The 225,132-nt window shown below is 64.0% G+C and carries 207 protein-coding genes, 2 tRNA genes, 2 pseudogenes and 1 riboswitch (2 of these 212 cut by a window edge); of the genes and pseudogenes, 100 read left to right on the top strand and 111 right to left on the bottom strand.

Going from position 1 to position 225,132, the window contains the following annotated elements; translation table 11 throughout:
• Together ACMGG8_RS01085 and ACMGG8_RS01080 are read left to right on the top strand one after the other, a co-directional pair.
• Nucleotides 1–399: the end of a glycosyltransferase gene (locus ACMGG8_RS01085; protein WP_060842301.1), read on the top strand. It extends 558 nt beyond the left edge of the window; 399 of the gene's 957 nt are visible here — the last part of the coding sequence; the start codon falls outside the window, past its left edge; its stop codon occupies nt 397–399.
• Nucleotides 400–536: 137 nt separating this feature from the next.
• Nucleotides 537–1,631 carry a glycosyltransferase gene (locus ACMGG8_RS01080; protein WP_414159031.1) on the top strand — a complete coding sequence of 365 codons (1,095 nt, stop codon included), beginning with the start codon at nt 537–539 and terminating at the stop codon, nt 1,629–1,631.
• Here the strand turns inward: ACMGG8_RS01080 and ACMGG8_RS01075 are convergent.
• Nucleotides 1,620–2,186, bottom strand: coding sequence for a lipopolysaccharide kinase InaA family protein (locus tag ACMGG8_RS01075; protein ID WP_173664399.1), 567 nt, complete (start codon nt 2,184–2,186; stop codon nt 1,620–1,622). The two genes, ACMGG8_RS01080 and ACMGG8_RS01075, sit on opposite strands and share 12 nt — an antisense overlap.
• A gap of 146 nt (nt 2,187–2,332) precedes the next feature.
• Between ACMGG8_RS01075 and ACMGG8_RS01070 the strand changes: the two genes are divergently transcribed.
• From ACMGG8_RS01070 to hldE, 5 genes are all read left to right on the top strand, one after another.
• Nucleotides 2,333–3,505: an O-antigen ligase family protein gene (locus tag ACMGG8_RS01070; protein WP_108546014.1), complete on the top strand. Its 1,173-nt coding sequence runs from the start codon at nt 2,333–2,335 to the stop codon at nt 3,503–3,505.
• 15 nt (nt 3,506–3,520) lie between these two features.
• Nucleotides 3,521–5,329 (top strand): lipid A export permease/ATP-binding protein MsbA, encoded by a 1,809-nt coding sequence (gene msbA, locus ACMGG8_RS01065; RefSeq protein ID WP_414159030.1) that lies wholly within the window; start codon nt 3,521–3,523, stop codon nt 5,327–5,329.
• 152 nt (nt 5,330–5,481) lie between these two features.
• Nucleotides 5,482–6,186 carry a sulfotransferase family 2 domain-containing protein gene (locus tag ACMGG8_RS01060; RefSeq protein WP_060842305.1) on the top strand — a complete coding sequence of 235 codons (705 nt, stop codon included), beginning with the start codon at nt 5,482–5,484 and terminating at the stop codon, nt 6,184–6,186.
• Nucleotides 6,179–6,799, top strand: a complete 621-nt coding sequence (cysC, locus tag ACMGG8_RS01055; protein ID WP_108545939.1) for an adenylyl-sulfate kinase — start codon at nt 6,179–6,181, stop codon at nt 6,797–6,799. Before ACMGG8_RS01060 ends, cysC begins: the two co-directional genes overlap by 8 nt.
• Before the next feature lie 103 nt (nt 6,800–6,902).
• Nucleotides 6,903–8,336 (top strand): bifunctional D-glycero-beta-D-manno-heptose-7-phosphate kinase/D-glycero-beta-D-manno-heptose 1-phosphate adenylyltransferase HldE, encoded by a 1,434-nt coding sequence (gene hldE, locus ACMGG8_RS01050; protein ID WP_016968290.1) that lies wholly within the window; start codon nt 6,903–6,905, stop codon nt 8,334–8,336.
• Nucleotides 8,337–8,384: 48 nt separating this feature from the next.
• On the opposite strand, the gene ACMGG8_RS01045 is transcribed toward hldE, so the two are convergent.
• The 4 genes from ACMGG8_RS01045 to ACMGG8_RS01030 all read right to left on the bottom strand — a co-directional run bounded on the left by ACMGG8_RS01045 (nt 8,385) and on the right by ACMGG8_RS01030 (nt 11,855).
• On the bottom strand, nt 8,385–9,356 hold the full coding sequence (locus ACMGG8_RS01045) for a metal ABC transporter ATPase (protein ID WP_414159029.1): 972 nt from the start codon (nt 9,354–9,356) through the stop codon (nt 8,385–8,387).
• Nucleotides 9,357–9,418: 62 nt separating this feature from the next.
• Nucleotides 9,419–10,240 (bottom strand): aldo/keto reductase, encoded by an 822-nt coding sequence (locus ACMGG8_RS01040; protein WP_108545941.1) that lies wholly within the window; start codon nt 10,238–10,240, stop codon nt 9,419–9,421.
• A complete protein-coding gene (locus ACMGG8_RS01035; RefSeq protein WP_414159028.1) occupies nt 10,237–11,412 on the bottom strand; it encodes an NAD(P)/FAD-dependent oxidoreductase in 1,176 nt (391 codons plus the stop codon). The genes ACMGG8_RS01040 and ACMGG8_RS01035 overlap by 4 nt, the downstream gene beginning before the upstream one ends.
• 110 nt (nt 11,413–11,522) lie before the next feature.
• Complete coding sequence (locus ACMGG8_RS01030) at nt 11,523–11,855, bottom strand: DMT family transporter (protein ID WP_011058907.1); 333 nt, start codon at nt 11,853–11,855, stop codon at nt 11,523–11,525.
• A 110-nt stretch (nt 11,856–11,965) separates the two neighbouring features.
• Between ACMGG8_RS01030 and ACMGG8_RS01025 the strand changes: the two genes are divergently transcribed.
• Both ACMGG8_RS01025 and waaA read left to right on the top strand, forming a co-directional pair.
• Nucleotides 11,966–12,850: a LysR family transcriptional regulator gene (locus ACMGG8_RS01025; protein ID WP_162492853.1), complete on the top strand. Its 885-nt coding sequence runs from the start codon at nt 11,966–11,968 to the stop codon at nt 12,848–12,850.
• A 22-nt stretch (nt 12,851–12,872) separates the two neighbouring features.
• Nucleotides 12,873–14,153 (top strand): lipid IV(A) 3-deoxy-D-manno-octulosonic acid transferase, encoded by a 1,281-nt coding sequence (waaA, locus tag ACMGG8_RS01020; RefSeq protein ID WP_414159027.1) that lies wholly within the window; start codon nt 12,873–12,875, stop codon nt 14,151–14,153.
• A 98-nt stretch (nt 14,154–14,251) separates the two neighbouring features.
• Here waaA and ACMGG8_RS01015 read toward each other — a convergent pair whose 3' ends face one another.
• Nucleotides 14,252–15,682 carry a TolC family outer membrane protein gene (locus ACMGG8_RS01015; RefSeq protein ID WP_060837240.1) on the bottom strand — a complete coding sequence of 477 codons (1,431 nt, stop codon included), beginning with the start codon at nt 15,680–15,682 and terminating at the stop codon, nt 14,252–14,254.
• Nucleotides 15,683–15,878: 196 nt separating this feature from the next.
• Nucleotides 15,879–15,983: riboswitch (TPP riboswitch) on the top strand.
• Nucleotides 15,984–16,146: 163 nt separating this feature from the next.
• Between ACMGG8_RS01015 and thiC the strand changes: the two genes are divergently transcribed.
• Together thiC and cytX are read left to right on the top strand one after the other, a co-directional pair.
• Entirely contained in the window at nt 16,147–18,036 is a 1,890-nt protein-coding gene (gene thiC, locus ACMGG8_RS01010) for a phosphomethylpyrimidine synthase ThiC (protein WP_414159026.1), read from the top strand.
• A 100-nt stretch (nt 18,037–18,136) separates the two neighbouring features.
• On the top strand, nt 18,137–19,423 hold the full coding sequence (cytX, locus tag ACMGG8_RS01005; protein WP_414159025.1) for a putative hydroxymethylpyrimidine transporter CytX: 1,287 nt from the start codon (nt 18,137–18,139) through the stop codon (nt 19,421–19,423).
• On the opposite strand, the gene ACMGG8_RS01000 is transcribed toward cytX, so the two are convergent.
• Nucleotides 19,395–20,138, bottom strand: a complete 744-nt coding sequence (locus ACMGG8_RS01000) for an RsiV family protein (protein WP_060837243.1) — start codon at nt 20,136–20,138, stop codon at nt 19,395–19,397. The two genes, cytX and ACMGG8_RS01000, sit on opposite strands and share 29 nt — an antisense overlap.
• Nucleotides 20,139–20,362: 224 nt before the next feature.
• On the opposite strand from ACMGG8_RS01000, the gene ACMGG8_RS00995 reads away from it, so the two are divergent.
• The 9 genes from ACMGG8_RS00995 (at nt 20,363) to ACMGG8_RS00955 (ending at nt 29,617) form a co-directional block, all read left to right on the top strand.
• Entirely contained in the window at nt 20,363–20,980 is a 618-nt protein-coding gene (locus tag ACMGG8_RS00995) for an NUDIX domain-containing protein (protein WP_108545947.1), read from the top strand.
• The gene (locus ACMGG8_RS00990; RefSeq protein ID WP_060837245.1) at nt 20,971–21,423 is read left to right on the top strand and encodes a DUF1249 domain-containing protein; all 453 of its coding nucleotides are present in this window, start codon (nt 20,971–20,973) and stop codon (nt 21,421–21,423) included. The genes ACMGG8_RS00995 and ACMGG8_RS00990 overlap by 10 nt, the downstream gene beginning before the upstream one ends.
• 99 nt (nt 21,424–21,522) lie before the next feature.
• Complete coding sequence (gene cpdA, locus ACMGG8_RS00985) at nt 21,523–22,338, top strand: 3',5'-cyclic-AMP phosphodiesterase (RefSeq protein ID WP_414159024.1); 816 nt, start codon at nt 21,523–21,525, stop codon at nt 22,336–22,338.
• Between the two features lie 67 nt (nt 22,339–22,405).
• Nucleotides 22,406–23,014: a YqiA/YcfP family alpha/beta fold hydrolase gene (locus tag ACMGG8_RS00980; RefSeq protein ID WP_060842316.1), complete on the top strand. Its 609-nt coding sequence runs from the start codon at nt 22,406–22,408 to the stop codon at nt 23,012–23,014.
• Nucleotides 23,015–23,056: 42 nt separating this feature from the next.
• On the top strand, nt 23,057–24,961 hold the full coding sequence (gene parE, locus ACMGG8_RS00975; RefSeq protein WP_060837248.1) for a DNA topoisomerase IV subunit B: 1,905 nt from the start codon (nt 23,057–23,059) through the stop codon (nt 24,959–24,961).
• Nucleotides 24,961–25,944, top strand: coding sequence for an esterase-like activity of phytase family protein (locus tag ACMGG8_RS00970; RefSeq protein WP_414159023.1), 984 nt, complete (start codon nt 24,961–24,963; stop codon nt 25,942–25,944). Before parE ends, ACMGG8_RS00970 begins: the two co-directional genes overlap by 1 nt.
• A complete protein-coding gene (locus ACMGG8_RS00965; protein WP_060842319.1) occupies nt 25,941–26,462 on the top strand; it encodes a TIGR02281 family clan AA aspartic protease in 522 nt (173 codons plus the stop codon). Before ACMGG8_RS00970 ends, ACMGG8_RS00965 begins: the two co-directional genes overlap by 4 nt.
• A 7-nt stretch (nt 26,463–26,469) precedes the next feature.
• Complete coding sequence (gene parC, locus ACMGG8_RS00960) at nt 26,470–28,728, top strand: DNA topoisomerase IV subunit A (RefSeq protein ID WP_414159022.1); 2,259 nt, start codon at nt 26,470–26,472, stop codon at nt 28,726–28,728.
• 178 nt (nt 28,729–28,906) lie between these two features.
• The gene (locus ACMGG8_RS00955; protein WP_060837252.1) at nt 28,907–29,617 is read left to right on the top strand and encodes a membrane integrity-associated transporter subunit PqiC; all 711 of its coding nucleotides are present in this window, start codon (nt 28,907–28,909) and stop codon (nt 29,615–29,617) included.
• A gap of 221 nt (nt 29,618–29,838) precedes the next feature.
• Here the strand turns inward: ACMGG8_RS00955 and ACMGG8_RS00950 are convergent, their stop codons facing one another.
• Nucleotides 29,839–31,365, bottom strand: a complete 1,527-nt coding sequence (locus ACMGG8_RS00950) for an AhpA/YtjB family protein (protein ID WP_060837253.1) — start codon at nt 31,363–31,365, stop codon at nt 29,839–29,841.
• Nucleotides 31,366–31,498: 133 nt separating this feature from the next.
• Here ACMGG8_RS00950 and serB point away from each other — a divergent pair, with 133 nt between their 5' ends.
• On the top strand, nt 31,499–32,713 hold the full coding sequence (serB, locus tag ACMGG8_RS00945; RefSeq protein WP_414159021.1) for a phosphoserine phosphatase SerB: 1,215 nt from the start codon (nt 31,499–31,501) through the stop codon (nt 32,711–32,713).
• A gap of 72 nt (nt 32,714–32,785) precedes the next feature.
• Here the strand turns inward: serB and asd are convergent, their stop codons facing one another.
• Genes asd through ACMGG8_RS00930 form a run of 3 tightly spaced genes read right to left on the bottom strand, consistent with a single transcriptional unit; the run spans nt 32,786 to nt 36,062 of the window.
• Entirely contained in the window at nt 32,786–33,646 is an 861-nt protein-coding gene (asd, locus tag ACMGG8_RS00940; RefSeq protein ID WP_060837254.1) for an archaetidylserine decarboxylase, read from the bottom strand.
• A gap of 18 nt (nt 33,647–33,664) precedes the next feature.
• Complete coding sequence (gene rhdA, locus ACMGG8_RS00935) at nt 33,665–34,480, bottom strand: thiosulfate sulfurtransferase (protein ID WP_060842322.1); 816 nt, start codon at nt 34,478–34,480, stop codon at nt 33,665–33,667.
• A 43-nt stretch (nt 34,481–34,523) separates the two neighbouring features.
• Nucleotides 34,524–36,062 (bottom strand): HDOD domain-containing protein, encoded by a 1,539-nt coding sequence (locus ACMGG8_RS00930; protein WP_060837256.1) that lies wholly within the window; start codon nt 36,060–36,062, stop codon nt 34,524–34,526.
• 166 nt (nt 36,063–36,228) lie between these two features.
• On the opposite strand from ACMGG8_RS00930, the gene motA reads away from it, so the two are divergent.
• Together motA and motB are read left to right on the top strand one after the other, a co-directional pair.
• Nucleotides 36,229–37,080, top strand: coding sequence for a flagellar motor stator protein MotA (gene motA / locus ACMGG8_RS00925; protein ID WP_060837257.1), 852 nt, complete (start codon nt 36,229–36,231; stop codon nt 37,078–37,080).
• A gap of 3 nt (nt 37,081–37,083) precedes the next feature.
• Nucleotides 37,084–38,181, top strand: coding sequence for a flagellar motor protein MotB (gene motB / locus ACMGG8_RS00920; protein ID WP_414159020.1), 1,098 nt, complete (start codon nt 37,084–37,086; stop codon nt 38,179–38,181).
• 52 nt (nt 38,182–38,233) lie between these two features.
• Here the strand turns inward: motB and rsgA are convergent, their stop codons facing one another.
• Nucleotides 38,234–39,265: a small ribosomal subunit biogenesis GTPase RsgA gene (rsgA, locus tag ACMGG8_RS00915; RefSeq protein WP_016965247.1), complete on the bottom strand. Its 1,032-nt coding sequence runs from the start codon at nt 39,263–39,265 to the stop codon at nt 38,234–38,236.
• 108 nt (nt 39,266–39,373) lie between these two features.
• Between rsgA and orn the strand changes: the two genes are divergently transcribed.
• Together orn and ACMGG8_RS00905 are read left to right on the top strand one after the other, a co-directional pair.
• Entirely contained in the window at nt 39,374–39,916 is a 543-nt protein-coding gene (orn, locus tag ACMGG8_RS00910) for an oligoribonuclease (RefSeq protein ID WP_007921399.1), read from the top strand.
• Between the two features lie 117 nt (nt 39,917–40,033).
• Nucleotides 40,034–40,648, top strand: coding sequence for a trimeric intracellular cation channel family protein (locus tag ACMGG8_RS00905; RefSeq protein ID WP_173655924.1), 615 nt, complete (start codon nt 40,034–40,036; stop codon nt 40,646–40,648).
• On the opposite strand, the gene queG is transcribed toward ACMGG8_RS00905, so the two are convergent.
• Complete coding sequence (queG, locus tag ACMGG8_RS00900) at nt 40,630–41,709, bottom strand: tRNA epoxyqueuosine(34) reductase QueG (protein WP_060837259.1); 1,080 nt, start codon at nt 41,707–41,709, stop codon at nt 40,630–40,632. The two genes, ACMGG8_RS00905 and queG, sit on opposite strands and share 19 nt — an antisense overlap.
• 63 nt (nt 41,710–41,772) lie before the next feature.
• On the opposite strand from queG, the gene ACMGG8_RS00895 reads away from it, so the two are divergent.
• The 12 genes from ACMGG8_RS00895 (at nt 41,773) to ACMGG8_RS00840 (ending at nt 56,112) form a co-directional block, all read left to right on the top strand.
• Nucleotides 41,773–42,633, top strand: coding sequence for an NAD(P)H-hydrate dehydratase (locus tag ACMGG8_RS00895; protein WP_414159019.1), 861 nt, complete (start codon nt 41,773–41,775; stop codon nt 42,631–42,633).
• Nucleotides 42,621–43,091, top strand: a complete 471-nt coding sequence (gene tsaE, locus ACMGG8_RS00890) for a tRNA (adenosine(37)-N6)-threonylcarbamoyltransferase complex ATPase subunit type 1 TsaE (protein WP_060837261.1) — start codon at nt 42,621–42,623, stop codon at nt 43,089–43,091. The genes ACMGG8_RS00895 and tsaE overlap by 13 nt, the downstream gene beginning before the upstream one ends.
• A 3-nt stretch (nt 43,092–43,094) precedes the next feature.
• The gene (locus ACMGG8_RS00885; protein WP_197662855.1) at nt 43,095–44,522 is read left to right on the top strand and encodes an N-acetylmuramoyl-L-alanine amidase; all 1,428 of its coding nucleotides are present in this window, start codon (nt 43,095–43,097) and stop codon (nt 44,520–44,522) included.
• Nucleotides 44,519–46,429, top strand: coding sequence for a DNA mismatch repair endonuclease MutL (mutL, locus tag ACMGG8_RS00880; protein ID WP_060837262.1), 1,911 nt, complete (start codon nt 44,519–44,521; stop codon nt 46,427–46,429). The genes ACMGG8_RS00885 and mutL overlap by 4 nt, the downstream gene beginning before the upstream one ends.
• Nucleotides 46,429–47,400, top strand: a complete 972-nt coding sequence (miaA, locus tag ACMGG8_RS00875; RefSeq protein WP_060842326.1) for a tRNA (adenosine(37)-N6)-dimethylallyltransferase MiaA — start codon at nt 46,429–46,431, stop codon at nt 47,398–47,400. Before mutL ends, miaA begins: the two co-directional genes overlap by 1 nt.
• A gap of 92 nt (nt 47,401–47,492) precedes the next feature.
• The gene (gene hfq, locus ACMGG8_RS00870; RefSeq protein ID WP_007921378.1) at nt 47,493–47,753 is read left to right on the top strand and encodes an RNA chaperone Hfq; all 261 of its coding nucleotides are present in this window, start codon (nt 47,493–47,495) and stop codon (nt 47,751–47,753) included.
• 12 nt (nt 47,754–47,765) lie between these two features.
• Entirely contained in the window at nt 47,766–49,067 is a 1,302-nt protein-coding gene (gene hflX / locus ACMGG8_RS00865) for a ribosome rescue GTPase HflX (RefSeq protein ID WP_060842327.1), read from the top strand.
• A gap of 96 nt (nt 49,068–49,163) precedes the next feature.
• The gene (gene hflK, locus ACMGG8_RS00860) at nt 49,164–50,342 is read left to right on the top strand and encodes an FtsH protease activity modulator HflK (RefSeq protein WP_047283685.1); all 1,179 of its coding nucleotides are present in this window, start codon (nt 49,164–49,166) and stop codon (nt 50,340–50,342) included.
• Nucleotides 50,342–51,211, top strand: a complete 870-nt coding sequence (gene hflC, locus ACMGG8_RS00855; protein ID WP_016965257.1) for a protease modulator HflC — start codon at nt 50,342–50,344, stop codon at nt 51,209–51,211. The genes hflK and hflC overlap by 1 nt, the downstream gene beginning before the upstream one ends.
• A gap of 292 nt (nt 51,212–51,503) precedes the next feature.
• Complete coding sequence (locus ACMGG8_RS00850; RefSeq protein WP_016965258.1) at nt 51,504–52,691, top strand: ATP phosphoribosyltransferase regulatory subunit; 1,188 nt, start codon at nt 51,504–51,506, stop codon at nt 52,689–52,691.
• A 54-nt stretch (nt 52,692–52,745) separates the two neighbouring features.
• The gene (locus tag ACMGG8_RS00845) at nt 52,746–54,038 is read left to right on the top strand and encodes an adenylosuccinate synthase (RefSeq protein ID WP_414159018.1); all 1,293 of its coding nucleotides are present in this window, start codon (nt 52,746–52,748) and stop codon (nt 54,036–54,038) included.
• A 139-nt stretch (nt 54,039–54,177) separates the two neighbouring features.
• Nucleotides 54,178–56,112 (top strand): methyl-accepting chemotaxis protein, encoded by a 1,935-nt coding sequence (locus ACMGG8_RS00840; protein ID WP_060837265.1) that lies wholly within the window; start codon nt 54,178–54,180, stop codon nt 56,110–56,112.
• 64 nt (nt 56,113–56,176) lie between these two features.
• On the opposite strand, the gene ACMGG8_RS00835 is transcribed toward ACMGG8_RS00840, so the two are convergent.
• The 4 genes from ACMGG8_RS00835 to ACMGG8_RS00820 form a co-directional block, all read right to left on the bottom strand.
• A complete protein-coding gene (locus ACMGG8_RS00835) occupies nt 56,177–57,742 on the bottom strand; it encodes an ABC transporter permease (protein ID WP_414159017.1) in 1,566 nt (521 codons plus the stop codon).
• On the bottom strand, nt 57,742–58,767 hold the full coding sequence (locus ACMGG8_RS00830; RefSeq protein WP_060837267.1) for an extracellular solute-binding protein: 1,026 nt from the start codon (nt 58,765–58,767) through the stop codon (nt 57,742–57,744). Before ACMGG8_RS00830 ends, ACMGG8_RS00835 begins: the two co-directional genes overlap by 1 nt.
• Before the next feature lie 184 nt (nt 58,768–58,951).
• A tRNA-Leu gene (locus ACMGG8_RS00825) sits at nt 58,952–59,038 on the bottom strand.
• A gap of 165 nt (nt 59,039–59,203) precedes the next feature.
• Nucleotides 59,204–59,290 (bottom strand) — tRNA-Leu (locus tag ACMGG8_RS00820).
• A gap of 226 nt (nt 59,291–59,516) precedes the next feature.
• Between ACMGG8_RS00820 and rnr the strand changes: the two genes are divergently transcribed.
• The 13 genes from rnr to ACMGG8_RS00755 all read left to right on the top strand — a co-directional run bounded on the left by rnr (nt 59,517) and on the right by ACMGG8_RS00755 (nt 77,815).
• Complete coding sequence (rnr, locus tag ACMGG8_RS00815) at nt 59,517–62,144, top strand: ribonuclease R (protein ID WP_414159016.1); 2,628 nt, start codon at nt 59,517–59,519, stop codon at nt 62,142–62,144.
• A complete protein-coding gene (gene rlmB, locus ACMGG8_RS00810; RefSeq protein ID WP_060842330.1) occupies nt 62,141–62,902 on the top strand; it encodes a 23S rRNA (guanosine(2251)-2'-O)-methyltransferase RlmB in 762 nt (253 codons plus the stop codon). Before rnr ends, rlmB begins: the two co-directional genes overlap by 4 nt.
• A gap of 247 nt (nt 62,903–63,149) precedes the next feature.
• A complete protein-coding gene (gene rpsF / locus ACMGG8_RS00805) occupies nt 63,150–63,575 on the top strand; it encodes a 30S ribosomal protein S6 (protein WP_011058949.1) in 426 nt (141 codons plus the stop codon).
• Between the two features lie 28 nt (nt 63,576–63,603).
• Complete coding sequence (gene rpsR, locus ACMGG8_RS00800; protein ID WP_002551829.1) at nt 63,604–63,834, top strand: 30S ribosomal protein S18; 231 nt, start codon at nt 63,604–63,606, stop codon at nt 63,832–63,834.
• A 36-nt stretch (nt 63,835–63,870) separates the two neighbouring features.
• Nucleotides 63,871–64,770 carry a hypothetical protein gene (locus ACMGG8_RS00795; protein WP_060837270.1) on the top strand — a complete coding sequence of 300 codons (900 nt, stop codon included), beginning with the start codon at nt 63,871–63,873 and terminating at the stop codon, nt 64,768–64,770.
• 21 nt (nt 64,771–64,791) lie between these two features.
• The gene (gene rplI / locus ACMGG8_RS00790) at nt 64,792–65,238 is read left to right on the top strand and encodes a 50S ribosomal protein L9 (protein WP_007921484.1); all 447 of its coding nucleotides are present in this window, start codon (nt 64,792–64,794) and stop codon (nt 65,236–65,238) included.
• Between the two features lie 123 nt (nt 65,239–65,361).
• Nucleotides 65,362–66,759 (top strand): replicative DNA helicase, encoded by a 1,398-nt coding sequence (gene dnaB, locus ACMGG8_RS00785; RefSeq protein WP_007921486.1) that lies wholly within the window; start codon nt 65,362–65,364, stop codon nt 66,757–66,759.
• 277 nt (nt 66,760–67,036) lie between these two features.
• Nucleotides 67,037–69,334, top strand: a complete 2,298-nt coding sequence (locus tag ACMGG8_RS00780) for a YgiQ family radical SAM protein (protein ID WP_060837271.1) — start codon at nt 67,037–67,039, stop codon at nt 69,332–69,334.
• 206 nt (nt 69,335–69,540) lie between these two features.
• Nucleotides 69,541–70,446, top strand: a complete 906-nt coding sequence (locus ACMGG8_RS00775) for an NAD synthetase (RefSeq protein ID WP_414159912.1) — start codon at nt 69,541–69,543, stop codon at nt 70,444–70,446.
• On the top strand, nt 70,443–70,904 hold the full coding sequence (locus ACMGG8_RS00770; protein ID WP_414159015.1) for a hypothetical protein: 462 nt from the start codon (nt 70,443–70,445) through the stop codon (nt 70,902–70,904). The genes ACMGG8_RS00775 and ACMGG8_RS00770 overlap by 4 nt, the downstream gene beginning before the upstream one ends.
• 171 nt (nt 70,905–71,075) lie before the next feature.
• The gene (locus ACMGG8_RS00765) at nt 71,076–74,351 is read left to right on the top strand and encodes a DUF2126 domain-containing protein (protein ID WP_414159014.1); all 3,276 of its coding nucleotides are present in this window, start codon (nt 71,076–71,078) and stop codon (nt 74,349–74,351) included.
• Between the two features lie 87 nt (nt 74,352–74,438).
• Nucleotides 74,439–76,925: a circularly permuted type 2 ATP-grasp protein gene (locus ACMGG8_RS00760; RefSeq protein ID WP_414159013.1), complete on the top strand. Its 2,487-nt coding sequence runs from the start codon at nt 74,439–74,441 to the stop codon at nt 76,923–76,925.
• On the top strand, nt 76,925–77,815 hold the full coding sequence (locus ACMGG8_RS00755) for a transglutaminase family protein (protein WP_060837276.1): 891 nt from the start codon (nt 76,925–76,927) through the stop codon (nt 77,813–77,815). Before ACMGG8_RS00760 ends, ACMGG8_RS00755 begins: the two co-directional genes overlap by 1 nt.
• 109 nt (nt 77,816–77,924) lie before the next feature.
• Here ACMGG8_RS00755 and ACMGG8_RS00750 read toward each other — a convergent pair whose 3' ends face one another.
• Entirely contained in the window at nt 77,925–78,095 is a 171-nt protein-coding gene (locus ACMGG8_RS00750) for a hypothetical protein (RefSeq protein ID WP_164990740.1), read from the bottom strand.
• Nucleotides 78,096–78,163: 68 nt separating this feature from the next.
• On the bottom strand, nt 78,164–78,751 hold the full coding sequence (locus tag ACMGG8_RS00745) for a TIGR00730 family Rossman fold protein (RefSeq protein WP_060837277.1): 588 nt from the start codon (nt 78,749–78,751) through the stop codon (nt 78,164–78,166).
• A gap of 351 nt (nt 78,752–79,102) precedes the next feature.
• Here ACMGG8_RS00745 and azu point away from each other — a divergent pair, with 351 nt between their 5' ends.
• On the top strand, nt 79,103–79,549 hold the full coding sequence (azu, locus tag ACMGG8_RS00740; RefSeq protein WP_047301366.1) for an azurin: 447 nt from the start codon (nt 79,103–79,105) through the stop codon (nt 79,547–79,549).
• A gap of 156 nt (nt 79,550–79,705) precedes the next feature.
• Here azu and nadE read toward each other — a convergent pair whose 3' ends face one another.
• The 3 genes from nadE to ACMGG8_RS00725 all read right to left on the bottom strand — a co-directional run bounded on the left by nadE (nt 79,706) and on the right by ACMGG8_RS00725 (nt 82,855).
• Nucleotides 79,706–80,533, bottom strand: a complete 828-nt coding sequence (nadE, locus tag ACMGG8_RS00735) for an ammonia-dependent NAD(+) synthetase (protein ID WP_060837278.1) — start codon at nt 80,531–80,533, stop codon at nt 79,706–79,708.
• Between the two features lie 3 nt (nt 80,534–80,536).
• The gene (gene pncB, locus ACMGG8_RS00730; protein WP_060837279.1) at nt 80,537–81,751 is read right to left on the bottom strand and encodes a nicotinate phosphoribosyltransferase; all 1,215 of its coding nucleotides are present in this window, start codon (nt 81,749–81,751) and stop codon (nt 80,537–80,539) included.
• Nucleotides 81,752–81,952: 201 nt separating this feature from the next.
• Complete coding sequence (locus ACMGG8_RS00725) at nt 81,953–82,855, bottom strand: LysR family transcriptional regulator (RefSeq protein WP_060842336.1); 903 nt, start codon at nt 82,853–82,855, stop codon at nt 81,953–81,955.
• Between the two features lie 171 nt (nt 82,856–83,026).
• On the opposite strand from ACMGG8_RS00725, the gene ACMGG8_RS00720 reads away from it, so the two are divergent.
• The 9 genes from ACMGG8_RS00720 (at nt 83,027) to ACMGG8_RS00680 (ending at nt 94,157) form a co-directional block, all read left to right on the top strand.
• The gene (locus tag ACMGG8_RS00720; protein ID WP_060837281.1) at nt 83,027–84,517 is read left to right on the top strand and encodes an aldehyde dehydrogenase family protein; all 1,491 of its coding nucleotides are present in this window, start codon (nt 83,027–83,029) and stop codon (nt 84,515–84,517) included.
• Between the two features lie 113 nt (nt 84,518–84,630).
• Entirely contained in the window at nt 84,631–85,914 is a 1,284-nt protein-coding gene (locus tag ACMGG8_RS00715; RefSeq protein WP_060842337.1) for an NAD(P)/FAD-dependent oxidoreductase, read from the top strand.
• A gap of 364 nt (nt 85,915–86,278) precedes the next feature.
• The gene (locus ACMGG8_RS00710; protein ID WP_016967874.1) at nt 86,279–87,415 is read left to right on the top strand and encodes a branched-chain amino acid ABC transporter substrate-binding protein; all 1,137 of its coding nucleotides are present in this window, start codon (nt 86,279–86,281) and stop codon (nt 87,413–87,415) included.
• 161 nt (nt 87,416–87,576) lie between these two features.
• Nucleotides 87,577–88,491 (top strand): ABC transporter permease subunit, encoded by a 915-nt coding sequence (locus tag ACMGG8_RS00705; protein ID WP_011058967.1) that lies wholly within the window; start codon nt 87,577–87,579, stop codon nt 88,489–88,491.
• A gap of 2 nt (nt 88,492–88,493) precedes the next feature.
• Nucleotides 88,494–89,789: a high-affinity branched-chain amino acid ABC transporter permease LivM gene (gene livM, locus ACMGG8_RS00700; protein WP_060837283.1), complete on the top strand. Its 1,296-nt coding sequence runs from the start codon at nt 88,494–88,496 to the stop codon at nt 89,787–89,789.
• Nucleotides 89,786–90,658 carry an ATP-binding cassette domain-containing protein gene (locus ACMGG8_RS00695; RefSeq protein WP_060837284.1) on the top strand — a complete coding sequence of 291 codons (873 nt, stop codon included), beginning with the start codon at nt 89,786–89,788 and terminating at the stop codon, nt 90,656–90,658. The genes livM and ACMGG8_RS00695 overlap by 4 nt, the downstream gene beginning before the upstream one ends.
• A complete protein-coding gene (locus ACMGG8_RS00690; RefSeq protein ID WP_016967871.1) occupies nt 90,655–91,371 on the top strand; it encodes an ABC transporter ATP-binding protein in 717 nt (238 codons plus the stop codon). The genes ACMGG8_RS00695 and ACMGG8_RS00690 overlap by 4 nt, the downstream gene beginning before the upstream one ends.
• A gap of 896 nt (nt 91,372–92,267) precedes the next feature.
• Nucleotides 92,268–93,029, top strand: a complete 762-nt coding sequence (locus ACMGG8_RS00685) for an SDR family oxidoreductase (RefSeq protein ID WP_060837285.1) — start codon at nt 92,268–92,270, stop codon at nt 93,027–93,029.
• A gap of 222 nt (nt 93,030–93,251) precedes the next feature.
• Nucleotides 93,252–94,157: a cation diffusion facilitator family transporter gene (locus tag ACMGG8_RS00680; RefSeq protein ID WP_060842338.1), complete on the top strand. Its 906-nt coding sequence runs from the start codon at nt 93,252–93,254 to the stop codon at nt 94,155–94,157.
• Nucleotides 94,158–94,230: 73 nt separating this feature from the next.
• On the opposite strand, the gene ACMGG8_RS00675 is transcribed toward ACMGG8_RS00680, so the two are convergent.
• The 7 genes from ACMGG8_RS00675 to ACMGG8_RS00645 form a co-directional block, all read right to left on the bottom strand.
• Nucleotides 94,231–95,370 carry an AGE family epimerase/isomerase gene (locus ACMGG8_RS00675; protein WP_060837287.1) on the bottom strand — a complete coding sequence of 380 codons (1,140 nt, stop codon included), beginning with the start codon at nt 95,368–95,370 and terminating at the stop codon, nt 94,231–94,233.
• 218 nt (nt 95,371–95,588) lie between these two features.
• Entirely contained in the window at nt 95,589–96,161 is a 573-nt protein-coding gene (locus tag ACMGG8_RS00670; RefSeq protein WP_060837288.1) for a HupE/UreJ family protein, read from the bottom strand.
• A 36-nt stretch (nt 96,162–96,197) separates the two neighbouring features.
• Complete coding sequence (ureG, locus tag ACMGG8_RS00665; protein WP_060837289.1) at nt 96,198–96,812, bottom strand: urease accessory protein UreG; 615 nt, start codon at nt 96,810–96,812, stop codon at nt 96,198–96,200.
• 9 nt (nt 96,813–96,821) lie between these two features.
• Nucleotides 96,822–97,496, bottom strand: coding sequence for an urease accessory protein UreF (locus ACMGG8_RS00660; protein WP_060837290.1), 675 nt, complete (start codon nt 97,494–97,496; stop codon nt 96,822–96,824).
• On the bottom strand, nt 97,493–97,993 hold the full coding sequence (ureE, locus tag ACMGG8_RS00655) for an urease accessory protein UreE (protein WP_060842341.1): 501 nt from the start codon (nt 97,991–97,993) through the stop codon (nt 97,493–97,495). The genes ACMGG8_RS00660 and ureE overlap by 4 nt, the downstream gene beginning before the upstream one ends.
• A 279-nt stretch (nt 97,994–98,272) precedes the next feature.
• Nucleotides 98,273–98,905 (bottom strand): TetR family transcriptional regulator, encoded by a 633-nt coding sequence (locus tag ACMGG8_RS00650; RefSeq protein ID WP_016967858.1) that lies wholly within the window; start codon nt 98,903–98,905, stop codon nt 98,273–98,275.
• A 169-nt stretch (nt 98,906–99,074) separates the two neighbouring features.
• Entirely contained in the window at nt 99,075–99,542 is a 468-nt protein-coding gene (locus tag ACMGG8_RS00645) for a hypothetical protein (RefSeq protein WP_060837292.1), read from the bottom strand.
• A 385-nt stretch (nt 99,543–99,927) separates the two neighbouring features.
• On the opposite strand from ACMGG8_RS00645, the gene ACMGG8_RS00640 reads away from it, so the two are divergent.
• Nucleotides 99,928–102,003 (top strand): AsmA family protein, encoded by a 2,076-nt coding sequence (locus tag ACMGG8_RS00640; protein WP_414159012.1) that lies wholly within the window; start codon nt 99,928–99,930, stop codon nt 102,001–102,003.
• Nucleotides 102,004–102,063: 60 nt separating this feature from the next.
• Here the strand turns inward: ACMGG8_RS00640 and ACMGG8_RS00635 are convergent, their stop codons facing one another.
• Together ACMGG8_RS00635 and ACMGG8_RS00630 are read right to left on the bottom strand one after the other, a co-directional pair.
• A complete protein-coding gene (locus ACMGG8_RS00635; RefSeq protein ID WP_060842343.1) occupies nt 102,064–102,594 on the bottom strand; it encodes a ferritin-like domain-containing protein in 531 nt (176 codons plus the stop codon).
• A gap of 111 nt (nt 102,595–102,705) precedes the next feature.
• Complete coding sequence (locus ACMGG8_RS00630; protein ID WP_164990741.1) at nt 102,706–103,659, bottom strand: LysR substrate-binding domain-containing protein; 954 nt, start codon at nt 103,657–103,659, stop codon at nt 102,706–102,708.
• A 125-nt stretch (nt 103,660–103,784) separates the two neighbouring features.
• Here ACMGG8_RS00630 and ACMGG8_RS00625 point away from each other — a divergent pair, with 125 nt between their 5' ends.
• The 3 genes from ACMGG8_RS00625 to ACMGG8_RS00615 all read left to right on the top strand — a co-directional run bounded on the left by ACMGG8_RS00625 (nt 103,785) and on the right by ACMGG8_RS00615 (nt 105,739).
• On the top strand, nt 103,785–104,423 hold the full coding sequence (locus tag ACMGG8_RS00625; protein WP_060837296.1) for an FMN-dependent NADH-azoreductase: 639 nt from the start codon (nt 103,785–103,787) through the stop codon (nt 104,421–104,423).
• A 9-nt stretch (nt 104,424–104,432) separates the two neighbouring features.
• The gene (locus ACMGG8_RS00620) at nt 104,433–104,738 is read left to right on the top strand and encodes a DMT family transporter (RefSeq protein ID WP_414159011.1); all 306 of its coding nucleotides are present in this window, start codon (nt 104,433–104,435) and stop codon (nt 104,736–104,738) included.
• Between the two features lie 110 nt (nt 104,739–104,848).
• The gene (locus tag ACMGG8_RS00615) at nt 104,849–105,739 is read left to right on the top strand and encodes an alpha/beta fold hydrolase (protein WP_414159010.1); all 891 of its coding nucleotides are present in this window, start codon (nt 104,849–104,851) and stop codon (nt 105,737–105,739) included.
• A gap of 3 nt (nt 105,740–105,742) precedes the next feature.
• Here ACMGG8_RS00615 and ACMGG8_RS00610 read toward each other — a convergent pair whose 3' ends face one another.
• Nucleotides 105,743–106,648 carry a DMT family transporter gene (locus ACMGG8_RS00610; protein ID WP_414159009.1) on the bottom strand — a complete coding sequence of 302 codons (906 nt, stop codon included), beginning with the start codon at nt 106,646–106,648 and terminating at the stop codon, nt 105,743–105,745.
• 96 nt (nt 106,649–106,744) lie between these two features.
• Between ACMGG8_RS00610 and ACMGG8_RS00605 the strand changes: the two genes are divergently transcribed.
• The 5 genes from ACMGG8_RS00605 (at nt 106,745) to ACMGG8_RS00585 (ending at nt 110,602) form a co-directional block, all read left to right on the top strand.
• Nucleotides 106,745–107,533: an AraC family transcriptional regulator gene (locus tag ACMGG8_RS00605; protein ID WP_060837300.1), complete on the top strand. Its 789-nt coding sequence runs from the start codon at nt 106,745–106,747 to the stop codon at nt 107,531–107,533.
• A gap of 71 nt (nt 107,534–107,604) precedes the next feature.
• Nucleotides 107,605–107,904 carry a PsiF family protein gene (locus ACMGG8_RS00600; RefSeq protein WP_047301399.1) on the top strand — a complete coding sequence of 100 codons (300 nt, stop codon included), beginning with the start codon at nt 107,605–107,607 and terminating at the stop codon, nt 107,902–107,904.
• Between the two features lie 214 nt (nt 107,905–108,118).
• Nucleotides 108,119–108,583 (top strand): hypothetical protein, encoded by a 465-nt coding sequence (locus ACMGG8_RS00595; RefSeq protein ID WP_414159008.1) that lies wholly within the window; start codon nt 108,119–108,121, stop codon nt 108,581–108,583.
• Between the two features lie 164 nt (nt 108,584–108,747).
• The gene (locus ACMGG8_RS00590) at nt 108,748–109,467 is read left to right on the top strand and encodes a hypothetical protein (RefSeq protein ID WP_232513194.1); all 720 of its coding nucleotides are present in this window, start codon (nt 108,748–108,750) and stop codon (nt 109,465–109,467) included.
• Nucleotides 109,468–109,591: 124 nt separating this feature from the next.
• Entirely contained in the window at nt 109,592–110,602 is a 1,011-nt protein-coding gene (locus tag ACMGG8_RS00585; protein ID WP_060837303.1) for an AI-2E family transporter, read from the top strand.
• Between the two features lie 81 nt (nt 110,603–110,683).
• Here ACMGG8_RS00585 and ACMGG8_RS00580 read toward each other — a convergent pair whose 3' ends face one another.
• Nucleotides 110,684–111,949: an Hsp70 family protein gene (locus ACMGG8_RS00580; protein ID WP_060837304.1), complete on the bottom strand. Its 1,266-nt coding sequence runs from the start codon at nt 111,947–111,949 to the stop codon at nt 110,684–110,686.
• A gap of 298 nt (nt 111,950–112,247) precedes the next feature.
• On the opposite strand from ACMGG8_RS00580, the gene ACMGG8_RS00575 reads away from it, so the two are divergent.
• Both ACMGG8_RS00575 and ACMGG8_RS00570 read left to right on the top strand, forming a co-directional pair.
• Nucleotides 112,248–113,186, top strand: a complete 939-nt coding sequence (locus tag ACMGG8_RS00575; RefSeq protein ID WP_060841868.1) for a DnaJ C-terminal domain-containing protein — start codon at nt 112,248–112,250, stop codon at nt 113,184–113,186.
• 20 nt (nt 113,187–113,206) lie between these two features.
• Nucleotides 113,207–113,512, top strand: coding sequence for a chaperone modulator CbpM (locus tag ACMGG8_RS00570; RefSeq protein ID WP_173655925.1), 306 nt, complete (start codon nt 113,207–113,209; stop codon nt 113,510–113,512).
• A gap of 174 nt (nt 113,513–113,686) precedes the next feature.
• Here the strand turns inward: ACMGG8_RS00570 and ACMGG8_RS00565 are convergent, their stop codons facing one another.
• The 27 genes from ACMGG8_RS00565 to cbiE all read right to left on the bottom strand — a co-directional run bounded on the left by ACMGG8_RS00565 (nt 113,687) and on the right by cbiE (nt 139,922).
• Nucleotides 113,687–114,814, bottom strand: coding sequence for a sensor histidine kinase (locus tag ACMGG8_RS00565; RefSeq protein ID WP_414159007.1), 1,128 nt, complete (start codon nt 114,812–114,814; stop codon nt 113,687–113,689).
• Nucleotides 114,815–114,912: 98 nt separating this feature from the next.
• Nucleotides 114,913–116,613 (bottom strand): urease subunit alpha, encoded by a 1,701-nt coding sequence (gene ureC, locus ACMGG8_RS00560; RefSeq protein ID WP_060837307.1) that lies wholly within the window; start codon nt 116,611–116,613, stop codon nt 114,913–114,915.
• Nucleotides 116,614–116,736: 123 nt separating this feature from the next.
• Nucleotides 116,737–117,042, bottom strand: coding sequence for an urease subunit beta (locus ACMGG8_RS00555; RefSeq protein WP_060837308.1), 306 nt, complete (start codon nt 117,040–117,042; stop codon nt 116,737–116,739).
• Nucleotides 117,039–117,572, bottom strand: a complete 534-nt coding sequence (locus ACMGG8_RS00550; RefSeq protein WP_060842352.1) for a GNAT family N-acetyltransferase — start codon at nt 117,570–117,572, stop codon at nt 117,039–117,041. Before ACMGG8_RS00550 ends, ACMGG8_RS00555 begins: the two co-directional genes overlap by 4 nt.
• Before the next feature lie 7 nt (nt 117,573–117,579).
• Entirely contained in the window at nt 117,580–118,113 is a 534-nt protein-coding gene (locus ACMGG8_RS00545; protein WP_060837310.1) for a GNAT family N-acetyltransferase, read from the bottom strand.
• A gap of 9 nt (nt 118,114–118,122) precedes the next feature.
• Nucleotides 118,123–118,425, bottom strand: a complete 303-nt coding sequence (locus tag ACMGG8_RS00540) for an urease subunit gamma (RefSeq protein ID WP_060837311.1) — start codon at nt 118,423–118,425, stop codon at nt 118,123–118,125.
• Nucleotides 118,426–118,468: 43 nt separating this feature from the next.
• The gene (locus ACMGG8_RS00535) at nt 118,469–119,308 is read right to left on the bottom strand and encodes an urease accessory protein UreD (protein WP_060837312.1); all 840 of its coding nucleotides are present in this window, start codon (nt 119,306–119,308) and stop codon (nt 118,469–118,471) included.
• A gap of 30 nt (nt 119,309–119,338) precedes the next feature.
• Nucleotides 119,339–120,037, bottom strand: a complete 699-nt coding sequence (gene urtE, locus ACMGG8_RS00530; RefSeq protein ID WP_060837313.1) for an urea ABC transporter ATP-binding subunit UrtE — start codon at nt 120,035–120,037, stop codon at nt 119,339–119,341.
• Nucleotides 120,038–120,153: 116 nt separating this feature from the next.
• A complete protein-coding gene (gene urtD, locus ACMGG8_RS00525; protein ID WP_060837314.1) occupies nt 120,154–121,014 on the bottom strand; it encodes an urea ABC transporter ATP-binding protein UrtD in 861 nt (286 codons plus the stop codon).
• Entirely contained in the window at nt 121,011–122,090 is a 1,080-nt protein-coding gene (urtC, locus tag ACMGG8_RS00520) for an urea ABC transporter permease subunit UrtC (protein ID WP_060842354.1), read from the bottom strand. The genes urtD and urtC overlap by 4 nt, the downstream gene beginning before the upstream one ends.
• Nucleotides 122,090–123,592 (bottom strand): urea ABC transporter permease subunit UrtB, encoded by a 1,503-nt coding sequence (gene urtB / locus ACMGG8_RS00515; protein WP_108545977.1) that lies wholly within the window; start codon nt 123,590–123,592, stop codon nt 122,090–122,092. Before urtB ends, urtC begins: the two co-directional genes overlap by 1 nt.
• A gap of 153 nt (nt 123,593–123,745) precedes the next feature.
• Nucleotides 123,746–125,011 carry an urea ABC transporter substrate-binding protein gene (gene urtA / locus ACMGG8_RS00510; protein ID WP_414159006.1) on the bottom strand — a complete coding sequence of 422 codons (1,266 nt, stop codon included), beginning with the start codon at nt 125,009–125,011 and terminating at the stop codon, nt 123,746–123,748.
• Between the two features lie 278 nt (nt 125,012–125,289).
• A complete protein-coding gene (locus ACMGG8_RS00505; RefSeq protein ID WP_060837317.1) occupies nt 125,290–125,589 on the bottom strand; it encodes a hypothetical protein in 300 nt (99 codons plus the stop codon).
• Nucleotides 125,590–125,737: 148 nt separating this feature from the next.
• The gene (locus tag ACMGG8_RS00500) at nt 125,738–126,748 is read right to left on the bottom strand and encodes a FecCD family ABC transporter permease (protein WP_414159005.1); all 1,011 of its coding nucleotides are present in this window, start codon (nt 126,746–126,748) and stop codon (nt 125,738–125,740) included.
• Nucleotides 126,745–127,704, bottom strand: coding sequence for an ABC transporter substrate-binding protein (locus tag ACMGG8_RS00495; protein WP_414159004.1), 960 nt, complete (start codon nt 127,702–127,704; stop codon nt 126,745–126,747). Before ACMGG8_RS00495 ends, ACMGG8_RS00500 begins: the two co-directional genes overlap by 4 nt.
• Nucleotides 127,701–128,489 carry an ABC transporter ATP-binding protein gene (locus ACMGG8_RS00490; protein WP_060837320.1) on the bottom strand — a complete coding sequence of 263 codons (789 nt, stop codon included), beginning with the start codon at nt 128,487–128,489 and terminating at the stop codon, nt 127,701–127,703. The genes ACMGG8_RS00495 and ACMGG8_RS00490 overlap by 4 nt, the downstream gene beginning before the upstream one ends.
• A gap of 29 nt (nt 128,490–128,518) precedes the next feature.
• Nucleotides 128,519–130,654 carry a TonB-dependent receptor gene (locus tag ACMGG8_RS00485; RefSeq protein WP_414159003.1) on the bottom strand — a complete coding sequence of 712 codons (2,136 nt, stop codon included), beginning with the start codon at nt 130,652–130,654 and terminating at the stop codon, nt 128,519–128,521.
• Nucleotides 130,655–130,808: 154 nt separating this feature from the next.
• Nucleotides 130,809–132,191 carry a PepSY-associated TM helix domain-containing protein gene (locus ACMGG8_RS00480; protein ID WP_414159002.1) on the bottom strand — a complete coding sequence of 461 codons (1,383 nt, stop codon included), beginning with the start codon at nt 132,189–132,191 and terminating at the stop codon, nt 130,809–130,811.
• A gap of 99 nt (nt 132,192–132,290) precedes the next feature.
• On the bottom strand, nt 132,291–134,423 hold the full coding sequence (locus tag ACMGG8_RS00475) for a TonB-dependent copper receptor (protein ID WP_060837323.1): 2,133 nt from the start codon (nt 134,421–134,423) through the stop codon (nt 132,291–132,293).
• A gap of 88 nt (nt 134,424–134,511) precedes the next feature.
• Nucleotides 134,512–134,922 carry a DUF2946 domain-containing protein gene (locus ACMGG8_RS00470; protein ID WP_108545981.1) on the bottom strand — a complete coding sequence of 137 codons (411 nt, stop codon included), beginning with the start codon at nt 134,920–134,922 and terminating at the stop codon, nt 134,512–134,514.
• A gap of 57 nt (nt 134,923–134,979) precedes the next feature.
• The gene (locus tag ACMGG8_RS00465; RefSeq protein WP_016968237.1) at nt 134,980–135,474 is read right to left on the bottom strand and encodes a copper chaperone PCu(A)C; all 495 of its coding nucleotides are present in this window, start codon (nt 135,472–135,474) and stop codon (nt 134,980–134,982) included.
• 49 nt (nt 135,475–135,523) lie between these two features.
• Entirely contained in the window at nt 135,524–135,922 is a 399-nt protein-coding gene (locus ACMGG8_RS00460) for a DUF2946 domain-containing protein (RefSeq protein WP_060837325.1), read from the bottom strand.
• Between the two features lie 99 nt (nt 135,923–136,021).
• On the bottom strand, nt 136,022–136,312 hold the full coding sequence (locus tag ACMGG8_RS00455; protein WP_060842360.1) for an addiction module antidote protein: 291 nt from the start codon (nt 136,310–136,312) through the stop codon (nt 136,022–136,024).
• Between the two features lie 3 nt (nt 136,313–136,315).
• Nucleotides 136,316–136,618 (bottom strand): type II toxin-antitoxin system RelE/ParE family toxin, encoded by a 303-nt coding sequence (locus ACMGG8_RS00450; protein ID WP_060837327.1) that lies wholly within the window; start codon nt 136,616–136,618, stop codon nt 136,316–136,318.
• Nucleotides 136,619–136,791: 173 nt separating this feature from the next.
• Entirely contained in the window at nt 136,792–137,520 is a 729-nt protein-coding gene (locus tag ACMGG8_RS00445; protein ID WP_414159001.1) for a cobalt-precorrin-6A reductase, read from the bottom strand.
• On the bottom strand, nt 137,517–138,614 hold the full coding sequence (locus ACMGG8_RS00440) for a cobalt-precorrin-5B (C(1))-methyltransferase (RefSeq protein WP_060837329.1): 1,098 nt from the start codon (nt 138,612–138,614) through the stop codon (nt 137,517–137,519). The genes ACMGG8_RS00445 and ACMGG8_RS00440 overlap by 4 nt, the downstream gene beginning before the upstream one ends.
• A 93-nt stretch (nt 138,615–138,707) precedes the next feature.
• Nucleotides 138,708–139,922, bottom strand: coding sequence for a precorrin-6y C5,15-methyltransferase (decarboxylating) subunit CbiE (cbiE, locus tag ACMGG8_RS00435; RefSeq protein WP_414159000.1), 1,215 nt, complete (start codon nt 139,920–139,922; stop codon nt 138,708–138,710).
• A 131-nt stretch (nt 139,923–140,053) separates the two neighbouring features.
• Between cbiE and cobG the strand changes: the two genes are divergently transcribed.
• From cobG to cobJ, 4 genes are read left to right on the top strand one after another with little or no spacing between them, the layout of a single operon-like run.
• Nucleotides 140,054–141,367, top strand: a complete 1,314-nt coding sequence (gene cobG / locus ACMGG8_RS00430) for a precorrin-3B synthase (protein WP_108545983.1) — start codon at nt 140,054–140,056, stop codon at nt 141,365–141,367.
• Complete coding sequence (locus ACMGG8_RS00425) at nt 141,360–141,986, top strand: precorrin-8X methylmutase (protein ID WP_108545984.1); 627 nt, start codon at nt 141,360–141,362, stop codon at nt 141,984–141,986. Before cobG ends, ACMGG8_RS00425 begins: the two co-directional genes overlap by 8 nt.
• Nucleotides 141,986–142,717: a precorrin-2 C(20)-methyltransferase gene (locus tag ACMGG8_RS00420; RefSeq protein ID WP_060837333.1), complete on the top strand. Its 732-nt coding sequence runs from the start codon at nt 141,986–141,988 to the stop codon at nt 142,715–142,717. The genes ACMGG8_RS00425 and ACMGG8_RS00420 overlap by 1 nt, the downstream gene beginning before the upstream one ends.
• Nucleotides 142,717–144,423 carry a precorrin-3B C(17)-methyltransferase gene (gene cobJ, locus ACMGG8_RS00415; protein ID WP_414158999.1) on the top strand — a complete coding sequence of 569 codons (1,707 nt, stop codon included), beginning with the start codon at nt 142,717–142,719 and terminating at the stop codon, nt 144,421–144,423. Before ACMGG8_RS00420 ends, cobJ begins: the two co-directional genes overlap by 1 nt.
• A gap of 67 nt (nt 144,424–144,490) precedes the next feature.
• On the opposite strand, the gene ACMGG8_RS00410 is transcribed toward cobJ, so the two are convergent.
• The 16 genes from ACMGG8_RS00410 to gcbA form a co-directional block, all read right to left on the bottom strand.
• Nucleotides 144,491–144,943, bottom strand: a complete 453-nt coding sequence (locus ACMGG8_RS00410) for an SMI1/KNR4 family protein (protein ID WP_414158998.1) — start codon at nt 144,941–144,943, stop codon at nt 144,491–144,493.
• Nucleotides 144,940–145,512, bottom strand: coding sequence for a CPCC family cysteine-rich protein (locus ACMGG8_RS00405; protein WP_414158997.1), 573 nt, complete (start codon nt 145,510–145,512; stop codon nt 144,940–144,942). The genes ACMGG8_RS00410 and ACMGG8_RS00405 overlap by 4 nt, the downstream gene beginning before the upstream one ends.
• Nucleotides 145,509–145,961, bottom strand: a complete 453-nt coding sequence (locus tag ACMGG8_RS00400) for a hypothetical protein (protein WP_414158996.1) — start codon at nt 145,959–145,961, stop codon at nt 145,509–145,511. Before ACMGG8_RS00400 ends, ACMGG8_RS00405 begins: the two co-directional genes overlap by 4 nt.
• A gap of 33 nt (nt 145,962–145,994) precedes the next feature.
• The gene (locus tag ACMGG8_RS00395; RefSeq protein ID WP_060837337.1) at nt 145,995–146,591 is read right to left on the bottom strand and encodes a MarC family protein; all 597 of its coding nucleotides are present in this window, start codon (nt 146,589–146,591) and stop codon (nt 145,995–145,997) included.
• Between the two features lie 63 nt (nt 146,592–146,654).
• Entirely contained in the window at nt 146,655–149,441 is a 2,787-nt protein-coding gene (locus ACMGG8_RS00390; RefSeq protein WP_060837338.1) for a hybrid sensor histidine kinase/response regulator, read from the bottom strand.
• A gap of 99 nt (nt 149,442–149,540) precedes the next feature.
• Nucleotides 149,541–150,830 carry a phosphoribosylamine--glycine ligase gene (gene purD / locus ACMGG8_RS00385; protein WP_060837339.1) on the bottom strand — a complete coding sequence of 430 codons (1,290 nt, stop codon included), beginning with the start codon at nt 150,828–150,830 and terminating at the stop codon, nt 149,541–149,543.
• 170 nt (nt 150,831–151,000) lie between these two features.
• Nucleotides 151,001–152,608 carry a bifunctional phosphoribosylaminoimidazolecarboxamide formyltransferase/IMP cyclohydrolase gene (purH, locus tag ACMGG8_RS00380; protein WP_060837340.1) on the bottom strand — a complete coding sequence of 536 codons (1,608 nt, stop codon included), beginning with the start codon at nt 152,606–152,608 and terminating at the stop codon, nt 151,001–151,003.
• 82 nt (nt 152,609–152,690) lie between these two features.
• Nucleotides 152,691–153,011 (bottom strand): DNA-binding transcriptional regulator Fis, encoded by a 321-nt coding sequence (gene fis, locus ACMGG8_RS00375; protein ID WP_003186237.1) that lies wholly within the window; start codon nt 153,009–153,011, stop codon nt 152,691–152,693.
• On the bottom strand, nt 153,008–154,021 hold the full coding sequence (gene dusB / locus ACMGG8_RS00370) for a tRNA dihydrouridine synthase DusB (protein WP_016968220.1): 1,014 nt from the start codon (nt 154,019–154,021) through the stop codon (nt 153,008–153,010). Before dusB ends, fis begins: the two co-directional genes overlap by 4 nt.
• A 196-nt stretch (nt 154,022–154,217) precedes the next feature.
• Nucleotides 154,218–155,528 (bottom strand): DUF3426 domain-containing protein, encoded by a 1,311-nt coding sequence (locus tag ACMGG8_RS00365; protein ID WP_414158995.1) that lies wholly within the window; start codon nt 155,526–155,528, stop codon nt 154,218–154,220.
• Between the two features lie 30 nt (nt 155,529–155,558).
• Nucleotides 155,559–156,437 carry a 50S ribosomal protein L11 methyltransferase gene (prmA, locus tag ACMGG8_RS00360; RefSeq protein ID WP_060837342.1) on the bottom strand — a complete coding sequence of 293 codons (879 nt, stop codon included), beginning with the start codon at nt 156,435–156,437 and terminating at the stop codon, nt 155,559–155,561.
• 232 nt (nt 156,438–156,669) lie between these two features.
• A complete protein-coding gene (gene accC, locus ACMGG8_RS00355; protein ID WP_060837343.1) occupies nt 156,670–158,031 on the bottom strand; it encodes an acetyl-CoA carboxylase biotin carboxylase subunit in 1,362 nt (453 codons plus the stop codon).
• A 17-nt stretch (nt 158,032–158,048) separates the two neighbouring features.
• Nucleotides 158,049–158,510 carry an acetyl-CoA carboxylase biotin carboxyl carrier protein gene (gene accB / locus ACMGG8_RS00350; protein ID WP_060837344.1) on the bottom strand — a complete coding sequence of 154 codons (462 nt, stop codon included), beginning with the start codon at nt 158,508–158,510 and terminating at the stop codon, nt 158,049–158,051.
• A gap of 48 nt (nt 158,511–158,558) precedes the next feature.
• Nucleotides 158,559–159,011 (bottom strand): type II 3-dehydroquinate dehydratase, encoded by a 453-nt coding sequence (aroQ, locus tag ACMGG8_RS00345; protein ID WP_060842372.1) that lies wholly within the window; start codon nt 159,009–159,011, stop codon nt 158,559–158,561.
• A 312-nt stretch (nt 159,012–159,323) separates the two neighbouring features.
• Nucleotides 159,324–160,367, bottom strand: coding sequence for a methyl-accepting chemotaxis protein (locus tag ACMGG8_RS00340; RefSeq protein ID WP_414159911.1), 1,044 nt, complete (start codon nt 160,365–160,367; stop codon nt 159,324–159,326).
• Between the two features lie 971 nt (nt 160,368–161,338).
• Nucleotides 161,339–163,009, bottom strand: a complete 1,671-nt coding sequence (gene gcbA, locus ACMGG8_RS00335; RefSeq protein WP_060837347.1) for a diguanylate cyclase GcbA — start codon at nt 163,007–163,009, stop codon at nt 161,339–161,341.
• Nucleotides 163,010–163,297: 288 nt separating this feature from the next.
• On the opposite strand from gcbA, the gene ACMGG8_RS00330 reads away from it, so the two are divergent.
• From ACMGG8_RS00330 to ACMGG8_RS00310, 5 genes are all read left to right on the top strand, one after another.
• On the top strand, nt 163,298–164,365 hold the full coding sequence (locus ACMGG8_RS00330; protein ID WP_060842374.1) for a DUF2333 family protein: 1,068 nt from the start codon (nt 163,298–163,300) through the stop codon (nt 164,363–164,365).
• A gap of 3 nt (nt 164,366–164,368) precedes the next feature.
• Nucleotides 164,369–164,905, top strand: coding sequence for an NUDIX hydrolase (locus ACMGG8_RS00325; RefSeq protein WP_414158994.1), 537 nt, complete (start codon nt 164,369–164,371; stop codon nt 164,903–164,905).
• A 198-nt stretch (nt 164,906–165,103) separates the two neighbouring features.
• On the top strand, nt 165,104–165,475 hold the full coding sequence (locus tag ACMGG8_RS00320; RefSeq protein ID WP_015634001.1) for a translation initiation factor Sui1: 372 nt from the start codon (nt 165,104–165,106) through the stop codon (nt 165,473–165,475).
• A gap of 223 nt (nt 165,476–165,698) precedes the next feature.
• Nucleotides 165,699–167,612 (top strand): arginine decarboxylase, encoded by a 1,914-nt coding sequence (speA, locus tag ACMGG8_RS00315; RefSeq protein ID WP_060837350.1) that lies wholly within the window; start codon nt 165,699–165,701, stop codon nt 167,610–167,612.
• A gap of 115 nt (nt 167,613–167,727) precedes the next feature.
• Nucleotides 167,728–168,603, top strand: a complete 876-nt coding sequence (locus tag ACMGG8_RS00310; RefSeq protein ID WP_414158993.1) for an alpha/beta hydrolase — start codon at nt 167,728–167,730, stop codon at nt 168,601–168,603.
• Here ACMGG8_RS00310 and ACMGG8_RS00305 read toward each other — a convergent pair.
• Both ACMGG8_RS00305 and ACMGG8_RS00300 read right to left on the bottom strand, forming a co-directional pair.
• Nucleotides 168,597–169,943, bottom strand: coding sequence for an MATE family efflux transporter (locus ACMGG8_RS00305; RefSeq protein WP_060837352.1), 1,347 nt, complete (start codon nt 169,941–169,943; stop codon nt 168,597–168,599). The two genes, ACMGG8_RS00310 and ACMGG8_RS00305, sit on opposite strands and share 7 nt — an antisense overlap.
• Nucleotides 169,944–170,010: 67 nt before the next feature.
• Nucleotides 170,011–170,304, bottom strand: a complete 294-nt coding sequence (locus ACMGG8_RS00300) for a hypothetical protein (RefSeq protein WP_060837353.1) — start codon at nt 170,302–170,304, stop codon at nt 170,011–170,013.
• Nucleotides 170,305–170,491: 187 nt separating this feature from the next.
• Between ACMGG8_RS00300 and ACMGG8_RS00295 the strand changes: the two genes are divergently transcribed.
• From ACMGG8_RS00295 to ACMGG8_RS00275, 5 genes are all read left to right on the top strand, one after another.
• Entirely contained in the window at nt 170,492–170,797 is a 306-nt protein-coding gene (locus tag ACMGG8_RS00295) for a MazG-like family protein (protein WP_016967051.1), read from the top strand.
• Nucleotides 170,794–171,543: a methyltransferase gene (locus ACMGG8_RS00290; RefSeq protein ID WP_414158992.1), complete on the top strand. Its 750-nt coding sequence runs from the start codon at nt 170,794–170,796 to the stop codon at nt 171,541–171,543. The genes ACMGG8_RS00295 and ACMGG8_RS00290 overlap by 4 nt, the downstream gene beginning before the upstream one ends.
• 11 nt (nt 171,544–171,554) lie before the next feature.
• Nucleotides 171,555–172,154, top strand: coding sequence for a DUF4136 domain-containing protein (locus ACMGG8_RS00285; RefSeq protein WP_414158991.1), 600 nt, complete (start codon nt 171,555–171,557; stop codon nt 172,152–172,154).
• A gap of 36 nt (nt 172,155–172,190) precedes the next feature.
• On the top strand, nt 172,191–172,748 hold the full coding sequence (locus ACMGG8_RS00280; RefSeq protein ID WP_060842377.1) for a DUF4136 domain-containing protein: 558 nt from the start codon (nt 172,191–172,193) through the stop codon (nt 172,746–172,748).
• A 167-nt stretch (nt 172,749–172,915) separates the two neighbouring features.
• A complete protein-coding gene (locus ACMGG8_RS00275; protein WP_414158990.1) occupies nt 172,916–174,934 on the top strand; it encodes a pilus assembly protein TadG-related protein in 2,019 nt (672 codons plus the stop codon).
• On the opposite strand, the gene ACMGG8_RS00270 is transcribed toward ACMGG8_RS00275, so the two are convergent.
• Entirely contained in the window at nt 174,919–177,684 is a 2,766-nt protein-coding gene (locus ACMGG8_RS00270) for an ATP-binding protein (RefSeq protein WP_414158989.1), read from the bottom strand. The genes ACMGG8_RS00275 and ACMGG8_RS00270 overlap by 16 nt on opposite strands.
• On the bottom strand, nt 177,681–178,118 hold the full coding sequence (locus ACMGG8_RS00265; RefSeq protein WP_060837359.1) for a TadE/TadG family type IV pilus assembly protein: 438 nt from the start codon (nt 178,116–178,118) through the stop codon (nt 177,681–177,683). Before ACMGG8_RS00265 ends, ACMGG8_RS00270 begins: the two co-directional genes overlap by 4 nt.
• Nucleotides 178,119–178,191: 73 nt before the next feature.
• On the opposite strand from ACMGG8_RS00265, the gene ACMGG8_RS00260 reads away from it, so the two are divergent.
• On the top strand, nt 178,192–178,662 hold the full coding sequence (locus ACMGG8_RS00260) for a prepilin peptidase (RefSeq protein WP_414158988.1): 471 nt from the start codon (nt 178,192–178,194) through the stop codon (nt 178,660–178,662).
• Nucleotides 178,663–178,787: 125 nt separating this feature from the next.
• Nucleotides 178,788–179,579: a response regulator transcription factor gene (locus ACMGG8_RS00255; RefSeq protein ID WP_060837361.1), complete on the top strand. Its 792-nt coding sequence runs from the start codon at nt 178,788–178,790 to the stop codon at nt 179,577–179,579.
• 72 nt (nt 179,580–179,651) lie between these two features.
• Here the strand turns inward: ACMGG8_RS00255 and ACMGG8_RS00250 are convergent, their stop codons facing one another.
• From ACMGG8_RS00250 to cpaB, 5 genes are read right to left on the bottom strand one after another with little or no spacing between them, the layout of a single operon-like run.
• On the bottom strand, nt 179,652–180,536 hold the full coding sequence (locus tag ACMGG8_RS00250) for a type II secretion system F family protein (protein ID WP_060837362.1): 885 nt from the start codon (nt 180,534–180,536) through the stop codon (nt 179,652–179,654).
• 1 nt (nt 180,537) lies between these two features.
• On the bottom strand, nt 180,538–181,419 hold the full coding sequence (locus ACMGG8_RS00245) for a type II secretion system F family protein (RefSeq protein WP_060837363.1): 882 nt from the start codon (nt 181,417–181,419) through the stop codon (nt 180,538–180,540).
• A 16-nt stretch (nt 181,420–181,435) separates the two neighbouring features.
• Nucleotides 181,436–182,710, bottom strand: a complete 1,275-nt coding sequence (locus ACMGG8_RS00240; RefSeq protein ID WP_060837364.1) for a CpaF family protein — start codon at nt 182,708–182,710, stop codon at nt 181,436–181,438.
• Entirely contained in the window at nt 182,707–183,894 is a 1,188-nt protein-coding gene (locus tag ACMGG8_RS00235) for an AAA family ATPase (protein WP_414158987.1), read from the bottom strand. Before ACMGG8_RS00235 ends, ACMGG8_RS00240 begins: the two co-directional genes overlap by 4 nt.
• Nucleotides 183,895–183,933: 39 nt before the next feature.
• Complete coding sequence (cpaB, locus tag ACMGG8_RS00230) at nt 183,934–184,872, bottom strand: Flp pilus assembly protein CpaB (protein WP_060837366.1); 939 nt, start codon at nt 184,870–184,872, stop codon at nt 183,934–183,936.
• Nucleotides 184,873–185,202: 330 nt separating this feature from the next.
• Here cpaB and ACMGG8_RS00225 point away from each other — a divergent pair, with 330 nt between their 5' ends.
• Both ACMGG8_RS00225 and ACMGG8_RS00220 read left to right on the top strand, forming a co-directional pair.
• On the top strand, nt 185,203–185,409 hold the full coding sequence (locus ACMGG8_RS00225; protein WP_060837367.1) for a Flp family type IVb pilin: 207 nt from the start codon (nt 185,203–185,205) through the stop codon (nt 185,407–185,409).
• A gap of 57 nt (nt 185,410–185,466) precedes the next feature.
• The gene (locus tag ACMGG8_RS00220) at nt 185,467–185,673 is read left to right on the top strand and encodes a Flp family type IVb pilin (RefSeq protein WP_047301497.1); all 207 of its coding nucleotides are present in this window, start codon (nt 185,467–185,469) and stop codon (nt 185,671–185,673) included.
• Between the two features lie 35 nt (nt 185,674–185,708).
• Here the strand turns inward: ACMGG8_RS00220 and ACMGG8_RS00215 are convergent, their stop codons facing one another.
• Nucleotides 185,709–185,867 carry a hypothetical protein gene (locus ACMGG8_RS00215; protein ID WP_414158986.1) on the bottom strand — a complete coding sequence of 53 codons (159 nt, stop codon included), beginning with the start codon at nt 185,865–185,867 and terminating at the stop codon, nt 185,709–185,711.
• On the opposite strand from ACMGG8_RS00215, the gene ACMGG8_RS00210 reads away from it, so the two are divergent.
• Nucleotides 185,805–186,140: a response regulator gene (locus ACMGG8_RS00210; RefSeq protein ID WP_414159910.1), complete on the top strand. Its 336-nt coding sequence runs from the start codon at nt 185,805–185,807 to the stop codon at nt 186,138–186,140. The genes ACMGG8_RS00215 and ACMGG8_RS00210 overlap by 63 nt on opposite strands.
• Nucleotides 186,141–186,298: 158 nt before the next feature.
• Here ACMGG8_RS00210 and ACMGG8_RS00205 read toward each other — a convergent pair whose 3' ends face one another.
• Nucleotides 186,299–187,975 (bottom strand): ShlB/FhaC/HecB family hemolysin secretion/activation protein, encoded by a 1,677-nt coding sequence (locus ACMGG8_RS00205; RefSeq protein ID WP_060837370.1) that lies wholly within the window; start codon nt 187,973–187,975, stop codon nt 186,299–186,301.
• 189 nt (nt 187,976–188,164) lie between these two features.
• Nucleotides 188,165–189,655, bottom strand: a complete 1,491-nt coding sequence (locus ACMGG8_RS00200; protein WP_414158985.1) for a collagen-like triple helix repeat-containing protein — start codon at nt 189,653–189,655, stop codon at nt 188,165–188,167.
• A gap of 414 nt (nt 189,656–190,069) precedes the next feature.
• Here ACMGG8_RS00200 and ACMGG8_RS00195 point away from each other — a divergent pair, with 414 nt between their 5' ends.
• The gene (locus ACMGG8_RS00195; protein ID WP_060837372.1) at nt 190,070–190,519 is read left to right on the top strand and encodes a DMT family transporter; all 450 of its coding nucleotides are present in this window, start codon (nt 190,070–190,072) and stop codon (nt 190,517–190,519) included.
• A 7-nt stretch (nt 190,520–190,526) separates the two neighbouring features.
• Here the strand turns inward: ACMGG8_RS00195 and ACMGG8_RS00190 are convergent, their stop codons facing one another.
• Nucleotides 190,527–191,381: a MaoC family dehydratase gene (locus ACMGG8_RS00190; protein ID WP_414158984.1), complete on the bottom strand. Its 855-nt coding sequence runs from the start codon at nt 191,379–191,381 to the stop codon at nt 190,527–190,529.
• 2 nt (nt 191,382–191,383) lie between these two features.
• On the bottom strand, nt 191,384–192,736 hold the full coding sequence (locus tag ACMGG8_RS00185; RefSeq protein ID WP_414158983.1) for a 3-oxoacyl-ACP reductase: 1,353 nt from the start codon (nt 192,734–192,736) through the stop codon (nt 191,384–191,386).
• 133 nt (nt 192,737–192,869) lie between these two features.
• Here ACMGG8_RS00185 and ACMGG8_RS00180 point away from each other — a divergent pair, with 133 nt between their 5' ends.
• Entirely contained in the window at nt 192,870–194,147 is a 1,278-nt protein-coding gene (locus tag ACMGG8_RS00180) for an acetyl-CoA C-acetyltransferase (RefSeq protein WP_414158982.1), read from the top strand.
• 74 nt (nt 194,148–194,221) lie between these two features.
• On the opposite strand, the pseudogene ACMGG8_RS00175 reads toward ACMGG8_RS00180, so the two are convergent.
• A pseudogene (locus ACMGG8_RS00175) lies at nt 194,222–194,818 on the bottom strand (methyl-accepting chemotaxis protein); the annotation flags it as partial.
• Nucleotides 194,819–195,079: 261 nt separating this feature from the next.
• A pseudogene (locus ACMGG8_RS00170) lies at nt 195,080–196,012 on the bottom strand (cache domain-containing protein); the annotation flags it as partial.
• Between the two features lie 589 nt (nt 196,013–196,601).
• On the opposite strand from ACMGG8_RS00170, the gene ACMGG8_RS00165 reads away from it, so the two are divergent.
• On the top strand, nt 196,602–197,498 hold the full coding sequence (locus ACMGG8_RS00165; RefSeq protein WP_060837377.1) for a PA4780 family RIO1-like protein kinase: 897 nt from the start codon (nt 196,602–196,604) through the stop codon (nt 197,496–197,498).
• Nucleotides 197,499–197,713: 215 nt separating this feature from the next.
• Here the strand turns inward: ACMGG8_RS00165 and cueR are convergent, their stop codons facing one another.
• From cueR to ACMGG8_RS00150, 3 genes are all read right to left on the bottom strand, one after another.
• Nucleotides 197,714–198,118: a Cu(I)-responsive transcriptional regulator gene (gene cueR, locus ACMGG8_RS00160; RefSeq protein WP_060837378.1), complete on the bottom strand. Its 405-nt coding sequence runs from the start codon at nt 198,116–198,118 to the stop codon at nt 197,714–197,716.
• Nucleotides 198,115–200,511: a heavy metal translocating P-type ATPase gene (locus ACMGG8_RS00155; protein ID WP_414158981.1), complete on the bottom strand. Its 2,397-nt coding sequence runs from the start codon at nt 200,509–200,511 to the stop codon at nt 198,115–198,117. Before ACMGG8_RS00155 ends, cueR begins: the two co-directional genes overlap by 4 nt.
• A gap of 153 nt (nt 200,512–200,664) precedes the next feature.
• Nucleotides 200,665–201,048 carry a hypothetical protein gene (locus tag ACMGG8_RS00150; protein ID WP_016966707.1) on the bottom strand — a complete coding sequence of 128 codons (384 nt, stop codon included), beginning with the start codon at nt 201,046–201,048 and terminating at the stop codon, nt 200,665–200,667.
• 145 nt (nt 201,049–201,193) lie between these two features.
• Between ACMGG8_RS00150 and ACMGG8_RS00145 the strand changes: the two genes are divergently transcribed.
• Nucleotides 201,194–201,391 (top strand): heavy-metal-associated domain-containing protein, encoded by a 198-nt coding sequence (locus tag ACMGG8_RS00145; RefSeq protein ID WP_060842387.1) that lies wholly within the window; start codon nt 201,194–201,196, stop codon nt 201,389–201,391.
• 93 nt (nt 201,392–201,484) lie between these two features.
• Nucleotides 201,485–202,681, top strand: coding sequence for a multidrug effflux MFS transporter (locus ACMGG8_RS00140; RefSeq protein WP_414158980.1), 1,197 nt, complete (start codon nt 201,485–201,487; stop codon nt 202,679–202,681).
• 1 nt (nt 202,682) lies between these two features.
• Here ACMGG8_RS00140 and ACMGG8_RS00135 read toward each other — a convergent pair whose 3' ends face one another.
• From ACMGG8_RS00135 to ACMGG8_RS00125, 3 genes are all read right to left on the bottom strand, one after another.
• On the bottom strand, nt 202,683–202,859 hold the full coding sequence (locus ACMGG8_RS00135) for a hypothetical protein (protein ID WP_164990742.1): 177 nt from the start codon (nt 202,857–202,859) through the stop codon (nt 202,683–202,685).
• A gap of 144 nt (nt 202,860–203,003) precedes the next feature.
• A complete protein-coding gene (locus tag ACMGG8_RS00130; protein WP_414158979.1) occupies nt 203,004–204,017 on the bottom strand; it encodes a zinc-binding alcohol dehydrogenase family protein in 1,014 nt (337 codons plus the stop codon).
• 31 nt (nt 204,018–204,048) lie between these two features.
• Entirely contained in the window at nt 204,049–204,342 is a 294-nt protein-coding gene (locus tag ACMGG8_RS00125; protein WP_108546003.1) for a putative quinol monooxygenase, read from the bottom strand.
• Between the two features lie 118 nt (nt 204,343–204,460).
• Here ACMGG8_RS00125 and ACMGG8_RS00120 point away from each other — a divergent pair, with 118 nt between their 5' ends.
• Nucleotides 204,461–205,369 (top strand): LysR family transcriptional regulator, encoded by a 909-nt coding sequence (locus tag ACMGG8_RS00120; RefSeq protein WP_060837383.1) that lies wholly within the window; start codon nt 204,461–204,463, stop codon nt 205,367–205,369.
• 125 nt (nt 205,370–205,494) lie between these two features.
• Entirely contained in the window at nt 205,495–206,871 is a 1,377-nt protein-coding gene (locus ACMGG8_RS00115) for an MFS transporter (protein WP_414158978.1), read from the top strand.
• Between the two features lie 76 nt (nt 206,872–206,947).
• Here ACMGG8_RS00115 and ACMGG8_RS00110 read toward each other — a convergent pair whose 3' ends face one another.
• From ACMGG8_RS00110 to ACMGG8_RS00100, 3 genes are all read right to left on the bottom strand, one after another.
• Nucleotides 206,948–207,901, bottom strand: a complete 954-nt coding sequence (locus ACMGG8_RS00110; protein ID WP_016966700.1) for an adenosine deaminase — start codon at nt 207,899–207,901, stop codon at nt 206,948–206,950.
• Between the two features lie 178 nt (nt 207,902–208,079).
• Nucleotides 208,080–209,045: a 2-oxoglutarate and iron-dependent oxygenase domain-containing protein gene (locus ACMGG8_RS00105; RefSeq protein ID WP_414158977.1), complete on the bottom strand. Its 966-nt coding sequence runs from the start codon at nt 209,043–209,045 to the stop codon at nt 208,080–208,082.
• 65 nt (nt 209,046–209,110) lie between these two features.
• Nucleotides 209,111–210,193, bottom strand: coding sequence for a BMP family ABC transporter substrate-binding protein (locus tag ACMGG8_RS00100; RefSeq protein ID WP_414158976.1), 1,083 nt, complete (start codon nt 210,191–210,193; stop codon nt 209,111–209,113).
• A 323-nt stretch (nt 210,194–210,516) separates the two neighbouring features.
• On the opposite strand from ACMGG8_RS00100, the gene ACMGG8_RS00095 reads away from it, so the two are divergent.
• Nucleotides 210,517–211,605, top strand: a complete 1,089-nt coding sequence (locus tag ACMGG8_RS00095; protein ID WP_414158975.1) for a calcium:proton antiporter — start codon at nt 210,517–210,519, stop codon at nt 211,603–211,605.
• Here ACMGG8_RS00095 and ACMGG8_RS00090 read toward each other — a convergent pair.
• From ACMGG8_RS00090 to ACMGG8_RS00080, 3 genes are all read right to left on the bottom strand, one after another.
• On the bottom strand, nt 211,602–212,609 hold the full coding sequence (locus tag ACMGG8_RS00090; protein WP_060842390.1) for a formylglycine-generating enzyme family protein: 1,008 nt from the start codon (nt 212,607–212,609) through the stop codon (nt 211,602–211,604). The genes ACMGG8_RS00095 and ACMGG8_RS00090 overlap by 4 nt on opposite strands.
• A gap of 111 nt (nt 212,610–212,720) precedes the next feature.
• Nucleotides 212,721–214,079 carry an 8-oxoguanine deaminase gene (locus ACMGG8_RS00085; protein ID WP_414158974.1) on the bottom strand — a complete coding sequence of 453 codons (1,359 nt, stop codon included), beginning with the start codon at nt 214,077–214,079 and terminating at the stop codon, nt 212,721–212,723.
• 203 nt (nt 214,080–214,282) lie between these two features.
• Nucleotides 214,283–214,966, bottom strand: a complete 684-nt coding sequence (locus ACMGG8_RS00080) for an SDR family oxidoreductase (protein ID WP_060842391.1) — start codon at nt 214,964–214,966, stop codon at nt 214,283–214,285.
• A gap of 334 nt (nt 214,967–215,300) precedes the next feature.
• On the opposite strand from ACMGG8_RS00080, the gene ACMGG8_RS00075 reads away from it, so the two are divergent.
• Nucleotides 215,301–215,738: a hypothetical protein gene (locus ACMGG8_RS00075; protein WP_060842393.1), complete on the top strand. Its 438-nt coding sequence runs from the start codon at nt 215,301–215,303 to the stop codon at nt 215,736–215,738.
• Here the strand turns inward: ACMGG8_RS00075 and ACMGG8_RS00070 are convergent.
• The 7 genes from ACMGG8_RS00070 to ACMGG8_RS00040 form a co-directional block, all read right to left on the bottom strand.
• The gene (locus tag ACMGG8_RS00070) at nt 215,735–216,661 is read right to left on the bottom strand and encodes an ABC transporter permease (protein WP_060842394.1); all 927 of its coding nucleotides are present in this window, start codon (nt 216,659–216,661) and stop codon (nt 215,735–215,737) included. The two genes, ACMGG8_RS00075 and ACMGG8_RS00070, sit on opposite strands and share 4 nt — an antisense overlap.
• A complete protein-coding gene (locus tag ACMGG8_RS00065; protein WP_060837393.1) occupies nt 216,661–217,767 on the bottom strand; it encodes an ABC transporter permease in 1,107 nt (368 codons plus the stop codon). Before ACMGG8_RS00065 ends, ACMGG8_RS00070 begins: the two co-directional genes overlap by 1 nt.
• 11 nt (nt 217,768–217,778) lie before the next feature.
• The gene (locus ACMGG8_RS00060; protein ID WP_060842396.1) at nt 217,779–219,344 is read right to left on the bottom strand and encodes an ABC transporter ATP-binding protein; all 1,566 of its coding nucleotides are present in this window, start codon (nt 219,342–219,344) and stop codon (nt 217,779–217,781) included.
• A 531-nt stretch (nt 219,345–219,875) separates the two neighbouring features.
• The gene (locus ACMGG8_RS00055; RefSeq protein WP_060837395.1) at nt 219,876–220,457 is read right to left on the bottom strand and encodes an IMPACT family protein; all 582 of its coding nucleotides are present in this window, start codon (nt 220,455–220,457) and stop codon (nt 219,876–219,878) included.
• 5 nt (nt 220,458–220,462) lie between these two features.
• Nucleotides 220,463–221,131 carry a TetR/AcrR family transcriptional regulator gene (locus ACMGG8_RS00050; RefSeq protein ID WP_016966688.1) on the bottom strand — a complete coding sequence of 223 codons (669 nt, stop codon included), beginning with the start codon at nt 221,129–221,131 and terminating at the stop codon, nt 220,463–220,465.
• A gap of 87 nt (nt 221,132–221,218) precedes the next feature.
• Complete coding sequence (locus tag ACMGG8_RS00045) at nt 221,219–222,613, bottom strand: uracil-xanthine permease family protein (protein WP_414158973.1); 1,395 nt, start codon at nt 222,611–222,613, stop codon at nt 221,219–221,221.
• Nucleotides 222,614–222,743: 130 nt separating this feature from the next.
• The gene (locus tag ACMGG8_RS00040; RefSeq protein WP_060837397.1) at nt 222,744–223,664 is read right to left on the bottom strand and encodes a LysR family transcriptional regulator; all 921 of its coding nucleotides are present in this window, start codon (nt 223,662–223,664) and stop codon (nt 222,744–222,746) included.
• A 124-nt stretch (nt 223,665–223,788) separates the two neighbouring features.
• On the opposite strand from ACMGG8_RS00040, the gene ACMGG8_RS00035 reads away from it, so the two are divergent.
• Nucleotides 223,789–225,132: the 5' portion of an aspartate aminotransferase family protein gene (locus tag ACMGG8_RS00035; RefSeq protein ID WP_060837398.1), read on the top strand. 6 nt of this gene lie beyond the right edge of the window; only the first 1,344 of its 1,350 coding nucleotides appear in the window; the start codon lies at nt 223,789–223,791; its stop codon lies beyond the right edge, outside the window.

The following is a 225,132-nucleotide window of genomic DNA, read 5'->3' as shown; positions in this document are numbered from 1 at the left end:
GGCGAAGAGTACTGCGCGACCCTCAATCGGATTCGTTTTTTCGTCAGTGCCGACGTGGGTATGGGCGAGTACATGATCAAGAACTTTGAAGCGATGGCTTGTGGCTGTGTTTTGCTGGCCTTCGATCAAGGGGCTGCCGAGAATGAGGCCTTGGGTTTCAAAGACATGGTCAACGTCGTGTTTTACAAGGACATCCCTCAGTTGCAGGAGAAGTTGGTCCACTTGCGCATGAATCCGTTACTGGCGGCGGATATTGCTCGTAATGGACAGGAACTTGCGGTCAAACAGTTCAGTTTTGCCCAGATTGGCCGGCGTATCGTAGATGCGCTCCAACCGCCCTTGAGAGCGCGTGCTCCCTTGAGTCTGGTGGAAAGATTGCGGTTGCGATTGGGTGTTTGATATCGACTTGTCGGGAATGTTTAGTGGCTTTTTGATATCGTCCGCGTCGGGTTCAGTTATTTGATCAAAGGTCGACCAGGCATCACTGAATTGCACATGGCGGGCTTGCGAAACCACGTATCAAGGTCATTTTTTCAATGAGCATTCTTAACATCATGTGGGCCGGCGGCTCTGCCTTTGCTTCGGTGCAGAAGGTACATCAACAGATACTTTCTCGCGTTGAGGGCTGTGCATCGATCAACACTTGGCTGCTTCAAGGAAGTGCGGGCGTTGGCGATCTGGGCAACCACGTTGTCGAGTGGAATCTTTCTTCTGACCAGCTCAAGGAGCGGCGCATCTGGAAGTTGCTGGCTCCCTGGATGCGCATGCGTTTTAAAAAGGCCCTGCCGAAAGACGTGGAAGTGGTGCTTCTGGATGGTATCGGTGTTGCGCGAGCCTTACTGCCAGTACTCCGGGCTGTGCCAGGGGTGCGTGCTGTGGTCATTTTTCATGGCACCACTCGCCTGCGCGGGAGCGATCTCAAACTGTTTGAGAGGTTCTCGGACTCTGAGCTGACGCTGGTTGCTGTGTCGAACACTCTCGCCCAATCCCTTGAATGTGACACGCGCCGGCCTGTTGCAGTCTTGCGCAGCGCCTACGACCCGGTCGCTTTTCGTGCCGGGTCGCTGTCTCGTGAGCAGGCTCGAGCTCGCTTGGGAGTGCCATTGGAAGCCTCGCCAGTGCTGGGTGCGGTAGGCCGCTTGGTGAGTGGCAAGGGCTTTGCCTGTCTGCTGGAGGCCTTCGCTGCCGCGTCGGTACATCGACCCGATGCGCGCTTGGTCATTGTCGGCGAGGGCCCCGAGCGGCTCGCCCTTGAGGCCGGCATCGAGCGTTTGGGCTTGAGTGGCAAAGTTTTCCTCCCAGGTCATCTGCCAGAGGCCGCAACGCTTTATCGAGCGTTTGACTGGGTAGCCATTCCATCGCTGGACGAGGGGCTGGGCTTGATCTTGCAAGAGGCGGTGATCTCGGGAGTTCCGGTGCTCACCAGTGAGCTTGCGGTATTCCGGGAGCAGTTGGCTGAGGCCGGCTGGTATGCGCCGCCGGACGATGCCGGTGCCTGGAGCAACCTCATGGAGCGCGCATTTTCAGCGTCTGCCGAGGTGATCCTTGACGGTCAGTCGCGAGCGCTGGCGCCGGAGCGGGCCTGGACAGATTTCACTGAAACCTCGCGGCGGCTGTTTTCATGCCGGTAACAGCGCTTGTTCCAGTGCCTGCATTGGAAAGCGTTCGTTCAGCTCTTCGCGCGCAATATAGCGTGCAAAGTGCTGCAAGTTGCGCTTGATCAGCCTGGGAGGCAGTGGCGCCCGCAAGAAACGCATATCGGCTACATCGATCAGCCCCATTTCATTGTCGGGCGTGATCACGATATTGCCCAAGTGTAATGAGCGGAAGTAGATGCCGGCTGTGTGCAATCGACGAATCAGGGCCACCAGCGGCTCGAGGTTCTGTTGCCAGTCAAAGTCTTTCTGGCTGGCCATTTGACGCAGTGTCTGCCCAGGTAATGGTCGATAAAGCACCGCGGTCATGCCGGGGGCACTTAGTTCGAAGAACTTGAGTACGGTCAAGGTGGGGATTCCACGCTTGCGCAACTCCGCCGCGTTGTCGATGAAGCGTTTGGAGTAGGGGTGAAACAACGCTGAAGAAAAAAGGCGTTTGCGGCGAAACAGTTTGAGGATGTCTCCGTCTGCCAGCAGGTAGACTTTAGGACCATAGCTGTCGGCTTCCAATATTCTGGCGCCTTCAGTCATTGAAGTTAGAGCGGCTTGGGAAAGCCTTGAACATTGCATCGTCGGAGCCTTCTCGGAGTCGCGGGCACAGTGGTCGGTAATGATGCCGAAAGTTTTGGGTTTTAACCATGCCGGTCAGGGTGGTTGGCCGTGATGAGGGGGAAGGAATGCAAGCAAATCGTTGGGCGCAGGGATGGATGGTCTGTGGACTGTTATGGTTTTTACTGGCTATTGCATTTGCGCCGACCAACAAGATCTATCAGCAGGGCCTGGTGCTCTTTCTCTGGTTGCCGGCCCTGGTTTTTGCCTGGCCTGCCCGTGATCGGCTCAAGGAAGTCTGGCGTTCGCAAACCTGGATCTGCCTGATGATCCTGTTGTTGGCGGTATGGGGCGGGATCAGTTTGCTCTGGACCAACGTAGAAGATCCTTCCCGTGAGGCCAAGCGCCTGCTTTACATCGGCGTCTTCCTGCTGTTCTTCCCGGTGTTTGCCAATGCTCGACCCGAGCGGGTCATTCGAGTCATGCAGTGGGGAGGTTTCGGACTGGCATTGTCGTCGCTGATTGCAGTGATCAAATTCTATGGCATTGAAGGAAATGCCTGGTATGCCCGTCTTGAGGGGTTAGGCCAGCTGTCTCATCCGATTCTTGGTGCTTACGTCATTGGTTTGGCTGCGGTGTGGATGCTGCACTGGGTGCCTCGCGGCCGTTGGATGCAGGTGGCTTGGTTGCTGGCAATGGGGCTGCTCGCACTCTTTGTGGTGCTGAGCCAAAGCAGAGGCGCCGCTCTGGCACTGCTTCTGAGTATCGTGGCTATGCCTATCTGGTGTCGCGACCGGCGCAGTACGTTGATCGCGGCAGCGGCGGTTGTCACCGCGTTGGCGGTGTTCTGGGCAATGGAGTCTCTGGTCTTGTCTCGTGGCGTTTCCTATCGTCCTCAGATTTTCATGGCGGCCTTGCACATGATTGCTGAGCGGCCTTGGGGCGGCTTGGGATTGGGCGGCGATTACAAGGTCTTTGCCGATAACCTCTATTTCGATCACTCTCACAATCTGTTCACCCATGTGACCATCGAACTCGGTCTGCCGGGCCTGCTGCTTTGGTGTGGGCTGTGGTTCGGAGTGCTATGGCAAGCGTGGAAGGCGCGTGATACCCAATATGGCAAGGGCATCATCGGGATATGGGTGTTCTCATTTCTGGCGATGCAGTTCGATGCTGCAAGCCTGACAGGCACACCTCGCGCCGAGTGGTTCATCTCCTGGTTTCCAATTGCCTTGGCCAGCGTTTTGGTCTGGGCTCGGGCCAAGCCCGAGGCTTGTGATAAAATTCGCCGTTCTACCTAACCAGTGAGCCCGATGATGAGTGACGCACCGCCCAAAGCGGAACAGGATTCCAGCCTGAAAATCTATTTCCGGCTGCTGGGCTATGTACGGCCGTACCTTGGCATGTTTCTGTTGAGTATCGTGGGCTTCGTGATCTTTGCGTCTACCCAGCCGATGCTCGCGGGAATCCTCAAATACTTCGTTGATGGCTTGAGCAATCCCGATGTGGTGTTCTTCCCCAATGTGCCGTATCTGAGAGACCTGAAGCTGCTGATGGCTGTTCCGCTGCTGATCGTCCTGATCGCCGCGTGGCAAGGTTTGGGGTCGTTTCTTGGCAACTACTACTTGGCCAAGGTTTCCTTGGGGTTGGTCCACGACCTGCGTGTCGAACTGTTCAACAAGCTTTTAGTCCTGCCCAATCGCTATTTTGATACTCATAGTTCTGGGCACCTGATTTCCCGTATCACTTTCAATGTGACTATGGTTACGGGGGCGGCCACCGACGCGATCAAAGTGGTCATTCGCGAAGGCCTGACAGTGGTCTTTCTATTTGTTTATCTGTTGTGGATGAACTGGAAGCTGACGCTGGTGATGCTGGCGATCCTGCCAGTGATTGCCCTGATGGTCGGCAGTACCAGCAAGAAATTTCGCAAGCAGAGCAAAAAGATCCAGGTCGCCATGGGAGATGTGACCCATGTTGCTTCGGAAGCGATCCAGGGGTATCGAGTGGTGCGCAGTTTCGGTGGTGAAGGCTATGAGCAGCGGCGCTTTGCCGCGGCTAGCCAGAGCAACACCGAAAAACAGCTGCGCATGACCAAGACTGGCGCTGTATACACCCCCATGTTGCAACTGGTGATTTACTCCGCCATGGCTGCATTGATGTTCCTGGTGTTGTTCTTGCGGGGCGATGCAACAGCCGGTGATCTGGTGGCCTATATCACTGCCGCGGGTTTGCTGCCTAAACCGATTCGGCAGTTGTCGGAAGTCAGCTCAACGATTCAAAAGGGCGTTGCTGGTGCCGAAAGTATCTTCGAGCAACTGGATGTTGAGCCTGAAGTCGATAGCGGTACGGTCGAACGAGATCGTATCAGTGGTCGCCTTGAAGTACGCAACTTGAGCTTCACGTATCCGGAGACCGGGCGTGAGGTTCTCAAGAACATTACCTTCAGTGCCGAGCCAGGGCAGATGATTGCCTTGGTTGGGCGCTCTGGTAGTGGTAAGTCGACATTGGCCAGCCTGATTCCGCGTTTTTACCATCATGAAACCGGAGAAATACTGCTCGACGACGTGGAGGTCGAAGACTACCGGCTGCGCAACTTGCGCCGACACGTGGCTCAGGTCACGCAGCATGTGACGTTGTTCAACGATACCGTTGCCAACAACATTGCATACGGGGACCTGGCCGGTGCGCCGCGTGCGGATATCGAGAAGGCTGCCCAAGATGCCTATGCGATGGACTTCATTGCTGAACTGCCCCATGGCCTGGATACCGAAGTCGGAGAGAACGGCGTGCTCCTTTCGGGTGGCCAGCGTCAACGCTTGGCTATCGCCCGGGCGTTGCTGAAGAATGCACCGTTGCTGATTCTGGATGAGGCGACATCAGCACTGGATACCGAGTCGGAGCGGCATATTCAGGCGGCGTTGGACAAGGTCATGAAAGGGCGTACCACCCTGGTTATCGCTCACCGGTTGTCCACTATCGAGAAGGCTGACCTGATTCTGGTGATGGACCACGGCGAAATTGTCGAGCGTGGTACTCACCTCGAGTTGCTGGCCATGGGTGGCTACTACTCGCGGCTGCACGCCATGGGGCTGGACGCGCCGACTGAGGCCGATATCGTCTGATATTCCCGGGCGCGCAATGCGCCCGGGCATTTGTATCAATGCCCTTACAGGGTTGACCAAAGCTAAATAATTCCTTCTCCAGCGTTTGTTATGTTGACCCTCTCGATTCGAATGATGAACGAGAGGGCTAACCTTCTTGCGTGGATAATCGGATGTTGCAACGTCTGTTGTGGAAACTGCTTCCTAAGAATCAAAGGGCTTTTTTGCTGGGACGATTGTCAGTGGTTGACCGGCAGGCTGTGAACAAGTCTCTGTCTGCGAACATTGCGCTTCCAAAAAGTTTTGTGACGCATAAGTGTGTGTTCATTCATGTACCCAAATGTGGTGGCAGTAGCCTGTGCTCTGCGTTTTTAGATGGTCGGTGGCCAGGGCATTTACCGTATTACTGGTATCAGCAGCAGTTCCCCGAACACTGCGCGGGTAGTTTCAAGTTCGCTTTTGTCCGCGATCCCTTGGAGCGGGCTTACTCGGCGTACGCTTACTTGCGGGGCAATAACATGGGGCGGCGTGACCGGGAGGCTCAGGCCTTGGTGACCAGCTACCGAGACTTCGACGATTTCGTTGCTCAGTGGTTGCACCCGGACAACCTGCGTCGTCAGCTCCACTTTGCGCCTCAGACAGACTTTCTTGTTGATCAGATGGGGCGGATGTCCATGGATTTTCTAGGCCGGCACGAGCATATTGAGCGAGATTTTCGCCATCTGTGTAAGCGACTCGGAGTGGACACATTATTGCCACATCTGAATGTTTCCCTTGACCGTCGAAATGAGCCGGTCAGGGAGTTTTGCTCCTTGCGTACGCGGCGCTTGGTCAGGCGTGCTTATCAGCGTGATTATGAGGTCCTGGGTTATGAGTGACTCTTCAGTCTTTCCGGCCTCTACTGGGGTTGCTCCCGCTATCCGTCCCTTTTCCCTATCGTTGTCAGTGGATGCCCGCTCTGCGTTAAAGCAACAGCAGCCTTGTTGTCTGTGGCTGACGGGGCTGTCGGGCGCTGGAAAGTCCACGTTGGCCAACGCGTTGGAGATCAAGCTCAATGAGCTGGGTCGCCATACATTTGTGCTGGACGGTGACAACCTGCGCACCGGTTTATGCAGCGATCTGGGGATGGGAATCGAGGCGCGCAAAGAGAATGTTCGTCGTATTGGCGAGGTGGCGCGCTTGATGGTCGACGCCGGACTGATTGTGATCGTCTCGGCTATTTCGCCTTTCAGTGCTGGTCGGGCGATTGCCAGGTCGTTGTTTGGTCCTGGGCAGTTTTTCGAGGTCTATGTCAGCACGCCGTTTGATGTGTGCGCCCGACGTGATCCCAAGGGCCTGTATCAAGCTGCTCTGCAAGGAGCAATCAAGGATTTCACCGGGCTGGACAGTCCTTACGAAGCGCCAGAGCGCGCAGATTGCGAGGTCAATACCGATGAAATCGAATTGTCCGATGCGGTGCAGTTTGTTTTGAGTCGGGTGTTCAAAAAGTGAGCAGATAATGTGCGTGATACATCCCGCGTAAAGCTCTCAAACGAGACGGCGCCAACCCTGTGTTAATATCGCGCCCCTGTTCATTTTGTATGTGGGATGCTCCATGAAGTTGTCCATGCCGCGATTCGATCAAGCCCCTGTCTTGGTGGTCGGCGATGTCATGCTCGACCGTTACTGGCATGGTGGTACCTCACGGATTTCCCCTGAGGCACCGGTGCCGGTGGTCAAGGTCGAGCAAATCGAGGACCGCCCGGGTGGTGCCGCTAACGTTGCCCTGAACATCGCCGCTCTCGGCGCTCCGGCGTCTTTGGTGGGGGTGACCGGTGACGATGAGGCTGCCGACAGTCTGGCCAACAGCTTGAAAGGCGCGGGCGTACGGGCGCTGTTCCAGCGCATTGCTCACCAGCCGACCATCGTCAAACTGCGGGTCATGAGCCGTCACCAGCAGTTGCTGCGTATCGATTTCGAAGAGCCGTTCGCCACTGACGCTCTGGCCCTGGCGGCCGAGGTCGACGCTCTGCTCGACGGGATCAAGGTGCTGGTGCTGTCCGACTACGGCAAGGGCGCGTTGCGTAACCATCAGGTACTGATCGCAGCGGCGCGGGCGCGGGGCATTCCGGTGCTGGCCGATCCCAAGGGCAAGGATTTTTCCATCTATCGCGGCGCCAGCCTGATCACGCCGAATCTCAGCGAGTTCGAAACCATCGTCGGCGGCTGTGCCGATGAGCACGAGCTGGTGAGCAAGGGCGCCAAGCTGATGCACGATCTGGAGTTGGGTGCGCTGCTGGTGACCCGTGGCGAGCACGGCATGACCCTGTTGCGTCCGGAGCACCCGCCCCTGCACCTGCCGGCCCGTGCCCGTGAAGTGTTCGATGTCACCGGTGCCGGGGATACGGTGATCTCTACCCTGGCCGCTGCCATTGCTGCCGGTGAAGAGTTGCCCCATGCCGTGGGCCTGGCCAATCTGGCGGCGGGCATCGTGGTCGGCAAGCTGGGGACTGCCGCCATCAGCGCGCCGGAATTGCGCCGGGCGATCCAGCGCGAGGAAGGTTCCGAGCGTGGGGTCCTGAGCCTCGACCAGCTGCTGCTGGCGATTGACGACGCCCGGGCGCACAACGAGAAGATTGTGTTCACCAATGGCTGCTTCGACATTCTCCATGCCGGCCACGTGACCTACCTGGAACAGGCTCGGGCTCAGGGTGACCGGCTGATCGTGGCGATCAACGACGATGCCTCGGTCAGTCGCCTCAAGGGGCCCGGCCGGCCGATCAACAGTGTCGACCGACGCATGGCGGTGCTGGCGGGATTGGGCGCCGTGGACTGGGTGATCAGTTTCCCTGAAGGCACTCCGGAAAACCTGTTGACCCAGGTACGGCCGGATGTGCTGGTCAAGGGCGGCGACTATGGCATCGATCAGGTGGTGGGCGCAGATATCGTCACCGCTTATGGCGGCACGGTGAAGGTGCTGGGGCTGGTCGAGAACAGCTCGACCACCGCCATCGTCGAGAAGATCCGCAAGACCGACAAGGCCGAGTAACGGCCGCAGTGAAAAAAAGGCGCCCGCTCCAGGCGCCTTTTTTTTGCCTCAGCCCTGGCGCCTGGCCTTGGCCGGAACCATCTTGCGCAGGATCTGCCGGGCCTTGCCGGTCAGGCGTGAGAGTTTCGAGTCCTTCTCCGGTTCACTCAGGCCTCGTTGCCTGAGCCAGTCCTTCCAGCGAATCCGCTCGTCGCGCACCACCCAGCCTTCCTGCTGGGCGAAGCTTTCTGCCAGGTACAGGCCACGGGTGCTCGCCGGGTGCAACTGGTCCTTCCTCAGGGTGTAGAGCTCGGCGCAAGGTTCGCCGTTCTCCAGGGGCATCAGGTACAGGTCCGGGCGCTTGCGGTCCAGGCGGGCCACCAGTTGATCACCTTCCAGGCGTTCATCGACGTGGAACAGGCTCAGGGACTTGGCTTCCCGGGGCACCTCCAGGCGCAGGTCGTAGATCAGCTGCAGCGATGCCGTGGGCAGGTGGACATAGGCCTGGGGACGCTCGAGCAATTGCAGGTTGGCGCAACGCACCGGCCGCGCCGCGCCGGACAGCGGCGTCAGGCGAAAGGGCAGGGCTTCGCGGTAGTGCAGGGCCCCGGCATAGGGGGCGGGGAGCCAGGTGTCGTTGAAGCGTCCGCCGAGCCAGCCTTCCGGGGTTTCCAGCAGGCATTCCTCGGCAATTTCCTGGATGGCGGTGAGCAGCGGCAGGTTCAGCTCATGGGCCGGCACGTAGCCGGAGATCAGCTTGAGCACCACGTCGCCGCGATCCTGGCGGCGCTGGCGCACCAGTACCCAGTAGTCGCGGTTCTGCCAATGCAGGGTCAGGCGCACCGAGACCCCGAGGTTGGCCAGCTCCAGAGCGAAACGCTGGTTATCGGCCACGGTCACCGGGCGTCGGCGCTGCAGGGTCTGGGCGAAGTTCAGCGGCATGCCCACGCTCTGGTAGCACAGGCCTTCGGGAGTCGCTTCGACGAACAGAGGCAGGGTCTTGAAGTTGCTGGGGTTCTTTCTAATCAGCGGTCGCGACATCTCGGCTCCTTCTTGCGTCGGGGTCGGCCGCGTCGGCGGCATCAGTTTTGGCCCAGGGCCTGTCACCCAGCGGGAACAGCCCCTAGAACCTGTGCCACAGTCGTCACGTTATGGGCCAGGTGCAGCGGATTGATGGTCCCGACAATAGCACTGGCCACACCGGGCCGGTCAAACAGCAATTCGAAGCTGGCCCGCACCGGGTCGGTGCCCGGGCTCAGGCACACGTGGCCGCTGGCCAGGGCCTTTTTCACCAGGATGCCCTTGTGCTGGGCGGCGGCATAATCAATGACCGCCCGCTCGGCCTGTTCGTTCAGATTGTAGGTAACCATGGCGCAATCGCCTTGCTCCAAGGCCTTCAAACCGCCGTCCACGGTCTTGCCGGAGAAGCCGAAGCCGCGGATCTTGCCCTCCTGCTTGAGCTGCGCCAGGGTCTGGTAGACCTCGCACTGCTCGAGGATCGCCAGGTCGTTGCCGTCGGAATGCACCAGCACCAGGTCGATGAAGTCGGTTTCCAGGCGTTGCAGGCTGCGTTCCACGGACAGTCGAGTGTGGGCGGCGCTGAAGTCGTGGCGGGACACGCCGTCGGCAAACTCTTCGCCGACCTTGCTGACGATCACCCACTCCTGGCGCTGGCCCCGCAGCAGCGGGCCCAGGCGTTCCTCACTGCGGCCGTAGGCCGGAGCGGTGTCGATCAGGTTGATGCCCAGGTCGCGGGTCAGCTTGAGCAGCATGCGCGCTTCCTGGTCGTCCGGGATCTGGAAGCCGTTGGGGTATTTCACGCCTTGGTCACGGCCCAGCTTGACCGTGCCCAGGCCCAGGGGGGAAACCATCAGCCCGGTGCTGCCGAAGGGGCGATGCAGGTCGTGCAGGGTTGGCTGGCTCATGGCAGCAGTTGCTCCCAGGCCGTTTGCGCCAGGGGCGGCTTGGGCAGGTCGGGGAGGGCCTGGCTGGGGCCAGGGCGAATGCCATCGCGCTCCAGGGCCGCCAGGACTCGGTCAGCAAAGTCCGGCGCCAGGGCCAGTTTGGTCGGCCAGCCCACCAGCAGGCGGTCTTGTCCGGCGAGGAAGGCGTTGTCCGGGCGGGTCAGGCCTGATTGTGCCGGTTCCGCCCGTTCCACTCGCAAGGTGGCCCATTGCGCCTGGCTCAGGTCGACCCAGGGCAGCAGCTGTCCCAGTTCCTTTTGGGCAGCAGCGATCTGCGCCGCCGGCTCCCGGGCCACGCCGTCGGCTTCGGCGAGATCGCCCCCCAGGTACCAGACCCACTGGCCGTCGGCGGCCGGATGGGTGGTGACGGTGATCCGCGGCTTGGGGCCGCCGCCCAGGCAATGGGCGTACAGCGGTTTCAGGCTGGGTCCCTTGACCAGCACCATGTGCAGCGGGCGTCGCTGCATGGCCGGCTGGCTCAGGCCGAGCGCCTGGAGCAGCTCGGCATTGCCGGCACCGGCGCTGAAGACGATGCGCTGCGCGCGAATTTCCCGTTCGTCGATCCGCAGGCCTACCAGTTGACCGCTCTCGCGCAGTGGCTCGATCTTCTGGCCGGCCAGCAGGCTGTCGCCGCCCAGGTCCGCCAGACGCTGGATGACGCTGGGCACGTCCACCACCAGCTCGGCCAGCCGATAGACCTTGCCCTTGAAGCGCTTGTCCTGCAGCGCTGGAGGCAGTTGCTCGCCCTTGACCTGGTCGACCCGGCCGCGCACGGCCTTGCTGGCAAAGAAGCTGGTGAGGTTGCCGGCCAGGGTGCCGGGGGACCAGAGATAGTGGGATTCGGAGAGCAGGCGCACGCCGGACAGGTCCAGCTCGCCGGTACCGGCCAGGGCCTCGCGCCAGCGCCGGGGCATGTCGGCGATGGCTTCCGAGGCGCCAGTGAGGGCACCGTGCAGGGCGTACTTGGCGCCGCCGTGAATGATCCCCTGGGACTTCACGCTCTGTCCGCCACCGAGGCTGGCGCTTTCCACCAGTACAGTGGAAAAGCCCTGGCGCCGCAGGCGGGCGTTGAGCCAGAGACCGGCGACGCCTGCGCCGACAATCAGCACATCGGTGGAAATAGCGGATGGCATGCAGCGACCTCGGTAAACAAAACGAAGGCGCAAGTTTCAAGCCTCAAGCCTCAAGCTGCAAGCATGGCACTCACTCTTGCCGCTTGAAGCTTGTCGCTTGAGGCTGCTTTTTAATGCCCGGCGGTTTTCGAGAACAACTGGATCACCACCACGCCGAGGACGATCAGCGCCATGCCCAGCATCGCCGGGATATCCAGCTTCTGGCCGTACAGGAACAGCGCGGCAATGCTGACCATGACGATGCCCATGCCGGCCCATACCGCATAGGCCACGCCCACCGGGACGGTGCGCACCACCAGGGTCAGCATCCAGAAGGCCACGCCGTAGCCGACGATGATCAGCGCCAGGGGCAACGGTGTGCTCAGGCCCTTGACCGCTTTCATTGAAACAGTGGCAATCACTTCCGCGCAGATGGCGATGGCCAGGTAGTAGTAAGCGTTCATGGGAGGGTTCCTCGTGTCTGGGACTGCTTTCTGAGGTCGGCATTCTAGAGGCTGCCCAGATGGGGTAAAGTCATTACCTATCTGTTATAGAGATAGGTTGCGCTATGAACATGCAATGGAACCTGGAGCAGTTGCGGCTGTTCGTCAGTGTCGCCGAGCTGCGTTCGTTTTCCGCGGTGGCCCGCCAGCAACGCAAGGCGCAATCGGCCATCAGCAGCGCCATCGCTCTGCTGGAGGAGGACCTGGGGGTCAGCCTGTTCGAGCGCAGCAGTGGGCGCCAGCCCAAGCTCAGCGAAGCCGGCAGTGCCTTGTTGCAGGAGGCGCGGGAGATTCTGCGCCAGTGCGATCGCCTCAATGGCCGGGCCCTGGCCTTGATGCGGGGCCAGGAGGCGCGCTTGCGCCTGGCCCAGGATGAGGCGATGCCTTACCAGCCGGTGCTCGACAGCCTGGAAGCCCTGGCCGAGCGCTTTCCCAGCCTGGAGGTGCAACTGGCCAGCGGCGCCCAGGGCGATGTGGCGCGCAAACTGGTGGAGCGCCGGGCCGACCTGGGCTTGCTGTTCCACCATGAGCAGATGCCCGAAACCCTGGAGCGTCAGGCCCTGGGCAGCGTTGAAATGGTCACGGTGTGTGCCGTGGGGCATCCCCTGGCCCATGAAAAACGGGTCAATCGCCAGCTCCTGGCCCGGCACCGGCAGTTGCTGATCGCCCCGCAACTCAGTGGTTATCCCGGTGGTGAGCAAGTCAGCCCCCAGGTCTGGCGGGCGGACAGTTTCTACGTGATGGCCGAATGGCTGATGCGTGGCCTTGGCTGGGCCTGGTTGCCGCGGCATGTGGTGCAGTACCCGACCTATCAGCATCAGATGGTGGAGCTGGTCAGCGAATGGACGCCGCCGGCGCTGGTGGTGGAGCTGGCCTGGCGCCGCGACGAGCCCCTGGGGCCGGCCGCGCGCTGGCTGGCGGAACGTTTTGCCGTGCACCTGAAGGCGATCGGCTAAAAAACCGATAAACTCCGCCGCCATGAATAGAACTCTCTATACCGCACTGTTTTACCTGGGGCTGCCATTGGTAGCGATTCGCCTGTGGCTGCGTTCGCGCAAGGCCCCGGCTTATGCCAAGCGCATTGGCGAACGCTTCTCTCTGGGCTTGCCGGTGATGCAGACCGGCGGTATCTGGGTGCATGCGGTGTCCGTGGGCGAGAGCATTGCCGCGGCGCCAATGATCCGGGCCCTGTTGGCCCGTCATCCGCAACTGCCGATTACCGTGACCTGCATGACCCCCACCGGCTCCGAGCGCATTCAGGCGCTGTTCGCCCATGAGCCGCGCATCCAGCATTGCTACCTGCCTTACGATCTGCCTTGCGCTGCTGCGCGCTTTCTCGATCGGGTGCAGCCCAAGCTGGCGGTGATCATGGAAACCGAACTGTGGCCCAACCACATCGACCAGTGCGCTCGGCGCGGGATTCCGGTGGCCCTGGCCAATGCCCGATTGTCCGCGCGTTCGGCCAAGGGTTATGGGCGCTTTGCCGGTCTGACGGCGCCGATGCTGGCGCAGATGAGCCTGTTCGCGGTGCAGACCGAGACCGAGGCCCAGCGTTTCCGGGAGCTGGGTGCGCGTCCCGAGACGGTGGAAGTGACAGGCTCGATCAAATTCGACCTGAGCATCGATCCGCAACTGCTGGTGCGTGCCCGTGAGCTGCGCCAGCAGTGGCAGGCCATGGACCGCCCGGTATGGATCGCCGCCAGTACCCACGAAGGTGAAGACGCCGTGGTGCTCGACGCCCATCGGCAACTGCTGGCCAGTTACCCGAATGCCTTGCTGATTCTGGTGCCACGGCACCCGGAACGCTTCAACTCGGTGTACGAGCTGTGTCGGCAACAGGGTTTCACGACCATTCGCCGCTCCGCCGGAGAGCCGGTGGACGCCAGCACCTCGGTGTTGCTGGGGGACACCATGGGCGAGTTGCTGTTCCTCTATGCCCTGGCCGACAGCGCCTTTGTCGGTGGCAGCCTGGTGGCCAACGGCGGGCACAATCTGCTGGAGCCGGCGGCGCTGGCCAAGCCGGTGATCAGCGGACCGCACCTGTTCAACTTCCTGGAAATCGCCGCGATGCTGCGCGAGGCCGGAGCCCTGCAGGAGGTGGATGACGCCGAAGGGCTGGCGGTGGCGGTGCAGCGCCTGTTCGAGTTGCCCCGGGATGCGCAGAAGATGGCCGAGGCCGGGCTCAAGGTGCTCAAGGCCAACCAGGGGGCCTTGCAGCGTTTATTGGATGGCCTTGATCGTCTCTTGAACAGGCACTGATCGTCCGTCTGTAGCCGCTGCCGCAGGCTGCGTTCGGCTGCGTAGCGGCCACAAAAAAAGGCCACCCGCAAAGGTGGCCTTTTTCATGGCTCCAGGCTTCAGGGACGAGCCTTGAGCTGCTCCTGTGCGGCCTTGGCCAGGTCCGGCGGCAGGAAGTCGCGGTCCGGGTTGTAGTCGGCCTTGAGGTAGCGCGACAGGTCCTGCAGGTCGCCGGGGTTGAGGGTGCCGGCGGCCTGTTTCAGGCGCAGGTTGTCGAGGATGTAGTCGTAGCGGCTGTTGTTGTAGTTGCGCACCGAGGTGTACAGCTGACGTTGGGCATCCAGCACGTCGACGATGTTGCGCGTGCCCACCTGGTAGCCGATTTCCGTGGCTTCCACGGCGCTCTGGTTGGAGATGATCGACTGGCGTCGGGCCTGGACCTGTTCGACATCGGTGTTCACCGCGCGATGCAGGTTGCGGGTGTTCTCCACCACCTGGCGACGCAGGGATTCGCGCTGCTGCTCGGTCTGGCTCAGGCGCGAGTAGGACTCGCGGACCTGGGAGCTGGTCAGGCCACCGCTGTAGATCGGGATGTTCAGTTGCAGGCCGATGGAGCGCTGCTCGACATCGCTGCCGTAGCGCGTCAACGGGTTGGGGTTGCTGAAGCCCAGGGCGTCGTTATCGCCTTTCTTGTACTGCGCCACGGCGTCCAGGGTCGGGGCGTGCCCGGCCTTGCGCTGCTTGAGGGTTTCCTCGGCGGCGCTGACCGCGTAGTTGCTGGCCAGCAGGTTGAGGTTCTGCCGGGCGGCGGTGTCGACCCAGGCCTTGGCGTCGTTGGGCGTCGGTGCCAGCACCGGCAGGGTGTGGACAATGCCCTGGATCGAGTTGTACTCGCGGTTGGTCAGGGTGATCAGCGCTTCGAAAGCGTCATCCACCTGACGCTGGGCGAGGATCCGGTTGGCCCGGGCGGTGTCGTAGCTGGCCTGGGCCTGCAGGACGTCGGTCTTGTCCGACAGGCCCACGTCGAAGCGTTCGTTGGACTGGTCCAGTTGACGCTTGAAGGCGGCTTCCTCGGCCTTGGTCGAGGCCAGGTTGTCCTGGGCGCGCAACACCGCGAAGTAGTTTTCCGCGCTTTGCAGGATCAGGTTCTGTTCGGTGGCCGAGAGCTGCAGCGAGGCCTGCTCGTTGATGTCCTTGGCGGCCTGCAGCTGGAACCAGCGGTCGGCGCGGAACAGCGGCTGGGCCAGGGTCGCCTGGTAGACGTTGCCGCTGCGGGTCGAGGCCATGGATGGCTCATCGAACTTGGTGCGGGTGTTGTTGATGTCCGCCCCCGCCGAGAGGTTGGGCAGCAGCCCGGCGCGGGCCTGGGGCACCACTTCCTTCTGGGCGCCGTACTGGGCGCGGGCAGCGGCCAGATCGGCGTTGTTGTCCACCGCTTCCTGGTAGACGCTGACCAGATCGGTCTTGGTGGTCAAAGGTGCTTCTGCTGCCCATGCCATTCCATTGGACGCACAAGACACGGCAACAGCCAGTGAGAGTTTGCGCAGCATTCGGCGATCCCTAGAGTTGATATTACGGAGATAATCCAGGCGCCAAGGCTAAGGCGCGGTCCATGGAGCGTCAAGGTTCGACATAGGGCAGGGAGTGTAGAGCTGCTGACCTATGGCAACAATCCTGCAATTACGCCATTCATCCTGCTTATTGCACCGGTGTTGGCGTTCTGTCCCGGCTTTGTCTAGACTGGCGCGGTTCTTGTCGGGGTGCCTTGCTATGAGGCTGAGATCGGATAATCCGGATCCCGTTGAACCTGATCAGGTTAGCGCCTGCGTAGGGAACAAGATTTCTCGTCACCCGGCGAGTCCTCTTGTGCTTCGTCCGGGATGTTGTTCGACAATCGAACACCCCTCGAGTACCAAGCACTGCACTCACTAGTTGCTTAGACAGGGTGCGTCCGTCCGTTACAGGTTCGCTCCGACAACAATCCACTGCCTGGATGCTGTCTGGAGAGCCCGTGATGACGACAAAACTAAAAAACGCTAGCAACCTCAGTGAGTCGGCCCAAGTCGACCAACAATCGGTTCAGCCCTTTACCCGCTCGCAAAAAATCTATGTCCAGGGTTCGCGCCCGGACATCCGCGTGCCCATGCGCGAAATTACCCTGGACGTGACCCCCACCGATTTCGGTGGCGAGATCAACGCCCCGGTGACCGTGTACGACACCTCCGGCCCCTACACCGACCCGAACGTGGTGATCGATGTGCGCAAGGGCCTGGGCGATGTGCGTTCGGCGTGGATCGAAGACCGTGGCGACACCGAGCGCCTGCCCGGCCTGAGCTCCAACTTCGGCCAGCAGCGCCTGGCGGACCCGGAACTGACCCAGCTGCGCTTCGCCCATGTCAACAACCCGCGCCGGGCCAAGGCCGGGGCCAACGTCAGCCAGATGCACTACGCGCGCAAAGGCATCATCACCGCCGAGATGGAATACGTCGCCATCCGCGAAAACATGAAGTTGCAGGAGGCCCGCGCCGCCGGCCTGCTGAACCAGCAACACGCCGGCCACAGCTTCGGCGCCAGCATCCCCAAGGAAATCACCCCCGAGTTCGTGCGCGAGGAAATCGCCCGCGGTCGCGCGATCATTCCGGCCAACATCAACCACGTCGAACTGGAACCGATGATCATCGGCCGCAACTTCCTGGTGAAGATCAACGGCAACATCGGCAACAGCGCCCTGGGTTCCTCCATCGAGGAAGAAGTGGCGAAACTGACCTGGGGTATCCGCTGGGGTTCGGACACGGTGATGGACCTGTCCACCGGCAAGCACATCCATGAAACCCGCGAGTGGATCATCCGCAACTCGCCGGTGCCGATCGGCACCGTGCCGATCTACCAGGCCCTGGAAAAGGTCAACGGCGTGGCCGAGGACCTGACCTGGGATCTGTTCCGCGACACCCTGATCGAACAGGCCGAACAGGGCGTGGACTACTTCACCATCCACGCCGGGGTGCTGCTGCGCTATGTGCCGCTGACCGCCAAGCGGGTCACCGGCATCGTGTCCCGTGGCGGTTCGATCATGGCCAAGTGGTGCCTGGCGCACCACAAGGAGAACTTCCTCTACACCCACTTCGACGAAATCTGCGAAATCATGAAGGCCTACGACGTCAGCTTCTCCCTGGGAGATGGCCTGCGTCCGGGGTCGATTGCCGACGCCAACGACGAAGCCCAGTTCGGCGAGCTGGAAACCCTCGGCGAGCTGACCAAGATCGCCTGGAAGCATGACGTGCAGTGCATGATCGAAGGCCCGGGCCACGTACCGATGCAGTTGATCAAGGAAAACATGGACAAGCAGCTGGAGTGCTGCGACGAGGCGCCGTTCTACACCCTCGGCCCGCTGACCACCGACATCGCTCCCGGTTACGACCACATCACCAGCGGCATCGGTGCGGCGATGATCGGCTGGTTCGGTTGCGCCATGCTCTGCTACGTCACGCCCAAGGAGCACCTGGGCCTGCCGAACAAGGATGACGTGAAGACCGGGATCATCACCTACAAGATCGCCGCCCACGCCGCCGACCTGGCCAAAGGTCACCCCGGCGCGCAGATCCGCGACAACGCCTTGTCCAAGGCGCGTTTCGAATTCCGCTGGGAAGACCAGTTCAACCTGGGCCTGGACCCGGATACCGCCCGTTCGTACCACGACGAAACCCTGCCCAAGGACTCGGCCAAGGTGGCGCATTTCTGCTCCATGTGCGGGCCGAAGTTCTGCTCGATGAAAATCACCCAGGAAGTTCGCGAGTACGCGGCCAACCAGCGCATCGACGCGGTGGACGTGGACGTCGCCAAGGGCCTGGCGGAGCAGGCCGAGCGCTTCAAGCAGGAAGGCAGCCAGCTGTACAAGAAGGTCTAAGCCACGAGCTGCAAGCCGCAAGTGGAAAGCAAAGGGCGACGTGCTTTTTCTTGACGCTTGAGGCTTGCAGCTTGCTCCTGTCCCTTTTGAGATATATCCCTTGAACAGTCCAAGTACCTATTCCCCCAATCTTGCGGTGCCCGCCGATAAGCGTGTGTTTGGCGCCCGGGATCTGTTCTCCCTGTGGTTCTCCCTCGGCATCGGTTTGATGGTGTTGCAGACCGGTGCGCTGTTGGCGCCGGGCCTGGGGCTGTCTCATGCGTTGCTGGCGATCTTTCTTGGCACCGCTGTGGGCGTTCTGCTGCTGGCGGCGGTGGGGGTGATCGGCAGCGACACCGGCCTGTCGTCCATGGCTGCGCTCAAGCTCAGCCTGGGCCGCCGCGGCGCCAGTCTGCCGGCGTTGCTCAACCTGCTGCAGTTGGTGGGCTGGGGCGCGTTTGAAATCATCGTCATGCGCGATGCCGCCAGCCTCCTGGGCACCCGGGCCTTCAGTGAAGGCAGCCTGTTGGCCAATCCGCTGCTCTGGACCCTGTTTTTCGGTGCCCTGGCGACCTTGCTGGCGGTCAGCGGCCCCTTGACCTTTGTCCGCCGGATCCTGCGCAAGTGGGGCATCTGGCTATTGCTCACGGCGTGCCTGTGGCTGACCTGGAACCTGTTCGCCCGGGCCGACCTGGCGGCGCTCCGGGCTCAGGCCGGGGATGGCTCGATGCCGTTTGCCGCAGGCTTCGACATCGCCATTGCCATGCCCTTGTCGTGGTTGCCGCTGATCGCCGACTACTCGCGCTTCGGCAAGCGCGCCAAGAGCGTGTTCGGCGGCACGGCCCTGGGTTTTTTTATCGGCAATTTCTGGCTGATGAGCCTGGGCGTTGCCTACACCCTGGCCTTCGCCCCGAGCGGTGAGGTGAATGCCTTGCTGTTGGCGCTGGCCGGTGCCGGGTTGGGGATTCCGCTGCTGCTGATCCTGCTGGACGAGTCGGAGAACGCCTTTGCCGACATTCATTCGGCGGCGGTTTCCAGTGGCATTCTGCTGCGCCTGAAGGTCGAGCACCTGGCCCTGGCCATCGGTGTGCTCTGCACCCTGATCGCCTGCCTGGCGCCGCTGGCCCAGTACCAGAACTTCCTGCTGCTGATCGGCTCGGTGTTCGCGCCGCTGTTTGGCGTGGTGCTGGTGGATCACTTCATCCTGCGCCGACGCTGCGGGGATGATTCGCTGTCAGCCTGGCGCTGGACCGCGCTGTTGGCCTGGCTGGGTGGGGTGAGCACCTACCACCTGCTGGCCAACCTGTATCCGGATGTCGGGGCTACCCTGCCGTCGCTGCTGCTGGCAGGGCTGTTGCAGTGGCTGCTGGGCCGGGGGGTCAGTTCCCGGGAAACAGCTCGGGCTTGAGCACGCCCTTGAGGCGGTCGTAGGGAATCTGCAATTCGATATGGCCCAGCACCGAGGGCGCGATGGTGCTGACGTCGTACTTGAGGGTCACGGCTTTCTGGGTCAGCGCCACGTTGGCGGTTTTCTGGAACGGCCAGGTCTTGATGAATTCGGCTTCGCGATCCAGGTGGGTGCTGATCAACCAGTTGTTGTGGGCGACCCGCGCGGCCTTCCAGAACATCTCCTCCTGGCCGGGCAGCAGCATGTCCGCCAGGCTCAGCGCCCGATGCTGCTGGCGCGAATAGTTGACGAAGCCCCGGCCCGGGGTGCCGTTGGCGGCACCGGTGTCCAGGTAGCTGGCCAGCTCGATGATCACCAGGCCGTCATGCTGCTCGCGTACCTTGGATTGCAGGTACATGCCGTGGCGGTCCGCTGCGCTGCGCAGGAACTGCTCGCGGTAGGCTTCCAGGCTGGCCGGCAGCGCTGCGTCGGGGCTGGTGCGGGTCATTTGCAGCAGGCGTTTTTCGACGATGGCATCCAGTTGCGGCTCGGCGGGAAAGTGCACGGTGTCGAGGTTGACCAGCGGACAGTCGGCGCCGCTGCAGCCGGGCTTGAGCTGCTCGGACTTCTCGCGCTTGGTTTCCAGCGGCGTGTTGTAGCTTGGCTGAAACAGGCTTTGGCAGGCGCCCAGGGTCAGGGCGATACAGGCCACGGAGGCGATTTTGACAAGCGACATGGGCGTCCTTCATAAACCAGGGGGAGGCATGGGTTACCGGCTTCGACTGCCTGCGAGGCAGTCGGTTCGCCACTAAGCTCAATAGAGGCAATTAGATTAGGTTTAGCCCCTCGCCGTCTATCCCGCTGAGGCTAAAGGGGCTGCATCGGCAGCGGCGGGCGCGTTAGGATGGCGCGAAGTCGAGGGGGATCCTCGGGACGAACAGGCTGTACACGAGGATTGCTATGACTGACTTTGCCAACTCCACGCCGAGTGCCGTCGAGATCATCCGGCGCGAGAACTGCTTCCAGGGTTTCTACCGGCTCGATCGCCTGCAACTGCGTCATGAATTGTTCGCCGGTGGCATGGGGCGGGAAATCAATCGTGAGGTTCTGCTGCGTCACGATGCGGTGTGCGTACTGCCGTACGATCCGCAGCGCGATGAGGTGGTGCTGATCGAACAGTTTCGCATCGGCGCCATGGGCAAGGCCGCCACGCCCTGGCTGGTGGAACTGGTGGCCGGGTTGATCGACAAGGACGAGCAGCCGGAAGAAGTGGCGCGTCGTGAGGCGCAGGAGGAAGCTGGCCTGGATATCTCGGCGCTGTGGCCGATGATCGAGTATTTCCCGTCGCCAGGGGGCAGCACCGAATTCGTTCATCTGTTCCTGGGACGATGCGACAGCAGTGCCGCCGGCGGGTTGCACGGGCTGGAGGAAGAGGCGGAAGACATCCGGGTTTCGGTGATGGCCTATGAAGATGCGCAGCAGGCCATGCGCGATGGGCGGATCTGCAATGCCGCCAGCATCATTGCCTTGCAGTGGCTGGCGCTCAATCGCGCTGAAGTGAGGGGGTTATGGTCGTAAACAAGGTACGCGACCGCTATCGGGTGGATCTGGCGGGGCTGCAAGCTTCCTGCGAGGCCAACTATGCCCGACTGATGCGCCTGCTGCCTGACATGCGCAACCAGCCTGTGGCTCGGCGCATCGCCGTGACCCAGGGCGAGCAGATGCTCGGCGTCCTGGCCCTGGAAGTGGTGCTGACCTGCCCTTACACCACCACCTTGCAGGTGCGCCAGGAGCACAGTCTGCCCTGGCTGCCGGTGCCGCAACTGGAGGTGCAGGTCTATCACGATGCGCGCATGGCGGAAGTCATCAGCGCCGAGCATGCCCGGCGGTTTCGCAGCATCTATCCCTATCCGAATGCCTTCATGCACCAGCCGGACGAGAAGGCCCAGCTGAATGTTTTCCTGGGGGAGTGGCTGAGCCATTGCCTGGCCTGTGGGCACGAGTTCGAAGCCGTGCGCTAGATGTGAACTGGGTCCGCTTCCCGGGTTTCCTCTTTTTTGCTTCCCCCAGCATAATTACCGCCTTCATCATGCTTTGTGCCCTTGCACCGGGAGAACGCCGTGCCAAGCGTATCCGCACTGACTGCCGACGACTCGGTGCTGCTGGTGCAACTGTCCGATAGCCATCTGTTTGCCGAGACCGACGGTGCGCTGCTGGGCATGAACACCGCCGACAGCCTGCAACGGGTCATCGACCTAGTGCTGGCGCAGCAGCCGCGTATCGACCTGATGCTGGCCACCGGCGATCTGTCCCAGGACGGCACTCTGGAGTCCTATCAGCGCTTTCGTCAGTTGACCCGGCAGATTCCGGCGCCAGGCCGCTGGTTGCCCGGTAATCACGACGAGCCACAGGTCATGCAACTGGCGACGCGGGACAGCGATCTGCTGGAACCGGTCGTCGATATCGGCAACTGGCGCATAACCCTGCTGGATTCGTCGGTGCCCGGTTCAGTGCCGGGCTATCTGCAGGACGACCAGTTGCAATTGCTGGCCCGCTCCCTGGGCGAGGCGCCCGAGCGTCATCACCTGATTTGCCTGCATCACCATCCGGTGTCCATCGACTGCGCCTGGATGGAGCCCATCGGCCTGCGCAATGCCGAGGCGCTGTTTGCCGTGCTCGACCGCTTCCCCCAGGTTCGCGCCTTGCTCTGGGGGCATGTGCATCAGGAGATCGACCGCTTGCGTGGCGACGTGCGGCTGTTGGCCTCACCCTCCACCTGCATCCAGTTCGAGCCCGGCAGCGACGATTTCAAGGTCGAAGAACAGGTGCCCGGCTATCGCTGGCTGCGCCTGCTGCCCGATGGACGGTTGGAAACCGGTGTACAACGGGTCCACGGCTACGCATTCAGCATCGATTACGGCAGCAACGGCTACTGAAGCGGCTTCGTTAGCTGCCGTCATCCCTGTAAACTGCGGCTTTTGCCCAGGTGCACAGGGAGTTCGCATGTCCGGTTCGATCCTTTATATCCACGGCTTCAACAGTGCGCCCGCGTCGACCAAGGCCTCCCAGTTGCGGCGCGTCATGGAGCAGTTGGGGCTGGGCGAGCAATTGCGCGTACCGGCCCTGCATCACCATCCGCGCCAGGCCATTGGCCAGCTGGAACAGGCGATTGCCGAACTCGGTCGTCCATTGCTGGTCGGCAGCTCGCTCGGCGGCTACTATGCGACTCACCTTGCCGAGCGCTATGGTCTGAAAGCCCTGCTGATCAACCCTGCTGTCAGCCCGCACCGGATGTTCGACGGTTATCTGGGCACGCAGAAGAACCTGTACACCGACGAAACCTGGGAACTGACCCACGACCACGTGGCGGCGCTGGCGGCGCTGGAAGTCGCGCCACCCCAGGACCCGCAGCGTTATCAGGTGTGGTTGCAGACCGGGGACGAGACGCTGGACTATCGCAGCGCCGAGCGCTACTACCGCGCCTGTGCCTTGCGCATCCAGGCCGGCGGCGATCATAGTTTCCAAGGATTTACCGGACAATTGCCGGCAATGTTGAATTTTGCCGGCATCACTGCCGATCAGTACCAGGCGATCGACTTCACGGCACTGTGAAGCCTCGCCCCATATTCATTGAACGACTAACGACGAGAACCCATGGCCACTCCCAGCGCTAGCTCTTATAACGCAGACGCCATCGAAGTCCTCTCGGGACTCGACCCGGTGCGCAAACGCCCGGGCATGTACACCGACACCACGCGGCCCAACCACCTGGCCCAGGAAGTCATCGACAACAGTGTCGACGAAGCCCTGGCCGGCCATGCGAAGTCGATACAGGTCATCCTGCACGCCGATCACTCCCTGGAAGTCTCCGACGACGGCCGCGGCATGCCCGTGGACATCCACCCGGAAGAGGGCGTCTCCGGGATCGAGCTGATCCTCACCAAGCTCCACGCCGGCGGCAAGTTCTCCAACAAGAACTACCAGTTCTCCGGCGGTCTGCACGGGGTGGGTATTTCCGTAGTCAACGCCCTGTCGAATCAGGTGCGGGTACGGGTCAAGCGCGACGGCAACGAATACCAGATGACCTTCGCCGATGGCTACAAGGCCAGCGAGCTGGAAGTGGTCGGCACCGTCGGCAAGCGCAACACCGGCACTAGCGTGTACTTTGCCCCGGACCCGAAATACTTCGATTCGCCGAAGTTCTCCGTCAGCCGCCTCAAGCACGTGCTCAAGGCCAAGGCCGTGCTGTGCCCGGGGCTGCTGGTGAGCTTCGAGGACAAGTCCAGCGGCGAGAAGGTCGAGTGGCATTACGAAGATGGCCTGCGTTCCTACCTGGTGGACGCGGTCAGTGAATTCGAGCGCCTGCCCAACGAGCCGTTCTGCGGCAGCCTGGCAGGCAACAAGGAAGCGGTGGACTGGGCCCTGCTGTGGCTGCCCGAAGGCGGCGACAGCGTTCAGGAAAGCTACGTCAACCTGATCCCCACGGCCCAGGGCGGTACCCACGTCAACGGCCTGCGCCAGGGCCTGCTGGATGCCATGCGCGAGTTCTGCGAATTCCGCAACCTGCTGCCCCGCGGCCTGAAGCTGGCCCCGGAAGACGTCTGGGAGCGCATCGCCTTCGTCCTGTCGATGAAGATGCAGGACGCGCAATTCTCCGGCCAGACCAAGGAGCGGCTGTCGTCCCGTGAGGCGGCGGCGTTCGTGTCCGGAGTGGTCAAGGACGCCTTCAGCCTGTGGCTCAATGCCAACCCCGAGTTGGGCATGCAACTGGCGGAGCTGGCCATCAGCAACGCCGGCCGCCGCCTGAAGGCCAGCAAGAAGGTCGAGCGCAAGCGCATTACCCAGGGCCCGGCACTGCCCGGCAAGCTGGCGGACTGCGCCGGCCAGGACCCGATGCGTTCCGAGCTGTTCCTGGTGGAGGGTGATTCCGCGGGTGGTTCGGCCAAGCAGGCACGGGACAAGGAATTCCAGGCGATCCTGCCGCTGCGCGGCAAGATCCTCAACACCTGGGAAGTGGACGGCAGCGAAGTTCTGGCCAGCCAGGAAGTGCACAACATTGCGGTGGCCATCGGTGTCGATCCGGGCGCCGAGGACATGAGCCAGCTGCGCTACGGCAAGATCTGCATCCTCGCCGACGCCGACTCCGACGGTCTGCACATCGCCACCTTGCTCTGTGCCCTGTTCGTCCAGCATTTCCGTCCGCTGGTGGATGCCGGCCACGTCTATGTAGCCATGCCGCCGCTGTACCGCATCGACCTGGGCAAGGAAATCTACTACGCCCTGGACGAGGCCGAGCGCGACGGCATTCTCGACCGCCTGGTGGCCGAGAAGAAACGCGGCAAGCCCCAGGTCACCCGATTCAAGGGGCTGGGTGAAATGAACCCGCCGCAGCTGCGCGAGACCACCATGGACCCGAACACTCGGCGCCTGGTGCAGTTGACCCTGGACGACGTCGAGGCCACCGCGGAAATCATGGACATGCTGCTGGCGAAGAAACGCGCCGGTGATCGCAAATCCTGGCTGGAGTCCAAGGGCAACCTGGCCGAGGTGCTGGCCTGATGCACAGAGGTTTTGCCCTGGCCCTAGCGCTATTGGCAACCTCGGTGGTGGCCGCGCCTGCGCCCGAACTGACCTTGCTGTCCGAGCATCCTGTGGAAGGCATGCGCGGCGGCAATCTGTCTGGGCTGGCGCTGTGCGGCCAGGAGTTGTGGACGGTTTCCGACCGCGACGACGATCAGATCTACAAGCTCGATACCCGCGACAGCGTCTGGCAGGCCGAGGCCCTCAAGCTGGAAGTGCCGGCGGTGCCGGACACGGGCTTGCCCTGGGGCTTGAAGTCGCGGACCTGGGCCGCGTCCTTCGTGCGTGGTGGCGACCTGGATTTCGAAGGCATCTCCTGCGACGCCGCGGGCAACAAATATGTGGTCAGCGAGGCTCACGCCACGGTGCTCAAAGTCCCGGCGCAAGGCGCTCCGGCCTGGTTGAAGATTTCGCCGATCATGGTCCGTGAAGCGCGGGCCAGCGGCATGCTCCTGCATTTCAACGCCTTGTTCGAAGGCCTGGCGGTGAACCCTGCCGGTGACCGGATCTGGCTGGCGGCAGAGCGAGAGCGGCGCGGGCTGTTGTTGATCAAGCGGGGGCAGACCACCTGGGACTGTGATGGCGGTTGCGTGCTGCTCAGTGAGGCCGGCTCGGAAATGCAGCCACCGCAGGTGCCCAACGCCAAGGCGGTGTCCCGGGACTTTGCCGACCTGTCGCTGTTCGACGGCAAGCTGTTCACCCTGGAGCGCAATGCCTACCAGATCTGCCGCCGGGATGCGCAGAACGCCAAGGTCGAGCTGTGCTGGTCCTTTGCGGCCGAGGCGCTGCTGGAACACCGGCGTTATCCACAGCCTTACGGCTTGGCGGAGGCTCTGGTGGTGGATGCCAAGGGCGCCTGGATCGGACTGGACAACAACAACGGCGCCCGCGCCGATGGCGAGGCCCGCCCCATCGTCTGGCGCTTTGCCGCCCCTGAAGGCGGCTGGAGTGCCAAGCCATGAGCCAGCAACCGGGCAAGAGCGCCGGGCGGGTGATGCTGATCCTGGCCTGGGCCGCGGCGCTGTTCCTGGCCACGCGGTTCTTCGCCGACTGGGAGGCCCGCCAGGAGAACCCCAACACTGTCGTCAGTTCGCAACAACATGAGGGTTACATCGAAGTGAAGCTGGTCGGTAACGGCCAGGGGCATTTCGTTGCCAGCGGCCATATCAACGGGCAGCCGGTGCAATTCATGCTCGATACCGGGGCTACCGAAGTCTCGATTCCTTCCGGGCTGGCCGAGCGCCTGGGCCTGGAGCGCGGGGTGCCGGTGACCCTGAGTACCGCCAACGGGCGCAGCGAGGGTTATCGGACCCGCATCGAGCGTCTGCAACTGGGGGATATCGTTCTCCAGGACGTCAGGGCCCTGGTGGCCCCGGGGCTCGACGGCGACCAGGTTTTGCTGGGCATGAGCGCTTTGAAGAAACTTGAATTTACTCAGCGCGGCGGCACCATGCTGCTGCGCCAGACCACGAACCAATGAGGCCCGCATGAGCGACTCCCTTGATCTCAGCCTGGATGGCGTAGAACGCCGGTCACTGGCTGACTTCACCGAAAGTGCCTACCTCAACTACTCCATGTACGTGATCATGGACCGTGCTTTGCCGCATATCGGCGACGGCCTGAAACCGGTACAGCGGCGTATCGTCTACGCCATGAGTGAGCTGGGGCTGGATGCCGATTCCAAGCACAAGAAATCCGCGCGTACCGTGGGTGATGTGCTCGGTAAGTTCCACCCTCACGGGGATTCCGCCTGCTACGAAGCCATGGTGCTGATGGCCCAGCCCTTCAGCTACCGCTACACACTGGTGGATGGCCAGGGCAACTGGGGTGCGCCGGACGATCCCAAGTCCTTCGCGGCCATGCGTTACACCGAGGCGCGTCTGTCGCGCTATTCCGAAGTGCTGCTCAGCGAGCTGGGCCAGGGCACGGCAGACTGGGGGCCGAACTTCGACGGCACCTTGCAGGAACCTCTGGTATTGCCGGCGCGTCTGCCGAATATCCTGCTCAACGGCACCACCGGTATCGCCGTGGGCATGGCCACCGACGTGCCGCCGCACAACCTGCGGGAAGTGGCTTCGGCCTGCGTGCGTCTGCTGGACGAACCCAAGGCCACGGTGGAACAGCTCTGCGAGCATATCCAGGGGCCGGATTACCCCACCGAAGCGGAAATCATCACCCCGCGCGCCGACCTGCTGAAGATCTATGAAACCGGCCGTGGCTCGGTGCGCATGCGCGCCGTGTATCGGATCGAGGATGGCGACATTATTGTCACCGCACTGCCGCACCAGGTCTCCGGGGCCAAGGTGCTGGAGCAGATTGCCGCGCAGATGCAGGCCAAGAAGCTGCCGATGGTGGCCGACCTGCGGGACGAGTCGGACCACGAGAACCCCTGCCGCATCGTGATCATCCCGCGCTCCAACCGGGTCGATCCCGATGAGCTGATGCAGCATCTGTTCGCCACCACCGAGCTGGAGTCGACCTACCGGGTCAACATCAACATCATCGGTCTGGACGGCAAGCCGCAGTTGAAGAGCCTGCGGGCGTTGCTGGTGGAATGGCTGGAGTTCCGGGTGGCCACCGTGCGCCGGCGCCTGCAGTTCCGCCTGGACAAGGTCGAGCGTCGCCTGCACCTGTTGGACGGCTTGCTGATCGCCTACCTCAACCTGGATGAAGTGATCCACATCATCCGCACCGAGGAGCATCCACGGGCCAAGCTGATCGAGCGTTTTGCCCTCAGCGAAATCCAGGCCGACTACATCCTCGACACCCGTCTGCGGCAACTGGCGCGTCTGGAAGAGATGAAGCTGCGGGCCGAGCAGGACGAGTTGCTCAAGGAGCAGGCCAAGCTGCAGGCCCTGCTCAACAGCGAAACCAAGCTCAAGAAGCTGGTGCGCACCGAATTGCTGCAAGACGCAGAAACCTACGGCGACGATCGTCGTTCGCCGATCGTCGCCCGCGCGGAAGCCAAGGCCCTGTCGGAAAACGAGCTGATGCCCACCGAGCCGGTGACCATCGTTCTGTCGGAAAAAGGCTGGGTCCGTTGCGCCAAGGGGCATGATATTGACGCCACGGGTCTGTCCTACAAGGCCGGTGACGGCTACAAGACCGCCGCTGCCGGGCGGTCCAACCAGTTTGCGGTGTTCATCGATTCCACCGGCCGCAGTTACTCGGTGGCGGCCCACACGCTGCCATCGGCCCGTGGCCAGGGCGAGCCGCTGACCGGTCGCCTGACGCCGCCGCCGGGTGCGACCTTCGAATGCGTGCTGCTGCCGGATGACGAGGCTCTGTATGTGATCGCATCCGACGCGGGCTACGGTTTCGTGGTCAAGGGCGAGGACTTGCAGGCCAAGAACAAGGCGGGCAAGGCGCTGCTGAGCCTGCCGAACAACGCCAAGGTTCTGGCGCCGCGGCCGGTGGCCGATCGCGAGCAGAACTGGCTGGCTTCGGTGACCACCGAAGGGCGTCTGCTGGTGTTCAAGATCAGCGATCTGCCGCAGTTGGGCAAAGGCAAGGGCAACAAGATCATCGGCATTCCCGGTGAGCGGGTGGCCAGCCGCGAAGAGTACGTCACCGACATCGCGGTGTTGCCGGATGGCGCGACCCTGGTATTGCAGGCGGGCAAGCGGACCTTGTCGCTGAAGGCCGACGACCTAGAGCACTACAAGGGCGAGCGCGGACGCCGGGGCAACAAACTGCCGCGCGGATTCCAGCGGGTCGATGCGTTGTTGGTAGAGCCTCTCAGTTGAGTGCCGGCCAGAGCGCTTGATCCTGGATTTAAGCGGCGGATCGATGCTGGAACACTGGAGTCAAGGCGCATATTCACGGATGATATGCGCGTTTCAAACGCCGGCCTTGCCGGCGTTATTCAATTTTTTTGAGTATTTACACTGTGGCCAGCCTTGTGGCCGCCACCTGGATGGGATGATGACTGCTCTGCGCCTTCCTCTTGTTTTTCTGCTCGCGGGCGTTCTTGGCCTGGCGGGTTGCAGCGTGCACCAGCCGGTGTCGCTGTATCAGCTGGACAGCGGAAGTCCAGCTCAGCCGGCCAGTGCCGGCATGTCGGTATTGTTGGGACCGGTGCTGATCGCCGATTACCTGCAACGCGAAACCCTCCTGCAACGCCAGGATGATGGCAGCCTGCAAGCCTCCACCGACGGTCGTTGGGCGGGCAGCCTGTCTTCGGACATCGACCAGTTGCTGTTGCGCCAGGTGGCCGGTCATCTGGACAGTCAGCGCGTAGTGCTGGCGCCGGCGACCAGCGGTTTCACTCCGGATGTACAGGTTCTGCTGTCGATCACTCGCCTGGATTCCGGCAAGTCGCAACCGGCGGTGCTGGATGCGCAGTGGCGTCTGATCGATCGGCGTGGTCAGGTGCGGGATAACCGCATCGTGCACCTGCAGGAGCAGCATGCGGGCACCACCGCTTCCCAGGTCCAGGCTCAGGGCGTGCTGTTGCAGCGCCTGGCCGAGCAATTGTCGGTCGCCCTCAAGCCCCTGGCCAACCAGCCTGCCGTGGCGGAGGTGCCGCGCAAGGCGCCGCCGGCACCGGTGGCCAAGCCGGTAGAGCAGGAGAAGCAGCCAAAGATTCCGATGGCCACGCCGATCCGCACGGATATGGAAGTGTTCAGGTTCTGAACGTAGTGGCTGCAAGACGAGGCCCGCCCATTGGCGGGCCTTGTCGTTTCTGCAGTGGGGTGGGGGAGGTCGGGTGGCTTTTTGTCCTGGCAAGCCAGTTTCTACCGAGTCTGCGGGACTGTTGTAGGCGCTGGTTTGCCGGCGAAGGGCTCCACGTTGCCCACCCGCCAGGCATAAAAAAGCCCGCACTTGGCGGGCTTTTTCTTGGACGCAGGGCAGCCTTACAGCTTGGCCCGCGTCTCATGCATGCGCGCCAGTTGCCGCTCCAGCATGGAGGGGTAGGGCTCCATCAGCCGTTCGACACAGCAAGCCCCTTCCGGGCTGGCGATAGGGCGGATGCGTGCGCGCTGACGGATCAAGGCGTCGTCATTGACCTGGCGTTCCACCAGCAGCAGGTTGCGGCTGTGCTGGGACAGTGCCAGGGCATCCTGGGCGCTCTCGGTCAGCAGCAGGTCGATCTGGCTCAGGCCGAACAGCCCTTCGCCCAGCGTCAGGCCCAGTTGCAATTGCAGGGTGATGCCGCTGTCCGCCACTTCGATCTGCAGGGCATGGCCCAGGGCGCGCAGCAGTTCGCCGCAGCAGATGGCGTTGGTCAGGTAATCGTCGCCGCTGTCTTCGCTGTGGAACAGCATCAGCGTGCTGCCGTCGTTCAGGGTGTGCAGCTCGCTCTGGTAGAGCGAGGCGGCCTGATCCAGGCAGTCCCGATAGCGTTCCAGCAGTTCCATTAGGCGGGCCCGTGGCAGGCGGCGCAGCTGCTCCTGGGCTCCCAGTTGTACTGCGAGTACCGCGCTGTGCTGAGGCTGGGCGGGCGTTTGCGGTTGCAGCGCCGGTTTGGGCGCGGGTGTCGACGAGTGATCACGCAGGTCGGCGAACGGATCTTCCTCGTCCAGTTCGTCCTCCTCGGCGCTGACCAGGTGCCGTGGCGCAGGCTTCAGGCCTGCCACGGGCGCGCTTTGATCAAAGCTCGGATCGCGCAGGTTGCGCACTTCGAACCCGGGCTCGGGTTCCTCGTCGGCCTCTGTTTCCAGTTCGGGTTGAGGCTCTGGCTCGGGTTTTTCCGGCACCAGGCGGGCGTGCAGCTGGCGCGCCAGATCGCCGATCTCGTCCTGGCGCTGAGTGGCCGGTGTGTGTTCATCCAGGTCCCGCAGCCAGACCCGCAGTTGCAGCAACGGGGTGGAGATGTGGCGACCCAGGCGCAGGCTCAACGCCAGCGCCAGGGCCAGCAGGATGGCGCTGAGGATGCCCATGCTCTGCAGGCTGATGGTCATCGGCTGCTGGAACTGTGCCATGTCCAGGCTGATCCGCAGATTGCCGGCGGTCACGTCCTGAAAGGTGATCTTGGTCTGGTACACGCCCTCGGTTTCGCCCAGCAGGCTGCTCTTGGGGCGCTGTCCGGCCTCGGCGAGGATGCGGTTGTCGACGCTGTAGATCGCCGCGTGGGCCACCAGCGGGTTCTTGGTCAGGTTGTTGAGCAGGACGTTGAGGCTGAGGATGTCGTTGGACACCAGCAGCTCGGTGGCCGAGGTGGCGGTTTGGGTGGTCAGGCTCTGACCCAGGGCGTCAGCCTGTTCGTGCATGGCTTGCTTGAACTGCAGGCCCATCACGCCGGCATAGATCACCAGGGCCAGGGCGACCAGGATCACGTTATGGCTGGCAATGCGCAATGCAATCGGCACACGACGATGGCGCAGTGCACGGAAGATCAGCAGGAAGAAGTTGTCGGTTTTGACTGGCGTGGGCCGGTTCACTGAGCTCGGCTCTTTTGTCCGTGAATTTGACGCGCAGTATAGCGACAGGCCCTAGACCGGCAAAGCGCTGGCTGTGCCCGATGGTCACCGAAAGTGGGTAGAATGCGCTTTTTTTCCACCTCGGGGGTGCGCCTTGCGCGAAATTGTCCTGATCAACATCACCGGCGAAGATCGTCCCGGTCTGACTACGGCCATTACCGGCGTTCTGGCCCAGGGCGGTGTGAACATTCTCGACATCGGTCAGGCGGTGATCCACGACACCTTGTCGTTCGGCATCCTGGTTGAAATTCCGAGCAACGAACAGAGTTCTTCGGTGCTCAAGGACATTCTGTTCACCGCCTACAAGCTCGACCAGCAGGTGCGTTTCACGCCGGTGTCCGAAGACGATTACCAGCAGTGGGTCGACGGGCAGGGCAAGCAACGCCACATCGTCACCCTGCTGACCCGCAAGGTCACCGCCGAGCAGTTGCAGCGGGTGAGTTCGATCACCGCCAAGTACGGTCTGAACATCGATCACATCGATCGCCTGTCCGGGCGCATGCCCCTGGACATGCCAGCCGATCAGGGCAAGGGCTGCATCGAGTTCTCGGTGCGTGGCGAGGCCGCTGACCCGCAAGCGCTGCGGGCCGAGTTCCTCAGCGTGGCCCAGGAGCTGAACGTCGACATCGCCTTCCAGGAAGATTCGCTGTTCCGCCGCAACCGCCGCCTGGCGGTGTTCGACATGGACTCGACGTTGATTGAAGCCGAGGTGATCGACGAACTGGCCAAGGCGGCAGGCGTGGGTGACCGGGTGGCAGAAATCACTGAGCGGGCCATGGCGGGCGAGCTGGATTTCCGTGCCAGCTTCAAGGAGCGCCTGGCCTTGCTCAAGGGGCTGGACGTCAGCGTGCTGGACTCCATCGGTGCCTCGTTGCGCCTGACCGAGGGTGCCGAAACCCTGTTCGCCGAACTCAAGCGTCTGGGCTACAAGACCGCAATTCTCTCAGGCGGCTTCACCTACTTCGCCAAGCAGTTGCAGGCCAAGTTGGGCATCGACTACGTGTTCGCCAACGAGCTGGAAGTGGTGGACGGCAAAGTGACCGGCGTGGCGGTGGAGCCGATTGTCGACGCCCAGCGCAAGGCTGATCTGCTGCGCGAGCTGGCGCACAAGGAAGGCCTGCGTCTGGAGCAGACCATCGCTGTCGGCGATGGCGCCAACGACCTGCCGATGCTGGGCATTGCCGGCCTGGGCGTGGCATTCCGAGCCAAGCCGCTGGTCAAGCAGTCGGCCAAGCAGGCGATCTCCACCCTGGGCCTGGATGGGGTGTTGTATCTGCTGGGCTTCCGGGATCGCGACGGTCAGCTCTGAGCAGTGGGGGAAAGCCCCGTGAATAAAAAACGCCGCTGATCAGCGGCGTTTTTTTTGTCCGGTATCCGGGCCTCAGGCCTTGGGCAGGCCCAAGCCCTGGCCCATGCGCACTGGCGAGCCGGCGGCCAGCTCTTGCGCCCACTGCACCTGGTCCGGGCCAAACAGCACGATGGCCGTGGAACCCAGCTTGAAGCGCCCCATTTCGGCACCTTTTTCCAGATGGATCGGTGCCCGGGCCGCTTCGTCGTAGCGCACGGTCTTGAGTTCACGCTTGGGCGGGGTTACCAGGCCGGCCCAGACGGTTTCGATCGAAGCCACGATCATGGCGCCCACCAGTACCAGCGCCATCGGCCCGCGTTCGGTGTCGAAAATGCACACCACGCGCTCGTTGCGGGCGAACAGTTCAGGCACGTTCTCGGCGGTGGTCTGGTTCACCGAGAAGATGCGGCCTGGAACATAGACCATTTCCCGCAGTGTGCCGGCCAGCGGCATGTGCACCCGGTGATAGTCCTTGGGCGACAGGTAGATGGTGGCAAAGTCGCCGCCCATGAAGGGAGCGGCCAGGGCCGGATCGCCCCCCAGCAATTCCAGCACGCTGTAGCTGTGGCCCTTGGCCTGGAATACCCGGCCATGTTCGATCGGGCCCAGTTGGCTGACAGCGCCGTCGGCAGGGCTGAGCACTGCGCCTGGTGTCGGATCCAGCGGTCGTGCACCGTCTTTCAGGGCGCGGGTGAAGAAGGCGTTGAAGTGTTCGTAGGCGGTCACGTCCTCGACCTGGGCTTCGGACATGTTCACTTGATACTGCTTGGCGAACCAGCGGGTGAAGGCATTCTTGAACCAGCGCACGCGGCACTCGGCAATGCAGCCGGCCAGGCGCGACAGCAGGTGGTGAGGCAGCAGGTACTGGCTGAGGATGAACAAGCGCTTTTTCATTGGGTGTCCTTAAAAACCTTAAATCTCTACGGGCGTATCGGGATGATTGCCCCATTCGCCCCAGGAGCCGGCGTAGCCCTTGACCCGTGGGTAGCCCAGCGCCTTGGCCACCAGGTAGGTGAAGCCGGAGCGGTGGTGGGTCTGGCAGTGGGTGATGATTTCTTTGTCTTTGCTGATGCCCAGGTCCATGAGGATCTGCGGCATGTCGCGGCGGATGCGCAGGTGGCGTGCCTGATCCATGCCGGCGGTCCACTCGAAGTTCACCGCGCCGGGGATGTGTCCGCCCTTGGCGGCCAGGACCTTCTCGCCGGAGTATTCCAGCGGGCCACGAGCGTCCCAGATTGCCAGGTCAGCGGCGCCAAGACGGCTTTGCAGGTATTCGCGGGTGGCGGTGGGTTCGTCGTGCAGGGTCAGCGGCACCGGACCGCCTGCCACAGGTGGCACTTCGGTGCTCACGGGCAGGGTTTCCGCCAGCCAGGCCGGCAGGCCGCCATCCAGGTAGTGGTAGCGGCCGTGGCCGATCACATCCAGAAGCCAGATGAAGCGCCCGGCCCAGCCGCCGCCTTCGTCGTCATAGACCACGTAGACCGCGTCCGGGTTGTGCCCGAGCTCGCCGAACAGCGCTTCCAGGGCGTGTTGTGGCGGTAGCAGTCCGGGAGCGGGGGGCTGGCCGAGCTGGGTGCGCTTGGGGTCGACGAAGCGTGCCCCGGGGATATGCCCGGTGGCATAGCGGGCGGCGCTGGTCAGGTCGACCAGGATCAGTTGGCGGGCGTCGAGGCGGGCGAGCAAGTCGCTCGGCTCGATGACCAGCGGCAAGCCAGAGAAGTCAGACATGTGAGGTCCCCAGGGCACAAAGGGTGGGATTGTAGCGCAAGCGTCATTGGCTGCGGTTGGTAAAGCTGTGCAAGGCTTTTTCGATGCACTGAGCGGTCTTGCCGAATGCCTGGACACTGATTTCCGAGAACGGCACGCCGCCTTGGTCGGCGATTACCAGCATCAGTACCCGACCGTTGCAGGACAGCGAGCGCAGCAGCAGGTGGTCGCCGCGGAACAGCTGGCGCAATTGTCCCGGCAGGTGGGAGGAGTACTGTGCATTGTTGGCCGGTGTCAGGCGCACCTGGGCGGATTTTTCCAGCAAGCGCTGTAGCAGCGAACTCTGTTGGGTGTGCAGCGTCAGGCCCGCAGCCTCCTTGGGCAGACCGTATAACTGTTGTACCCGCAGATGACTGAGGCTGCGGTCGACCATGAGCAGCAGCACCCGACGCATGCCGCATGCCACCAGCGCGTCCCTGGCAAAGCTGGTCAGATGCACGGCATTGGTAAAGGGGCTTTGTTCGAGCAGCAGTTCGCTGCAGGCCTTGCGCCACTTGGCCAGTTCTTCGGCCGTGGGTGCCGGCGCGGGCTGTTCGCCGCTGTGCAGGCGGCGCGCGTCCCATGGCCAGAGCAGGGCCTGGGCCGGATGCCAGAGGTCGGGCTGGCTGTCATTGCGGGCGCTGGTTGCGGCCTGCTGGTGCAGCTGTTGCTGGACCTGGGCGATCGGCATCTGCAAGTAGAGGCCGGTGAGGTTCTGCCAGCGTCGGCCGTGGGGGTTGTTCCAGGAGTGTTGTGCCGCCAGGGCCAGGCCGTTGGCCAGCAAGACGCAGTTGGCCGGCTGGTTCAGCCAGCGCTGCAGTTCCGGATCGGCGTCCAGGCGCTGCTGCTGGCGCAGGGGATGCTCGTTGTCCCGGGCGATCAGCATGGCCTTGGCCAGTTGACGTCGCTCACGGGTCAGCAGGCGGTAACCCTGCTGCACCCAGATCGGCAAGTGCCAGACCTGCACCAGCGCCTGGCACAGCTCCATCAGTGGCACGCCGAACAGCTGCATCTCCACCTTGCGTGCCGACTCATGCTTATAGATGACCCGCAGCTCCCACTCTTCCATGAGCTTGGGATAGACCAGCGCCATGGCCCACAGTGGCGAGAGGAACAGCAGGCTACCCCAGTGAATGTCCTGCCACAGCCGCGCCAGGCGCCCGGCAAAAAAGCCGTTGGCTTGCTGGGTGGCGTGCTGGCTGATCAGTTGCAGTTGCCGCAGCTCCTTGGGGATCTTTTCCTCGGGCAGGGTCGGCAACTGCTCCAGCAGTTCTTCGGTGCGCTTGAGGCCCAGGCGGTTGACCGCGACTTCCAGGTTTTCCGCCGGTTCGCTCATGCTGCCGTGAGAATGCCGATTGGCTTCGCGGATCACGCTCAGGGCCAGCGCCGGGCTGTTCTGCATCAGGTCGGCGATATCCCGCAGTGAACTGCGGTTGTTGGCGATGGCTTTGCACACCCGATCATGGCTGGCTTGCGGCACGGGCAGGCGCACGCCACTGAGCAGCTTTAGCCAGGCGTCGAGAGAGGTAGGCGGGGAATGTGGGACGTTGGTTTCATTAGACATGGTTGGGCGCAATCATCGTCTGCTTTGAACACGCCCAGAGCGGGCCAAACTGGCTTTTCGCCTTAACTGGCTATAGTCTGGCGCAGTTTTGCCGATAAGTAGAAGAAGAGTTTTAAGAACTTCCGAATATGACCTTGAACCCGACTCAATAAGTACTCTCCTACCTATGGCTAAAATTATCGGCATCATCGTCGTATTCGCGAGCGTGCTCGGCGGATACGTGCTCTCTCACGGCAAAATCGCTGCCCTGATCCAGCCCTTCGAGGTCATGATCATCGGTGGCGCGGCCTTCGGCGCGTTCCTGCAGGCCAACCCGGGCTACATGACGATGCACGTCGTGAAAAAATCCCTGGGCATGTTCAGTTCGCGTTTCACCCACACTTTCTATCTGGAAGTGCTGGGCCTGATCTACGAGATCCTCAACAAGAGCCGCCGCGAAGGCATGATGGCGATCGAGGGTGATATCGAAGACGCCGCGGCCAGTCCGATCTTCGCCAAGTATCCGGCAGTGCTGAAAGATGAACGCATGACGGCGTTCATCTGTGACTACCTGCGGATCATGTCCTCCGGCAACATGGCGCCCCACGAGCTCGAAGGCTTGTTCGACATGGAGCTGTTCAGTCTCAAGGAAGACCTCGAGCATCCATCCCACGCGGTCACCGGGATCGCCGATGCCATGCCCGGCTTCGGTATCGTGGCGGCGGTACTGGGGATCGTGGTGACCATGGCGTCCCTGGGCGAGGGCGACCAGAAGTCCATTGGTCTGCACGTAGGTGCGGCGCTGGTCGGTACCTTCTTCGGTATTCTGGCGGCCTATGGTTTCTTCGGCCCCCTGGCGACTTCGCTGTCCCACGACGCCAAGGAAGAACTCAATGTCTACGAAGCCATCAAGGCGTCCCTGGTAGCTTCCGCTTCCGGCGTTCCGCCTTCGCTGGCGGTGGAATTCGGGCGCAAGGTCCTGTATCCGGCCCACCGTCCTAGCTTCGCCGAGCTGGAACAAGCGGTTCGCGGTCGCTAAGTCATGGAAAATAATCAGCCGATTATCATCAAGCGCGTCAAGCGCTTTGCTGGCGGGCATCACGGAGGCGCCTGGAAAATCGCCTTCGCCGACTTCGCCACGGCGATGATGGCGTTCTTCCTGGTGTTGTGGCTGCTGTCCACCGCGACCCCGGAACAGAAGATCGCCATCGCCGGTTACTTCAAGGACCCGATCGGCTTCTCGGAAAGCGGCACGCCCTACATCATCGACCTGGGCGGCTCTCCACAGCTGGCTCCGGAAAACACCCTCAACCCCGAGGTCAAGTCCCAGCCGCAGCCGGACAAGGTCACGGTGGATGCCGAGCAAGTGGAAGGCATGGCCGAGCAGGTGGAGCGCGAGCGTCTCGAACTGTTGCTGCAAGAGCTGCAGAACAAGGTCGAAGAGAATCCCCAGTTGCAGAAGTTCAAGGACCAGATTCTCTTCGAGATCACGCCGGACGGCTTGCGGATTCAGATCATGGACGCCGAGAACCGGCCGATGTTCGACTCCGGCAGCGCCCGCCTGAAGCCGTATTTCGAGGACATCCTGCTGGCCATGGCCGACACCATCAAGGCGGTGCCGAACAAGATCAGCATCAGCGGTCACACCGATGCCACGCCTTATGCCGGCAGTGGCGAGTTCGGCAACTGGGAGCTGTCCGCCAACCGTGCCAACGCTGCGCGTCGGGCATTGGTGGCCGGTGGTTACCCTGATCCGCAAGTGGCTCGGGTGGTGGGTTTTGCCTCCTCGGCGCTGTTCGATCGCAAGAACCCGCTCAACCCGGTCAACCGGCGGATCGACATTGTGGTGCTGACCAAGAAGGCCCAGCGTGCCATCGAGGGCGAACAGGTGGATCCTCAGGTGCCGGCACCGACTCAGGGCAGCGGGGCTCCCGGAGAAGTACCGGCCGATCCCCATGCCTTGCCGCCGGGCAGCGAACCGCTGCCGGCTCACGAGGTGCGCCAGCGTCTGAACATCTTTGAGGACGGTGTGCTGAAGATGGATGAACAGGGGGCTGCGGGTCAGGCCCCCGCTGGCAAACCGGCGGCGCCGGCACCTCAGCCAGCGGCACCCCCGGCGACGCCGGGAAGCGCCAGGTAAGCAACGAAAAGGCCGCGATCTTCGCGGCCTTTTCGTGTCTGGAGCGCAGGGGTCAGTAGCTGCTGTCGGGCAGGCTGGCGAGAATCGAGCGGTAGCTGTTCATCCGTTGTTGCTGGATGCGCCCGTCTTCCAGGGCCTTGAGCAAAGCGCAGCCCGGCTCGCGATCGTGCTTGCAGTCGCGGAAGCGGCAGGTGCCCAGCAGGTCATTGAACTCGATGAAGCCGGCCTCGACGTCGGCGCGGCTGACATGCCCCAGGCCAAATTCGCGGATACCGGGCGAGTCGATCAGTTCGCCGCCGCCGGGGAAGTGGAACAGGCGCGCGGTGGTGGTGGTATGGGTGCCCTGCCCGGAAAACTCCGACAACGGCCCGACCCGGGTTTCGACTTCCGGCAGCAGGCTGTTGACCAGGGAGGACTTGCCCACCCCCGACTGGCCCACGAACACGCTGATGCGGCCGTCGAGCAAGGCCTGCAGTTGCTCCATGCCGTCGCCGTGGTGCGCCGAGACTTCCAGCAGCGGATAGCCCAGCTGGCGATAGACCGCGAGCAAGGCGTTGAGCGCCGGGGCGTTCTGCTCGTCGATCAGGTCGGCCTTGTTCAGTAGCAGCAAGGGGCGGATGCCGGCGTGTTCGGCAGCCACCAGGTAGCGGTCGATGAGGTTGGCGTGGGGCTCGGGCATGGGCGCGAACACGATCACGATCATGTCGACGTTGGCGGCGACCGGCTTGAGCTGGCCGCGGCTGTCCGGGCGGCACAGCTCGGTGCTGCGCGGCAGTTGCGCGACGATCACGCCGATCCCTTGATTGCCGGCACGCCAGACCACCTGATCGCCGGTCACCAGTGCCGGCAGGTTGGCCCGCAGATAGCAGCGGAACACCTGGCCGGCCAGCTCGCCTTCGCGCGCCTCGACCTCGACCTGTACGCCGAAGTGGGCGATGACCAGGCCGGTCTGTTCCGGGCCCAGGTCGCCACCTTCGAGCGCCTCAACGGCAGAGGACTCGCGTTTGGCGGCGCGGGCAGCGCGCTCACCCTGAATCTTTTCGATGCGCCAGTTTTGGCGACGATTGAGCTGGCGTTTGGCCATTGGTGTTCCGTGTCGATAATTACGGCGGTTGGGTAAAGCGGCGGCGAGTTTAGCACGCCGGGCGGGTCCTCTAGGCTAAACTGCGCAACTACGCCGAGGAGCCCTCCCATGCAAAACCCGCAGAACCTGATTTGGATCGATCTGGAAATGACCGGTCTGAACCCCGACACCGACGTCATCATCGAGATGGCGACCATTGTCACCGACAGCAACCTCAACACCTTGGCTGAAGGACCAGTCATCGCCATTCACCAGAGCGACGAGATTCTCGCCGGCATGGATGAATGGAACACCCGCCAGCACGGTGGTTCCGGCCTGACCCAGCGCGTGCGCGAAAGCCGTATCAGCATGGCCGAAGCCGAAGCCCAGACCATTGCCTTCCTCGAACAATGGGTGCCCAAGGGCAAGTCGCCGATCTGTGGCAACAGCATCTGCCAGGATCGGCGCTTCCTCTATCGCCACATGAAGGCCCTGGAAAGCTACTTCCACTACCGCAACCTGGATGTCTCGACCCTCAAGGAACTGGCCGCGCGCTGGGCTCCGGACGTGCGCGACAGCTTCAAGAAAGGCAGCACCCACCTGGCCCTGGACGACATCCGCGAGTCCATTGCCGAGCTTCAGCACTACCGCAAGCACTTCATCAAGCTCTGACCTTCAGGAGCCGGCTTGCCGGCGAACGGGCGCGCGATGCCATTCGGCGCCCGTACCCGCCCTCTTTTGGTGCTCGCCTCAACTGAGTAGACTGCGCGCCTTCTTGTAAGGACCGCCATCATGCTGTTGATGCTTTATCTGATCGCCATTACCGCCGAAGCCATGACCGGCGCCCTGTCTGCCGGCCGCCGCGGCATGGACTGGTTCGGCGTGGTGCTGATCGCCTGTGTCACCGCGTTGGGTGGTGGTTCGGTGCGCGACGTGTTGCTCGGCCATTACCCGCTGACCTGGGTCAAGCACCCGGAGTACCTGGTTCTGACCTCGGTGGCGGCCTTGGTGACGATCTTTATCGCGCCCTTGATGCGTCATCTGCGTTCGCTGTTTCTGGTGCTCGACGCCGTGGGCCTGGTGGCCTTTACCCTGATCGGCTGCATGACCGCCCTGGAAATGGGCCACGGCATGCTGGTGGCGTCGGTCAGTGGGGTGATCACCGGGGTCTTTGGCGGCATCCTCCGGGATATCTTCTGCAACGACATTCCGCTGATTTTCCGCCGTGAGCTGTATGCCAGCGTGTCGTTCGCCGCGGCCTGGTGCTACATGCTGTGCATTTATCTGCAGTTGCCGAGCGAGCAGTCGATCCTGATCACCCTGTTCGGCGGCTTCCTATTGCGGCTGCTGGCGATCCGTTTCCACTGGGAAATGCCCAAGTTCGTCTACAACGACGAACACTGACGGTTGGCGTGCTGCGCCAGGGCCCATTCCACGTGTTCGCGTACCAGTTCCGAGGGGTGGTCCTGCCGGGCCTTGAGCGCTTCCAGCACGGGAATGCTCGACGGTGCGTTGCCCAGGCCCACGGCCAGGTTGCGTAGCCAGCGCTCGTAACCGGCGCGGCGCAGGGGCGAGCCCTCGGTGCTGCTGAGGAACTTGTCCTCATCCCACATGAACAGCTCTGCCAGTTCGGCGTTGTCCAGGTTATGCCGGGGCTTGAAGTCGCCTTCTGCCGAGGTCCGGGCGAAGCGGTTCCAGGGACAGACGATCTGGCAGTCGTCACAGCCGAATACCCGATTGCCGATGAGCGGGCGCAGCTCTTCGGGAATGGCGTTTTTCAGTTCGATGGTCAGGTAGGAAATGCAGCGTCGCGCGTCCAGCACGTAGGGGCCGACGAAGGCGTTGGTCGGACAGATGTCCAGGCAGGCGGTGCAGCGCCCGCAATGCTCACTGGCGTGAGGCTCGTCCACCGGTAGCGGCAGGTCGACGAACAGTTCGCTGAGGAAGAAGTAGCTGCCGGCCTTGCGATTGAGTACCAGGGTGTTCTTGCCGATCCAGCCGAGCCCGGCCTGTTCGGCGATGGCTTTTTCCAGGACCGGCGCGCTGTCGACGAAGGCGCGATAGCCGAACGGACCTATGGCTTGCTGGATGCGCTCGGCCAACTGCTGTACGCGCTTGCGAATCAGCTTGTGGTAGTCGCGGCCCAGGGCGTAGCGCGAGACATAGGCCTTGGAAGGCTGGGCCAGGCGCTGGGCCATCTGGGTGTCGCCAGGCAGGTAGTCCATGCGCAGCGAAACCACGCGCAGGGTGCCGGGCACCAGTTGTTCGGGATGGGAGCGCTTGCTGCCGTGGGCGCCCATGTAATCCATCTCGCCGTGGTAGCCGGCGGCGAGCCAGCGCTCCAGGTGCTGTTCGTGCTCGGCCAGGTCCAGGCCGCTGATGCCGACTTGCTGAAAGCCCAGTTCGCGGCCCCAGTCCTTGATCGATTGGGCGAGAGCGGGAAGATCCTGGGTAATAGCGGGCATGAGGCGAGAGAAACCGGGGCTGAGGTGCGTATAATTCTGCCAGACATCGGAGCCCTGAGACGCATGCCGCAGACAAAACACCCATTACCTGACGTTCAGTTGCTGACTGGCGGTCATTTGCCGCGCTTGAACGGCCGGCCTGTGGATGCCCATAAGGGCCAGTTCGGCCATCTGTTGCTGATCGGCGGCGACCGCGGTTTGGCCGGCGCCGCGTTGTTGAGCGCGGAAAGTGCCTTGCGCAGTGGCGCGGGGATGGTTTCCCTGGCGACCCGCAGCGAGCACGTGGCGGCTGCGCTGGCGCGCCTGCCGGAAGTCATGACCCAGGGCACTCATTCGGCCAACCAGTTGATGGGGCTGCTGGCCAAGGCGTCGGTGTTGGTGGTCGGCCCGGGGCTGGGGCAGGGGGCGTGGGGACGCAGTCTGTTGTCCGCGGCGGCCAATGCACCCTTGCCTCAAGTCTGGGATGCCGATGCCTTGAACCTGCTGGCGCAAGGCGAGCTGCAACTGCCAGCTGGCAGTGTGATCACGCCCCATCCTGGTGAGGCGGCTCGTCTGCTGGGCCTGACCAACGCGGCGGTTCAGGCCGATCGGCCGGCGGCGGCCCGGGCCTTGAGCGCAAAATATGCGGCGGTTGCGGTGCTCAAGGGCGCCGGCAGCTTGATCGCCGGTCCCGATGGGCAGCTGGCGCGCTGTGATGCCGGGCACCCGGCGATGGCGACCGCGGGGCTGGGGGATGTACTCGCGGGGCTGATCGGTGCGTTGCTGGCGCAGGGGCTGTCGGCGTTCGATGCGGCTTGCCTGGGTGTCTGGCTGCATGCCAGCGCCGGCGAGCAACAAGGCAAATTGGGCCGTGGGCTGGCGGCCAGTGATCTGATTCCAGCCATTCGTCAGTTGTTGGAGGAGCAATCACCGTGTCTGAGTTAACCCTTTTTCTGGCCGACGAGCAGGCCATGGTGGAATTTGGTGCACGCATTGCTCAGGTCACCCAGGGGGTGGGGGTGATTTTTCTTGAGGGCGACCTGGGGGCGGGTAAAACCACCTTGTCCCGAGGGATCATCCGCGGGCTGGGGCATGCAGGGGCGGTGAAGAGCCCGACCTTCACCCTGGTGGAGCCCTACGAGATAGGCGCGGTGAGGGCCTTTCACTTCGATCTGTATCGTTTGGTGGACCCGGAGGAGCTGGAATTTCTGGGCATCCGCGACTACTTCGAAGGCGATGCGCTGTGCCTTTTGGAGTGGCCCCAGAAGGGTGCAGGCTTTTTGCCAAAGCCTGACCTGACCATTACCATTACCCCGCATAACAATGGGCGTTCTGTGCATCTGTTGTCTCAAGGCTCGCGAGGCGAGTCCTGGTGTGCCGCTTTGGCGTTGGAATTCAAATAATTGATGGGGTTAGGTATGCGCATTCGCGCGTTGGTTGCTGTCGTAGGACTGTTGCTTACGGCATTGGCCGTCGATGCTGTGGCCGCTACACAGGTTCGCAGCGTCCGCCTGTGGCGGGCACCGGATAACACGCGACTGGTCTTCGACCTGTCTGGCCCGGTTCAGCACAGCGTCTTCACCCTGACGGCCCCGGATCGTCTGGTCATCGATATCAATGGTGCGACCCTCGGTGGCCCGCTGAATGTCGCCACGGCCAACACCCCCATTACGGCCATGCGCTCGGCGCAGCGTACCCCCAGCGATTTGCGGGTGGTCATCGACCTGAAAAAGGCCGTTACACCGAAAAGCTTCACCCTGGCGCCCAACGCGCAGTACGGCAATCGCCTGGTGGTCGATCTGTTCGACAATCCATCCGACGCGGCGCCGCCTGCTGCCCCGCCACCGACAGTGACCACCGTGCCCGCCGTGCCGGTCACGCCTGCTGAACCGGCGATCAAGCTGCCTCCGGCGCCGGCCGGCAAGCGCGACATCATCGTGGTGATCGATGCCGGTCACGGCGGTGAAGATCCGGGCGCATCCGGCTCTCGTGGTCAGCACGAGAAGGATGTGGTGCTGGCCATCGCCCGCGAGTTGCAGCGCCAGGTCAATGGCCTCAAGGGCTTCCGCGCCGAGCTGACCCGGACTGGCGACTACTTCATCCCGTTGCGTGGACGTACCGAGATTGCGCGGAAGAAGGGTGCAGACCTGTTCGTCTCGATTCACGCCGACGCCGCGCCTTCGGCTGCCGCCTTTGGTGCTTCTGTGTTCGCTCTGTCCGAACGCGGCGCCACCTCGGAAACCGCCCGCTGGCTGGCGGACAGTGAAAACCGCTCCGACCTGATTGGCGGGGCCGGTAACGTCAGCCTCGATGACAAGGACCGGATGCTGGCCGGGGTGCTGCTGGACCTGTCGATGACTGCGTCGCTGACTTCGAGCCTGAATGTGGGGCAGAAAGTCCTGAACAACATTGGCCGGGTCACGCCCTTGCACAAGCAGCGGGTGGAGCAGGCCGGGTTCATGGTGCTCAAGTCGCCGGATATTCCATCGATCCTGGTGGAAACCGGCTTCATCTCCAATTCCAATGAAGCCTCGAAGCTGGCCACCGCCAGTCATCAGCAGGCCCTGGCGCGCTCCATCAGCAGCGGCGTGCGGCAGTTCTTCCAGCAGAATCCGCCACCGGGCACTTACATTGCCTGGCTGCGGGACTCCGGCAAGATCGCCCAGGGACCTCGTGATCACCGGGTCAACCCCGGAGAAACCCTGGCCATGATCGCCGTGCGCTATCAGGTGTCGGCGGCCACCCTGCGCAGTGCCAACAATCTGAAAAGCGATGAGTTGAAAGTGGGCCAGGTCCTGACCATCCCCGGTACAGAATTGGCGGCCAAGGAATGAGTGATTCGGTAATCAGCGGCGCGCGCATCGAGCTGCTCAGTCCGCGGCTGGCCAACCAGATTGCAGCAGGCGAGGTTGTCGAGCGCCCTGCCTCGGTGATCAAGGAACTGTTGGAAAACAGCCTGGACTCCGGCGCCAAGCGCATCGATGTGGATGTCGAACAGGCTGGGGTCAAGCTGTTGCGGGTCCGCGATGACGGAGGCGGTATCTCCTCCGACGACCTGCCGTTGGCTCTGGCACGGCACGCCACCAGCAAGATCCGTGACCTGGAAGACCTGGAGCGGGTAATGAGCCTGGGGTTCCGGGGCGAGGCCCTGGCCTCCATCAGTTCCGTGGCGCGCCTGACCCTGACGTCGCGGACCCGGGATGCCGAGCAGGCCTGGCAAGTGGAAACCGAAGGTCGGGACATGGCGCCGCGGGTTCAACCGGCGGCCCATCCGGTGGGTACTTCGGTGGAAGTGCGCGACCTGTTCTTCAATACACCGGCGCGGCGCAAGTTCCTCAAGGCCGAGAAAACCGAGTTCGATCACCTGCAGGAGGTGATCAAGCGCCTGGCCCTGGCGCGCTTCGATGTGGCTTTTCACTTGCGCCACAACGGCAAAAGTATCCTCAGCCTGCACGAAGCCAAGGACGACGCGGCTCGCGCCCGGCGTGTGGCGGCGGTTTGCGGTTCGGGCTTCCTGGAGCAGGCGCTGCCCATCGAGGTCGAGCGCAATGGCCTGCATCTATGGGGCTGGGTGGGGTTGCCAACCTTCTCCCGCAGTCAGGCGGACTTGCAGTATTTCTACGTCAACGGTCGTGCGGTGCGGGACAAACTGGTAGCCCACGCGGTTCGCCAGGCTTATCGCGATGTGCTGTTCAACGGGCGGCATCCGACTTTTGTGCTGTTTTTCGAGGTCGATCCGTCGGCGGTCGACGTCAACGTGCACCCGACCAAGCACGAAGTGCGCTTCCGCGATGGGCGCATGGTCCACGACTTCCTGTATGGCACCTTGCACCGAGCCCTGGGGGATGTGCGCCCCGAAGATCAATTGGCGGCGCCGGCAGCGGTGGCCGGTATCGTGCGCCCGACCGGTATCGAGGCCGGTGAGTTCGGACCGCAAGGCGAAATGCGCCTTGCCGCGAACCTGGCCCTGGAGCAGCCGCAGTCCCAGCCGGGTTTCAGCGCTCCGGGTTCCGCGGCCGGCAGCGGCTATCAGTACCAGTACACGCCGCGTCCCCAGCCGGTATTGCCGGCGGCGGAATCCCAGGGCGTCTATCGCGAATTCTTTGCCCCGCTGCCCGGTGCGGCGGCCACCACCCTGCCGGAAGGGCAGGAGGACATTCCGCCTCTGGGCTACGCCCTGGCCCAGCTCAAGGGCATCTATATCCTTGCGGAGAATGCGTTGGGCCTGGTGTTGGTGGATATGCATGCCGCCCATGAGCGGATCATGTACGAACGCTTGAAAGTGGCGATGGCCAGCGAAGGCCTGAGTGGTCAGCCGCTGCTGGTGCCGGAGTCGATTGCCGTCAGCCAGCGTGAAGCCGATTGCGCGGAAGAGCATGCCGCCTGGTTTCAGCGGCTGGGCTTTGAGTTGCAACGCCTGGGGCCCGAGTCCCTGGCGATCCGGCAGATTCCGGCGCTGCTGAAGCAGGCCGAAGCCAATCGCCTGGTGCACGATGTGCTTGCGGATCTGATGGAGTACGGCACCAGCGACCGGATCCAGGCTCATCTCAACGAGCTGCTGGGGACCATGGCCTGTCACGGTGCCATTCGCGCCAATCGGCGTCTGGCCGTGGCAGAAATGAACGGCTTGCTGCGGGATATGGAAAATACCGAGCGCAGTGGCCAGTGCAATCATGGTCGACCGACCTGGACCCAATTGGGTCTGGACGATTTGGACAAACTCTTTCTGCGCGGCCGTTGATGACTCAGCTTCCTCCAGCGATTTTCCTCATGGGCCCGACCGCTGCGGGCAAGACCGATCTGGCCATCGAGCTGAGCAAGGTGCTGCCTTGCGAGTTGATCAGTGTCGACTCGGCGCTGGTCTATCGCGGCATGGACATCGGCACCGCCAAGCCTTCCAGGGAATTGCTGGCGCAATATCCCCATCGCCTGATCGACATTCTCGATCCCGCAGAAAGCTATTCAGCGGCGGACTTTCGGACCGATGCCCTGGCGGCGATGGCCGATATCACCGCGCGGGGCAAGATTCCGCTGCTGGTGGGCGGCACCATGCTGTACTACAAGGCGCTGCTCGAAGGTCTGGCGGACATGCCGCCGGCGGACCCTCAGGTGCGGGCCGAGCTTGAAGAAGAGGCCCGGCGTCTGGGATGGCAGGCGCTGCATGATCAGTTGGCGGCGGTGGATCCGGAGTCGGCCGCCAGGATCCATCCCAATGATCCCCAGCGTCTGACTCGGGCACTGGAAGTCTATCGGGTCAGTGGGCTGACGATGACCGCTCATCGTCAGCGTCAATTGGCGCAAAGTACTGAAGCAGGCGCATCGGGACGCGGTCAATTGCCCTATACTGTCGCCAATCTGGCCATCGCTCCGGCGAATCGTCAGGTACTGCACCAGCGTATTGCACAAAGATTCACACAAATGTTGGAACAGGGATTCATTGATGAGGTCGTAGCTCTGCGCTCCAGAAGTGACCTGCACGCCGGGTTGCCGTCTATACGTGCTGTGGGCTACCGCCAAGTCTGGGATTACCTGGATGGCAAACTGACGTCAGCTGAAATGCAGGAGCGGGGCATCATCGCCACGCGCCAATTGGCGAAGCGGCAGTTCACCTGGTTACGCAGTTGGGCTGACCTGCAATGGTTGGACAGCCTGGATTGCGACAATCTGCCACGCGCCTTGAAATACTTAGGGACGATCTCCATATTGAGCTGAGTCCTTGCAATTGCCGTCTATCCTTGGGGGTGTGACGGTTTTAGCTATCTGTTTTCCGATTTTTATTATTGATCCTTAAAGGAGTGCGGCACATGTCAAAAGGGCATTCGCTACAAGACCCTTACTTGAATACATTGCGTAAAGAGAAAGTTGGGGTATCCATCTATCTGGTTAACGGAATCAAACTGCAAGGCACGATCGAGTCCTTTGACCAGTTCGTCATCCTGCTGAAAAACACCGTCAGCCAAATGGTTTACAAGCACGCTATCTCTACAGTGGTTCCGGTTCGCCCAATTCGTCTGCCTAGTGCATCCGAATCCGAACAGGGTGACGCTGAGCCAGGTAACGCCTGATAGGAGTCTCCTTTGTTCTTTGAGCGCCACGGTGGTGGTGAACGGGCCATTCTCGTTCACTTGGATGGTCAGGACCCTGAGGCGCGCGAAGATCCGCAGGAGTTTCAGGAGCTGGCATTATCGGCCGGCGCCGAGACCGTCGCGTTTGTTAGCGTGCCGCGTCATCGGCCAACCGCCAAATACCTGGTTGGCAGCGGCAAGGTCGAGGAATTGCGCGACCTGGTCAAAGCCGAACAGGTAGACCTGGTGATTTTCAATCACATCCTCACGCCCAGTCAGGAACGTAACCTCGAACGTGTATTCGAGTGTCGCGTGATTGATCGCACGGGCCTGATTCTCGATATCTTCGCTCAGCGTGCGCGCACCCATGAAGGCAAGCTCCAGGTTGAACTGGCCCAGCTTGAGCACATGAGCACGCGGCTGGTCCGTGGCTGGACTCACCTTGAACGGCAGAAAGGCGGTATCGGTCTGCGCGGTCCGGGTGAAACCCAGTTGGAAACCGACCGGCGCCTGCTGCGAGTGCGTCTGCGGCAAATCAAGGCGCGCCTGGAAAAGGTTCGCAGTCAACGTGAGCAGGCCCGCCGTGGCCGCAAACGTGCCGACATTCCTTCGGTGTCGCTGGTGGGCTATACCAACGCTGGCAAGTCCACGTTGTTCAATGCTGTCACCGCTTCCGATGTGTTCGCCGCCGACCAGCTGTTCGCTACCCTCGATCCGACTTTGCGCCGCTTGGAGCTGGATGACCTGGGGCCGATTGTATTGGCCGATACCGTGGGATTCATTCGTCACCTGCCGCATAAGCTGGTGGAGGCATTTCGAGCTACCCTCGAAGAGTCCAGCAACTCCGACCTGCTGCTGCACGTGATCGATGCGCATGAACCCGAGCGTACTGCCCAGATCGAGCAGGTGATGGTGGTGCTGGGCGAGATCGGGGCTCAAGACTTGCCGATCCTGGAGGTCTATAACAAACTCGATTTGCTCGAGGGTGTGGAGCCGCAGATCCAGCGCGATCCGGACGGCAAGCCGCAGCGAGTCTGGCTGTCGGCCCGTGACGGCCAGGGGCTGGATCTGCTCAAGCAGGCCATCGCGGAACTGCTGGGTGAAGATTTGTTCGTGGGCACCTTGCGCTTGCCTCAACGTTTTGCTCGACTGCGAGCACAGTTTTTTCAGTTGAACGCTGTGCAGAAAGAAGATCATGACGACGAGGGTGTCAGTTTGCTGGCCGTTCGCCTGCCGCGGGCCGAGTTGAATCGGCTGGTCAGTCGCGAAGGTTTGCAGCCGTCGGAATTCATCGAGCAACACACTTTGCAATAAAAGCCTGGGCAAGCGGTTGTGCCGCTGTAGCAGGCATTCTGTAGCATTGGTCGGCGCGCCGTGGGTGCGTCTTTGCTTTATCAGATGGAGAGCGCTATGGCTTGGAATGAGCCGGGTGGCAACTCGAATAATCAGGACCCTTGGGGTGGTAAGCGCCGCAATAATGGCGATCGCAAGGGGCCACCAGATCTCGACGAGGCCTTCCGTAAGCTGCAGGAAAGCCTGAATGGGTTGTTCGGTGGTGGTAAGAAACGTGGTGATGACGGCGGTAGCTCCGGCAAGGGCGGTGGTTTCGGCTTGCTGGGTATTGGTCTTGTCGTGCTGGCGGCCGTGTGGCTGTACAGCGCGGTTTATGTAGTCGATGAGCAGGAGCAGGCCGTGGTGCTGCGCTTCGGCAAATACTACGAAACCGTCGGCCCGGGTCTGAACATCTACTTCCCGCCGATCGATCGCAAGTACATGGAAAACGTCACGCGCGAGCGTGCCTATACCAAGCAGGGGCAGATGCTCACCGAGGACGAGAACATCGTCGAAGTGCCGCTGACCGTGCAGTACAAGATCAGCAACCTGCAGGACTTCGTGCTGAACGTGGATCAGCCGGAAATCAGCCTGCAGCATGCGACTGACAGCGCCCTGCGCCATGTGGTGGGTTCAACCGCCATGGACCAGGTGCTGACTGAAGGCCGTGAATTGATGGCCAGCGAGATCAAGGAGCGTCTGCAGCGTTTCCTCGACAACTACCGCACCGGTATCACCGTGACTCAGGTGAACGTACAGAGCGCAGCTGCACCGCGTGAAGTGCAGGAAGCCTTCGACGACGTGATCCGTGCCCGTGAAGATGAACAGCGCTCGCGCAACCAGGCTGAAACCTATGCCAACGGCGTAGTGCCGGAGGCTCGCGGTCAGGCTCAGCGCATCCTCGAGGACGCCAACGGTTATCGCGACGAAGTGGTTTCTCGGGCCAAGGGTGAGGCAGATCGTTTCACCAAGCTGGTTGCCGAATACCGCAAGGCTCCTGAAGTCACCCGTCAGCGCCTGTACCTGGACACCATGCAGGAAGTCTTCAGCAACACCAGCAAGGTGTTGGTGACCGGCAGCAAGGGTGGGCAGAACAACCTGCTCTACCTGCCGCTGGACAAGATGATCGACAGTGGTCGTAGCGGCGCTGCTCCGGTAACGGGCTCGGCTTCTGCGGCCAGCAATGAAGCGAACGCGCGCGCTGCGGCTGATCATATGCAGCAACAGCAGCAGACGCGTTCTAGGGAGAGTCGCTGATGAGCAATAAATCGCTGATCGCCCTGATCGTGGGTGTTGTCGTGGCGGTGGTTGCCTGGAACAGCTTCTACATCGTCGCTCAGACCGAGCGTGCGGTGTTGCTGCAGTTCGGTCGTGTGGTCCAGGCCGATGTCCAGCCTGGCCTGCATGTGAAAGTGCCCTACGTGAACCAGGTGCGTAAGTTCGACGCGCGCCTGATGACCCTGGATGCACCGACGCAGCGCTTCCTGACTCTGGAAAAGAAAGCCGTGATGGTGGATGCCTACGCCAAGTGGCGGGTCAAGGATGCCGAGCGCTTCTACACCGCCACATCCGGTCTCAAGCAGATCGCCGACGAGCGTCTTTCTCGTCGCCTGGAATCGGGCCTGCGTGACCAGTTTGGTAAGCGCACCCTGCATGAAGTGGTTTCCGGCGAGCGTGACGCGCTGATGGCGGATATCACCGCTTCGCTGAACAAGATGGCCGAGAAGGAACTGGGTATCGAAGTGGTCGATGTCCGGGTCAAGGCGATCGATCTGCCGAAGGAAGTGAACCGCAGCGTGTTCGAGCGCATGAGCACCGAGCGTGAGCGTGAGGCTCGCGAGCACCGGGCCAAGGGTAACGAGCTGGCGGAAGGCATTCGTGCCGACGCTGATCGTCAGCGGCGTGTGTTGCTGGCTGAAGCCTATCGCGAGTCCGAAGAAGTGCGCGGTGATGGCGATGCCCAGGCGGCGGCGATCTATGCCAAGGCCTACGGTCAGGATCAGGAGTTCTACGCGTTCTATCGTAGCCTGCGTGCCTACCGTGAAAGCTTCGCGAACAAATCCGACGTCATGGTCCTGGACCCAAGCAGCGACTTTTTCCACTATCTGGAAAAGTCCAAGCCTTGATCAGGCCCTGATCCGGGAACACCCCGCCGGGCGGCTAAAATGCCTCGCGGGGTGATCCTTTGGTAAAACGGGTGTATGATGCGGCAGCCGGGAAATTCCCGGCTTTTTTGCGTCTGCATCTTTGATTGGCCGTGGTTCGTTCAAGAGCCCGGTAAGATTTTTCGAGGAAAATGGTCTGTACAGCTGATTTCTGGCTGCCTGTCCGGCTGAGCTCGCGTCGGATGCGACTGTTTTCTGCTTCACTCTAAGGCTGGCCGAAGGCTTGCCGCCCGGACCATAGGGGAATGGCGTAATGGCAACGGTAGACCGCTGGCTGCTGCCAGATGGCATCGAAGAAGTATTGCCGCCGGAAGCGGCGCGCATTGAAGTAGCGCGTCGTCAGGTGTTGGATCTGTTTCAGAGCTGGGGTTACGAGTTCGTCGTTACTCCCCATATCGAATACCTGGAATCCCTGTTGACGGGCGCCGGCCAGGACCTGGATCTGCGCACCTTCAAGGTCATCGACCCGCAATCGGGCCGGCAGATGGGTTTCCGTGCCGACATCACGCCACAGGTGGCGCGTATCGACGCTCACACTCTGCGTCGCGAAGGGCCGAGCCGCCTGTGCTACGCCGGCAGCGTGCTGCATGCGCAGCCCCGAGCCTTGTCGTCCTCGCGCAGCCCGATCCAGCTGGGCGCCGAGTTGTATGGCGATGCCAGCCCAAGCAGCGACGTCGAGGTCATCAGCCTGATGCTGGCCATGCTGCAACTGGCCGATGTGCCGGATGTGCACATGGATCTGGGGCATGTGGGTATCTACCGTGGCCTGGCTCAGGCGGCCGGTCTGTCCGGTGCCGTAGAGCAACAATTGTTCGATGCCCTGCAGCGCAAGGCGATCGATGAAGTCATCAGCCTGACCCAGGGCCTGCCCGCCGATCTGGCCGACATGCTGCGCTCCCTGGTGGAGTTGTGCGGCAGTCGCGAAGTATTGAGTGATGCCCGTCGCCGCCTGGCTGGCGCACCGACTTCGGTGCTGCTGGCACTGGATGAGTTGCTGACGATTGCCGAGCGCTTGTCGGTGCGTTTCCCTGATTTGCCGCTGTACTTCGATCTGGGCGAGCTGCGTGGTTACCACTACCACACCGGTGTGGTGTTCGCGGTGTTCGTGCCGGGCGTGGGTCAATCCATTGCCCAGGGCGGTCGTTACGATGACATCGGCGCGGACTTCGGACGTGCCCGTCCGGCGACCGGTTTCTCCACCGATTTGAAAACCCTGGTGACCCTGGGGCGTGCTGAAGTCGAGCTACCGTCCGGCGGTATCTGGATGCCTGACAGCACTGACGCGGCACTCTGGCAGACCGTCTGCCAGTTGCGCAGTGAGGGTCAGCGTGTCGTTCAGGCGTTGCCTGGACAACCTTTGGCCGCCGCCCGTGAAGCGGACTGCGACCGGCAATTGATTCAGCAGAATGGGCTTTGGCAAGTATTGCCGCTGGCTTCTTGAGTTTTCCTGCCGGCGGCTGCCGGCACCAAGTTTGCGCGAATGAGGACAAGTGTTATGGGTAAGAATGTCGTAGTCCTGGGCACCCAGTGGGGTGATGAGGGCAAAGGCAAGATCGTTGATCTGCTGACCGAACATGCCGCCGCCGTAGTGCGCTACCAAGGTGGCCACAACGCTGGCCACACCCTGGTGATCGACGGTGAGAAGACCGTGCTGCACCTGATTCCGTCCGGCGTGCTGCGCGAAGGCGTGCAGTGCCTGATCGGTAACGGCGTGGTGGTAGCACCGGACGCCTTGATGCGTGAAATCGTCAAGCTGGAAGAGAAAGGCGTGCCGGTGCGCGAGCGTCTGCGCATCAGCCCTTCCTGCCCGCTGATCCTGTCCTACCACGTAGCCCTGGACCAGGCTCGCGAGAAGGCCCGTGGCGAGCAGAAGATCGGTACCACCGGTCGCGGCATCGGCCCGGCTTACGAAGACAAGGTTGCCCGTCGTGGCCTGCGCATCGGTGATCTGTTCCACCGCGAGCGTTTCGCCGCCAAGCTGGGCGAGTTGCTGGACTACCACAACTTCGTCCTGGTCAATTACTACAAAGAGCCGGCCATCGACTTCCAGAAGACTCTGGACGAATGCATGGAGTACGCCGAGCTGCTCAAGCCGATGATGCTCGACGTCACCGCCGAGCTGCACCAACTGCGCCGCGCCGGCAAGGACATCATGTTCGAAGGTGCCCAGGGCTCGCTGCTGGACATTGACCACGGTACCTACCCGTACGTCACCAGTTCCAACACCACCGCCGGCGGCATCGCCACCGGTTCGGGCGTGGGCCCGATGTACCTGGACTACATCCTGGGCATCACCAAGGCCTACACCACTCGCGTGGGTTCGGGTCCATTCCCGACTGAACTGCTCGATGACGTCGGTGCGTTCCTGGCCAAGCGTGGCCACGAGTTCGGCGCTACTACCGGTCGTGCCCGTCGTTGCGGCTGGTTCGACGCCGTGATCCTGCGTCGCGCCATCGACGTCAACAGCATCTCGGGCCTGTGCCTGACCAAGCTGGACGTGCTGGACGGCCTGGAAACCATCAACATCTGTGTCGGCTACAAGAACCAGGATGGTGCAGTCATCGACGCGCCGACCGACGCCGACAGCTACATTGGCCTGGAGCCGGTGTACGAGCAGATGCCGGGCTGGAGCGAATCGACCTTGGGCGCCAAGACCCTGGAAGAGCTGCCTGCCGCCGCCCAGGCCTACATCAAGCGCATCGAAGAGCTGGTCGGCGCGCCGATCGACATTATTTCGACAGGTCCGGACCGCAACGAAACCATCGTTCTGCGCCATCCGTTCGCTTGATAAGTCGTTGATGTAAAAACCAAAGGGCCCTTGATGGGGCCCTTTGTCGTTTCTGCTCGCCGCGCGGCACGACCCTTGCTGTGAAATCCACTTCTAGAGTGCCATCAGAATAATGGCGTCAAAAGTAGAGGGATTTCCTGTGTCGGCCGTTCTCTCACTGTTACAAAGCCGTTTACTGCGGCCTGTGTTCGTTACCCTCGGTATCGCCCTTTTGGTGCAGGTAGTGCTCGCTGTTGCCCTGACTCGGAGCACGGTGACTGCCCTGGAGGCCGATCTGGCTTCGCGTTTGGGTGTCGATAGCCAGAAGTTGTCTGGCGAACTTGAGCAGGCAGGCAAGGAAGTCACTTCCAGCCTGGAAAGCCTGTCCAGCAGCACCCGTCAGCGTCTGACCGCGGGCCTGTCTTCCCGTCTCAAGGAAGAGCAGGTGCAACTGCGTGCGGCCCTGGAAAAGGACCTGAAGGACTCTGCCAATGACATGGCTCAGTTGCTGGCCTCCGTGGCGCCTCGTGCCATGTGGGACAGTGATGTGCCGACTTTGTCCGAGTTCGCACGACGTGCTCAGCGTAATCCCAACGTGTTGTTCGTGGTTTATGACGATGCTGCGGGTGAACACCTGACGCGTTACCTGAACCGCGAGAATCCGATCAACAAGGCCCTGCTGGAGAAGGGCAAGGGCGATCGGGCCTTGGACAAGGTGCTGGATGCGGCCAAGAACGATCCTTCGGTCTACTACCTGGAGGCATCGATCAACCCTAATGGGGTTGAGATCGGCAAGGTGCTGATGGGGGTGTCCACGGCTTCTGTGGAAGCGGATATTGCCGCCCTGGATCAGCGTTTTGGGGCATTGATCGCCAGCAGTGACCAGTTGGTCGGCGACAGTCTCAAGGGGGCTTCTGCCGACAGTTCGGCGGCCATGCGTTCACGCTTGCAGTCGGCCCAGGCCACTGCCGCGCAGATGCAGGCCAATACCACCAGCACGGTGCAAGAGGCGGCAGCGACGCTGCGCTGGCAGATTGGCGTGGGCCTGGCGCTGGTGGGGCTGGCTCTGCTGCTGTTGCTGGCGGTGGTGCTGGGGCGGCGCGTGGTGAACAAGTTGCACCTGTTGATTTCCGCCCTCAATGACTTGGCAGCAGGCGAGGGGGATCTGACCAAGCGTGTGCCGCTCAACAGCAATGATGAGATCGGCGACATGGCCTCGGCGGTGAATCGCTTTGTGGATAAGTTGCAGCCCATCGTGCGTGAGGCGGGGGATGTGGCGCAGCGTACCGGTGTCGAGATCGGCGCCATGAGCCTGCGTAATGCCGGGGCGGATGCGGCGGCCGAAGCGCAGCGCGACGAGGTGGCGGAAAGCCTGCGGGCGCTGTCGCAGATGGCTGATGAAGCCCAGGCGGAAAGCCAGGCGATGCAGGCGGCGCTGCAGCAGGTGGTGGAGATCCGTCAGGCCACTGACGAGAACACCCGTACCTCCGAGCAGGTCGGCAACCTCATCGAGGCCTTGGCCGGGCAGGTGGATACCGGGGCCAAGGTGATCGAGCGCCTGGCGCAGCAGAGCGAGCAGATCGAGGTGGTGCTGACGGTGATTCATGGCATTGCCGAGCAGACCAACCTGCTGGCGCTGAATGCGGCGATCGAAGCGGCGCGCGCCGGTGAGACCGGGCGCGGGTTTGCCGTCGTGGCGGATGAGGTGCGAGCCCTGGCCAGCAAGACCCAGAGCTCCACTGGCGACATCCAGGCCCATATCGGCGCGCTGCAGCAGGGCGCGCGGGAGGCGGTGGCGGCCATTGGTCAGGCTGGGCGTCAGGCCAGCGAGGGCTTGCTGGTGCTGCGTGACAGTGCTCGCCTGCAGCAGACGGTGCAGTCTTCGGTCGAACAGGTACATGCCGCCATTGGCCTGGCCACCCAGGCCGCGGCCCATCAGGCTCAAGGCGCGCAAGCGGTGCGTGGGCGGGTGGAAACCATCCATGCCCAGGCCGAGCGGGCGGCCCAGGCGGTGGTGGAAACCACGGCCAGTGGCAAGGTGCTGGACAGCCTGGCGGCGCAGCTCAAGGCCAGTCTCGGCCAGTTCCGCGCCTGATGCTTCGCTGATAAGCCGGCTCCTGCACCGTTGCGCAGGAGTCGGCTTGTCGGCGCAACCCTTCTCAGCGACTCAAATACATCCGCGTCGTCAGCAGATAGACCGGCAGCCCCGATACCAGAATCAGCAGCGCCGCATAAGGTGCCGCCGCCGCAAATTCCACATTCGCCGTATGCGCCCAGACCTCCGTGGCCAGGGTGTTCAGCCCTGTCGGGCTGAGCAGCAGTGTCGCGGTCAGCTCTTTCATGGCATCCAGAAACACCAGGGCAAACGCCGCACCCAGCGCAGGAAAGATGATCGGCAGGGTCACCCGGCAGAAAGCGCTGAACGACGATGCGCCCAGGGTTCTGGCCGCCTCTTCCAGCTGTGGCGCCGCCTTGTTCAGTGCTGTGCGGATCGGCGCCTGGGCCAGCGGCAGGAACAGCAAGGCATAGGCGATCAGGAGCAGCGCCGAGGTTTGATACAGCGCTGGCACATAGTGCAGGGCGAAATACACCAGGGTCAGGGCGATCACCAGGCCTGGCAGGGCGTGCAGCAGGTAGGGCAAGCGTTCGGCCCAGAGCGCCAACGGCCCCTTGTAGCGCACCACCAACAGGCCCACTGGCACCGCCAGCACCAGGCACAGACCGGCACCGCCCAGCGACAGTGCCAGGGAGGAAAACAGCGCCTGGCTGATGGCGGCCACTGGAAAGGCGGCTGATGAGCCTACCGCCAGCCAGTAGGCGAGCATGCCCAGGGGGATGCCGCTGCCGATCACGGTCAGCAGCAGGCAGTAGAGTTGTCCCCCTGCTGACCAGCGCCCCAATCGCACTTGTTCGGCGTGTCGTGCCGCGCCCTGGCCGGTGCGCACATGGCGACCCTTGCCCCGAACCCGCAGTTCCAGGCCCAGCAGAATCAGGCACAGCGCCAGCAGCACGGCTGAGAGCATGGCGGCGTTGGCGTTGCTGAATTCCAGCTCGAATTGCTGGTAGATCGCCGTGGTAAAGGTTTGCAGGCCAATGATCGACAGGGCGCCGAATTCCACCAGCATGTGCAGGGCGATCAGCAGCGATCCGGCCAGCAGAGAAGGCCAGAGCAGGGGGAGGGTGATCTTAAAGAACACGCCCCAGCGATTTTGTCCCAGGGTTCGCGCCGACTCCTCAAGGGCCGGGTCGAGATTGCGCAAGGTGGCTGCCACCGGCAGGAATACCAGCGGGTACTTGGACAGGGTCATCACCAGGATCGCACCGCCCAGCCCTTCGAATCCGGAGCTCAGGGATACCCAGGTAAAGCTGCTGACAAAAGCCGGCACGGCGAAGGGCAGGCACAGCACCACGCCCCAGATTCGCCGCCCCGGCAAATCGCTGCGTTCCAGCAGCCACGCCAGGGACAGGCCGATGATGGCGCAGGCGATGGTCACCCCGCACATCAGCAGCAGGGTGTTGCTTAGCAGGCGCAATACGTAAGGGCGCCATAGCAGGTGCAAGGCTTCCGTCCAGCCGGCCTGCCAGGCCTTGAGCCCGACATAGAGCAGCGGTAGCAGGCTCAGGCAGACCAGCAGCAGGACCGGCAGCAGCAACCAGATCGAAGGCCGCTTGCGCCTCGGCACGTAGGGCGTGCCTGAGGCGAGTGGCGATAGCGGTGGGTTCATCAATTCAGGCCGACGTCGCGTTCCAGGTCCAGGGCTTGCTCGGCGTTGCCCAAGTCGGCTGGGGTCACCTTGGGTGCCTGCAATTCGCTGAAGGGCTTGAGCCCGCGATTCGATTCCATGCCTTTATGCAGCGGGTATTCGGCGGTGGTCTGGGTGATCACTCGCTGACCTTCTTCGCTGGCCATGTAGGCGAGTAGTTGCTGGGCTTCTTTGGGGTGCTTGCTGGACTTGAGCACTGCGGCACTGGAGACGGTGATCAGGCCGCCGACGTCGCCGTCGGTGAAGTAGTGCAGTTTGGAGTCCAGCTGGCCTTTTTCCCGTTGCAGGGCGAACCAGTAGTAGTTGTTCACCAGGACCGTGGCGACTTCGCCGTTCTCCACGGCTTTCAGCGCCACCATGTTGTTGCTGTAGACCTTGCCGAAGGCTCGCAGCCCGGTCAGCCACTCCTCGGCAGCGTCCATGCCATGCAGCTTGATGATGGCTACGGCCTGTTCCTGGAAGGCGCCGCTGGTTGGTACGAAGCCGACCTTGCCTTGCCATTGTGGTTGGGAGAATTCCAGCACGGATTTGGGCAGGTCTTTCTCGTCGATCAGTTTCGGGTTGAAGGCCACCACCCGTACCCGTGCCGTGACACCGATCCAGGTGCCGTTGCCAGCTACGTATTCCTTGGGCAGCACGGCCAGGGTTGCCGCGTCGGTCTGGGCCAGCAGGCCCTGTTCGCCGAGCTTGTTCAGGGGCGGGGATTCTTCGGTATAGATGACGTCGGCGGGCGAGCGCTCGCCTTCCTCGACGACTTGGCTGGCCAGCTGGTTGCTGCTGCCTTTGCGCACGTTGACGTGAATTCCGGTCTTGGCCTCGAAGGCCTTGGCGACGGCGTCGCCGACTTCCTTGTGCTGGCCGTTGTACAGGGTCAGGGAAATCTTATCGGCTGCCTGGGTGAGTGGAGATGCCAGGGTCAGTCCCAGCAAAGTGATGGTCAAGCCACGCAGAAGGGATGTTGAAAGGAGGGTGTTTCTGAACATCATTCGCAGGTTTCCTCACTGTTGTGCCGCAAAAACTTGTAACAATCATAAACGATATTGTTTCTCATGTGCGCTTCGCGGGTTGGGCTGTGGGTGAGGAGGGGGGAAATGGCTGGGGGCAGAAACGCAAAAACCCGCTTTCGCGGGTTTTTGTGAGACTTGAAAGCGTTGCTCTCAAGTTTTGAATTGGTGCCCAGAAGAAGACTCGAACTTCCACGACCTTGCGGTCACCAGCACCTGAAGCTGGCGTGTCTACCAATTTCACCATCTGGGCAGTATCGACGTCGTCGCCGTGTCGATGGAGCGCACTATACGGATCGTGTTTTGATCTGTAAACCCCTGTTTTGGATTTATTAAATCAAACACTTAGAATGCAAAAACCCGCTTTCGCGGGTTTTTGTTTGAGTCTTGAAACTGATCTAATCTCAAGCTCTTGAATTGGTGCCCAGAAGAAGACTCGAACTTCCACGGCCTTGCGGCCACCAGCACCTGAAGCTGGCGTGTCTACCAATTTCACCATCTGGGCAGTATCGCTGACGTCTCCGTCGTCGATGGCGCGCACTATACGGAGGCTCCTTTGAGCTGTAAACCCCCGATTTCAAAAAAGTTTGAAAAAAGTCATCGGCGGCATGCATAAGGATGTTTCTGAAGCGAAGGGGCGGATTTTTCCAGCGTTGTCTGAGCCTGAAATTTCCCGTTTCAATACGCGTATGCCAAACTAACCCGCATATAGACAAGGTGAAATTTATCTAATGGCCGATTGGCAGTCCCTCGATCCCGAGGCCGCTCGTGAAGCGGAAAAATACGAAAACCCTATTCCTAGCCGCGAACTCATCCTCCAGCACCTTGCTGACCGGGGTTCGCCTGCTAGTCGCGAGCAGCTGGTAGAAGAGTTCGGTCTGACCACAGAGGACCAACTGGAAGCCCTGCGTCGCCGCCTGCGCGCCATGGAGCGCGATGCTCAACTGATCTACACCCGCCGGGGTACTTATGCACCGGTGGATAAGCTCGACCTGATCCTGGGCCGTATCAGCGGTCATCGCGACGGTTTCGGCTTCCTGGTGCCGGATGATGGCAGTGATGACCTGTTCATGAGCCCCGCGCAAATGCGTCTGGTCTTCGATGGCGACCGCGCTCTGGCCCGGGTTTCCGGCCTGGATCGTCGTGGTCGTCGCGAAGGCGTGATCGTCGAAGTGGTGTCCCGTGCCCATGAAAGCATCGTGGGTCGTTACTTCGAAGAAGGCGGTATCGGCTTCGTGGTGGCGGATAACCCGAAGATCCAGCAGGAAGTTCTGGTCACTCCCGGTCGCAATGCCAACGCCAAGATCGGTCAGTTCGTTGAGGTGAAAATCACGCACTGGCCAACGCCGCGCTTCCAGCCGCAAGGCGACGTGATTGAAGTGGTGGGCAACTACATGGCTCCAGGCATGGAGATCGATGTCGCCCTGCGTACCTACGACATCCCTCATGTCTGGCCCGAAGCCGTGCTCAAGGAAGCCGGCAAGCTCAAGCCGGAAGTGGAAGAGAAGGACAAAGAGAAGCGCATCGACCTGCGTGACCTGCCTTTCGTCACCATCGACGGCGAAGACGCTCGCGACTTCGACGATGCGGTGTTCTGCGAAGCCAAGCCCGGCAAACTGCGCCTGTTCGGTGGCGGTTGGAAGCTGTATGTGGCGATCGCCGATGTGTCCAGCTACGTGAAGATTGGTTCGGCCCTGGACGCCGAAGCCCAGGTGCGCGGCAACTCGGTGTATTTCCCCGAGCGGGTGATCCCGATGTTGCCGGAGCAGTTGTCCAATGGCCTGTGCTCGCTGAACCCGAAAGTCGATCGCCTGGCCATGGTATGCGAGATGACCATCTCCAAGTCCGGCGAGATGACCGACTACCAGTTCTACGAAGCGGTGATCCACTCCAAGGCGCGTCTGACCTACAACAAGGTCAGCACCATGCTCGAGCAGCCGAAAACCAGCGAAGCCAAGCAGCTGCGTGGCGAGTATGGCGATGTGCTGCCCCACCTCAAGCAGCTGTATGCGCTGTACAAGGTATTGCTCGGTGCCCGCCATACCCGTGGCGCCATCGACTTCGAAACCCAGGAAACCCGGATCATTTTCGGCTCCGAGCGCAAGATCGCCGAAATTCGCCCGACCACCCGCAATGATGCCCACAAGCTGATCGAGGAGTGCATGCTGGCCGCCAACGTGGCCACTGCCGAGTTCCTCAAGAAGCATGAGATCCCGGCGTTGTACCGGGTGCACGATGGTCCGCCGCCGGAGCGCCTGGAAAAGCTGCGCGCCTTCCTTGGCGAGCTGGGCCTGTCCCTGCATAAAGGCAAGGACGGCCCGACGCCGAAGGACTACCAGGCACTGCTGGAAACCATCAAGGATCGTCCGGATTACCACCTGATCCAGACCGTGATGCTGCGTTCCCTGAGCCAGGCGGTGTACAGCGCCGATAACCAGGGCCACTTCGGCCTGAATTACGAAGCCTACACCCACTTCACCTCGCCGATCCGTCGCTACCCGGACCTGCTGACCCATCGGGCCATCCGCAGTGTGATTCACTCCAAGCAGGACACGCCGCACGTGCGTCGAGCTGGAGCGATGACCATTCCCAAGGCGCGTATCTACCCGTACGACGAAGCCACCCTGGAACAGCTCGGCGAACAGTGCTCGATGAGCGAGCGCCGTGCCGACGAGGCCACTCGCGACGTAGTGAACTGGCTCAAGTGCGAGTTCATGAAGGATCGCGTCGGCGAGTCCTTCCCGGGGGTGATCACTGCGGTGACCGGTTTCGGTCTGTTCGTCGAACTCACCGATATCTACGTCGAAGGCCTGGTGCATGTCACCGCCTTGCCGGGTGACTACTACCATTTCGATCCTGTGCATCACCGCCTGGCGGGCGAGCGCACCGGGCGCAGTTTCCGCCTGGGCGACACCGTGGAAGTGCGGGTCATGCGCGTCGATCTGGATGAGCGCAAGATCGACTTCGAGATGGCCGAAAAAACCATCAATGCCCCGATCGGCCGCAAGAAGCGCGGTGTCGTGGACGTGCCTTCAAGCAAGGCGGTAGAAGAACCGGCGCCGGCCAAGGCGGGGCGTCGCAGCTCCACCAAGGAGAAGGCGGTCGAGGCTTATCGTCCGAGCGACGCGGCGGCGAAAAACGCCGAAGTACGCAAGAGCCGCGAAATGAAACGGGCGCTGCTGGCAGAAGCCAAAAGCGGTGGTAAAGCGGCGTCTGGGGGAAAGTCCGGCAAATCGGCTCCGGCCAGAGACAGCGACCGTCCAGCCAAGCCGAGCAAACATCGTAAAGGTCCGCCCAAGGCGGGCTCTGCTTCCGGCGCGAAAAGCGGCGGGGCGCGCAAACCTAAGGCCAAGTCATGAGTCAGTTGGAAAAGATCTACGGCGTACATGCTGTAGAAGCGTTGCTGCGTCACCATCCCAAGCGGGTCAAGCAGATCTGGTTGGCTGAAGGGCGCAGTGACCCACGGGTTCAGGTACTGGTGGATCTGGCGGCACAGAACCGTGTGTCGGTCGGTCAGGCCGAGCGTCGCGAAATGGATGCCTGGGTTGAAGGCGTGCACCAAGGCGTGGTGGCGGAAGTCAGCCCGAGCCAGGTGTGGGGCGAGGCCATGCTCGACGAGCTGCTGGACCGTACCGAGGGCGCGCCGCTGTTGCTGGTGCTCGATGGCGTGACCGACCCGCACAACCTCGGCGCCTGCCTGCGCACCGCCGACGCGGCCGGTGCCCTGGCGGTGCTGGTGCCCAAGGACAAGTCGGCGACCCTGACACCAACCGTGCGCAAAGTGGCGTGCGGCGCTGCGGAAGTGATTCCGCTGGTGGCGGTGACCAACCTGGCGCGGACCCTGGAAAAGCTCCAGCAGCGCGGCCTGTGGATCGTCGGCACCGCCGGCGAGGCCGAACAGGAACTGTACGATCAGGACCTGACCGGCCCCACCATCATCATCATGGGCGCCGAAGGCAAAGGCATGCGGCGCCTGACCCGCGAACACTGTGACTACCTGGTACGCCTGCCAATGGCGGGCAGCGTCAGCAGCCTCAACGTCTCCGTGGCCACGGGCGTCTGCCTGTTCGAAGCCATGCGTCAACGTAGCGTCAAGGCTTCGACTTCGCGTAAGTAACAAATAAGCTGCAAGCGGCAAGTTACCAGCGCCAAGCGCTTTGACTTGTCGCTTGAAGCTCGTGGCTTGCAACTGCTGTTCAAATAATCACCAATTGCCTTGCGCCGCTGTTCCCCCTTCTCTACAATTGCGCCCCTTGCCGTGACGGCAGGCGCATATGTGCCTATCTGTGGCAAGACACACCAGTGTCATTCACTCCTTGTCTGACCGCTTATAGGCGGCAGGCTACAACCCGTAAGGAGCATTCATGCGTCATTACGAAATCATCTTTTTGGTCCACCCGGATCAAAGCGAGCAAGTCGGCGGCATGGTTGAGCGTTACACCAAGCTGATCGAAGAAGACGGCGGCAAAATCCACCGTCTGGAAGACTGGGGCCGTCGTCAACTGGCCTACGCAATCAACAATGTTCACAAGGCTCACTACGTGATGCTGAACGTTGAGTGCACCGGTAAAGCCCTGGCCGAGCTGGAAGACAACTTCCGTTACAACGATGCTGTGATCCGTAACCTGGTCATCCGTCGCGAAGAAGCCATCACTGGCCAATCCGAGATGCTCAAGGCTGAAGAAAACCGCAGTGAGCGCCGTGAGCGTCGTGACCGTCCTGAGCATGCTGACAGCGCCGATGGCGATGACAGCGACAACAGCGACGCCAGCGATAACGCTGACGAGTAATCCACGGACCTTTTGAGGAGCCAATTACATGGCACGTTTCTTCCGTCGTCGTAAATTCTGCCGCTTCACCGCTGAAGACGTGAAAGAGATCGATTACAAAGATCTCAACACTCTGAAAGCCTACGTATCCGAGACCGGCAAAATCGTTCCAAGCCGCATCACCGGTACCAAAGCTCGTTATCAGCGTCAGCTGGCCACCGCTATCAAGCGCGCCCGCTTCCTGGCCCTGCTGGCCTACACCGACAGCCACGGCCGCTGAGATCGGGCAGTCGACAAGTAGTAAGGGATTGAATGCATGCGCGCCTTAGCTGAGTTCATCATGCGCGGTCGTGTGCAGGCCACTCTGGTAGTGGCTGGCTGTTCGGCATTGCCGTTGTTGTATTGGTTGAGTGCTGCCGCCGGGAGCCTAGTGCTTCTGCGGCGCGGATTGAAGGATGCCCTTGGCGTCCTTGCTCTGGGAGTGCTGCCAGGTTTGTTCTGGTGGCTGATGTTCGATGATCCACGGGCGCTTCTGGTGCTGCTGGGGTCTTCGAGTCTTGCGTTGGTTTTGCGCGCAAGCGAGTCCTGGAACCGCGTGCTGCTGGTCAGCATAGCGATAGGGTTGGTGTTTGCTGGAGTCCTGGGGGCGGCTTACCGCTCGCAGATCGAAGCGCTGGCGCAGGAATTGATAAAAGTCCTGCCGATGGCCTTTGGTGAGGTCTACCAGCAGTTACCGGTGGAAGACCAAGCTCGTCTTGCCACGCTGGTTGCACCGGTCCTGACCGGCCTGATAGCGGCCTTGTTGCAAGCCGTCAGTGTGCTGAGCCTGATTCTCGGGCGTTACTGGCAGGCTGTGTTGTATAACCCGGGCGGTTTTGGGCGCGAGTTTCGGGCCATCAGAATCCCTCTTGGGCCAGCGATGTTGCTGCTGGCGTGCATGCTGGTAGGGCCGAATTTCGGACCACAACTGGCCATGCTGACGCCGATGTGCAGTATCCCGCTGGTTTTTGCCGGGCTGGCCCTGATTCACGGGCTGGTGGCACAAGGGCAGCTGGCCAGGTTCTGGCTGGTGGGGTTGTACGTCACGCTGTTGCCGTTCATGCAACTGATCTATCCGTTGCTCGTGGTTGTGGCCATTGTCGACAGTCTGGTTGATTTTCGCGGTCGTTTGGCGCCGAAAGACGCTGATAACGGCTCTGCGAACGGTGAAGGTTAAAAGTTAAGAGGTTATTACCAAATGGAACTGATCCTGCTGGAAAAAATCGCCAACCTGGGCAACCTGGGCGATAAGGTAAACGTTAAGGCTGGTTACGGCCGTAACTACCTGCTGCCTTTCGGCAAAGCCACCGCTGCTACCGCTGCCAACCTGGCTGCGTTCGAAGCGCGTCGTGCCGAGCTGGAAAAACTGGCTGCAGAGAAGAAGGCTTCTGCCGAAACTCGCGCTGCGCAACTGGCTGAGCTGGAAGTGACCATCACTGCCACCGCCGGTGACGAAGGCAAGCTGTTCGGTTCGATCGGCACCCACGACATCGCTGATGCACTGACCGCCTCGGGCGTTGAAGTGGCAAAAAGCGAAGTTCGTCTGCCGAACGGCACCATCCGCAACGTAGGTGAATTCGACGTAGCCGTGCACCTGCACGCTGAAGTTGAAGCAACCGTACGCGTTGTCGTGGTGGCTGCTTAAGCAGTACCAAATCGTCTGGCACCTTGTGTGGCTGACGGTTAACATCGGGCACGATCCTGTTTACAGGTCGTGCCCTTTGTCTTTCTGCTGATCCTGATTTTCACCCCCGAATTCCAAGTGGCCATGAACGATATCTCTGCTCCCGAGCAATACGATCTGCAAACCGCCGCCCTGAAGGTGCCGCCGCATTCCATCGAGGCCGAACAGGCCGTGCTCGGTGGTCTGATGCTGGACAACAACGCCTGGGAACGCGTGTTGGATCAAGTGTCCGACGGCGATTTCTACCGGCATGACCACCGTTTGATCTTCCGCGCCATCGCCAAGCTGGCCGACCAGAACATGCCGATCGACGTGGTCACTCTGTCCGAGCAGTTGGACAAGGAAGGCCAGACGTCGCAGGTTGGCGGCCTGGGCTATCTGGGCGAGCTGGCGAAGAACACCCCGTCGGTGGCCAACATCAAGGCCTACGCGCAGATCGTTCGCCAGCGGGCAACCCTGCGCCAGCTGATCGGCATCAGTACCGAGATCGCCGACAGCGCCTTCAACCCCGAAGGCCGCACCGCCGAGGAGATCCTCGACGAGGCCGAGCGGCAGATCTTCCAGATCGCCGAAGCGCGGCCCAAGACCGGCGGCCCGGTGGGGGTCAACGAACTGCTGACCAAGGCCATCGATCGCATCGATACCCTGTTCAACACCGACAACGCCATCACTGGCCTGTCCACCGGCTACACCGACCTCGACGAGAAGACCAGCGGCCTGCAGCCGGCCGACTTGATCATCGTCGCCGGCCGTCCGTCCATGGGTAAGACCACCTTCGCCATGAACCTGGTGGAAAACGCGGTACTGCGCAGCGACAAGGCGGTGCTGGTGTACTCCCTGGAGATGCCAGGTGAATCGCTGATCATGCGTATGCTGTCCTCCCTGGGTCGCATCGACCAGACCAAGGTCCGTTCCGGCCAGCTGGAAGACGATGACTGGCCTCGCCTGACCTCGGCGGTCAACCTGCTCAACGACCGCAAGCTGTTCATCGACGACACCGCGGGCATCAGCCCCTCGGAAATGCGCGCGCGGACCCGGCGCCTGGTGCGCGAGCACGGCGATATCGCCCTGATCATGATCGACTACCTGCAGCTGATGCAGATCCCGGGGTCCAGCGGTGACAACCGCACCAACGAGATTTCCGAGATCTCCCGGTCCCTCAAGGCCCTGGCCAAGGAATTCAACTGCCCGGTGGTGGCCCTGTCCCAGCTCAACCGCTCCCTGGAACAACGCCCCAACAAGCGCCCGGTGAACTCCGACTTGCGGGAATCCGGAGCGATCGAGCAGGACGCCGACGTGATCATGTTCGTGTACCGGGACGAGGTGTATCACCCCGAGACCGAGCACAAGGGCATTGCCGAGATCATCATCGGCAAGCAGCGGAACGGCCCGATCGGCTTTATCCGCCTGGCGTTCATCGGCAAGTACACCCGCTTCGAGAACCTCGCGCCGGGCAGTTACAACTTCGACGACGACGAATAACGGCGCACGCCATGGTGGTGGCCGTCTGTGGCGAGGGAGCTTGCTCCCGCTGGGTCGCGCAGCGGCCCCATGTCCGGTCGTCACCCAGCTTCAGATAAATTGTCAGCACCGACTCTGCGCCTGCCGCGCAGTCGAGCGGGAGCAAGCCGGTTGCGTGACATGAAAATGAATTCCGACCCTTTTGGTCGGAATTGGTTATTTTTTGTGCTATATTCCGCGCCCGCGAATTTTCCTGATAGCCATCGCGTCCCTATTCAAGCCAACACCGGTCATCGACATGCAAGCAGCCAAGCCGTTATTTGACTATCCCAAGTACTGGGCCGAATGTTTCGGGCCAGCGCCATTCCTGCCCATGAGCAGGGAGGAGATGGATCAGCTCGGCTGGGATTCCTGCGACATCATCATCGTCACCGGTGATGCCTACGTCGATCACCCTTCGTTCGGCATGGCGATCATCGGCCGCCTGCTGGAGTCCCAGGGCTTTCGCGTGGGGATCATTGCCCAGCCCAACTGGCAGTCCAAAGACGACTTCATGAAGCTCGGCGAGCCGAACCTGTTCTTCGGTGTCGCCGCCGGCAACATGGACTCGATGATCAACCGCTACACCGCCGACAAGAAAGTCCGCTCCGACGACGCCTATACCCCCGGCGGCCTGGCGGGCAAGCGCCCGGACCGCGCCAGCCTGGTGTACAGCCAGCGTTGCAAGGAAGCCTACAAGCACGTGCCGATCGTCCTCGGCGGCATCGAAGCCTCCCTGCGCCGCATCGCCCACTACGACTACTGGCAGGACCGGGTGCGCAACTCGATCCTGATCGACGCCAGCGCCGACATCCTGCTGTACGGCAACGCCGAGCGGGCCATCGTCGAAGTGGCCCAGCGCCTGTCCTATGGCCACAAGATCGAAGACATCACCGACGTGCGCGGCACCGCTTTCATCCGCCGCGACACGCCCAAGGACTGGTACGAAGTGGACTCCACCCGTATCGACCGTCCGGGCAAGATCGACAAGATCATCAACCCCTACGTCAACACCCAGGACACCGCCGCCTGCGCCATCGAGCAGGAAAAAGGCCCGGCCGAAGACCCCAACGAAGCCAAGGTCGTGCAGATCCTCGCCAGCCCGCGCATGACCCGGGACAAGACCGTGATCCGCCTGCCGTCCATGGAGAAGGTACGCAACGACCCGGTCCTGTACGCCCACGCCAACCGCGTGCTGCACCTGGAAACCAACCCGGGCAACGCCCGTGCCCTGGTGCAGAAACATGGCGAAGTGGACGTGTGGTTCAACCCGCCGCCCATTCCCATGACCACCGAGGAAATGGACTACGTGTTCGGCATGCCGTATCAGCGCATTCCGCACCCGGCCTATGGCAAGGAAAAGATCCCGGCCTACGAGATGATCCGCTTCTCGGTGAACATCATGCGTGGCTGCTTCGGCGGCTGTACCTTCTGCTCCATCACCGAGCACGAAGGGCGGATTATCCAGAACCGTTCCGAAGAGTCGATCATTCGCGAGATCGAAGAAATTCGCGACAAGGTTCCCGGCTTTACCGGGGTGATCTCCGACCTCGGCGGCCCGACTGCGAACATGTACCGCATCGCCTGCAAGAGCCCGGAGATCGAATCCGCGTGCCGCAAGCCGTCCTGCGTGTTCCCCGGCATCTGCCCGAACCTGAACACCGACCACTCGTCGCTGATCCAGCTGTACCGCAGTGCCCGCGCCCTGCCCGGGGTGAAGAAGATCCTCATCGCCTCCGGCCTGCGTTACGACCTGGCGGTGGAATCGCCGGAGTACGTCAAGGAACTGGTGACCCACCACGTCGGTGGCTACCTGAAGATCGCCCCGGAACACACCGAGGAAGGTCCGCTCAACCAGATGATGAAGCCGGGCATCGGCACCTATGACCGCTTCAAGCGCATGTTCGAGAAGTACTCCAAGGAAGCGGGCAAGGAGCAGTACCTGATTCCGTACTTCATCGCCGCCCACCCGGGCACCACCGATGAAGACATGATGAACCTGGCCCTGTGGCTCAAGGGCAACGGCTTCCGCGCCGACCAGGTGCAGGCGTTCTACCCGTCGCCGATGGCCACCGCCACCGCCATGTACCACTCGGGCAAGAACCCGCTGCGCAAGGTCACCTACAAGAGCGACGGCGTGACCATCGTCAAGAGCGAGGAGCAGCGCCGCCTGCACAAGGCGTTCCTGCGCTACCACGATCCCAAGGGCTGGCCGATGCTGCGCGAGGCCCTGCTGCGCATGGGCCGTGGCGACCTGATCGGCCCGGGCAAGCACCAGCTGATTCCGGCTCACCAGCCGGCCACCGACAGCTACCAGAGCGCGCGCCGCAAGAACTCGACGCCTGCCGGCAGCCACAAGGTGGCCAAGGAAACCAGGATCCTCACCCAGCACACCGGCCTGCCACCGCGTGGCAGCGACGGCGGCAATGCCTGGGACAAGCGCGAGCAGGCCAAGGCCGCGGCGTTCGCCCGCAACAAGCAGGCCGCCAAGGAGCGTGCCGATGCGGCCAAGGGCAAAGGCAAGAAGCCGACCCGCAAGCCGGTGGTACCGCGCTAAACCGACAAAACGCCAGCCGCCGAGCTGGCGTTTTGCTTTCAGGGCGATGGTTTTTTTGCCCGTGGGTCCGCAACAAATCGCCAGGGCTTTGTTAAGGTTGCCGGGTTTTTATCGCCGTAATGCCGGGATGGCTTTAGGCCATCATGCAGCTTCCAATCGCCAGACCAAGGATGAATCCCGTGACCAGCTCGTTAGCCGCCATTGGCATGGACTCCAGCCCTTCGCAGTTTCTTGCCCGCCAACGTATCGAAAGCCAGATCAACCTGCCGCGCCTGTTCGCCGCCATCGACGCCGATCCAGCGATTGTCGGCGCCGGGGTGGTGTACATCGATGCCGACTTCAACGTGGTGACCCTGCGCGAATTCAAGCCGATCTGCAGTATCACGCCCAAGCGCATCATCCTGCGGGAGGCGAAGAAGTACATCGCGCCCCAGCAGTTCGTCGATCAAGTGAAGAACAACCCAAGGGAATCCCGCCTGGCCACGGAATCGTTCAACGCTACGCTGTCCTGCACCGCCGCGGTCATCGGCTGGCTGGTGGTGTTCAGTGGCAGTATCGCCGTGCCGTTCACCGCCGGCGCCAGCGCCTGGATGGTCGGGTTGGGAGTCACCGTCGCCGCGGCGGGCACCGCCCAGTGCGCCATCGGTGGCGCCCGGGTGATCAACGAGATCCAGGATCCGGCGGCCAACGACCGCATGGACGACGCCGAGTGGTACAACACCGTGTCGCCGATCCTCGACGGCATCTCGCTGGTGGGGGTCGGCGGTTCGGCGCTGACCACGGTCAAGCTGCTCAAGGCCAGCAAGGCCGCCGGCACCGGCAAAAGCTGGGTGCAGTTGCTCAAGGGCCTCAATCGCCAGGAGCGGGCCAAACTGACCAAGGAGTTGCTCAGCCTGCGCGACCCCAGCCTGACGCCCAAACTGCTCAAGTTGCAGCAACGGGCAGGGGGGCTGCCCAAGCGCTACTCGTCGGCGCAGATCAAGCACGCCACCCTGACTCAGATGAAGGATGCCCTGGGCGCCGCCCTGAGCACCGCCGGCAGCTACAGCTCCGGCAACCTCGGCACGGTGAAGACCCTGGCGGTGGGCCTCTACGAGGAGTTCGACCAGTGATAGGGGGCGGCCGGATGGGCGAGTTCCTTGCGCGTTATTTTCCGATTTTCATGCTCACGGTCCTGCTCGGCTGCTTCAGCGCTTCGCTGCTGCTGTCCCTGTGCGGAACCACCTATTGGCGTGGCATGGCGCCGGCGCAGCGCGACGACTACCTGCTGCTGGGCCTGTTGCTGCTGATTCCGCTGCTGGTGCTGAGCAACCTGCTGATCGTGCGCGGAGTGGCCTGGGCGGTGTGGCTGCTGGCCGGTTACTTTCTGGCCTGCCTGCTGCTGGTGGTGCCGATGATCCAGTACCGCCCGCACCAGGGCGTGTACCTGTTCGCCATGCTCGTGCCGCTGCTCGGCCTGCTGTTGCTCAACAGCCGACGGTACCGGGAGATGCGTGAGCGCCTGCTGGAGATCCGTCACCAGCGTCGGCGCCTGCTGGCTGCCGCCAAGCAATCGCGCAAGCGCCATTGACGTTGGCCCGGCCGGCCGGTGCATTTTCGTGCAATCCGTTGCACAGGGATGCACCGGTTGCGCGATTTTGGTGCTGTACTGCCCCGAGTCGTTGAGCAAACCCCGGAATCTGTGCGCTGGCATAAGTCTTGCGCGGGTCCATCCACCGCTCAGGCTCGCAGGAGGCACGCCGTGTCGATCCATGTCGCATTGCACCATGTCACGCACTATCGCTACGACCGCGCCGTCGAACTTGGCCCGCAGATCGTCCGCTTGCGTCCGGCGCCCCACAGCCGCACGCGAATTCTTGCCTATGCCTTGAAGGTCGAGCCCGAGCAGCATTTCATCAACTGGCAACAGGACCCCCAGGGCAATTACCTGGCGCGCCTGGTGTTCCCGGAGAAAACCACCGAGCTGCGCATCGAAGTGGATCTGCTGGCGGAAATGGCGGTGTTCAATCCCTTCGACTTTTTCCTCGAGCCTTACGCGCAGCAGATCCCGTTCAGCTACGCCGCCGATGAGCGGCGGGAGTTGGCGCCCTACCTGGAAACCCTGCCCCTGACCCCGACATTCCAGGCCTACCTGGACGCCATCCCCCGCACGCCGCTGCCGACCGTGGATTTTCTGGTGGACCTGAATCAGCGGCTCAGCGACGACATTGCCTATCTGATCCGCATGGAGCCCGGGGTGCAGACCCCGGAGCAGACCCTGGTCAACGCGTCGGGCTCCTGTCGCGACTCGGCCTGGCTGCTGGTGCAGCTGTTGCGCCACCTGGGGCTGGCGGCGCGGTTCGTCTCCGGCTACCTCATCCAGCTGACCGCGGACGTCAAGGCCCTGGACGGCCCTTCGGGCACCGAAGTGGATTTCACCGACCTGCATGCCTGGTGCGAGGTCTACCTGCCCGGCGCCGGCTGGATCGGCCTGGACGCCACCTCCGGGCTGTTCGCCGGGGAAGGGCATATTCCCCTGGCCTGCAGCCCCGATCCTTCTTCAGCGGCGCCCATCAGCGGCCTGGTGGAGCCCTGCGAGTGCCAGTTCAGTCATGCCATGAGTGTCGAGCGGATCTGGGAAGCGCCCCGGGTGACCAAGCCCTACACCGATGGACAGTGGGAGGCGATCCAGGCCCTGGGGCGGCAGATCGACCATGAGCTGCTGGAAGGCGATGTGCGCCTGACCATGGGCGGTGAACCGACCTTCGTGGCCATCGACGATCCCGACGGCGCCGAATGGAACACCGCGGCCCTGGGGCCGAACAAGCGCCGCCTGGCCGGCGAGCTGTTCCAACGCCTGCGCCAGCGCTACGCCCCCCAGGGGCTGGTGCACTTCGGTCAGGGCAAGTGGTACCCGGGGGAGCAATTGCCGCGCTGGTCGCTGAACGGCTACTGGCGGCGCGACGGCGTGCCGATCTGGCACGACCATGCCCTGATTGCCGACGAGCACCAGGATTACGCCGCCGACGCGCAACTGGCCGGGCGCTTCCTGGCCTCTGTCGCCGAGCGCCTGAAACTGCCGGCACGCTTCGTGTTCCCCGCCTACGAGGACAATTTCTACTACCTGTGGCGCGAAGGCCGCCTGCCGCTGAATGTCAGCGCCGAAGACTCGCGGTTGGAGGACGCCCTGGAGCGTCAGCGGCTGCGCAAGGTGTTCAGCCAGGGCCTGGACAAGGTCATTGGCCAGGTGCTGCCCCTGGCGCGCACGGCCAAGGGTGACCAGTGGCAGAGCGGGCGCTGGTACCTGCGCGACAGTCACTGCCGCCTGGTGCCCGGGGATTCGCCCCTGGGCTACCGCCTGCCCCTGGCGTCCCAGCCCTGGGTGACGGCGGCGGAGTACCCCTTCATTCACCCCCAGGATCCGAACCAGGACTTCCCGGACCTGCCGGATCCGTCGCAGCTGGCGGATGTCGCCGAGGCGGCGGCCGCCCAGGAGCGCGTGCCCGCGATCGATCAGTCCGCCGACTGGCTGACCCGCACCGCGTTGTGCGCCGAGGCGCGGGAAGGACGCCTGTACCTGTTCATGCCGCCGCTGGAGCGACTGGAGGATTACCTGCAACTGGTCAGCGTGATCGAGGCCACCGCCGCCGAGTTGCAGTGTCCGGTGCTGCTGGAGGGCTACGAGCCACCGGCGGACCCGCGCCTGTGCAATTTGCGGGTGACCCCGGACCCGGGAGTGATCGAGGTCAACGTGCAGCCTTCGGTGAGTTGGGACGAACTGGTGGAGCGCACCGAGTTCCTCTACGAGCAGGCGCGGCAGACGCGCCTGACCAGCGAGAAGTTCATGATCGACGGGCGCCATACCGGCACCGGCGGCGGCAACCATTTCGTCCTTGGCGGCGCCACCCCGGGAGACTCGCCGTTTCTGCGCCGCCCCGATCTGCTGCGCAGCCTGATCAGCTACTGGCACAACCACCCGTCGCTGTCCTACCTGTTTTCCGGTTTGTTCATCGGCCCCACGTCCCAGGCGCCCAGGGTCGACGAAGCCCGTAACGATGCACTCTACGAACTGGAAATTGCCTTCGCGCAGATGCCCGCGCCGGGCGAGGAGTGCGCGCCCTGGCAGGTGGACCGCCTGTTGCGCAACCTGCTGATCGATGTCACCGGCAACACCCACCGCGCCGAGTTCTGCATCGACAAGCTGTATTCGCCGGATGGCGTCACCGGGCGTCTCGGGCTGCTGGAGTTGCGCGCGTTCGAGATGCCGCCCCATGCGCGCATGAGCCTGGTCCAGCAGTTGCTGTTGCGGGCGCTGGTGGCGCGGTTCTGGCGCGAGCCCTACGCTCCGGCCAGGCTGGCGCGCTGGGGCACGGAGCTGCACGATCGCTTTCTGCTGCCGCATTTCATCGAGCAGGATTTCGCCGATGTGCTGCTGGAGCTCAATGCCGCGGGCTATCCGTTGCAGGCCGAGTGGTTTGCCGCGCACCGGGAGTTTCGCTTTCCCAAGGTGGGCGACTATGCCGTCGGCGGTATCGAACTGGAGTTGCGCCAGGCCCTGGAGCCCTGGCATGTGCTGGGAGAAGAGGGCGCGGCCGGGGGCACGGTGCGTTACGTCGACTCCTCGCTGGAGCGCTTGCAGGTCAAGGTCAGCGGGCTGACGCCCGAGCGCCATGTGCTGACCTGCAACGGCGTGCCGGTGCCATTGCAGCCCACCGGGCGGGTGGGCGAGTTCGTCGCCGGGGTGCGTTTTCGCGCCTGGCAGCCGGCCAACTGCCTGCAGCCGATGATTCCGGTACATGCGCCACTGGTGTTCGACCTGCTGGATACCTGGATGCAGCGCTCGCTGGGTGGTTGCCAATACCATGTGGCCCACCCCGGAGGACGCAACTACGACAGCCTGCCGGTCAATGCCAATGAGGCGGAAAGCCGGCGCATGGCGCGCTTTTTCCGCCACGGCCACAGCCCCGGCAGCCTCCCGGTTGCGCCGCCGAGCAGCAACCAGGAAATGCCCATGACCCTGGATTTACGACGCTTTTAGTCCCGCTGCGACGCCCGCGATATAGCCATATCCGGGCGTCATGGCTGTGGGTTAATCTGCCTTTCCCTGCCGTCTGCCGAGTGTTCCATGCCTGACTTGCTAGACCGCTACCCGCTGACCGCGGGTACCTACCACGAGCTGCTGGATGACCAGGGTGCGGTGCGGGCGCACTGGCGGCGCCTGCTCGAACAGCTGCAGCGCAGCAGCCCCGCGCAGCTGGCTCAGCGCCAGGCGCTGCTGACCCGGCAGATCCACGAGAACGGTGTCACCTACAACGTCTATGCCGACCCCAAGGGCGCCGACCGCCCCTGGGAGCTGGACCTGTTGCCCCATGTGATCCCCGCGGCGGAGTGGCAGCAGTTGTCGGCCGGGATTGCCCAGCGGGCGCGGCTGCTCAATGCCGTGCTGGCGGATCTGTACGGCCCGCAACGCCTGATCAGTGAAGGGCTGTTGCCCGCCGAGCTGGTGTTCGGGCACAACAATTTCCTCTGGCCGTGCCAGGGCATCCAGCCGCCCGAGGCGACGTTCCTGCACCTGTACGCGGTGGATCTGGCGCGCACCCCCGATGGTCGCTGGTGGGTCACTGCCGATCGCACCCAGGCGCCGTCGGGGGCCGGTTATGCCCTGGAAAACCGCATGATCGTGTCCCGGGCCTTTCCCGATCTGTACCGCGACTTGCAGGTCCAGCATCTGGCCGGGTTCTTCCGGACCCTGCAGGAAACCCTGGCCCGCCAGGCCCCACGGGATGCCGAGGCGCCGCTGATCGTGCTGCTGACTCCGGGGCGTTTCAACGAGAGTTACTTCGAGCACCTGTACCTGGCGCGCCAGCTGGGCTACCCGCTGGTGGAAGGCGGCGATCTGACGGTGCGCGACGCCACGGTCTACCTCAAGACCCTCAGTGGCCTGCGTCGGGTGCACGCCATCATGCGGCGCCTGGACGATGACTTTTGCGATCCCCTGGAGCTGCGTACCGATTCGGCCCTGGGGGTGCCCGGCCTGCTCGACGCGGTGCGCCAGGGCCGGGTGCTGGTGGCCAATGCCCTGGGCAGCGGGGTTCTGGAGTCTCCCGGGCTGCTGGGCTTCCTGCCGAAGATCAGTCAGTTCCTGCTGGGCGAGGACTTGCTCCTGCCGTCCATCGCCACCTGGTGGTGCGGTGAGGCTCCTGTGCTGCAACAGGCCCTGGAAAAACTCCCGGAACTGTTGATCAAGCCGGCTTTTCCGTCCCAGAGCTTTACCCCGGTGCTGGGCCGCGACCTGAGTCCCGAGCAGCGCCAGCGCCTTGCCGAGCGCATGCGCGCGCGGCCTTATGCCTATGTCGCCCAGGAGTTGCCGCAACTGTCCCAGGCGCCGGTCTGGCAGGCCGAGGACGGCCGGCTGCAATCCCGGGCGATCGGCATGCGGGTCTACGCGGTGGCCAGTGATGAGGGTTACCGGGTCTTGCCCGGCGGCCTGACCCGGGTCGCCGCCGACGCTGACGCCGACGCGGTGTCGATGCAACGCGGCGGCGCCAGCAAGGACACCTGGGTGCTGGGGGAGCGAGCCCCCAGCGGCGAGCAGTGGAAGGCCCAGCGCACCATTGGCGTCTACGATCTGGTGCGTCGCGACCCCTACCTGCCATCGCGGGTGGTGGAGAACCTGTACTGGTTCGGTCGTTACTGCGAGCGCTGCGACGACAGTGCGCGGTTGTTGCGGATCATGCTGGCGCGCTACGTCGATGGCGATGACCCGCAAGCCTTGCGGGCCGCGGTGGACCTGGGGGAAAGCCTGATGCTGCTGCCGGAGGAGGGCGAATTGCCCGAGCGCTTGCTGGCGGCCCTGCTGGGCGAGGACTGGTCGTTCAGCCTGCGTTCCAACCTGCAGCGCCTGCAGTGGGCGGCGTCCCAGGTACGCGGCAAGCTGTCCCGGGAAAACTGGCAGGCCCTGGTGGAGTTGCAGCGCGAGGCCCAGGAGCTGGACACCCAGGAGCCGGATTTCGGGGAGCTGCTGGACTTTCTCAATCGGCTGGTGATGTCCCTGGCGGCACTCTCGGGCTTTGCCCTGGACGACATGACCCGGGATGAAGGCTGGCGTTTCCTGATGATCGGCCGCCGTATCGAGCGCCTGCAGTTTCTCAGCAGCAGCCTGGCGGCCTTCCTGCGGGGCACCGCGGCCTTCGATCAGGCGGGCCTGGAGTGGCTGCTGGAGTTGGGCAACAGCAGCATCACCTATCGCTCGCGTTACCTGGCGGTGGCGCAGTTGATCCCGGTGCTCGACCTGTTGCTGCTCGACGAGCAGAACCCCCATGCGGTGCTGTTCCAGCTCAAGCTGGTGACCCGCACCCTCAAGCGTCTGAACGACGACTTCGCCGTGCCCCGCGATCTGGCGCTGCCCAAGCTGGTGGAGCGCCTGGCGCGTTTCGACCTGGGTTGCCTGGAGAACTCGCTGTTCGGCCAGGCCAGTGTCCGGGCGGCGGTGGAAGGGCTGGCGGACCTTTTGCAGGAGATCGCCGAGGTCAGCGGCCAGGTTTCCGATCGCCTGGCCCTGCGGCATTTCGCCCATGTGGATGATGTCAGCCAGCAAACGGTGTCGGTCTGATGAGCGCTCGTTACCAGATATTCCACGACACCCATTATCGCTATGACAGCCCGGTGTCCCTGGCCCAGCAACTGGCGCACCTGTGGCCCCGGGCCTGTGCCTGGCAACGGTGCAGCGAGCGGCAGTTGCTGATCAGTCCCGAGCCCACCAGCCGCCGCGACGAACAGGATGTGTTCGGCAATCCTCTGACCCGGCTGGCTTTTGAGCGGCCCCATGATGAATTGCAGGTCAACGCCCAGCTCAGCGTCGAGGTGCTGGACCGGCCGCCGCTGGACTTCGCGCTCTCCGAGGCCTGGGACGCTGCCCGCAGCAGCCTGAGCTACAGCGGCAGGCCCCTGGCGCCCCAGCTGCTGGATGCCTGCCGTTATCGCTTCGAGTCGCCTTATGTGCACCTCAAGCAAAGCTTCGTCGAGTTTTCCGCCAGCTGTTTCCCTCCCGGCCGGCCCTTGCTGCTGGGCGTCCAGGCGTTGATGGAGAAGATCTTCAGCGAGTTCACCTTCGATGCCGAGGCGACCCAGGTGGCAACGCCCCTGGTGGAGGTGCTGGAGCGCCGCCGTGGGGTGTGCCAGGACTTCGCGCACCTGATGCTCGCCTGCCTGCGTTCGCGGGGGCTGGCGGCGCGCTACATCAGCGGCTACCTGCTGACCCAGCCACCGCCGGGGCAGCCGCGGCTGATAGGCGCCGATGCTTCCCACGCGTGGGTTTCAGTGTTTTGCCCGGTGCTGGGCTGGGTGGATTTCGACCCGACCAACAATGTGCAGCCGGCGTTGGAACACATCACCCTGGCCTGGGGCCGGGATTTTTCCGATGTGTCGCCGTTGCGTGGGGTGATTCTGGGAGGGGGCAGCCATGACCCTGATGTCCGGGTCACCGTCATGCCTCTGGCATGACACGGCTGATTCCGACCTTGTAGAAGCCGGCTTGCCGGCGAAGGAGCCAGCGGATACTGCGTAGGGCTGGAGAGCGCTTTCGCTGGCACGCCAGCTCCTACGGGGCAGGTCAGGCCTGGGGGGCCTCGGGTTCGGCGTCGTCGATGCTCACTTCAGGATCCGCATCCGGTGCGCTGCTTTCTTCGGCGGCGGCTTTCTTGCGTTGCAGCTTTTCCTCTTTCTTCTGTTCCTTGGCCAAGTCACGTTGACGTTTGGCGAAGGAGTAATTGGGTTTGGCCATGGGCGATCCTCTGGGGTCGAAGGTGAGGTTGAGCGGCGCGTATTCTGCCTGTAATCGGGCGTTGACCGTTAACTGGGTTTGCTGTCGGCCCACTTGTCCGCCACCGACGGTTTCCAGGCGTCCAGGGCATCCAGCAGGCTGGCGGGCGAGTCGCTGATTTGCAGCATGTCACGGTGCGGGGCGCGGACGAAGCCTTCGCCGACGATATGGTCGAGAAATCCGCTGAGTTTTTCGTAGAAGCCGCTCACTTCCAGCAGGCCCAGGGGCTTGTGGTGATAGCCGAGCTGGCCCCAGGTCCAGACTTCGAACAACTCTTCCAGGGTGCCCAGGCCGCCGGGCAGGGCGATGAAGGCATCGCTGAGTTCGGCCATGCGCGCCTTGCGCGCGTGCATGCCGTCCACCACTTCCAGGCGGGTCAGGCCGTTGTGGCCGATTTCCTTGTCTTTCAGGCTTTGCGGAATGATCCCGATGACCTCGCCGCCGGCCGCCAGGGCCGCATCGGCGACGATGCCCATCAGGCCCACCGCGCCGCCGCCGTAGACCAGGGTCAGCTTGCGCTCGGCCAGGGCGCGGCCCAGGGCCTGGGCGGCTTCACGATACAGAGGGTTGGTGCCGGTGCTGGCGCCACAGAATACACAGACGGATGTTAACGACATGCCTTACTCCGAGGTCATTGAGGGCCTCAGAGTAAAGGCAGGCAGGCGTGGCTCCAAGCATTAAACCTCGTGTTGCGGGGTTTCATGGGTGCCGCTGGCGCCACAGGCGTAGGCGGCGAGCAAACTGCGAAACAGGCTGTTGAAGGGCATGACCAAGGCTCCGGAAAGTGCAGGTGGGCGAAGTCTAGGCTGCCCAGGCGAAGCGGGCTGTTTGATTGTCTCGATCGGCCTGATAGCAGAGAGTTGTATACAGTTTTTTGATGCACATCATAGGAACTTGGGAGAAATTCAGGCAGTCTTCGCTCCCATGGATTCAGATGGATTTTGTTAACCCTGCCTTGGAGATTCACCATGTTTGCCAAACTCGTTGCGGTATCCCTGTTGACACTGGCCAGCAGCCAACTGATGGCTGCCGAATGCAAGGTCGATGTCGACTCTACCGACCAGATGTCCTTCAACACCAAGGAAATCACCATCGACAAGAGCTGCAAGACCTTCACCGTGAACCTGACTCACTCCGGCAGCCTGCCGAAGAACGTCATGGGCCATAACTGGGTCCTGAGCAAAACCGCAGACATGGCCGGCATCGCCACCGACGGCATGGCCGCTGGCATCGACAAGAGCTATCTGAAGGAAGGCGACACTCGCGTCATCGCCCACACCAAGATCATCGGTGCCGGCGAGAAAGACTCGGTCACCTTCGACGTGTCGAAGCTGACCGCGGGCGAAAGCTACCAGTTCTTCTGCTCGTTCCCAGGCCACAACTCGATGATGAAAGGCGCTGTGATCCTGAAGTAAGCATCAGGCACGGCTGCAACAAGAAAGCGCCCCTAGGGGCGCTTTTTTTGTGGGTGCATCTGTAGGAGCGGGCTTGCCCGCGAACAGGCCCTTGAGCCTTGTGCAGCATCAAGCGGCCCTTTCGCCGGCAAGCCGGCTCCTACAGAACATGGTGGCTCACGGGGCGAACGGCATGACGCGCTTGTGGTGGGTCTTGCGGTAGGTGTCGCAGATGATCTTGAAGGCTTCCTCGCGCACCGGCTGGCCGTGCAGGAAGGCGTCGATCTCGGCGTAGGTGACGCCGTGGGACGCTTCATCCGGCTTGCCCGGCGACAGGTCTTCAAGGTCGGCGGTCGGGACTTTTTCCACCAGGGACTCCGGCGCGCCGAAATAGCGGGCAATGGAGCGCACCTGGTTCTTCACCAGGCCGCTCAGGGGCGCGAGGTCGCAGGCGCCGTCACCGAACTTGGTGAAGAAGCCCATTACCGCTTCGGCGGCGTGGTCGGTGCCGATCACCAGGCCATGGGCGGCGCCGGCGATGGTGTACTGGGCGACCATGCGCATCCGCGCCTTGGTGTTGCCGAGGACGAAGTCCCGGGACACCGCGTGCTGCCCTTCGAAGGCCGCCACTTCGCTGGCCAGGGCCTTGACCGCCGGGCCGATGTTCACCGTGTGGCGTTCGTCGGGGTTGATGAAGTCCACCGAGGCCTGGGCGTCGTGTTCGTCGAACTGGGTTTCATAGGGCAGGCGCACCGCGATGAAGCGGTAGCTGTCGTCACCGCTGCGCTCGCGCAGTTCGCGCATCGCCCGTTGGGCCAGCAGGCCTGCGGTCAGCGAGTCGACGCCGCCGCTGATGCCCAGCACCAGGGTCTTGAGCCCGGAATTGACCAGGCAATCCTGGATAAAACCGATGCGTCGGGCGACTTCCGCCTCCAGGGCGGCGTGGTCGGAAAAAGGGGCTTGGACCTTGAGCTGCTGCGCAATCTCACGCTGTACGGCTTGCATGATTTACTCCTTGCCAGGTTGGGCAGGTACTTGGAAAACGTGGCGCAAGTAAGCGACGAAGTTGGGATCCTTGCAATGGGTCTTGCCCGCTTCATCGGAGATCTTGGCGACGGGCTGGCCATTGCAGGCGGCCATTTTAAGCACGATGCTCATCGGCTCGACACCGGGAATATCGCAGGTCAGGTTGGTGCCGATGCCAAAGCTGACGTTGATCCGTCCCCGCAGCGCGCGGAATATTTCCAGGGCCCGGGGCAGGGTCAGGCTGTCGGAGAACACCAGGGTCTTGCTCATCGGCTCGATGCCCAGCTTGTGGTAGTGGGCGATGGCTTTTTCCGCCCAGAGGATCGGGTCCCCGGAATCGTGGCGCAGGCCGTCGAACAGCTTGGCGAAGAACAGGTCGAAATCCCCCAGGAAGGCATCGGTGGTAATGCAGTCGGTCAGGGCGATGCCCAGCAGGCCGCGGTATTCCCGGACCCAGCAGTCGAGGGCGGCGATCTGGCTGTCGATCAGCCGGGGCCCCAGTTGCTGGTGGGCCATGATCCATTCGTGGGCCATGGTGCCCAGGGGCTTCATGTTCAGTTCGCGGGACAGGTGCACGTTGCTGGTGCCGACAAAACGCCCGGGGAAATCGTGCTTGAGCACGTTCACCACTTCTTCCTGGACCCGATAGGAAAAGCGCCGGCGAGTGCCGAAATCCGCCATTTGCAGCTCGGACAGTTCCTCGCTGCTGGCGTTGGCGGTCAGCCAATCGAACTTGCGGTACAGCTGCTCCCGGGCCTGGACCAACTGGATCTCGCGGTAACGGTAGCGGTTGCGCACTTCGCTGATGATGGCCAGCATCGGCACTTCGAACAGGATCACGTGCAGCCAGGGACCGCGCAGGCGGATGAACAGCTCGCCGTTCTCGATGCCGGTGTGCACGTAGCGCAGGTTGAAGCGAAACAGCCCGAGAAAGCGCAAAAAGTCCGGCTTGAGAAAGCTGATGCGTTCGAGAAAACCCAGCTGGTCGGCGCTCAGGCTCAGTTCCGCCAGGCGCTCGAACTGGTAGCGGATCTCTGCCAGGTACGGCCGCAGGTCCTCGCTGTTACGGCAACGAAACTCCCATTCCACTTCCACGTTGGGGTAGTTGTGCAGCACCGCCTGCATCATGGTCAGTTTGTAGAAGTCGGTGTCGAGCAGGTTCTGCACGATGCGATCGGCAAACACACTCTCGCTCATAACGGGAATCTCCATGCTGGCCGCGACGGACAGCGGCGGCTTCAGCTCTTTCAATGAAGGCGCTAGTGGCGCATAGACGTCCTGCGCTTGACCAGCGATTTTTGCGGCGGGCCATTCTCCTGCCGTAGGAGCTGGCTTGCCAGCGAACGGATCTTCAGCCTTGTGCCGGGCTCAAGGGCCCCATCGCCGGCAAGCCGGCTCCTACGGGAGGGGGGCGTCGTTGTGTTCGAGCATCCAGCGCACGAAGTCGCGGACCTTGGGCACTTCCGCCGAGTGTTCGGGGTAGGCCAGGTAGTAGGCGTCCTGGCTGGGCATGGCGTATTTCCAGGCGATCACCAGTTTGCCCTCGGCCAGCTCCTCTTCCACCAGGAAGCGCGGCAGCAGGGCCACACCGCAACCGACCTGGGCGGCGCGGATGCACATATAGAAGGTTTCGAAACGTGGGCCGTGATAGCTGTGTTCGGTCTGGTAGCCCTGCTGTTCGAACCATTCGTGCCAGCCCTGGGGGCGCGAGGCGTTCTGCAGCAGTACCAGCTCGGTCAGTTGCCGAGGGTCGCTCAAGGGTTCGGCGGGCAGGCTGTCCGGGGCGCAGACCGCCACCAGTTCCTCGCTGAACAGCTTCAGGCTTTCGGTGCCGGGGCGCGCGCCCTGGCCGAAGTAGAACGCCAGGTCGGCGTGGCCCTGGAGCAGTTCGTCGGGCTCCTGCTCGTTGCACAGGTCCAGGTGGATATGCGGGTGGCGCAGGCGCCAGCCCTTGAGGCGCGGCACCAGCCAGCGGGCGCCGAAGGTGTAGGGCGTGGACACCCGCAGCACTTCGGTCTCGCCGCCGTAGGAGCGCAGGTAATGGGTGGACATCTCCACCTGGGTGAGGATCTTGCGGACCTCCACCAGGTACAGGTCGCCGGCCGGGGTCAGCTGCAGGCGGCGCCGCACCCGGCGGAACAGCAGGTGCTGCAGCAGCTCTTCGAGTTGCGCCACCTGCTTGCTCACCGCGCTCTGGGTCAGATTGAGTTCCTCGGCGGCGCGGGTGAAGCTCAGGTGCCGGGTCACGGCCTCGAAACACTGCAGGGCGGTGATCGACGGCAGGTAGCGTTTGTTCAGCATGGGTGGTCCTTGTTCTTATCGGTGCTGGATACCGGCTCAGCATGAATAAACGGAATGATATCTCGCTTAAAGGTCGTTTGTTGGCAAGTCTCGGGCCAGCTACAACTACAGGCCTTGATGGCCGTCGCAGCGGTCGGGATTTTTCGCTTTTCACCTGTAAGGAGTGACCCCATGGTTGCCGCATTGCTTGATCGTCTGGGTGTGAACCCGGCCCTGTACCAGTCGGGCTCCCAGCCTGTGCATTCGCCCATCGACGGCAGCCGGATCGCCGCGGTGAACTGGCAGGGCGCCGCGGAAGTGGAGCAGCAGGTCAGTCGTGCAGAGCATGCTTTCGCTCTGTGGCGCAAAGTGCCGGCACCCCGTCGCGGCGAACTGGTACGGCAATTTGGCGAAGTGCTGCGTGAGCACAAGGCCGACCTGGGGGAGCTGGTGTCCTGGGAAGCCGGCAAGATCACCCAGGAAGGCCTGGGGGAAGTGCAGGAGATGATCGATATCTGTGACTTCGCCGTTGGTCTGTCGCGCCAGCTCTACGGCCTGACCATCGCGTCCGAGCGTCCGGGCCACCACATGCGTGAAACCTGGCATCCGCTGGGCGTGGTGGGGGTGATCAGCGCCTTCAACTTCCCGGTGGCGGTCTGGGCCTGGAACACCGCCCTGGCGCTGGTCTGTGGCAACTCGGTGATCTGGAAGCCGTCGGAGAAGACCCCGCTGACCGCCCTGGCGTGCCAGGCCCTGCTGGAGCGCGTGCTGAAGAATTTCCAGGACGCCCCCGACTACCTGAGCCAGGTGATCATCGGCGGTCGTGACGCCGGCGCCGCCCTGGTGGACGATCCGCGCGTGGCCCTGATCAGCGCCACCGGCAGCACCCGCATGGGCCGCGAAGTGGCGCCCAAGGTCGCCGCGCGCTTTGCCCGCAGCATTCTCGAACTGGGTGGCAACAACGCCATGATCCTGGGCCCGAGCGCCGACCTGGACATGGCGGTGCGCGCCATCCTGTTCAGCGCCGTCGGCACCGCCGGCCAGCGCTGCACCACCTTGCGCCGACTGATCGCCCATGAGTCGGTGAAGGAAGAAATCGTCAGCCGCCTCAAGACCGCCTATTCCAAGGTGCGCATCGGCCACCCGCTGCAAGGCAACCTGATCGGCCCGCTGATCGACAAGCACAGCTTCGATGCCATGCAGGACGCGCTGGAGCAGGCCCTGAGCGAAGGCGGCCGGGTTTTCGGTGGTCAGCGCCAGTTGCAGGACACCTTCCCCAACGCCTACTACGTGTCGCCGGCCATCGTCGAAATGCCCGAGCAGAGCGACGTGGTGTGCAGCGAAACCTTCGCCCCGATCCTGTATGTGATCGGCTACAACGACTTCGAGGAAGCCCTGCGCCTGAACAACGCCGTGCCCCAGGGCCTGTCGTCCTGCATCTTCACCACCGACGTGCGTGAGGCCGAGCAGTTCATGTCGGCGGTGGGCAGCGATTGCGGCATCGCCAACGTCAACATCGGCCCCAGTGGCGCGGAAATCGGTGGAGCCTTTGGTGGCGAGAAGGAAACCGGCGGCGGTCGCGAATCCGGCTCCGACGCCTGGCGTGGCTACATGCGGCGCCAGACCAACACCGTCAACTACTCCCGGGAACTGCCGCTGGCCCAGGGCATTACCTTCGATTGAGTCTTTTCGCGAGCAAGCTCGCTCCTACGGGGAGGGTTGTAGGAGCCAGCTTGCTGGCGAACAGCGGTCAATGCGTTTCAGCGTCTGTGGTTCGTTGATTTCGGAGTCTGGCAATGGCGCTACAAGAACAATGTCTATGGGAAAAACTGACCCCGCAGCGGCCTGACAACGCCCCGCTCAAGGGCGAGCTGACGGCGGATGTGTGCGTCATCGGCGCCGGTTTCACCGGCCTGTCGGCGGCGGTGCATCTGCTGGAGCAGGGCAAGCGGGTCTGTGTGGTCGAGGCCCATCGCGCGGGGCAGGGCGGTTCGGGGCGCAACGTCGGGCTGGTCAACGCCGGCCTGTGGATTCCCCCGGACGAGATCGAGGCCGGTTTCGGCGAGCAGGTGGGCAGCCAGCTCAACCGCATGCTCGGCGCCGCGCCGTCCCTGGTGTTCAGTCTGGTGGACAAGTACCAGATCGATTGCCAGCTGCGTCGCGAAGGCACCTTGCACATGGCCCACAACGCTCGGGGCGAGGCTGACCTGCGCAGTCGCGAGGAGCAATGGAAGCGCCGTGGTGCACCGGTGGAACTGTTGACCGGCGCCGCCTGCGAACAGGCCACCGGCACCCGCAAGATCGCTGCCGCGCTGCTCGACCGGCGTGCCGGCACCCTCAACCCGATGGCCTACACCACCGGGCTGGCCAAGGCCGCGATCAAGCTCGGCGGCCAGCTGTTCGACCATTCCCCGGTCACCCGCCTGGAACGCCAGGGCCAGCGCTGGTCGGTGCAGACCGCGCAGGGTTCGGTGCTGGCCGAACAGGTGGTGATTGCCTCCAACGCCTACACCGAAGGCGACTGGACCGAGCTGCGGCGCAACTTCTTCCCTGGCTACTACTACCAGGTGGCTTCCGCGCCGCTTACCGAAGAGGCGGCGCGGCAGATCCTGCCCGGTGGCCAGGGTTCCTGGGATACCCGGCAGGTGCTGAGCAGTATCCGGCGCGATGCCGACGGGCGCCTGTTGCTCGGCAGTCTGGGCAACGGCAACCAGAAACCGCTGTGGTTCCTCAAGGCCTGGGCCGATCGGGTGCAGCAGCACTACTTCCCCTACCTCAAACCGGTGCAGTGGGAATGCACCTGGACCGGCTGCATCGCCTTCACCCCCGATCACCTGATGCGCCTGTTCGAACCGGCCCCCGGCCTGGTGGCCGTCACCGGTTACAACGGCCGTGGGGTGACCACCGGAACCGTGGTTGGCAAGGCCTTCGCCGACTACCTGTGTCACGGCGATCCCCAGGCATTGCCGATTCCCTTCGCGCCCATGCAGCCCCTGGCCGGCGTGGGGTTGCGCAGTTGCCTGTACGAGGCGGGATTTTCTCTCTATCACGCGGGCCAGTGCCTGCGGATCGTGATCTGAACAAGGAATTAAACGGCCGGAGACGACGCTTTTCGATGCAACGACTAGCCTGTAATGGTGCGGCTCGTAGCAGTCCCGCACCAGCAGTGTGCAGTTCGGTGACGCGGGCTGTTACAGCAAGGTTGCACGTTGAATTGTGTCGCGGTTGCAATGATGGCACGCATGGGTTGCGCCCATTAAAAAGCAGGGTTTCACCTTCCGCGGTTTAGACGGTTGCACGCCCAATAAAAAAGGGCTCGAAACAGTCGAAATAACAATAAGACAGCGACTTTTTTCAGAATAAAAAACCACTGGCACGGCGCTTGCTCTGAGCAATCCTAGTGAAGTCGCAGTGCCAACTAAAAAAACCTTGGAGCACCACCTCATGTCCCAGACGTTTTACAAGAAAGGCTTTCTGGCCCTCGCAGTGGCAACTGCGCTGGGTGTTTCTGCGTTTGCTCAAGCCGACCTGAAGATCGGCGTAGCGGGTCCCATGACAGGCGCCAATGCGGCATTTGGCGAGCAGTACATGAAGGGTGCACAGGCAGCGGCTGACGAGATCAACGCCAAGGGCGGGGTCAACGGCGAGAAGATCGTCCTGGTCAAGGGCGACGATGCCTGCGAACCGAAGCAGGCCGTGGCGGTGGCCAACCGTCTGGTGGACCAGGACAAGGTGGCGGGCGTGGTCGGGCACTTCTGCTCTTCGTCGACCATTCCGGCTTCCGAGGTGTACAGCGACGCGGGCGTGATTGCCATCACCCCGGGCTCCACCAACCCCCAGGTCACCGAGCGCGGCCTGTCCGCGATGTTCCGCATGTGCGGGCGTGACGACCAGCAGGGCATTGTCGCCGGCGATTACATCGTCGACGTGCTCAAGGGCAAGAAAGTCGTGGTGCTGCACGACAAGGACACCTACGGCCAGGGCCTGGCGGATGCCACCAAGGCGCAGCTGACCAAGCGCGGCGTGACCCCGGTGCTGTACGAGGGCCTGACCCGTGGCGAGAAGGACTTCAGCGCCGTGGTGACCAAGATCCGCGCTGCTGGCGCCGACGTGGTGTACTTCGGCGGCCTGCACCCGGAAGCCGGTCCGCTGGTCCGCCAGCTGCGCGAGCAGGGCCTGAAGGACGTCAAGTTCATGTCCGACGACGGCATCGTGACCGACGAGCTGGTGACCACCGCCGGTGGCCCGCAATACGTTGACGGCGTGTACATGACCTTCGGCGCCGACCCACGCCTGCTGCCGGACAGCAAGGCGGTGGTGGATGCTTTCCGCAAGGCCGGCACCGAGCCTGAAGGCTACACCCTGTACGCCTATGCCTCGGTCCAGGCACTGGCCGCCGGCTTCAACGGCGCCAAATCCAACAAGGGCGAAGACGCCGCCAAATGGCTCAAGGCCAATCCGGTGAAAACCGTGATGGGCGAGAAGTCCTGGGACGCCAAGGGCGACCTGAAGATCTCCGACTACGTGGTCTATCAGTGGGACAAGGACGGCAAGTACCACCAGCTGGAAAAACAGAAGTGACCTGAGTCCGAGCGAACCGGTACTACCCCCTGGTGCCGGTTCGTATTCGTGCAGTACTTGCCTTTTCTCGTAGAGCTGCACAACGGACGTGTTGCGCGGGCCGGTGATCCCTGCCCGTCGCTGACGCCCTGTGCCGTCTCTCAAGTCCGTGAGATTGCGTTATGGATGGTATTTTCCTGCAGCAACTGATCAATGGACTGACCCTCGGGTCTGTCTATGGTCTGATCGCCATCGGCTACACAATGGTCTATGGCATCATCGGCATGATCAACTTCGCCCACGGCGAGGTTTACATGATTTCCGCTTACCTCGCGGCAATCAGTCTGGCTCTGCTGGCCTACTTCGGCATCGAATCCTTCCCGCTACTCATTCTCGGCACCCTGATCTTCACCGTGGTGGTGACAGGGATCTACGGCTGGGTCATCGAGCGTGTGGCCTACAAACCCCTGCGCAACTCCACCCGCCTGGCACCGCTGATCAGCGCCATCGGCATCTCGCTGATCCTGCAGAACTACGCGCAGATCAGTCAGGGCGCCAAGCAGCAAGGGGTTCCGACCCTGCTGGCCGGGGCCTGGAAAGTCGACATCGGCACCGGCTTCGTGCAACTCACCTACACCAAGATCTTCATCCTGGTGGCGGCGTTCGCCGGCATGGCGCTGCTGACCTACATCATCAAGTACACCAAGCTGGGGCGCATGTGCCGGGCCACCCAGCAAGACCGCAAGATGGCCTCGATCCTCGGCATCAACACCGACCGGGTGATCTCCTATGTGTTCGTCATCGGCGCGGCCATGGCGGCCCTGGCCGGGGTGCTGATCACCATGAACTACGGCACCTTCGACTTCTATGCCGGCTTCGTGATCGGCATCAAGGCGTTCACCGCGGCGGTGCTCGGCGGCATCGGTTCGCTGCCCGGAGCGATGCTTGGCGGGATCATCCTCGGGATCTCCGAGTCGCTGTTCTCCGGCTTGATCAACTCCGACTACAAAGACGTGTTCAGTTTCTCGCTGCTGGTGCTGATCCTGATCTTCCGTCCCCAAGGCCTGCTGGGTCGCCCACTCGTGGCGAAGGTATAAGTATGTCTGCTGCCAATAAACCGATTGATATCAAGAAGAGCGTCATCGACGCCGTACTGGCCGGGCTGATCTCGCTGATCGTGTTCGGTCCCATCGTGGGCGTGGTGCTCGACGGCTACAGCTTCAACCTGCAGCCAACCCGCGTGGCCTGGCTGGTGGCGATCGTCATGGCTGGCCGCCTGGCCCTGAGCCTGTTCCTGCAAACCCCCAAGGGCCTGAGGATTCTCCAGGGCTTCGAGACCACCGGTTCCGGGGTGCATGTGCTGGCGCCGGACTACAAGTCGCGGCTGCGCTGGATCATCCCGGCGCTGATCGTGATCGCCATCGTGTTCCCGTTCTTCGCCAACAAGTACCTGCTGACCGTGGTTATTCTCGGGCTGATCTACGTGCTGCTGGGCCTGGGGCTGAACATCGTGGTGGGCCTGGCGGGGCTGCTGGACCTGGGTTACGTGGCGTTCTACGCCATTGGCGCCTACGGCCTGGCCCTGGGCTACCAGTACCTGGGCCTGGGCTTCTGGACCGTGCTGCCCCTGGCGGCGATTGCCGCGGCGCTGGCGGGGTGCATATTGGGCTTCCCGGTGCTCCGGATGCACGGTGACTACCTGGCCATCGTGACCCTGGGTTTTGGCGAGATCATCCGCCTGGTACTCAACAACTGGCTGTCCTTCACTGGCGGTCCCAACGGCATGCCGGTGCCCTCGCCGACCATCTTCGGCCTGGAGTTCGGGCGCAAGGCCAAGGACGGCGGGGTGCCGTTCCACGAGTTCTTCGGCCTGGAATACAACCCCAACCTGAAGTTCCTGTTCATCTACATCGTGCTGTTCATCGTGGTGCTGCTGGTGCTCTACATCAAGCACCGGCTGACCCGCATGCCGGTGGGCCGCGCCTGGGAAGCCTTGCGTGAAGACGAGATCGCCTGCCGCGCCATGGGCCTGAACCATGTGCTGGTGAAACTCTCGGCCTTCACCATCGGTGCTTCCACCGCCGGCCTGGCGGGGGTGTTCTTCGCCAGCTACCAGGGCTTCGTCAACCCGTCCTCGTTCACCTTCTTCGAGTCGGCGCTGATCCTCGCCATCGTGGTGCTGGGGGGCATGGGCTCCACGGTGGGCGTGGTGATCGCGGCCTTCGTCCTGACCGTGGCCCCGGAGCTGCTGCGCAGCTTCTCCGAATACCGGGTGCTGCTGTTCGGCATTCTCATGGTGTTGATGATGATCTGGCGACCGCGAGGGCTGATCCGCATCAGCCGTACCGGGGTCACTCCACGCAAAGGTGCTCTGACTGAGGGGAACGCGCCATGAGCGAATACATTCTTTCGGTCGAGAACCTGATGATGCACTTCGGCGGCATCAAGGCCCTCAGCGACGTCAGCCTCAAGGTCAAGCGCAACTCGATCTTCGCCCTGATCGGCCCCAATGGCGCCGGCAAGACCACGGTGTTCAACTGCCTGACCGGCTTCTACAAGGCCTCCGGCGGGCGCATCGAGCTCAATACCCGGGGCCAGCAGACCAACGTCATCAAGCTCTTGGGCGAGCCGTTTCGCGCCACCGACTTCGTGTCGCCAAAAAGCTTCGCCAGCCGCCTGTATTACAAGATGTTCGGCGGCACCCACCTGGTGAACCGGGCCGGCCTGGCGCGGACCTTCCAGAACATTCGCCTGTTCAAGGAAATGTCCGTGGTGGAGAACCTGCTGGTGGCCCAGCACATGTGGGTCAATCGCAACCTGCTGTCCGGCATCCTCAACACCAAGGGCTACCGCAAGGCGGAAAGCGCCGCCCTGGATCACGCCTTCTACTGGCTGGAAGTGGTGGACCTGGTGGACTGCGCCAACCGCCTGGCCGGCGAGCTGTCCTACGGCCAGCAACGGCGCCTGGAGATCGCCCGGGCCATGTGCACCCGACCGCAGATCATCTGCCTCGACGAACCGGCCGCCGGCCTCAACCCTCAGGAAACCGAAGCGCTGAGCGCGATGATCCGGCTGCTGCGCGACGAGCACGATCTGACCGTGGTGCTGATCGAACACGACATGGGCATGGTGATGAGTATTTCCGACCACATCGTGGTGCTGGACCACGGCAACGTGATCGCCGAAGGCGGACCGGAGGCGATCCGCAACGATCCGAAGGTGATCGCCGCCTACCTGGGTGCCGACGAAGAGGAGCTGGTATGAGTCAACCTATCCTCGAACTCAAGGACCTGGACGTGTACTACGGCCCGATCCAGGCCCTGAAGAAAGTCTCGCTGCACATCAACGAAGGGGAAACCGTGAGCCTGATCGGCTCCAACGGCGCCGGCAAATCGACGCTGCTGATGTCGATCTTCGGCCAGCCCCGGGCGGAGTCCGGGCAGATCCTCTATCGCGGCGTGGACATCACCCACAAGTCGTCCCACTACATCGCCTCCAACGGCATCGCCCAGTCCCCGGAAGGGCGCCGGGTGTTTCCCGACATGACCGTGGAGGAGAACCTGCTGATGGGCACCATCCCGATTGGCGACAAGTACGCCAATGAGGACATGCAACGCATGTTCGAGCTGTTTCCACGGCTCAAGGAACGGCGTACCCAGCGGGCCATGACCATGTCCGGCGGTGAGCAGCAGATGCTGGCCATTGCCCGGGCGCTGATGAGCCGGCCCAAGTTGCTGCTGCTGGACGAGCCGAGCCTGGGACTGGCGCCGATCGTGGTGAAACAGATCTTCGCCACCCTGCGGGAGCTGGCGGCCACCGGCATGACCATCTTCCTCGTGGAGCAGAACGCCAACCACGCCCTGAAGCTGTCGGACCGCGCCTACGTGATGGTCAACGGCGAGATCCGCCTCAGTGGCACCGGCAAGGAGCTGCTGGTCAACGAGGAGGTGCGCAACGCTTACCTGGGCGGTCACTGACCGCCCGCTCTGTGGATAAAAATGCCCCGTCGGTTCCCGCCGCCGGGGCATTTTTTATCCACAGCAGCCTGCCCGCCGTGTCGGTGCTGGCCTGCCGGCGAAACCACTCTCCCCGATGGCCGCTCGTTGAGATGGGCTCGTGGGTTGCAACCGCGCTGGCCAGCCGGCTCCTGGGTGTCTGGCGCGTGTATGGACAAGGGAGCCTTCGCAGCAGGGCCGCTCACGTCGGACAATTGTGGACAACATTATTCGCAAGCTGCTAAAGCGCGGCATAAAGACGCTGCAAACAGTTGTTTTTCCACCGTTTTGACTTGTCCCCGTTTGCTGTGGAGCGGGCTGTGGGTAACGTGGGAGTAGCTGGCTGAAGGCCTTTATTTACGTGGTCTGCAGGCTTTTGTGTGTTTTTTGATCAGGGCTTTTGCAGGGGCTCGTGGAGGCAATTGTCAACCTTTTTATTGTCGCAGTCGGACCTTGCCAAAGGCGGGGATGAGCCTGTGGATAAGTCTGTGACTAAACTCTGGAAAGACTGCGCTGAGCAGCGTGGTTGCTGGCCTCTGGCCTTATGCACTTTGACCGCGCGGTCATCTTTGCCGGTCGCGGGTGCATGGACAGCCGCTGCGGGTCAAGCAAAAAACTTCTCGTGATCGGCTGCAAGCCTTGTGCACAGAGGCTTTGCGGGATCTGCACTTGCCCCCAAAGACTGTGGACCGGCCTGTGGATAAGGTGCGCGCAGCTGGCTGCAGGCCACGGCTGCCGTGCCTTCCGGGCCAGTGAGCGTTTATTGTACAGCTGCCCGGGGTGTCCGGGGCTTCTGTTGCCGCCCAGAGCCGGGCCGGGCATGCTGCGAAACGCTTTTTTCATGAAACGGCGGCTCGCCACCCAGCAAGGAGAACACCATGACTTCCACACTGTTCATTACGGGCGCGACGTCCGGTTTTGGCGAAGCCTGCGCCCGGCGTTTTGCCGCGGCCGGTTGGTCGCTGGTGCTCACCGGCCGGCGCGAAGAGCGTCTCAACGCGCTGTGCGCAGAGCTTTCCAAGCAGACCGAAGTGCACGGCCTGGTGCTCGACGTGCGCGACCGCAAGGCCATGGAAACCGCCATCGCCAATCTGCCGGCGTCCTTCGGCAAGCTGCGCGGCCTGATCAACAATGCCGGCCTGGCCCTGGGCGTCGACCCGGCGCCCAAATGCGACCTGGATGACTGGGACACCATGGTCGACACCAACATCAAGGGCCTGATGTACAGCACCCGCCTGCTGCTGCCGCGGCTGATCGCCCATGGCCGGGGCGCCGGGATCGTCAACCTGGGCTCCATCGCCGGCAACTACCCGTACCCGGGCAGCCACGTCTATGGCGCGAGCAAGGCCTTCGTCAAACAGTTCTCCCTGAACCTGCGCTGCGACCTGCAGGGCACCGGGGTACGAGTGACCAACATCGAGCCGGGCCTGTGCGAAAGCGAGTTCTCCCTGGTGCGTTTCGCTGGCGATCAGGCGCGCTATGACGCCACTTATGCCGGCGCCGAACCGATCCAGCCCGAGGACATCGCCGACACCATCTTCTGGGTGCTCAACACGCCTGCCCACGTCAACATCAACAGTCTGGAGCTGATGCCGGTGAGCCAGACCTGGGCCGGCTTCGCCATCGAGCGCAAGGTGTAGCCGCTGCCGCAGGCTGCGACAGGGCCGCCAGGCCCTCCTGCGTTCGCAAGACCTCGGCGCTCGCAGCCTCGCCATGGCTCGGCAGCGACTACAGTTGTACTCGGAAACACATAAGCTGATTCGTTTCAGCTTGAGGCCGGCCCTGGCAAGGTAGAATTCCGACCCGAAATTTCGCGGCCGTCTCACACGAGGCGGTGTTTTCGAAGTTCGATAGGAGGAATCGTGAGTAACCGAGGTGAGCAGTCTCTGCTCAAACAATCGACTGTATTGATGTTCATCGTGGCGATCGCCGGTATCGTCACGGGTTTTGTTTCTGGCGCCCAATCCATTTTGTTCGATGGATTTTTTTCCCTGATCGCGACCTTCATCAAGGTCCTGATGCTGATCACCGCCCGGTTGATCGCCAAGGAAAGCAACCACCGTTTCCAGTTCGGCTTCTGGCATCTGGAGCCCATGGTGCTGTTGATCGAGGGCAGCTTCCTGCTGCTGATTGCCATCTATGCCTTCCTCAACGGTGTGTTCGGCATCATCAACGGTGGCCGAGAGGTCGAGTTGGGGCTGGTGATCTTTTATGCCGCCTTTTTCGCCGTGGCGGAGTTCGCCTACTTCTTCTATGTGCGCCGGCGTAACCGCAAGCTCAAATCGTCACTGATCCAGTTCGACAACATCAGCTGGCTGGTGGACGCGATGCTCTCGGTGGGGCTGCTGGTGAGCTTTGTCACGGCGCTGCTGCTCAAGCAGTACGGGCATGACCGCTGGGCGGTGTATGTCGACCCGGCGATCCTGATCCTGCTGGCCATCAGCATGCTGCCGCCGGCCTTGAAGATCCTGCGGCCGGCGTTGCGTGATGTGCTGGGCATCGCTCCGGACCAACTGGATGAAAAGGTGCGCAGCGTGATGGAAGAGGCCATGGTTGCCTATGGCTTCCAGGAATACATTTCCTACGTGCAGAAGCACGGCCGGGCGCGTTTCATCGAGATCCATATCGTGCTGCCGGCGGACTATCCGCTGCAGGATGTGGCGACTCTGGACCGCTTGCGCGAGGAGATTTCCAGTGAGTTGGGAGAGGCCGACGCCGCGCGTTGGCTGACCATCAGCTTTACCGGGGATCGCAAGTGGATCGTTTGATCGGCGGTGCACTTTTCGCCGACCAGCCGTCTCCTACAGGGGGCTTGCAGGAGCCGGCTGGCCGGCAGAGGCTTCAGGCAAAATATTCCGCCAGCCCGCGATAACAGGTCGCCAGGTGATAAGGCGTGGTCGATGGCATATCCCGCCGGCTGACCGCGCCACTGGCATCCAGGCATTCATTCCAGCCCCCTGCATGCAGGAAATGCGCGTGCAGCGCCTTGAGCTGACGCAGCAGGGGCGCCTGGCTGTCCGCACGCAAGGTCAGGGCACGCACGTACTCGGCCTGGGCCCAGATGCGCTGGGTGGCGTCCTTGATGGGGGCACCCGGTTGCAGGTCGAGCATGGCGCACACCGCGCCGCTCTTCGGGTCGACACCAAGCTGCTCGGCAAACGCGAAGGCACGACTCAATGAGGCGTGCAGCGGGTTGCTGCGCAGCAAGGGCGAAGAGTCGAGGAGGAAGAACCACTCGAACTGATGCCCTGGCTCGAACCAGTTATCCACAGCCCCCAGTGGCTTCTCCAGCATCACTCCGTGCTGCGGGTCGATGAACTGCTGCTGCATGGCCTGGCACAGCTCCAGCAGTGCGGTTTGTACCGCGGCGTCTTCGCGCACTGCCAGGATTGCGAGAAAGGCTTCGGCCAGGTGCATCAGCGGATTCTGCAGGGGCCCGGAACCCAGTACGGACCAGTCCTCGGCGAGGCTGGCTTCGTAGAGTCCATCGCCCCGGGCAAAGCGCAGGGCTACCACTTCCAGGGCGGCATTGAGCACCGACTCCACCAGCGGCTCGCGGACCTTGGCCCAGTAATGAGCGCAGGCGAAGAGGATAAAGGCGTGGGTGTAGAGGTCCTTGCGCCGATCCAGCGGCGCGCCGTCGGCATCGATGCTGTAGAACCAGCCACCGTGCTCGGCATCGTGGAAGTGCCGCTGCAGCGAGCGGAACAGCGCGGCGGCCCGCTCTTGGGCAAAGGGGGCGGCGGCATCACCGATCAATTGGGAGAACAGGTACAGCTGCCGGGCACAGGCCATGGCTCGATAGCGCTGCGGCGGCAATGGCCGCTGTTCAGCGTCCAGCGCCTCATAGGGCAGTGCCAACTGCGGATTCCAGCCCGGGCCTTGCCACAGCGGCACGATCACCTTGTGGAAATGCTGCTGCATGGCGTTGAACAGAGCGCTCGATTCAGGCGAGGTGGCGGAGCGGGATACATCGGGCATTGGCTGGCGTCGTCACGGCAGGTTTGAGTGCGCGACATGTTACCAGAGAAGCCCCGCCAGGCGGCTTGCCCGCCAAGCACGCCATACGGGTAGGAGCCGGCTTGCCAGCGAAGGCGGCCGAAAGATCACCTCAGCCTTGCAGGAGCTGGCTTGCCCGCGAACGAGGCCCGCAAGACCGCCTTCGCCGGCCAGCCGGCTCCTACAGAAGAGGGCAGGGATCAGCCTGCCAGCAACCACACGCCCGTTGCGGCCGAGGCGGCACCGGCCACGCGCACCAGCGGCGCCGCCGCCTGAGGCAGTACCCGCACCACGGCATAGCCGGCGGCATGCAGGGCCGCGGTGGCTGCGACAAAACCGGCGGCGTAGGTCCAGGGGCTGGACATGTCCGGCAGCTCCAGGCCATGGGCCACGCCGTGGAACAGGGCAAACAGCGCAGTGGCGGCGAGCGCCAGGCTCAGCGGCGGACGCACGGCCAGGGCCACGGCCAGGCCCAGGGCCAGTACCGACGCGGCAATGCCGCTTTCCAGGGCCGGCAGGTTCAGCCCTTCAAAGCCCAGCAGGCCGCCGATGAGCATGGTGCCGACGAAGGTGCAGGGCAGCGCCCAGCGCGCCGCGCCTTGCTGCTGGGCCGCCCACAGGCCGACCGCAAGCATGGCCAGCAGGTGGTCGAGGCCGCCGATGGGGTGGCTGATGCCGGCCAGCAGGCCGTTGTCGCCGTGGCCCGGGTGAGCGAAGGCCAGGGCCGGGGTCAGCAGCAGCGCCAGGGCGCCGAAGAGTGATTTCAGGGTCATGAGTGGCTTCCTTGTTGAGCTTTTTCAGGTTCGGTTTCAGGCCGCGGTCAGCAGCCCTTGGCGTTCGATGAAGGCGATGATCTCTTGCAGTCCCTGGCCGGTTTTCTGATTGCTGAAGACAAACGGCTTGCCGCCGCGCATGCGCTGGGTGTCGCTGTTCATCATTTCCAGTGAGGCGCCCACCAGCGGCGCCAGGTCGATCTTGTTGATCACCAGCAGGTCGGACTTGCAGATTCCCGGGCCGCCCTTGCGCGGCAGCTTGTCGCCGGCGGAAACGTCGATCACGTAGATGGTCAGGTCCGACAGTTCCGGGCTGAAGGTGGCCGAGAGGTTGTCGCCGCCGGATTCCACCAGGATCAGGTCGAGCCCGGGGAAGCGCCGGTTCAGCTGGTCCACCGCCTCCAGGTTGATCGAGGCGTCTTCGCGAATGGCGGTGTGCGGGCAGCCGCCGGTTTCCACGCCGATGATCCGCTCCGGGGCCAGGGCCTGGTTGCGTACCAGGAAGTCGGCATCCTCGCGGGTGTAGATATCGTTGGTCACCACCGCCAGGTTGTAGCGTTCGCGCAGGGCCAGGCACAGGGCCAGGGTCAGGGCGGTTTTGCCGGAGCCCACTGGGCCGCCGATGCCGACGCGCAGAGGTTGTGCGTTCATGAGTTTCTCCTAGGAACGGAACAGGCGGCTGTATTGGCGCTCGTGGGCCATGCTCGCCAGGGACAGGCCGAAAGCGGCGCTGCCATGATGGTTGGGATCAAGGTTCGTGGCGTGGTGCTGGGCCTGCTGCAACAAAGGCAGCAGCTCGCTGGTCAGGCGCTGGGCGGCCTGCTGGCCCAGGGGCAGGGTCTTCATCAGCACCGCCAGCTGGTTTTCCAGCCAGCTCCAGAGCCAGGCGGCCAGGGCATCGGCGGGGCTGATGTGCCAGGCGCGGGCGGCCAGGGCCCAGCCCAGGGCCAGGTGCGGTTCGTCCTGGCGCGCCAGCAGGTCCCGGGCACCAGCGTCGAGTTCCGGCAGGCCTTCCAGCAGTTGCTTGAGGGAATAGCCCATCTGCCGGCTTTCCTGGTACAGCTCACGGGTTTCGCGGCTGGCCCGGTGGGCTTCGCACAGCTGCTGCAGGCGGACCCAGTCCTGATCGGCGGCGGCTTGGCAATGGGCCAGCAACAGCGGTGCTTCGAAGCGCGCCAGGTTCAGCAGCAGTTGGTCGCCGATCCAGCGGCGGGCGCTGTCCGGGTCATGCACGCGCTGCTGTTCCACGGCCATCTCCAGGCCCTGGGAATAGCTGTAGCCGCCAATCGGCAACTGCGGACTGGCCAGGCGCAACAGGGCCCAGGCCGGGTTCATGGACGGACGCCGAACTGGTGCAAGCGCGGTGGATAGTTGAAGTCTTCATCGCCGTGACGCGAATGATGGTGGCCGCCGCCATAGGCGCCGTGCTCGGGCTGGAAGGGCGCCTCGATGGTGTCGGTGCTGGCCCCCAGTTGTTCGAGCATGGCCTTGAGCACGTAGTCATCGAGCAGGCGCAGCCAGCCGTCGCCCACTTGCAGGGCCACGTGGCGGTTGCCCAGGTGATAGGCGGCGCGGGTCAGTTCGAAGGCATTGCGGCAGGTGACGTGCAGCAGGGTTTCCGGGCGGGCGCAGACCTTGACGATGCGGCCGTCCTCGGCTTCAAGGAACTCGCCGTCGTGCAGCGGCGGCTGGCCACGCTCGAGAAACAGGCCGACGTCTTCACCCTCGGCACTGAAACAGCGCAGGCGGCTTTTGCTGCGGGCCTCGTAAGTCAGGTGCAGCTCGGCGGACCAGGCGGTTTGGGGGGCGGTTCTGCGGTGGATCACCAGCATCGGGGAGCTTCCAGCTATGAGCGATGCACAAGCCAGAGCAAGGGGCTTGCCAATCGCTCGGAGGAGAGGGAAACCCCTTTGTCGACACCGGAACTGCGCCTGAAAAAGGGGCAAAACCTTGTTTTATCTTGTTACAAAATGGCGCGCTGCGCTGATTTATAGCACCGAGTTGGTGCGCGGGAAATATTTTTGCCGCAATCCGGTGCCGGGCCGGCGCCCAGGCGCGAACCCGCGCCCTTGAGCGGGGCGCGCAGATGAATTGAAGGGGGGAGCGGCGGGTTACTCGGTGCTGCCCAGGCCTTGCCAGTGTTTCAGGCCGATGAAGATGAAGCGCAGTTGCTGGGTGATCTTGGCCTGGGGCGTGAGGTGCTCGGGCAGGGCCTGAGCTGGCGGATCGATGATGTCCGGCAGGGTGGCGAACACGCTCTTGACGATCAGGTCGGCCATCACCCCGAGATCGGCGGCATTGAGGTGCTGCAGCTTGGGCATCAGGGTCAGGTCGGCCGCCAGGTCGGAACTGATGTTCTCCCGCAGGCTGGCGATGGCCTGGCGTACTGGCAGCGAGCCGCCGTATTGCTCGCGGGCGAGAAACAGGAACTGCGCGCGCTTGGCTTCCACCACGTCGAGGAAGATGCGCACCGAGGCGTCGATGATGCCGCCCATGACGAATTCGTTGTGGCGCACCAGGCGGATGGTTTCGCGAAAGGTCTGGCCGACCTCGCTGACCAGTTCCAGGCCCAGTTGGTCCATGTCGCTGAAGTGCCGGTAGAAACCGGTGGGCACGATCCCAGCGGCTTTCGCCACTTCCCGCAGGCTCAGGCTGCCGAAACCACGACCACACTCCATCAGATGCCGGGCGGCATCCATCAAGGCATTACGGGTCTGTTGCTTCTGTTCGGCGCGGGGCAGCATCGGCGGGTTATTTCTTTGCTCAAGAGGAGCGGCGCACTCTAGCAAATCAACTTTGCCGGAGTCGAACCTGCGTCAGGCGAGGGCAGGGAGGGCGGGGGGCGACAACGGGGCTCCATGAAAGCCAAAGCCCGATCCAGGGATCGGGCTTTTTTTAAGGGCCAGCATGGCCTCAGCTCGCTGCTTGATGACGTTCGGCCAGGCGATCGGCACCGCCTTCGGCAACAGTCTGGCCTTGAGGGGTGCGGCTGAAGCCATCTTCCACCAGGCCTTTCTCTTCCAGGCGATCACGGCCGCCTTCGGCTACGGTTTGACCTTGTGGGGTGCGATCGTAGCCATCTTCAGCGACGTTCTGACCTTGTGGAGTACGGTCGTAACCATCTTCGGCAACGTTCTGGCCCTGAGGGGTGCGATCATAGCCGTCTTCGGCAACGCTCTGGCCTTGTGGCGTGCGGTCATAACCGTCGGCAGCGACTTTGTTGCGTTCGATCAGGCGATCCGAACCGCCTTCAGCCAGGGTTTGGCTGAACACGCTGTGGCTGGCCTTGACCTGCGGAGTGGCTTGTTCGGCGGCCGGCAGGGCGAAGGCGTTGGCGGCCAGGATGGACAGGGTCAGGCTCAGTAAGATGTGGCGTTTCATGATGGGTTGCTCCTTGGCAGGGCGATAAATTGGATACGGAGCTAATGTTACCGCCGCAAATTCGATATAAAAGTTCATAACCACAATGGTAATAATCAACGAAATTGATTGTTTGCCCGCAAGGCTCTAGCCCGGGCCTTTGCGCCGACGGCGTTTGCACCGCAGTGGGTATTTTCGACTCACTCAGGCTTCGCAACAGGGCAGGGCGAGGTAACACCCGGCTGTCCGATCGATCAGGAAATCGGTTTTTTTTCGCCTGGGCCGGCGCCCGGATTAAACCTGTGCGGGCTTTATCAGTCGTAGTTTTCATGGCCGGGGATTCTCCACCGGCATTTCACCGATGCGTCGTGATTTGGCGCTCAGTTGTCTTCAGGAGCCTCGTGCAATGACGCGCACTCGTAAAATTCTCGCCTGGACCGTTTGTGGTCTGATCCTGCTACTGGCCGTGCTGGTGCTGGTGATTGCCTTCTTCGATTGGAACCGGATCAAGCCGACCCTCAACGCCAAGGTGTCCGAGGAGTTGCACCGGCCGTTCGCGATCAATGGCGACTTGTCGGTCGCCTGGCACCGCGAGCCTGAAGAGGGCGGCTGGCGCGCCTGGGTGCCCTGGCCCCACGTGGTGGCCCAGGACCTGACCCTGGGCAATGCGGACTGGTCCAAGGCGCCGCAGATGGTCGGCCTCAAACGGGTCGAGCTGCGGATCTCGCCCCTGGCCCTGCTGGTGCGGCGGGTCAGCATCCCGCGAATCGACCTCACCGAGCCCGACGCCGCGCTGCAGCGGCTGGCCGACGGTCGCGCCAATTGGACCTTCAAGTTCGACCCGAAAGACCCTGAGGCCGAGCCTTCCAGCTGGACGCTGGATATCGGCGCCATCGGTTTCGACAAGGGCCACGTGACCCTGGATGACCAGACCCTGAACACCCAGCTCGACCTGCAAGTGGAGTTGCTCGGCAAGCCCATTCCGTTCAGCGACATCGTCGGTGAAAGCGAGGCGCAGAAGGTCACGGCAAAAGGCGCCGAGCCGCAGGCCTACGCGTTCGCCCTCAAGGTCAAGGGCCAGTACCACGGGCAGAAGCTTGCCGGCACCGGCAAGATCGGCGGGCTGCTGGCCCTGCAGGACGGGCGCAAGCCGTTTCCACTGCAGGCCCAGGCGCAGATCGGCGCCACCCAGGTGGAACTGCGGGGCAGTCTCACCGATCCGCTGAACCTTGGCGCCCTGGACCTGCGCCTGAAACTGGCGGGCACCAGCCTGGGCAACCTCTATCCGCTGACTGGCGTGACCCTGCCGGATTCGCCGCCCTATGCCACCGATGGCCGCCTGACTGCGAAGCTGCGCGACCCGGCGGGCGCGACCTTCAGTTACCAGGGTTTCAACGGCAAGATCGGCGACAGCGATATCCACGGCAACCTGACCTACGTGGCCAGTCAGCCGCGGCCCAAGCTCAGCGGTGCGCTGGTTTCCAACCAGTTGCTGATGAGCGACCTGGCGCCGCTGATCGGTGCCGACTCCAACTCCGCGCAGAAAGCTCGGGGCGGCGAGAGCAAGCAGCCGGCGGACAAGGTGCTGCCGGTGGAGGAGTTTCGCACCGAGCGCTGGCGCGACATGGACGCCGATGTGGAGTTCACCGGCAAGCGCATCGTCCACAGCGCCGATCTGCCGTTCACCGATCTCTACACCCACCTGGTGCTCAATGACGGCCAGCTCAGCCTGGAGCCGCTGCGCTTCGGCGTGGCCGGCGGCAGGCTGGATGCTCAGGTGCGCCTCAATGGGCAGGCCACGCCGCTGGAAGGCCGGGCCAGGCTGACCGCGCGCAACTTCAAGCTCAAGCAGCTGTTCCCAGGGTTCGAACCGATGAAGACCAGTTTCGGCGAGCTCAACGGCGATGCCGACATCTCCGGCCGCGGCAACTCGGTGGCGGCCTTGCTGGGCAGCGCCAACGGTGACCTGAAGATGCTGATCAACGACGGCGCCATCAGCCGCAGCCTGATGGAAATCGCCGGACTCAACGTCGGCAACTATGTGGTCGGCAAGATGTTTGGCGACAAGGAGGTGAAGATCAACTGCGCCGCCGCCGACTTCGGCATCAAGAGCGGGCTGGCCAGTTCCCGGCTGTTCGTCTTCGACACCGAGAACGCCATCATCTACATCGACGGCACCGCCAACATGGCCACCGAGCAACTGGATCTGACCATCACCCCGGAATCCAAGGGGCTGCGCCTGTTCTCCCTGCGTTCACCGTTGTATGTGCAGGGCAAGTTCATCAAGCCCAGCGCCGGCGTCAAGGCGGTGCCGCTGGTGCTGCGCGGGGCCGGGATGGTGGCGCTGGGGGTGATCGCCGGGCCGGCGGCGGGGCTGCTGGCGCTGGTGGCGCCCAGCGGTGACGAGCCCAATCAGTGCGCGCCGTTGCTGCAGCAGATGCGCTCGGGCAAGGCACCGGTGACGGTGAAACCGAGCAAGTAGGAAAAGGGGCGCCTGGCGCGCAAGCCCGCTCCTGCGCAAGGCAGGGGCGGGCGGAGGGGGTTACAGATCCTTGAGGATGTCGGCCATGTCGTCGGCGTGTTCTTCTTCCTGGGCCAGGATCTCTTCGAACAGGCGGCGGGTGGTGGGATCCTTGTCGCCGATGTACTGGATGATCTCGCGGTAGCTGTCGATGGCGATCCGCTCGGCCACCAGGTCCTCGTAGACCATTTCCTTCAGGTTGTTGCCGGCCACGTACTGGGCGTGGGAGTGCTTGGACAGCAGGTCCGGATTGAATTCCGGTTCGCCACCGAGCTGGACGATGCGCTCGGCCAGCTTGTCGGCGTGTTCGGCTTCCTGGGTCGCATGCTCGAGAAACTCGTCGGCCGCCACGCTGGCCTTGAGGCCGGTGGCCATGAAGTAGTGGCGCTTGTAGCGCAGGACGCACACCAGCTCGGTGGCCAGCGACTCGTTGAGCAGGCGCAGCACCTCCTCGCGGTCGGCGCTGTAGCCTTCGGTCACGGCGCCGTTTTCCACGTGTTGACGGGCCCGCTGCCGCAGGCTTTGCACATCAGATAAATGCTTGTCGCTCATGTCGATCTCCTGGGGGCTAATCCGTTTGGCGTCAGGCTCTGTCGACCTGATCGCTACATGGGTTGTGAGTCCCGGGCGCGGCAAAAAGTTTTATCGGATAGGCCTGCTCCTTCAATTCGCGCTGTGTGAGCGGCCAGGAGCGCCGCCGCGCGCCAGGGGCGGATGCCCGTCCAGCAGCGATTCCTCTTGCAGCCACTGGAGGAAGGCCTTCACCGGCGGATGGCGTTCACGGCCCGGCACGCACAGGGCGCTGTAGCCGGCACCGTCCACCTGGACCTGCGGGCGATAGGGTTGCAGCAGGCCGCTAGCCACGCTCTGGGACACCAGGATATTGCTCGCCAGCACCAGGCCCTGGCCGGCAATGGCGGCCTGCAGGGCGTATTGCTCTTCGTCGTAGGAGCGGACCAGCGCCGGGTCGTCGAGCCACTGTTCACCGGCCAGGGTGCACCAGGCCTGCCAGCCGTCGGCGTAAAGCCTTGAGTTGCGCCAATGCACGCTGATCAGGGAAGGTCGCTGCTGCTGTGCGAGGGCCACTTGCCGGGGGGCGCCGTAGACCGCGAAACGCTCATCGAACAGACACAGGCCGTGGAGGTCCGGGTAGTCATCCTGGCTATAGCGGATCGCCACATCGATGCTGGCGTCCTGCTGCAAGTCCACCACTTCACAACGGGTGTCCAGGCGCAGGCTGATGCGCGGGTGCCGGGTGTAGAACCGTCCCAGCCGCGGCACCAGCCACAGGGCGGCGAAGGCGGCCGTGGTGGATACCGTCAACTGGGTCGGGCTGGGGCTGGGGCGCAGGCTATCGACACTCTGGGTCACATCCAGCAGGGCGCCGTGCAGGCTGTGGAACAGCCGTTCGCCGGAGTCGGTCAGGCGTACCTGGCGTGGCAGGCGCTGGAACAGGGGCACGCCCAGCCAGTGCTCCAGGCTGCGGATCTGGTGGGACACCGCGGTGGGTGTCACCGACAGGTCCTCGGCGGCGGCCTTGAAGCTCAGCAGGCGCGCGGCGGATTCGAAGGTGCGCAGGGCGGTGAGGGGCAGATGGGCGAACATGTTTGGCTCCATGGATGAGCTAAGTTCATCTGAGTGAACTTTTGCTCATTTGTTGCGAAAACCCGGTGCCTCTAGATTTATCGCGGAATCTACGGCCATGCAAGGTCGTTGAAATCAATCCGCAGGAGAGCATCAAGATGAGTTCAGTTCTTGTCATTCACGGCAGTCCACGGGGCGAGCGTTCCCATAGCCGGCGGTTGGCCGAAGCGTTTCTCCAGGCCTGGCAAGGGGCCCATCCCCAGGGCAGGCTCACGCGCCGGGAAGTCGGGCGGGGTTCCCTGCCCCACGTCAGCGAGGCCTTTATCGCCGCGGCGTTTTATCCACAGCCCGAGGCCCGGTCGCTGTCGATGCAGGCCGACCTGGCCTTGAGCGACGAGCTGGTGGGCGAGTTGCTGGAGCATCGGCGCCTGGTGATCTCGGCGCCCATGTACAACTTCAGCGTGCCCAGTGGGATCAAGGCCTGGGTCGATCACATCGTGCGCCTGGGGCTGACCTTCAACACCCTGCTGGACAACGGCGTGGCCCAGTACCAGCCACTGGTGCAGGGCAAGAAGGTATTGATTGTCACCAGTCGTGGTGGTGGCGGCTTCGGTCCCGGGGGCGAGCACGAAGCGCTGAACCACGCCGATCGCTGGTTGCGCACGGCCCTGGGATTCATCGGTATCGAGGACGTGACCGTGGTCGCGGCAGAAGGCGAGGAGTCGGTGCCCGAGCGTTTCCAACAGTCCTGTGACGAGGCGCAGCAGCGTCTACTGGCCCTGGCACGCACGTTCTGAGGTGGCGCCATGGCCTGGATATACCTGCTGCTGGCGGCGGCCTTTGAGGTCACGTTCGCCATGGGCATGAAGTACGCCGAGGGCTTCACCCGTCCCTGGCCTTCGCTGGTGACGGTGGTGGCGGCCGTGGCCGGCATCTACTTCCTGACCCTGGCCATGCGCGAGTTGCCGGTCAGCGTGGCCTATCCGATCTGGACCGCGATCGGCTCCCTGGGCACGGTGCTGCTGGGCGTCGTGCTGCTGGGGGAAAGCCTGACGCCGCTCAAGCTGCTGTCGGTAGGGCTGATCGTGGCCGGGGTGGCGGGGTTGAAGTAGGCGGGGCTGTCATGCTGCTGTCGTCAAACCGTCACGGGGACTGACGATGCCCTTGGTTATGGTCTAGCTTTCAGCCTGGGCCAGCCCGGCCCATTTCAAGGACTCCCTGCATGTCCCAAGCGCTTGCCACGCGATACCCCCTGGTGCTGGTTCCCGGCATGCTCGGTTTTGTCCGCCTGCTGCTGTACCCCTACTGGTACGGGATCATCCCGGCCCTGCGCCGGGGCGGGGCCCGGGTGTATGCGGTGCAAGTGTCGCCGCTCAACTCCAGCGAGGTGCGCGGCGAACAACTGCTGGCCCAGGTCCAGCGGATCCTGGCCGAGACCGGTGCCTCGCGGGTCAACCTGATCGGCCACAGCCAGGGCGCGCTCACCGCGCGCTACGCTGCCGCCAAGCGCCCGGACTGGGTGGCTTCGGTGACTTCGGTGGCCGGTCCCAACCACGGTTCCGAACTGGCGGATTACCTGGCCCGGCATTCCCCGGCCCACAGCTTCAAGGGGCGCATCCTGAGTGCGCTATTGCGGGGTATCGCGGCCTTGATGACGCTGCTGGAAACCGGCTATCGCGGGCCGAAACTGCCAGTGGATATTCACGCCTCGCACCAGTCGCTGACCACCGCGGGCGTGGCCCTGTTCAACCGCCAATACCCCCAGGGGTTACCGACGACCTGGGGCGGCCAGGGGCCGGAGCAGGTCGACGGTGTGCGCTACTACTCCTGGTCCGGCACCTTGCAGCCGGGCAAGACCAATCGCGGACGCAATCTGTTCGACGGCACCAGTCGCAGCTGCCGCCTGTTCGCCCGGACCTTCGTCCGCGAAGCCGGCCAGTGCGACGGCATGGTGGGGCGCTACAGCTCCCATCTGGGGCAGGTCATCGGCGACGATTACCCCCTGGATCACTTCGATATCGTCAACCAGTCCCTGGGCCTGGTGGGCAAGGGCGCTGAACCGATCCGCCTGTTCGTCGAACATGCCCAGCGCCTCAAGGCCGCCGGCCTCTGACCTTCAGCCTTGCCCCGTAGGCGCCGGCTTGCCGGCCAACGGCCGCAGTACCGTGGTCCAGCGCTCCGAGAGAACCACCCCGGCCAACGTCAGCACGCCGCCCACCAGATGAAACCAGGCCAGTCGCTCATGCAGCACCACCGCGGCAATCAGCGCCGTGATCAACGGCAAGAGGTTGAAGAACAGCGTGGTCCGGCTCGGCCCCAGGCGCACCACCGCCTGCATCCAGGCCAGGGGCGCGAGCATCGAGGCCAGCAGGCAGACATAGAGCACCAGGGGAATGTTCTGCAGGGTCGGCCCGACTTTTGGCGAGGCCAGGAACAGCGGCAGCAGTACCACCACCGCCACCAGCACCTGCAGGTACAGCAGCACCAGGGGTGGCAGGCGCAGTTGCCATTTTTTCAGCAGGGTGCTGTAAATCGCATAGGCCAGGGTGGCCACCAGCATCATCGCGTCCCCCAGGTTGACCCCGTGCTGCAGCAGCGCCGCCAGGCTGCCGGAGGACACCACCAGCAGCACCCCGGCAAACGACAGCACCGCGCCCACCAAGGCCCCGGCGGTCAGGCGCTGGCCCAGGGCGGCGATGGCCATGGCCAGGGACATCAGCGGCATCAGCGACAGAATGATGCCCATGTTGGTGGCCGAGGTCAGGCTGGCGGCGAAGTAGGCCAGGCTCTGATACACCGCCATGCCGAGGATGCCGAGAATGGCGATGCGCCACAGATTGGGGCGGATCACCGGCCAGTGGCCGATCACCGGCTTGAGCATGAAGGGGGTGAACAGCAGGCCGGCCAGCAACCAGCGATAGAAGCCGATCTCCGCGGGGAAGATCGCGCCCACGGCGAGTTTGTTGATCACGGTATTGCCGGCCCAGATAAAGATGGCCAGCAGTGGATAAGCGTATTGCATGGAGACAGCCACAGAGTTGATGAGGAGCGATTATCCCCTTGTCCGGATCAACGCCTATACTGCGAACCGGACAACCCGCCCCGACATCCGGACAGCATGAGCAAAAAACACATCGACCTCCTGGATTTCCACGGGCTCCCCGCGCCGGTGTATTTCCGCTATGCCGACTTCGCCGCCCACAGCCATGCCCTGGAGCACCGTCATCCCTGGGGCTGCCTGGAGTATTCGGCCCATGGGGTGATGCATATGGAGATCGCCGGCCAGCGCTTCATGTCGCCACCGCAATACGCGGTCTGGGTGCCGCCGCAGACGCCCCACAGTTTCTACACTTCCCAGCCGATCAACTACCGGGCGGTGCTGCTGGCGCCGGAACTGTGCGCGGACCTGCCGCGGCAGGGCAGCACCCTGGCCATCAGCGAGATTCTCAAGGCGATCCTCAAGGACTTTGCCGCCCGGGACGTGCAGATCCCCGAGGGCGAGGCCGACCAGCGCCTGGCCCAGGTGGCGCTGGACCAACTGCGCCAGGCCCCGGTGCATAACTGCTACCTGCCCTACGCCAGCCACCCGGAGCTGCTGCGAGTGCTCCAGGCCCTGCAGGCCGAGCCGGGCAACCACCAGCCGCTGGCCCATTGGGCGCAGCAGGCCCATGTCAGCGAACGCACCCTGGCCCGGCAGTTCGTTCGCGAGCTGGGCATGAGCTTTGGCGAATGGCGCCAGCGCCAGCGTTTCCTGGCCTCCATCGAGGCCCTGGACAGCCCGCGCAGCATCCAGGAAATCGCCTTCGACATGGGCTACAGCACCGCCTCGGCGTTTATCGCGATGTTCCAGCGCCAGGCCGGCTGCACCCCCGAGCAATACCGCCGGGCCGGCCTGCAGAACAGATGAAGGTGTAACAGGCTTTGTCTACACTGCGCAGGAGGCCGTGCCCGTCGGCGCGGTGACAAGGAGAAAACTCCATGAAGATGTTGCGTATTCCGTTGTTGATGGTGGGCCTGCTGTTGTGCTCCCAGGGGTTTGCCGCCACCGCCCAGCAGAACAAGATGACCAGCTGTAATGCCGAAGCCACCGCCAAGAGCCTCAAGGGCGACGAGCGCAAGGCCTTCATGAGCACCTGCCTCAAGGCCGCCCCGGCTGCCGCCGCCACCCCTTCCACGCCTCAGGAAAGAATGAAGACCTGCAACGCCGACGCCACCGCCAAGGCCCTCAAGGGCGATGCGCGCAAGGCGTTCATGAGTGATTGCCTGAAGAAGAAATAAGTCCCTGTCGATACCGTCATTGCGCCTCCCCGTCTTGCCTTGGGGAGGCTCATCTCCAGCGCGCCTCGTTGCTCATGGCTGTTTTTTCTCAGCCATAGCCAGTCATTGTGTTTATGATCCTCCGCGCTTCATCGCAAGCAAGGGGGCGGATGTTCGACGCCTTAATGGAGGCTCAGCGCCTGGAGCTGGCCAGCAATTGCATAGGGATGTGACGGTGAAAAAAGTTCTGTGGGTTCTGCTGTGTTGTGTTCTTGCCGGGTGTGCTTCTGCTCCTCGTCAAAAAAGCCAGGATGAGGTCCTCTCTGACGTGGTGTCAGCTGTGCAGCACAGCCGCGATGGTTCGTTGCAATCCAAGGAAGGCCCGCCACTGGTCTTCACTCGGATCAACAGTCATGGAGTGCTTCCGGATCGCCTGGCGATTGTGGCGGGGGGCGGAATGGAACGGTTCAACATGCGCGATATGTTTCGCACAGCCTCGGCAGAGCAGTATGGAACGTTCGTGATATTCGGCGCCAACCCGGCACTGGACAAGGCGATTGTCGGCGGTGCGCTGAGTGATCAGCAGTTTCCTCGGGTCTGGGTGTTCTTTGTCGGCGAGCCGGCGCAGGAGCAGGAGATGCAGGCCATCGTCGAAGCCGCGGGGAGCAAGTATTCGTTTATCAGCAAATACCAGGAATGAGCAGGCTCAGGTTGGCCGCAAGCCTTCGCCGCGCCCTTGGGCACCTACTGGTAGGCGGACTGTTGGTGATCGTCAGCGGCTGCATGTCGCCGCCTCTGGTCTACGAAAATGATCGCTTGGACAGCCGGATGCTATGCACGGAAGGCGCGAAGCGGATCACTCTGATGCAGCGTTACTCCTTCGACCTGCCCGAGCCTTATCGGCATGCGCAGTGCGGAACCATCACCGGCGGGTTCACCTATGAAAAGGGCCGTGATGCGCTGTCGGTCGGCACCTCGGGATCTTTCTCCTATGGGGACATTCAGGTGACGGCTTCCGGGCTCTATATGCGGGTCAACAGCTTTCTCGATGGCTGGGGGGATGGTCTGCTCTATCCGAAGCAGGCCTTTCTTGAGGATCTGCTGGCCAGGCAGGCGCGGCCATCCCATACCGGTGTCAAGCCCAGCAGTCTCGATTGGGTGAACATGCAGGGCTATCAATGCCTGCGCGCCTACGAGCGTTGGGAAGGGACCGCAGTGGGCATTCTCGAAGACAAGGTCAAGTACTGGTGCTGGGAGCAGGAGAGCGGCCTGCAACAGCCGTTCTATGTGCATGCAGGCCAGCGCTTGCCCTTGGGGAGCAAGGGTTACGACCTGGATCAGGTGTTCATCGTGCCGTTCTTCCAGAGCCTGAAGATCAACCCCTTGCCGGCGCCGGTGCTGGCCAAGGCACGGGCTGATATCCAGGGGGTCTGTGCCCATATCAAATCGCGCTACGACCGCAAGCTGCCCTGGGGCAGTGACTACCCCGACCAGCGACTGATCCGGACACAATTGCACTACTGCGGCTATGACGTGCCGCTGCCCGACCTTTCAGCCCCGGTGCCTGGGGCCAAAACCGACTGAACCTTCGCCTGTCACAACACTCAAGTACCCTGTAAGCCCATGCCCTTGGGGCGCCTGCCACTATTCCTCCGGGGTGAAGGCTGGCAGACTGCCGGTCTTTTCCCGCTGTTTGTCTTGAGGCTATATGCCAGCGTTTTCACAGCGTCATCTGTTGTTCATCAGTTGGATCATCATCTTCGGTGGCCTGTTGCTGGCCTTGCCCTTGCGTCTGTTACCCAGCCTGCTGGCGGGGCTGTTGGTGTTCGAGCTGGTCAACATGCTCACCCCGCAATTGCAGCGGCTGATCGAGGGCCGGCGGGCGCGCTGGCTGGCGGTGGCGCTGCTGGGCACGCTGGTGGTCAGTCTGCTGACCCTGCTGTTCGCCGGAGCCATCAGTTTCCTGTTGCATGAAGCGGAGAACCCTGGCGCCTCGCTGGGCAAGTTCATGGTGGTGGTGGACAAGGCCCGGGGCCAGTTGCCGCCGTTCCTCGACGCCTACCTGCCGGCCAGCGCCGCGGAGTTCCAGGCCGCCATCGGCGCCTGGGCCAGCAAGCACTTGAGCGAGTTGCAGCTGGTGGGCAAGGACGCGGCGCACATGTTCGTGACCCTGCTGATCGGCATGGTCCTGGGGGCGATCATCGCCCTGCAGCGCATCCCCGACCTGACCAAGCGCAAGCCCCTGGCAGCGGCGTTGTTCGACCGCCTGCACCTGCTGGTCCAGGCGTTTCGCAACATCGTCTTCGCGCAGATCAAGATCTCCCTGCTCAACACCTTCTTCACCGGGATCTTCCTGGCACTGATCCTGCCGCTGTTCGGGGTCAAGCTGCCGCTGACCAAGACCCTGATCGTGCTGACCTTCCTGCTGGGCCTGTTGCCGGTGATCGGCAACCTGATCTCCAACACCCTGATCACCATCGTCGGGCTGTCGCTGTCGATCTGGGTGGCGGTGGCGGCGCTGGGCTACCTGATCTTTATCCACAAGCTGGAATACTTCCTCAACGCGCGGATTGTCGGCGGGCAGATCAGTGCCAAGTCCTGGGAACTGCTCCTGGCGATGCTGGTGTTCGAGGCCGCCTTCGGCCTGCCCGGGGTGGTGGCGGGACCGATCTATTACGCCTACCTGAAGAGCGAATTGAAGCTGGCGGGCCTGGTTTAACAGCAGCCGCCAGCTTGCAGCTTCAAGCCGCAAGCTACAGCCGATCCCGCTCTTGCCTTTGCTTGCGGCTTGCCGCTGCCCTTATCCGTAGCGCTTCTTGGCTTCGATGGCCAGGCCGCTGCCGATGCTGCCGAAGATGTTGCCTTCCACATGCCGGGCGTTGGGCAGCATGGCCGCCACGCTCTGGCGCAGCGCCGGAATGCCGCTGGAGCCGCCGGTGAAGAACACCGTGTCGACCTGGGCCACACCAACATTGGCGTCGCTCAACAGTTGAGTGACGCTGGTGCGGATGCGCTCCAGCAACCCGTCGATGGAGGATTCGAACAGGGCCCGGCTCAGGTCGACGCTGAGGTCGCGCTCGATGCGGTCCAGGGCCACCAGGCGGTTCTCGGCGTGGGTCAGCTGGATCTTGGTTTCTTCCACTTCCATGGCCAGCCAGTGCCCGGCGCGCTGTTCGATCAGTTTGAACAGGCGGTCGATGCCGCCGGTGTCCTCGATGTCGTAGCGCATGCTGCCCAGGGCCAACTGGGACTTTTGCGAGTACACCGAGTTGATGGTGTGCCAGGTCGCCAGGTTCATGTGGTGGCTGGTGGGCATGTAGGCGCCGCTCTTCATCCGGCTGCCGTAGCCGAACAGCGGCATCACGCCTTGCAGGCTCAACTGCTTGTCGAAGTCGGTGCCGCCGACGTGCACGCCGCCGGTGGCGAGGATGTCGTCGTGACGGTTATCGACGCCACGGCGCTCGGGGGACAGGCGCACCAGGGAGAAGTCCGAAGTACCGCCGCCGATGTCGACGATCAGCACCAGCTCTTCGCGTTCGATGGTGGACTCGTAGTCGAAGGCCGCGGCGATCGGTTCGTACTGGAAGGACACGTCCTTGAAGCCGATCTTGCGCGCCACTTCCACCAAGGTGTCTTCGGCTTCCTGGTCGGCGGCGGCATCGTCATCGACGAAGAACACCGGGCGGCCCAGTACCACTTGCTCGAATTCCCGACCGGCGGTGGCTTCGGCGCGGCTTTTCAACTGGCCGATGAACAGCCCCAAGAGGTCCTTGAACGGCATGGCGGTGCCCAGCACGCTGGTGTCGTGCTTGATCAGCTTGGAGCCCAGCAGGCTTTTCAGCGAGCGCATCAGCCGGCCTTCGTAGCCTTCCAGGTACTCGTGCAGCGCCAGGCGGCCGTACACCGGACGGCGCTCCTCGATATTGAAGAACACCACCGAAGGCAGGGTGATCTTGTCGTCCTCCAGGGCGATCAGCGTCTCCTCGCCGGGGCGCAGCCAGCCGACGGTGGAGTTGGAGGTACCGAAGTCAATGCCGCAGGCCCGGGCCGGGGTGGCGTTGTTCATGTCTTTGGATCCGGTGAAAAAAACGGCCGCGCAGCGTACGCCAGTCCTCGCGCGTTGCAAAGGCCGACCATGTGCTAAATCGCAACCCGTTGTGCCTTGAAAGACTATCCTTGACCCCCAAACTTGCAGGCATGGGCCGAGCAGTCGTCCAGGGATCACAAGATCCGCCCGCGGCTGCCGATAAACTTCTGATGCGCCGTTCAGTCAGAGGATTGAGATTGATCAATTCTCATGCTGCCAGACCGAGCATGCTGTGCTGCACGCCGCGCGACTTTGATAACGGATGGTGATTCCCTCGATGGACTTCAAAGACTATTACAAGATTCTCGGCGTGGAGCCGACAGCGGACGACAAGGCGATCAAGGCCGCCTATCGCAAGCTGGCGCGCAAATACCACCCCGACGTCAGTAAGGAAAAGGATGCCGAGGCCAAGTTCAAGGATGCCTCGGAAGCCTATGAGGCGCTGAAAAGCGCCGACAAGCGCGCCGAATACGACGACCTGCGCAAGTACGGTCAGCATGGTCAGCCCTTCCAGGGGCCGCCGGGCTGGCAGAGCCGTGGCGGCTTTGGCGGCGGCGACGGTGGTGATTTCTCGGACTTCTTCAGTTCGATCTTTGGTAACCGGGGGCCAGGATTCGGCGGCCCGGAACAGCGCCGCAGCAGCGGTCGTCGTGGACAGGATGTGGAAATGGAACTGCCGATCTTTCTTGAGGAAACCCTGTCGACCGAGTCGAAGAAGATCAGCTTCCAGGTGCCGCAGTACAACGCCGCCGGCCAGCACGTCAGCAACACCAGCAAGAGCCTGAACGTGAAGATTCCTGCCGGGGTCACCGACGGCGAGCGCATCCGCCTCAAGGGCCAGGGCGCGCCGGGCGTGGGCGGCGGGGCCAATGGCGACCTGTACCTGACCATTCGTTTTGCGCCGCACCCGAAATTCGATGTCGAAGGCGAAAACCTGATCATCACCCTGCCGCTGGCCCCTTGGGAGCTGGCGCTGGGCACCGAGGTCGCGGTCCCGACCCTGACCGGCAAGATCAACCTCAAGGTTCCGGCCGGCAGCCAGAACGGCCAGCGCATGCGCGCCAAGGGCCACGGTCTGCTGAACAAGGCCGGCCAGCGCGGCTACCTGTTCGTCCAGCTCAAGGCGGTGATGCCCAAGCACACCGGCGATGACGTCAAGGCCTTGTGGCAGGAGCTGGCGAAGAAGGCGGCGTTCGACCCCCGGGAAAATTTCTGATTCGACACTAGGAGGCGCCGATCATGAGCACCCTGATCGTTCAGCTGGACATGGAAGAATTCTGTGAAGTGGCCGACCTGTCGGCGGCCTACGTGATCGAAATCGTCGAGCACGGCATCCTCGAACCTCAGGGGACGGCGCCCCAGAACTGGCGTTTCAGTGATGTCGAACTGTCCCTGGCCAAGCGCGCGGCGAAGCTGCGCCGCGATCTGGACCTGGAGTGGGAAGGGGTCGCCCTGGCCCTGGACCTGCTGGATGAAGTGCGGCAACTGCGCGCCGAGAACCAGATGCTCAGGCAGCGCCTGGGCCGCCTGCTGCTGGACTGATGACCTGTAGCCGCTGCTGAGCGCCAGCGAGGCTGCGACCGGGCGCGCAGCGACCGCAGAACCAGGCGACTGCGGTGTGTCAGGCAACATCGGGTTGCGAGGACTGCATCCTCGTTCGCAGCTTCGCTGGCGCTCGGCAGCGGCTACCAAGAGCGCTAGCGTTTGTAACGTGCCTCAGGCGCGGGACACCCGCGGCAGGGTGACGGTGAAGGTGGTGCCGTCGCTTTCGTTGGAGCTGACCTCGATGCTGCCCTGGTGCGCGGTCACCACTTCCTTGACGATGAACAACCCCAGGCCAAGGCTGGTGCTGGTACTGCCCAGTTCCTCGTCGGCACTGCGCACCAGCGGGTCAAACAGGGTGGCCAGGGCTTCCGGGGGGATGGGGACGCCGTAGTTGTGAACGGTCAGCAGCACTTGCTCGACGCCGCCGGTGAGGGTCACGGTGACGGTGCGGCGGTTGCTGCCGTGCTGCAAGGCATTGCCGATCAGGTTCTGCAGCATCTGCTCGATGCGGGCGCGGTCCCAGATGCCGTGGCTGTCTCCTTCGAAGCTCAATAGCGGCAGGCAGTCGGGCTGGCCCGCGCAGGCTTCGTCCATGGCCGCCTTGGCCGCGCTGGCCAGGTCCATGGGCGCGGGGTCGATGGGCAAGCCGTTGCCCAGGCGACTGCGGACGAACTCTAGCAAATCGCTGACCATGGCGCCCATGTGGCGGGTGCCAGTCTTGATCCGCGACACAAAGGCCAGGGCGTCCTCATCCAGCGGCACTTTGCGCGCCAGCATCTCGGTGGACATGCTCACCGCTTGCAGCGGCGCCCGCAGATCGTGGCCAAGAATCGCCAGGAAGATATCCCGCGAGCGGCTGACCTGCTCGGCATAGGCGGTGGTGGACTCGGCCAGGGCTTCGTCGATCGCCTCGTTGAAGCGGATCATGTCTTGCAGGTGCTCCAGGTCCGGGGTTACCAGGCTGGCGACCCACAGACGGATCACACAGGCCCGCAGGTGGCGGAACTCGGACGTCATCTGCACCAGATCGAAACCCACGTGATGGCGCAGTTCGCCATGGCTGGCGGCGGCCGCATCCAGGCTCGGGGATTTCTCCGGGCCTTCGCCCCTGGCCTTGGCCAGCTGTTCACCCGGGCTCTGGGTGATGCGCATGTCCCGGGCGGCCGCCAGCAGGATCGAGGTGGCGTGATCCCGCAGGTCGCTGCGGGTCAGAGTGTCCGCGGCCAGGGTCCTGGCAAATTGTTCCCATTCATCAACGATTCGATCAACGTGCTGCACGATGAAATCGGACAGGCGCATAGCCGGGCACCTTAGTGGGCAGAGAGTGGAAAACGAGACGCATCTTAGCGCCATATCCGCCGGTTCAACACCGTCCCTGCCCAGCGGCTGGATGGGTTTCAGAACAGGAAATAGCGCTGGGCCATGGGCAGCACATCCGCTGGCTCGCACCACAGCAGCACACCGTCGGCCTTGACCTGATAGGTCTGCGGGTCGACTTCGATGTTCGGCAGGTAGTCGTTATGGATCAGGTCGCTCTTTTGCACCGTGCGACAGCCCTTGACCACGGCGATGCGTTTTTTCAGGCCCAATTGTTCCGGCACTCCGGCGTCCAGCGCCGCCTGGCTGATGAAGGTCAGGCTGGTGGCGTGGCGGCTGCCGCCGTAACTGGCGAACATCGGCCGGTAATGCACCGGCTGCGGGGTCGGGATCGAGGCGTTGGCATCGCCCATCAGGCTCGCGGCAATCGCTCCGCCCTTGAGGATCAGGGTCGGCTTGACCCCGAAAAAGGCCGGGCGCCAGAGCACCAGGTCGGCCCACTTGCCGACTTCGATGGAGCCCACTTCATGGCTGATGCCATGGGTGATCGCCGGGTTGATGGTGTACTTGGCGATGTAGCGCTTGACCCGGAAGTTGCTGTTGCCGGGGCCGTCGCCCGGCAGCGGGCCGCGCTGGCGGTGCATCTTGTCGGCGGTCTGCCAGGTGCGGGTCACCACTTCGCCGACCCGGCCCATGGCCTGGCTGTCGGAGCTGATCATCGAGAACGCCCCCAGGTCGTGGAGGATGTCCTCGGCGGCGATGGTCTCGCGGCGGATGCGGCTTTCGGCGAAGGCCACGTCCTCGGCGATGCTCGGGTCCAGGTGATGGCAGACCATGAGCATGTCCAGGTGCTCGTCGATGGTGTTGCGGGTGAAGGGCCGGGTCGGGTTGGTGGAGCTGGGCAGCACGTTGGAAAAACCGCAGGCCTTGATGATGTCCGGGGCGTGGCCGCCGCCGGCGCCTTCGGTGTGGTAGGTGTGGATGGTCCGCCCCTTGAAGGCGCCCAGGGTGGTTTCGACGAAGCCGGACTCGTTGAGGGTGTCGGTGTGGATCGCCACCTGCACGTCGTACTGGTCGGCCACGCTCAGGCAGTTGTCGATGCTGGCCGGGGTGCTGCCCCAGTCCTCGTGCAGCTTGAGGCCGATGGCCCCAGCCTTGACCTGTTCGATCAAGGGCTCCGGCAGGCTGGCGTTGCCCTTGCCGGTAAAGCCGATGTTCATCGGGAAGGCGTCCGCGGCCTGGAGCATGCGCGCCATGTGCCAAGGCCCGGAGGTGCAGGTGGTGGCGTTGGTCCCGGTGGCCGGTCCCGTGCCGCCGCCGATCATGGTGGTGACGCCGCTCATCAGCGCTTCTTCGATCTGCTGCGGGCAGATGAAGTGGATGTGGGTGTCGATGCCGCCGGCGGTGAGGATCATGCCTTCCCCGGCGATCACTTCGGTGCTGGCGCCGATGGCGATGGTCACGTCGGGCTGGATATCCGGGTTGCCGGCCTTGCCGATGGCGGCGATGCGCCCGTCCTTGAGGCCGACGTCGGCCTTGACGATGCCCCAGTGATCGATGATCAGGGCGTTGGTGATCAGGGTGTCCACCACATCGCACGCCAGCAGCTGGCTCTGGCCCATGCCATCGCGGATCACCTTGCCGCCACCGAACTTCACTTCTTCACCGTAGGTGGTGAAGTCCTTCTCCACTTCGATCCACAGCTCGGTGTCGGCCAGCCGTACCTTGTCGCCCACGGTGGGGCCGAACATGTCGGCGTAGGCCTCACGGGAAATGCGCATTCCTCGTTCCTCGGAAATGAGCGGCAAGCTTCAAGCTGCCAGCTGCAAGAAAATTCAAAAGACATCCATAGCGCTTCAGGCCGCTGTTGCTTGGCGCTTGAAGCTTGTCACTGGGAGCTGTGTTCAGAGGTCGCCCATGATGCGTCCGGCAAAGCCGAACACCCGGCGCTTGCCGGCCAGCTCCACCAGTTCCACTTCGCGGGTCTGCCCCGGTTCGAAGCGCACCGCGGTGCCGGCGGCGATGTTCAAGCGCATGCCGCGGCTGGCGGCGCGGTCGAAGGTCAGGGCGTCGTTGGTTTCGAAAAAGTGATAGTGCGAGCCGACCTGGATCGGCCGGTCGCCGCTGTTGGACACCTTCAGGCTCAAGGTGCGGCGCCCGACGTTGAGTTCGATCTCGCCGGGCTGGATCTGGTATTGGCCAGGAATCATAGCGGTTGTCCCAGGGTCTTGAAGTAGATGGCGGTAGGGGTGTAGGTGCCGTCCGGGCTCTGGCAGTAGTTGGGCAGTTCGCCGACCCGGGTGTAACCCAGGGCGCGGTAGAACGCTTCCGCCGCCGAGCCGGCCTCGGTGTCCAGGTACAGCAGCCCGCGCCGGTGCTGGCGGGCAGCCTGCTCCAGGGCATTGATCAACTGCTGGCCCAGGCCGCGACGCCGGGCGCTGTGCAGCACCATGAGCTTTTGCACTTCGGCGCGGTTGCGCCCGTTGGCCTTCATGCACAGCGCCAACTGCACGCTGGCCAGGACCCTCTCGTCATGCACCACCACCCACAGCAGCAGGCTGCCGTCCTCGACCCCGGCCTGCACGCTGCTGAGGTAGGCCCGGGCCTGACTGTCGTCCAGGTCGGCCATGAAACCGACTGACGCGCCGTGCTGCACCGAGTCCAGCAGCAGGTCGATCAATCCCTGGCGGTAATGGGCAAAGCTTTCTCCATGGACTCGGCGCAGTTGGGCGGCGTTCATCGAGAGGTCACTCCTGGTGAGGGGCGGGCGGTTGTGCCCCGGGGTTGAGAGTCAGTTGCATGAAGGTCAGGTCCAGCCAGCGCCCGAACTTGGTGCCCACCTGGGGCATCTGCCCGGTACTGATGAAACCGAGGCGCTCATGCAGACGGATCGAGGCGGTGTTGCCGCTCTCGATGGCGGCCACCATCACGTGCTTGTCACAGCCACGGGCGCGTTCCAGCAGCACCGCCATCAGTTGTGGACCCAGGCCGTTGCCGCGCTGGTCGCGGCGCACGTAGACCGAGTGTTCCACGGTGTGGCGAAAACCGTCGAAGGGCCGCCAGTCGCCGAAGGAAGCGTAGCCGAGCACCTGCTCCTCGGCGTTGACCACCACCAGGATCGGATAGCCCTGGCTCTGGCGCGCGCTGAACCAGGCCTGACGGTTGCCCAGGTCGACCGGGGCGTCGTTCCAGATCGCCGTGGTATTGAGCACGGCGTCGTTGTAGATGTCGCGGATCGCCGGCAGGTCGGCGTGCAGCGCATCACGGATGCGATAGGTCATGACGCGGCCTCAGGCGATGGGTTGGTGGACGGTGACCAGCTTGGTGCCGTCGGGGAAGGTGGCCTCCACCTGAATCTCCGGGATCATCTCCGGGATGCCTTCCATCACCTGTTCGCGGCTGAGCAGGGTGGTGCCGTAGTGCATCAGATCGGCCACGCTCTGGCCGTCCCGGGCACCTTCGAGCAGCGCGGCGGAAATATAGGCCATGGCTTCCGGGTAGTTGAGCTTGAGGCCGCGGGCCAGTCGCCGTTCGGCCACCAGGCCGGCGGTGAAGATCAGCAGCTTGTCTTTTTCGCGTGGGGTCAGGTCCATCGTGATCGATCCGTCGTTGGGCAGTTTGAAAAGGGCAGGTGTTTCATGTGTTCCAGATCCTCGGCGGCACGGCCTCGCGGCCCAGCAGGACCGGGCGCAGCAGGCGCCACAGGTCGATCAGCCAGGCACGGGCCAGCAGGGCCTCGCTGGCCAGGCAGCGGGCCACCAGCAGCCCCGGCAGCTGGCTCAGGTCGCCGCGTACCGGGTGCTGCAGAGCGCGGCAGCGCTCCAGCAGTTGGCTGTCGATGTCGCCGGTCACCAGCAGGGTGGCGAACACCGGCTGGCCGTCCAGGCCGATGGGCGAATCCAGCAGGCCGTCGCCGCCGCTGAGGCGCTGGCGCTCATGCCATAGCGGCCGGCCGTCGCGACGGATATCCAGGTGGGCCTGGAAGTGTCCGTGCTCGAAGCGCTCGGCACTGGCCGGGCGGCCGAGGGCGACGATGTCCCAGTAGAACAGCCGGGCATCGCCTTGCAGGTCGATCCGGGTCGTCAGTTCGGCCTGGGCGGCGCTGAAGACAATGGTTTCCTGGGGCAGCCACTCCAGGGTCGCCCCCGGCGCCACCTGCAGGTCCAGGGTCTGCCCGGCCGGGCTGTTGGCGCGATACCACTTGGCGGCGCCGGGGCTGGTCAACTGGGCCCAGGCGTCGCGCTCGACCCGGGCACTGATGGCCAGCCGGTCGCCGCCGGCGATGCCGCCGGGCGGGTGCACGATGATGTGCTGGCACACCTCGGGGCCTTCGGCGTACAGGTGCTTCTGCACCCGCAGCGGGCCCAGGTGGCGGCGCAGCACCGGGCGCGTGCTGGCGCCGAAACGGGCGTAGGCCAGCTCCAGTTCGGCGTGCCAGCTGGGGGTGAACAGGGCGGTGGCGGCAGGTGAGTTCATGCTGGGTCGTTATCGTTAGGAGGCTACAGATTAGATCGTAACCAGGCCGCGTACACCGTCGGCCTGCATATTTTCACCACGGCCCTGCTGGATGATTTCCCCCCGGGACATCACCAGGTACTGGTCGGCCAGTTCGGCAGCAAAGTCGTAGAACTGCTCCACCAGCACAATCGCCATGTCGCCCCGGGCCGCGAGTTGCTTGATCACCGCGCCGATTTCCTTGATCACCGAGGGCTGGATGCCTTCGGTGGGCTCGTCGAGGATCAGCAGCCGGGGTCGACTGGCCAGGGCCCGGCCGATGGCCAGCTGTTGCTGCTGGCCGCCGGAGAGGTCGCCGCCGCGGCGCTGCTTCATCTGCAACAGCACCGGGAACAGTTCGTAGATGAAGGCCGGGACTTCCTTGGCCTGGGAGCCGGGGAAGCGGGACAGGCCCATCAGCAGGTTTTCTTCCACGGTCAGGCGAGCAAAGATCTCCCGCCCCTGGGGCACGTAGCCGATGCCGGCCTGGACCCGTTGGTGGGGCTTGTAGCCCGTGATGGCCCGGCCCTCCCAGTTGACCGCGCCTTCCCTGGCCGGCAGCAGGCCCATCAGGCATTTGAGCAGGGTGGTCTTGCCCACGCCGTTGCGCCCGAGCAGGCAGGTCACTTCGCCGATCCGGGCCTCGAAGCTCAGGCCCCGGAGGATGTGGCTACCGCCGTAGTACTGGTGAAGCTGTTGGACCTCTAGCATCGGAACTCCGTCAGTAGATTCAAGCTGCAAGACTCAAGCTGCAAGTCAGGGCAGGATGGTTGTACGGCTTTGCTCTTTACTTGCCGCTTGAAGCTTGCGGCTTGTCGCTGGCCGATTCATCGGCCCAGGTAAACCTCAATCACGCGCTCATCGGCCTGCACCTGTTCCAGCGATCCTTCGGCCAGCACGCTGCCCTGGTGCAGCACGGTGACGTGGTCGGCAATCGAGCCGACAAAGCCCATGTCGTGCTCCACCACCATCAGCGAGTGCTTGCCGGCCAGGGTCTTGAACAGCTCGGCGGTGAACTCGGTCTCGGCATCGGTCATGCCCGCCACCGGTTCGTCCAGCAACAGCAGTTGCGGGTCCTGCATCAGCAGCATGCCGATCTCCAGGAACTGCTTCTGACCGTGGGACAACAGGCCGGCCTGGCGCTGGGCCGAAGGGCTCAGGCGAATGGTCTCCAGCACCTGGGCGATGCGGTCCTGCTGTTCGCCGCTCAGGCGCGCGCCGAGGCTGGCCCACACCGACTTGTCGGTCTTCTGCGCCAGCTCCAGGTTCTCGAACACGCTCAGGGCCTCGAACACCGTGGGCTTCTGGAACTTGCGGCCGATCCCGGCCTGGGCGATCTGCACTTCGCTCATCCGGGTCAGGTCCAGGGTTTCGCCGAACCAGGCCTTGCCCCGGGTCGGCCGGGTCTTGCCGGTGATCACGTCCATCAGGGTGGTCTTGCCCGCGCCGTTGGGGCCGATGATGCAGCGCAGTTCGCCGACGCCGATGTACAGGTTGAGGTCGTTGAGGGCCTTGAAGCCATCGAAGCTGACGCTGATGTCTTCCAGGGTCAGGATGGTGCCGTGACGGGTGTTCAGGCCCCTGCCGGCGGCCTGGCCGAGGCCGATGGCGTCGCGGCTGCTGCCCGAGTCCTTGTTGGGTTCGAGTATGGGTTCGAGCATGAAGTCCGCCGTGGCCGTGACTCTCATTGTTCACCTCGTTTCTTCAGCAGGCCGATCACGCCCTTGGGCAGGTACAGGGTCACCACGATGAACAGGGCGCCGAGGAAGAACAGCCAGTACTCGGGGAAGGCCACGGTGAACCAGCTCTTCATGCCGTTGACCAGCCCGGCGCCCAGCAGCGGGCCGACCAGGGTGCCGCGTCCGCCCAGGGCCACCCACACGGCAGCCTCGATGGAGTTGGTGGGGGACATCTCGCTGGGGTTGATGATGCCCACCTGGGGCACGTACAAGGCGCCGGCCAGGCCGCAGAGCACCGCGCTCAGGACCCAGACGAACAGCTTGAAGCCGCGCGGGTCGTAGCCGCAGAACATCAGGCGGTTTTCGGCGTCGCGCAGGGCGGTCAGCACCCGGCCGAACTTGCTCCGGGCCAGGCGCCAGCCCAGGAGCAGGCTGGCCACCAGCAGCAGTACCGTGGCCAGGAACAGCACCGCCCGGGTGCCCGGCTCGGTGATGCCGAAGCCCAGGATGCTGCGGAAGTTGGTGAAGCCGTTGTTGCCGCCAAAGCCGGTCTCGTTGCGAAAGAACAGCAGCATCCCGGCGAAGGTCAGGGCCTGGGTCATGATCGAGAAGTACACGCCCTTGATCCGCGAGCGGAAGGCGAAGAAACCGAACACCAGGGCCAATAGACCCGGCGCCAGCACCACCAGGCACAGGGCCCAGAGGAAGTGGCTGGTGCCGGTCCAGTACCAGGGCAGTTCGCTCCACGAAAGGAAGGTCATGAACGCTGGCAGGCCGTCTCCGGCGGCCTGGCGCATCAGGTACATGCCCATGGCGTAGCCGCCCAGGGCGAAGAACAGACCGTGGCCCAGGGACAGCAGCCCGGCATAGCCCCAGACCAGGTCCAGGGCCAGGGCGACGATGGCGTAGCAGAGGATCTTGCCCACCAGGGTCAGGGTGTAGGCAGAGACGTGCAGCGGGTGGTCCGCCGCCAGCAGCGACAACAGCGGCAATGCCAGCAACACCAGGAGCAGCAGGGCGCCGACGCTGAGGGTGAGCTTGGGCCCGGCTTTCTGGCTGGCGGTAATGAGCAGTGGTTGGTTCATCAGTCGATCACCCGTCCTTTCAGTGCAAAGAGTCCCTGGGGACGTTTCTGGATGAACAGAATGATCAGCGCGAGGATCAGGATCTTGCCCAGCACGGCGCCGATCTGCGGTTCGAGGATCTTGTTGGCGATCCCCAGGCCGAAGGCCGCCAGCACGCTGCCGGCCAACTGGCCGACGCCGCCGAGCACCACCACCAGGAACGAGTCGATGATGTAGCTCTGGCCCAGGTCCGGGCCGACGTTGCCGATCTGGCTCAGGGCCACGCCGCCCAGGCCAGCAATCCCCGAGCCGAGGCCGAAGGCGAGCATGTCCACCCGTCCGGTGGGCACGCCGCAGCAGGCGGCCATGTTGCGGTTCTGGGTCACTGCGCGCACGTTCAGGCCCAGGCGGGTCTTGTTCAACAGCAGCCAGGTGAGCACGACGACAAACAGGGCGAAGGCGATGATCACGATGCGGTTGTAGGGCAGTACCAGGTTGGGCAGGACCTGGATGCCGCCCGACAGCCAGGCCGGGTTGGCCACCTCGACGTTCTGCGCGCCGAACAGCAGGCGCACCAGTTGGATCAGCATCAGGCTGATGCCCCAGGTGGCCAGCAGGGTTTCCAGCGGGCGGCCGTAGAGGTGGCGGATCACCGTGCGCTCCAGGGCCATGCCGATGGCGGCGGTGACAAAAAATGCCACCGGCAGGGCCAGCAACGGGTAGAACTCGATGGCCTGCGGAGCAAAACGCTGGAACAGCCACTGCACCACGTAGGTGGAGTAGGCGCCGAGCATCAGCATCTCGCCGTGGGCCATGTTGATCACCCCCAGCAGGCCGAAGGTGATGGCCAGCCCCAGGGCCGCCAGCAGCAGGATCGAACCCAGGGACAAGCCGCTGAAGGCCTGGCCGAGGACCTCACCCAGCAGCAACTTGCGCTTGACCTGGGCCAGGCTGGTTTCGGCGGCGGTGCGGACGTTGGCATCGGCCTCGACCCCGGGTTGCAGCAGGCCTTCGAGACGGGTGCGGGCCAGCGGGTCGCCGGTTTCCCCCAGCAGGCGCACGGCGGCCAGGCGCACTGCCGGATCGCCGTCCACCAGTTGCAGGTTGGCCAGGGCCAGGCTCAGGGCGGCGTGCACGCCGGGGTCCTGCTCGGCGGCGAGCCGGGCATCGAGGAATTTCAGTTGCGCCGGCTTGGCGCTTTTCTGCAGCTGCCGGGCGGCGTCGAGCCGGGCGCTGGCCTCGGTGGCAAGCAACTGGTGGCTGGCCAGGGCGCTGTCGATCAGGCCCCGCAGGCGGTTGTTCAGGCGCAGGGTTTTGCTTTCACCGGCGATGCTCAGTTGACCCTGCTGCAGGGCCTTGAGCAGTTCCAGGCGCGCCGGATCGGGCTGAGCGGCCCAGGTTTCCAGCAGTTGCGCCTGTTGGTTGGAATTGGCCGCGACAAAATCTTCGGCTTCACCGGCATGGGCTGCGATGGGCAGCAGCAACAGGCAGGCGAGGAGCAAACGGTAGAGGGCAGTGGGCATGGCGATGTCCTTGAAAACACCCGGGTAACCCGTAGGAGCGAGCTTGCTCGCGATCCGCGCAGCGGCCAGCCGAGCGGTTTTCGTTGCAGGTCCTGCGGACCTCATCGCGAGCAAGCTCGCTCCTACAGGGAAGGCGTCAGGCCTGGGGCTGGATCAGTTGCTCTTGACCGCGTAGTCCGGCTTCTTGTCGTTGCCCGGAATGAACGGGCTCCAGGGCTGGGCACGGATCGGCCCTTCGGTCTGCCACACCACATTGAACTGACCGTCCGGCTGGATCTCGCCGATCATCACCGGCTTGTGCAGGTGGTGGTTGGTCTTGTCCATGGTCAGGGTGTAGCCCGAGGGGGCGGCGAAGGTCTGCCCGGCCAGCGCCTCACGAACCTTGTCGACATCGGTGGACTTGGCTTTCTCCACCGCCTGGGCCCACATGTGGATGCCGACGTAGGTGGCTTCCATCGGGTCGTTGGTCACCGCCTTGTCCGCTCCCGGCAGGTTCTTGGCCTTGGCGTAGGCCTTCCAGGCAGCGACGAACTTCTGGTTCACCGGGTTATCCACCGACTCGAAGTAGTTCCACGCCGCGAGGTTGCCCACCAGCGCCTTGGTGTCGATGCCGCGCAGTTCTTCCTCGCCTACCGAGAACGCCACCACCGGCACGTCGGTGGCCTTCAGGCCCTGGTTGGCCAGCTCCTTGTAGAAGGGTACGTTGGAGTCGCCGTTGACCGTGGAGATCACCGCGGTCTTGCCGCCGGCGGAGAACTTCTTGATGTTGGCGACGATGGTTTGATAGTCGCTGTGACCGAATGGCGTGTAGACCTCTTCGATGTCCTTGTCGGCCACGCCCTTGGAGTGCAGGAACGAACGCAAAATCTTGTTGGTGGTGCGCGGGTAGACGTAGTCGGTGCCCAGCAGGAAGAAGCGCTTGGCGCTGCCGCCGTCTTCGCTCATCAGGTATTCCACGGCCGGGATCGCCTGCTGGTTCGGCGCGGCGCCGGTGTAGAAGACGTTGGGCGACATTTCTTCGCCTTCGTACTGCACCGGGTAGAACAGCAGGCCGTTGAGTTCCTCGAACACCGGCAGCACCGATTTGCGCGACACCGAAGTCCAGCAGCCGAACACCACCGCCACCTTGTCCTGGGTCAGCAGCTGGCGGCCCTTCTCGGCGAACAGCGGCCAGTTGGACGCCGGGTCCACCACCACCGGTTCCAGCAGCTTGCCGTTGACCCCGCCCTTGGCGTTGATCTCGTCGATGGTCATCAGCGCCATGTCTTTGAGCGAGGTTTCAGAGATCGCCATGGTCCCCGACAGGGAGTGCAGGATACCGACCTTGATGGTCTCGGCGGCCTGGACGGTCCAGGTCATGCCCATCGCGGCAATGCTTGCCGAGAGAGTGAAAGCCTTGAGCAAACTACGACGCTTCATTGTGCGATCTCCATGAACTTTTGATTTTTTTCAGGCGGCAGATGCGGACTTCACAGGCTCGGTGAACACCTCGGTACTCGCCGAGGTGTTCACCGAGTCGGTGCTGAAGGGGTGTTTTGCAAGGGATGTGCCGAGTCGCCGCAGGGCATGAAAACGTCGCTTCAGGCGCTTGGGCAGGGCGGTCGATGCCCCAAGAGGAGGCCTGGATCAGAGGATGGTGCGCAGGGATGCGTCATTGTGGTGCTGCCGCAGAGCGGCAGCCTTGGTCAGCGAGGGCTTCAGTTCACCCCAGGGAAGGAGTCGACGTATTTGATGGTGAAGTCGGGAAAGGAGTCGACGATCTGGATCTTGTAATCGGGATAGCTGTTGACGATCTTCCACTTGCCCGGCGAGTCGGCAAAGGAGTTGACCTGCTTGACCTTCAGGTCGGGAAAGGAGTTCACCACCTTGACCTTGTAGTCGGGGAAGCTGTTGACGATCTGGATGTTGCCGTAGATTTTCGAGACGTCGACCGAGGTGCCGGCCTGGGCGCCTAGGGCGGTGCCGAGCAACACGGCCAAGAGTGCGGTTCTGAACATGAGACTCATCCTGAGAGATCCAAGCGCGCGATCTTAAAGCAAGGGCGACGATTGTAGGAGCTGGCTGGCCAGCGAAGAGGCCCTCGAACCTGGCACAAGGCTCAGGTGCGTCTTCGCTGGCCAGCCGGCTCCTACAGCGGCGGATGGATCAGCGGCGGCGCATCAGGCCAATGAAGAACAGCCCGCCAATGGCCGCGGTGGCCACGCCGATCGGCAGGTCCTCGGGGGCGATCAGGGTGCGGGCGGCGACGTCGACCCAGACCAGGAACAGGCTGCCCAGCAGCACGCACACCGGCAGCAAGCGGCGATGTTCGGCGCCCACCAGGCGCCGGGCGATGTGCGGCACCATCAGCCCGACAAAACCGATGGAGCCGCTGATGGACACCAGCACTCCGGTCATCAGCGAGGCGATCAGGAACACCTTCAGGCGCACGTTGCGCGCATTCAGGCCCAGGGTCACGGCGGTCTGCTCGCCGGCCATCAGGGCATTCAGCGGCCGCGCCATGCCCAGCAGCAAACCCAGCCCCAGCAGCACGCTGGCCGCGGGAACCGCCAGCAGTTCCCAGCGCGCCAGACCCAGGCCGCCGAGCATCCAGAACATCACCGCCGAGCTGGCCCGGTGATCGCCCATGAACAGCAGCAGGTTGGCCACCGCCATCATCACGAAGGACACCGCCACCCCGCACAGCATCAGGCGGTCGCTGTCCAGGCGGCCGTTGCGGGCGGCGATCCCCAGGACCAGGGCCATGCTCAGCAGGGCGCCGACAAAGGCCGCCAGGGGCAGGGTCAGGAGGCCGATGACCTGCCCCAGGTGCAGCACCACGATCACCGCGCCCAGGGTGGCGCCGGAGGTCACCCCCAGCAGGTGCGGGTCGGCCAGGGGGTTGCGGGTCACGGCCTGCAGCACCGCGCCGATCAGGGCCAGCCCGGCGCCGACCAGAGCGCCGAGCAGCATGCGCGGCACGCGGATCAGCCAGACGATATGCTCCTGGCCCGGGCTCCAGTCCACCGTGCCCAGGCCCAGGGCCTTGTGCAGGAGAATCCGCCCGACCACCTCCGCTGGCACCCGCGCCGGGCCAAACCCCAGGGACAGCACACAGGACGCCAGCAGCAGGGCGCCCAGGCTCAGCAACAGCCAGGCATAGCGACCCTTGATCATTGGCCGTGGAAACCCTTGGCCAGGGTTTCCACCGCCAGCACGTTGTCGATCCCCGGGGTGGCCTGCACATAGGGAATGACGATGAAACGCTGGTTCTTGATCGCGTCGACCCCTTGCAGGGCCTGGTTGTTCAGCAGGAACTGCTGCTTCTGCTCGGCGGTGACTTCGCTGTAGTCGACGATGACGATCACCTGCGGGTTGCGTTCGACCACGGTTTCCCAGTTGACCCGGGTCCAGCTGGCCTCGACGTCGTCGAGAATGTTGCGCCCGCCGGCCGCATCGATCAGGGCCTGGGGCATGCCCAGGCGGCCCGAGGTCATGGCCCGGTCTTCGCCGCTGTCGTAGAGGAACACCCGGGGCTTGTCCTTGGGCAGGTCCTTCTGTACCTCGGCGACCTGCTCCTGCATCTGCGTGATCAGCGCGTTGGCCCGGTCCTGCACGTCGAAGATCCGGCCCAGGTTGCGCAGGTCGTTGTAGGTGTCGTCGAGGCTGGCCGCCGGGCGCTTCATCACGAAGGCGCAGGACTCGGTCAGTTCGTAGACGTTGATCCCCAGTGGCGCCAGGGTCTGCGGCGTGAGGTCGCCGCCGACGCGCATGCCGTAGTCCCAGCCGGCGAACAGGAAATCGACGTTGGCGTTGAGCAGGGTTTCCACCGACGGGTACTTGGCCGCCAGCTCCGGCAGACCGTCGAGCAAGGTGCTCATTTGCGGGGTCACGGCCTTCCAGCCGCTGACGCCGCTGTAGCCCACCATGCGCGGCTTGAGCCCCAGGGCGAGCATCATCTGGGTCATGTTGATGTCGTGGCTGAGGGCGTGTTGCGGCGCCTGCTTGAAGGTCACTTGGCGGTCGCAGCTGTTGATTGTCAGCGGGTAGTGGGTGGCTGCGGCGAAGGCCTGGGCGGTACCCAGTGACAGGGCCAGAAACAGGCTGCGGTGGAGCAGGGAGCGCAAGGTCATGGTTGAGTGATCCAGGTGATTCGTGGGTAGCCGGACAGGGGATGGGCGTCGATCAGGGCCTCGACCCCGAAGACATTGCGCAACAGCTCGACCGTCAGTACCTCGGCGGGGGATCCGCTGGCGACGATGCGCCCGTGATCGAGGACGTACAGCCGGTCGCAGAACGCCGCGGCCAGGTTCAGGTCATGGATGCTCGCCAGGGTGCCGATGCCCAGGCGCTTGACCCGTTGCAGCAGCTCCAGCTGGTAGCGCGGGTCGAGGTGATTGGTCGGTTCATCGAGGATCAGCAACTGCGGTCGCTGAGCCAGGGCCCGGGCCAGGATCACCCGCTGTTTCTCGCCCCCCGACAAGGTGGCGAACGCATGGTCCTCGAAGCCCAGCAGGCCCACCGATTCCAGGGCCTCGCGGGCGATGCGCCGGTCTTGTTCGGTGTCGCCGTCGAACAGGCCCTTGTGCGGCGTGCGGCCCATGGCGACCACTTCTTCCACGGTCAGGCCGAAGGCGTCGGGGAACTCCTGGAGCACCACGGCAATGCGCTGCGCGCACCAGCGCGGCGACTGCTTCCAGACGTTGTGGTGGGCCAGTTGCACCTCGCCCTGCTGCGGTTTGCTGAAGCGGTAGGCGCAGCGCAGCAGGCTGGTCTTGCCGCTGCCGTTGGGGCCGATCAGGCCGACGAATTCGCCGGCCGCCACCTGGAGGCTGGCCTCACGCAGTTGGAACTGGTGATGGCAGTGGCCCTGGCCCAGGGGTGTCCAGGCCAGGTTGGTGAGGTTCAGCGAGGTCATGCGGTGTCCGTAGGGGCCGGCCGGTGCGGTTAAAAGGTGTAGTCAGCGGTGACGAACAACGAGCGCGGCTCGCCGAGTATCCATTGCTGGCCGTCATTGTATTGGCTTTGTGCGTACTGGCGGTCAAACAGGTTGTTCAATTGCAGGCCCAGGGTGGTATTGGGCAGGGCTTTCCACGACAGGTTGGCGTCGACCACGGTGTAGCTGGGCAGTTCGTTGCGGTTGGCCATATCGGCGTAGCGCGCATCCACGTAGCGCACTCCGGCGCCGGCCCGCAGGTCATCGTTGAGGGCCTTGCTCAGCCACAGGTTGGCGGTGCGGCGCGGCACATCCACCGGGCGATTGCCATCGCGGGAGACTTGCACGCCGTTGACGTCCTGCTGGAAGTCGTCGTACTGGGCACGAACGATGGCGGCGTTGGCCTGCAGTTGCCAGGCGTGGGGCAGTTGCAGCTCCAGGCTGGCTTCCAGGCCGTTGGAGGATTGCTGGCCCACTTGCTGTTTGCGGTTCGGCTCGCCGGGCACATCGGTCAGCAGCTTCTTCTTGACGATGTGGTAGGCCGCCAGGGTCCATTCGCCGCGCTGGTCCCAGAACGCCTGCTTGAGGCCGATCTCGGTCTGCCGGGCGCTGGACAGGTCGAACTGCTGCTGGCTCTTGCTCAGGGAAATCAGCCCGCCGACACCGTCGGTGCTGGTGGAGTACTGGCCGTATACCGAGGTGTCCGCAGTGACGGCGAACACCAACCCGGCCTTCCAGTTGTTGCCGGTGAGGGTCTTGTCATCGCGCTCGTTCTTCACCAAGTCATCGCGATCGATATGCGCGTAGTCGCGGCGCACACCGCTCACCAGGGACCAGCGCTCGCTGAGTTGCAGGCGGTTTTCGGCGAACACCGACATCTGTTTGGTGGTGGTCTTGAATTGATCGCGGTAGGGGCTGTTGCTGGCGAAGTCGCCCGGTGCCGGGTGATACAGGTCCAGCGGTTGACCGTTGGTAACGCTGTCGGTGAAGGGCGAATTGCTTTTCAGGTGAAAGCGAATGCGGTTGTAGTCCACCCCGGTCAGGGTCTGGCTGTCGAGGCCGAACAGCGAGTGCCGGAGGGTGAAGGTCTGGCGGTCGCCGACCTGTTCCTGCTGGTGGCCGATACCGTAGTAACCGCTGCGGCTCAGTTGGCCGGTGGCGGAATTGAAGTTGTAGTTCTCGGCGTTCTGCCAGCGGCGCTGGGCCTTGAGGTAGTACAGCTCGTTGCTGGCACTGAGGGTGTCGGAAATCTGCCATTCGCTGGTCAGGCGGGTCCACTGGTCGTTGTAGTGCTGCTGGTCATTGCGGATGTTGTAGTTCTTGTCCCGCAGGCTCTTGTGCAAACGCCCGTCGATCAGCGGCGTGCCGAAGTTGTTCATCGGGTTCTGGTCGCCGTAGTCGTGGGCCAGGGTGAAGGCCAGGTCGTCGCGGGCTTGCCAGCGCAGGGCGGCACTGACGAAGTCGGCGCTGGAGTCGCCGCGGTCGATCCAGCCGTTGCTGCGCTCGCGGTTGAGGTTGAGCCGGTAGCTCAGGCTGTCGTTCAGGGAGCCGCCGCTGTCCAGGGCTTGTTGCTGGCGATCGAAGGAGCCGTAGCCCAGGCGCAGGTGGTTTTCGATCGCGCCGCTGAACGGCTTTTTCGGAATGCTGTTGATCACCGCACCGGTGGCGCCTTCGCCATACAGCACCGAGGCCGGGCCACGCAGCACGTCGACCCGCTCCACCGCCCAGGTGTCCACCGGGAAGGTCACGGTGCCCATGCCGGTGTACAGGCGGTTGCCGTCATACAGCTGCATCACCGAGCTCTGCCCGGTAAAGCCCCGTGCCGACAGCGAGGTGCCGCCGTCCCCCGGGGTGCCGGTGCGGCTGATGCCGGTGCTGCGTGATACCGCATCCTGAATGCTGCGATCGCCCCGGGCGCGGATCCGTTCGCCGCTCAGGCTGTCGGTGCTGGCCGGGGTTTCCAGGGCGCTGAGGTTCAGGCGCGAACCGGAGCGGGTGGGGGTGCTCAGGCTGACGCTGTCGTCGGCTTCGCTGGTCGCAGCCGAAATGGTGCCGGTAGGCAGGGTCAGGGGCGAGGCAGATGGGGCCGCTTGGGCCAGGCAGGGCAGGGCGATCAGGCAGAGGCCGGGCAGCAGGGAGTTGTTCATCGGGACGCTGAATCACTTCTTCGAGGGGGTGCCCGCAGTGGGGGGACTGCGGGCCGGGATCTTACACGTTAGCGTTATAAAGTAACATTATAACTGTGCATGGCTAAGCTGCCGGGATTCTACAGAGCCCTCTGGAACGCGCATCTCGGCTGATTCATGTTGAAGATGAAGCCGATTCAGGGCCGCGGTTGAAGCGTGACAGCAGCAGCCGATCCAGCAACCACACGGCAACCAGCGAGGCCCCGACCAACGGAAAGGCCAGGGCCAGCAACGCCATGATCAGGGTCGCGGTTTTCCATTTCGGCAGGTCATGGCGCAGCGGTGGGACGCCGAGTCGACCCTGGGGACGGCGCTTCCACCAGATGACGATGCCGCTCACGGCGCTGAGCAGGATCATCAGGCACACCACCAGCACCAGGATCTGGTTGACGCGGCCGAACATCTTGCCCTCATGCAGCATCACCCCAAGCTCCGTGGCCCGGGCCACGTTGCTGTAATGCTGCCAGCGCACGTCGGCCAGGACCTGGCCGCTGTATTGGTCGACATGCAGGGTGGCGTCGTGGCGCGGGTCATCGGCGAACACCGAAATGGTGAACACCCCGGTGGCGCTCTTGGGCAGGGTAATGCTGTAGCCCGGCGCCACCTGGCGCTGTCGAGCGATGTCCTGCACCGCTTGCAGGCTGACGCTCGGGGCCGCGGGAGCACTGTCGGCCCCGCTATGGGCCATGTGTTCGGCGTGGTCGCCGGACATCGGCATCGGCGTGTTTTCCAGCGCCCAGGGCACGGTCTGGCGCGTGGCGCTGTTGAGTTCCCGGGCCTGCTGGTCGGAGGTCGGTACATCGTTCCACATGGCCGCCGGGAAGCGGTTCCACAGGTCGGCGTACTGCTTGCCCCAGAAGCCGGTCCAGGTCATGCCGCTGAGCAGCATCAGCAGCAGGAATGCCGCGCCCCAGAAGCCCAGCACGCTGTGCAGGTCACGCCAGAACAGGCGGCCGCGGGCACTGAAGCGCGGCCATAGCACGCCGGCCGACGACTTGCCCCGGGGCCACCACAGGTACAGGCCGGACACCACCAGGACGATGCCCCACCCCGCGGCCAGTTCCACCAGGCGGTCGCCGACGGTGCCGATCATCAGTTCGCCGTGAATGGCCCGGGCCACGGCCTGCAGGTTGCGCTTGGCATCCTGCTCGCCGAGCACGTCGCCGTGGTAGGGGTCGATGAAGACATTCAGCTCCTGCCCCTGGTCCTGCACCACGAACTGCGCACTGCGCTCGGCATCGATGGGCGGCAGGTACTGCGTGATATGGCCCCGGGGGTAGGCCGCTTGCACCCGTTGCAGCAAATCGTCGGCGCTCAGCTGGTGATGACCGGCGGGCACCTTGAGCAGGCTGGGGTACATCAGCGGGTCCAGTTGCGGCTTGAACAGGTAGATGATGCCGGTCAGGGCCAGCATCACCATGAATGGAGCCACGAACAGCCCGGCGTAGAAATGCCAGCGCCAGGCCAGGTTATAGAAAGACACGTTGGGTCGACTCATCGGGGAACGCTCCGCAGGGCAGTGGATCTTTTCTTATGGGGACTGTTCGCCGGCCAGCCAGCTCCTGTGGCGAGGAGTCGGCGTGCCGGCGAACGAGGATCAGAAGCTCAGGTCGACCTTGGTCCAGAGGGTGCGCCCGGGCTCCTTGATCGCCTGGGGATCATTGGCCGGGTAGCCGAAGCCGGCGTTGCCCGCCAGGTTCAGGTGTTCGGCGTAGGCCTTGCCGAACAGGTTGTCGACCCCGGTGCTGAGCTTGAGGTTCTTGGTCACCCGGTAGGCGCCGTTGAGGGAGAACACGCCAAAGCCACCGCTCTTGCCGAAGTCCTTGCCGACCACGTTGCCCTTGTTCAGGTCGACGCGGTTTTGCGCCGCCACCACCCGCCACAAGGCCCCGGCGCTCCAGTCGTCCTGGCTGTAGGTCAGGCCGAAGCGCGCATCCAGCGGCGGCATCTGCGGCAGGGCCTTGCCATCGCTGCTGTTCTTGCCCCAGGCGTAGGCCAGGGTCGCATCGGCTTTCCAGTTGGAGGTCAGCTTGTAGGCCGCGCCCAGTTCGCCGCCCATGATCCGGGCGTCGATGTTGTCGGCCCGGGAGGTGCTCATGTTCATCATCTGGGTGTTGTAGTCGAAGAGGATGTAGTCACGCACCTGGCCGATATAGCCCGAGGCCCAGGCTTCAAGGTCTTCGCTCTGGTATTGCAGGCCGAAGTCCAGCTGGGTGGTTTTTTCCGGCTTGATCGAATCGAAGGCATTCAGCGAGCCGGCCGGGCCCATTTTCGGCGAGAACAGCTCCCAGTAGTCGGGGAAGCGCTGGGTGTGGCCAAGGCCGACGTAGAGCGTGGTCGGGCTGTCGGCCAGGTCGTGCTCGTAGCGCACGAAGCCGCTGGGCAGGGTATCGGCGCGGGTGTCGCCGGCGGTGGGGTTGGCGCGGCTCATCATTCCCGAGCCGATGCGCTCGCGATAGTCCTTGGCCGAGGCGCGGTCCAGGCGCGCGCCGGTGATCAGGCGATCACGCTCGGCGGCGTACCAGGTCAGCTCGCCGAAGGCGCCGTAGTTATGGAAGTCGGCGTCCTTGGTGCGGGGCAGTTGCTTGTAGGTGTCGATGCCGCTGCTGGCCCGGGCGCGATGCTCGTTGGTCTGGGCATCCAGGCCGCCGATCAGTTGCAGGTCGGCCCAGCGCCAGGTGGCCTTGATCCGCGCGCCGAGGGTGCGGCGGTCGACGTTGGAGGCCATGGGGCCGGCCATCATTCCGGTGCCGGACGGGGTGCGCAGGCTGTAGTTGTCCATCACGTGGTCGGCGTAGTTGTAGTAGACCTGGGCCTCGACCTTGTCCAGCACCTCGCCGAGGTTGGATTTTTCGAAACGCAGGCCCAGGCTTTCACGCTTGAACTGCGAGCCGTCCATGCCGCGCCCGGCGTAGCGGGCTTCACCGTCACCCTTGCCGGCGGTGAGCTCCAGCAGGGTGTCGGCGTCCGGGGTCCAGCCCAGGGCCACGTCACCGTTCCACTTGTCGTAGCGCGAGGCCACGGTGTCGTTGTTGCCGTCTTTGTAATCGTCGGAATGGGCGGTGTTGCCGATCACCCGCACATAGCCCAGGGGACCACCGGCGGCCGCGTCCAGGGTCTTGTCGAAACGGCCGTTGGAACCGGCCAGCAGGCTGGCGTTGACCCGGGTGCCGAGCTCGCCGAAGTGTTCCGGTTCGCGCTCGAACAGCACGGTGCCGGCCGAGGCGCCCGGGCCCCAGAGCACGGTTTGCGGGCCCTTGATCACGGTCAGGCGGTCGTAGGTTTCCGGGGAAATGTAGGACGTCGGTGCGTCCATGCGTCCCGGGCAGGCGCCGAGCATCATGCCGCCGTTGGTGAGGATGTTCAGCCGCGAGCCGAACATGCCCCGCAACACCGGGTCGCCATTGGTGCCGCCGTTGCGCACCAGGGCAAAGCCGGGAATGGTCTTCAGGTAGTCGCCGCCGTCACTGGCCGGGACCGGCTGGCGCGGGTCCTTGGGATTGGTGACCACGGTCAGCGGCGAGCTCGGGGCGACGGCGGTGATCACCGTCGGGCTCAGTTCGGTGCTGTGTTGGGCGTGCTCCATTGGCGCGTCGTCGGCCAGTGCCAGGGGGCTCAGCAGGGCGCCGCAGAGTACCGCCAGAGCACGGTTGAAATGCAGGCGGGCAGGGTTCAAGGCGAAGGGCTTGAATGGCTGGGCAACGCCCAGGCGAGAGTCAGCAGAAAACATAGATGTTCCATCGATCAGTCTTGAATGACACGGCCGCGGGTACGCGCCTGTCGCGCTGACAGCCGGCCGTGTGAGATGAGCAGGGGACTCAGGCGAGGATCGGTGGGGCGCGGGTCAGGGCGCCGGGGAACACGGTCTGCCGGGCGTGGCCCAGGCGCGTGGCGGGGATCAGGAAACCGCTGGTGGGTGTGGTCGCCAGTGCGGCGAACGACAGGCCCGAAGGCAGTGCCGGGCAGTTGAACAGCAGGCTGCAATAGCCGCACTTTTCCCAGAGCACATGCTGCTCGCCCTGGGACTTGCCCGATTGCGCGTGATGCGGGGTTTCACCGTGACAGCCGGGCGCGCCGTCGCCCATGTCCATGGCGGAGGACATGTTCATCGGCGTGGTGTGATCCATCGGCATCGACTGGGAAATCAGCGGGCCGATAAAGATCATCAACATGGCGAACAGGCTGATCCAGCTGCCGCGTCGAACTCTTCGGGAGTTGCGACGCGGCACGGACCGCCCGCGGCCAGGCGCGTGCGGGGCGTTCACGGTCGAAGGGCCGGTCAGGGCTTACTGGTCGTGCATATGCCCTTGCATGGCGTCGGGGGCCTGCTTCTGCACGGCGACCTCAACCGTGACATTGCCGGACTTCTCGAAGTGCAGGGTCAGGGGGAAGCGCTTGCCGTCGCTGAGCAGGCTGCGATCCTTGAGCTCCATCAACATCACGTGGTAGCCCATGGGCGCGAAGGTCACCTCGCCACCGGCGGGAACCGCGACCTTGGGCACCTGCTGCATCTTCATCATGTCGCCCTGCTTGACGTGCTCATGCAGCTCGGCCCGACCGGCGATCGGCGAGTCGACACTGAGCAGGGTGTCGGCGTTCTTGCCCGGGTTGTGCACCACGAAGTACGCGGCCACGGTCGGCGCGTTCGGCGGCAGTTCCTGGGACCAGGGATGGGCGATCTGCAATTCGCCGGCCTTGTAGTCATGGGCGTTGGCGAAGCAGGCAGGCAGCAGCAGAGCGGCCAGGAGCAGGGATTGCTTGACCAGGGATGGTTGAGACATGGCAGTTCTCCAGAACGATTCAAAGACGCAGATCACTTGCGAAACGGAATCATGCCAGAGGCGGTGCACCGGGGTTCAGGCTGGGCCATTGCTGGCGCAGGGTGAGTAGTTCGATCTTCGGTTGCGGCGCGCCCGGCTGGGCGGCGAAACGCATGAAGTTCAGCGGATGAGCATGGCCGGGCAGGGCCACCAGGGGCGCCGAGCCGGAGCAGCACCAGCAGTGCTGCATGTTCGAGTGGTCGTCGTTCTGCGGAGCTTTCTGTTCAAGCTTGCCCAAGGCAATGGCTTGCAGCTTGGTGCCGCTGGCGGAACAGAAACTGCCCCACAGCAGTTGCTCGTCCAGTCCCGCATCGCTGCGCTGCATGGCCCCGGAAAGCGGCATGGCAAGCATGTTGAACAGCACTGCGAAGCAGGCGATCCAGGCAAATGCGAGCCGTTGTCGGGACATGGGGACGATCCGTCGGTTGAGCGATCAGGCGGGTATTTAGCCTGATCGCCGTGGATAAGTAAAAAAGCAGCGTATGCGGTGTGGTGTCGCAGTGCCAGTTCAGGCCGGGCTGACGTGGAGCTTGAGTCCGAGCGCTTTCATGACCTTGATGATAGTTGCGAACTCGGGATTGCCCTGGCTGCCCAGGGCCTTGTACAGGCTCTCGCGGCCCAGGCCGGTATCGCGGGCGATCTGGGTCATGCCGCGGGCGCGGGCGATATCGTTGAGGGCGGCGCGGATCAGCTTGCCGTCGCCGGTGTCTTCCTCGAAGCAGGCGTCGAGGTAGGCGACCATGTCTTCAGGGGTCTTGAGGTACTCCGCCGCGTCGAAGCGGGTGACTGGGGTGTGCATGTTTCAACCCTCGCTCTTGAGGTCGTGGGCCAGTTGCCTGGCGCGTTGGATATCGCGTCTCTGGGTGTTCTTGTCACCGCCGATCAACAACAGGTAGATCACCGTGCCCCGGCGCGAGAAGTACACCCGGTAGCCGGGACCACGATGGATGCGCATCTCGTAGACGCCTCCACCCAGTGCTTCGCAGTCGCCGAATCGGCCCAGTTGGGCGGCGCGGATCCTGGCCAGTACACGGGTTTTGCCTTGCGGATCCTTCAGGTGCAGGAGCCAGCGGCTGAACTCCAGGGTCTGCTCGAAGACGTACATGGTGAATGTATTCCTTGGGATACAGCGTGGCAACCCATTTGCCCGCCTAGAGCTCAACTAGGCGACGAGCGGAGCCGGCGCCATTGAGACTGTCCAAGGAGGCTAAAGCATGGGGTTGGTAGCGCGCTGCCAGGGGCTTCCCAAGTGTTTGTGGGGCGCGGCGGTTTTGCCTGTCAGGTTTTGTCCGGCGAGTGCAGGGCCTGCAGCAACTCGGCCACGCTGGCAAAGTGGCGGTCGGCCTCGGGCAGCTTTGGGCGCTTGAGCACCAGCACCGGTATGCCCCGCTCACGTGCCACCTCCAGCTTGGGCTCGGTGGCGCTGCTGCCGCTGTTCTTGCTGATCAGCACATCGATGTCCCGACGTGCGAACAGTTGGCGCTCGTCTTCGATCAGGAAAGGCCCACGGGCACCGATGACTTCGCAACGCTCGTTGCCGGGGCAGCTTTCCAGGGCGCGCAGGGTCCAGAACTGCCCCGCAGGAATCTCGTTCAGATGCTGCAACGGCTCGCGGCCCAGGGTGAACAGCGGCCGCTTGAAGGGGCGCAGGGCCTCGACCAATGCCTCCCAGCCGGCGATCTCGCGCCAGTCATCGCCCGGTTGCGGCTGCCAGGCCGGGCGCCGCAAGGCCCAGCAAGGCACGGCTGCGTGCTGTGCCGCAGCCACGGCATTGGCGCTGATCTGCGCCGCGTAGGGGTGGGTGGCATCCAGCAGGAGGCCAATGCGTTGTTCGCGGATAAAGCGCGCCAGGCCCTCGGCACCGCCGTAGCCGCCCACCCGCACCTGGCACTTGAGGTCGCTGGGCACCCGACCGACCCCGGCCAGGCTGTAGATATGTTCAGGGCCCAGGGTACGGGCGATGGCCAGGGCCTCGGTGACCCCGCCCAGCAGCAGGATGCGGCTCATGACAAGACTCCGGCGTGGCCAACGATGCCGCCCTGGCGGTCGATGGCGAAGACTTCCACCTGGACCTGAGCCGGCACCACGCTGCGGGCGAAGTCCAGGGCGTGCCGGCACACCGCGTCGCCCAGGGCGATCCCGGCGGCGCTGGCCATGGCCAGCGCCTGCTGGCTGGTATTGGCTGCGCGGATGGCCTGTTGCAGCTCGGCTCCGGCGCCCACCGCGGCGGCCCATTGCGCCAGTTGCGGCAGGTCGATGCTGGAATGGCGGCTGTGCAGGTCCATGTGTCCGGCGGCCAGCTTGCTGATCTTGCCGAAGCCACCGCACAGGCTGAGTTTATCCACAGGCACTTTGCGCAGGTGCTTGAGCACCGCGCCGACAAAGTCGCCCATTTCGATCAGGGCGATTTCCGGCAGGTTGTAGACCCGGCGCATGGTGTCTTCGCTGGCGTTGCCGGTGCAGGCGGCAATGTGCAGGTAGCCGTTGGTCTTGGCCACGTCGATGCCCTGGTGGATCGAGGCGATATAGGCCGCGCAGGAGAAGGGCCGGACAATGCCGCTGGTGCCCAGGATCGACAGCCCGCCGAGAATCCCCAGGCGCGGGTTCATGGTTTTCAGGGCCAGTTCGGCGCCGCCCTCGACATTCACCGTGACTTCGAAACCGCCGGTGTAGGCGTGCTCCTCGGCAAGCCGTTGCAGGTGCTCGCTGATCATCCGGCGTGGCACCGGGTTGATCGCCGGTTCGCCCACCGCCAGCACCAGGCCGGGGCGGGTCACAGTGCCCACGCCCTGGCCGGCGACAAAGCGGATTCCCGGCTCGCGGGTCAGGCGCACCTGGGAGTAGAGCAGGGCGCCGTGGGTCACGTCCGGGTCGTCGCCGGCATCCTTGAGGGTCCCGGCTTCGGCGCCCTCGGCGGTGCGGCGGCAGAACTCCAGGCGCATCTGCACCTGCTTGCCCTTGGGCAGGACGATCTCCACCGCATCGGCGTTGACGCCCCCCAGCAGCAGGCGCGCGGCGGCCAGGCTGGTGGCGGTGGCGCAACTGCCGGTGGTCAGGCCGCTGCGCAGGGGCGCGGGCTGTTCCGCTGTTTCCTCACGCATGCCCTTGCTCCCGTAGGAGCGAGCTTGCTCGCGAAGGGCGCGCTGCGGTCTCTTTGCTGGACGCTTTTGCGGGCAAGCCCGCTCCCGCAAGGTTCATGGCAGGTCCAGGGGTTTGTGCAGGTCCAGCAGGGTGATCGGCAGGGCCTGGCGCCAGGTATCGAATTCCCCCAGGGGCTGGGCCTGGGCGATATGGATGCGGGTCAGCTCACCGCCGTGCGTCTGGCGCCAGTGCATCAGGGTCATTTCACTTTGCAGGGTCACGGCGTTGGCCACCAGGCGTCCGCCGGGCTTGAGCCGTTCCCAGCAGGTTTGCAGCACGCCTTCGCGGGTCACTCCGCCGCCGATGAACACCGCATCGGGGCGCTCCAGTCCGGCCAGGGCCTGGGGCGCGTTGCCGCGGATCAGCTGCAGCCCGGGCACGCCGAGCACGTCGCGGTTGTATTCGATCAACTGCTGGCGGCCGTCGTCGGCTTCGATGGCCAGGGCCCGACAACTGGGGTGAGCGCGCATCCATTCGATGCCGATGGAGCCGCTGCCGGCGCCCACATCCCAGAGCAGCTCGCCAGGCACCGGGGCCAGGCGGGCCAGGGTGATGGCGCGCACGTCACGCTTGGTCAACTGGCCGTCGTGGCGGAAGGCCGAGTCCGGCAGGCCGGCCAGTCGGGACAGTTGCGGCGTATCCGCTGCCGCCCGGCATTCGATGGCCAGCAGATTGAGGTCGGCCAGCGCCGGATCGCTCCAGTCATCGGCGGTGCTGTCCAGGCGCCGTTCCAGGGGGCCGCCCAGGTGCTCCAGCACCGTCAGGCGACTCGGGCCGAAACCGCGTTCGCGCAGCAGGCCGGCGATCGCCGCCGGGCTGTGGCGGTCATTGCTCAGCACCAGCAGGCGCACGCCGCTGGACAGCTGGGCATTGAGCGCGGCAATCGGCCGTGCCACCACCGACAGCGTGACCACGTCCTGCAGCGCCCAGCCCAGGCGAGCAGCGGCCAGGGAATAGGAAGAGGGGAAGGACACCACCTGCAACTCGTCGGCCGGCAGTTGCCGGGCCAGGCTGGCCCCTACGCCGAACAGCATCGGATCGCCACTGGCCAGCACGCAGACCGGCGTTCCGCGCAGGCTCAACAGCGGTTCCAGGGAAAACGGGCTGGGCCACAACTGGCGCTCGCCGCGGATGCAGGCCGGCAGCAGATCCAGCTGACGCTGGCCGCCGACGATCCGTGAAGCGCCCAGCAGGGCGTGGCGGGCATTCCTGCCCAGCCCCTTGAAGCCGTCTTCACCGATTCCCACTACTGTCAGCCAGGGCGACATCTATATTCCTCAAACCTAAGGTTCCGACCGGCAGGCTTTTCATGCCTTCGGACAAAGCAGGCATAATACCGCGCCTTCGCTGACGAAGCGCTTTTCCCACACTGCCGGTTGCCCCTTTGAACGAACGCCCAATGTCCACCGCCATCCGCCCCTCGGCCTGCCCGGGATTGCTGCGCATCGTCCCGGCGCTGGACGGCGGCATCTGCCGGATCAAGCTGGCGGGCGGGGTCATCAGCGCCGCCCAGGCCAGGGCGGTGGCCGAGGCGGCGCAGGCCTATGCCGGTGGCGTGATCGAGGCCACCAACCGCGCCAACCTGCAGATTCGCGGGATCGGTGTCGAGCATCAGGCGCTGATCGATGCACTCCTGGCGGCGGGCCTGGGGCCGACCACCGCCGCCGGCGACGATGTCCGCAACCTGATGCTCAGCCCCGGCGCCGGCATCGACCGGCAAATGCTGATGGACACCCGCCCCCTGGCCGGGCAGATCCTGGCGACCTTGCAGAGTCACCCGCGCTTCCATGAACTGTCGGCCAAGTTCGCCGTGCAGCTCGATGGCGGCGAAGCCCTGGCCATGCTCGAACATCACCACGATCTGTGGCTGGCGGCGGTTGTGCATGACGGGCAGTTGCTGCTGGCCTTCGGCCTGGCCGGCAGTCCTGTGGATAAACCCCTGGCGGCGGTGCCCGAGGCACAGGGGCATGAGCTGCTGGTGGCGGTGCTGGAGCTGTTTCTCGAACTGGCCACCCCCGAGCAGACGCGGATGCGCCACCTGTTGGCGCAGATGCCGGTGGCGGATTTTCTCGCCCGACTGAACCTGCGCCTGAGCAGCCCCTTGCTGAACATCGATGGCTGGCAGCGTCCAGCTGCGGTTGCAGGGCTGCACCTGGGAACTTATCCACAGCGCGAGGGCGACCGGGTCTATGTCGGCGCGGTCGCGCCCCTGGGCCGCCTCGATCCCGTCATGCTCAAGGGCGCCGCGCAACTGGCCGAGCAGTACGGCGACGCCAGCCTGCGTTTTACGCCCTGGCAGAGCCTGTTGCTGCCGGGCATTGCCCCGGCGGACGCCGCCACCGTCACCGCCCGCCTGGAGCAATTGGGCCTGTTGTGCAGTGCTCGACAGTCCCTGGCCCACCTGATTGCCTGCACCGGCTCCAGTGGCTGCGGCAAGGCCCTGGCCGACACCAAGGGCGATGCCCTTGAGCTGGCGCAGCTGATGCAGCGCCACGGCCGGCAGGCGGCCGTGCACCTGTCGGGCTGCTCCCGTTCCTGCGCTGCCGCCCATGTGGCGCCGGCCACCCTGCTGGCGCTGGCCCCAGGGCGCTACGACTTGTATTTACGCGATGCAGCGCAGCCGGGGTTCGGCACGCTGCACGCACGCAACCTTTCTATTGCAGCGGCAGAGGCCCTGCTTGATGCCCGCCTACGGAGCTCCCTAGATGATTGATTACATCCGCGACGGTCAGGAGATCTATCGCAACTCCTTCGCGATCATTCGCGAAGAAGCCAAGCTGGATCGCATTCCGGCCGACCTGGAAAAACTCGCGGTTCGGGTGATCCACGCCTGCGGCATGGTGGAGGCCATCGACGGCCTGCAATTCTCCGTGGGCGCCGGCAAGGCCGGGCGTGATGCCCTGGCCGCCGGGGCACCGATCCTCTGCGATGCACGGATGGTCTCTGAAGGCATTACCCGGGCACGCTTGCCGGCCAACAACAAAGTGATCTGCACCCTGCGCGATGACAGTGTCCCGGAGCTGGCCCGAGAGCTGGGCAACACCCGTTCGGCGGCGGCCCTGGAACTCTGGCGTCCGCACCTGGAAGGCAGCGTGGTGGTGATCGGCAATGCCCCCACCGCGCTGTTCTACCTGTTGGAAATGCTCGATGCCGGCGCGCCGAAACCGGCGCTGATCCTCGGCTTCCCGGTGGGCTTCGTCGGCGCCGCCGAATCCAAGGCCATGCTCGCCGCCGACAGCCGTGGCGTGCCGTTCGTGATCATGCAGGGGCGCCTGGGCGGCAGTGCCATGGCCGCCGCCGCCGTCAATGCCCTGGCCACGGAGGTCGAATGATGCAGCAACCCGGACGTTTGATCGGCCTTGGCGTGGGCCCCGGTGATCCGGAACTGATCACCCTCAAGGCCTTGCGCCTGCTGCGCGAATCGCCGGTGGTGGCGTATTTCGTGGCCAAGGGTAAGAAAGGCAATGCCTTCGGCATCATCGAGGAGCATTTGCAGGACGCCCAGACCCTGCTGCCACTGGTGTACCCGGTGACCACCGAAGTGCTGCCGGCGCCGCTGTCCTACGAGCAAGTGATCAGCGATTTCTACGACGGCGCCAGCCAGGAGCTGGCGCTGCACCTGGATGCCGGCCGCGACGTGGCGGTGATCTGCGAGGGCGACCCGTTCTTCTACGGCTCCTACATGTACCTGCACGACCGCCTGGCCGAGCGTTACCAGGCCGAAGTGGTGCCGGGGGTGTGTTCGATGCTGGGCGGCGCCTCGGTGCTGGGCGCGCCCCTGGTGTATCGCAACCAGAGCCTGTCGGTGCTTTCGGGGGTATTGCCCCACGAGGAGCTCAAGCGGCGTCTGGCGGACGCCGACGCGGCGGTGGTGATGAAGCTGGGGCGCAACTTCCCCAAGGTGCGCCAGGTCCTGGAAGAACTGGGGCTGGCGCAGCGGGCGCTGTACGTCGAGCGCGCCACCATGGCCAACCAGAAGATCGTGCCGCTGGATGAAGTGGAGCCGATGTCCTCGCCGTATTTCTCGTTGATCATCGTGCCCGGCGAAAGGTGGCAAGGCTGATGGCCCGTTCAATTCCGGCCATCGTCATCCTGGGCCAAGGCAGCCTCGACACCGCGCGGCAGATCCAGCGGCTGTACCCCGATTCGTTGATCCACGGTCTGGCGGAACGGGTCGAAGGCGCCGATCGGATCTACCACGAATTCGGCGCGACGCTGCGCCAGCTGTATCAACATGACACGCCGATCATCGCCCTGTGCGCGGCCGGCATCGTCATCCGCACCCTGGCCCCGCTGTTGCTGGAAAAGGGTGCCGAGCCGCCAGTGCTGGCCGTTGCCGAGGACGGCAGCGCCGTGGTGCCGCTGCTGGGTGGCCTGGGCGGGGTCAACGTCATGGCCCGGGAAATAGCCGCCGGCCTTGGCGTGGCCGCGGCCATTACCACCAGCGGTGAACTGCGCTTTGGCACCTGCCTGCTGAACCCGCCCAGCGGCTATGCCCTGGGGGATCTGGAACTGGGCAAGCGCTTCGTCTCCGATCTGCTGGGTGGCGAGAGCGTGCGTATCGAAGGCGCCGCGCCCTGGCTGGCTGAGGCCAAGCTGCCCGAGAACGATCAGGCCCGCCTGACCATCCGCGTCGGTTCCGCCGAGCGCGAACCGGCGGCCAACGAGCTGCTGATCTACCCCCGCAGCGTCCTGGTGGCCTGTCGTGGGCCAAGCGACGCGGGTCTTGCCACGTCCATCCGCCAGGCCCTGCATCAGGCGCGCATCGCCGTGCAGTCCCTAGCCTGCCTGCTGGCCGCCGACAGCGACATGGCCGACCGCGGCCTGCACCAGGCGGCTGACGAGCTGGGGGTGCCGCTGCGCTTTCTGCCCGCCACCGGCAGCGTCGCCGAGCTGGCGCAACAGGCCGTGCCGCAATTGCTGCCGCCGCTGAAGGTGGGTGACGACCTCGTCATCGCCGTGGCCAACCAGCCCCTGGACCCCGAACAGATCGGCCGGCCCCGTGGGCGCCTGGCGGTGATCGGCCTTGGCCCCGGCGCAGCCGAACTCATGGTGCCGGCGGTAAAAGCCGAACTGGCCCGGGCCAACGACATCCTGGGGTATGAAACCTACGTGCGCATGGCCGGTCCGTTCCGCGCCGATCAGGTCATGCACTGCACCGACAACCGTGAAGAAATGCAGCGCGCCCGCCATGCGTTCGAACTGGCGGCCCAGGGCCGTTCGGTGGTGGTGGTGTCGTCCGGTGATCCTGGGGTGTTCGCCATGGCCGCGGCGGTGCTCGAAGCCCTGCACGAATCCAGCGACCCGGCGTGGCACCGCGTGGACCTGGAAATCCTTCCCGGGGTTTCCGCGTCCCTGGCCACTGCCGCCCAGGCCGGCGCGCCGCTGGGGCATGACTTCTGCGTGCTGTCGCTGTCGGACAACCTCAAGCCCTGGGACATCATCGAGAAGCGCCTGGACCTCGCTTCCCAGGCCGATCTGGCGCTGGCCTTCTACAACCCGATCTCCCGCTCGCGGCCCTGGCAACTGGGCCGGGCCCTGGAGATCGTGCGCCAGCACCGCACGCCGCACACCCCGGTGGTACTGGGACGGGATATCGGTCGTCCGGGGCAGACCCTGCGGGTCATCACCCTGGGCGAGCTGACCCCGGAGCAGGTGGACATGCGCACCATGGTGCTGGTGGGCTCTTCCACCACCTGCGTGTTCCCCCGGGCCGAGGGCGGCGAGTGGGTCTACACCCCGCGCTGGTACGGTAATAAACCCGTGTAGGAGCCGGCTTGCCGGCGAAGGCGCTCGTAAGATCGCCATCGCCGGCAGCGGCTTCTAGCGTGCAGGGTCACTCATCATCCTGGTCCTTGTCCTTGGCGCTCAGCAGCCAGGTGATGAATTCGAAGAAGCCGGCCCAGCGGGCGGGGAGGCGGCCGGCAACGAACGCCTCCCGGTCGCCCAGGTCGAAATCCCAGACGCCGCCGCTGTCCTTGTCCAGCAAGTAGCCGCCTTCACCTTGCAACGAGGTGAAGGCGACGAAGTTCTCTGGCAACTCCCAGACTTCATGAATGAACTCGGTGCACATCTGGATTTCATCACTGGGCCCGTCGATATCCATCAGCACTTCGTAGCTCGCTCGGCTTTCGAAGTCGGCGGGGTGGTAGGCCAGATAGATCTGGGCGAACTCGCTGTCCAGGGCAATCCCCAATGCCGCCAACGCTCGGGTGACCTCGGCGGTGTCGGGACGCGGGCGGAAGCGGGGCTGGGCTTCGATCAGACTGACCAACTGCTGGGGAATCATGGGGTGTCCTTGCTGATGTGTGGCCACTTGTCCAAGGGCAGGCGGCCCTGCTGCCGGGCAAAGTGTTGCCGGGCCTGGCCCAGGGTTTTGTGGTTGGGTCCGCTCAGCACATCCAGCGCTTCGCTGCCGTCGTCTTCCCAATGGCAGAGGTCGCAGATCTGGTAGTCGCCCCGCGCCGAGAGGGTTCGATAACCGCAGCAGGGACAGGCCTCCAGGTACTCGATGTCCGCGCTGACGGCGTAGTCGCCCAGTCCGGCTTCACGCAGGCAGCGCATCAGGTAGCGGTGGGTCACGCCGCGGTATTCGGCGCGCAGGGCGATCAGCAGCAGGGCGTCGTAGCGCTGGGCCTGCGGGTCTTCCGGGGGCTCCGGCTGCGCCCTGAGCTGTTGTTGCAGGCTGGGTGGGAGTGCGGCGAACTCAAGGTCGTCGCTGTCTATTCCCCACCAGTTCAGGAGGTGGGAGGCGCGGGCGGCGGCGTCGAGGCCGGGCAACCGCTGGCGGCTGAGGAGGTCGATGGCGGCGGTGACGGTCAGTTTTTTCATCGGGCTCGGTGGCAGTGCAAGGGTCATGGCCAGGCCAGGGTCAACTGATCGGGGCGCTCCAGAGGGATCTGCACGCTGACACCGGAGGTCGACTCGGCATAGAGGTGTCGGTCCTGGATCTCGACCCGGTTGAAGGGATTGGTGTCCCTCAGGACCAGCAGCCAGATCAGGGTCTCAGAATCTTTCTCCTGCAATGCCAGGAAACCATCCCCGCCATGCGCGGCACACTCGCCGGCCCGGGCCTGCAAGGCGCCGTTGCCGGCGACGCACAGCGCCAGGGTCGCGAGGCCTTCGCCGTCCTGATGAGCGTCGCAGTCCGAGGCCGGCAGCCACACTTTGTTGATCAGTCGGGGATGCTCATGGGGCAGCTCGAACAGGCAGTAGAAGCCCGAGCCCAGGGCGAGTGAGTTGTCCCTGGGGTAGCGTTCGTCCTGCCATCGTTGCTGGATGAGCTGGCGATCTTCATGGCCGGGCATGTGACATTCCTTGTCCGCTGGGGCGCGCCGCTGCTAGGGCACCAGATAGCCTTTGACCCCGGTGAAGATGATCTGCGCCGCCAGGGCGCAGACGAACAGTCCCATCAGCCGGCTGACGATCTGCAGGCCCTGGTCGCCGAGGATGCGTTCGATGCGGTTGGACAGGTACAGCACCACGCCCACGGTGAGGCTGGCCAGGGCGATGCTGAGGATGGCGGTGAGCTTGTCGTCCCAGTGCGGCTGGCTGACCCCCATCACCAGCAGGGCACCGATGGTGCCCGGCCCCACGGTCAGGGGAATGGTCAGCGGCACTATGGTCACGTCCTGCTGCACGTTGTCGGTCTGCACCGCCGACTTGCCCTGGGCCATGCCCAGGGCGGAGATGAACAGCACGCTGCCGGCGCCGATGCGGAAGGCATCCACGGTAATGCCGAACACGCTGAAGATCACTCGACCGAACAGGTACAACAGGACGCTGGAAACCAGGGTGGCGAGGGCGACTTTCCAGGCCAGGCGCCGGCGCTCCTTGGAGGAGTAGCCGCGGGTCAGGCTGATGAAGCACGAGAGAACGAAGAACGGGCTATAGAGCACCAGCATCTTCAGGTAAACGCTGAACAGCACGTGGAGCATGGTGGAAGCTCACGACTAGGGAGGGCGAGCGAGAGTTTAACAGGCGCCGCCCGGGCTGTCGGCTCAACTGGTGTGGGCGGCGCTGCGTTCGCGCAGATCGCGCTGGGTGACCCAGTGTTCCACCAGCTCGCGCAGTTGCGAGAGCTCTACCGGCTTGGCCATGTGCCCGTCCATGCCGGCCTGGCGCGCGCGCTCCTTGTGCTCGGCGAGGATGTGCGCGGTCAGCGCCACCACCGGGGTGCGCACCCGCTGGTTGCCCACTTCCCAGGCACGCAGTTGCTGAGTGGCGGAGAAGCCATCGAGCACCGGCATCTCGCAGTCCATCAGCACCAGGTCGTAGCGCTTGGCTTTCATCGCCTGCAGCGCTTCCTCGCCGTTGCTGGCGGTGTCGGGCTGCAGGTTGAGTTTGCCCAGCATGCCGCGGATGACCTTGGTGGAGATGCTGTTGTCCTCGGCCACCAGGATGCTGAAGTCGCTGGGAACCGTGACCGGCTCAGGCCCCGGAGCCGGGGCCAGGGGCATGTTGTAGGGGGCGGCAGGGGCCTTGTCGCGCTGATTGAGTTCGTCGGCCAGGGTGGTCTTGAGGGTGTAGCCGGCCACCGGCTTGGCGAGGATGCGCTTGATCCCGGCATTGCGTGCAATGACCTTGCTCGGTGCGTTGCTGATGCCGGTGAGCATGATCAGCAGGATGTCGTGGTTCAGGCTCGGGTCTTCCTTGATCTTGGCCGCCAGTTGCATGCCGGTCATGCCGGGCATGTTCTGGTCCAGCAGCACCACATCGAAGTAGTCCCGCAGGTGCGCCTTGGTCCGCAGCAGGGCCAGGGCCTCCTTGCCCGAAGGCACGGCGCTGACGTTCAGGCCCCAGGCGCTGCATTGCTGCACCAGCACCTTGCGGCAGGTGTCGTTGTCGTCCACCACCAGTACCCGCGCGCCCTGCAGGGGGCCGTCGAGATCGGCGGTCGGGTGCTCCAGGCGCTCGGCGTCCAGGGGCAGGGTCAGCCACAGGGTGCTGCCCTGGTTGGTGCCGCTCTTGATGCCGAACTCGCCGTGCATCAGCAGGATCAGCTGGCGGGCGATCACCAGGCCCAGGTTGCCCCCCAGGCGGGTGGTGGCGAGGAAGTTCTTGCTGTGCAGTTCGGTGTGCAGCAGGGCCTCGCGCTCTTCGGCGTCCATGGGCTGGCCGCTGTCCTGCACGGCGATGCGCAGGCGCGGCTTGCTGCTGCGCTCGTCGATGGCGACGACGATCAGCACTTCGCCCTCGTCGGTCTTCTTCAGGGCATTTTCCAGCAGGCTCAGCAGCGCCTGGCGCAGGCGGGTCGGGTCACCGCTGATGACCCGCGGCACCTGGGGCTGGATAAAGCTGATCAGCTCGACGTTCTGCTGTTCGGCCTTGGCCCGGAAGATGCTCAGGCAGTCTTCGATCAGGGCGTTGAGGTCGAACTGCACGTCGTCCAGCTCGATCTGCCCGGACTCCAGCTTGGAGATGTCGAGGATCTCGTTGATCAGGGTCAGCAGCTCGTTGCCGGCGCTGTGGATGGTTTGCACGTAGTCGCGCTGCTTGACCGACAGCGGGGTGCCCAGCAGCAGCTCGGTCATGCCCAGCACGCCGTTCATCGGGGTGCGGATCTCGTGGCTGATCTTGGCCAGGAACTCGGCCTTGGCATTGACCTCGGCGGTGCTGGCGGCCAGATCGCGGCTGACGCTGAAGCGGTTCTCGGTGATGTCGCGCTGGCGTTCGCCCAGGGCGACGCTCATCAGCAGGCCGGCGACGCAGACCACGCTGAGCAGGGTGACGATCAGCCCTTGCGGGGCCACTAGGGTCAGGCCCAGCAGGGCCGGGAGAATCACCAGGGTGCCGAGGTTGAAGATCACCATGGCGGTGACGAACAGCCGGGCCGGGCGATAGCCCTTGTGCCAGTGATAGCCGCCGACAAACAGCATGCTCAGGCCGGCCAGGGCCACCAGGCCGTAGGTGATGATGTTCAGCGGCAGGGTGTTGACGAACAGCAGCAACAGGCCGAACAGGCTGATCAGCAGGATATTGCCCAGCAGCAAGCGGTTCAGCGGGTGCGGGCCCAGCGGGGCGAAGAAGCGGTAGGCGAACATCATCCCGCAGGGCGCGGTCAGCAGCAGCGCCAGGTAGGCGCCCGGGGTCTGCAAGGCTTGCCAGTCCGGCAGCCACGGGCCGAACAGGTTCAGCAGCATCAGCAGGCTGAGGGTCAACAGCCCCTCGCAGGCCGCCAGCCACAGGCTGCTGCGTGAGCGGGTGTAGGCGAAGCGGGTGAGGTTATGCAGGATCAGCATCGCCAGGCAGCCGAACAACAGACCGTAGATCAGGGTCTGGCTCTGGTCGGCGGCGCTCATCACCGCCGATTGCAAGGTGATGTAGGGGCGCAGTTCGTGTTCGGACACCAGCCGCAGGTAGACCTCCAGCGGCTTGGCGCTTTGCGGCAGCGGCAGCATGAAGTCGCTGCTGGGCAGGGGCTTTTCCGTTTGTGGCTGGCTGGAGCCGGTGTTCACTTGCTCGATCAGCTTGTCGCCGTCGAGCACGTAGAGATTCAGGTGGGACAGGTCGGGGGCGAAGATCCGCAGGAGCTGTTCGTGGGGCCCGGGTTGCAGCTTGAAGCGCAGCCACAGCGCGCCGTCGGGTTCGGCGGCGGTCAGCTTGTCCAGCTCGATGGGGCTGAACTGGTTGGTGTAGCGCGGGGAGCGGATGTCACTGAGCTGCAGATCGGCCTGTTCGTCGAGCAAAACCGCCCAGCCACTGCCTTGAGCGGCCAGAGCCGGATTCAAGCAGAGCAGGGTCAGCAATGTGACGGTGAAGCCTAGGGCAATCCTGAGCCAGCGCACGGCGAAATCCCTTCATTGGTTGATGCCTGATTATAACTATGCGCGGCGTAATGACCGCACGGCAAGGGCACCGGGCCCTTGCCGGGGACAGGGGCAGCTTTACTCCTGACCGCGCTCACGGGCAATGGCTCGGTAGCCGATGTCCTTGCGGTAGAAGCAGCCTTGCCAGTCGATCTTGGCCGCCAGGCGGTAGGCTTGCTGCTGGGCCGCGTCGACGCTGTCGCCCATGGCGGTGGCGCAGAGTACCCGGCCGCCGGAGGTCACGATCTGACCGTCCTTGAGCGCGGTGCCGGCGTGGAACACCTTGCCTTCCAGGGCCGCCGCCGCGTCCAGGCCGGTGATGACCGCGCCCTTGGCGTAGTCAGCAGGATAGCCGCCGGCTGCCAGGACGATGCCCAGGCTCGGGCGTGGGTCCCACTGCGCTTCGACCTTGTCCAGGGCCTGGGCCAGGGCGGCTTCGACCAACAGCACCAGGCTCGACTGCAGGCGCAGCATCACCGGCTGGGTTTCCGGATCGCCGAAGCGGCAGTTGAATTCGATGACTTTCGGGTTGCCGGCCTTGTCGATCATCAGGCCTGCATAGAGGAAGCCGGTGTAGACATTGCCTTCCTCGGCCATGCCGCGCACGGTGGGCCAGATCACCTGATCCATGACCCGCTGGTGCACTTCGGCGGTGACCACCGGTGCTGGCGAGTAGGCGCCCATGCCACCGGTATTGGGGCCAGTGTCGCCGTCGCCGACGCGCTTGTGGTCCTGGCTGGTGGCCATTGGCAGCACGTTCTTGCCGTCGACCATGACGATGAAGCTGGCTTCCTCGCCGTCGAGGAACTCTTCGATGACCACGCGGGAACCGGCTTCGCCGAAGGCATTGCCGGCCAGCATGTCGCGCACGGCTTCCTCGGCTTCGGCCAGGGTCATGGCGACGATCACGCCCTTGCCGGCGGCCAGGCCGTCGGCCTTGATCACGATCGGGGCGCCCTTTTCCTTCAGGTAGGCCAGGGCCGGCTCGATTTCGGTGAAGTTCTGGTAGTCGGCGGTCGGGATCTTGTGGCGCGCGAGGAAATCCTTGGTGAAGGCTTTCGAGCCTTCCAGCTGCGCGGCACCGGCAGTCGGACCGAAGCAGTCCAGGCCGCGGGAGCGGAACAGGTCGACCACGCCAGCCACCAGCGGCACTTCCGGACCGACGATGGTCAGGGACACATTCTTCTCGGCGAAATCGGCCAGTTGCTCCAGGGCCAGGACGTCGATGGCGACGTTCTCGCACTTGGCTTCGATGGCGGTGCCGGCGTTGCCGGGGGCGACGAATACTTTTTCGACCCGTGGGTCCTGAGCGACTTTCCAGGCCAGGGCGTGTTCGCGACCGCCGCTACCAATGATCAAAATGTTCAAGTCAGACTCCTTCGGAGGAAGCTACAAGCCGCAAGCTGCAAGTGAAGAGCAATTCTTATCGCCCTGCCGTGCTGCGTGCGGCTCTGAAAAGGGAAGGCTGCAAGGATCAGGCAAGCGCAACTGCGCTTGGCCCTGGCTTGTCGCTTGCAGCTTGATGCTTGTGGCTGCTGTTAGTGACGGAAGTGGCGCATGCCGGTGAAGACCATGGCAATGCCGGCCTCGTCGGCCGCGGCAATCACTTCTGCATCACGCATCGAGCCGCCGGGCTGGATCACCGCGGTGATGCCGACCTTGGCCGCGTTGTCGATACCGTCACGGAACGGGAAGAAGGCATCGGAAGCCATCACGGCGCCCTGAACCTGCAGACCGGCGTGTTCGGCTTTGATCGCAGCGATCCGCGCCGAGTTCACGCGGCTCATCTGACCGGCGCCGACGCCGATGGTCTGGCGGTTCTTGGCGTAGACGATGGCGTTGGACTTGACGAACTTGGCCACTTTCCAGGCGAAGATCAGGTCGTGGATCTCTTGCTCGGTCGGGGCGCGTTTGGTGACGACTTTCAGGTCATCGGCACCGATCATGCCGATATCGCGGCTCTGCACCAGCAGGCCACCGTTGACGCGCTTGTAGTCCCAGGCCGGAACCCGGTCGGCCGACCACTGGCCGCAGGCCAGCAGGCGCACGTTGGCCTTGGCGGCGACGATGGCGCGGGCTTCCTCGCTGACGCTCGGGGCGATGATCACTTCGACGAACTGCCGCTCGACGATGGCCTTGGCGGTGTCGGCGTCCAGTTCGCGGTTGAAGGCGATGATGCCGCCGAAGGCCGATTCGGTGTCGGTGGCGTAGGCCAGTTCATAGGCCTGGCGGATGCCGCCTTCAGCGTCCGGGCTGACCGCCACGCCGCACGGGTTGGCGTGCTTGACGATGACGCAGGCCGGCTTGACGAAGCTCTTCACGCATTCCAGCGCGGCGTCGGTGTCGGCTACGTTGTTGTAGGACAGCTCCTTGCCTTGCAGCTGGGTGGCGGTGGCGATGCCGACTTCGGCGGGCTTGGCTTCCACGTAGAACGCCGCGCTCTGGTGCGGGTTCTCGCCGTAGCGCATTTCCTGGGCCTTGATGAACTGGCTGTTGAAGGTCCGCGGGAATTCGCTGCGGCCTTCTGTGCTCAGGGTGTCGGCGGCCTGGTTCACGGTGCCCATGTAGTTGGCGATCATGCCGTCGTAGGCGGCGGTGTGTTCGAAGGCCTTGAGCATCAGATCGAAGCGCTGGGCGTAGGTCAGGCCACCGGCCTTGAGGCTTTCCAGGACACCGGCGTAGTCGCTGGCGTTGACCACGATGGCCACGTCCTTATGGTTCTTGGCCGCCGAGCGGACCATGGTCGGGCCGCCGATGTCGATGTTCTCGATGGCGGTCGGCAGGTCGCAGCCGGGCTTGGAAATGGTGGCTTCGAAAGGGTAGAGGTTGACCGCCACCAGATCGATGGGCTTGATCCCGTGCTCGTTCATGATGGCGTCGTCGATACCGCGACGACCGAGGATACCGCCGTGGATTTTCGGGTGCAGGGTCTTGACCCGGCCATCCATCATTTCCGCGAAACCGGTGTAATCCGCCACTTCCACTGCGGACACGCCGTTGTCCTGCAGCAGCTTGAAGGTCCCGCCGGTGGAGAGGATCTCCACGCCGAGGGCTTCCAGTTCCTTGGCGAATTCAAGGATCCCGGTCTTGTCGGAAACACTGATCAAGGCGCGGCGGATCGGCAGGCGGGTAGTCTGGTCGGTCATCTCAATTTCCATCAAAAGCAAAGGAGTCAGCAAAAAAGGCGACCGTTTTTTACGCGGGCGCCTTTCTGGTTTGATTGAATGCTTACAACAAATCGTACTGCTTGAGTTTCTTGCGCAGGGTGCCGCGGTTCAGGCCCAGGAGTTCGCTGGCCTTGGTCTGATTGCCCTTGACGTAGTTCATCACGCTTTCGAGCAACGGAGCCTCGACTTCGGAGAGCACCAGGTTGTACACGTCCGTGACGGCAGCGCCCTCAAGGTGGGCGAAATAATTGTGCAGCGCCTTCTCGACACTCCCGCGAAGGGTCTGGCCTTCTTCGCTGGGGGTATTGAGGTGCTGTTTCAAATTCACGTTGTCGCTCACGGGTGTTGTTCCACTCACTAAAGTCTCGGTCATCATCGTCATGCGGCCACCCCTTCTCCGTCCCCTGTTTCCAGGCTCTTGTAACGTCCGGCAAAGAACTCACGAACGTTGGCGCATTGTGCTTCCGTATCTTCCAAACGATTGAAGTGGGCGCGGAACTCCCTGGCGCCCGGCAGGGTTGCGAGATACCAGCCCACATGCTTGCGTGCGATGCGTACGCCCATGACCTCTCCATAGAAGGCATGCAGCGCGGCCAGGTGCTCTAGCAGAATACGTTCCACTTCGAACAGCTCCGGTGCCGGAAGGGTCTCACCGGTGCGCAGGAAGTGCTCGATTTCACGAAAAATCCATGGCCGCCCCTGGGCGGCCCGGCCAATCAACAGCCCGTCGGCGCCGGTGGCATGCAAGACCTGCCGGGCTTTTTCGGGTGAGTCGATATCGCCGTTGGCAAAGACCGGAATCGACACCGCCTGCTTGATCGCGGCAATGGTGTCGTACTCGGCTTCACCGGTGTACAGGTCGGCCCGGGTCCGGCCATGGACCGCCAGCGCCGTGATGCCTGCCTGTTCGGCGATCTTCGCCACCGTCAGGCCGTTCTTGTTCTGCCGGTCCCAGCCGGTGCGGATCTTCAGGGTGACCGGTACATCCACCGCGGCCACCACCGCCTGGAGAATCTCGTTGACCAGGGCTTCGTCTTTCAGCAACGCGGAGCCGGCGGCCTTGTTGCAGACCTTCTTCGCCGGACAACCCATGTTGATATCAATAATCTGTGCGCCCAACTCGACGTTGGCGCGGGCGGCATCCGCCAGCATCTGTGCATCGCCACCGGCAATCTGCACCGAGCGTGGCTCGGGATCGCCTTCGTGGATCATGCGCAACCGCGATTTGCGGCTGTTCCACAAGCTCATGTCGCTGGTGACCATTTCCGAGACTACAAGGCCCGCGCCCAACTGCTTGCAAAGCTGACGAAAGGGCTGGTCGGTGACCCCCGCCATCGGGGCGAGAATCAAGCCGTTGTGCAATGTATATGGGCCGATGCGTACCGCCGACATAGGACTTCCCTGTTGTGGGGCCGGATCATGAGAGTTCGAAAAAGGGTTGGCATGATACCCGCTCTCGATGACCGGATAAAGGCTGAATTGGATAAAATCTGAACAGTTATTCCGTTATCGCTCTGGGATCAATCTGAGCGACGCAGTCATAAATCTGTCTACAATTCGGAGTTGTTCGCCAGCTCGTTCAGCCGATTCACTCGGGCGAGTGGAAACTGAGACTGTAGTTCACGGCTTTCGGTCCGGGGTCAAGAATGTCCAGGGCGATGTGAATCGGCGTCTGCGGCGGCATTTCCGCCACATCCTGCATCTCACCGCCCAGGTACTCCCCGGGTTTGAAGCTGCGGCTGGCGATCAGGTGGCCGTTGAGGTCGGCGAAGCGCAGTTCCAGCAGCGGGAAGGGTTGGGAGAAGGGCGCACGGTTGTAGATGATGGCGTCCACCACCAGGGCCCCGCTGAATTCCGGGTGGCTGCGCACCACCAGGTTGCTGCTCTTGATCCGGGCGATATCCACCCGGGATGGCACCGTGCAGCCGAACTCCGGGCACAGTTGCTGGAACCAGGGGCGGTACTGGTCCTGGCGCGCCAGTTCGTCGAAATGGTAGGCGATGTACTGACCTGCCAGGCCGCCGGCGGCCAGCAGGATCAACAGCAGCCAGAGCAGGCGCCGGCCCCAGGGCGAGCGGCGTTTCTGCCAGTCGAGGTGGATCGGATCATCCACCAGGTCCAGCAAGACGTCTTCCGGCACGGCGGGTTCGCTGCGTTCGCGGCGTTTCTTGCCGTGGGGGATGTCCGCTTCATCGTCCGCTTCGGCGCTGTCTGCCGAGATCCGGGCGTCGAACGGTTCCAGGTCGTCATCCAGGCGCAGCTTGGGGGCTTTGGGTTCGTCTTCCAGGTCCGCCAGGTTGAAGGACAGCGACGGCTCGGTACGGCTCTGCCGGGGCGGCTCGGGGGCAGGTTCGTCCGCCTGGACCTGGGCCTTGAGAGCGACAGGTTGCGGCTCGTCGTGTTCAGCGGCGCTGCCAAACAGGCCGTCGGGCCAGTGGGCGTCATCGGCGTCCTGCGGGTCGCGGCGGGCGCTGAGGCTGCCTTCCTTGTGTTCCCGTTCCTGGCCAAAGGCCTTGGCCGGCTGGATCTCTCGCTGTTCGAGCTTGGCCAGCTCCTCGTCGAGGTCCAGGTGATCCAGGTCCATTTCGGCAGCCGACCATTGTTTCTGGCTGATGGCGCGTTGCACGGGGGGCGCCGCTGGCGTGGGGCTGGCGGCAGGCTCGGCTGGCGGCTCGACGGGAGGCGCTGCCGCAGGCGCGGGGGCCGGCGCCGGTTTCGCCACTGGCCTGGACGCTGCGCTTTCCTTGGCGGCGCGCTGCTCCAGCAACTGCCGCGCGGCGTTGAACACCTGCAGGCAGGAGCCACAGCGCACCACTCCACGGGCCACGCTCAGTTGAGCGTGGCTGACACGGAACCTGGTTTGGCAATGTGGGCATTGGGTGACGAAACTGTCGGTCATGCGGCCATCCGGATTATGCAGGCGGCCATTCTAGCGCCGACGGCCGGTGATGCGCACCCAGCCATCGAGGGTGGCAATCGGATCCAGATCGAAGTCCTGGGCATAGGCCGCAGCGACTTCTTCGCCTTGCTCGGCGAGGATGCCGGAGAGCGCCAGGCGTCCGCCGGACTTGACCAGGCCCGACAGCTGCGGAGCCAGGGCCACCAGAGGGCCGGCCAGGATGTTGGCCACCAGCACATCGGCCTCTACCTGCGGCAGTTGCTCGGGCAGGTAGAGCGGGAACAGTTCGTCGGCAATCCCGTTGCGTCCGGCGTTGTCGCGGGAGGCTTCCAGGGCCTGGATGTCTATGTCGGTGCCGACCGCGTGGCGGGCGCCCAGCAGCAGGGCGGCGATGGCCAGGATTCCCGAACCACAGCCGAAGTCCAGCACGTTGCAGTCCTTGAGGTCCTGGCTGTCCAGCCATTGCAGGCACAGGGCGGTGGTCGGGTGGGTGCCGGTGCCGAACGCCAGGCCCGGGTCCAGCAGCAGGTTGACCGCATCCGGCTCCGGCGCGGCGTGCCAGCTGGGAACAATCCACAGGCGCTGGCCGAAGCGCATCGGCTGGAAGTTGTCCATCCAGCTGCGTTCCCAGTCCTGGTCTTCGATGACTTCGCTGTGGTGTTCGGGCAGCGGAGCGCCGGTCAGCAGTTCCAGGTGGGCGAGCACGCTGGCGGCCTCGGTGCCGCCCTCGAACAGGGCCAGCAGGTGGGTGTGGGACCACAGCGGGGTGGTGTTCAGTTCGGGTTCGAAGATCGGCTGATCCTCGGCGTCCATGAAGGTGACCGAAACGGCACCGACTTCAAGAAAAGCGTCTTCATAGGTTTCGGCTTGTTCTGGGCTGATGGCGAGACGGACTTGCAGCCAAGGCATGGCGGGCACCTTTGAAAATATGTGAAGTGCAGCCTAGCGGGCCGCGAGAAGCGCGCAAGTTTACGCGAGACGCCCGGTGGGAGCGAGGGGGGAAGCCGAGTGCGTGGTCGCGATGGCGGTTGATCGGGGGATAGCCGCTGCGTGGTTCGCGAGCAAGCTCGCTCCTGCGGGGCGCAGGGGCGGATACGACAAGGCCGCTCGAAAGCGGCCTTGTCGGTGTGGCGGGTGCCGATCAGTGTTGCTCGGCCAGCTTGTGCTCGAGGTAGTGAATGTTCACGCCCCCTTTGCAGAAGCCTTCGTCACGGGTCAGATCGCGGTGCAGCGGGATGTTGGTCTTGATCCCGTCGACGACGATTTCGTCCAGCGCATTGCGCATGCGCGCCATGGCTTCGTCACGGCTGCTGCCGTAAGTGATCAGCTTGCCGATCAACGAATCGTAGTTCGGTGGAACCGCGTAACCGCTGTACAGGTGCGAGTCGACGCGCACGCCGTTGCCGCCCGGGGCATGGAAATGCTTGACCGTGCCTGGGCTTGGCATGAAGGTTTTCGGGTCTTCGGCGTTGATCCGGCATTCCAGCGCGTGACCGCGGATGACCACGTCATCCTGGGTGAACGACAGCTTGTTGCCGGCGGCGATGCTGAGCATCTCCTTGACGATGTCGATGCCGGTGACCATTTCCGATACCGGGTGCTCTACCTGCACGCGAGTGTTCATCTCGATGAAGTAGAAGCGGCCGTTCTCGTACAGGAACTCGAACGTACCGGCACCGCGATAGCCGATGTCGATACAGGCCTTGACGCAGCGGGCAAAGACTTCCTGGCGCGCAGTCTCGTCGATGTCCGGTGCCGGCGCTTCTTCGAGGACCTTCTGGTGACGGCGCTGCAGCGAGCAGTCGCGATCGCCCAGATGGACGGCATTGCCCTGGCCATCGGACAGCACCTGAACTTCCACGTGACGTGGGTTGGTCAGGAACTTTTCCAGGTAGACCATCGGGTTGCCAAACGCCGCACCGGCTTCGGAACGGGTCAGCTTCGCCGAGGCGATCAGGTCTTCTTCCTTGTGCACCACGCGCATGCCGCGACCACCACCGCCGCCGGCGGCCTTGATGATCACCGGGTAGCCGACTTCACGGCCAATGCGCAATGCGGTTTCCTCGTCTTCCGGCAGCGGGCCGTCGGAACCTGGAACCGTAGGAACTCCGGCAGCGATCATCGCGTGCTTGGCGGAAACCTTGTCGCCCATCAGGCGGATGGTTTCAGCTTTCGGGCCGATGAAGGCGAAGCCGGAGTTTTCCACCTGTTCGGCGAAGTCGGCGTTTTCCGCCAGGAAGCCGTAGCCAGGGTGGATCGCCGTAGCGCCAGTGACTTCAGCGGCCGCGATGATGGCCGGGATGTGCAGGTAGGACTGCGCGGCTTGCGCAGGCCCGATGCAAACGGATTCGTCCGCCAGGCCCAGGTGCATCAGCTCCTTGTCGGCCTTGGAGTAGACGGCGACGGTCTTGATCCCCATTTCCTTGCAGGCACGCAGGATCCGCAGGGCGATTTCGCCGCGGTTGGCGATCAGGACTTTTTCCAACTTCGCAGGCTTCAACATCAAAGACTCTCCGCGGTTCAAACGATGGTGAACAGCGGTTGGTCGTACTCAACCGGCTGGCCGTCTTCGACAAGAATGGATTCGATCACACCGCTGGTTTCAGCTTCGATGTGGTTCATCATCTTCATCGCTTCGACGATGCACAGGGTGTCGCCTTTCTTCACGCTCTGGCCGACTTCAACGAAGGCTGGCGAGGTTGGCGAAGACTTGCGGTAGAAAGTACCGACCATTGGCGAACGGGCCACGGTGCCGTTCAGCGCAGGTGCGGCCGGGGCAGCAGGAGCAGCGGCGGCCGGGGCGGCAGCAGCGGCAGGTGCAGCAGCAGGCGCGGCCACCGGTGCGGGGGCGTAGTACTGCTGGGCTGGAGTCTTGCTGTGACGGCTGATGCGTACGGACTCTTCGCCTTCCTTGATCTCCAACTCGTCGATGCCGGACTCTTCCAGCAGCTCGATCAGTTTCTTAACTTTACGGATATCCATGAATCATCAACTCCCAAGGGTCGGTCAGGGGCGTTTATTGCCTGTCGTTCAAGCACTTGCCTGTCGTTCAAGCTGTTCTAGGGCGGCCTCCAGGGCCAGTCGGTAACCGCTGGCGCCAAGGCCGCAGATCACTCCCACCGCAACATCGGAGAAGTAGGAGTGATGGCGGAAAGGTTCGCGTTTGTGCAAGTTGGACAAATGCACTTCGATGAATGGGATGCTCACCGCCAGCAGCGCGTCACGTAATGCGACGCTTGTATGCGTAAAAGCTGCTGGATTGATCAAAATGAAGTCCACGCCTTCATCGCGGGCGGCATGGATGCGCTCGATCAATTCGTACTCGGCATTGCTCTGCAAATACTGCAGATGGTGCCCGGCATCACGGGCCCGCTGCTCCAGATCCTGGTTGATCTGGGCCAGTGTGGTTGCTCCGTAGACCCCCGGTTCACGGGTGCCGAGCAGGTTCAGGTTGGGGCCGTGAAGCACCAGTAGGGTGGCCATCGGTCGTTCCTTGTTGTCGGGGGCTGTTGTCAGAACCCGGCGACTATGCCGGAAAGACTTTATGACTGTCCAGTTCTCGGCAATAGCCAGCACGATGACCGATGTTTGCGCAAAATATGTGACCGAGTGATTAAATCCGGTCATTTGCCCGCAAGAAGGGAGCACTACAGTGCCTGGCGTCGATTTCGCCGATGTTGGGCTGATAAGGGGCGCTGGCCGCTGCGAGCTTGCGCCATGAGCCGCAGTGCCCCCAGCACAGACGGCCGGCAGGAACCGGGCCGGTTGGCAGCGACGCCGAGCGGGGAAACCGGCTCAGACGCGGAAGGCCTGCACCGCGGTGTGCAGTTGACCGCCCAGGTCCAGCAGGTTCTCGCCCTGGGCCCGGCCTTCGCCGATGCGCAGCAGGTTGTCGCCGCCCAGTTGATGGATGCGTTCGCTGTGGTCGCGGATCTCGCTGACCGCGCCGCTTTGCTGGGCCGTGACATCGGCGATGCGCACGGCCGTGTCGGCGATGGTCTGGATCGCCCCGACGATTTCATCCAGCGCGCCGTCGGCGGCCTGGGCCTGACTGGCGGTGGCTTCGGCATGTTCCACCTGGGCACGCATGCCTTGCACCGATTGCTGCGCGGCGCTTTGCAGGCCGGCGATCAGGGTCTGGATCTCAGCCGTGGCCCCGGCAGTGCGCTGGGCCAGGGAGCGCACCTCTTCGGCCACCACGGCGAAACCGCGGCCCATTTCTCCGGCGCGGGCGGCTTCGATGGCGGCGTTGAGGGCCAGCAGGTTGGTCTGTTCGGCGATGGAGCGGATCACCGTCAGCACGCCACCGATGGTCGCTGACTCCTGGGCCAGATGCTCGATCATCTGCGCGTTGCCCTGGACTTCCCCTACAAGGGCATGCAGGCCGGTGAGGCTCAGGCCAATGACTTTCTGTCCCTGTTGCACCGCGAGGCCGGCGCTGCGGCTGGCATCGGCGGCCTGGCTGGCGTCGCCGGCGACCTGTTGGATCGTGGCTTCCAGCTCGCCCAGGGCATCGCGGATCTGCGCGGTATCACCGGCCTGGCGCTCGGCCCCGCTGTGCAGGCCGCTGCTGAGGTCGGCCAGGGCGCGGCTGCTGCCGGCCACTTGCTCGGCGTTCTGGCGGATGGTGCCCACCAGGTCCACCAGGTAGGCGCGCAGACGGTTCAGGGACTCTTCGATGGCGTGCAGTTCGCGGTTGGTCTTGCCCAGTTGGATCGGTCGGCTGAAGTCGCCTTCGGCCCAGGTCGACAGGGCCGGGGCCACGTTGGTCAGGATCCGGGCCAGCTTGCGCTGCAAGGTGTCGATGACCAGGGCGATCAGCAGGATCAGGCCGATCATCAGCCCCTGCATCAGCCGTACTTCGCCCTGGATCTGCCCGTGCTGGGCCCGCACCGCCGGTTCCAGCTCGGCAATGGCCTGGCGCACGGCGGTGATTTTCAGCAGGGTGGCGGCGCTCAGGTCGGCGCGTTTCTGGATCTGCTCGCGGGTGCGCTCAAGTTCCGCCGGGTAGCGGTTGAGCAGGCTGTTGAGCTCGCGCTTGAGGCTGATCCCGGCGTCTTCGGCGGCGGCTTTCTGGGTGTTTTCCAGGCCCATCATGGCGGCGAAATCATCGGTGCCGGACTCACTGCTGGCCGCCACGCCTAATAAAGGCAGGGCCTCAAGCCGATCGGCCTGGGCACGAATGCTGTTGAGTTCGCGTTCGACATCGGCGGCCAGTTCGCTGCGACCGCTGCTCACCAGCTTGTCGCGGGCCAGGGACAGTTTGCCCAGGTGCTGTGAGGCGGTGAGCAACAACGGCAGGTACTGGGCCGCGTCCGAGTTCTTGGTCCCGCTGGCGTACTGGCTGAGCTGCTCCAGGTTGGCCCCCAGTTCGCGCTCGGCCTGCAACAGCAGCGCCTGGGGATCGCCGGCCAGCTTGCCCGCGGCCAGCAGGTCGCTCTTGCTGAAGGTGTCGAGGCTGGCCAGGCTTGGGCGCAGGCTCTGCGCCAGCGGCGCTGGCAGTTCGCCCAGCTCGCCCTGCAGGGCTTCCAGGGCCTGGGTCGCGCCGCTCAGGCGCAGGGCATCGCCGCTGGCCAGATAGTCTTCGATATTGCGTGCCACTTGATTCTGAAACTGCTGGGACAGACCCAGGTAACGCTCCATCAATAGATAGGGGCGTTCCAGGGCCCGTTGCGACCACCACAGCGTTGCCCCCAGGGCGAGGCAAACGGCAACGAGCAACAGGGTATTGAGATTGGTCAGCAGCTTCAGGCGCATCGGGGCTCTACCAACGGCGAAAATGGTAAGCGCCTGAATTTATTGCGTTTGTATTACAAGGTTATGACCGAATCAGTGGATTCGGATGAAAAGGTGGCACTTTGACTTGATTGCCGCGCGGCCTGTACCCGGTTGCGGCCGCCGTGCTTGGCGCGGTACAGCGCTTCGTCGGCCTGGCTGGCCATCATCAGGCTGTCGGAGTCTTCCTGCATCTCCACCACCCCGGCGCTGAAGGTGCACCACAGGTCCTGGGGCTGGGCCGGGTAGTGGATCTCGGCGAAGCGCTGGCGGATTTCGTCGAGCACCTTGCAGGCGGCTTCCTGATCGGTGTCGGGCATGACAATGGCGAACTCCTCGCCGCCGTAGCGGCCGATGAAGTCTGTCTTGCGCAGGCGTTGCTTGAGAAACAGCGCCAGGCTCTTGATCACCCGGTCGCCCATGGGGTGGCCGTGGCTGTCGTTGACCCGCTTGAAGTGGTCGATATCGAGCATGGCGAAGCTCAGCGGCTTGTTCTCGCGGCGGGCGCGGAAGCTGCAGTCTTCCAGCAATTGCAGGATATGGGTGTGGTTGTACAGGCCGGTGAGGCTGTCGCGGACCATCCGCGCCTTGAGGTTGCGCGCCCGGGCCGCGCGGTTGCGCACGGTGGTGATCAGGTGCCGCGGCTTGATCGGCTTGGTCAGGAAGTCGTCGCCGCCTTCGCTCATGGCGTCCAGCTGCTTGTCCAGGTCGTCCTCGGCGGACAGGTAGATGATCGGCACGCTGACGTAGCGGTCGTTGTGGCGGATCACCTTGGCCAGCTCGGTGCCGGTGCAGGCCGGCATGTACATGTCGAGGATGATCAGGTCCGGCTGGAAATCCGCCAGCTCGGCCATGGCCTGGATCGGCTCGATCAGGGTGCGGGTGACGATCCCTGCGCTGTTGAGCAGGCGCTCGGTGTGCAGCGCCTGGGCCCGGGAGTCATCGATGATCAGCACTTTATAGGGTTCGTACTGGGCGACGCAGGTCAGGACCTCGATCTTTTCCAGCAGGCTGGAGGCTTCCAGGGTGCCGGTGAGGAACTCCTGGCCTCCGGCGCGCACGGCGGCGAGGCGGGTCGGGGTATCGGTTTCATGCAGGCTGAAGAACAGCAGCGGCAGTTTCTGCTCCAGGCCGACCTGGGCCTCGGCGGCCAGGGTCAGGCCCATGCCGGGGCCGCAAAAGTCGACATCGATGACGATGGCGGCCGGCAGGCGTTCGACCATGGATGAGCGAAAGGCCGCAATGCTGTCCAGGGATTGGGCGCTGAGGCCGAAGAACTCCAGCTGCTTGGCCAGGCGTTCGGCACGGTCGTGGTCCTGCAGCATCACGTAGATCGGCTTGCGCAAAGGCGGCAGGAAGGTCTGTTCCAGCTGGTCGCCGTGACGCAGGCCGGTGCGCGACAGGCGTTGCATCAGGCGGTTGAGATCGGTGATCAGGGTGCTGCTCAGGCGGCCGCGATTGGCATCCACCGCCTCAAGGGACTGACTGATGCTGCGGGCCAGCTGAGTGTGTTCGGGTTGTTCGAAGCGTTCGGCGAAGCGCAGCAGGCGCAGGTTGGCCTCGCACAGTTCGGACATGTCGTTGGTGGACCATTCGCTGCGTTGCAGACGCTGCCATATCTCAAGAATCTGACGTGCCTGATGAATTACCCGCTGGGCAAAGTGGTGCTTGAGGCGCTCACGGCTGGGGTCTTCTGGCTCGGTCATATCCTGACTACTAGTTAGGGTGCATGCTGAGATCGACTGGTGGCTCTATGCTAGCACCACTTTTGCGTCCCATGAGTGTCGTGCGTCAATAATGTGTGAAGCGACGTTATTCAGTTCCTGACCGACTGGTCGCATAGGCTCGGGACTGTGCTTCATTTATAGTGATCGCCTGATTCGCAATCATTGCGCGGCGCGCATTTGCCGGAAGATTTATCCCGTCAAGGCAAGGCACGATGGAGTAGGGTTGTGGTCGAACCGATGAACCCAAGTGATTGAAAGGACATAGCCATGCTGGATTGGAAGAATCGCGCAGGCAGCGCGCCGGATCGTGCTGCCGAACCCAAGTCGGCGACACGCAGCTATTTTGGTGGCCTGCTGTTCAGTCGCGCCCTGGCCACCTTGCTGGGCCTGTACCTGTTGGTGACCGGTGGCCTGGGTTGGTACTGGAGCCAGGAGCCGGCGCTGTTTCCGGTCCAGCAGAATGCCCAGATTGCCGCCGAGAAGGCCGGCCGGCAGATGGTGGTGGGTTACACCACCGTGGAAACCCTCAAGACCGTCGCCGGCACCTTGCTCGACAAACCGGGTGGCTATATCTCCAACGACCGTTTTCCACCGGGCCTGTGGATGGACAACATGCCGAGCTGGGAATACGGCGTGCTGGTCCAGGTTCGCGACCTGACCCGTGCCCTGCGCAAGGACTTCGCCCGCTCCCAGTCCCAGTCCGCCGAGGATGCCGACCTGGCCAAGGCCGAGCCGCGCTTCAACTTCGACAACAAGAGCTGGGTGCTGCCGTCCAGCGAGTCGGAATATCAGGACGGCATCAACTCCCTGAGCCGCTATCAGGCGCGCCTGTCCGATCCGAACCAGAAGACCGCGCAGTTCTATGCCCGCGCCGACAACCTCAACAACTGGCTGGGTGACGTGGGCACGCGCCTGGGCTCGCTGTCCCAGCGGCTGTCGGCCAGTGTTGGCCGAGTCAAGCTCAACACCGCCCTGAAAACCGAAGTGGTCGCGCCCGGCCAGGTTCCTCAGGTCGATGAAGAGCTTGAGGAAACCCCATGGATGCAGATCGACAACGTGTTCTACGAAGCCCGTGGCCAGGCCTGGGCGCTGTCCCACCTGCTGCGCGCCATCGAAGTGGACTTTGCCGACGTGCTGGCGAAGAAGAACGCCACCGTCAGCGTGCGCCAGATCATCCGTGAACTGGAGGCCTCCCAGGAGCCGGTCTGGAGCCCGATGATCCTCAATGGCAGCGGCTTTGGCGTTCTGGCCAATCACTCCCTGGTCATGGCCAACTATATTTCCCGGGCCAACGCGGCGGTCATCGACTTGCGTCAATTGCTCAATCAAGGCTGATCCATGGTTGCGACCACCAATGAGGCGGCCCATCGCGCCGCCTCCGATGCTGAAGAGATTGCCTGGGTCGATGGCGAAGACCAGATGCTGGGTGCCATGGTCCGCTCCGAGCTGCGCGAGCGTGGCCTGATCGGTCGTGGCACCTACATCATGCTGTTCAATTCCGCCGGTGAGCTGTGCGTGCACCGGCGCACCCTGAGCAAGGCCATCTACCCGGGCTACTGGGATGTCGCCGCCGGCGGCATGGTCCTGGCGACGGAAAGCTATGCCGAGTCCGCCGCTCGGGAGCTGGAAGAGGAGCTGGGGGTCAGCGGGGTCGAGTTGACCGCCCACGATCACTTTTTCTTCGAAGACACCGGCAACCGTCTCTGGTGTTCGGCCTTCTCCGCGGTCTGGGACGGTCCGCTGCGCCTGCAGCCGGAAGAAGTCCTCGAAGCGCGCTTCATTCCCCTGGACCAGGTGCTGCGGGAAATCCATGAAAAGCCCTATTGCCCGGACTCCCTGGCCGCCTTGCAACGCTATCTGGCGCGACGTCGTTAAAGTTGCATAAATTGACGCTGATTGGCTCTTAGCAACCGGGCTTTTTGCCGTTACACTGCGCGACTTTTCAAGCTGAACCGGCGGCGCTTGTTGCAAACGCGCCGGCTCAGTAGCGCTGCCCCTGCCTGAGTGGGGCTTCGCGGTCGATGGCACCGCCATGTGCTTCGACCAGTCTTTGTCCTCCCAAGAGGATTGCCGGTGGCCAAAAAAGCCGCATCCTTCGCCGCCCTTGGTGGCCTGGTGTTTTCCACCGACGCAGGTCGACATTGCCCGGACTGTAGCCAGCCGGTGGCCGCCTGTATCTGCAAACAAACCGTGATTCCGGCCGGCGACGGCATTGCTCGCGTGCGTCGCGAAAGCAAGGGCCGTGGCGGCAAGACGGTGACCACCATCACCGGCGTGCCCCTGGCCGAAGACGCCCTCAAGGAACTGGCGACCACCTTGAAGAAGCGCTGTGGCACCGGTGGCGCGCTGAAAGACGGCGTCATTGAAATCCAGGGCGACCATGTCGAGCTACTCTTGGCCGAACTGGTCAAGCACGGTTTCAAGGCGAAGAAGTCCGGCGGCTAGCAGCCTCTGTGAAAACCACCTCTGACTGGACCCTGTCTTGATTCGCTCAGGACGCTGGCGTCGTCTCCCATGGTTTTCACAGAGCCTGTTCATGAACGGTTTCTAAACTCAGCACGGCAGGCGCGGTCTATTGCGCTTGCAGGCTAATCGTCATTTTCATTCTTTAGACTGCGCCGACCCCGGATTGGGGCGGCGCTCTATGACTTCTTTATAGGGGACTTCGATGTCCGTACGACGCACACGTAAAGACGATGGCAGCCAATGGACAGTTGCGGACAGCCGCAGTGTTTACGGGATTCGCCATTGGGGGGCCGGGTATTTCGCGATCAATGACGCCGGTCGCGTCGAAGTTCGCCCGAACGGCCCGAGCAGTTTGCCCATCGATCTGTTCGAGCAGGTCGAGGAGCTGCGCAAGAGCGGTCTGTCCCTGCCGTTGCTGGTGCGTTTTCCGGACATTCTCCAGGATCGCGTGCGTCAGCTGACCGGCGCGTTCGACGCCAACATCGCGCGCCTGGAATACCAGAGCAAGTACACCGCGCTGTACCCGATCAAGGTCAACCAGCAGGAAGCGGTGATCGAGAACATCATCGCCACCCAGAACGTCTCCATCGGTCTGGAAGCCGGTTCCAAGCCTGAGCTGCTGGCGGTTCTGGCCCTGGCGCCCAAAGGCGGCACCATCGTCTGCAACGGCTACAAGGACCGCGAGTTCATCCGCCTGGCGCTGATGGGCCAGAAGCTCGGCCACAACGTGTTCATCGTCATCGAGAAAGAGTCCGAAGTGGGCCTGGTGATCGAGGAAGCTGCCTCGCTCAAGGTCAAGCCACAGGTGGGCCTGCGGGTGCGCCTGTCGTCCCTGGCGTCGAGCAAGTGGGCCGACACCGGCGGTGAAAAGTCCAAGTTCGGCCTGTCGGCGGCGCAGCTGCTGTCGGTGGTGGAGCGCTTCCGCGCCGCCGGCCTGGATCAGGGCATCCGCCTGCTGCACTTCCACATGGGTTCGCAGATCGCCAACCTGGCGGACTACCAGCACGGTTTCAAGGAAGCCATCCGCTACTACGGCGAGCTGCGCAACCTCGGCTTGCCGGTGGATCACATCGACGTCGGCGGCGGCCTGGGCGTGGACTACGACGGCACCCACTCGCGCAACGCCAGCTCGATCAACTACGACATGGACGACTACGCCGGCGTCGTGGTGGGCATGCTCAAGGAGTTCTGCGACGCGCAGAGCCTGCCACACCCGCACATCTTCTCCGAGAGCGGCCGTTCCCTGACCGCCCACCACGCCATGCTGGTGGTGCAGGTGACCGACGTCGAGAAGCACAACGACGACGTGCCGAAGATCGACAACAAGGAAGAGCTGCCGGAAACCGTGCAATGGCTGGTGGACCTGCTGGGTCCGACCGACATCGAGATGGTCACCGAAACCTACTGGCGCGCCACGCACTACATGAGCGACGTCGCCGCCCAGTACGCCGATGGCAAGCTGACCCTGGCCGAGAAAGCCTTGGCCGAGCAATGCTACTTCGCGGTCTGCCGGCGCCTGCACAACTCGCTGAAGGCCCGTCAGCGTTCCCACCGCCAGGTGCTGGACGAACTCAACGACAAGCTGGCGGACAAGTACATCTGCAACTTCTCGGTGTTCCAGAGCCTGCCGGACACCTGGGCCATCGGCCAGGTACTGCCGATCCTGCCGCTGCACCGTCTGGACGAAGAGCCGCTGCGTCGCGCGGTGCTGCAAGACCTGACCTGCGACTCCGACGGCAAGATCAAGCAGTACGTCGACGAGCAGAGCATCGAGACCAGCCTGCCGGTGCACGGCCTCAACGAGGGCGAGGACTACCTGCTGGGGATCTTCCTGGTGGGCGCCTACCAGGAAATCCTCGGCGACATGCACAACCTGTTCGGCGACACCGACTCGGTGAACATCTACCAGCGGCCCAATGGCAGCGTTTACCACGCCGGGATCGAGACCCACGACACCATCGAAGACATGCTGCGCTACGTGCACTTGTCGCCGGAGGAGTTGATGACTCACTACCGCGATAAAGTGGCCAGCGCCAAGATCAGCACCGCCGAGCGCACCCAGTTCCTCGACGCACTGCGCCTGGGCCTGACCCGTTCGTCCTACCTTTCGTCCTGACGCTCGGCGCAAGCCTTGAAAACCCACCGCATGCGGTGGGTTTTTTTTGTCCCCGGTGCAGCCATTGCAGCTAGCCTGAACACAGCCGTCCATGGTGGGCGATAGGGGGCAAGCGATGAGCGATACGACCCGCAGGACCTGGCGCTTGCTGTGCGGCACCCTGGTGCTCAGCCTGCTGGCGGCCTGTTCGCCGCTCAAGCTGCTCAACGCCCTGACCCCCGGCAGCACCTTCATCAAGACCCCGGACATCGCCTACGGCAGCGATCCACGGCAGAAGCTCGATGTCTATCAGCCGCGCGGGGCGGCTCCCGGGGCGCCGGTGGTGGTGTTCTTCTACGGTGGCAGTTGGAACAGCGGTTCGCGCAGCGACTACGACTTTGTCGGCGAGGCCCTGGCCTCCCGGGGCATGGTGGTGGTGCTGGCCGACTACCGGCTTTATCCACAGGTGCGTTACCCGGCCTTTCTGGAGGACGCGGCCCGCGCCGTGGCCTGGACTCATGAACACATCGGCGGCTATGGCGCCGATCCCCAGCGCCTGTTCCTGATGGGGCACAGCTCCGGGGCGTACAACGCCGCGATGCTGGCGCTGGACCGACGGTTGCTGGAAGAGGTCGGGCTGAGCCCGCAGATCATCAAGGGCTGGATCGGTCTGGCCGGGCCCTATGACTTCCTGCCCATTCGCAACCCCGAGGCGCGCCCGGTGTTTTTCTACCCCGACTCGCCGCCGGACTCGCAGCCGATCAACCACGTCAGCCAGGGCGCGCCGCCGGCGCTGTTGATCGCCTCCAACCAGGATTCCCTGGTCAACCCGCAGCGCAATACCGGTGGCCTGGCCAACAAGCTGCGTGCGGCAGGCGTGCCGGTGCAGGAGTTTTATTTCGCCCGCACCAATCACGCCACCCTGGTGGCCGCCCTGTCCCGCCCCTTGCGCGGGCTGGCCCCGGTGCTGGAACGGGTCAGCGGCTTTGTCCAAACGCCGCCGGCTCAGTGAGCCCCGGCGAACCAGCCGTCGCGTCGCTCCAGCTGCCAGGCGAAGGCACCCAGGGTCAGGCTGCGCAGGAGCATGAACAGCAAGAAACTCAGCCACAGGCCATGGTTGCCCAGGCCTTGCAGGGCCCAGGCAAAAGGCAGCAGCAGGAGTACGGTGAGGAGCATGCCGTTGCGCATTTCCCGGGCCCGGGTAGCGCCGATGAACAGACCATCGAGCAGGTAGCTCCAGACTGCGATCAAGGGCAGCACGGCGAGGTAGGGCAGGTAGGTGAAAGCGGTCTGGCGGACTTCGGCAATGTCGGTCTGCATCTCGATGAACAGGTGGCCACCGAGCAGGAACAGCGCGGCAAATCCCAGGCTGGCCAGCAGCGACCAGCCCCCGGCCACCACCAGTGAGCGACGCAGCGCCGGGCGATCATGGGCGCCAATGGCGTGGCCGCACAGGGCTTCCACCGCGTGGGCCAGGCCGTCCAGGGCATGGGCGGTGAGCAACAGGCCATTGAGCAGCAGGGCATTGGCCGCCACCGTGGCATCGCCGAGGCGCGCGCCCTGGACAGTGATCAGGAAAAACACCGATTGCAGGGCCAGGCTGCGGATGAAGATGTCGCGGTTCACCGCCAGCAGCGGGCGCCAGCTCTGCCAGCGGCGCAGGGCGGCCCAGGCAATCTGTCCCGGGTAGGCGCGCAGGGCCGGCCGGGTCATGGCCAGGCCGATCAGCGCGCCGGTCCATTCGGCGACCACCGAGGCCCGGGCCGAACCCACCACGCCCCAGTCCAGTCCGAGGACGAACCACAGGTTGAGGGCGATGTTCACCAGGTTGGTGCTCAGCAGGATGGTCAGCGGCGCCCGGGCATTCTGGGTGCCGAGGAACCAGCCCACCAGGGCGAAGCTGGCCAGGGCCGCGGGCAGGCCGAGCAGGCGGGTGTGGAAAAATGCTCGGGTCATCTGGTCCAGGTCCGCCGAGGGCTGCATCAGGTGCAAGGCCGCGCCGCTCAACGGCACGCCAATGGCCCCCAGCAGCAGCGCCAGGCCCAGGGCCAGCAGCAGGCCCTGGAGCAGGATCTGGCGCAGCGCCGCACCGTCGCCGCGTCCGGCGGCCTGGGCGGCGAAACCGGTGGCGCCCATGCGCAGGAAACCCATGGCCCAGGCGAGAAAGGTATAGAGGCTGGCGCCCACCGCCACCGCACCCAGTTGATGGGCGTGGGGCAGGTGGCCGATGACCGTGCTGTCCACCAGGGCCACCAGGGGCACGGAAATGTTCGACAGGATCATCGGCGCGGCCAGGGCCCAGACGCGACGATGGGTGGGGCGATGACGCCAATCGGTGATCAGGGGGGACATGCGGGCTCCTTGCGAGAGCCGGCATTGTAGCCCCGGCGCCGTGATGCGCCGAGGTTTTACCGCCGCGTCAGTGGATGATCCAGCTCAGCAGCCAGAGGCCCAGCACCAGCCAGATGATGCCGAGGATGATCGAGGCGCGCATGAAGGCGCGGATCGCCCAGTAGAGAAACATCAGGCCGACGATCAGGCCGATGATGCTGACGATCGACGTGTCCATGCCCAGGGCCCGGGCCAGCCCATCGACGAAGTTGCCGCCGGCGTGGGTCAGGCTGCCGAACAACCCGCTGAGCAGGTCGACGATGAAGCGGATGACCGAACCTATGGCCTGGCCAAGCCATTCGAAGAAGCTTTCTACCTGCATGTGTGTGTCCTGATCGACGAGGGGCCGGGTGCCCGCTCAACCTTGGGCCATGACTGCCCGTAGCGAGTTCCCGGTTGAGCATAGAAGCTGCCGGGGTCGCACATTCTGTAGGAGCCGGCCGGCCGGCGAAAGCGCTCTTGCGTCCCACGGCCATCCCCCGGAAGCTATACGCCTTCAGGAGACCCCGATGAACCTAGAGCAACTGACCCAACGCCTGCATGCCATCCGTGACCGCAACGACTGGCGGCAATTTCACAGCCCGAAGAACCTGGCCATGGCCGCCAGCGTCGAAATGGCCGAACTGGTGGAAATCTTCCAGTGGCTGACCGAGGACCAGTCCCGGCAACTGCCGGCGGACAAGCTGGCCCATGCCGGCCAGGAAGTGGGCGACATCGTCCTCTACCTGCTGTTGCTGTGCAGCGAATTGGGGCTGGACATGGACCAGGTGGTGCGCAGCAAGCTGGCGGACAGCGAACGGCGGTTCTGCTCATGAGCGACCGGCATTTCGACCAGTTGGCGACCCGTTTCGCCGAGAAGATCTATGGCGGTGCCAAGGGCGCGATCCGCCTCGCGGTGCTCCAGGCTGATCTCAAGGAAAGCCTGCCCCAGCGGCCGCTGCGGGTGCTGGATATCGGCGCGGGCCTGGGGCACATGTCCTTGTGGCTGGCCGAGCAGGGGCACCAGGTGACGCTGGCCGAGCCCGCCGCGCCGATGCTTGACGGTGCCCGCCAGCGCTTCGCCGAGGCCGGGCAGCAGGCGACCTTCATCCAGGCGCCCTGGCAGGAACTGCTGGGCCAACTGACCGAGCCCTACGACCTGGTGCTCTGCCATGCGGTGCTGGAATGGCTGGCCGAGCCCCACGCGATCCTGCCGGTGCTGCACCAGTTGACCCGCGTCGATGGCTGGTTTTCCCTGGCCTTCTACAACCGCGATGCGCTGGTCTACCGCAACCTGCTCAAGGGCCACTTCCGCAAGATGCGCAAGAACGACATGGCCGGTGAAAAGCAGAGCCTGACTCCGCAACAACCGCTTGATCCTCGCGAGCTGGCGGCGCAACTTGATGGCTTGTGGCGAGTCGAAACCCAGAGCGGAGTGCGGGTTTTCCACGACTACATGCCGGTGGAGTTCCAGGCGCGAGCCGAGCTGACGGACCTGTTGCAAATGGAACTGGCTCACCGCCGACACCCAAGTTTCGCCGGCCTTGGGCGTTATCTGCATTGGCTGTGCCGGCCGGTCTAACGGAGTGCGCAATGAAACGCCGTCTGGGTCTGATCTTCCTGTGTTCGGGGCTTGCCGCCTGTCAGGGCAGCAACCCCTACGTCGCCAGTAGCAATCCCCTGCCGCCGGCGCCGCCGCAAGCGGCCAACACCTTCGACCGCAGCGCCTACCCGGCGCCGCCGCGCGATTATGGACGTTATCGCAACTGGGCCTGGCTCAATGGGCGCCTGCCCAACGGCTCGGCCTGGGCCGATTCGGCGCAGATCGCCGAGGCGGTGAGCAACGCTCTGGACCAGCAGGGCCTGCGTCCGGTGCTAGACCGGCGCCCGGCGGACCTGTGGGTCAGTGCCGATCTGCACCTGGAGAAGCGCCTGCGCCAGGTCCAGGACGACTACGGTTATGGCGGCTACGGCGGTTATAACCGCTATGGCCCGGGCTACGGCATGTACGGCAGCGTGCCGGTGGTGCGCACCTACGAAGTCGAAGTGGTGGTGGTTCGGGTCAATCTGTACGACGGCGCCAGTGGCCAGCCGGTATGGAGCGCCAGCGCCGAAACCAGCAGCCTCGGCGAGCGCGCCGAGGCCTTGCGTGAGGCGGTGCAAAAGGCAATGGCGGCCTATCCTCCCAGTTAGGGCCACCGGTGGTTGTTCTTGAATCGGAGAATCAGCATGTTCCATCGAATCGCGTTACTGGTATGTGCCGCCTTGCTCAGTGCCTGTGCCGCCAACCAGGTCAATCATGATTTCGACGCCAGCCGGGACTTTGGCGCCTACCGCAGCTGGAGCTGGAAAGAACCCGCCCTGCAATATCGCCCCGATGATCCGCGGATCAAGAGCGACCTGACCGAGCAGCGCATCCGCCAGGCGGTCGCCGAGCAGTTGGACCAGCGTGGCCTGCGCCCAGTGCAGGGCCCTGCCCAGGCCGATCTCAAGGTCCAGGCATACCTGATCGTCGAGGACCGTCAGCAGCAGGTCACCACCAACTACGGTGGCGGTTGGGGCGGCCCCTGGAATGGCTACTGGGGCGGGCCGATGTACAACGAGACCCGCAACATCTCCTACAAGGTGGCGACCATCCAGATCGACCTGCTCGATGGCAAGGACGGCAAGCTGGTGTGGCGCGGCAGCGACGAGCAGTTGCTCAGCAGCTCGCCGAGCCCGGTGGATCGCAGCGCCGCGGTGCGTAATACGGTGATGCGTATCCTGCAGAACTACCCGCCGCACTAGGGCCTTGGGTTCCGCGCGGCACACGCCTCGACACTGACTGGCGGAGCACCCTGGCGCCGCCAGTCAGGCGAGCTGGCACCTTGCCAGCGACGGCCCGGCCTTTGACTACACTGCTGTGCATCGATGGAGTGCGCGCTCGGCCACGAGCCGGGAAAAGGAGTGCCCCGATGTCTCCCCTGAAGCGTTTTACCGGTCCGCGTCGCCAGCGTGGAGCCATTGGTCTGATGGCTGCCGTGACCCTGGGGCTGGCGTTGTTGCTGATGGTCGTGGTGGTGGACAGCGGCCGGCTGTACATGGAGCAGCGCAAGTTGCAGCGGGTCGCCGACAACGCAGCCCTGGAGGCCGTGAGCCGGGGCGGCAACTGCCAGGCCGGCCTCAGCGCCGCGACCTATGCCGGACAGAGCGCGACCCGCAATGGTTTTACCGTCGACGCCGGCAGTACCCTGACGACCGCGTGCGGTGCGCTGACCACCGGGGCCAACAGCTTGCGCACCTTCAATGCCGACCCGGCGCAATCGGCGGCCGTGCGGGTAGTGGCGACCCACACGGTGCCCATCAGTGTGGCGTCGGGCATCGGGGCGCTGTTCACCCCGGGGCCGATCAACCTCAACACCCAGCTCAGCGCCACGGCGGTTGCCGCCGCGCCCACCCCGCCGCGGGCGCAACTGAGCATTCGCAGCACCCTGGCCACCGTCGACAGCACCAACTCACCGCTGCTCAACACCTTGGTGGGCAGCATGCTGGGCGGCAGCCTCAACATCAGCGCCGTGGGCTGGAATGGCCTGCTCAACAGCGACATCAACCTGCTGCGCTACCTCGACCAACTGGCCATCGACCTGGGGGTTGCCGCGGGCAACTACAGCCAGTTGCTCAACACTCAGGCCAGCCTGACCCGGCTGATCCAGACCGCCGCCACCGTGGTCCAGGCCAATGGCGCGACGGCCGATGTGCTGGCGGCCCTGGGCGCCCTGCAAGTGGCGGTGAGCAGCCAGATCCCGCAACTCAAGCTGGGGGATATCCTCAAGTTGCAGACCGGTGCGGCGACCACCGCCCTGGATGCCAATCTGCAACTCTTCCAGTTGCTGCAGGCGATGATCCAGCTGGCCAACAGCAAGAGCGCGGTGGCGGCGGTGGTGCCGGCCAACCTGCTGGGCCTGGCCAACGTCACCATCAGGGTCAAGGTCATCGAACCGCCGCAGTTCTCGGCGGTCGGCGATCCCCGGCTGGCCATCCTCGATCCGAAGGGCGTCAACGGCATCTATGTCCGCACGGCCCAGGTGCGCACCCTGGTGTCGGTCAACCTGACCGGATTGTCCGGGATCACCGGCCTGGCCAACGCCCTGCTGGGCCTGGTGAGTTCACTGACGCCGACCCTCAACAGCGTCCTGAGCCTGAACCTGGCGGCCACCATCAACTCCGTCGGTTGCCTGCTGGGCGCCGGCTGCCAGCAGGTCGATCCCGAGGTGCTGCCCACGGCGCGCATCGACATCAACCTGGAACTGGGGGGCGCCAAGGCCTACGTCACCAACTACAGCTGTCCGACGGACAACGCCGGCAGTAAAAGCCTCACGGTGCACAGCGAGTCGTCACTGGTCGATATCAAGGTCGGGCAGATCGATCCCAGTACCGCCTTCTCCTCGGCAGCAGAACCGGTGGTGACGCCGGTGCCGATCGTCGACCTGGGGATCTGGACCTGCCACAAGATCCTCGGCATCGGCAGTTGCGGACCGGCGCGGACGGCGTTCGCCGCCGGGGGCATCGGGCTCAAGGTCGACAGTGCGCTGGGGCTCAGCCAGACCGGACCCAATGTCGGACGCGACCTGGTGTACGCCAGCAGCGCGCCGCCGTTTCCCACGCCGCCCAACGTCAATCAGGCGCCGAGCTACCAGAACGCGGCGCCGACCAACAATCTGGTCAACAGCCTGTCGGGCGCTATTGCCGGGATCAGCCTGGAGGTGTACCAGCCGACCAGTGGCAATCTGCTGGGCTCGGTGGTGGCGGGGGCGGGAGGCCTGATCAATGGAGTGACCAGCCTGATCATGCCGCTGATCAGCAACCTCTTGAGCCCTTTGCTCGATCCGCTGCTCAACAGCCTGCTGGCGACCCTGGGCATCAAGCTGATGGACGTTGAGGTCGGGGCCAATCTCACCTGCGGGCAGACCGGCCGGGCCTACCTGGTGATCTGATCCGCCGGGGCAATCGGCAGCTCGATGCAAAAGCGCGCGCCGTCCACTCCGTTGCTGACGCTCAGGCGGCCGCCCATGTTTTCCACGATGCCGTAGCTCACCGAAAGCCCGAGCCCGGTGCCGATGCCCGCCGGCTTGGTGGTGAAGAAGGGTTCGAAGATCCGCTCCAGCAGGCGCGGGTCGATACCGCCGCCATTGTCCTCGACCCACAGGCGTACCCAGTGTTCGTCGCGCTGGCCATGCACGGCAATCCAGGGCTTGAAGGCTTGCCGCTGCTGTTGGCCCAGCAGCGCGTCCCGGGCATTGACCATGAGGTTGATCAGCACCTGCTCCAGCTGGTCGACGAAGCCCAGCACCTGCACCTCGAACCCCAGCTCGCTGATGCGCAGTTCGATCCCTTTGCCGCGCATGCCTTCGGCCAGCAGGGACAGGGTGCCCTCGATGGCCAGGGCCGGGTTGAAGGGTTGTTGTTCCACCTCCGAACGTCGGCCGAACACCCGCATGTGGTCCACCACCCGGGCGGCCCGCTGCACCTGGGTGTCGATGCGATGCAGTTTGTCGGTGAGGTAGTCGATCTGGATCTCGCCGCTGTTCAGGCGCTTGAGCACATTGACGATGGCCATGCGCATCACGTTCAGCGGCTGGTTGATTTCGTGGGCCAGGCCGGTGGCCATTTCCCCCAGGGTGGCCATTTTCGCGCTTTGCATGAGCTGCTGCTGGGCACGTCGGACTTCGGTGTTGTCGCGGCCCACGGCCTGGATCTCCAGCAACTGTCCCTGCTCATCGAAGACCCCGCGATCGGACCAGACCCACCAGGCGTGTTCACGCCCCGGCAGTTGCAGGCAGATCTCGGCGGTGCTGAGGGGAAACTCCGGGCTCAGCCGCTGGATCCTTCGCTCGAAACCTTCGCGCTGTTCGGCAGACAGCCATTGCCCAAGATTGCTCCCCGGCAGTTCCTCGGCGGGGCATTCCAGGTAGGCCGCCAGTGGCCGGTTGCCGAAGGTCAGGGTCAGGTCCGGGCGGTAGCGGCAGATCATCGCCGGCGAGTCTTCCACCAGGATCCGGTAGCGCTCCTCGCTCTGGCGCATCTGCTCGGCGGCCAGGGTCGCCTCGGTCACGTCCAGCCACAGGCCGACGGCCTCCACCGGCAGCCCCAGGTCGTCGCGCAACAGCTTGGCTTCATCCATGACCCAATGGAAAGCCCCATGGCGGTCGCGCAGGCGATAGCGGGCGTGGACGCTGCCTTCGCGCAACAACTGGCGGCAGCGCTGGAAATACAGGTCGTGGTCCTCGGGGTGCACCCAGTCCGCCAGGCCGGCCGCGGTGCAGTCCTCCAGGCTCCAGCCCAGCAGCGGTTGCAGGCTGGCGCTGAAAAAGCTCGGTTGCAGGGCGCCTTCCAGGTAGCGCTGGACGTAGATCACCGCCGGTGAGCTGGCAATCAGATTGTCCAGGCGCGCATGGGCCGCCGCCGCCTGTTGCTGCTGGTTCTTGATATCGCTGATGTCCAGCATGAAGCCCAGGAGCCGCTGTTGTTCCCCTCGTCCCAGGGACTGGCCCTGCAAGCGGTACCAGCGTGGCGGCAGGCTCGGGTCCGGCCCGGGCAGGCGCACGCAGAGCAGCAGCGGCTTGCCCAGGGTCAGGGCGTGCAGGCGGCTGGCCAGTTCGCCGCGGTCGGCGGGGTGAATCAGCTCCAGCCAGTCCTGGACCGGCAGCCTGTTGCACGAGTCGGGCAGCTGCAGACTGGCGACCAGCTGACTGGCCAGCTCGATCTCGGCGGTCTCCGGGCACAATTCCCACCAGCCGGCGCCCAACAGGCCCTGCAGTGCCTCCAGGCGTTCCAGATGCAGGTGGTTGCGTTGTTCGCGCAGGCGCTCGAGCAAGGGCTCGGCCAGGGCCGCAGTGAGCATCAGCCAGTCGCGTTCCAGCAGGTGCGGCGCCTGCTGCTGCACGGCGTAACAGCCGCACAGCAACCAGGCGGCGACACCGTGAGCGTCCCGGTAGGGCACCAGGAAGCCTTCGCGGTGACCGAAGATCCCCTGCAGGCGCGGGTGTTCATTCAGGCCCTGGATGTGATTCAGGTGCAGCGGGGCATTGCCGCTCAGGCTGTCCAGGCCACTGCCCAGAACCTGGCCGTCCTGCCACAGCCGGGGGGCGTCGTGGGCGCTGTAGCCGCTGTGCAGTACCCAGGTTTGTTCCTCGTCGTCGAGCAAGGCCAGGCCCACGCAAGGGATGTGGCAGTAGCGGGCCAGGTCGGCGAGTTGGTCGAGCAGCACGTCCGGCAGCCGGCTCAGGGTGCACAGGCGGATCTGCTCGTTGATCTGCGTGGCGAAGATCTGGCATTGCTCCCGGCTCAGGGCCTGCTGGCGCTGTTGGATCAGGTCGCCGATGTCCAGCAGTTGCAGCAGCCACTGGCTGCCACAGCTCTGGACCCAGCCGCGCAGGTGCAGGGTCTGGCCGCCCAGTCCGCGCAGGTCCAGATCCAGCACCTGTGCGCTCCAGTCGGTGGGGTGCCCCTCCAGGGCCAGGGCGCAGCCGGGCAGGGCGTAGTCCATCAGGTGGTGGGGCTCGGGCGAGGGCGGCAACTGCGCCAGCGCGTGGCGCAGCGGTCCGCTGCTGGTGAGGATCCGCCCCTTCGAATCCAGCACCAGTTGCAGGCCGACGGCCTGGGCCGGCAACGGGGCCTGGGGTTCGTCGGCGGGCGCTGGCTGGCGGCCCAGCAGGCGCCCGAACAGCTTGTCGCTGGCGTTCAAAATTGCACGCTCGAGAGGGCGGACAGGGTAGTGGGCAAGTTGGGGACCGGGCCTATCACCGGCAACACCAGGCGCGGCAGCACCTGGGTGAGCTTCGCGGTGGGGTAGTCGATGCGCACGGTGAGCACGCCATTGGCATACACCGCGCTGTAGTCGGTGGCGGCGAAGTTGAAGAGGGTTGGAATCCACAGGGTCTGGGCCTGCACCACGCTATTGGCCAGGTTCTGCACCGTGGTGGCGTAGTTGGCGCTGTTGGGATCCACCGCCACGGCGCGGCGCACGGCCTCGGCGGTGGCCTGGTTGAAGGACTGCATCATCAACAGCGGCAGGCTGTAGCTGACCAGACCGTAAAACACCGCGAAGAAGATCACGAACACCGCCGCGAACTCGATGGCTGCAGCGCCCTTCTGCTTGCTGGGGAGGCCCGGTTTCATGAGTGCGTCTACCCTGACAGTCACTATGTCCATTGAGCATAGAATCAATCCGGTAAAAGGAGCTTTTTAGCTGATGCATTTCTGGGTTCTGTGGATCTGGCTGGGGCTCTGCGCGGTGCAGGACCTGCGTCAACGGCATATTGCCAACACCTTGACGCTGGGCGCCGCGCTGCTGGCGAGCGGCTACCTGCTGTGGACCGGCAGCACCTGGCTGGGCGCTGCGGCTGCCCAGGGCGGCTGGGCATTGTTGCTGGCCCTGCTGCTCACCCTGCCGGGGTACGCCATGGGGCGGATGGGGGCGGGGGACGTCAAGTTGATGGCCGCCCTGGGACTGGCCAGCGATCCCGAACATCTGCTGGGAACGTTTATCGGCGCCGGGGTCTGCAGCCTGCTGTGGCTGCTGCTCGTCCCCAGGCTCCGACTCGCAGCGAAACAGGGGCTTGAGCCACAAGCCGAGACCTGCGCCACGGGGCTGTCAAAAAAATACCCGTTCGCCCCCTTTGTCCTGGCTGGAATGGTCTTAACTGTGTGCGTGATCCACTAGTCGCCGGGCCGATTAATGCTATGTACATAGTCGGAAAGTAGGTCTAGGTTTTAAGTCGTGGCTGCCCGGATCCTGCGGGCAGGACAGGAGTGGTCAATCGGCGATTGGCCCGCACGGAGTCGCACGTGAACAATCTCACCTCCCAGATGAAAGTGCTCGTGGTTGATGATCAGCCGCTGATTGTCGAAGAGCTTTGCGAGTTTCTTGAAAACAGCGGTTACCGCTGTGTCCCTTGCGAGTCCGCCCGCCAGGCGGTGGAGTGCTTCAACAGGGACCCGGACATTTCCCTGGTGCTCTGCGACCTGCACATGCCCGACATGGACGGGATCCAACTGGTGCAGGAACTGCAGCGCCTGGCCGGCAAGCAACGGGTGTTCGAAGCCATCATGCTCACCGGGCAGTCCGACAAGCAGGACGTGATCAAGGCCATGCGTGCCGGCATCGCCGATTACTACCAGAAACCCATCGACCTGGATGAACTCCTCGAAGGCCTGCAGCGTCAGGAAGTCGCCTTGCAGGAGCGGCAGAAGAACCTGCACCTGGGGCATCTGAACCAGAAGCTGCAGTTCCTCTCCGAATCCATCGACGACCTGTACCAGGACCTGGACAAGGTCCGGCGCACGCCAGCCGCCAGCCGCGCCGAGGAGTCCCTGGACGAGGGCAGTGGCGATGCGGACCCGTTCGAAGTGCCAGCGATCTTCAACCAGCTCTCCCCACGCCAGCTGGATGTGGCGCGGCTGGTGGGCAAGGGGCAGACCAACTACCAGATCGCCTGTGAACTGGGGATCACCGAAAACACCGTCAAGCTCTATGTTTCCCAGGTCCTGCGGTTGACCCACATGCACAACCGCACGCAACTGGCCCTGGCCTTGTCGCCGAGCAATTCGGGACTGCGCCAGCGAGTCACCGCCCACTGAGGCTGTCGCAGCCGGCGGCGGGCCATTCGCCGCCGGCTGCGACACTCTTGCCCCTGTCCAGCCGGCCAAGGCTCAGTAGGCAAAGGCCCGGGCAATGGCGGTAAAGCCGGGCCCAGCCAGCACGATCAGCAGGGCGGGAAACAGAAACAGCATCATCACCACCGACATCTTGGCCGACATTTTCGAGATGTATTCCTGCAAGCGGGTCAGGCGTCGGTCGTCGAGCAATTGCTTGAGGGCCTGCAGGGATTTCATCGCGCCGCCACCTTGCAGGATCAGTTGCTGGAGAATCACGCAGGTGTCGGTGAACTCGTCCACCGCCAGCAGGGTCGCGGTCTTGTTGAGTTCCTGGCCCAGCTCCAGGCCTGAGTCCACCCGTGCCAGGATCAGGCGCAGTTCGTGGGTCAGTTCCGGCAGCAGTTTTCCGGCCTCGTTGCTCAGGACCCGCAGTGCCTGCTCCACCGCCATGCCCGACTCGAACAGGATGCGCAGCAAGGGAATGAAGGTGGAGATCTCCAGGGCGATGTGTTTTTGCCGGCGTTGGGCGGCGTAGGCCAGGACCCGCTTGGGCAGCAGGTAGCCGGCGCCGGCGGCGAGCATCGGCGTCAGCCAGTGGCTCTGGGCTTCGGGAAACGCCACCTCCTGGATGAAGATCACCAGGCACACGGCTACCACCGGGGTGCCGATCTGGCAGGCCGCGAACAGTGAACGCTGCGCGGACCGGCGCCAGCCCAGGCGATTGAGCAGGGTCTGGGTTTCGCTGTCCATGTTCACCGCGCGTTGGCCGAAACGACTGTTGCCCAGCCGCCGCAGCCAACTGCCCAGGCGGTTGTCGCGGGTCATGTGGCCCTGCAGCCGCTGGGCAATCTGGCGCTCGCGCCGGCGTTGCGTCAGCAGGCCGTTGCTGAGCAGCAGCAAGGCCCCGAGAAACAGCAGCGCAGCAGCCAGCAGAAGCATTTCAGATACTCCTCAACATGCGCCACAGGGCCAGGCAACCGAAGATCTGCAGGCACACCGCGGTGATCAGCATCGCCTGGCCGGAAGGGTCGTGCCACATGCCCAGCATGTAGCCCGGATTGGTGAGCATGAAGTAGCTCACCAGCAGCAGCGGCAGGCTGCCCAGGACCCAGGCCGTCATGCGGGTTTCCCCGGTCATTGCGCGCAACTGCCGGGCCCCTTGCTCGCGCTCACGGATCAGCTTGATCAGGTTCTCCAGCAACTCGCTGGCGTTGCCGCCGTAACGGTGGTTGACCTTCAGCCCCAGGGCGAACATGCGCAGCTCGTCCTGTTCGTAGAACTCGGCGAAATCACTGACCGCGTCCGGCAGGTTGACTCCCAACTGCACGTTGCGCTGGATGCGTCCCATGGCTTGCTTGAGTGGGTCGTTGCTGGCCTCGATGGCGCCCAGCACGGCATCCGCCAGGGTGCGTCCGGACTTCAGGCTGCGCACGCTGTGATCCAGCAGCGCGGGCAGTTGTTCGATCATGCGCTTGAGCCGGCGCTGATACAGCCAGGCAATGGACAAGCGCAGCAACAGGGGCGGCAGCAGCACGCAAGCCAGCAGGCCAAGCCAGTCTCCCAGCAGGTAACCCAGCAGGGTCAGTACCGCCCAGACCGCCAGCCACAGGCCCAGGCGCTCCGTGGGTTGGCCCAGGCCAGCGCGGGCGAAGGCCTGGTCCAGGCCGGTCCATGAACGGCGTTGCGGGTTGAGTTCGGGTTGCCCCTGAGCCAGGCGATTGAGCACGCGCTCGCGCTCGGTCTTGCGCACGCCGTGGTAGAACAGCCAACCGGAAAGCCCCAGTAGCAGCAGGCAGATCAAGGTAAGCAGCAGGCCGATCATGGGCCACCTCGGCGGTTCAGTTGATGCCCAGTCCGCTCTCGCGGCGCAGTTTGTCGCCTGCCGGGTTCAGCGCCTCGCGCTCAAAACCCAGGCCGTTGCGGCGGTTCAGGCGAAACAGGGTATTGGTGACGTAGATGTCCTCGCGGATGCCCACCACCTCCACCACTTCACTGACGCAGCGGCGGCCGTCGGGCAGGCGGGTCAGTTGGATCACCACGTCCAGGGCCGCGCAGATCATCTGCCGCAGGGTGCGCTCGGCCACCTGGCGCCCGGTCAGGCCCACCAGGGTTTCCAGGCGCAGCAGGGCGTCCTGGGCGTTGTTGGCGTGCACCGTACTCATGGAGCCGTCATGGCCGGTGTTCATGGCCGTCAGGACATCCAGCACTTCGACGCCGCGGATCTCGCCGAGGATGATCCGGTCCGGGCGCATCCGCAGGGCGTTGCGGATCAGGTCGCTGGCCTTGACCTCGCCGTGCCCTTCGGCATTGGGCGGACGGGTTTCCAGGCGCACCACGTGGGGATGCCCCAGTTGCAGCTCGGCCACGTCTTCGATGGTGACCAGGCGCTCGTGGGGGTTGATCAACTGGCTGAGAATATTCAGCAGGGTGGTCTTGCCGGTGCCGGTGCCGCCGCTGATGAGAATGTTGCAGCGCTTGCCCACGGCGTCCTGGAGGAACTCGAAGATCGCCAGATCGATGGTCTGCATGGCGATCAGGTCGCTGCTCTTGAGCATGTCCTTGCGAAACTTGCGGATCGACAGGCAGGGGCCGTCCAGGGCAATGGGGGGAATGATCGCGTTGACCCGGCTGCCGTCGGGCAGGCGCGCGTCGACCATGGGCGAGGATTCGTCGAGGCGCCGGCCCAGGGGCGCGAGAATCCGTTGCATGACCCGCTCCACGTGGTGCGCGTCGATGAAGCGCAAGTCGCTCTGGTGCAGCACGCCATCGCGTTCGACGAACACCCGGTGCGGGCCGTTGACCAGAATCTCGGTGACTGCCTGATCGCGCAGCAAGACTTCCAGGGGGCCGAAACCGGTGAGTTCGTCGACGATCTCCTCGGCCAGACGCTCCATTTCATAGCGGGAAATCGCCAGGTGCATGCGCGCGATGTACTCCGCCACCTTGTCGGTGACGAACTGCGAGAGGTTCTGCCGGGAGCTCTCCAGCAGGTTTCTGCCCGACTCTTCGATGGCATCGATGATGTAGCGATGCAGCACCAGTTTCAGGCCTTCGTGGTCGCTGTTGCCCGGCACCGTGCGGGTCGAGGCACCGAAGAGTTTTTCTCCGCTCATTTGCCCCCCATGATTCGATTGAGCCAGCCACCCTTGGGTCGGGCCAGTCCTTCGGAGCGCTTGGCCAGGCGCTCGCCGAGGGTTTTCAGGCTTTGCGTCAGGGCCTCGCGAGGGGCCATTTCAAACAGGGTCACGCCCTGGTTCTTGGCATTCAGGCGCACCTCCGGGCTGTAGGCCAGCACCGCGATCACTTCCAGGCCGAAGGTCTTGCCCAGGGTTTCGGAGTCCGGCGCGACGGCTTTCAGGTAGCGGTCCACCAGCAAGCGTGCGTGATCGAGCTTCAGGCCCTTTTCGCGCCAGTGGTTGAGCACCGCCAGGTTGCGCCGGCAGGCGAGGACGTTCTGGTCGGTGCACCAGATCAGCTTGTCGCAATGGCTGACAAAGGTGCGCAGTGCCTCGCTGTCTGGCTGTCCCACCAGGTTCACCACGATGTGCTGGAAGTGCTGGCGCAGGGCACTGAGCAGCATGTACAGCTCTGCGGCGCTGGTGTGTTCCAGAGGCTCGTCGTGGGGGGCGTAGGCGAGGATCCGCAAGCCGGCCTCGGCACTGGTGAAGGCGCTGTCGATCAGGGTCGCATCCAGACGCCGCAGGTGACGCAGGGCATCGCCGAAGTGGAAGGAGCTCTCCAGTCCCAGCAAGGCCAGGCTGTCGCCCCGGGGCAGGCCGAGGTCGAGCAGCAGGGTCTGCTGGCCGCTCTTTTGCACCACCTGGGCCATGTGCCCGGCCAGCAGGGCGCCGTCACCGTCGGCCTGGACCCCGTAGAGCACGGTCAGGCCCCCCAGCTGGGTATTGGGGGTGACCGCCGGCAGGCGTTTGCTCAAGCGCCGCACCAGCCCGGCGACTTCGCTGGAGCGTGAGCCGTAGGCGACGAAATCCCGCGCCCCGGCGCGCATCGCGTTGAGTACCAGCTGATTGTCCATGCCGTCGCCGAGGGCAACGATCGCCAGCATCGGCTTGGCCTCCAGGGCGCCTTCGATCAGTGCGGCCTGGGCCACCACGTGCTCGCGGTCGAGGCCGACGAACACCAGGTTGGCGAAGGTCACGTCCACCAGCGCCAGCAGTTCGTCGAGACTGCCGTCGGCGCCCACCACCTGGCCCATGGGCGCGAGGGCGCCTTGCAGCCATTCGAGGTCGGTGCTGTTGCGGGTGATGGCAAGAAAGGTCTGGTTCAGGCTTTGACTCATGGTGATAGCCCGCTGCGCATGTCGAGAATCCTCGCCTGATCAGGGCGTTTGTTGAGTGATCTGGTTGCCGCGAATCACCTCCACCGCTGATCGTGGTGCGCCGTTTTGCTGGGCAACCTGACTGCGGGGGGCATTGCCGAGCGCCAACTGGGTGAACTGAAACAAATTGCTGTTGGCCACATTGAGGTGGCTGACCGCGTTCTTGTCGCCAGCCCAGTACTGGGCCAGGCGCTGTTCCTCGCTGCTGCGAACCGCCAGGCGCAGTACGCCGACCTGGGTGGCGAGCATCAGGCGGCTCAAAAGTTGTTCGGGAACGGCCAGGACCACGGTGCGAGCGGCGACCCGGCGCTGGTCCTGCTTGAGCTTTTCTTCGTTGCTCAGCGCAGGGGTGGCGGGCTGTCCGTCGTTGGTCAGCCCCAGCTGTTCGCCGACCGCCAGCACGCGCATCGCCGGGACCGCGATCTGCGCCGACTGCTGCAGATTGGTGGTGTCCTGGCGCAGGAACAGCAGCACGTCGACATAGTCCCCTGGGCTCAGTTGCCCGGCGGCGCCTATCACTTCATCCACCGCCACGGCCAGCGCGCGCTCGTCACGGCGAATCATCCGGGCCAGGGCTCCACCGCTGTCGAAACTCTGGGCGTTGAGCCAGGTCCCGGCGCTCAGTTGCCGCCAGGGCGTGCGTCCCACCGCCTGATCGATCGCGCTGAGGCTGCCGGCCGGTGCGGTGCGCAGTTTTTCCAGCGCCAGATCGGCGGCGGTGAGGGGAACGAAAGGAGGTACGTCGCGCACCACTACCACCACGGGCTGGCGGGTCTGGTCTTCGGCGCTGGCAGTGGTTTTTTCAACCATGCTCGGGGCTGCCGGGGCAGGCGCGGTGGTGGGCGCAGGCTGGCGGCTGAGTACCAGCCCCCAGTAACCGAAAAACACCGCACCTAGCAGTAGAAGCCCAGCCAGGCCTATGGTGACGCGACTGTTCATAAAGGCTCTCCCTATCCTGCTGCATTACCAGTCGGCGCTTCCAAACGAGTTAACTTCGCAACTAGGCAGCTATGAACATGCAACTATTTCGCTATGTGAAGGTAGTAGAGCTAGGACGAAATGCCATTAACTCGCGGAAAAATTGCACACAAAAGCAGGCTGCTCTCAATTGGAGGAGAGTTTTTGGTGTCAGCCTTCCAATTAATACTTAGTGATTAATCCGTTCTTACAGTTGCTGGTCGCCACTTTGTTGACAATGCTCAAGTTGCACCGGGGAATCGTGTTCCGGTGCGCTTGCATCGGCGCCCTCTGGCGCCCAGGAGAACTAGGATGATCCTTCAATATTTGTGGCTCAGGGCGCGCCTGTTTTTTGACCGTACCGACGGCGCTTCGGCGATCGAGTACGCGATTGTGGTGGCCATGGTTGCGGTTGTGGTGGTGGCGTTCGTGACCCCTCTGGGCAATCGGGTACTGGCCATTTTCAACAACGTTCTGGTGGCCCTGGGAGGCGCGACGGTCACTCGTCCAGTGCCTTGATCCGACGCATGAGTGCTTCGCCGGCTGTAGCTGCGATCGATAAATCGGAGGTGCTTCATGCTGCTGGACTACCTGCTGCTTCGCGCGCGTCTGTTCCTGGCCAGAACTCACGGTGCCTCGGCGATCGAGTACGCGATCGTGGTGGCCATGGTTGCCGTGGTCGTGGTGGTGTTCGTGACGCCGATGGGTGACCGGGTCCTGGCCATCTTCAACAACATCCTCGTTGCCATGGGAGGTGCCACGGTTACCCGCCCCGTGCCTTGAGACCGGCGATTGCTCCTGTGAAGGCCGTCGGACAGTCAGTTCAAGGTAATGTCGATGAATAGTGCTTCCCCCCACGCCAGCAACTGCTTCTGGTCGACGATGAAGAAGACGCGCTGCTGGAACTCACCGAGCTGCTGGAAGGTGAGGGCTTCTGTTGCTTCACCGCAACTTCGGTGAAGCTGGCGCTGGAGCACCTCACCCGCCATCCGGACATCGCGCTGGTCATCACCGACCTGCGTATGCCGGAAGAAAGCGGGCTGTCGTTGATCAAGCGCCTGCGTGAACACACCTCGCGACAGCATCTGCCGGTCATCGTCATGTCCGGCCATGCCGATATGGACGACGTCAGCGATCTGCTGCGCCTGCAGGTACTCGACCTGTTCCGCAAGCCGATCTATCACGTGCGCCTGCTGGAAACCCTGAACAATCTGTTTCCCCAACCCCGGCTGCATATCGTCGGCCCCTGAGCGCCAGCGGCGGTCCCGGTTCAAGCCCTTCGGCTTGCCGGTGCGCCAGCGGCATCTGTTGCAAACTCCACTCAAACTCCTGCGCGCCAAGGCCTTTGGCTGAGCCTTGGTGCGGATAGGAAAAGGCCTGCAATGGCAGGCCCTGGTGCTGCGCGGGCTCAGAGTTGGTAGCTGAAGCTCAGGGTGTAGCGCGGTCGGCGGTTGTAGGTGTCCAGGGCTTCGTCGGACATCGGCTTGGCCGCCTCCAGGGCGATGTTGTAGTGCTTGGCATCGCCGAAGCGCACCCCCAGCGCCGCCGACGACAGATTGCTGCCCTTGACCGGCAACTGGTTGAACCAGGTCTTCGAGCGGTCTAGCACTACATAGGGCTGCAGCACCCGCACCCAGGGGCCTTCGCGGTTGAAGCTGTAGTTCACCTCGTAGGCGACGCCCCAGCCCTTGTCGCCGGTGGCCTGGTCATCGGGGTAGCCGCGAGCGAAGTTCTGGCCACCGAAGCTGGCTCGTTCACTGTCGGGCAGGTTGTCCGCGCTCCAGTACAGGGCGCCGGAAAGCACTCCTTGCCAGTTGTCGAAGAAGCGGTCGCTCTGTACCCCCGCCAGGCGCAGGCGGAAGAAGTCCAGGTCATAGAGTTCGTTGTTGGTGTTGGCCCCCATGCTGTCCAGGCCGCGGTACAGGCCGGCGCTGAGAATCCGCAATTGCCGTGGATCGGATTTGCTCCAGTCGCCTTCCAGTGCCAGGGCGCGGATATCGGTTTTTTCTTCCAGGGTCAGAGGGCTGTTGCTGACCCGGTAGCGGGTCTTGTCGTTCACCGCATACAGGCGTGTTCCGACGCTGAGCATCTCATTGGGCGAGGCGATGAAGGGGTGGCTGACGCCGATGGAAAAACGGTCGTTCTCGCGATGGGGTTCCAGCTCCAGGCCGTTGCTCAATTGCACGTTGCTACGCGGATCGCTGCGGTAGCGTGCGCCGTAGAGATTCAGTTGCGTGCCTTCCGAGCCCAGCAACTGGCTGTAGTCCAGGCGGTAGTAGTGCTCCTTGTCCTTGCCGGGCGGGAACAGGCCGCTGAGGCTGAGCTGTTCGCCCCAGGCGGTTTGCGAATTGCTGATGATGCCCACCAGGGCCTGCAGGCCGTTGCGGTTGTCATCGGTGCTGTTGAGGGTGGTGGTGATGGATTTGCGACTGGCCACCGCCACCAGCCGGGTCGCACCGTCAGTGGTTCCGGGCGGCGGCACCACCGCTTGCAGCGTCACCCCGGGTACCCGGCTCATCAGGGTGGTGTAGCGCTCGAAGGTCTTGCGGGTCAGTGGGCGCTCGGCCTTGAGCTTGCTCACCAGTTTGTCCAGGTAGGCCGACACCGGGCCGATATCGCCCTGCAGCTGGTAGTCCTTGATATAGCCTTCGACCAGTACCACCCGCAGCACGCCCTGATCGAAGCTCTGTTGCGGCATGAAGGCGTAGGACAGCAGGTAGCCGTCGTTCTGGTAGCGCCGGGTGATGTCGCGGGTGGCCTCGATCAATTGACTGAAGCTGGTTTCGTGACCGATCAGCGGCTGGTAGACGGCCGCCAGTTGTTCCAGGGGATAGACGGTGCCGCCTTCGATCTGCACCTGGCGCACCGTGACCTTGGTCCCCATCATCAGGGGCTGTTGCCCCTGGGGGGCTGCGGGTTGCTCGGGCGTCTGCAACTGCGGAGTGGCCGGACGATAGGCGTCCACTGGCAAGTTGGGCTGGGGCAGGTTGTTGATGCTGTCGTTGCTGTTGAGAAAGCGGGGAAGGGTGTCGGCGTAAGCGGAGGTGCAGCATCCAATCAACAACAAACTGGCCAATGTGCGCATAGGACACTCCATGGTCAAACTGCGGTGGCGCCAATAGTCCTCATACCTGGCGTTGTTCAGGGTCTTGGCCTTGATCGCACGCCGGGATGCCATGCTCTGGATAAAAAAAGCGAGAGATTCATCTGAATCCCTCGCTCTCAACCAAGCGTAGGCGCTGTAGGTAAGGCCGTCGAATCGGCCAGGTGCAATTTATTTCCTGGTGCCGCCCAGGGCGCCGGTCAGGCCACCCAGCACTCCACCCAGGCCGCCGTTGACGGTGGTTCCGGCCGAGGCGCTGCCGCTTGCGCTGGCGCCGACATTCAGGCCACCGAGCAGGCCGCCGCTGGGGGCTGTACCGCCGTTGACCAGGCCACCGACCGAGGCCACGGTTGAGCCCAGTGCACCGAGGGTGCCGCCCAGGGCAGTGCCAACCTGGTTGCCGGTGCTGTTGCCAGCAATGGTGCTGCCCACGTTGCTGACCGCGCCTCCCACTTGACCCAGCAGGCTGCCGGCCTGAGCGCCAATTCCGGTGGCGGCGCCTACTTGCTGAGTCAGGCCGGTGACCGAACTGGTGACCGGGTTCAGCGCCGAGCCCAGGCTCACGCCGACACTGGCCAGGGGCGCGGTGACCACCAGATTGGGTGTACCGCTGCCGCCCAGAGCACCGCCGACCGAGGCGATCAGGCCGCCGACCGCGCCGCCGGTGACACCGCCCGCACTGACCGTACCGTTGCTGTTTCCTGTATTCACACCGTTGCTCAGGTTGGCCACGGCACCGCCGACGGTTTCCAGCAGACCGTTGCTACCGACAGTTGAGCCGGTACCGGAACCGCTTCCCGAGCCGCCCAGGTAGCCACCGGCGCGGCCCACCGCATTGCTGGTATTGCTCAGGGCATTGCCCAGCAGGTCGGTCACAGGGTTGCCGTCGCCGGAGTCGCTGACGGCATTGCCGGAGCTGTCCACCGCCTGGGCCACGCCGTTGAGCAGGCCTTTGACCGGTGCGCCGAGCCCTGTCGCGCTGCCGGCTTTACCAGTCACACCCTCCGCCAGGCTGACGACGGGCACCAGCACCTTGTCGCCCACGCCATCGGTCAGGGTGCCCACCGGGCCGTTGCTGGTGACTGTGCTCAAGGTATTGCCGAGCATGGTCACTCGGGCGCCGACGCCACCGACCACCGGTGCCACGCGAGTCACCACGCCTCCTACCAGTGGAACACTCTGGGTCGTGGTGGCCAGTTTGCCGCTGAGGTCGGTGACCCCGGTGCCCACATCGCCGACGACGTTGCCGACGGTGGCCGTGGTTTTACTCAGCGCCTTGGGATCGGTGCCCAGCTTGCCGAGGCCGCCGGTCAAGCCTTGGCCCACGGTATCGACCACGTTGCCCGCGGTATTGACTGCGCTTTGTGCGACAGCGCCGACGACTGGAACCGCTGCCAGGGAGGTCCCAAGATCGCTGACCCCGGTACCGACGCCACTGACGGTGGTGCCAAGGTCGGACACCAGGCTGCTGGTGGTCAGTGTCCCTGTGGTGCCGCCGGTGCCGCCCGTGCCACCGGTTCCGCCACTGCTGCCGCCGGCGCTGGTCGTCGATGAACTGCTACCTCCGCTCTTGTGACCGCCACCGCCGCTGCAGCCGGTCAGGCCGAGAGTCAGGGCCAAGGCCAATGCGGTACATGCTTTCCATCCAATTTGAGTGTTCATGATCGTTATCCCTGCACCTATTACAACGTTCGTTGTCTTCGACAGTTCTCCAGTTCTTGTGCTGGAGATACTTTCGTCCGTTGAGTACATAAGAGGCGCAAGAAGAAATTTGAACAATTATGAACTTGGTATTAATGACTTATATCTTGCTGTTTTTTTCTCCTGATAAGTAGCTAGTCTGAAAGTATGGGTGGGGAGGTTGTTTGTTTTAATTGTGTTATTAATCAATGGTTTGTAGTTTGCGCGTGAGTGCGTGGGTAGGGCGTGAAACTAAAGTTATATATATACAATTAATGGGTTTTATTTGAGCGAAAGGCCGGGAGACGGCAGTTTATTTGCGGCTTAGTTGGCTTCGCAGACTTTCCGTTTGAGCCTGGCTTATAATGCGCGACCGAAATTCCCTTGGAGTCCGTGATGCTGAGCCCAGTCTGGTGGCTGCTGTGCCTGCCGTTCTTTGCCGGGGCCTTTCTGGCCTTGCAAGCCGGAATCAACGGTCAGTTGGCCAAGCAGGTCGGCGGGGTACTGGCCGCTGCATTGATTTCATTTTTCGTCGGCACCCTGGCCTTGTTGATCCTGGTGCTGGCGCAGCGCGAAATGCCTGCGCTGAGCGCCCTCAGGGGCCTGACCTGGTGGCATTGGTGCGGTGGTTTGCTGGGGGTGTTTTTCATCACCACCGCCGCATTTGCCGGGCCACGGATCGGTGCCTTGCTGTTCATGGCACTGGTGCTGGCCGGCCAGTTGAGCATGGCCCTGGCCCTGGATCACTTTGGCTGGGTGGGGTTTCGCGAGGCACCGGTCAGCCTCGGCAAGATCGCCGGACTGCTGCTGATCGTCATTGGCGTGGTGCTGATTCGTCGAGGCTGAGCGCGCGTCAGGCGATCGGTCGCCAACCTCCCTGCATGTGCTGCAGATCGCCGTTGCCAAGTAATTGCAGTTCACCGCTGGACCCCGCTGCGCTGGCCAGCAAGCGCACTTCACCGGGCAGCAGCAGCGGTTTCAGGAATTGCACCGTTACCTCGATGTTGGCGGCCGGCAAGGTGTCGCTCAGGGCCGCCAGGGCTCGCGCCTTGTTCCACAGACCATGGGCAATGGCTCGGGGGAAGCCGAACAGGCGGGCGCTCCAGGCACTGAGATGAATCGGGTTGTAGTCGCCGGAAACCCGGGCGTAACGCCGGCCGATATCGCTCTGGGCCTGCCAGCGACTGACTTCGTTCAAACCCAGCCCAGACATCGACGGCAGGGCGCCGGGCTCGCCCGGCACTTGCACACCCCGACAGAGCATGCGGCTTTCGGCTTCCCAGAGCGGCCCCAGCAGATCGTCGACCGTGGTCAGCAGATCGAACACCGCGCCCTTGGCGTGAGGTTGCAGGTTGCCCGCCCGAACGGCGACTCGCACGCTGCCGACATTGCCCATGGGGCGCAGAATGCGGATCCGGTTGGCCAGATGAATCAGCCCTAAGAGGGGGAAAGGAAACGCCGGGTCGGTGAGCAATTGCATCTGCAACGCAAAGGCCAGCACATGGGGATAGGTGGCGGGCAGCAGGCCGTTGTCGAGGTAACCGCACACCTGACGGTAGGCCTCCAGCCGGCGCGGCTCGACGCTGATCCAACAGCGCAGGCCCTGCTCCGGCAACGGCGTGTTCTTGATCCCGCGACGCAGCGCGGCCTTGAGGAACAGCGGGGGCAGGGAGGCGGGCAGGTGCAGATCGTGCCAGTGGCTGCTCATCGTCAGGCTCCCAGGACGCTTTGGCCGCAGACCCGCAAGGCTTGTCCGCTGATCGCGCCACTGCCCGGCTGGGCGAGCCAGGCCACCGCCTCGGCGACATCCTGGGGCAGGCCGCCCTGGCCCAGGGCGCTCATGCGTCGCCCGGCCTCGCGCAGGGCGAAGGGCACCCTGGCGGTCATCTGAGTCTCGATGAAGCCCGGGGCCACGGCATTGATGCTGATGTCCCGGGGCTGCAGCGCTGGCGCCCAGGACTGGGCCAGGCCGATCAGTCCGGCCTTGCTGGCGGCGTAGTTGGTCTGCCCGCGGTTGCCGGCAATGCCGCTGATGGAGGCCAGCAGGATCACCCGCCCGTGGTCATGCAGGCGCCCGCTGTCGAGCAGGGCCTGGGTCAGCACCTGGGGAGCGTTGAGATTCACCGCCAGCACCGCATCCCAGAACTCCGCGGTCATGTTGGCCAGGGTCTTGTCCTGGGTGATGCCGGCGTTGTGCACCAGGATGTCGAGTCCGTCCGGAAGCTGTTCGAGTAACTGGGTTGCGGCGTCCGCGGCACAGATATCCAGGGTGATGGCCTGTCCGCCGAGGCGCGCGGCCAGGGTTTCCAGGTCGACCTTGGCTTGGGGCACATCCAGCAACAGCACCTGGGCGCCATCACGGGCCAGGGTTTCGGCGATGGCCGCGCCAATGCCCCGCGCCGCGCCGGTGACCAGGGCCCTGCGCCCGGCCAGCGGGCGGCTCCAGTCCTGGACCTGGACGGCGCAGGGCTGCAAGCGCAGAACCTGTCCGGAAACGAAAGCGCTCTTGGGCGACAGAAAGAAGCGCAGCGCCCCCTCCAACTGGTCCTCGGCCCCGTGGCCGACATACAGCAACTGCAGGGTGGCGCCGTTGCGCAGTTCCTTGGCCAGGGAGCGGCTGAAACCTTCCAGGGCACGCTGGGCGCTGGCGGCGAAGGGCGTATCGAGGGTTTCCGGGGCCCGGCCGAGGATCAGCAGGTGGGCGCAGGGTTCGAGGCTTCTCAGCAGCGGCTGGAAGAATTCCCGCAGTTGCTTGAGCTGATCGGTGTGGCGCAGTTCGCTGGCATCGAACACCACTGCCTTGAGCCTGGGACCGTGCCCGGGAATCCACGGTGTGGCCAGGGCCGGATCGCAGCCGTAGCTGTAGATCGAGTCGGTCAGGCGCGGGGCCAGGCTGCTCACCTGCTGGGCCAGGGGACCGCCGCCCACCAGCAAGGCGCCCTCGATGGGCCGCAGGCGTCCGGCCTGCCAGCGTTCCAGGCGCACCGGCGACGGCAGGCCAAGGGCGCCCACCAGGCGTTGGCCGATGGATGAATTGGCGAAGTCGATATAGCGGTCGGACATGGAACGCACTCCATTGGCTGGGGTTCAAAGTGTGGACCATGAATGGCTCCGAGTCGTTCGATCAGCCAGAAGCCTCCTACGCTAGAGGGGGACCTACTCACCGCAGTCGCACTCACAGAACAGGGAGCTCTCCATGACACAACTGCGTCGCGTGGCGATTATCGGCGGTAACCGCATCCCCTTTGCCCGTTCCAACGGGCCCTATGCCACGGCCAGTAACCAGGCCATGCTCACCGCCGCCCTCGAAGGCCTGATCGAGCGCTACAACCTGCATGGCCTGCGTATCGGCGAGGTGGTGGCCGGGGCCGTGCTCAAGCACTCCCGGGATTTCAACCTGACCCGCGAATGCGTTCTGGGCTCGCGGCTGGCGCCCACCACGGCGGCCTACGACATCCAGCAAGCCTGCGGCACCGGCCTGGAGGCGGCGTTGCTGGTGGCCAACAAGATTGCCCTGGGGCAGATCGACTGCGGCATCGCCGGCGGTGTCGACACCACCTCGGACGCACCGATCGGGGTCAACGAAGGGCTGCGCCAGATTCTGCTGCAGGCCAATCGGGCCCGGAGCATCGGTGACAAGCTCAAGATCCTCCTGCAACTGCGCCCCCATCACCTCAAGCCGCAACTGCCGCGCAACGGCGAGCCGCGCACCGGCTTGTCCATGGGCGAGCATTGCGAGCAGATGGCCAAGACCTGGAGCATCGGCCGCGGCGAACAGGACCAACTGGCCCTGGAAAGCCACCAGAAAATGGCCGCGGCCTATGCCGAAGGCTGGCATGACGATCTGCTCACTCCCTTTCTCGGCCTGACCCGGGACAACAACCTGCGCCCGGACCTGAGCCTGGAAAAACTCGCCAGCCTCAAGCCGGCCTTCGACCACAGCGGCCAGGGCACCCTCACCGCCGGCAACTCCACGCCGCTGACCGATGGCGCCTCCCTGGTGCTGCTGGGCAGTGAGCAATGGGCCAGGGAACGCGGCCTGCCGATCCTGGCCTACCTGCGTGACGGCGAGGCGGCGGCGGTGGACTTCGTCAAGGGGGCCGAAGGGCTGTTGATGGCGCCGGTGTACGCCGTACCGCGCCTGCTGGCGCGCAATGGCCTGAGCCTGCAGGACTTCGACTACTACGAAATCCACGAAGCCTTCGCCGCCCAGGTGCTGTGCACCCTCAAGGCCTGGGAGGATCCGCAGTACTGCAAGACCCGCCTGGGCCTGGAGGCGCCCCTGGGCAGCATCGATCGCGCCCGGCTCAACGTCAAAGGCAGCTCCCTGGCGGCGGGGCATCCGTTTGCCGCCACCGGCGGGCGCATCGTCGCCAACCTGGCGAAGTTGCTGAGTGTGGCGGGGCAGGGGCGCGGGCTGATTTCGATTTGTTCTGCGGGCGGGCAGGGCGTTACGGCGATCATCGAACGCTGATGTTCGCCGGCCAGCCGGCTCCTACAGAGGCAAGTCGCCCATCCGCAGGAGCCGGCTGGCCGGCGAAAAGACCCTCAAGTCTTGAAGCGCCGCACCAGGGCGTCCAGCTCATTGGACAACCCCGCCAGGCTCTGGGAGTCCAGGCGTGCCGAGTTCGCCAGTTCCGCCACCAACTGCGCATCGCCATGGATCTGGCTGATGTGCCGGTTGATGTCTTCCGCCACCTGATGCTGCTCTTCGGCGGCGGTGGCGATCTGGGTGTTCATGTCGCGGATCACGTCCACCGATTCGCGGATCTGCCCGAAGCTGTTGCGCGCCAGGCCGATGCGGTTCACCGACTGCTGGGACACTTCCAGACTGGCGTGCATCTGCTGGGTCACCGCGCTGGTGCGCTTGGCCAGGTTGCCCAGCAGCCCGTCGATCTCGGCGGTGGAGTCGGCGGTGCGCTTGGCCAGGGCCCGCACTTCATCGGCCACCACGGCAAAGCCGCGGCCCTGCTCACCGGCCCGGGCGGCCTCGATGGCGGCGTTGAGGGCCAGCAGGTTGGTCTGTTCGGCGATCGAGCGGATGGTGCCGAGGATCGACTGGATATCGGTGCTGTCGCGTTCCAGCTGTTGCATCGATTGCGCCGACTGTTCGATCTCCTGGCTCAGGCGGTCGACGCTGTGCACCGCGTCGTCGATCTGCTGCTGGCCTTCCCGGGCCTGGCGCTGGCCACTGTCCGCCGACTCCGCGGCCTGGCTGCAGGAGCGGGCCACTTCGTTGGCAGTGGCGACCATTTCGTGGAACGCGGTGGACACCATGTCCACGGCTTCGCGCTGGCGCCCGGCGGCTTCGGCCATGTCGCTGGACACCTGGGTCGAGGAGTGGGAGGTGGCGAGAATCTTCTGCGCCGCCTGGCCGATGTGCTGGATCAGGCTGCGGATCGCCGAGAGGAACTGGTTGAACCAGTTGGCCAACTGCGCGGTTTCGTCATTGCCGCGAATGTTCAGGTTCTGGGTCAGGTCGCCTTCGCCCTGGGCAATGCCTTCCAGGCCGCTGGCCACGCCGCGGATCGGCCGCACGATGAGGCTGGCGAAGCTGGCGCCGAACACCGCGAACAGCACCGCCAGGACCCCGGCGATCACGGCGATGATCCAGGTCAGCTGGGTGGCCGAACCCATGACTTCGCTCTGCTTGATCAGGCCGATGAAGGTCCAGCCCAGCTGTTGCGAAGGCCAGACGTTGGCCATGTAGTGTTCGCCGCCCAGCTCCACTTGCACCAGGCCCTTGCCGGTCTTGGCCAGTTGCGCGTAACCCTCGCCGAGGCTGTCCAGGGCCTTGAAGTTGTGCTCCGGCTGCTTGGGGTCGACCAGCACCGTGCCGTTGTTTTCCATCAGCATCAGGTAGCCGGATTCCCCCAGCTTGATCTGCTTGACGATTTCGGTGAGCTGCTTGAGCGACACGTCGACCGCGACCACGCCGCCCTGGGGCCCTAGCTGGTTGGCCAGGGAGCGCACGGTGCTGACCAGCACCGCATCGTCCGGGGCCCAGTAGTACGCATCGGTGCGCAGGGTCTTGCCCGGGCTGGCCAGCGCGGCTTTGTACCAGGGGCGCACGCGCGGGTCGTAGTTGGCCAGCTTCAGGTCGGCGGGCCAGGAGACGTAACCGCCGTTGCTCACGCCGTAGGACACATAGGCATAGGCGGGATGGCTGGCGGCCATGGCGGCGAACAGGTCGAAGATGCGCTTGTCCTGCTCGCCTTCCGGCACCTTGGCGGCATCGGCGCTCATCCAGGTCTTGAGGTCGCCGCCGGCCTGGGTGAGCAACGGTTGTGCCGCCAGGTAATCGATGTTCTGGCTGATGCCTTCGAAGAACAGCTGCATGGCGTTGGCCACTTGGCGGATCTCGCGGCCGCTGCCGTCGACAAAGGTGTTTTGCGCTTCGCTGCGCAGGTTGATCACCACCAGTGTGGCCACCAGCACCACGGGCAGGCAGGCAATGACGGCGAAGGCCCAGGTCAGTTTCTGTTTGATGTTCATCCGCGCTCCAGTTTTTTGTATGACCACGAAGTGCAGGCGACTCGCGGATTATTGGCAGATTGTGAGGTGGCGCTGATTGTCGTCCCTGTGGCTGAAGTCGAACCGCGGGCGGTCGAACCTTGGCCGGCGGCTGACGTCTTTATTGGATTGTCGGACAAACTCCCTGTCTCTCAGAGGGCTTCGGCTGGCGCCGAGCAATATTGAGCCGGCGGCGCAAAAAAAACTGGTCGCGGCGCGTCGGCGGCGAGGGCGTGTAAAGGCACTGGCCGCTGCAGTCTTGGCTATGATCCCTGGCGGCGTCGATGGATTGATCTGGCACATTGAGTGCATTGCTGTCGCTCGCGGCTCGGCGGCCCTTTCCCGTGGTGGGAGGATTGCCGTATAACGAGTGACTTTCGCGTGTTTGGTAACAAGGGACCCACAATAAAAGCTGATGAAGACTCCAAAACGCATTGAACCCCTGATCGAAGACGGTCTGGTAGACGAGGTGCTGCGCCCACTCATGAGTGGTAAAGAGGCAGCTGTGTATGTGGTGCGCTGCGGCAACGAGCTACGTTGCGCCAAGGTCTACAAGGAGGCGAACAAACGCAGTTTCCGTCAGGCGGCGGAGTATCAGGAAGGGCGCAAGGTTCGTAACAGCCGTCAGGCGCGAGCCATGGCCAAGGGCTCGAAGTTCGGGCGCAAGGAGACCGAAGACGCTTGGCAGAACGCCGAAGTGGCGGCCTTGTTCCGCCTGGCCAACGCCGGGGTGCGGGTGCCCAAGCCGTTCGACTTTCTCGAAGGCGTGCTGCTGATGGAACTGGTGGCCGACGAATACGGCGATGCGGCGCCACGGCTCAACGATGTGGTGCTGGAACCGGACCAGGCCCGTGAGTATCACGCCTTCCTGATTTCCCAGATCGTGCTGATGTTGTGTACCGGGCTGGTGCACGGTGACCTGTCCGAGTTCAACGTGCTGCTGACACCGGACGGTCCGGTGATCATCGACCTGCCCCAGGCAGTGGACGCGGCGGGCAACAACCACGCGTTCAGCATGCTGGAGCGGGACGTGGGCAACATGGCGTCCTACTTCGGGCGATTCGCTCCGGAGCTCAAGCGCACCCGTTATGCCAAGGAAATGTGGGCCCTGTACGAGGCTGGCACCTTGCACCCGGGCAGTGTGCTGACCGGCGAGTTCGACGACCCCGAGGAACTGGCGGATGTCGGCAGCGTGATCCGCGAGATCGAAGCGGCACGTCTCGACGAGGAGCGCCGGCAGGCCGTGCGGGCGGCGGACGATGCGCCGCCAGGCAAATCCGAAGAACCACCGCCTCCGCCCTGGATGCAGTGATGGAATAGAAAAATCCGGCCTTGGCCGGATTTTTTATTCCTGCAAACTACCTGGCGCCTTGTAGCCGCTGCCGCAGGCTGCGCACGGCCCGAAGGGACGCGAGGATCTAGAGGGCGCCGAGGTTTTGCAAGGGATCGCCAAGCAAGGCCCTGCGGGCCTTTTCGCAGCCTCGCCAGGGCTCGGCAGCGGCTACAGAGATTGCTTCTTGCAAGTACTCAGGACCCGCAACAACTGCCCGAAGCCAGTTCCTTGAGGATCGGGCAGTCCGGGCGGTGGTCGCCGTGGCAGTGCTCCACCAGGTCCTGCAGGGTGTCGCGCAGCCCGGCCAGTTCACGGATCTTCTGGTTCAGCTCGTCGATGTGCTGGCGCGCCAGGGCCTTCACATCGGCGCTGGCCCGCTGCCGGTCCTGCCACAGGGTCAGCAGCTTGCCCACTTCCTCCAGGGAAAAGCCCAGGTCCCGGGAACGCTTGATGAAGGCCAGGCTGTGCAGGTCTTCGTCGCCGTACAGGCGATAGCCGCTGTCACTGCGATGGGCCGGCTTGAGCAGGCCGATGGACTCGTAGTAACGGATCATCTTGGCGCTCAGGCCGCTCTTGCGCGCTGCTTGGCCGATGTTCATTCGGCGTTCTCCAGGTCTTTGGGTTTCCAGGTTTTCAACAGTAGCGCATTGCTCACCACGCTGACGCTGGACAGGGCCATGGCCGCGCCGGCCAGCACCGGATTGAGCAGGCCGAACGCCGCCAGCGGGATGCCGATCAGGTTGTAGACGAAGGCCCAGAACAGGTTCTGGCGGATCTTCGCGTAGGTCTTGCGGCTGATTTCCAGGGCCGCCGGGATCAAGCGTGGATCGCCACGCATCAGGGTGATGCCCGCCGCATGCATCGCCACGTCGGTCCCGCCGCCCATGGCAATGCCGATGTCGGCCGCCGCCAGGGCCGGGGCGTCGTTGATGCCGTCGCCGACCATGGCCACCACCCCGGTCTTTTTCAGCGCCGTTACCGTGGCGGCCTTGTCCGCCGGCAGCACTTCGGCGTGCACGTCGTCGATGCCCAGGGCATCGGCCACCACCCTGGCGCTGCCACGGTTGTCGCCGGTCAGCAGGTGGCTGCTGATCTGCCGCGCGCGCAGTTGCTGCACCGCCTGCAAGGCGCCGGGCTTGAGCGTATCGCCAAAGGCGAACAGGCCCAGGACCCGGGATTGCGGGCTCTGTTCGATCAGCCAGGACAGGGTCCGGCCTTCGTGCTCCCAGTCCTTGGCCGCCTGGGCCAGGCTGCCCGGGTTCAGGCCGCACTCTTCCAGCAGGCGGCGATTGCCCAGGGCCAGTTGCCGGCCGTCCAGGGTGCCGGCGATACCGCGTCCGGTCAGGGACTGGCTGGCGCTGACATCGGCCACTGGCAGTTGGCGTTCCTGGCACAGGTCCAGCACCGCCTTGGCCAGGGGGTGTTCACTGCCGCGTTGCAGGGCGCCGGCCAGTTGCAGCACGCTGTTGTCGTCGCCCTCCAGGGCCTGCATGTGGGCGATGCGCGGCGTGCCGGACGTCAAGGTGCCGGTCTTGTCGAAGACCACCGAGCTCACTTCGTGGGCCCGCTCCAGGGCTTCGGCGTCCTTGATCAGAATGCCGTGGCGGGCGGCCACGCCGGTGCCGGCCATGATCGCGGTGGGCGTGGCCAGGCCCAGGGCGCAAGGGCAGGCGATCACCAGCACGGCCACCGCATTGATCACTGCGGTTTCCAGGGGCGCGCCATAGAGCCACCAGCCCACCAGCGTGATCAGCGCCAGCACCAGCACGGTGGGCACGAACACCTGGCTGACCTTGTCCACCAGTTTCTGGATCGGTGCCTTGCCGGCCTGGGCGTCTTCCACCAGGCGAATGATCCGCGCCAGCACGGTTTCCGCGCCGAGGGCCAGGGTGCGTACCAGCAGGCGACCTTCGCCGTTGATGGCGCCGCCGGTGACCTTGTCCCCGGGCTGCTTGGGCACCGGCAGGCTTTCTCCGCTGATCAGCGCTTCGTCGGCATGGCTCTGGCCTTCGATGACTTCGCCGTCCACCGGGAAGCGCTCGCCGGGCTTGACCAGCACCAGGTCGTTCAGGCGCAGGGCGCTGATGGCGACTTCCTGCTCGCGCCCGTCGATGACCTGGATTGCCCGCTCGGGGCGCAGGGCTTCCAGGGCGCGGATGGCGCTGGCGGTCTGGCGCTTGGCGCGGCTTTCCAGGTACTTGCCCAGCAGCACCAGGGCGATCACCACCGCCGAGGCTTCGAAGTACAGGTGCGGCATGCTGCCGGCGGCGGCCGTGGCCCATTCATACAGGCTCAGGCCATAACCGGCACTGGTGCCCAGGGCCACCAGCAGGTCCATGTTGCCGCTGCCGGCGCGCACGGCTTTCCAGGCGGCGACATAGAAGCGTGCGCCGAAGATGAACTGCACCGGGGTGGCCAGGGCGAACTGGGCCCAGGCCGGGAGCATCCAGTGCAGGCCGAAGGGTTGCACCAGCATCGGCAGCACCAGGGGCAGGGCCAGGAGGATCGCCAGCGCCAGGCTCCAGCGCTCGCGGCGCAGGTGCTGCTGTTGCTCGTCGCCCTGTTTCTGCTCGGCTTGCCACCGGCTGGCGGAGTAGCCGGCCTGGGTCACGGCGTTGATCAGCAGCCCCGGGTCGACCTGCCCCAGCAGCTCGACGTGGGCGCGTTCGGTGGCCAGGTTGACGCTGGCGCTGCGCACCCCGGCAACCTTGTTCAAGGCCCGTTCGACGCGACCGGCGCAGGTCGCGCAGGTCATGCCGCCGATGGTCAATTCGACGGATTGCACCGGCACGCTGTAACCGGCATTTTCCACGGCTTGCAGCAGCGCCGGCAGGCTGTCTCCGGGGGCTTCGACCCGGGCCTGTTCCGTGGCCAGGTTGACGCTCACTGCACGGATACCGGCGACCTTGCCCAGGGCTCGCTCGACACGACCGGCGCAGCTGGCGCAGGTCATGCCGGCAATCGGCAGGTCGAAGGTGGTTGATTCAGGCATGGCTGACACTCCCTGTAAATGATGCCCACAGGATCAACCTTGCCATGCAGGCAAGGTCAAGCGGGCATTGCCAGGGTGCTTCATTTTGTCCCAGGGGGGGCGTTGCAGCGCGCCTTGCGCGGGCTGGCGCAAGGCGTGTGGCGAGGCGGGGCTTCAGTATTCCAGGGCGGCGGGCTTGAGGTACATGCCCGAGGCGTTGCTGGCGATGCGGAACTTCAGTACATCGCCGGCCCGCAGGCTGATGTCCTGGGAACCCGGGGCAAGCATGCCGGGGTTGCAGCCCGGCGCCTGGCCCGGCAGCAGTTTCAGGCGCACGGACACCTTGCCCGGTGGCAGGTTGAAGGAGGCGCTCTGCTCCTGGAACAGCCGGCCGGCGAGCTGGTCCTGAAGGTACAGACCGATCTCGCAGGAGGTGGCGACTTCCAGCCGCTCCCGGGAAATGATCAGGACGCCGTAGTCTTCTCCTGCGGCCAGGGCCGGCGGCGCTGCCGCGAACAGACCAAGGAGGCCGACGAGGCTGAAAGTGGACCAGCGCATGGCTGAATCTCCTGCTGTGATGTCGTAAGACGTGCAGCTTGGCGGAGCGCGGCGCCGATTTCCAGCCCGGCAGATCAATCCGCAACTTGACCTTGCCACGGTGGCAAGGACAAGACTGCGTGCATCCCAATACAGGAGAAGCGTGATGCAAGTTTTCAATGTTCAAGGCATGTCCTGCGGCCACTGCGTGCGGGCCATCACTCAAGCCTTGCAAAGCAGGGATCCGGCGGCCACGGTACGGGTCGATCTGGCGGCCAAGGAAGTGGGCGTCGAGAGTCGCCTGTCCAATGAAGAGGTGATCAGCCTGATCAGTGAGGAAGGCTATGCGGTCAAGGTTGCCTGAGTCTTTTTAATCGTTAGCGACCTATCGGAATGTTCAAGGCGTCCAAGCGCGGCTAGACTGTGCGCCCGCTGACCTACGCTTCGCCTGGATGCCATGAACCTGCGCACAATCCTGATTCTCGGTGCCTTGAGTGCCTTCGGCCCTTTGGCCATCGACTTCTACCTGCCGGCCTTTCCATCGATGGCCCTGGCTTTCGGCACCGATGAAAAACACGTCCAACTGACCCTGGCAGCCTATTTCCTCGGCCTGTCCATCGGCCAGCTGGCCTATGGCCCGGTGGCCGACCGTTTTGGCCGGCGCCTGCCCCTGCTGGCTGGCGTGGGGCTGTTCATCCTGGCCTCCGTGGCCTGCGCCTATGCCCCCAACCTGGAGTGGCTGATCGGTGCACGTTTTGTCCAGGCCCTGGGCGGCTGTGCCGGCATGGTGATTTCCCGCGCGGTGGTCAGCGACAAGTGCGACGCGGTGGGCTCGGCCAAGGTGTTCTCCCAACTGATGCTGGTGATGGGCCTGGCGCCGATCCTGGCGCCGATGCTCGGCGGCCTGCTGGTCAACCTGTATGGCTGGCAGTCGATCTTCATCATGCTCACGGTGTTCAGCGCCCTGTCCGGATTGGCGGTGGCCCTGGGCCTGCCGGAAAGCATGCCGGCCACGCGTCCGCGCCTGCCCTTGTCCGGAGCGCTGCGCCAGTACGGCCTGCTGCTGGCGGACCGGGTCTTTCTCGGTCACGCCCTGACCGGCGGCATCGCCATCGCCGGGATGTTTTCCTACATCGCCGGTTCGCCCTTTGTCTTTATCAAGCTCTACGGCGTGCCGGCGGAGCACTTTGGCTGGTTCTTCGGGATCAACGCCGGGGGCTTCATCCTGGTGGCGCAGATCAATGCGCGCCTGCTGGCCAAGCGCGGGCCGGCCTTTCTGCTGGCCCGCACGGTGTGGATCTACCTGGCGGCGGGCCTGACCCTGCTGGGAATCAGCGCCTTGCACACCAGCGCACTCTGGCCGCTGCTACTGCCGTTGTTCGTGTGCATCGCCAGCCTGGGCTGCATCATTCCCAACGCTGCGGCCTGTGCCATGAACGGCCAGGGCGCGCGGGCCGGCAGCGCGTCGGCGATGCTCGGTTGCCTGCAGTTCAGCGTGGCGGCGGGTGCCGCCTATCTGGTGGGGGTATTGCACGATGGCAGCGCCATGCCGATGGCCATGGTCATCTGCCTGTGCGGGGTTCTGGCGGTGAGCATGGCGGTCGTGACCCGGCGTTTGCAGAATGCCCGGGCCTTGAGAGCCGCCGAGCCTTGAGTCAGCCGACGGCGCGCTGAACCTGGGGAATCTGGTGGGGAGCTTGCAAGCGGGCCTGCAGGGTCTGGGTGAACGCCCGGGCTTCGGCCTCGCTGCGGAAAGTCACCGCGTGCTGATCCAGGCGTACCTGCCATTGGGAGCCTTGAGGGTGTGCCAGTTCTTTTATCAGGATCTTCATTGCTGACCTCCTAACGCTAAAAGAGTGCGGTGCAAGGGCTGCCAGTGTAGACCCGAATACGGTCACAAATATGACCGAAATCAACTCTCGGACTGACGGCGACCAGCGGGCTTTTCTGCGCGATGGCCACCGTCCGCCAGGGCCTTAGAAACCTTCCAGAACGATCTTGCCCTTGGCCGTGCCGCTCTCCAGCACGGCATGGGCACGCCGCAGGTTGGCCGCGTTGATCTGGCCGAAATGCTCGCCCAGCGTGGTCTTCAGTGTGCCGGCGTCGATCAGATCGGCGACCTTGTTGAGCAGCACATGCTGCTCTTGCATGTCGGCGGTTTCGAACAGCGAACGGGTGTACATGAACTCCCAGTGCAGCGACAGGCTCTTGCGCTTGAGCTTGGTCACATCGAGGCTTTTCGGGTCGTCGATCAGGGCCAGCTTGCCCTGGGGCGCCAGGGCCTCCACCAATTCATCGAGGTGAGCGTCGGTCTGGGTCAGGCTGGCCACGTGGGTCACCTGATGGATGCCGATGCGCTTGAGCTCGGCGCTCAGTGGCTGGCGGTGATCCACCACATGCTGGGCGCCCAGCTCGCGGACCCAGGCCTGGGTCTGTTCCCGGGAGGCACTGCCGATCACCTTGAGGCCGGTCAGTTGCCGGGCCAGTTGGGTGAGGATCGAACCGACCCCGCCGGCGGCGCCGACAATCAGCAGGCTCTGGCCCTGGTCGCTGCGGTCCTGGCTGATCTGCAGGCGTTCGAACAGCAGCTCCCAGGCGGTGATCGCGGTCAGCGGCAGGGCCGCGGCTTCGGCAAAGCCCAGGCTCTTGGGCATATGGCCGACGATGCGTTCATCCACCGTATGCAATTGGCTGTTGCCGCCGGCCCGGGCAATGGAGCCGGCGTAGAACACCCGGTCGCCGACCTTGAACAGGCTGACCTCGCTGCCCACGGCCTTGACCACGCCGGCCACGTCCCAGCCCAGCACCTTGGCGGCGCCGCCTTCGGGCTGGACGTTCTGGCGGACCTTGGTGTCCACCGGGTTGACCGAGATGGCCTTGACCTCCACCAGCAGGTCGCGAGGGCCGGCCACCGGCTCGGGCAGTTCGATGTCTTGCAGGGACTTGGGGTCGTCGATCGGCAGGGAGGCGTAGTAGGCGATGGCTTTCATGATGAGTTCCTGATGAGTGTGAGAGTTGGGCTCAGACGAGCAATTGCAGGCGCTTGAGCTCGAAGTGCTCGATTGCCTCGCGGGTCTGGGCGATGAAGTGCTGGAAGTGCGCCGTGTGGTTGTGAAAGTCCAGGGCGGCTTCATCGTCCCAGCGTTCCAGTACGTAGAAGGTGCCCGGCTGCGCGGCGTCCTCATGCAGTTCGTAGTACTGGCAGCCGGCTTCCTCGCGGCTGGGCGGGACCAGGGCGCTGAGTTCGCGCTTGAGGACGGCTTGCTGCTGGGGCTTGGCGATCAGCGTCGCAATCGCGGTAAAGGCTTGGGACATGGGGTTTTCCTCAGGGGAGTCAGGCGATGGGCAGATAATTGGCTATTTCTCCTGAAGATAAAACCGGCTAAAAGAGCAGTCTCTTTCAATATTTTTTTGATAATCCGGAAAATCACCGATGCTGCGATTCGATGACCTGCAGTTGTTCGTGCGTGCCGCCGATCTGGGCAGCCTGTCGGCGGCGGCCCGGGTCATGGACCTGTCGCCGGCAGTGGCCAGCGCCGCCCTCAAGCGCATTGAAGAACACCTGGGCGCGCGCCTGCTGGCCCGCTCGACCCGCAGCCTGCGCCTGACCGCCGAGGGCGAGGGCTTTCTGGAATACGCCCGCGCCGCCTTGAGCAACCTGGATGAAGGACGGCGCCTGTTGGCCAGCGGCCAGGATCAGGTCAGCGGCGTGTTGCAACTGTCCGCGCCTTCGGACTTTGGCCGCAACCTGCTGCTGCCCTGGCTCGACGAGTTTCAGCGTGCCTACCCCAAGCTCAGCGTGCGCCTGCTGCTAGGGGACCGGATTGCCGACCTGTTCCGCCAGCCGGTGGATATCGCCCTGCGCTACGGCGAGCCGGAGGACTCCAGCCTGGTGGCCTTGCCGGTGGCCCCGGACAACCGCCGGGTGCTGTGCGCCGCTCCCAGCTACCTGGCCCGGCACGGCGAACCGCGCCAGCTGGAGCACCTGGCCCAGCACAACTGCCTGCTGTACATGCTCGACAGCCGGGCGCACGACCTCTGGAGCTTTTTTGACGGCAAGCGCGAGGTGAGCCTGACCGTCAGTGGCGACCGCTTGAGCGACGATGCCGATGTGGTGCGGCGCTGGGCCGTGGCCGGCGAGGGAATTGCCTACAAGTCCTGGCTGGACGTGGCCGGCGATGTGCTCGCCGGTCGCCTGCAGATCCTGCTGCCGGAGCTGCGCTGCGAAGGCGCGTCGTTGAACCTGCTGTGCACCCATCGGGCGCACCTGAGCAAACCGGTGAAGTTGCTGCGCGACCTGCTTCAGGAGCGTTGCGCCGAGATCAGCGCCCGCCGCCCGTAGCCGCCGGCCAACCCGGGCCCCGTGCCCGGCGTCGCTGCCTGACGCGAACAGGTCGCCCTCAGCCATCCGTCCCGGCCTCGATCCCGCACACTCGGACGGTCCAGCATTCAACCGGGGGAACGGGCATGGCCATACAGGGATACAGCGCCGCCGAGCGCTTGGAACGATTGCCCATCAGCGGTTATCACCGGGTGATCTTCATCATCATCGCCCTGGCGTTTTTCTTCGATTCCATGGACCTGGCGATGATGACGTTCCTCCTCGGCTCGATCAAAACCGAGTTCGGCCTGAGCTCGGCCCAGGCCGGCCTGCTGGCCAGCTCCAGTTTCTTCGGCATGGTGCTCGGCGCGTCGCTGTCGGGCATGCTCGCCGACCGCTTCGGGCGCAAGCCGGTGTTCCAATGGAGCATCGTGCTCTGGGGCCTGGCCAGCTACCTGTGTTCCACCGCCCAGAGCGTGGACAGCCTGACCCTGTTCCGGGTGCTGCTGGGGATCGGCATGGGCATGGAGTTTCCCATCGCCCAATCGATGCTTTCGGAGATGATCCCGGCGCAGCGCCGCGGGCGCTACATCGCCTTGATGGACGGCTTCTGGCCCCTGGGTTTCGTTGCCTCCGGGGTGCTGTCGTATTTCCTCCTGCCGCTGATCGGCTGGCGCGACATCTTCCTGGTGCTGGCGATTCCGGCGGTGTTCGTGCTGGTGATCCGTTTCTTCATTCCCGAGTCGCCGCGCTGGCTGGAGCAGGCCGGGCGGCATGCCGATGCGGACCGCGTGCTGGGCGACATCGAGAACAAGGTCCGGGCTTCCCTGGGCACGGCGCAGTTGCCGGAGCCGGTGCGCCTGCCACGCCTCGACAGTGCGCCGGGGCACTTTTTCTCCGCGCTGAAACAGATCTGGTCGCCCCTGTACCGGCAACGCACGATGATGATCTGGAGCCTGTGGTTCTTCGCCCTGCTGGGTTTCTACGGGCTGACGTCCTGGCTCAGCGCCTTGCTACAAACATCCGGTTTTGCCGTGACGCAGTCGGTGTACTACACGGTGCTGATTTCCCTGGGCGGGATTCCCGGGTTTCTCATGGCCGCCTGGCTGGTGGAGCGCTGGGGACGCAAGCCGGTGTGCATTGTGACCTTGCTCGGTGGCGGGGTCATGGCGTTCTTCTACGGACAGAGCGCGGTGTTTGGCGGCAACGTCGGGCTGCTGATCGGCACCGGGCTGTTGATGCAGTTCTTCCTGTTCGGCATGTGGGCGGTGCTCTACACCTACACGCCCGAGCTGTACCCGACGTCGGCCCGGGCCACGGGCTCGGGCTTTGCTTCGGCCGTTGGCCGGATCGGTTCGTTGCTGGGGCCCTTGGTGACCGGGCTGGTGTTTCCCATCACCGGGCAGGGCGGGGTGTTTGCCCTGGGGGCGGCGTGCTTCGTGATCGCGGCGGGAGTGGTCTGGCTGTTCGGGATGGAGACCCGGGGCAAGACGCTGGAGGCGTTGAGCGAGGCGGCGGGCTGATAGAGAGGGGGGAGCTGTTCGCCGGCCAGCCGGCTCCTACACGAACCTGTAGGAGCCGGCTGGCCGGCGAAGGCCGTTACGGCTTGACCAGCCGCGCATCCAGGCTGTTCTGCGCCAGGCGCCGGGCCTGGTCCTGGGTCATGCCCAGGTCGGTGTACAGGGCGTGGAAGTTCTCGGTGACGTAGCCGCCGAAGTAGGCCGGGTCATCGGAGTTGACCGTGACCTTCACCCCGCGCTCGAGCATTTGCAGGATGTTGTGCTGGGACATGTGGTCGAACACGCAGAGCTTGGTGTTGGACAGCGGGCACACGGTCAGCGGGATCTGCTCGTCGATGATGCGCTGCATCAGCCGCTCATCCTCGAAAGCGCGTACGCCGTGGTCGATGCGCTGGATCTTCAGAAGGTCCAGGGCTTCCCAGATGTACTCCGGCGGGCCTTCCTCGCCGGCGTGGGCGACGGTCAGGAAGCCTTCGCTGCGGGCGCGGTCGAAGACCCGCTGGAACTTGCTCGGCGGGTGACCCATTTCCGAACTGTCCAGGCCCACGGCAACGAAGGCATCGCGGAACGGCAGCGCCTGGTCGAGGGTTTTCTGTGCTTCTTCTTCGCTCAAGTGGCGCAGAAAGCTGAGGATCAGGCCGCTGGTGATGCCCAGTTGCTGTTCGCCGTCCTTGAGGGCGGCGGCGATGCCGTTGAGCACCACTTCGAACGGGATACCGCGGTCGGTGTGGGTCTGCGGATCGAAGAACGGCTCGGTGTGGATCACGTTCTGCTCTTTGCAGCGCAGCAGGTAGGCCCAGGTCAGGTCGTAGAAATCCTGGGAGGTGCGCAGCACATCGGCGCCCTGGTAATACAGGTCGAGGAATTCCTGCAGGTTGTTGAAGGCGTAGGCCTTGCGCAGGGTTTCGACGTCGCTCCAGGGCAGGGCGATCTTGTTGCGTTCGGCCAGGGCGAACAGCAGTTCCGGTTCCAGGGAACCTTCCAGGTGCAGGTGCAACTCGGCCTTGGGCAAGGCGTTCAGCCAGTCATACATGGTGTTGTCTCATCAGGTGCAGGCGGGCGCTGCGAGAGTGATGCGCTGCCGGGGCCGTGCCCTTCTCTGGGGAACTGGCGGCGGTTGCGGCTATCGCCAGGTTTTCACCGGGCCCGAAAAAGCCGCCATTCTACATCTGGCGGCGCCATTGTTCGGTAAAACCTGACCGAATGGGCGATCAGGCCTGCTCCAGCTCCCGGCGATAGGCGTAGGTATCGGCAAAGCGCGACAGCAGGAATTCGGCGCAGGTGGTCACCGGGTACTTGGCCGGGTGCTCCGTGTCCTGGCAGCCGGGCAGGCATTCGATGCGGGTGTCCGGGTGCGGTTCGGCAAAGAACGGCATCGAGTAGCGGTCCACCCCCAGCGGGCTGATGACCCGGTGCGGGGTCGACAGGTAACGGTCGTTGCTCCAGCGCGCCATCATGTCGCCGAGGTTGACCACGAAGCTGCCTTCGATGGGCGGCGCATCGATCCACTGCCCCTGGACGTTGCGCACCTGCAAGCCACCGGCGGTGTCCTGGTAGAGCAGGGTGATGCAGCCATAGTCGGTATGGGCTCCCGCGCCTTGCTGTTCTTCGCTGCTGGCGGTGTGGCGCGGCGGGTAGTGGATCAGCCGCAGCACGCTGACCGGGTCCTGGAAGCGGCGGTCGAAGAAGTCGCGCTCGATGCCCAGGGCCAGGGTCATGGCCCGCAGCAGGGTCTGGGCCAGGGCCTGCATGTCCTGGTAGTGCTGTTCCATCAGGTCTTTCCAGCCGGGCAGGTGCGGGTGGCGATTGGGGCCGCGCAGGGGCTTGTCCGCCAGCACTTCGGGATGCTCGGCCGGCAGGTGCAGGCCCATGTCGAAGGTTTCCTTGAGGTCGCTGGGCTTGCCCGGGTCCAGTTGCTCGGTGGCGATGGCGCCGTAGCCGCGGTGGTGGCGGCTCTGGGTGATGTCGATCTTGAGTTTTTCGGCGCTGGGCAGGGCGAAGAAATGCTTGGCCATGGCCAGCAATTGCTCGATGCGTTGTGCGCTGATCGGGTGACCCTTGATGTAGAAGAAGCCCCACTCGCGACAGGCGCGGTCGATCTGTTTGGCGACACTGTCCCAGCCTGGCTGGGCCTCCTGATACAGCGGGCTGATATCGATGATCGGCAGTTGATGCATGAAATGGCTCCCATCCGGTTGACGGTCCGCCGTCGCTGCCGGATGTTCCGGCAGCGACGACCAGCTTATTTGGGGAGGTCTGCCTTCAGGCCTTCGACGTAGTAGTTCATCGAGGCCAGTTCGGCATTGCTGGCGCTGACCCCCGCGGCGATTTTCTCGACCCCGGCCTGGTCCTTGATCGGGCCGGTGAACGGGTGGAACTCGCCGCTCTTGATGCTGGCGATGATCTGCTCGGCCTCGGTTTTCACCGGGGCCGGCAGCAGGTCGCTGAGGGGCAGCTCAACCGTACCCTCTTTCAGGCCGCCCCAGTAGTCCTGGGATTTCCAGCTGTGATCGAGCACCCCCTGGGTGGCCTGGATGTAGTGCGGGGCCCAGTTGTTGACGATGGAGGTCAGCACCGCCTTGGGGCCGAAGTGGGCCATGTCCGAGGCGTAGCCCACCGCATACACGCCGCGGCGTTCTGCGGCCTGGATCGGCGCCGGGCTGTCGGTGTGCTGGAAGATCACGTCGGCGCCCTGGTCGATCAGGGCGTTGGCGGCGTCGGCTTCCTTGCCCGGGTCGAACCAGGAGTTGACCCACACCACCTTGATCTCGGTGCCCGGGTTGTACTTGTTCAGGGCCAGCTGGATGGCGTTGATGTCGCGGATCACCTCCGGGATCGGGAACGAGGCGACGTAGCCGATCTTCTTGCTCTTGGTCATCTTCGCCGCGAGAAAGCCGCCGACGTAACGCCCCTCGTAGGTGCGCGCCAGGTAGGTGCCAAGGTTCTTGTCCTGCTTGTAGCCGGTGGCGTGTTCGAAGGTCACCTTGGGGAACTGCTTGGCGACTTTCAGGGTGGGGTTCATGTAGCCGAAGGAGGTGGTGAAGATCAGGTCGTAGTTGTCCTTGGCCATGTTGCGGATCACCCGCTCGGCATCGGCGCCTTCGGCCACGTTCTCGACGTAGTTGGTCTTGATCTGCTCGCCGAACTTTTCCGCCAGGGCCTTGCGTCCCTGCTCATGCTGATAGGTCCAGCCGTGGTCGCCGATGGGGCCGATGTAGACGAAGCCGACCTTCAGCGGGTCGGCGGCGCTGGCGGTGAGGCTGGCACTCAGGCCGACGGCGGCGGCCAGGGCGCAGAGCAGCTTGTGCAACGGGCGTGTATGCATGAATGGAAGCTCCATCTTGTTGTGAGGGGGGCGGGCGGCAAACGCTGCAGGCCAATGCAAATAGCTGACCAACAGGACAACAAAGATGGCGGTTGCGCCGGCGAGGCGGTTTCTACGGGGGCTTTGGGGCGCGCTTTTCGCTGGCAAGCCAGCTCCTACGGGGCTGGAATCTAGGAGCCGGCTTGCCGGCGAAGGGCTTTCAAGATCCAACCCGGTGCGCGGTGCCTGAGGCTGGTGCACTAACATGTAACGAAACGTTAGTGACCCGAAGCAGTCTTTTACTCATCTCCTGTACTCGTTTTTATTTCCGTCAAAGGACTGCAATGTTCACTTCCCTCAAGCAAGAACAGTTTTTGCTGCTTGCGCTGCTGGCGGCCGTGGCCGCCTATCCCCTGGAACACCTGTTGCTCAATAGCGGCCAAGGCGTCGCCCTGATGGCCGGGTTGGTGCTGATCGGCTTTATCGTCATCGCCTCGATGCGCGTCGCCCATCACGCCGAATTGCTGGCGGAAAAGGTCGGCGACCCCTACGGCACCATGATCCTGACCCTGGCCGCTGTGTTGGTGGAGGTGGTGATCCTGGCCATCATGATGAGCAACGAAGCCTCGCCGACCCTGGTGCGCGACACCATCTATTCGGCGGTGATGCTGGACATCAACGGCATCCTCGGCCTGGCCGCGCTGATGGGCGGCATCAAGCACGGCGAGCAGCCCTACAACGATGATTCGGCGCGCACCTACAGCGTGATGATTCTCACCGCCATGGGGGTGTCGATGGTGGTGCCGGAGTTCATCCCCGAGGCCGACTGGAAGGTCTACTCGGCCTTCACCATCGGTGCGATGGTGGTGCTCTACACCCTGTTCCTGCGCATGCAGGTCGGGCCCCACAGTTACTTCTTCAGCTACAGCTACCCGGAAAAGCGCCGCAGTAAAGAGGCCCAGGAACAACCCCAGGCCATCAACCTGGCCTGGAGCATCGGCATCCTGGTGTTCGGCGTGGTGGTGATCGGCGCCCTGGCCGAGGTAATGTCCAAGACCCTGGACCTGGGCCTGGAAGGCACGGGCGCGCCGCCGGTGATCACGGCGATCCTGGTGGCGGCGATTTCCGCTGCGCCGGAAATTCTCACCGCCCTGCGCGCGGCCCTGGCCAACCGCATGCAGTCGGTGGTCAACGTGGCCCTGGGCGCGTCCCTGTCGACGGTGATCCTCACGGTGCCGGTGATGGAGGCCATGGCCCTGTACACCGGCCAGCCGTTCCAGATGGCCATGACCCCGGTGCAGACGGTGATGGTGTTCATCACCCTGATCGTCAGCGCGATCAACCTCAATGACGGTGAAACCAACGCCATCGAGGGCATGACTCACTTCGTGCTGTTTGCCACCTTCATCATGCTGTCGCTGCTGGGTCTTTAAAGCGGCTGGGCTGACTGGATGGCGCAGCGAAAGCTGACTCCGGGGGCATTCCAGGCCGCGAGTGCCCCCCAGCTCCAACGACGCACGGTGCTGGCCGAGGGCGAAAAGGTCGGGTCGTTGGCATTTACGTTGTTGGCGCCCCGTTGCGCCCGATAAATGCCTGTTTCAGGCCCTTGCGGGTTCTCCACGGGAGACTCGCGATAGTAGTGTTTATCGTACCAATCGTTGACCCATTCACTGGCGTTGCCGGTGAGGTTGTAGAGGCCCAGCGGATTGGGCACGAACCTATCCACGGCGAAGGTTTCGTTGTCGTCAGGGGCCGGGAAGTTGCGGCCGTAATCCAGATTGCCGTTGTCGGTGGCGAACATCACCGGTTGGCCGCGGTTGCGCGCCGCATATTCCCATTGGGCCTCGGTGGGTAGATCGACGGGATAGCCGCTGAGCTCTGCCAGCCAGCCGCAGTAATCCTTGGCTTCTTGCCATTCTTTAGACGCCGGGGCGGGCAGGTTTGCCTGGTAAAGGTGCTTCATCTCGGCGAGTTCGCGCAGTTTTGCGTCGAACGGCGGCTTGCCTTGGGCCAGGAAGAACAGATCGAAATCGCCCAGGGTGGTTTGCAACGAGGACAGGTAATAGCTGCTCAATTTGACCGGATGAACGAAGTCGTCATCGACCTCGAGGCTGATCCGCTCCATTTTTTCCGGGGCCACGCCACAGGGCCATTGGCACAAGGCCTGTGGGTCGAAGCCACGGGGCCAGCCGAAATCGCCCATCTGGAATTCGCCCCCTTCAATCAACACCATGTTGTCCAGCGAGCGGACCACCGTGTTAAGTACGGCCTCGCGGTTTTGTGGGGACAGATTCGGGTATTTACGGCTGATGGTCGACGCAATTTCTGCCACTTTTTCAGCTGACAGCACGTTGCTGGGCGGGCCAGCAACCTCCTGTTTCTCGCAGCCTGAAATCAGCAGCGCGACGCAGAGCGCCAGTCCGTACTTTGGTTTCACGTAATGTCCCTATAGCGGTTCGTTCGAGGGCGGAAACTAACATGTTTCCTCAATCCGATTCCGCTTAAGGCGCAGGCGAGGGATCGGGTCCCTCGCCGTTGGACTCAACGATCAGCTACCGGCGATCAACTGCCGGGCCGCCTGGCTGTGATCGGCGATCAGGTTTTTCAGGTCCAGCCCTTCGACCTGGCCATCAATCACCCGCCACTGGCCGCCGATCATGACCCGGTCCGCCCGATCCGCGCCGCACAACAGCAGCGCCGAAACCGGATCATGGCTGCCCGAGAAACGCAGCTCATCGAGCTTGAACAACGCCAGGTCCGCCTGCTTGCCCACCGCCAGCTCGCCGATGTCGGTGCGGCCCAGCAGGCTCGCCGAACCCCGGGTCGCCCAGCCCAGTACCCGCTCCGGGGTGATCTTCTCGGCGCCGTAGCGCAGGCGCTGGATGTACAGCGCCTGCCGCGCTTCGAGGATCATGTTCGACGCATCGTTGGACGCCGAACCGTCCACGCCCAAGCCCAGGGGCGCGCCGGCGTCGGTCAGCTCGATGCTGGGGCAGATGCCGGAGGCCAGGCGCATGTTCGAACTCGGGCAATGGCAGATGCCGGTGCCGGCAGCGCCCAGGCGGGCGATTTCATCCGGGTTGAAGTGGATGCCGTGGGCCAGCCAGGTACGCGGACCGAGCCAGCCGACGCTGTCCAGGTAATCCACGGTGCGCAGGCCGAAGCGCTGCAGGCAGAAGTCTTCTTCGTCGAGGGTTTCGGCGAGGTGAGTGTGCAGGCGCACATCGAGTCCGTTGGCCAGTTCGGCGCTGGCCGACATGATTTCCGGGGTCACCGAGAACGGCGAGCACGGCGCCAGGGCGATCTGGATTTGCGCGCCGTCGCCACGCTCGTGGTACTGGCGAATCAGGCGCTGACTGTCGTCGAGAATCACCTGGCCTTCCTGCACGGTCTGTTGCGGTGGCAGGCCGCCGTCCTTTTCGCCCAGGCTCATGGAACCGCGGGTGAGCATGGCGCGCATGCCCAGCTCACGCACGCTTTCGACTTGCACGTCGATGGCATTTTCCAGGCCGTCGGGAAACAGGTAGTGATGGTCGGCGGCGGTGGTGCAACCGGAGAGCAGCAGTTCGGCCAGCGCCACTTTGGTGGCCAGGGCGAGTTTTTCCGGGGTCAGCCGGGCCCAGACCGGATACAGGGTCTTGAGCCAGGGGAACAGCGGCTGGTTGACCACCGGCGCCCAGGCCCGGGTCAGGGTTTGGTAGAAGTGATGGTGGGTGTTGATCAGGCCCGGCAGCAACACGTGCTCGCGGGCATCGAAGACCTGCTGGCAGGGGCTTGCAGGCTGTTGGCCGAGGCCCAGGACTTCAACGATCAGACCGTCTTGCAGCACCAGGCCGCCACGGGCGTCGAGGGCATTGCCGGTGAAGATGGCCAGGGGATTTTTTAACCAGGTACGGGTCGCAGGCATGGTGGCCGGCTCCTCTGAAAGTGGGTTCAGGTTAGCCAGCTCAGTGTTGCCCTGTCTGCTGATCCAGGGTCGCCGCAAGGGGCGAGGTGCGCAGTCTAGCGAAAGATTTGCCGGGGGACAAAACTTGCGGTTTGCCCCCCGTTGCAGAGCCTTGGCAGCGCTGTGCAAGCACTGCCTGGGACACTGGTTGCAGGGGGGCGGGCTTACCAGGGGATGGTTTCGCCCTTGTAGTTGACGAAGTGATGCCCGCCCTTGCCGGTGTAGGCATTGACCTGGGCGATCAGCCCGCGGGTGCTGGTTTGCACGTCGATGTCGGCGCCTTCGCCGCCCATGTCGGTCTTCACCCAGCCCGGGTGCAGCGAGAGCACGGTCAGCTTCTGTTGCAGCTGGGTGACGAAGCTGTTGGTCATGGAGTTCAGCGCCGCCTTGCTGGCCTTGTACAGCGCCAGTTCCGGAGCATCCGGCATGGTCACGCTGCCCAGCACCGAACTCATGAACGCCAGCACGCCGCTGTCCTTGCGGATCTGCCCGACAAAGCGCTGGGCCAGGTTGATCGGCGCCACGGCGTTGGTGAAGAACAGTTGGCCGACTTCGGCCAGGGTCGCGTGGCCCGGCAACTGGTTGTCCGGGCCCTTGACCCCGGCGTTGACGAACAGCAGGTCGAACACCTGATCCTTGAGCTTATGGCTGAGGGCGATCACGGCTTGCTGATCGTCCATGTCCAGCTGCTCGATCTGCACCTTGCCCAACGCTTGCAGGGCCTCGGCCTTGTGCGGGTTGCGCACGGTGGCAGTGACCTGCCAGCCGTCTTCGAGCAGGCGCTGGACCAGGCCGAGGCCCAGGCCCCGGGAAGCGCCGATGATCAGAGCGGTTTTTGCCGTGGACATGAGGAGGCTCCTTGAAAAATGAGGATCACGGATTCAATGGACAGGCTTGGCCGAGCCGCGGTTGCAGCGCCTGGCGCAAGTGCCCCGGTTCGCTTGCGCGGTCTTGATGTCGAGCCGCAATGACCGCCTCTCGGGCGGACAGTCGCGACACCTTTTGGCGCTGCGCGGGGACGCGGCCAGCCCGCTTCGCGGGTCGAAGCTCAGGGTGTGGTGGCTGACGGCGCAGGCGGCGGCCAGTTGTGCAATGCGCATGCGTGGGGCTCGAAAGGGCTTGACCCTGGAGCATACTCCAGGCTTTAGCCTGCGCGCTCCTTGAATCGATGGAGCGACATCTATGTGGACGACCGAGCAGTATCGGACATTGGTCCGGGCCAGCGGCTGGTATGACTTGCTGATGACCCTGGCCTTTGTCACCCCCTGGAGTTTCATGGCCCTGCACGGGTTGCTGCAGGACACGGCCCAGGCCTTGCACCTGGCGGGCAGCCTGCCGCCTTTCGAACCGACCCACCTGTTGATGGCCAACCTGATGGGCTCGATTGTCTGTGTGTGGGCGGTGCTGCGGATTCGCGATCCGCAGCAGGCGTTTGGCCGATATGACGCGGTGGGACGCATCCTTTTCGCCAGCTGGCAGCTTTATGCCCTGATGCACGGCGCCACGGCGCTGCTCTGGGGGATCCTGTTGTTCGAGCTGGCTTGGTGCGTGGCGCAGTTGCTGCCGGTCAAAGGCGTTGCCGGCAAGCCGGCTGCAGCGGGGCGTGTGCCGGTCATCTAATGGCCCGCTTGCCATGGCTGGCCCAGGGACACCGGTGCGTACAGGCGAGTGCGCAAGGCGTCCCTGGACAGCAGCACCAGCACCAGGATGGTCGCGGCATAGGGCAGCATCGCCAGCAGGTTGGCCGGAATCGCCAGCCCCAGGCCCTGGGCCACCAGGTGCAGGATGCTGGCCAGGCCGAACAGGTAGGCGCCGAGCAAGAGGCGCCACACGCGCCAGCTGGCGAACACCACCAGGGCCAGGGCGATCCAGCCGCGACCGGCGCTCATGTTCTCGGCCCACATCGGCGTGTAGGCCAGGGACAGGTAGGCCCCGGCCAGCCCGGCCATGGCGCCGCCGAACAGCACTGCGAGCGTCCGCACCCGCAGCACTGGCAGGCCCATGGCACTGGCGGCGTCGGGGTTTTCGCCGACGGCCTGGATGATCAGGCCGATCCGGCTCTTGAGGATGACCCAGGCCACCAGGGCGAACAGGACGAAGGACAGGTACACCAGCGGGTCCTGGGCGAACAGCATGCGGCCGATCAGCGGGATGTCGCTGAGCAACGGCAGTGCCAGGGGCTCGAACCCGGCCAGGGGCTTGCCGACCCAGGCCGCGCCGACAAAGCTCGACAGGCCGACGCCGAAAATGCTCAGGGCCAGTCCGGTGGCCACCTGATTGGCGTTGAACACCAGGGCCACCAGGGCGAACAGCGCCGACAGCAGCATGCCCGCCGCCATCGCCAGCAGTACCCCGAGCCACAGCTGCCCGCTGTTGAGGGCGACGATAAACCCCACCACCGCGCCGAACAGCATCATGCCTTCCTGGCCGAGGTTGAGAACCCCGCTTTTTTCACAGATCAGCTCCCCCAGGGCCACCAGCAGCAAGGGCGTGCCGCAGCGGACCATGGCGTAGAAGATGTTGCTCAGCAGATCGATGTCCATCACAGGGCTCCGGCGGTTGCGCTGAGGGGCGTGTCGCGGCGTGCCCAGCGCAGGTTCAGGCGCGGCCGGTAGAGGATCAGTACGTCGCAGGCCAGGAGGAAGAACAGCATCATTCCCTGGAACAGCTGGGTGATGGCCTGGGGCAGGTTGAGGGTCATCTGCGCGCTTTCGCCACCGATGTACAACAGCGCCATGAGCAGGCTGGAGAACAGGATGCCGATCGGGTTAAGGCGCCCGAGAAAGGCCACGGTAATCGCGGCATAGCCATAGCCGGGGGAGACTTGCGGCACCAACTGGCCGATGGGGCCGCTGACTTCGCAGACCCCGGCCAACCCGGCCAGGGCGCCGCTGATCAACAGCGCCAGCCAGATCAGGCGCTTTTGGCGGAAGCCGACGAAACCGGCGGCGCGGGCATCCAGGCCCAGCACCTTGATCTGGAAGCCGACAAAGCTTTTCTGCAACAGCACCCAGACCGCCACCAGGGCCAGCAGGGCAAAGTACACCCCGGCGTGAACCCGGCCGTCGTCCATCAACAGCGGCAGGCGGCTGAAGTCGCCGAACATCGCCGACTCGGGAAAGTTGAACCCGGCGGGGTCCTTCAAGGGGCCGTGCACGCAATACAGCAACAGGTTCAGGGCAATGTAGTTGAGCATGATGCTGGTGAGGATTTCATTGGCGTTGAAGCGCGTGCGCAACCAGGCGGTGAGCCCGGCCCAGGCGGCCCCGGCCAGGGTGCCGGTGAGCAGGATCAGCACCAGCGCCCAGCGGCTTTGCAGCTCGATGAGGTTGACCGCCAGGGCACTGCCGGCCAGGGCCCCGAGCAGCAGTTGGCCTTCGGCGCCGATGTTCCAGATGCGGGCCCGGTAGGCCACCGCCAGGCCCAGGGCGCAAAGCAGGATCGGCAGCGCCTTGACCAGCAGTTCGGAGACGCCATACAGGTCGCTGAGCGGCGCGATCAGCAAGGTGTGCAAGGTCAGTATCGGGTCCTGTCCCAGGGCCATGAACAGCAGGGCGCCACAGCCCAGGGTCAGCAGCGCGGCCAGCAGGGGCGAGCAGCCGAGCATCAGGCGCGATTGCCGTCCGCGGGGTTCGAGTGAAAGCAGCATGGACGACTCCGTTACACCGCTAAGGCGGGGGCTGAAGGGGACGGGGTGAAATCGCCGGCCATCCAGCCGCCGATTTCCACCAGGGAGGTGTCGGCGCAGTCCTTCAACGCCGACAGGCGACCGCTGCACAGGGCGCCGATGCGATCGCTGATCTGCAGCAGTTCATCCAGGTCTTCGGAGATCACCAGGATCGCCGCCCCGGCGTCGCGCAGGGCGATCAGTGCCTGGTGAATGGTGGCGGCAGCGCCCACGTCCACGCCCCAGGTCGGGTGTGCGGCGATCAGCAGGCGTGGCTGCTGGAGGATTTCGCGCCCGAGGATGAATTTCTGCAGGTTGCCGCCGGACAGGCTACGGGCCGGGCTTTGGGCGTCGCCGGTCTTGACCCCGAAGCGCTGGATGATGCGCTCGGCCAGGGCCCGGACCCGGGATCGTCGAATCAGGCCGTGGCGCACCAGTCCCTGCTCGAAGGCGCTGAGCAGGGCGTTGTCTTCCAGGCTCAGCTCCGGCACGGCGCCGTGCCCCAGGCGTTCGGCGGGGACAAAGGCCAGGCCCTTCCGGCGCCGCGCATCGGGGTACAGGTGGCCCACCGCCTGGCCGGCAAAGCAGATGCGTCGGGCCTCGTCGGCTGCCAGGCGCTGCTCGCCGCTGAGCAGCGCCAGCAGCTCGTCCTGGCCATTGCCGGCGACCCCGGCGATGCCGACGATCTCGCCGCTGCGCAGGGTCAGGTCGATGGCCTTGAGCGAGCAGCCAAAGGGATCGGGGCTGTGCCAGCTGAGGTGGTCGATGCGCAGGAAGTCATGGCTGCCCCGGGCTTTGGGGTGCTCGGTGATCATCGCCGCGGCGTCGCCGACCATCAGCCGCGCCAGTTCCGGGTCCGAGCACTGCGCAGGAATACAGTGCCCGGCCACCCGGCCCGCGCGCAGCACGGTGGCGCTGTGGCACAGGGCGCGCACCTCGCCGAGCTTGTGGCTGATGAACAGGATGCTGCAGCCCTCGTCGGCCAGCCGGCGCAGGGTCATGAACAGATCGTCGGCCTCCCGGGGCGTCAGGACCGAGGTCGGTTCGTCGAGGATCAGCAGACGGATGTCCTGCATCAGGCAGCGCACGATCTCCACCCGCTGGCGCTCGCCGATGGACAGGCTGTGCACCAGGCGCTGGGGTTCCAGGGGCATGCCATAGCGCTGGGAAACCTCGCGGATCCTGGCTTCCAGCTGGTTCGGCGTGCCCGCGCCGCGGCCCATGGCCAGGGCGATGTTCTGCGCCACGCTGAGGGTTTCGAACAACGAGAAATGCTGGAACACCATGCCGATGCCCAGGCTCCGGGCCTGGGCCGGGTTGGCGATGGACTGACGGCGCCCTTGCCAGAGCAGCTCTCCGGAATCGGCCTGGACCACCCCGTAGATGATCTTCATCAAGGTGCTTTTGCCGGCGCCGTTTTCCCCCAGCAAGGCATGGATTTCCCCGGGGGCGATGCTCAGGTCGATGGCGTCGTTGGCCAGGCAGCCGGGGTAGCGTTTGCTGATCTGGCGCAGTTGCAGGCGCGGTGTGGGGACAACGGGCACGGCGGAATTGGGCATGGCTGGCTCGACGGCTGGGCGGTGTGCCTGTGGATAAAGCAATTTCCTGGCCAGTGGGTCAGAAAAACCGGGAGGTCCCTCAGGCATGCACCTTGAGCGATGAGCCACGACCCCGGACGAGCACCAGTTCGGGGCAAAGTGCTTGAAACGGCTCCTTTTTTGTCCGCCAGCCGGTGAGCGAAAAATGATCAGTTGCCTGCAGGCCCTGTGGCGTCAGGGGCTGAAGCAGCCTTGCACGGGTTATCCACAGCTTGCTCCACAGTAATTGTGTGCAAGCCGCCGGCTTGGGCATAAGCCGGGGGCGGTTGTTTCCGAACCGCGATAAAGCGCCCTAAGCTGCTGTTTTTCAGTACAAAAAGCTCGGCCCTGGGATTTTTGGACAAAAACTGAGCAAAGCCCGCAAAGCCACGTTGCAGAAGGGTTGCAGCGCTATGTGCTCAGGTTATCCACAGGCGGGTGCACAGCCGATGTGGGCAACTGCGCCCGGGGTGCCCAGGTTATGCACAAGGTGGCCGGGCCGGCTTGGTGCGTTCAGCGCTGCAAGAGGATGCGTCCGCGGCTGAGGTCGGCCAGTTGCTGTTGCAGGGTATCGATCAGGGCTTCACCCAGGGCCAGTTGCAGCTCCACGCCGTTGGCGGTGAACGCTTCATCCACCAGTAATCCGCCCAGTTCGGCGATGCGCAGTTTGACCAGGGCCAGCTCGCTGAAGCTGCAGGCGCAGCGCAGTGGCACACGGTTGACCAGGGCAATGCGTTCGGCGCTCTGCAGGCATTTGTTGGCGCCGCCGCCGTAGGCTCGGGCCAGGCCGCCGGTGCCCAACTGAATGCCGCCGTACCAGCGGATCACCAGTACCGCCACCTGATCGCAGTCCTGGGCTTCGATGGCCGCGAGGATCGGTCTGCCGGCGGTGCCGCCGGGTTCGCCGTCGTCGTTGCTGCGGTACTGGTCGCCCAGTTTCCACGCCCAGCAGTTATGGGAGGCGTTGAGGTCACTGTGCTGCTGGATGAAGGCTTGGGCCTCGGCCGCGCTGCTGATGGGCGCGGCGAAGGTGATGAAGCGGCTTTTGCGAATCTCCTCGCGGTATTCGCAAAGGCCGGCCAGGGTAAAGGGCATGGGCGTCAGTCTTTCTGGGCGGGAGTCAGGCCACAGCCTTTGAGAATGATGCGGATCAGGTTGTTGCCGGCCGCTTCGAAGTCCTGCTTGGTCAGGCGGCTGCGGCCGGTGACGCGGCAGATCTGGGTGGCGAAGTCGGCGTAGTGCTGGGTGCTGCCCCAGAGCAGGAAGATCAGGTGCACCGGATCGACCGGATCCATCTTGCCGGCGTCGATCCAGGCCTGGAACACCGCGGCGCGGCCCTGGAACCAGGCGCGGTAGTCCTGGCTGAAGTATTCGCTGAGGCATTCGCCGCCGCTGATGATTTCCATGGCGAAGATCCGCGAGGCCTGGGGCTGGCGCCGGGAAAACTCCATCTTGGCGCGAATGTAGCGGGTCAGGGCCTCGGCCGGATCGTCCTCGGCGGTGAGGGTGTTGAAGGTGCTGTCCCAGAGTTCGAGGATGTTGCTCAGCACCGCGATGTACAGCCCCAGCTTGTTGGTGAAGTAGTAGTGCAGGTTGGCCTTGGGCAGCCCGGCGTTCTGCGCAATGGTGTTCATGCTGGTGCCTTTGAAGCCGTGACGGGCGAACTCGTCCTCGGCGGCCTGGATGATGGCCTCTTCATTCTTCTGCCGAATGCGGCTGGCGGGTTTGCCGGGGTGAGGAGTGCTGTGGGCGGGGACTTCAAAGGTCATGGAGGTTTCCGAGCAAGTCTGTGGGTGCAACCTGTGCGTTGATAGCGCACCCACGTGGATCAGACAAGCCTTGGTGCGACAAAAGCTTCAGCGGGCGTTCAGGCCGGGTTTTTCCGGCGCCGGATTTATGTCGTTCGGCAGGCTTTTGCCCTCCGGCAGCAGCAGGCACATGAGCAGTGCAGTGAGGCCGCCGCTGGTGATTGCCGAGTCGAACAGGGTCTGCACCACCTGGGGCAGCAGGTGCAGCAGGTTCGGTTGTGCGGCGATGCCCAGGCCGACGCCGAAGGACGTGGCGATGATCAGCATGCTGCGCCGGTCCAGGGGCGCCTGGGCGAGAATGCGTACCCCGGCGGCGGCGACACTGCCGAACATCACCAGGGTGGCGCCACCGAGTACCGGTTTGGGGATCTGTTGCAGCAACGCGCCGATCAGCGGGAACAGCCCCAGGCAGAACAGGATCAGGCCGATGTACAGGCCGACGAAGCGGCTGGCCACGCCGGTCAGCTGAATCACGCCGTTGTTCTGGGCGAAGGTGGTGTTGGGAAAGGCGCTGAAGGTGGCGGCGATCAGGCAACTGACGCCGTCCCCCAGGACCCCGCCCTTGAGCCGACCTATATAGGAAGGACCGCTGATGGGCTGGCGCGCCAGCATGCAGTTGGCGGTGAGGTCGCCGACGGTTTCCAGGGTGCTGATCAGGTAGATCAGGGCGACGGGGACGAAGGCGCTCCAATCGAAACTGAAACCGTACTTGAAGGGTTGCGGCAGGCTGATCAACGGCAGGTCGGGCAGGGGCTGGGGCACCAGCTTGCCGCTGAACCAGGCCACCAGGCTGCCCAGGGCCAGGCCGATGATGATGGCGCTGAGGCGAATCCACGGGGTGTCGCTGCGGTTGAGCACAATGATGGTCAGCAGCACCAGCAGGCCCAGGCCGAGATTGCCCGGGGCGCCGAAGTCCGGGGCATTGAAGCCGCCTCCCAGATCGGTGATGCCGACCTTGATCAGGCTGATGCCGATCAGGGTGATGACGATGCCGGTGACCAGCGGGGTGATGACCCTTCGCAGTTGCCCGATAAAGCGGCTGAGGACGATCTGTACCAGGGCGCCGAAGAAGCACACGCCGAAGATCATCGCCAGGATGTCTTCCGGGCTGCCGCCCCTGTGCTTGACCAGGAACCCTGCCGCCAGCACCGCCCCCAGGAAGGCGAAACTGGTGCCTTGCAGGCAGATCATTCCGGCGCCGATGCCCCAGGGGCGACGTGCCTGGATAAAGGTGCCGACCCCGGACACCATCAGCGCCATGCTGATCAGGTAGGGCAGGTGGGTGGACAGGCCCAGGGCCGAGCCTATGACCAGCGGCGGGGTAATGATGCCGACAAAGCTGGCCAGCACATGCTGCAGGGCGGCAAGCAGCGCGGCCGGGGGACGCGGGCGGTCGTTGAGGCCGTAGATCAGTTCAGTGGGGCGGGAAGGGTCGGACGACATGGCATGGAACTCGGGCTGAGGGTTCTGGATGCCCGGGTCTGTGCAAAAAGCTGTCCAAGTGATCAGTTTATTGTCGAAAATATCGCGCCGGGCCTTTGAATGCGCGGCTTTGCCGGGGCCGGACGGGGATTCAGCGAGTCGCCGCCAGGCTCTCCAGAAAGCTCTCCAGCACCAAGTGGGGGCGCCGTCCCTTGCGAGTGACCGAAGACAGGCTCAGGTCATAGAAGCGCGACTTGGGCTTGAGGGCGCGCAACCGGCCCTGTTGGACCCAGAGAGCGGCGTAGTGGTCGGGCAGGTAGCCGATGTAGCGTCCGGTGAGGATCAGGAACGCCATGCCTTCGCGGTCGGATGCACTGGCGGTGCAGTTCAGCGCCTGGTAATGGGCCTGGATCTCCGCCGGCAGGCGGAAGGTCGGGGCAATGGCGTCCTGGTCGTTGAGGCGCTGGTCGTCCAGTTGCCTGTCGTCGACATAGAACAGCGGGTGGCCCACCGCGCAGTACAGCAATGAGCGTTCGTCGTACAGCGGCTGATACTCCAGCCCGGACAGGGCGCTGGCCTGGGGCACGACGCCGACGTGCAGGCGGCCGTCGAGTACCCCTTGCTCGACCTCGCTGGGGGCGATCATGCGGATCTGGATCTGCACATCCGGCCCGCGCTCCTTCAGTTGCGCCAGGGCGTGGGTGATGCGCATGTGGGGCAGGGTCACCAGGTTGTCGGTGAGGCCGATGATCAATTCGCCCCGCAGATGGTGGTGCAGGCCGTTGACCTCGGTGCGAAAGCTTTCCAGGGCACTGAGCAGTTGCAGGGTCGACTGATAGACCTCGCGGCCTTCCTCGGTGAGGGAAAAACCGGCGCGTCCGCGTTGGCACAGGCGCAGGCCGACGCGCTGTTCCAGGTCGCTCATCTGTTGGCTGATGGCCGAGCGGCCGATGCCGAGTACGGTTTCTGCGGCCGAGAAGCCGCCGCACTCCACCACGCTGCGAAAGATCCGCAGCAGGCGGATATCAAAGTCGCTGACTTGCGCCAGCGGGTCGGCTCGACGGCTGCTCATAGTTTAGTGGGGGCCAGACTGAAGGTTATTAAAGTTGGATTTCACCGACTTTATAGCCGTGGCAACTTAGTCGCAACAACGCTTTTGTTCCTATGCCGCTTCATTGCCTCGCGAGGTTTTGCTCATGAACATGCCGGAAACCGCTCCTCAGTCCCTGGCCAGTCAGCTCAAGCTTGACGCTCACTGGATGCCCTACACCGCCAACCGCAACTTCCAGCGTGACCCGCGGCTGATCGTCGGCGCCGAAGGCAGCTGGCTGGTGGATGACAAGGGGCGCAAGGTCTATGACTCGCTGTCCGGTCTGTGGACCTGCGGCGCCGGTCACTCGCGCAAGGAGATTCAGGAAGCGGTATCCAAGCAACTGGGCACCCTGGATTACTCGCCAGGCTTCCAGTTCGGCCATCCGCTGTCGTTCCAGCTGGCGGAGAAAATCACTGACCTGACTCCGGGCAACCTGAACCATGTGTTCTTTACCGACTCCGGCTCCGAGTGCGCCGATACCGCGGTGAAGATGGTGCGTGCCTACTGGCGCCTGAAAGGCCAGTCGACCAAGACCAAGATGATCGGCCGTGCCCGTGGCTACCACGGGGTGAACATCGCCGGCACCAGCCTGGGCGGCGTCAACGGCAACCGTAAGCTGTTCGGCCAGGCGATGATGGATGTCGACCATCTGCCGCACACCCTGTTGGCCAGTAACGCGTTTTCCCGGGGCATGCCGGAGCAGGGCGGCATCGCCCTGGCCGACGAGCTGCTGAAACTGATCGAGTTGCACGACGCTTCCAACATTGCAGCGGTCTTCGTCGAGCCGATGGCCGGTTCCGCTGGGGTACTGGTGCCTCCACAGGGCTACCTCAAGCGTCTGCGGGAAATCTGCGACCAGCACAATATCCTGCTGGTGTTCGACGAAGTGATCACCGGCTTTGGTCGCACCGGTTCGATGTTCGGTGCCGACAGCTTCGGCGTGACCCCGGACCTGATGTGCGTGGCCAAGCAGGTCACCAACGGCGCCATTCCCATGGGCGCGGTGATTGCCAGCTCCGAGATCTATCAGACCTTCATGAACCAGGCGACTCCCGAGTACGCCGTGGAATTCCCTCACGGCTACACCTACTCGGCGCACCCGGTGGCTTGTGCGGCGGGCCTGGCGGCACTGGATCTGCTGCAGAAGGAAAACCTGGTGCAGAGCGTGGCTGAAGTCGCTCCGCATTTCGAGAATGCGCTGCACGGCATCAAGGGTGCGAAGAACGTGATCGACATCCGTAACTTCGGCCTGGCCGGCGCGATCCAGATCGCGGCCCGTGACGGCGATGCGATCGTGCGTCCGTTCGAGGCCGGCATGGCCCTGTGGAAAGCCGGTTTCTACGTGCGCTTCGGCGGCGACACCCTGCAGTTCGGCCCAACCTTCAATAGCAAGCCGCAAGACCTCGATCGTCTGTTCGACGCGGTTGGCGAAGTGCTGAACAAGCTC

Source organism: Pseudomonas sp. BNK-45, from assembly GCF_047456255.1.
Taxonomy (GTDB): domain Bacteria; phylum Pseudomonadota; class Gammaproteobacteria; order Pseudomonadales; family Pseudomonadaceae; genus Aquipseudomonas.
The sequence above is the reverse complement of the archived record's forward strand: the minus strand, read 5'-3'. Positions and strand labels throughout refer to the sequence as shown.

Coding starts and splice junctions, on each gene's coding strand:
- ACMGG8_RS01080 (WP_414159031.1), top strand. CDS start 537: ATGAGCATTCTTAACATCATGTGGGCCGGCGGCTCTGCCTTTGCTTCG.
- ACMGG8_RS01075 (WP_173664399.1), bottom strand. CDS start 2,186: ATGACTGAAGGCGCCAGAATATTGGAAGCCGACAGCTATGGTCCTAAA.
- ACMGG8_RS01070 (WP_108546014.1), top strand. CDS start 2,333: ATGCAAGCAAATCGTTGGGCGCAGGGATGGATGGTCTGTGGACTGTTA.
- msbA (WP_414159030.1), top strand. CDS start 3,521: ATGAGTGACGCACCGCCCAAAGCGGAACAGGATTCCAGCCTGAAAATC.
- ACMGG8_RS01060 (WP_060842305.1), top strand. CDS start 5,482: ATGTTGCAACGTCTGTTGTGGAAACTGCTTCCTAAGAATCAAAGGGCT.
- cysC (WP_108545939.1), top strand. CDS start 6,179: ATGAGTGACTCTTCAGTCTTTCCGGCCTCTACTGGGGTTGCTCCCGCT.
- hldE (WP_016968290.1), top strand. CDS start 6,903: ATGAAGTTGTCCATGCCGCGATTCGATCAAGCCCCTGTCTTGGTGGTC.
- ACMGG8_RS01045 (WP_414159029.1), bottom strand. CDS start 9,356: ATGTCGCGACCGCTGATTAGAAAGAACCCCAGCAACTTCAAGACCCTG.
- ACMGG8_RS01040 (WP_108545941.1), bottom strand. CDS start 10,240: ATGAGCCAGCCAACCCTGCACGACCTGCATCGCCCCTTCGGCAGCACC.
- ACMGG8_RS01035 (WP_414159028.1), bottom strand. CDS start 11,412: ATGCCATCCGCTATTTCCACCGATGTGCTGATTGTCGGCGCAGGCGTC.
- ACMGG8_RS01030 (WP_011058907.1), bottom strand. CDS start 11,855: ATGAACGCTTACTACTACCTGGCCATCGCCATCTGCGCGGAAGTGATT.
- ACMGG8_RS01025 (WP_162492853.1), top strand. CDS start 11,966: ATGCAATGGAACCTGGAGCAGTTGCGGCTGTTCGTCAGTGTCGCCGAG.
- waaA (WP_414159027.1), top strand. CDS start 12,873: ATGAATAGAACTCTCTATACCGCACTGTTTTACCTGGGGCTGCCATTG.
- ACMGG8_RS01015 (WP_060837240.1), bottom strand. CDS start 15,682: ATGCTGCGCAAACTCTCACTGGCTGTTGCCGTGTCTTGTGCGTCCAAT.
- thiC (WP_414159026.1), top strand. CDS start 16,147: ATGACGACAAAACTAAAAAACGCTAGCAACCTCAGTGAGTCGGCCCAA.
- ACMGG8_RS01000 (WP_060837243.1), bottom strand. CDS start 20,138: ATGTCGCTTGTCAAAATCGCCTCCGTGGCCTGTATCGCCCTGACCCTG.
- ACMGG8_RS00995 (WP_108545947.1), top strand. CDS start 20,363: ATGACTGACTTTGCCAACTCCACGCCGAGTGCCGTCGAGATCATCCGG.
- ACMGG8_RS00990 (WP_060837245.1), top strand. CDS start 20,971: ATGGTCGTAAACAAGGTACGCGACCGCTATCGGGTGGATCTGGCGGGG.
- ACMGG8_RS00980 (WP_060842316.1), top strand. CDS start 22,406: ATGTCCGGTTCGATCCTTTATATCCACGGCTTCAACAGTGCGCCCGCG.
- parE (WP_060837248.1), top strand. CDS start 23,057: ATGGCCACTCCCAGCGCTAGCTCTTATAACGCAGACGCCATCGAAGTC.
- ACMGG8_RS00970 (WP_414159023.1), top strand. CDS start 24,961: ATGCACAGAGGTTTTGCCCTGGCCCTAGCGCTATTGGCAACCTCGGTG.
- ACMGG8_RS00965 (WP_060842319.1), top strand. CDS start 25,941: ATGAGCCAGCAACCGGGCAAGAGCGCCGGGCGGGTGATGCTGATCCTG.
- parC (WP_414159022.1), top strand. CDS start 26,470: ATGAGCGACTCCCTTGATCTCAGCCTGGATGGCGTAGAACGCCGGTCA.
- ACMGG8_RS00955 (WP_060837252.1), top strand. CDS start 28,907: ATGACTGCTCTGCGCCTTCCTCTTGTTTTTCTGCTCGCGGGCGTTCTT.
- asd (WP_060837254.1), bottom strand. CDS start 33,646: ATGAAAAAGCGCTTGTTCATCCTCAGCCAGTACCTGCTGCCTCACCAC.
- rhdA (WP_060842322.1), bottom strand. CDS start 34,480: ATGTCTGACTTCTCTGGCTTGCCGCTGGTCATCGAGCCGAGCGACTTG.
- ACMGG8_RS00930 (WP_060837256.1), bottom strand. CDS start 36,062: ATGTCTAATGAAACCAACGTCCCACATTCCCCGCCTACCTCTCTCGAC.
- motA (WP_060837257.1), top strand. CDS start 36,229: ATGGCTAAAATTATCGGCATCATCGTCGTATTCGCGAGCGTGCTCGGC.
- motB (WP_414159020.1), top strand. CDS start 37,084: ATGGAAAATAATCAGCCGATTATCATCAAGCGCGTCAAGCGCTTTGCT.
- rsgA (WP_016965247.1), bottom strand. CDS start 39,265: ATGGCCAAACGCCAGCTCAATCGTCGCCAAAACTGGCGCATCGAAAAG.
- orn (WP_007921399.1), top strand. CDS start 39,374: ATGCAAAACCCGCAGAACCTGATTTGGATCGATCTGGAAATGACCGGT.
- queG (WP_060837259.1), bottom strand. CDS start 41,709: ATGCCCGCTATTACCCAGGATCTTCCCGCTCTCGCCCAATCGATCAAG.
- ACMGG8_RS00895 (WP_414159019.1), top strand. CDS start 41,773: ATGCCGCAGACAAAACACCCATTACCTGACGTTCAGTTGCTGACTGGC.
- ACMGG8_RS00885 (WP_197662855.1), top strand. CDS start 43,095: ATGGGGTTAGGTATGCGCATTCGCGCGTTGGTTGCTGTCGTAGGACTG.
- mutL (WP_060837262.1), top strand. CDS start 44,519: ATGAGTGATTCGGTAATCAGCGGCGCGCGCATCGAGCTGCTCAGTCCG.
- miaA (WP_060842326.1), top strand. CDS start 46,429: ATGACTCAGCTTCCTCCAGCGATTTTCCTCATGGGCCCGACCGCTGCG.
- hfq (WP_007921378.1), top strand. CDS start 47,493: ATGTCAAAAGGGCATTCGCTACAAGACCCTTACTTGAATACATTGCGT.
- hflK (WP_047283685.1), top strand. CDS start 49,164: ATGGCTTGGAATGAGCCGGGTGGCAACTCGAATAATCAGGACCCTTGG.
- hflC (WP_016965257.1), top strand. CDS start 50,342: ATGAGCAATAAATCGCTGATCGCCCTGATCGTGGGTGTTGTCGTGGCG.
- ACMGG8_RS00850 (WP_016965258.1), top strand. CDS start 51,504: ATGGCAACGGTAGACCGCTGGCTGCTGCCAGATGGCATCGAAGAAGTA.
- ACMGG8_RS00845 (WP_414159018.1), top strand. CDS start 52,746: ATGGGTAAGAATGTCGTAGTCCTGGGCACCCAGTGGGGTGATGAGGGC.
- ACMGG8_RS00835 (WP_414159017.1), bottom strand. CDS start 57,742: ATGAACCCACCGCTATCGCCACTCGCCTCAGGCACGCCCTACGTGCCG.
- ACMGG8_RS00830 (WP_060837267.1), bottom strand. CDS start 58,767: ATGATGTTCAGAAACACCCTCCTTTCAACATCCCTTCTGCGTGGCTTG.
- rnr (WP_414159016.1), top strand. CDS start 59,517: ATGGCCGATTGGCAGTCCCTCGATCCCGAGGCCGCTCGTGAAGCGGAA.
- rlmB (WP_060842330.1), top strand. CDS start 62,141: ATGAGTCAGTTGGAAAAGATCTACGGCGTACATGCTGTAGAAGCGTTG.
- rpsF (WP_011058949.1), top strand. CDS start 63,150: ATGCGTCATTACGAAATCATCTTTTTGGTCCACCCGGATCAAAGCGAG.
- rpsR (WP_002551829.1), top strand. CDS start 63,604: ATGGCACGTTTCTTCCGTCGTCGTAAATTCTGCCGCTTCACCGCTGAA.
- ACMGG8_RS00795 (WP_060837270.1), top strand. CDS start 63,871: ATGCGCGCCTTAGCTGAGTTCATCATGCGCGGTCGTGTGCAGGCCACT.
- rplI (WP_007921484.1), top strand. CDS start 64,792: ATGGAACTGATCCTGCTGGAAAAAATCGCCAACCTGGGCAACCTGGGC.
- dnaB (WP_007921486.1), top strand. CDS start 65,362: ATGAACGATATCTCTGCTCCCGAGCAATACGATCTGCAAACCGCCGCC.
- ACMGG8_RS00780 (WP_060837271.1), top strand. CDS start 67,037: ATGCAAGCAGCCAAGCCGTTATTTGACTATCCCAAGTACTGGGCCGAA.
- ACMGG8_RS00775 (WP_414159912.1), top strand. CDS start 69,541: ATGGACTCCAGCCCTTCGCAGTTTCTTGCCCGCCAACGTATCGAAAGC.
- ACMGG8_RS00760 (WP_414159013.1), top strand. CDS start 74,439: ATGCCTGACTTGCTAGACCGCTACCCGCTGACCGCGGGTACCTACCAC.
- ACMGG8_RS00755 (WP_060837276.1), top strand. CDS start 76,925: ATGAGCGCTCGTTACCAGATATTCCACGACACCCATTATCGCTATGAC.
- ACMGG8_RS00750 (WP_164990740.1), bottom strand. CDS start 78,095: ATGGCCAAACCCAATTACTCCTTCGCCAAACGTCAACGTGACTTGGCC.
- ACMGG8_RS00745 (WP_060837277.1), bottom strand. CDS start 78,751: ATGTCGTTAACATCCGTCTGTGTATTCTGTGGCGCCAGCACCGGCACC.
- azu (WP_047301366.1), top strand. CDS start 79,103: ATGTTTGCCAAACTCGTTGCGGTATCCCTGTTGACACTGGCCAGCAGC.
- nadE (WP_060837278.1), bottom strand. CDS start 80,533: ATGCAAGCCGTACAGCGTGAGATTGCGCAGCAGCTCAAGGTCCAAGCC.
- pncB (WP_060837279.1), bottom strand. CDS start 81,751: ATGAGCGAGAGTGTGTTTGCCGATCGCATCGTGCAGAACCTGCTCGAC.
- ACMGG8_RS00725 (WP_060842336.1), bottom strand. CDS start 82,855: ATGCTGAACAAACGCTACCTGCCGTCGATCACCGCCCTGCAGTGTTTC.
- ACMGG8_RS00720 (WP_060837281.1), top strand. CDS start 83,027: ATGGTTGCCGCATTGCTTGATCGTCTGGGTGTGAACCCGGCCCTGTAC.
- ACMGG8_RS00715 (WP_060842337.1), top strand. CDS start 84,631: ATGGCGCTACAAGAACAATGTCTATGGGAAAAACTGACCCCGCAGCGG.
- ACMGG8_RS00710 (WP_016967874.1), top strand. CDS start 86,279: ATGTCCCAGACGTTTTACAAGAAAGGCTTTCTGGCCCTCGCAGTGGCA.
- ACMGG8_RS00705 (WP_011058967.1), top strand. CDS start 87,577: ATGGATGGTATTTTCCTGCAGCAACTGATCAATGGACTGACCCTCGGG.
- livM (WP_060837283.1), top strand. CDS start 88,494: ATGTCTGCTGCCAATAAACCGATTGATATCAAGAAGAGCGTCATCGAC.
- ACMGG8_RS00695 (WP_060837284.1), top strand. CDS start 89,786: ATGAGCGAATACATTCTTTCGGTCGAGAACCTGATGATGCACTTCGGC.
- ACMGG8_RS00690 (WP_016967871.1), top strand. CDS start 90,655: ATGAGTCAACCTATCCTCGAACTCAAGGACCTGGACGTGTACTACGGC.
- ACMGG8_RS00685 (WP_060837285.1), top strand. CDS start 92,268: ATGACTTCCACACTGTTCATTACGGGCGCGACGTCCGGTTTTGGCGAA.
- ACMGG8_RS00675 (WP_060837287.1), bottom strand. CDS start 95,370: ATGCCCGATGTATCCCGCTCCGCCACCTCGCCTGAATCGAGCGCTCTG.
- ACMGG8_RS00670 (WP_060837288.1), bottom strand. CDS start 96,161: ATGACCCTGAAATCACTCTTCGGCGCCCTGGCGCTGCTGCTGACCCCG.
- ureG (WP_060837289.1), bottom strand. CDS start 96,812: ATGAACGCACAACCTCTGCGCGTCGGCATCGGCGGCCCAGTGGGCTCC.
- ACMGG8_RS00660 (WP_060837290.1), bottom strand. CDS start 97,496: ATGAACCCGGCCTGGGCCCTGTTGCGCCTGGCCAGTCCGCAGTTGCCG.
- ureE (WP_060842341.1), bottom strand. CDS start 97,993: ATGCTGGTGATCCACCGCAGAACCGCCCCCCAAACCGCCTGGTCCGCC.
- ACMGG8_RS00650 (WP_016967858.1), bottom strand. CDS start 98,905: ATGCTGCCCCGCGCCGAACAGAAGCAACAGACCCGTAATGCCTTGATG.
- ACMGG8_RS00645 (WP_060837292.1), bottom strand. CDS start 99,542: ATGAAACGCCACATCTTACTGAGCCTGACCCTGTCCATCCTGGCCGCC.
- ACMGG8_RS00640 (WP_414159012.1), top strand. CDS start 99,928: ATGACGCGCACTCGTAAAATTCTCGCCTGGACCGTTTGTGGTCTGATC.
- ACMGG8_RS00635 (WP_060842343.1), bottom strand. CDS start 102,594: ATGAGCGACAAGCATTTATCTGATGTGCAAAGCCTGCGGCAGCGGGCC.
- ACMGG8_RS00630 (WP_164990741.1), bottom strand. CDS start 103,659: ATGGAGCCAAACATGTTCGCCCATCTGCCCCTCACCGCCCTGCGCACC.
- ACMGG8_RS00625 (WP_060837296.1), top strand. CDS start 103,785: ATGAGTTCAGTTCTTGTCATTCACGGCAGTCCACGGGGCGAGCGTTCC.
- ACMGG8_RS00620 (WP_414159011.1), top strand. CDS start 104,433: ATGGCCTGGATATACCTGCTGCTGGCGGCGGCCTTTGAGGTCACGTTC.
- ACMGG8_RS00615 (WP_414159010.1), top strand. CDS start 104,849: ATGTCCCAAGCGCTTGCCACGCGATACCCCCTGGTGCTGGTTCCCGGC.
- ACMGG8_RS00610 (WP_414159009.1), bottom strand. CDS start 106,648: ATGCAATACGCTTATCCACTGCTGGCCATCTTTATCTGGGCCGGCAAT.
- ACMGG8_RS00605 (WP_060837300.1), top strand. CDS start 106,745: ATGAGCAAAAAACACATCGACCTCCTGGATTTCCACGGGCTCCCCGCG.
- ACMGG8_RS00600 (WP_047301399.1), top strand. CDS start 107,605: ATGAAGATGTTGCGTATTCCGTTGTTGATGGTGGGCCTGCTGTTGTGC.
- ACMGG8_RS00590 (WP_232513194.1), top strand. CDS start 108,748: ATGCAGCGTTACTCCTTCGACCTGCCCGAGCCTTATCGGCATGCGCAG.
- ACMGG8_RS00585 (WP_060837303.1), top strand. CDS start 109,592: ATGCCAGCGTTTTCACAGCGTCATCTGTTGTTCATCAGTTGGATCATC.
- ACMGG8_RS00580 (WP_060837304.1), bottom strand. CDS start 111,949: ATGAACAACGCCACCCCGGCCCGGGCCTGCGGCATTGACTTCGGTACC.
- ACMGG8_RS00575 (WP_060841868.1), top strand. CDS start 112,248: ATGGACTTCAAAGACTATTACAAGATTCTCGGCGTGGAGCCGACAGCG.
- ACMGG8_RS00565 (WP_414159007.1), bottom strand. CDS start 114,814: ATGCGCCTGTCCGATTTCATCGTGCAGCACGTTGATCGAATCGTTGAT.
- ureC (WP_060837307.1), bottom strand. CDS start 116,613: ATGCGCATTTCCCGTGAGGCCTACGCCGACATGTTCGGCCCCACCGTG.
- ACMGG8_RS00555 (WP_060837308.1), bottom strand. CDS start 117,042: ATGATTCCTGGCCAATACCAGATCCAGCCCGGCGAGATCGAACTCAAC.
- ACMGG8_RS00550 (WP_060842352.1), bottom strand. CDS start 117,572: ATGAACGCCGCCCAACTGCGCCGAGTCCATGGAGAAAGCTTTGCCCAT.
- ACMGG8_RS00545 (WP_060837310.1), bottom strand. CDS start 118,113: ATGACCTATCGCATCCGTGATGCGCTGCACGCCGACCTGCCGGCGATC.
- ACMGG8_RS00540 (WP_060837311.1), bottom strand. CDS start 118,425: ATGGACCTGACCCCACGCGAAAAAGACAAGCTGCTGATCTTCACCGCC.
- ACMGG8_RS00535 (WP_060837312.1), bottom strand. CDS start 119,308: ATGAACTCACCTGCCGCCACCGCCCTGTTCACCCCCAGCTGGCACGCC.
- urtE (WP_060837313.1), bottom strand. CDS start 120,037: ATGCTAGAGGTCCAACAGCTTCACCAGTACTACGGCGGTAGCCACATC.
- urtD (WP_060837314.1), bottom strand. CDS start 121,014: ATGAGAGTCACGGCCACGGCGGACTTCATGCTCGAACCCATACTCGAA.
- urtC (WP_060842354.1), bottom strand. CDS start 122,090: ATGAACCAACCACTGCTCATTACCGCCAGCCAGAAAGCCGGGCCCAAG.
- urtB (WP_108545977.1), bottom strand. CDS start 123,592: ATGCCCACTGCCCTCTACCGTTTGCTCCTCGCCTGCCTGTTGCTGCTG.
- urtA (WP_414159006.1), bottom strand. CDS start 125,011: ATGAAGCGTCGTAGTTTGCTCAAGGCTTTCACTCTCTCGGCAAGCATT.
- ACMGG8_RS00505 (WP_060837317.1), bottom strand. CDS start 125,589: ATGTTCAGAACCGCACTCTTGGCCGTGTTGCTCGGCACCGCCCTAGGC.
- ACMGG8_RS00500 (WP_414159005.1), bottom strand. CDS start 126,748: ATGATCAAGGGTCGCTATGCCTGGCTGTTGCTGAGCCTGGGCGCCCTG.
- ACMGG8_RS00495 (WP_414159004.1), bottom strand. CDS start 127,704: ATGACCTTGCGCTCCCTGCTCCACCGCAGCCTGTTTCTGGCCCTGTCA.
- ACMGG8_RS00490 (WP_060837320.1), bottom strand. CDS start 128,489: ATGACCTCGCTGAACCTCACCAACCTGGCCTGGACACCCCTGGGCCAG.
- ACMGG8_RS00485 (WP_414159003.1), bottom strand. CDS start 130,654: ATGAACAACTCCCTGCTGCCCGGCCTCTGCCTGATCGCCCTGCCCTGC.
- ACMGG8_RS00480 (WP_414159002.1), bottom strand. CDS start 132,191: ATGAGTCGACCCAACGTGTCTTTCTATAACCTGGCCTGGCGCTGGCAT.
- ACMGG8_RS00475 (WP_060837323.1), bottom strand. CDS start 134,423: ATGTTTTCTGCTGACTCTCGCCTGGGCGTTGCCCAGCCATTCAAGCCC.
- ACMGG8_RS00465 (WP_016968237.1), bottom strand. CDS start 135,474: ATGTCTCAACCATCCCTGGTCAAGCAATCCCTGCTCCTGGCCGCTCTG.
- ACMGG8_RS00460 (WP_060837325.1), bottom strand. CDS start 135,922: ATGTCCCGACAACGGCTCGCATTTGCCTGGATCGCCTGCTTCGCAGTG.
- ACMGG8_RS00455 (WP_060842360.1), bottom strand. CDS start 136,312: ATGCACACCCCAGTCACCCGCTTCGACGCGGCGGAGTACCTCAAGACC.
- ACMGG8_RS00450 (WP_060837327.1), bottom strand. CDS start 136,618: ATGTACGTCTTCGAGCAGACCCTGGAGTTCAGCCGCTGGCTCCTGCAC.
- ACMGG8_RS00445 (WP_414159001.1), bottom strand. CDS start 137,520: ATGAGCCGCATCCTGCTGCTGGGCGGGGTCACCGAGGCCCTGGCCATC.
- ACMGG8_RS00440 (WP_060837329.1), bottom strand. CDS start 138,614: ATGCGTGAGGAAACAGCGGAACAGCCCGCGCCCCTGCGCAGCGGCCTG.
- cbiE (WP_414159000.1), bottom strand. CDS start 139,922: ATGTCGCCCTGGCTGACAGTAGTGGGAATCGGTGAAGACGGCTTCAAG.
- cobG (WP_108545983.1), top strand. CDS start 140,054: ATGTCCACCGCCATCCGCCCCTCGGCCTGCCCGGGATTGCTGCGCATC.
- ACMGG8_RS00425 (WP_108545984.1), top strand. CDS start 141,360: ATGATTGATTACATCCGCGACGGTCAGGAGATCTATCGCAACTCCTTC.
- ACMGG8_RS00420 (WP_060837333.1), top strand. CDS start 141,986: ATGCAGCAACCCGGACGTTTGATCGGCCTTGGCGTGGGCCCCGGTGAT.
- cobJ (WP_414158999.1), top strand. CDS start 142,717: ATGGCCCGTTCAATTCCGGCCATCGTCATCCTGGGCCAAGGCAGCCTC.
- ACMGG8_RS00410 (WP_414158998.1), bottom strand. CDS start 144,943: ATGATTCCCCAGCAGTTGGTCAGTCTGATCGAAGCCCAGCCCCGCTTC.
- ACMGG8_RS00405 (WP_414158997.1), bottom strand. CDS start 145,512: ATGACCCTTGCACTGCCACCGAGCCCGATGAAAAAACTGACCGTCACC.
- ACMGG8_RS00400 (WP_414158996.1), bottom strand. CDS start 145,961: ATGCCCGGCCATGAAGATCGCCAGCTCATCCAGCAACGATGGCAGGAC.
- ACMGG8_RS00395 (WP_060837337.1), bottom strand. CDS start 146,591: ATGCTCCACGTGCTGTTCAGCGTTTACCTGAAGATGCTGGTGCTCTAT.
- purH (WP_060837340.1), bottom strand. CDS start 152,608: ATGACCGACCAGACTACCCGCCTGCCGATCCGCCGCGCCTTGATCAGT.
- fis (WP_003186237.1), bottom strand. CDS start 153,011: ATGACGATGATGACCGAGACTTTAGTGAGTGGAACAACACCCGTGAGC.
- dusB (WP_016968220.1), bottom strand. CDS start 154,021: ATGTCGGCGGTACGCATCGGCCCATATACATTGCACAACGGCTTGATT.
- ACMGG8_RS00365 (WP_414158995.1), bottom strand. CDS start 155,528: ATGACCGACAGTTTCGTCACCCAATGCCCACATTGCCAAACCAGGTTC.
- prmA (WP_060837342.1), bottom strand. CDS start 156,437: ATGCCTTGGCTGCAAGTCCGTCTCGCCATCAGCCCAGAACAAGCCGAA.
- accC (WP_060837343.1), bottom strand. CDS start 158,031: ATGTTGAAGCCTGCGAAGTTGGAAAAAGTCCTGATCGCCAACCGCGGC.
- accB (WP_060837344.1), bottom strand. CDS start 158,510: ATGGATATCCGTAAAGTTAAGAAACTGATCGAGCTGCTGGAAGAGTCC.
- aroQ (WP_060842372.1), bottom strand. CDS start 159,011: ATGGCCACCCTACTGGTGCTTCACGGCCCCAACCTGAACCTGCTCGGC.
- ACMGG8_RS00340 (WP_414159911.1), bottom strand. CDS start 160,367: ATGATCGGCCTGATCCTGCTGATCGCCCTGGTCATCGACACCTTGCAG.
- gcbA (WP_060837347.1), bottom strand. CDS start 163,009: ATGACCGAGCCAGAAGACCCCAGCCGTGAGCGCCTCAAGCACCACTTT.
- ACMGG8_RS00330 (WP_060842374.1), top strand. CDS start 163,298: ATGCTGGATTGGAAGAATCGCGCAGGCAGCGCGCCGGATCGTGCTGCC.
- ACMGG8_RS00325 (WP_414158994.1), top strand. CDS start 164,369: ATGGTTGCGACCACCAATGAGGCGGCCCATCGCGCCGCCTCCGATGCT.
- speA (WP_060837350.1), top strand. CDS start 165,699: ATGTCCGTACGACGCACACGTAAAGACGATGGCAGCCAATGGACAGTT.
- ACMGG8_RS00310 (WP_414158993.1), top strand. CDS start 167,728: ATGAGCGATACGACCCGCAGGACCTGGCGCTTGCTGTGCGGCACCCTG.
- ACMGG8_RS00305 (WP_060837352.1), bottom strand. CDS start 169,943: ATGTCCCCCCTGATCACCGATTGGCGTCATCGCCCCACCCATCGTCGC.
- ACMGG8_RS00300 (WP_060837353.1), bottom strand. CDS start 170,304: ATGCAGGTAGAAAGCTTCTTCGAATGGCTTGGCCAGGCCATAGGTTCG.
- ACMGG8_RS00295 (WP_016967051.1), top strand. CDS start 170,492: ATGAACCTAGAGCAACTGACCCAACGCCTGCATGCCATCCGTGACCGC.
- ACMGG8_RS00290 (WP_414158992.1), top strand. CDS start 170,794: ATGAGCGACCGGCATTTCGACCAGTTGGCGACCCGTTTCGCCGAGAAG.
- ACMGG8_RS00285 (WP_414158991.1), top strand. CDS start 171,555: ATGAAACGCCGTCTGGGTCTGATCTTCCTGTGTTCGGGGCTTGCCGCC.
- ACMGG8_RS00280 (WP_060842377.1), top strand. CDS start 172,191: ATGTTCCATCGAATCGCGTTACTGGTATGTGCCGCCTTGCTCAGTGCC.
- ACMGG8_RS00275 (WP_414158990.1), top strand. CDS start 172,916: ATGTCTCCCCTGAAGCGTTTTACCGGTCCGCGTCGCCAGCGTGGAGCC.
- ACMGG8_RS00265 (WP_060837359.1), bottom strand. CDS start 178,118: ATGAAACCGGGCCTCCCCAGCAAGCAGAAGGGCGCTGCAGCCATCGAG.
- ACMGG8_RS00260 (WP_414158988.1), top strand. CDS start 178,192: ATGCATTTCTGGGTTCTGTGGATCTGGCTGGGGCTCTGCGCGGTGCAG.
- ACMGG8_RS00250 (WP_060837362.1), bottom strand. CDS start 180,536: ATGCTTCTGCTGGCTGCTGCGCTGCTGTTTCTCGGGGCCTTGCTGCTG.
- ACMGG8_RS00245 (WP_060837363.1), bottom strand. CDS start 181,419: ATGATCGGCCTGCTGCTTACCTTGATCTGCCTGCTGCTACTGGGGCTT.
- ACMGG8_RS00240 (WP_060837364.1), bottom strand. CDS start 182,710: ATGAGCGGAGAAAAACTCTTCGGTGCCTCGACCCGCACGGTGCCGGGC.
- ACMGG8_RS00235 (WP_414158987.1), bottom strand. CDS start 183,894: ATGAGTCAAAGCCTGAACCAGACCTTTCTTGCCATCACCCGCAACAGC.
- cpaB (WP_060837366.1), bottom strand. CDS start 184,872: ATGAACAGTCGCGTCACCATAGGCCTGGCTGGGCTTCTACTGCTAGGT.
- ACMGG8_RS00225 (WP_060837367.1), top strand. CDS start 185,203: ATGATCCTTCAATATTTGTGGCTCAGGGCGCGCCTGTTTTTTGACCGT.
- ACMGG8_RS00220 (WP_047301497.1), top strand. CDS start 185,467: ATGCTGCTGGACTACCTGCTGCTTCGCGCGCGTCTGTTCCTGGCCAGA.
- ACMGG8_RS00205 (WP_060837370.1), bottom strand. CDS start 187,975: ATGCGCACATTGGCCAGTTTGTTGTTGATTGGATGCTGCACCTCCGCT.
- ACMGG8_RS00200 (WP_414158985.1), bottom strand. CDS start 189,655: ATGAACACTCAAATTGGATGGAAAGCATGTACCGCATTGGCCTTGGCC.
- ACMGG8_RS00195 (WP_060837372.1), top strand. CDS start 190,070: ATGCTGAGCCCAGTCTGGTGGCTGCTGTGCCTGCCGTTCTTTGCCGGG.
- ACMGG8_RS00190 (WP_414158984.1), bottom strand. CDS start 191,381: ATGAGCAGCCACTGGCACGATCTGCACCTGCCCGCCTCCCTGCCCCCG.
- ACMGG8_RS00185 (WP_414158983.1), bottom strand. CDS start 192,736: ATGTCCGACCGCTATATCGACTTCGCCAATTCATCCATCGGCCAACGC.
- ACMGG8_RS00180 (WP_414158982.1), top strand. CDS start 192,870: ATGACACAACTGCGTCGCGTGGCGATTATCGGCGGTAACCGCATCCCC.
- ACMGG8_RS00165 (WP_060837377.1), top strand. CDS start 196,602: ATGAAGACTCCAAAACGCATTGAACCCCTGATCGAAGACGGTCTGGTA.
- cueR (WP_060837378.1), bottom strand. CDS start 198,118: ATGAACATCGGCCAAGCAGCGCGCAAGAGCGGCCTGAGCGCCAAGATG.
- ACMGG8_RS00155 (WP_414158981.1), bottom strand. CDS start 200,511: ATGCCTGAATCAACCACCTTCGACCTGCCGATTGCCGGCATGACCTGC.
- ACMGG8_RS00150 (WP_016966707.1), bottom strand. CDS start 201,048: ATGCGCTGGTCCACTTTCAGCCTCGTCGGCCTCCTTGGTCTGTTCGCG.
- ACMGG8_RS00145 (WP_060842387.1), top strand. CDS start 201,194: ATGCAAGTTTTCAATGTTCAAGGCATGTCCTGCGGCCACTGCGTGCGG.
- ACMGG8_RS00140 (WP_414158980.1), top strand. CDS start 201,485: ATGAACCTGCGCACAATCCTGATTCTCGGTGCCTTGAGTGCCTTCGGC.
- ACMGG8_RS00135 (WP_164990742.1), bottom strand. CDS start 202,859: ATGAAGATCCTGATAAAAGAACTGGCACACCCTCAAGGCTCCCAATGG.
- ACMGG8_RS00130 (WP_414158979.1), bottom strand. CDS start 204,017: ATGAAAGCCATCGCCTACTACGCCTCCCTGCCGATCGACGACCCCAAG.
- ACMGG8_RS00125 (WP_108546003.1), bottom strand. CDS start 204,342: ATGTCCCAAGCCTTTACCGCGATTGCGACGCTGATCGCCAAGCCCCAG.
- ACMGG8_RS00120 (WP_060837383.1), top strand. CDS start 204,461: ATGCTGCGATTCGATGACCTGCAGTTGTTCGTGCGTGCCGCCGATCTG.
- ACMGG8_RS00115 (WP_414158978.1), top strand. CDS start 205,495: ATGGCCATACAGGGATACAGCGCCGCCGAGCGCTTGGAACGATTGCCC.
- ACMGG8_RS00110 (WP_016966700.1), bottom strand. CDS start 207,901: ATGTATGACTGGCTGAACGCCTTGCCCAAGGCCGAGTTGCACCTGCAC.
- ACMGG8_RS00105 (WP_414158977.1), bottom strand. CDS start 209,045: ATGCATCAACTGCCGATCATCGATATCAGCCCGCTGTATCAGGAGGCC.
- ACMGG8_RS00100 (WP_414158976.1), bottom strand. CDS start 210,193: ATGCATACACGCCCGTTGCACAAGCTGCTCTGCGCCCTGGCCGCCGCC.
- ACMGG8_RS00095 (WP_414158975.1), top strand. CDS start 210,517: ATGTTCACTTCCCTCAAGCAAGAACAGTTTTTGCTGCTTGCGCTGCTG.
- ACMGG8_RS00085 (WP_414158974.1), bottom strand. CDS start 214,079: ATGCCTGCGACCCGTACCTGGTTAAAAAATCCCCTGGCCATCTTCACC.
- ACMGG8_RS00080 (WP_060842391.1), bottom strand. CDS start 214,966: ATGTCCACGGCAAAAACCGCTCTGATCATCGGCGCTTCCCGGGGCCTG.
- ACMGG8_RS00075 (WP_060842393.1), top strand. CDS start 215,301: ATGTGGACGACCGAGCAGTATCGGACATTGGTCCGGGCCAGCGGCTGG.
- ACMGG8_RS00070 (WP_060842394.1), bottom strand. CDS start 216,661: ATGGACATCGATCTGCTGAGCAACATCTTCTACGCCATGGTCCGCTGC.
- ACMGG8_RS00065 (WP_060837393.1), bottom strand. CDS start 217,767: ATGCTGCTTTCACTCGAACCCCGCGGACGGCAATCGCGCCTGATGCTC.
- ACMGG8_RS00060 (WP_060842396.1), bottom strand. CDS start 219,344: ATGCCCAATTCCGCCGTGCCCGTTGTCCCCACACCGCGCCTGCAACTG.
- ACMGG8_RS00055 (WP_060837395.1), bottom strand. CDS start 220,457: ATGCCCTTTACCCTGGCCGGCCTTTGCGAATACCGCGAGGAGATTCGC.
- ACMGG8_RS00050 (WP_016966688.1), bottom strand. CDS start 221,131: ATGACCTTTGAAGTCCCCGCCCACAGCACTCCTCACCCCGGCAAACCC.
- ACMGG8_RS00045 (WP_414158973.1), bottom strand. CDS start 222,613: ATGTCGTCCGACCCTTCCCGCCCCACTGAACTGATCTACGGCCTCAAC.
- ACMGG8_RS00040 (WP_060837397.1), bottom strand. CDS start 223,664: ATGAGCAGCCGTCGAGCCGACCCGCTGGCGCAAGTCAGCGACTTTGAT.